This is a genomic window from Streptococcus sanguinis (assembly GCF_050234405.1).
Classification (GTDB): domain Bacteria; phylum Bacillota; class Bacilli; order Lactobacillales; family Streptococcaceae; genus Streptococcus; species Streptococcus sanguinis_W.
Genome location: NZ_CP092117.1, coordinates 230,687 through 461,372, shown reverse-complemented (window position 1 = coordinate 461,372; position 230,686 = coordinate 230,687). Strand labels below are relative to the sequence as shown.

Annotated in this window: 207 protein-coding genes, 5 tRNA genes, 3 rRNA genes and 2 pseudogenes (2 of these 217 cut by a window edge); 25 read left to right on the top strand and 192 right to left on the bottom strand. The window is 43.4% G+C overall.

The features are described from left to right. The 3 genes in view from MFP28_RS02325 to MFP28_RS02315 are tightly spaced (at most 13 nt apart) and all read right to left on the bottom strand, a layout consistent with a single transcriptional unit that may run on beyond the window. Nucleotides 1-545, bottom strand: the 5' portion of a protein-coding gene (locus tag MFP28_RS02325; protein WP_002908106.1) for a GNAT family N-acetyltransferase. 88 nt of this gene lie to the left of the window's left edge; the window shows 545 of its 633 coding nt (coding positions 1-545); it begins with the start codon at nt 543-545; the stop codon falls past the left edge of the window. A gap of 13 nt (nt 546-558) precedes the next feature. Further along, a complete protein-coding gene (locus MFP28_RS02320) occupies nt 559-1,137 on the bottom strand; it encodes an NAD(P)H-dependent oxidoreductase (protein ID WP_002908105.1) in 579 nt (192 codons plus the stop codon). Then, complete coding sequence (locus MFP28_RS02315) at nt 1,130-1,687, bottom strand: TetR/AcrR family transcriptional regulator (RefSeq protein WP_002908104.1); 558 nt, start codon at nt 1,685-1,687, stop codon at nt 1,130-1,132. The genes MFP28_RS02320 and MFP28_RS02315 overlap by 8 nt, the downstream gene beginning before the upstream one ends. A 310-nt stretch (nt 1,688-1,997) precedes the next feature. On the opposite strand from MFP28_RS02315, the gene serS reads away from it, so the two are divergent. Beyond that, complete coding sequence (gene serS / locus MFP28_RS02310; protein WP_002908103.1) at nt 1,998-3,275, top strand: serine--tRNA ligase; 1,278 nt, start codon at nt 1,998-2,000, stop codon at nt 3,273-3,275. 120 nt (nt 3,276-3,395) lie between these two features. Here serS and MFP28_RS02305 read toward each other — a convergent pair whose 3' ends face one another. The 16 genes from MFP28_RS02305 to MFP28_RS02230 all read right to left on the bottom strand — a co-directional run bounded on the left by MFP28_RS02305 (nt 3,396) and on the right by MFP28_RS02230 (nt 16,936). Continuing rightward, the gene (locus MFP28_RS02305; protein ID WP_002908100.1) at nt 3,396-4,313 is read right to left on the bottom strand and encodes a TDT family transporter; all 918 of its coding nucleotides are present in this window, start codon (nt 4,311-4,313) and stop codon (nt 3,396-3,398) included. Nucleotides 4,314-4,385: 72 nt separating this feature from the next. Beyond that, complete coding sequence (locus tag MFP28_RS02300) at nt 4,386-5,450, bottom strand: acyl-CoA dehydrogenase family protein (RefSeq protein ID WP_002908098.1); 1,065 nt, start codon at nt 5,448-5,450, stop codon at nt 4,386-4,388. An 18-nt stretch (nt 5,451-5,468) separates the two neighbouring features. After that, nucleotides 5,469-6,017 carry a carboxymuconolactone decarboxylase family protein gene (locus tag MFP28_RS02295; protein WP_009659051.1) on the bottom strand — a complete coding sequence of 183 codons (549 nt, stop codon included), beginning with the start codon at nt 6,015-6,017 and terminating at the stop codon, nt 5,469-5,471. A gap of 199 nt (nt 6,018-6,216) precedes the next feature. Further along, entirely contained in the window at nt 6,217-6,987 is a 771-nt protein-coding gene (locus MFP28_RS02290; RefSeq protein ID WP_002901173.1) for an acetyl-CoA carboxylase carboxyl transferase subunit alpha, read from the bottom strand. Further along, entirely contained in the window at nt 6,984-7,847 is an 864-nt protein-coding gene (accD, locus tag MFP28_RS02285) for an acetyl-CoA carboxylase, carboxyltransferase subunit beta (protein ID WP_002908097.1), read from the bottom strand. The genes MFP28_RS02290 and accD overlap by 4 nt, the downstream gene beginning before the upstream one ends. A 99-nt stretch (nt 7,848-7,946) precedes the next feature. Then, nucleotides 7,947-9,314, bottom strand: coding sequence for an acetyl-CoA carboxylase biotin carboxylase subunit (locus MFP28_RS02280; protein WP_002908096.1), 1,368 nt, complete (start codon nt 9,312-9,314; stop codon nt 7,947-7,949). Nucleotides 9,315-9,332: 18 nt separating this feature from the next. Continuing rightward, nucleotides 9,333-9,755: a 3-hydroxyacyl-ACP dehydratase FabZ gene (gene fabZ, locus MFP28_RS02275; protein ID WP_002908094.1), complete on the bottom strand. Its 423-nt coding sequence runs from the start codon at nt 9,753-9,755 to the stop codon at nt 9,333-9,335. Next, entirely contained in the window at nt 9,752-10,240 is a 489-nt protein-coding gene (accB, locus tag MFP28_RS02270; RefSeq protein WP_002908093.1) for an acetyl-CoA carboxylase biotin carboxyl carrier protein, read from the bottom strand. The genes fabZ and accB overlap by 4 nt, the downstream gene beginning before the upstream one ends. A gap of 6 nt (nt 10,241-10,246) precedes the next feature. After that, entirely contained in the window at nt 10,247-11,479 is a 1,233-nt protein-coding gene (fabF, locus tag MFP28_RS02265; protein ID WP_002893606.1) for a beta-ketoacyl-ACP synthase II, read from the bottom strand. 64 nt (nt 11,480-11,543) lie between these two features. Next, a complete protein-coding gene (gene fabG, locus MFP28_RS02260) occupies nt 11,544-12,278 on the bottom strand; it encodes a 3-oxoacyl-[acyl-carrier-protein] reductase (protein WP_002893608.1) in 735 nt (244 codons plus the stop codon). Between the two features lie 12 nt (nt 12,279-12,290). Further along, the gene (fabD, locus tag MFP28_RS02255) at nt 12,291-13,211 is read right to left on the bottom strand and encodes an ACP S-malonyltransferase (protein ID WP_002908091.1); all 921 of its coding nucleotides are present in this window, start codon (nt 13,209-13,211) and stop codon (nt 12,291-12,293) included. Then, nucleotides 13,204-14,178: an enoyl-[acyl-carrier-protein] reductase FabK gene (gene fabK, locus MFP28_RS02250; RefSeq protein WP_002893610.1), complete on the bottom strand. Its 975-nt coding sequence runs from the start codon at nt 14,176-14,178 to the stop codon at nt 13,204-13,206. The genes fabD and fabK overlap by 8 nt, the downstream gene beginning before the upstream one ends. Before the next feature lie 136 nt (nt 14,179-14,314). Further along, complete coding sequence (locus MFP28_RS02245; protein ID WP_002893611.1) at nt 14,315-14,539, bottom strand: acyl carrier protein; 225 nt, start codon at nt 14,537-14,539, stop codon at nt 14,315-14,317. A 55-nt stretch (nt 14,540-14,594) separates the two neighbouring features. Continuing rightward, nucleotides 14,595-15,569 (bottom strand): beta-ketoacyl-ACP synthase III, encoded by a 975-nt coding sequence (locus MFP28_RS02240; RefSeq protein ID WP_002908090.1) that lies wholly within the window; start codon nt 15,567-15,569, stop codon nt 14,595-14,597. Next, nucleotides 15,569-16,003, bottom strand: a complete 435-nt coding sequence (locus MFP28_RS02235) for a fatty acid biosynthesis transcriptional regulator FabT (RefSeq protein WP_002901186.1) — start codon at nt 16,001-16,003, stop codon at nt 15,569-15,571. The genes MFP28_RS02240 and MFP28_RS02235 overlap by 1 nt, the downstream gene beginning before the upstream one ends. A 141-nt stretch (nt 16,004-16,144) precedes the next feature. Beyond that, complete coding sequence (locus tag MFP28_RS02230) at nt 16,145-16,936, bottom strand: enoyl-CoA hydratase (RefSeq protein WP_002908089.1); 792 nt, start codon at nt 16,934-16,936, stop codon at nt 16,145-16,147. A 250-nt stretch (nt 16,937-17,186) separates the two neighbouring features. Here MFP28_RS02230 and MFP28_RS02225 point away from each other — a divergent pair, with 250 nt between their 5' ends. After that, the gene (locus tag MFP28_RS02225) at nt 17,187-18,551 is read left to right on the top strand and encodes an aspartate kinase (RefSeq protein WP_002908087.1); all 1,365 of its coding nucleotides are present in this window, start codon (nt 17,187-17,189) and stop codon (nt 18,549-18,551) included. 229 nt (nt 18,552-18,780) lie between these two features. On the opposite strand, the gene MFP28_RS02220 is transcribed toward MFP28_RS02225, so the two are convergent. The 12 genes from MFP28_RS02220 to MFP28_RS02165 form a co-directional block, all read right to left on the bottom strand. Then, nucleotides 18,781-18,854 (bottom strand) — tRNA-Asn (locus tag MFP28_RS02220). Between the two features lie 5 nt (nt 18,855-18,859). Then, nucleotides 18,860-18,975: ribosomal RNA gene (gene rrf, locus MFP28_RS02215) — 5S ribosomal RNA — on the bottom strand. Nucleotides 18,976-19,091: 116 nt separating this feature from the next. Then, nucleotides 19,092-21,992, bottom strand: a 23S ribosomal RNA gene (locus MFP28_RS02210). 127 nt (nt 21,993-22,119) lie between these two features. Then, nucleotides 22,120-22,192 (bottom strand) — tRNA-Ala (locus MFP28_RS02205). 64 nt (nt 22,193-22,256) lie between these two features. Continuing rightward, nucleotides 22,257-23,804, bottom strand: a 16S ribosomal RNA gene (locus MFP28_RS02200). The 16S, 23S and 5S rRNA genes sit together here with 2 tRNA genes alongside, the layout of an rRNA operon. Nucleotides 23,805-24,108: 304 nt before the next feature. Beyond that, nucleotides 24,109-25,035 carry an ATP-binding cassette domain-containing protein gene (locus MFP28_RS02195; RefSeq protein WP_002908086.1) on the bottom strand — a complete coding sequence of 309 codons (927 nt, stop codon included), beginning with the start codon at nt 25,033-25,035 and terminating at the stop codon, nt 24,109-24,111. Between the two features lie 10 nt (nt 25,036-25,045). Then, the gene (locus MFP28_RS02190) at nt 25,046-26,113 is read right to left on the bottom strand and encodes an ABC transporter ATP-binding protein (protein WP_002893620.1); all 1,068 of its coding nucleotides are present in this window, start codon (nt 26,111-26,113) and stop codon (nt 25,046-25,048) included. 8 nt (nt 26,114-26,121) lie between these two features. Next, nucleotides 26,122-27,048 carry an oligopeptide ABC transporter permease OppC gene (oppC, locus tag MFP28_RS02185; RefSeq protein WP_002908085.1) on the bottom strand — a complete coding sequence of 309 codons (927 nt, stop codon included), beginning with the start codon at nt 27,046-27,048 and terminating at the stop codon, nt 26,122-26,124. Next, the gene (locus tag MFP28_RS02180) at nt 27,048-28,544 is read right to left on the bottom strand and encodes an ABC transporter permease (protein ID WP_002908084.1); all 1,497 of its coding nucleotides are present in this window, start codon (nt 28,542-28,544) and stop codon (nt 27,048-27,050) included. The genes oppC and MFP28_RS02180 overlap by 1 nt, the downstream gene beginning before the upstream one ends. 64 nt (nt 28,545-28,608) lie before the next feature. Further along, a complete protein-coding gene (locus tag MFP28_RS02175) occupies nt 28,609-30,594 on the bottom strand; it encodes a peptide ABC transporter substrate-binding protein (protein WP_002908083.1) in 1,986 nt (661 codons plus the stop codon). A 232-nt stretch (nt 30,595-30,826) separates the two neighbouring features. Continuing rightward, complete coding sequence (locus MFP28_RS02170; RefSeq protein WP_002908081.1) at nt 30,827-32,797, bottom strand: peptide ABC transporter substrate-binding protein; 1,971 nt, start codon at nt 32,795-32,797, stop codon at nt 30,827-30,829. A 191-nt stretch (nt 32,798-32,988) separates the two neighbouring features. Beyond that, on the bottom strand, nt 32,989-34,944 hold the full coding sequence (locus MFP28_RS02165; RefSeq protein WP_032916203.1) for a peptide ABC transporter substrate-binding protein: 1,956 nt from the start codon (nt 34,942-34,944) through the stop codon (nt 32,989-32,991). Between the two features lie 292 nt (nt 34,945-35,236). Between MFP28_RS02165 and pbp3 the strand changes: the two genes are divergently transcribed. Continuing rightward, on the top strand, nt 35,237-36,505 hold the full coding sequence (gene pbp3, locus MFP28_RS02160) for a D-alanyl-D-alanine carboxypeptidase PBP3 (protein ID WP_002908079.1): 1,269 nt from the start codon (nt 35,237-35,239) through the stop codon (nt 36,503-36,505). A gap of 62 nt (nt 36,506-36,567) precedes the next feature. Here the strand turns inward: pbp3 and MFP28_RS02155 are convergent, their stop codons facing one another. From MFP28_RS02155 to MFP28_RS02110, 10 genes are all read right to left on the bottom strand, one after another. Next, the gene (locus tag MFP28_RS02155; RefSeq protein WP_002908077.1) at nt 36,568-37,137 is read right to left on the bottom strand and encodes a hypothetical protein; all 570 of its coding nucleotides are present in this window, start codon (nt 37,135-37,137) and stop codon (nt 36,568-36,570) included. A 66-nt stretch (nt 37,138-37,203) separates the two neighbouring features. Continuing rightward, on the bottom strand, nt 37,204-38,616 hold the full coding sequence (gene sufB / locus MFP28_RS02150; protein WP_002893631.1) for a Fe-S cluster assembly protein SufB: 1,413 nt from the start codon (nt 38,614-38,616) through the stop codon (nt 37,204-37,206). A gap of 17 nt (nt 38,617-38,633) precedes the next feature. Next, nucleotides 38,634-39,071 (bottom strand): Fe-S cluster assembly sulfur transfer protein SufU, encoded by a 438-nt coding sequence (gene sufU, locus MFP28_RS02145; RefSeq protein WP_002908076.1) that lies wholly within the window; start codon nt 39,069-39,071, stop codon nt 38,634-38,636. Continuing rightward, nucleotides 39,058-40,290 (bottom strand): cysteine desulfurase, encoded by a 1,233-nt coding sequence (locus tag MFP28_RS02140; protein ID WP_002908075.1) that lies wholly within the window; start codon nt 40,288-40,290, stop codon nt 39,058-39,060. The genes sufU and MFP28_RS02140 overlap by 14 nt, the downstream gene beginning before the upstream one ends. Before the next feature lie 40 nt (nt 40,291-40,330). Further along, a complete protein-coding gene (sufD, locus tag MFP28_RS02135; protein ID WP_002908073.1) occupies nt 40,331-41,593 on the bottom strand; it encodes a Fe-S cluster assembly protein SufD in 1,263 nt (420 codons plus the stop codon). 41 nt (nt 41,594-41,634) lie between these two features. Further along, nucleotides 41,635-42,405, bottom strand: a complete 771-nt coding sequence (gene sufC / locus MFP28_RS02130; RefSeq protein ID WP_002893635.1) for a Fe-S cluster assembly ATPase SufC — start codon at nt 42,403-42,405, stop codon at nt 41,635-41,637. Nucleotides 42,406-42,494: 89 nt separating this feature from the next. Continuing rightward, nucleotides 42,495-43,661, bottom strand: a complete 1,167-nt coding sequence (locus tag MFP28_RS02125) for a glycosyltransferase family 4 protein (protein WP_002908072.1) — start codon at nt 43,659-43,661, stop codon at nt 42,495-42,497. Continuing rightward, nucleotides 43,652-44,404 carry an adaptor protein MecA gene (gene mecA / locus MFP28_RS02120; protein ID WP_002908070.1) on the bottom strand — a complete coding sequence of 251 codons (753 nt, stop codon included), beginning with the start codon at nt 44,402-44,404 and terminating at the stop codon, nt 43,652-43,654. The genes MFP28_RS02125 and mecA overlap by 10 nt, the downstream gene beginning before the upstream one ends. Nucleotides 44,405-44,578: 174 nt before the next feature. After that, nucleotides 44,579-45,421, bottom strand: coding sequence for an undecaprenyl-diphosphate phosphatase (locus MFP28_RS02115; protein ID WP_002908069.1), 843 nt, complete (start codon nt 45,419-45,421; stop codon nt 44,579-44,581). A gap of 139 nt (nt 45,422-45,560) precedes the next feature. Next, nucleotides 45,561-47,456, bottom strand: coding sequence for a DUF2207 domain-containing protein (locus MFP28_RS02110; protein WP_002908068.1), 1,896 nt, complete (start codon nt 47,454-47,456; stop codon nt 45,561-45,563). A 131-nt stretch (nt 47,457-47,587) separates the two neighbouring features. Between MFP28_RS02110 and MFP28_RS02105 the strand changes: the two genes are divergently transcribed. Both MFP28_RS02105 and MFP28_RS02100 read left to right on the top strand, forming a co-directional pair. Continuing rightward, nucleotides 47,588-49,153, top strand: a complete 1,566-nt coding sequence (locus MFP28_RS02105; RefSeq protein ID WP_002908067.1) for an ABC transporter substrate-binding protein/permease — start codon at nt 47,588-47,590, stop codon at nt 49,151-49,153. After that, the gene (locus tag MFP28_RS02100) at nt 49,150-49,890 is read left to right on the top strand and encodes an amino acid ABC transporter ATP-binding protein (protein ID WP_002908066.1); all 741 of its coding nucleotides are present in this window, start codon (nt 49,150-49,152) and stop codon (nt 49,888-49,890) included. Before MFP28_RS02105 ends, MFP28_RS02100 begins: the two co-directional genes overlap by 4 nt. Before the next feature lie 93 nt (nt 49,891-49,983). On the opposite strand, the gene MFP28_RS02095 is transcribed toward MFP28_RS02100, so the two are convergent. The 52 genes from MFP28_RS02095 to MFP28_RS01840 all read right to left on the bottom strand — a co-directional run bounded on the left by MFP28_RS02095 (nt 49,984) and on the right by MFP28_RS01840 (nt 106,000). After that, nucleotides 49,984-50,199 (bottom strand): hypothetical protein, encoded by a 216-nt coding sequence (locus MFP28_RS02095; protein WP_002893653.1) that lies wholly within the window; start codon nt 50,197-50,199, stop codon nt 49,984-49,986. Between the two features lie 108 nt (nt 50,200-50,307). Beyond that, complete coding sequence (locus MFP28_RS02090; RefSeq protein ID WP_002908065.1) at nt 50,308-51,240, bottom strand: SPFH domain-containing protein; 933 nt, start codon at nt 51,238-51,240, stop codon at nt 50,308-50,310. Nucleotides 51,241-51,296: 56 nt separating this feature from the next. Then, the gene (gene ilvA / locus MFP28_RS02085; RefSeq protein WP_002908064.1) at nt 51,297-52,547 is read right to left on the bottom strand and encodes a threonine ammonia-lyase IlvA; all 1,251 of its coding nucleotides are present in this window, start codon (nt 52,545-52,547) and stop codon (nt 51,297-51,299) included. 99 nt (nt 52,548-52,646) lie between these two features. Beyond that, a complete protein-coding gene (gene ilvC, locus MFP28_RS02080; protein WP_002902418.1) occupies nt 52,647-53,669 on the bottom strand; it encodes a ketol-acid reductoisomerase in 1,023 nt (340 codons plus the stop codon). A gap of 64 nt (nt 53,670-53,733) precedes the next feature. Further along, nucleotides 53,734-54,210 carry an acetolactate synthase small subunit gene (gene ilvN / locus MFP28_RS02075; protein WP_002893659.1) on the bottom strand — a complete coding sequence of 159 codons (477 nt, stop codon included), beginning with the start codon at nt 54,208-54,210 and terminating at the stop codon, nt 53,734-53,736. After that, nucleotides 54,203-55,903 (bottom strand): acetolactate synthase large subunit, encoded by a 1,701-nt coding sequence (locus MFP28_RS02070; protein WP_002908061.1) that lies wholly within the window; start codon nt 55,901-55,903, stop codon nt 54,203-54,205. The genes ilvN and MFP28_RS02070 overlap by 8 nt, the downstream gene beginning before the upstream one ends. Before the next feature lie 261 nt (nt 55,904-56,164). After that, nucleotides 56,165-56,764 carry a response regulator transcription factor gene (locus MFP28_RS02065; protein ID WP_002908059.1) on the bottom strand — a complete coding sequence of 200 codons (600 nt, stop codon included), beginning with the start codon at nt 56,762-56,764 and terminating at the stop codon, nt 56,165-56,167. Beyond that, the gene (locus MFP28_RS02060; RefSeq protein WP_002908058.1) at nt 56,761-57,861 is read right to left on the bottom strand and encodes a sensor histidine kinase; all 1,101 of its coding nucleotides are present in this window, start codon (nt 57,859-57,861) and stop codon (nt 56,761-56,763) included. Before MFP28_RS02060 ends, MFP28_RS02065 begins: the two co-directional genes overlap by 4 nt. Nucleotides 57,862-57,865: 4 nt before the next feature. Continuing rightward, complete coding sequence (locus MFP28_RS02055) at nt 57,866-58,600, bottom strand: ABC transporter permease (protein WP_002908056.1); 735 nt, start codon at nt 58,598-58,600, stop codon at nt 57,866-57,868. Between the two features lie 10 nt (nt 58,601-58,610). Next, nucleotides 58,611-59,486, bottom strand: a complete 876-nt coding sequence (locus MFP28_RS02050; protein ID WP_002908055.1) for an ABC transporter ATP-binding protein — start codon at nt 59,484-59,486, stop codon at nt 58,611-58,613. Nucleotides 59,487-59,906: 420 nt separating this feature from the next. Then, entirely contained in the window at nt 59,907-60,515 is a 609-nt protein-coding gene (locus MFP28_RS02045) for an SP0191 family lipoprotein (RefSeq protein WP_002908053.1), read from the bottom strand. Between the two features lie 109 nt (nt 60,516-60,624). Further along, a complete protein-coding gene (locus MFP28_RS02040) occupies nt 60,625-62,289 on the bottom strand; it encodes a DAK2 domain-containing protein (RefSeq protein ID WP_002908051.1) in 1,665 nt (554 codons plus the stop codon). Between the two features lie 2 nt (nt 62,290-62,291). Then, nucleotides 62,292-62,657 carry an Asp23/Gls24 family envelope stress response protein gene (locus MFP28_RS02035; protein WP_002893676.1) on the bottom strand — a complete coding sequence of 122 codons (366 nt, stop codon included), beginning with the start codon at nt 62,655-62,657 and terminating at the stop codon, nt 62,292-62,294. A gap of 142 nt (nt 62,658-62,799) precedes the next feature. Then, nucleotides 62,800-62,988, bottom strand: a complete 189-nt coding sequence (gene rpmB, locus MFP28_RS02030) for a 50S ribosomal protein L28 (RefSeq protein ID WP_001140948.1) — start codon at nt 62,986-62,988, stop codon at nt 62,800-62,802. Nucleotides 62,989-63,118: 130 nt separating this feature from the next. Then, nucleotides 63,119-63,793, bottom strand: a complete 675-nt coding sequence (locus MFP28_RS02025; RefSeq protein ID WP_002908050.1) for a LiaF transmembrane domain-containing protein — start codon at nt 63,791-63,793, stop codon at nt 63,119-63,121. Nucleotides 63,794-63,797: 4 nt separating this feature from the next. After that, complete coding sequence (locus MFP28_RS02020) at nt 63,798-64,244, bottom strand: LytTR family DNA-binding domain-containing protein (RefSeq protein WP_002908049.1); 447 nt, start codon at nt 64,242-64,244, stop codon at nt 63,798-63,800. Between the two features lie 173 nt (nt 64,245-64,417). Then, nucleotides 64,418-66,964 (bottom strand): hypothetical protein, encoded by a 2,547-nt coding sequence (locus tag MFP28_RS02015; protein WP_223331383.1) that lies wholly within the window; start codon nt 66,962-66,964, stop codon nt 64,418-64,420. Between the two features lie 569 nt (nt 66,965-67,533). Continuing rightward, nucleotides 67,534-69,666 (bottom strand): hypothetical protein, encoded by a 2,133-nt coding sequence (locus tag MFP28_RS02010; RefSeq protein ID WP_002908046.1) that lies wholly within the window; start codon nt 69,664-69,666, stop codon nt 67,534-67,536. Between the two features lie 175 nt (nt 69,667-69,841). Then, a tRNA-Thr gene (locus MFP28_RS02005) sits at nt 69,842-69,914 on the bottom strand. A gap of 51 nt (nt 69,915-69,965) precedes the next feature. Further along, on the bottom strand, nt 69,966-70,424 hold the full coding sequence (locus MFP28_RS02000; protein ID WP_032916199.1) for a GNAT family N-acetyltransferase: 459 nt from the start codon (nt 70,422-70,424) through the stop codon (nt 69,966-69,968). A gap of 50 nt (nt 70,425-70,474) precedes the next feature. Further along, entirely contained in the window at nt 70,475-71,260 is a 786-nt protein-coding gene (locus tag MFP28_RS01995; RefSeq protein WP_002908043.1) for an ABC transporter permease, read from the bottom strand. A gap of 1 nt (nt 71,261) precedes the next feature. After that, nucleotides 71,262-72,080 carry an ABC transporter permease gene (locus MFP28_RS01990; protein ID WP_002908042.1) on the bottom strand — a complete coding sequence of 273 codons (819 nt, stop codon included), beginning with the start codon at nt 72,078-72,080 and terminating at the stop codon, nt 71,262-71,264. A gap of 1 nt (nt 72,081) precedes the next feature. Beyond that, on the bottom strand, nt 72,082-73,074 hold the full coding sequence (locus tag MFP28_RS01985) for an ABC transporter ATP-binding protein (RefSeq protein ID WP_002908041.1): 993 nt from the start codon (nt 73,072-73,074) through the stop codon (nt 72,082-72,084). A 219-nt stretch (nt 73,075-73,293) separates the two neighbouring features. Beyond that, nucleotides 73,294-74,211 carry a metal ABC transporter solute-binding protein, Zn/Mn family gene (locus tag MFP28_RS01980; RefSeq protein WP_002908039.1) on the bottom strand — a complete coding sequence of 306 codons (918 nt, stop codon included), beginning with the start codon at nt 74,209-74,211 and terminating at the stop codon, nt 73,294-73,296. Nucleotides 74,212-74,231: 20 nt separating this feature from the next. Beyond that, nucleotides 74,232-76,664, bottom strand: coding sequence for a pneumococcal-type histidine triad protein (locus MFP28_RS01975; RefSeq protein ID WP_002908038.1), 2,433 nt, complete (start codon nt 76,662-76,664; stop codon nt 74,232-74,234). A gap of 320 nt (nt 76,665-76,984) precedes the next feature. Next, entirely contained in the window at nt 76,985-77,866 is an 882-nt protein-coding gene (locus MFP28_RS01970) for a class II fructose-bisphosphate aldolase (protein WP_002908036.1), read from the bottom strand. 176 nt (nt 77,867-78,042) lie between these two features. Next, a tRNA-Leu gene (locus MFP28_RS01965) sits at nt 78,043-78,128 on the bottom strand. Between the two features lie 143 nt (nt 78,129-78,271). Then, complete coding sequence (locus tag MFP28_RS01960; protein ID WP_002908035.1) at nt 78,272-78,682, bottom strand: GyrI-like domain-containing protein; 411 nt, start codon at nt 78,680-78,682, stop codon at nt 78,272-78,274. Nucleotides 78,683-78,752: 70 nt separating this feature from the next. Next, entirely contained in the window at nt 78,753-80,366 is a 1,614-nt protein-coding gene (locus tag MFP28_RS01955) for a CTP synthase (RefSeq protein ID WP_002908033.1), read from the bottom strand. 197 nt (nt 80,367-80,563) lie between these two features. Then, entirely contained in the window at nt 80,564-81,250 is a 687-nt protein-coding gene (locus tag MFP28_RS01950; protein WP_002908031.1) for a B3/B4 domain-containing protein, read from the bottom strand. 120 nt (nt 81,251-81,370) lie between these two features. Next, complete coding sequence (gene rpoE / locus MFP28_RS01945; protein WP_002898937.1) at nt 81,371-81,961, bottom strand: DNA-directed RNA polymerase subunit delta; 591 nt, start codon at nt 81,959-81,961, stop codon at nt 81,371-81,373. A gap of 191 nt (nt 81,962-82,152) precedes the next feature. Further along, nucleotides 82,153-83,436, bottom strand: coding sequence for a trigger factor (gene tig / locus MFP28_RS01940; protein ID WP_002908030.1), 1,284 nt, complete (start codon nt 83,434-83,436; stop codon nt 82,153-82,155). Between the two features lie 79 nt (nt 83,437-83,515). Next, a complete protein-coding gene (locus MFP28_RS01935; RefSeq protein ID WP_002908029.1) occupies nt 83,516-84,079 on the bottom strand; it encodes a TIGR01440 family protein in 564 nt (187 codons plus the stop codon). A gap of 12 nt (nt 84,080-84,091) precedes the next feature. Next, on the bottom strand, nt 84,092-84,574 hold the full coding sequence (locus MFP28_RS01930; protein ID WP_002908028.1) for an ECF transporter S component: 483 nt from the start codon (nt 84,572-84,574) through the stop codon (nt 84,092-84,094). Continuing rightward, on the bottom strand, nt 84,555-85,325 hold the full coding sequence (locus MFP28_RS01925; RefSeq protein WP_002908027.1) for a bifunctional hydroxymethylpyrimidine kinase/phosphomethylpyrimidine kinase: 771 nt from the start codon (nt 85,323-85,325) through the stop codon (nt 84,555-84,557). Before MFP28_RS01925 ends, MFP28_RS01930 begins: the two co-directional genes overlap by 20 nt. Next, nucleotides 85,315-86,064, bottom strand: a complete 750-nt coding sequence (gene truA / locus MFP28_RS01920; RefSeq protein ID WP_002908026.1) for a tRNA pseudouridine(38-40) synthase TruA — start codon at nt 86,062-86,064, stop codon at nt 85,315-85,317. The genes MFP28_RS01925 and truA overlap by 11 nt, the downstream gene beginning before the upstream one ends. 256 nt (nt 86,065-86,320) lie before the next feature. After that, complete coding sequence (locus MFP28_RS01915; RefSeq protein WP_002908025.1) at nt 86,321-92,053, bottom strand: ZmpA/ZmpB/ZmpC family metallo-endopeptidase; 5,733 nt, start codon at nt 92,051-92,053, stop codon at nt 86,321-86,323. A 320-nt stretch (nt 92,054-92,373) separates the two neighbouring features. Further along, nucleotides 92,374-93,507: a molecular chaperone DnaJ gene (gene dnaJ, locus MFP28_RS01910; RefSeq protein ID WP_002908024.1), complete on the bottom strand. Its 1,134-nt coding sequence runs from the start codon at nt 93,505-93,507 to the stop codon at nt 92,374-92,376. A gap of 137 nt (nt 93,508-93,644) precedes the next feature. Beyond that, a complete protein-coding gene (locus MFP28_RS01905) occupies nt 93,645-94,277 on the bottom strand; it encodes a DJ-1/PfpI family protein (protein WP_002908023.1) in 633 nt (210 codons plus the stop codon). A 227-nt stretch (nt 94,278-94,504) separates the two neighbouring features. Then, entirely contained in the window at nt 94,505-96,334 is a 1,830-nt protein-coding gene (gene dnaK / locus MFP28_RS01900; RefSeq protein WP_002908022.1) for a molecular chaperone DnaK, read from the bottom strand. Between the two features lie 136 nt (nt 96,335-96,470). After that, nucleotides 96,471-97,007 carry a nucleotide exchange factor GrpE gene (gene grpE, locus MFP28_RS01895; RefSeq protein WP_002908021.1) on the bottom strand — a complete coding sequence of 179 codons (537 nt, stop codon included), beginning with the start codon at nt 97,005-97,007 and terminating at the stop codon, nt 96,471-96,473. A gap of 35 nt (nt 97,008-97,042) precedes the next feature. Then, the gene (hrcA, locus tag MFP28_RS01890; RefSeq protein ID WP_032907828.1) at nt 97,043-98,077 is read right to left on the bottom strand and encodes a heat-inducible transcriptional repressor HrcA; all 1,035 of its coding nucleotides are present in this window, start codon (nt 98,075-98,077) and stop codon (nt 97,043-97,045) included. A 163-nt stretch (nt 98,078-98,240) separates the two neighbouring features. Then, on the bottom strand, nt 98,241-98,969 hold the full coding sequence (locus MFP28_RS01885) for an ABC transporter permease (RefSeq protein WP_002908017.1): 729 nt from the start codon (nt 98,967-98,969) through the stop codon (nt 98,241-98,243). Beyond that, complete coding sequence (locus tag MFP28_RS01880; RefSeq protein WP_032916319.1) at nt 98,962-99,819, bottom strand: ABC transporter ATP-binding protein; 858 nt, start codon at nt 99,817-99,819, stop codon at nt 98,962-98,964. Before MFP28_RS01880 ends, MFP28_RS01885 begins: the two co-directional genes overlap by 8 nt. Before the next feature lie 23 nt (nt 99,820-99,842). Next, nucleotides 99,843-100,415 carry a DUF2812 domain-containing protein gene (locus MFP28_RS01875; RefSeq protein ID WP_002908015.1) on the bottom strand — a complete coding sequence of 191 codons (573 nt, stop codon included), beginning with the start codon at nt 100,413-100,415 and terminating at the stop codon, nt 99,843-99,845. Next, a complete protein-coding gene (locus MFP28_RS01870; RefSeq protein ID WP_002908014.1) occupies nt 100,415-100,738 on the bottom strand; it encodes a PadR family transcriptional regulator in 324 nt (107 codons plus the stop codon). The genes MFP28_RS01875 and MFP28_RS01870 overlap by 1 nt, the downstream gene beginning before the upstream one ends. A 207-nt stretch (nt 100,739-100,945) precedes the next feature. Beyond that, nucleotides 100,946-101,734 (bottom strand): M15 family metallopeptidase, encoded by a 789-nt coding sequence (locus MFP28_RS01865; protein WP_002908013.1) that lies wholly within the window; start codon nt 101,732-101,734, stop codon nt 100,946-100,948. Beyond that, the gene (locus MFP28_RS01860; protein ID WP_002893724.1) at nt 101,721-102,419 is read right to left on the bottom strand and encodes a histidine phosphatase family protein; all 699 of its coding nucleotides are present in this window, start codon (nt 102,417-102,419) and stop codon (nt 101,721-101,723) included. The genes MFP28_RS01865 and MFP28_RS01860 overlap by 14 nt, the downstream gene beginning before the upstream one ends. A 99-nt stretch (nt 102,420-102,518) precedes the next feature. Continuing rightward, nucleotides 102,519-103,220, bottom strand: a complete 702-nt coding sequence (locus MFP28_RS01855; protein WP_002902348.1) for a histidine phosphatase family protein — start codon at nt 103,218-103,220, stop codon at nt 102,519-102,521. 136 nt (nt 103,221-103,356) lie between these two features. Beyond that, nucleotides 103,357-104,253, bottom strand: a complete 897-nt coding sequence (locus MFP28_RS01850) for a hypothetical protein (protein WP_002908012.1) — start codon at nt 104,251-104,253, stop codon at nt 103,357-103,359. Nucleotides 104,254-104,385: 132 nt separating this feature from the next. Beyond that, nucleotides 104,386-105,723, bottom strand: coding sequence for a PFL family protein (locus MFP28_RS01845; RefSeq protein ID WP_002902345.1), 1,338 nt, complete (start codon nt 105,721-105,723; stop codon nt 104,386-104,388). 10 nt (nt 105,724-105,733) lie between these two features. Next, nucleotides 105,734-106,000: an ACT domain-containing protein gene (locus MFP28_RS01840; protein WP_002893729.1), complete on the bottom strand. Its 267-nt coding sequence runs from the start codon at nt 105,998-106,000 to the stop codon at nt 105,734-105,736. 255 nt (nt 106,001-106,255) lie between these two features. Here MFP28_RS01840 and MFP28_RS01835 point away from each other — a divergent pair, with 255 nt between their 5' ends. Then, complete coding sequence (locus tag MFP28_RS01835; RefSeq protein WP_002908010.1) at nt 106,256-109,354, top strand: LPXTG-anchored zinc carboxypeptidase; 3,099 nt, start codon at nt 106,256-106,258, stop codon at nt 109,352-109,354. Nucleotides 109,355-109,412: 58 nt separating this feature from the next. Here the strand turns inward: MFP28_RS01835 and MFP28_RS01830 are convergent, their stop codons facing one another. After that, nucleotides 109,413-110,447 (bottom strand): NAD(P)H-dependent amine dehydrogenase family protein, encoded by a 1,035-nt coding sequence (locus MFP28_RS01830; RefSeq protein ID WP_032909487.1) that lies wholly within the window; start codon nt 110,445-110,447, stop codon nt 109,413-109,415. Between the two features lie 86 nt (nt 110,448-110,533). Between MFP28_RS01830 and MFP28_RS01825 the strand changes: the two genes are divergently transcribed. Continuing rightward, entirely contained in the window at nt 110,534-111,370 is an 837-nt protein-coding gene (locus MFP28_RS01825; protein ID WP_002908007.1) for a MerR family transcriptional regulator, read from the top strand. Between the two features lie 150 nt (nt 111,371-111,520). Here the strand turns inward: MFP28_RS01825 and MFP28_RS01820 are convergent, their stop codons facing one another. From MFP28_RS01820 to MFP28_RS01805, 4 genes and pseudogenes are all read right to left on the bottom strand, one after another. Next, nucleotides 111,521-115,747: a GH32 C-terminal domain-containing protein gene (locus tag MFP28_RS01820; protein WP_002908004.1), complete on the bottom strand. Its 4,227-nt coding sequence runs from the start codon at nt 115,745-115,747 to the stop codon at nt 111,521-111,523. A 278-nt stretch (nt 115,748-116,025) separates the two neighbouring features. Next, complete coding sequence (locus tag MFP28_RS01815) at nt 116,026-116,964, bottom strand: ATP-grasp domain-containing protein (RefSeq protein ID WP_002908003.1); 939 nt, start codon at nt 116,962-116,964, stop codon at nt 116,026-116,028. Nucleotides 116,965-116,978: 14 nt separating this feature from the next. Then, on the bottom strand, nt 116,979-118,229 hold the full coding sequence (locus MFP28_RS01810; protein WP_002908002.1) for a dicarboxylate/amino acid:cation symporter: 1,251 nt from the start codon (nt 118,227-118,229) through the stop codon (nt 116,979-116,981). Between the two features lie 217 nt (nt 118,230-118,446). Then, nucleotides 118,447-118,892: pseudogene (locus MFP28_RS01805) on the bottom strand (hypothetical protein). 462 nt (nt 118,893-119,354) lie between these two features. On the opposite strand from MFP28_RS01805, the gene MFP28_RS01800 reads away from it, so the two are divergent. The 5 genes and pseudogenes from MFP28_RS01800 to MFP28_RS01780 form a co-directional block, all read left to right on the top strand. Next, entirely contained in the window at nt 119,355-119,591 is a 237-nt protein-coding gene (locus MFP28_RS01800) for a hypothetical protein (protein ID WP_002907999.1), read from the top strand. Beyond that, nucleotides 119,581-120,732, top strand: a complete 1,152-nt coding sequence (locus tag MFP28_RS01795) for a YcjF family protein (RefSeq protein ID WP_002907998.1) — start codon at nt 119,581-119,583, stop codon at nt 120,730-120,732. The genes MFP28_RS01800 and MFP28_RS01795 overlap by 11 nt, the downstream gene beginning before the upstream one ends. Before the next feature lie 467 nt (nt 120,733-121,199). Next, entirely contained in the window at nt 121,200-122,465 is a 1,266-nt protein-coding gene (locus MFP28_RS01790) for an AAA family ATPase (protein ID WP_002907997.1), read from the top strand. Continuing rightward, nucleotides 122,466-123,077 (top strand): RloB family protein, encoded by a 612-nt coding sequence (locus tag MFP28_RS01785; RefSeq protein ID WP_002907996.1) that lies wholly within the window; start codon nt 122,466-122,468, stop codon nt 123,075-123,077. Between the two features lie 94 nt (nt 123,078-123,171). Then, nucleotides 123,172-123,435: pseudogene (locus MFP28_RS01780) on the top strand (tyrosine-type recombinase/integrase); the annotation flags it as partial. 107 nt (nt 123,436-123,542) lie between these two features. Here MFP28_RS01780 and rpsI read toward each other — a convergent pair. From rpsI to rlmB, 5 genes are all read right to left on the bottom strand, one after another. Continuing rightward, nucleotides 123,543-123,935 (bottom strand): 30S ribosomal protein S9, encoded by a 393-nt coding sequence (gene rpsI / locus MFP28_RS01775; RefSeq protein ID WP_002902303.1) that lies wholly within the window; start codon nt 123,933-123,935, stop codon nt 123,543-123,545. 19 nt (nt 123,936-123,954) lie between these two features. Continuing rightward, entirely contained in the window at nt 123,955-124,401 is a 447-nt protein-coding gene (gene rplM / locus MFP28_RS01770) for a 50S ribosomal protein L13 (protein WP_002893769.1), read from the bottom strand. 180 nt (nt 124,402-124,581) lie between these two features. After that, nucleotides 124,582-125,445 carry a DegV family protein gene (locus MFP28_RS01765; RefSeq protein ID WP_002907994.1) on the bottom strand — a complete coding sequence of 288 codons (864 nt, stop codon included), beginning with the start codon at nt 125,443-125,445 and terminating at the stop codon, nt 124,582-124,584. Further along, nucleotides 125,435-125,956 (bottom strand): NYN domain-containing protein, encoded by a 522-nt coding sequence (locus MFP28_RS01760; protein WP_002907993.1) that lies wholly within the window; start codon nt 125,954-125,956, stop codon nt 125,435-125,437. Before MFP28_RS01760 ends, MFP28_RS01765 begins: the two co-directional genes overlap by 11 nt. Continuing rightward, complete coding sequence (gene rlmB, locus MFP28_RS01755) at nt 125,953-126,681, bottom strand: 23S rRNA (guanosine(2251)-2'-O)-methyltransferase RlmB (RefSeq protein ID WP_002907992.1); 729 nt, start codon at nt 126,679-126,681, stop codon at nt 125,953-125,955. The genes MFP28_RS01760 and rlmB overlap by 4 nt, the downstream gene beginning before the upstream one ends. A gap of 152 nt (nt 126,682-126,833) precedes the next feature. On the opposite strand from rlmB, the gene MFP28_RS01750 reads away from it, so the two are divergent. Continuing rightward, nucleotides 126,834-127,790, top strand: a complete 957-nt coding sequence (locus tag MFP28_RS01750) for an aromatic acid exporter family protein (RefSeq protein WP_002907991.1) — start codon at nt 126,834-126,836, stop codon at nt 127,788-127,790. 124 nt (nt 127,791-127,914) lie between these two features. Here MFP28_RS01750 and MFP28_RS01745 read toward each other — a convergent pair whose 3' ends face one another. The 9 genes from MFP28_RS01745 to pnp all read right to left on the bottom strand — a co-directional run bounded on the left by MFP28_RS01745 (nt 127,915) and on the right by pnp (nt 135,360). Continuing rightward, a complete protein-coding gene (locus MFP28_RS01745; protein WP_002907990.1) occupies nt 127,915-128,337 on the bottom strand; it encodes a hypothetical protein in 423 nt (140 codons plus the stop codon). 358 nt (nt 128,338-128,695) lie between these two features. Further along, on the bottom strand, nt 128,696-129,127 hold the full coding sequence (locus MFP28_RS01740) for a DUF6892 domain-containing protein (protein ID WP_002899001.1): 432 nt from the start codon (nt 129,125-129,127) through the stop codon (nt 128,696-128,698). 19 nt (nt 129,128-129,146) lie between these two features. Further along, on the bottom strand, nt 129,147-129,539 hold the full coding sequence (locus MFP28_RS01735; protein ID WP_002907988.1) for a Mini-ribonuclease 3: 393 nt from the start codon (nt 129,537-129,539) through the stop codon (nt 129,147-129,149). Then, on the bottom strand, nt 129,532-130,875 hold the full coding sequence (cysS, locus tag MFP28_RS01730; RefSeq protein WP_002907987.1) for a cysteine--tRNA ligase: 1,344 nt from the start codon (nt 130,873-130,875) through the stop codon (nt 129,532-129,534). The genes MFP28_RS01735 and cysS overlap by 8 nt, the downstream gene beginning before the upstream one ends. A 17-nt stretch (nt 130,876-130,892) precedes the next feature. Next, a complete protein-coding gene (locus MFP28_RS01725; RefSeq protein WP_000301974.1) occupies nt 130,893-131,414 on the bottom strand; it encodes a dihydrofolate reductase family protein in 522 nt (173 codons plus the stop codon). A gap of 8 nt (nt 131,415-131,422) precedes the next feature. Then, a complete protein-coding gene (locus MFP28_RS01720; RefSeq protein WP_002902286.1) occupies nt 131,423-132,187 on the bottom strand; it encodes a nucleoside phosphorylase in 765 nt (254 codons plus the stop codon). Between the two features lie 13 nt (nt 132,188-132,200). Beyond that, on the bottom strand, nt 132,201-132,419 hold the full coding sequence (locus tag MFP28_RS01715) for a YdeI/OmpD-associated family protein (protein WP_002902283.1): 219 nt from the start codon (nt 132,417-132,419) through the stop codon (nt 132,201-132,203). Between the two features lie 30 nt (nt 132,420-132,449). Next, on the bottom strand, nt 132,450-133,067 hold the full coding sequence (cysE, locus tag MFP28_RS01710) for a serine O-acetyltransferase (protein ID WP_002899011.1): 618 nt from the start codon (nt 133,065-133,067) through the stop codon (nt 132,450-132,452). 91 nt (nt 133,068-133,158) lie between these two features. Then, complete coding sequence (pnp, locus tag MFP28_RS01705) at nt 133,159-135,360, bottom strand: polyribonucleotide nucleotidyltransferase (RefSeq protein ID WP_002907986.1); 2,202 nt, start codon at nt 135,358-135,360, stop codon at nt 133,159-133,161. A gap of 873 nt (nt 135,361-136,233) precedes the next feature. Here pnp and MFP28_RS01700 point away from each other — a divergent pair. Both MFP28_RS01700 and pepF read left to right on the top strand, forming a co-directional pair. Continuing rightward, a complete protein-coding gene (locus MFP28_RS01700; RefSeq protein WP_223331381.1) occupies nt 136,234-137,700 on the top strand; it encodes a beta-carotene 15,15'-monooxygenase in 1,467 nt (488 codons plus the stop codon). A 168-nt stretch (nt 137,701-137,868) separates the two neighbouring features. Next, nucleotides 137,869-139,665: an oligoendopeptidase F gene (pepF, locus tag MFP28_RS01695; RefSeq protein WP_002902272.1), complete on the top strand. Its 1,797-nt coding sequence runs from the start codon at nt 137,869-137,871 to the stop codon at nt 139,663-139,665. 52 nt (nt 139,666-139,717) lie between these two features. Here the strand turns inward: pepF and MFP28_RS01690 are convergent, their stop codons facing one another. The 4 genes from MFP28_RS01690 to MFP28_RS01675 form a co-directional block, all read right to left on the bottom strand. Continuing rightward, a complete protein-coding gene (locus tag MFP28_RS01690; protein ID WP_002902270.1) occupies nt 139,718-140,128 on the bottom strand; it encodes a hypothetical protein in 411 nt (136 codons plus the stop codon). A gap of 157 nt (nt 140,129-140,285) precedes the next feature. Further along, the gene (gene trxA, locus MFP28_RS01685) at nt 140,286-140,600 is read right to left on the bottom strand and encodes a thioredoxin (protein ID WP_002902269.1); all 315 of its coding nucleotides are present in this window, start codon (nt 140,598-140,600) and stop codon (nt 140,286-140,288) included. A gap of 18 nt (nt 140,601-140,618) precedes the next feature. Next, a complete protein-coding gene (locus MFP28_RS01680) occupies nt 140,619-140,840 on the bottom strand; it encodes a DUF4649 family protein (protein ID WP_002899027.1) in 222 nt (73 codons plus the stop codon). 188 nt (nt 140,841-141,028) lie between these two features. Further along, entirely contained in the window at nt 141,029-141,442 is a 414-nt protein-coding gene (locus tag MFP28_RS01675) for a YjdF family protein (protein ID WP_002902267.1), read from the bottom strand. A gap of 288 nt (nt 141,443-141,730) precedes the next feature. Here MFP28_RS01675 and MFP28_RS01670 point away from each other — a divergent pair, with 288 nt between their 5' ends. Next, nucleotides 141,731-142,657 (top strand): alpha/beta hydrolase family protein, encoded by a 927-nt coding sequence (locus tag MFP28_RS01670; protein ID WP_002907984.1) that lies wholly within the window; start codon nt 141,731-141,733, stop codon nt 142,655-142,657. A 332-nt stretch (nt 142,658-142,989) separates the two neighbouring features. Here the strand turns inward: MFP28_RS01670 and MFP28_RS01665 are convergent, their stop codons facing one another. The 5 genes from MFP28_RS01665 to MFP28_RS01645 form a co-directional block, all read right to left on the bottom strand. Beyond that, entirely contained in the window at nt 142,990-145,383 is a 2,394-nt protein-coding gene (locus MFP28_RS01665; protein ID WP_223331380.1) for an AAA family ATPase, read from the bottom strand. A gap of 685 nt (nt 145,384-146,068) precedes the next feature. Further along, nucleotides 146,069-146,338: a 30S ribosomal protein S15 gene (gene rpsO / locus MFP28_RS01660; RefSeq protein ID WP_004193424.1), complete on the bottom strand. Its 270-nt coding sequence runs from the start codon at nt 146,336-146,338 to the stop codon at nt 146,069-146,071. A 246-nt stretch (nt 146,339-146,584) separates the two neighbouring features. Beyond that, nucleotides 146,585-147,613, bottom strand: a complete 1,029-nt coding sequence (locus tag MFP28_RS01655; RefSeq protein WP_002907980.1) for a hypothetical protein — start codon at nt 147,611-147,613, stop codon at nt 146,585-146,587. 197 nt (nt 147,614-147,810) lie between these two features. Then, nucleotides 147,811-148,539, bottom strand: coding sequence for a pseudouridine synthase (locus MFP28_RS01650; RefSeq protein WP_002907979.1), 729 nt, complete (start codon nt 148,537-148,539; stop codon nt 147,811-147,813). Nucleotides 148,540-148,550: 11 nt separating this feature from the next. Then, on the bottom strand, nt 148,551-149,720 hold the full coding sequence (locus MFP28_RS01645; RefSeq protein ID WP_002907978.1) for an MFS transporter: 1,170 nt from the start codon (nt 149,718-149,720) through the stop codon (nt 148,551-148,553). Nucleotides 149,721-149,913: 193 nt separating this feature from the next. On the opposite strand from MFP28_RS01645, the gene def reads away from it, so the two are divergent. Beyond that, nucleotides 149,914-150,546 (top strand): peptide deformylase, encoded by a 633-nt coding sequence (gene def / locus MFP28_RS01640; RefSeq protein WP_002907977.1) that lies wholly within the window; start codon nt 149,914-149,916, stop codon nt 150,544-150,546. 60 nt (nt 150,547-150,606) lie between these two features. On the opposite strand, the gene MFP28_RS01635 is transcribed toward def, so the two are convergent. The 5 genes from MFP28_RS01635 to MFP28_RS01615 all read right to left on the bottom strand — a co-directional run bounded on the left by MFP28_RS01635 (nt 150,607) and on the right by MFP28_RS01615 (nt 157,450). Beyond that, nucleotides 150,607-150,837 (bottom strand): GlsB/YeaQ/YmgE family stress response membrane protein, encoded by a 231-nt coding sequence (locus MFP28_RS01635; protein ID WP_002893807.1) that lies wholly within the window; start codon nt 150,835-150,837, stop codon nt 150,607-150,609. 94 nt (nt 150,838-150,931) lie between these two features. Beyond that, on the bottom strand, nt 150,932-152,173 hold the full coding sequence (locus MFP28_RS01630; protein ID WP_002907976.1) for an aminopeptidase: 1,242 nt from the start codon (nt 152,171-152,173) through the stop codon (nt 150,932-150,934). A gap of 21 nt (nt 152,174-152,194) precedes the next feature. Further along, a complete protein-coding gene (locus MFP28_RS01625; protein ID WP_002907975.1) occupies nt 152,195-152,347 on the bottom strand; it encodes a hypothetical protein in 153 nt (50 codons plus the stop codon). A gap of 22 nt (nt 152,348-152,369) precedes the next feature. Beyond that, nucleotides 152,370-153,050, bottom strand: a complete 681-nt coding sequence (locus MFP28_RS01620; protein WP_032916191.1) for a class I SAM-dependent methyltransferase — start codon at nt 153,048-153,050, stop codon at nt 152,370-152,372. A gap of 11 nt (nt 153,051-153,061) precedes the next feature. After that, nucleotides 153,062-157,450, bottom strand: coding sequence for a PolC-type DNA polymerase III (locus tag MFP28_RS01615; protein WP_002907973.1), 4,389 nt, complete (start codon nt 157,448-157,450; stop codon nt 153,062-153,064). Between the two features lie 166 nt (nt 157,451-157,616). Between MFP28_RS01615 and MFP28_RS01610 the strand changes: the two genes are divergently transcribed. Beyond that, a complete protein-coding gene (locus tag MFP28_RS01610) occupies nt 157,617-158,165 on the top strand; it encodes a hypothetical protein (RefSeq protein ID WP_002907972.1) in 549 nt (182 codons plus the stop codon). Nucleotides 158,166-158,220: 55 nt separating this feature from the next. Here the strand turns inward: MFP28_RS01610 and MFP28_RS01605 are convergent, their stop codons facing one another. From MFP28_RS01605 to MFP28_RS01570, 8 genes are all read right to left on the bottom strand, one after another. Further along, nucleotides 158,221-158,601 carry a PH domain-containing protein gene (locus MFP28_RS01605; RefSeq protein ID WP_032916189.1) on the bottom strand — a complete coding sequence of 127 codons (381 nt, stop codon included), beginning with the start codon at nt 158,599-158,601 and terminating at the stop codon, nt 158,221-158,223. A gap of 90 nt (nt 158,602-158,691) precedes the next feature. Then, on the bottom strand, nt 158,692-160,542 hold the full coding sequence (locus tag MFP28_RS01600; RefSeq protein WP_002907970.1) for a proline--tRNA ligase: 1,851 nt from the start codon (nt 160,540-160,542) through the stop codon (nt 158,692-158,694). Between the two features lie 65 nt (nt 160,543-160,607). Continuing rightward, the gene (gene rseP, locus MFP28_RS01595) at nt 160,608-161,864 is read right to left on the bottom strand and encodes an RIP metalloprotease RseP (protein ID WP_002907969.1); all 1,257 of its coding nucleotides are present in this window, start codon (nt 161,862-161,864) and stop codon (nt 160,608-160,610) included. 226 nt (nt 161,865-162,090) lie between these two features. Beyond that, entirely contained in the window at nt 162,091-162,894 is an 804-nt protein-coding gene (locus MFP28_RS01590; RefSeq protein ID WP_002907967.1) for a phosphatidate cytidylyltransferase, read from the bottom strand. Between the two features lie 18 nt (nt 162,895-162,912). Next, nucleotides 162,913-163,662, bottom strand: a complete 750-nt coding sequence (locus tag MFP28_RS01585) for an isoprenyl transferase (protein ID WP_002907966.1) — start codon at nt 163,660-163,662, stop codon at nt 162,913-162,915. A gap of 229 nt (nt 163,663-163,891) precedes the next feature. Next, complete coding sequence (yajC, locus tag MFP28_RS01580; protein ID WP_002907965.1) at nt 163,892-164,227, bottom strand: preprotein translocase subunit YajC; 336 nt, start codon at nt 164,225-164,227, stop codon at nt 163,892-163,894. 180 nt (nt 164,228-164,407) lie between these two features. Next, nucleotides 164,408-166,384 (bottom strand): transketolase, encoded by a 1,977-nt coding sequence (gene tkt / locus MFP28_RS01575; RefSeq protein WP_002907963.1) that lies wholly within the window; start codon nt 166,382-166,384, stop codon nt 164,408-164,410. A 461-nt stretch (nt 166,385-166,845) separates the two neighbouring features. Then, complete coding sequence (locus MFP28_RS01570; protein ID WP_002893837.1) at nt 166,846-167,103, bottom strand: hypothetical protein; 258 nt, start codon at nt 167,101-167,103, stop codon at nt 166,846-166,848. A gap of 386 nt (nt 167,104-167,489) precedes the next feature. Here MFP28_RS01570 and MFP28_RS01565 point away from each other — a divergent pair, with 386 nt between their 5' ends. Continuing rightward, entirely contained in the window at nt 167,490-167,630 is a 141-nt protein-coding gene (locus MFP28_RS01565) for a hypothetical protein (RefSeq protein WP_173306654.1), read from the top strand. A 132-nt stretch (nt 167,631-167,762) separates the two neighbouring features. Here MFP28_RS01565 and MFP28_RS01560 read toward each other — a convergent pair whose 3' ends face one another. The 17 genes from MFP28_RS01560 to MFP28_RS01480 all read right to left on the bottom strand — a co-directional run bounded on the left by MFP28_RS01560 (nt 167,763) and on the right by MFP28_RS01480 (nt 184,917). Then, the gene (locus tag MFP28_RS01560) at nt 167,763-168,173 is read right to left on the bottom strand and encodes a hypothetical protein (RefSeq protein ID WP_002907961.1); all 411 of its coding nucleotides are present in this window, start codon (nt 168,171-168,173) and stop codon (nt 167,763-167,765) included. Continuing rightward, nucleotides 168,163-168,483, bottom strand: coding sequence for a DUF4176 domain-containing protein (locus MFP28_RS01555; RefSeq protein WP_002907960.1), 321 nt, complete (start codon nt 168,481-168,483; stop codon nt 168,163-168,165). The genes MFP28_RS01560 and MFP28_RS01555 overlap by 11 nt, the downstream gene beginning before the upstream one ends. 17 nt (nt 168,484-168,500) lie before the next feature. Further along, on the bottom strand, nt 168,501-170,081 hold the full coding sequence (locus MFP28_RS01550) for a hypothetical protein (RefSeq protein ID WP_002907959.1): 1,581 nt from the start codon (nt 170,079-170,081) through the stop codon (nt 168,501-168,503). Continuing rightward, nucleotides 170,071-170,433, bottom strand: a complete 363-nt coding sequence (locus tag MFP28_RS01545) for a hypothetical protein (protein ID WP_002907958.1) — start codon at nt 170,431-170,433, stop codon at nt 170,071-170,073. The genes MFP28_RS01550 and MFP28_RS01545 overlap by 11 nt, the downstream gene beginning before the upstream one ends. 12 nt (nt 170,434-170,445) lie before the next feature. Beyond that, nucleotides 170,446-170,718, bottom strand: a complete 273-nt coding sequence (locus MFP28_RS01540) for a TIGR04197 family type VII secretion effector (RefSeq protein WP_002907957.1) — start codon at nt 170,716-170,718, stop codon at nt 170,446-170,448. A 272-nt stretch (nt 170,719-170,990) separates the two neighbouring features. Next, nucleotides 170,991-171,542, bottom strand: a complete 552-nt coding sequence (locus MFP28_RS01535; protein ID WP_268683306.1) for a CPBP family intramembrane glutamic endopeptidase — start codon at nt 171,540-171,542, stop codon at nt 170,991-170,993. Nucleotides 171,543-172,124: 582 nt separating this feature from the next. Beyond that, complete coding sequence (locus MFP28_RS01530) at nt 172,125-174,263, bottom strand: ATP-dependent Clp protease ATP-binding subunit (protein WP_002907954.1); 2,139 nt, start codon at nt 174,261-174,263, stop codon at nt 172,125-172,127. 478 nt (nt 174,264-174,741) lie between these two features. Further along, a complete protein-coding gene (locus MFP28_RS01525; protein WP_002907953.1) occupies nt 174,742-175,893 on the bottom strand; it encodes an iron-containing alcohol dehydrogenase in 1,152 nt (383 codons plus the stop codon). 186 nt (nt 175,894-176,079) lie between these two features. Next, nucleotides 176,080-176,508, bottom strand: a complete 429-nt coding sequence (locus tag MFP28_RS01520) for an RbsD/FucU family protein (RefSeq protein WP_002907951.1) — start codon at nt 176,506-176,508, stop codon at nt 176,080-176,082. After that, nucleotides 176,509-177,993: a rhamnulokinase gene (locus MFP28_RS01515; protein WP_002907950.1), complete on the bottom strand. Its 1,485-nt coding sequence runs from the start codon at nt 177,991-177,993 to the stop codon at nt 176,509-176,511. Nucleotides 177,994-178,035: 42 nt separating this feature from the next. Beyond that, complete coding sequence (locus tag MFP28_RS01510; RefSeq protein ID WP_002907949.1) at nt 178,036-179,118, bottom strand: ABC transporter substrate-binding protein; 1,083 nt, start codon at nt 179,116-179,118, stop codon at nt 178,036-178,038. A gap of 56 nt (nt 179,119-179,174) precedes the next feature. Beyond that, complete coding sequence (locus MFP28_RS01505) at nt 179,175-180,158, bottom strand: ABC transporter permease (RefSeq protein WP_002907948.1); 984 nt, start codon at nt 180,156-180,158, stop codon at nt 179,175-179,177. Between the two features lie 24 nt (nt 180,159-180,182). Next, nucleotides 180,183-181,679: a sugar ABC transporter ATP-binding protein gene (locus MFP28_RS01500; protein WP_002907947.1), complete on the bottom strand. Its 1,497-nt coding sequence runs from the start codon at nt 181,677-181,679 to the stop codon at nt 180,183-180,185. Between the two features lies 1 nt (nt 181,680). Continuing rightward, nucleotides 181,681-182,043: a PTS lactose/cellobiose transporter subunit IIA gene (locus MFP28_RS01495; RefSeq protein ID WP_002907946.1), complete on the bottom strand. Its 363-nt coding sequence runs from the start codon at nt 182,041-182,043 to the stop codon at nt 181,681-181,683. Nucleotides 182,044-182,047: 4 nt separating this feature from the next. After that, nucleotides 182,048-182,344, bottom strand: coding sequence for a PTS sugar transporter subunit IIB (locus MFP28_RS01490; RefSeq protein ID WP_002907945.1), 297 nt, complete (start codon nt 182,342-182,344; stop codon nt 182,048-182,050). A 65-nt stretch (nt 182,345-182,409) separates the two neighbouring features. Beyond that, nucleotides 182,410-184,176: an L-fucose isomerase gene (locus MFP28_RS01485; RefSeq protein WP_032909930.1), complete on the bottom strand. Its 1,767-nt coding sequence runs from the start codon at nt 184,174-184,176 to the stop codon at nt 182,410-182,412. A 21-nt stretch (nt 184,177-184,197) separates the two neighbouring features. Next, nucleotides 184,198-184,917 carry a class II aldolase/adducin family protein gene (locus tag MFP28_RS01480; RefSeq protein WP_032916185.1) on the bottom strand — a complete coding sequence of 240 codons (720 nt, stop codon included), beginning with the start codon at nt 184,915-184,917 and terminating at the stop codon, nt 184,198-184,200. A gap of 212 nt (nt 184,918-185,129) precedes the next feature. On the opposite strand from MFP28_RS01480, the gene MFP28_RS01475 reads away from it, so the two are divergent. Next, the gene (locus MFP28_RS01475; protein ID WP_002907941.1) at nt 185,130-185,882 is read left to right on the top strand and encodes a DeoR/GlpR family DNA-binding transcription regulator; all 753 of its coding nucleotides are present in this window, start codon (nt 185,130-185,132) and stop codon (nt 185,880-185,882) included. A 133-nt stretch (nt 185,883-186,015) separates the two neighbouring features. Here MFP28_RS01475 and MFP28_RS01470 read toward each other — a convergent pair whose 3' ends face one another. The 21 genes from MFP28_RS01470 to MFP28_RS01370 form a co-directional block, all read right to left on the bottom strand. Beyond that, nucleotides 186,016-186,780, bottom strand: coding sequence for an amino acid ABC transporter ATP-binding protein (locus MFP28_RS01470; RefSeq protein ID WP_002907940.1), 765 nt, complete (start codon nt 186,778-186,780; stop codon nt 186,016-186,018). A 12-nt stretch (nt 186,781-186,792) separates the two neighbouring features. Next, nucleotides 186,793-187,479, bottom strand: coding sequence for an amino acid ABC transporter permease (locus MFP28_RS01465; protein ID WP_002893845.1), 687 nt, complete (start codon nt 187,477-187,479; stop codon nt 186,793-186,795). 3 nt (nt 187,480-187,482) lie between these two features. Further along, on the bottom strand, nt 187,483-188,175 hold the full coding sequence (locus tag MFP28_RS01460) for an amino acid ABC transporter permease (RefSeq protein WP_002907938.1): 693 nt from the start codon (nt 188,173-188,175) through the stop codon (nt 187,483-187,485). Between the two features lie 194 nt (nt 188,176-188,369). Then, on the bottom strand, nt 188,370-189,254 hold the full coding sequence (locus MFP28_RS01455) for a transporter substrate-binding domain-containing protein (protein ID WP_002907936.1): 885 nt from the start codon (nt 189,252-189,254) through the stop codon (nt 188,370-188,372). Between the two features lie 15 nt (nt 189,255-189,269). Beyond that, nucleotides 189,270-190,271, bottom strand: coding sequence for a uroporphyrinogen decarboxylase family protein (locus tag MFP28_RS01450; protein WP_002907935.1), 1,002 nt, complete (start codon nt 190,269-190,271; stop codon nt 189,270-189,272). Nucleotides 190,272-190,358: 87 nt separating this feature from the next. Then, nucleotides 190,359-190,559 carry a hypothetical protein gene (locus tag MFP28_RS01445; protein WP_002907934.1) on the bottom strand — a complete coding sequence of 67 codons (201 nt, stop codon included), beginning with the start codon at nt 190,557-190,559 and terminating at the stop codon, nt 190,359-190,361. A 55-nt stretch (nt 190,560-190,614) separates the two neighbouring features. Then, entirely contained in the window at nt 190,615-191,622 is a 1,008-nt protein-coding gene (locus MFP28_RS01440; protein WP_002907933.1) for a uroporphyrinogen decarboxylase family protein, read from the bottom strand. A gap of 251 nt (nt 191,623-191,873) precedes the next feature. Next, the gene (locus tag MFP28_RS01435) at nt 191,874-192,923 is read right to left on the bottom strand and encodes an LLM class flavin-dependent oxidoreductase (RefSeq protein ID WP_032916181.1); all 1,050 of its coding nucleotides are present in this window, start codon (nt 192,921-192,923) and stop codon (nt 191,874-191,876) included. 230 nt (nt 192,924-193,153) lie between these two features. After that, entirely contained in the window at nt 193,154-194,965 is a 1,812-nt protein-coding gene (gene glmS / locus MFP28_RS01430) for a glutamine--fructose-6-phosphate transaminase (isomerizing) (RefSeq protein ID WP_032916178.1), read from the bottom strand. A gap of 348 nt (nt 194,966-195,313) precedes the next feature. Then, complete coding sequence (gene gap, locus MFP28_RS01425; RefSeq protein ID WP_002907928.1) at nt 195,314-196,321, bottom strand: type I glyceraldehyde-3-phosphate dehydrogenase; 1,008 nt, start codon at nt 196,319-196,321, stop codon at nt 195,314-195,316. 321 nt (nt 196,322-196,642) lie between these two features. Further along, nucleotides 196,643-198,724, bottom strand: a complete 2,082-nt coding sequence (gene fusA / locus MFP28_RS01420; RefSeq protein WP_002907926.1) for an elongation factor G — start codon at nt 198,722-198,724, stop codon at nt 196,643-196,645. Nucleotides 198,725-198,965: 241 nt separating this feature from the next. Next, nucleotides 198,966-199,436, bottom strand: a complete 471-nt coding sequence (gene rpsG / locus MFP28_RS01415; RefSeq protein ID WP_002893865.1) for a 30S ribosomal protein S7 — start codon at nt 199,434-199,436, stop codon at nt 198,966-198,968. Between the two features lie 19 nt (nt 199,437-199,455). Further along, complete coding sequence (rpsL, locus tag MFP28_RS01410) at nt 199,456-199,869, bottom strand: 30S ribosomal protein S12 (protein ID WP_002893867.1); 414 nt, start codon at nt 199,867-199,869, stop codon at nt 199,456-199,458. Nucleotides 199,870-200,084: 215 nt separating this feature from the next. Further along, nucleotides 200,085-200,549: a hypothetical protein gene (locus MFP28_RS01405; RefSeq protein ID WP_002907924.1), complete on the bottom strand. Its 465-nt coding sequence runs from the start codon at nt 200,547-200,549 to the stop codon at nt 200,085-200,087. 21 nt (nt 200,550-200,570) lie between these two features. After that, entirely contained in the window at nt 200,571-201,386 is an 816-nt protein-coding gene (purR, locus tag MFP28_RS01400; RefSeq protein ID WP_032905583.1) for a pur operon repressor, read from the bottom strand. Nucleotides 201,387-201,478: 92 nt separating this feature from the next. Further along, the gene (locus MFP28_RS01395; RefSeq protein WP_002893873.1) at nt 201,479-202,423 is read right to left on the bottom strand and encodes a 3'-5' exoribonuclease YhaM family protein; all 945 of its coding nucleotides are present in this window, start codon (nt 202,421-202,423) and stop codon (nt 201,479-201,481) included. Next, nucleotides 202,413-203,669, bottom strand: a complete 1,257-nt coding sequence (gene rmuC / locus MFP28_RS01390) for a DNA recombination protein RmuC (RefSeq protein ID WP_002907922.1) — start codon at nt 203,667-203,669, stop codon at nt 202,413-202,415. The genes MFP28_RS01395 and rmuC overlap by 11 nt, the downstream gene beginning before the upstream one ends. A gap of 1 nt (nt 203,670) precedes the next feature. Next, nucleotides 203,671-204,303 (bottom strand): thiamine diphosphokinase, encoded by a 633-nt coding sequence (locus tag MFP28_RS01385; protein ID WP_002907920.1) that lies wholly within the window; start codon nt 204,301-204,303, stop codon nt 203,671-203,673. Then, the gene (gene rpe, locus MFP28_RS01380; protein ID WP_002893879.1) at nt 204,296-204,955 is read right to left on the bottom strand and encodes a ribulose-phosphate 3-epimerase; all 660 of its coding nucleotides are present in this window, start codon (nt 204,953-204,955) and stop codon (nt 204,296-204,298) included. The genes MFP28_RS01385 and rpe overlap by 8 nt, the downstream gene beginning before the upstream one ends. Nucleotides 204,956-204,966: 11 nt before the next feature. Next, entirely contained in the window at nt 204,967-205,845 is an 879-nt protein-coding gene (rsgA, locus tag MFP28_RS01375) for a ribosome small subunit-dependent GTPase A (protein ID WP_002907919.1), read from the bottom strand. 234 nt (nt 205,846-206,079) lie between these two features. Then, nucleotides 206,080-210,762, bottom strand: coding sequence for a Cna B-type domain-containing protein (locus tag MFP28_RS01370; RefSeq protein WP_002907915.1), 4,683 nt, complete (start codon nt 210,760-210,762; stop codon nt 206,080-206,082). A gap of 194 nt (nt 210,763-210,956) precedes the next feature. On the opposite strand from MFP28_RS01370, the gene MFP28_RS01365 reads away from it, so the two are divergent. Next, a tRNA-Leu gene (locus MFP28_RS01365) sits at nt 210,957-211,039 on the top strand. 15 nt (nt 211,040-211,054) lie between these two features. On the opposite strand, the gene MFP28_RS01360 is transcribed toward MFP28_RS01365, so the two are convergent. The 7 genes from MFP28_RS01360 to MFP28_RS01330 all read right to left on the bottom strand — a co-directional run bounded on the left by MFP28_RS01360 (nt 211,055) and on the right by MFP28_RS01330 (nt 217,059). After that, entirely contained in the window at nt 211,055-211,462 is a 408-nt protein-coding gene (locus MFP28_RS01360; protein ID WP_002907914.1) for a hypothetical protein, read from the bottom strand. Between the two features lie 56 nt (nt 211,463-211,518). Next, the gene (rsmA, locus tag MFP28_RS01355; RefSeq protein ID WP_002907913.1) at nt 211,519-212,391 is read right to left on the bottom strand and encodes a 16S rRNA (adenine(1518)-N(6)/adenine(1519)-N(6))-dimethyltransferase RsmA; all 873 of its coding nucleotides are present in this window, start codon (nt 212,389-212,391) and stop codon (nt 211,519-211,521) included. A gap of 12 nt (nt 212,392-212,403) precedes the next feature. Next, on the bottom strand, nt 212,404-213,171 hold the full coding sequence (locus MFP28_RS01350; RefSeq protein ID WP_032916175.1) for a hypothetical protein: 768 nt from the start codon (nt 213,169-213,171) through the stop codon (nt 212,404-212,406). Then, entirely contained in the window at nt 213,161-213,745 is a 585-nt protein-coding gene (gene rnmV / locus MFP28_RS01345; protein ID WP_002907910.1) for a ribonuclease M5, read from the bottom strand. Before rnmV ends, MFP28_RS01350 begins: the two co-directional genes overlap by 11 nt. After that, nucleotides 213,738-214,508, bottom strand: coding sequence for a TatD family hydrolase (locus MFP28_RS01340; RefSeq protein ID WP_002907909.1), 771 nt, complete (start codon nt 214,506-214,508; stop codon nt 213,738-213,740). Before MFP28_RS01340 ends, rnmV begins: the two co-directional genes overlap by 8 nt. A gap of 96 nt (nt 214,509-214,604) precedes the next feature. Beyond that, on the bottom strand, nt 214,605-215,846 hold the full coding sequence (locus tag MFP28_RS01335) for an MFS transporter (protein WP_002907908.1): 1,242 nt from the start codon (nt 215,844-215,846) through the stop codon (nt 214,605-214,607). Nucleotides 215,847-215,976: 130 nt separating this feature from the next. Then, the gene (locus MFP28_RS01330; protein WP_002907907.1) at nt 215,977-217,059 is read right to left on the bottom strand and encodes an ArsR/SmtB family transcription factor; all 1,083 of its coding nucleotides are present in this window, start codon (nt 217,057-217,059) and stop codon (nt 215,977-215,979) included. Nucleotides 217,060-217,265: 206 nt separating this feature from the next. On the opposite strand from MFP28_RS01330, the gene MFP28_RS01325 reads away from it, so the two are divergent. From MFP28_RS01325 to MFP28_RS01315, 3 genes are read left to right on the top strand one after another with little or no spacing between them, the layout of a single operon-like run. Beyond that, on the top strand, nt 217,266-217,742 hold the full coding sequence (locus MFP28_RS01325; RefSeq protein WP_002907906.1) for a DUF2975 domain-containing protein: 477 nt from the start codon (nt 217,266-217,268) through the stop codon (nt 217,740-217,742). A gap of 8 nt (nt 217,743-217,750) precedes the next feature. Then, nucleotides 217,751-217,966 carry a helix-turn-helix domain-containing protein gene (locus MFP28_RS01320; protein WP_002893895.1) on the top strand — a complete coding sequence of 72 codons (216 nt, stop codon included), beginning with the start codon at nt 217,751-217,753 and terminating at the stop codon, nt 217,964-217,966. Between the two features lie 2 nt (nt 217,967-217,968). Then, nucleotides 217,969-219,384 carry a DUF4153 domain-containing protein gene (locus MFP28_RS01315; RefSeq protein WP_002907905.1) on the top strand — a complete coding sequence of 472 codons (1,416 nt, stop codon included), beginning with the start codon at nt 217,969-217,971 and terminating at the stop codon, nt 219,382-219,384. Between the two features lie 120 nt (nt 219,385-219,504). Here the strand turns inward: MFP28_RS01315 and MFP28_RS01310 are convergent, their stop codons facing one another. Together MFP28_RS01310 and MFP28_RS01305 are read right to left on the bottom strand one after the other, a co-directional pair. Then, nucleotides 219,505-220,065, bottom strand: coding sequence for a DNA-3-methyladenine glycosylase I (locus MFP28_RS01310; protein WP_002893899.1), 561 nt, complete (start codon nt 220,063-220,065; stop codon nt 219,505-219,507). Nucleotides 220,066-220,076: 11 nt separating this feature from the next. Further along, nucleotides 220,077-220,541, bottom strand: a complete 465-nt coding sequence (locus tag MFP28_RS01305; RefSeq protein WP_032916313.1) for a pyridoxamine 5'-phosphate oxidase family protein — start codon at nt 220,539-220,541, stop codon at nt 220,077-220,079. A 24-nt stretch (nt 220,542-220,565) separates the two neighbouring features. Here MFP28_RS01305 and MFP28_RS01300 point away from each other — a divergent pair, with 24 nt between their 5' ends. Beyond that, on the top strand, nt 220,566-221,183 hold the full coding sequence (locus MFP28_RS01300; RefSeq protein WP_002907903.1) for a helix-turn-helix transcriptional regulator: 618 nt from the start codon (nt 220,566-220,568) through the stop codon (nt 221,181-221,183). A gap of 61 nt (nt 221,184-221,244) precedes the next feature. Here MFP28_RS01300 and rpmH read toward each other — a convergent pair whose 3' ends face one another. The 11 genes from rpmH to MFP28_RS01245 form a co-directional block, all read right to left on the bottom strand. After that, complete coding sequence (gene rpmH, locus MFP28_RS01295) at nt 221,245-221,379, bottom strand: 50S ribosomal protein L34 (RefSeq protein WP_002893904.1); 135 nt, start codon at nt 221,377-221,379, stop codon at nt 221,245-221,247. Between the two features lie 138 nt (nt 221,380-221,517). After that, nucleotides 221,518-222,150 carry a hypothetical protein gene (locus tag MFP28_RS01290; protein ID WP_002907902.1) on the bottom strand — a complete coding sequence of 211 codons (633 nt, stop codon included), beginning with the start codon at nt 222,148-222,150 and terminating at the stop codon, nt 221,518-221,520. 49 nt (nt 222,151-222,199) lie between these two features. After that, nucleotides 222,200-223,225, bottom strand: coding sequence for an RNA-binding cell elongation regulator Jag/EloR (jag, locus tag MFP28_RS01285; protein ID WP_002907901.1), 1,026 nt, complete (start codon nt 223,223-223,225; stop codon nt 222,200-222,202). Nucleotides 223,226-223,246: 21 nt separating this feature from the next. Beyond that, the gene (locus tag MFP28_RS01280; RefSeq protein WP_002907900.1) at nt 223,247-224,062 is read right to left on the bottom strand and encodes a membrane protein insertase YidC; all 816 of its coding nucleotides are present in this window, start codon (nt 224,060-224,062) and stop codon (nt 223,247-223,249) included. Next, nucleotides 224,046-224,405: a ribonuclease P protein component gene (rnpA, locus tag MFP28_RS01275; protein ID WP_002907899.1), complete on the bottom strand. Its 360-nt coding sequence runs from the start codon at nt 224,403-224,405 to the stop codon at nt 224,046-224,048. The genes MFP28_RS01280 and rnpA overlap by 17 nt, the downstream gene beginning before the upstream one ends. A 148-nt stretch (nt 224,406-224,553) precedes the next feature. Beyond that, a complete protein-coding gene (gene argH / locus MFP28_RS01270) occupies nt 224,554-225,939 on the bottom strand; it encodes an argininosuccinate lyase (protein WP_002907898.1) in 1,386 nt (461 codons plus the stop codon). A gap of 14 nt (nt 225,940-225,953) precedes the next feature. Next, the gene (locus MFP28_RS01265; protein ID WP_002907897.1) at nt 225,954-227,153 is read right to left on the bottom strand and encodes an argininosuccinate synthase; all 1,200 of its coding nucleotides are present in this window, start codon (nt 227,151-227,153) and stop codon (nt 225,954-225,956) included. A gap of 175 nt (nt 227,154-227,328) precedes the next feature. Then, nucleotides 227,329-227,964: a DUF6287 domain-containing protein gene (locus tag MFP28_RS01260; RefSeq protein WP_002907896.1), complete on the bottom strand. Its 636-nt coding sequence runs from the start codon at nt 227,962-227,964 to the stop codon at nt 227,329-227,331. Between the two features lie 89 nt (nt 227,965-228,053). Next, a complete protein-coding gene (gltX, locus tag MFP28_RS01255; RefSeq protein ID WP_002907895.1) occupies nt 228,054-229,511 on the bottom strand; it encodes a glutamate--tRNA ligase in 1,458 nt (485 codons plus the stop codon). Nucleotides 229,512-229,617: 106 nt separating this feature from the next. After that, nucleotides 229,618-230,397 carry an alpha/beta hydrolase gene (locus MFP28_RS01250; protein WP_002893923.1) on the bottom strand — a complete coding sequence of 260 codons (780 nt, stop codon included), beginning with the start codon at nt 230,395-230,397 and terminating at the stop codon, nt 229,618-229,620. 73 nt (nt 230,398-230,470) lie between these two features. Further along, nucleotides 230,471-230,686: the end of a ribonuclease J gene (locus tag MFP28_RS01245; protein ID WP_002907892.1), read on the bottom strand. The gene runs 1,452 nt beyond the window's last position; the window shows 216 of its 1,668 coding nt (coding positions 1,453-1,668); its start codon lies beyond the right edge, outside the window; it ends in the stop codon at nt 230,471-230,473.

Below are 230,686 nucleotides of genomic sequence, written 5' to 3'. Positions count from 1 at the left end.
TTCTTTTTGTAAAAACGACAGTTGCTTTCTGTATGAGTAATCAAAGTAAGCCGGTGGCATTTCTCTTCTTTGGCAAGTAGTTCAAGTCCCTTTGAGATAAAAAGACCGCCAACTCCCTGTCCTTGATAATCAGGCAGCACACCCAGCAGTTCAAGATATAGAGTTGAAACACCCCTTTTCTTAGCTTCTTTACTCCCCTCCCCAAAGACTTTTTGAAAGGCTAAAAGCTGGGGAATATATTGCCACATCCTCCATGCTCCTGCCCGCAAAAAGGAAAGTATACCGACAGGATGGCTACCGAGCTTATGAATAGTAGCGACCGCCATAAGACGCCCGTCCACTTCAGCAAGCAGGCAAATATGATGACGCATCGCCTCCTTAACCATAACTGCATGCAATCTATTTAGAAAATCAATATAAGACCAGCTGCTGCCAAAGAGAGGACGGAATTTTTCTCTGTAGACCTCATGCTCCGCAAAAGCAGCAGTTAAAACCGAGACCGCAGCAGCAAGATCCCTTTCATCTGCTCTTCTAAAACGAATCATGATAGCTACCTCTTCAAATCTTTTCTGCTAATTTTTCTAAAAAAGCTTGACGTTTTTCAGCTGTAGACTGAGAAATATTCCCGAAATTCAACCAACGGCGCTGTCTAGCACCGATAGACTTAAAGGTATGGCCCAACATGGCTTTCTTGACGACATCACCACAGAAATATTTAAGATAGAAGGTCGGTGCTGCAGAGGTAGTAATAGCCAATACCTCTTTAATATTGGTCAAACGACCAACTAACTGGCGAGTCTTCGTCTCCTCGTAAATCTTATTTTTCAAAAAGACCTTATCTTCAAAGCCCTTGACAATAGCTGGCATATCCGCCCACCAGATAGGAAAAATCATGATAAGGCGGTCACAGGACGCAAGAGCTTCCTGATATTTTAAAACCAGTGGGTCTAGTGCCTGCCCTTTATTAAAAAGCGCTAGCTCTTCCTTGGTATAGACAGGGTTAAAACCATCCTCATAGAGATCAATCAGTTCATAGGTCTGACCTTTCTTCTTCAACAAGTCCTGAACCTGCTCTAAAATAGCATAGTTAAAGCTTTTATCATAGGGATGTGCATAAACAATGAGATTTTTACTCATATTTGTAACCTCCTAGTAAATCATTGAACATTGAGCGATAGACTTCCTCATCAAAAGGTTCCAAACCTTTGGCAATAAAATGCCCATAGCCTGTGATGAAGGTGTCCAGCTTGAGCAAAAGAATCTTTTTCTCTTTCTGACTCTCAATAGGCAGCTGATCCAGATAAACCACTGTCTTATTCCCGATTTCCAGAAGCTCACCTTTCCGGTAAGCCTCTATCGTCACAGGACTGAAAAAGAGAAAATCCATCATCCGACTGTTGGTCTCATATTCTGATAAAAGAAAGAGTCCTATCTGCCAAATGCAATCCAAAGGATTAGACACTCCGTATAAATACTGTTCCTCTAAACGTTTAATCTGCCTCTGGTTTTCCAAAAGACAGACCTGATAGTAAAGTTCCTCCTTATTCTCAAAAGCCTTGTAAAAAGCACCAGTCGTAACCCCCAGCAGAGATGCCAGTTTTCTCAAGGGGATATTCTGATAGCCATACTCTCTGATAAGCTGGCTTGCCTTCTCAATCATACGGTCGCGTGTTGTTTGTTTTACCATAAGAACTCCTTCAGATAACTATGTTACCTTTATTCAAAGATAACATAGTTATCTTTTTCTGTCAAGATTTTTCCTATCCTGGGATTTACATTTTCCGGAAAATCCTGTATAATAGTCGAAACGGATAAGTACTATTGGGCACTTTTCAGAAAGTCTGCGGTGGCTGTGAGCAGATAAGAAGAAAATAGGAAATTCTACCGTTAGTTTAAAAATGAATAATTAAGCAAGTGCACTTTTGTGAAGTTGGATGGAACCGCGGTTATGCCGCTCCAACAGTTTCATAAAGCGCTTTTTATTTTTGGAGGTACTTATGTTAGATTTAAAACGCATCCGTACAGATTTTGATTCTGTCGCTGAAAAATTGGCTACGCGAGGTGTTGACGCTGCTACACTCAACCAAATGAAAACCATTGACAAAGAACGCCGGGATTTGTTAGTCAAGGTCGAAGAACTCAAGGCAGAGCGCAATACTGTTTCTGCTGAAATTGCCCAAGCTAAACGCAACAAAGAAAATGCTGATGACAAGATTGCTGCTATGCAAAAACTTTCTGCTGAGGTCAAGAACTTAGACGCAACCTTGGCTGAGCTGGATGCTAAGTTGACTGAATTCACTACCACTCTGCCGAATATTCCACACGAAAGTGTTCCTGTGGGAGCAGATGAGGACGAAAACGTCGAAGTTCGTCGCTGGGGTACGCCGCGCCAATTTGACTTTGAAGCTAAAGCTCACTGGGATTTGGGTGAAGATTTGGACATCCTAGACTGGGAACGTGGGGCAAAAGTTACTGGTGCTCGCTTCCTCTTCTATAAGGGATTGGGAGCAAGACTTGAGCGTGCTATCTACAACTTCATGCTGGATGAGCATGGCAAAGAAGGCTACACCGAAGTCATCACTCCTTATATGGTAAACCACGATTCCATGTTTGGGACTGGGCAATATCCTAAGTTCAAAGAAGATACGTTTGAGCTAAGTGATACCAACTTCGTTCTGATTCCGACTGCTGAAGTTCCGCTGACCAACTACTACCGAGATGAAATTTTGGACAGCAAAGAATTGCCAATCTACTTCACGGCTATGAGCCCATCATTCCGCTCTGAAGCGGGCTCTGCTGGTCGTGACACGCGTGGTCTCATTCGTTTGCATCAATTCCACAAGGTTGAAATGGTGAAATTTGCTAAGCCAGAAGAATCATATGAAGAGCTAGAAAAGATGACTGCCAACGCTGAAAATATCCTGCAAAAGCTGAATCTGCCTTACCGCGTTGTAGCACTCTGTACTGGAGATATGGGCTTCTCAGCTGCTAAGACCTACGACTTGGAAGTTTGGATTCCGGCTCAGAACACCTACCGTGAAATCTCTAGTTGCTCTAACACAGAAGATTTCCAAGCTCGTCGAGCACAAATCCGCTACCGTGACGAAGCAGATGGTAAGGTCAAACTCCTTCATACTCTCAACGGTTCTGGACTGGCTGTCGGACGCACAGTAGCAGCTATCTTAGAAAATTACCAAAACGAAGATGGCTCTGTGACTATCCCAGAAGTCCTGCGTCCATACATGGGTGGATTAGAAGTCATCGCGCCAAAATAAAAAGCAGATTATCCTGATACTTTGCCTGTATCATTAGGTCTAAATGCAGACTTATTTTGCTAAAAATAAAAAAATCCGAGTTCAACTCAGAGAAAATCAAAAACTGATTTTCAAAGAGTATCATCTCGGATTTTTTGTTATCTTTCTGGCTCGCAATGAGACTGCATAGTAAAAACAAACATAGAGGACAATTATGAAAGCTAGCAGAGCTTCAGCATGACTTAGCCAAACAAGCCAGGTCCAACCTAGATAATCAAGTCCCAGTTTCAGGGCAAAAGCTGTATTGACAAGAGGAAAGGTCAAGGCTGACCAGCTAAGCTGAGGCCCCAGTCGGAAAATGCGAGGTAAAAGGCATAGGACCAAGAGATAAAAGGCTTGCGATAAGAAGAGCAGCAAGGCAACAAACCAACCTTCAGCATCAGAACCAGCTAAACGAATATAGCTTCCCAGCAGGAGCGAGAAAGGCGCACAGTAAATGGCCCACTGCGGCTTTAAAGCATCTGGCAGACTTTGTGACCGCCTAACCTTGTAAAACAAGGGATAGAGAATCAAACTCAGTAGCAGAGCAAAAAACCAAGCCAAATGGCCCAAAAGCAGCTGATGAACTACACCCTGGGTCAAGCTTGCCATGGCCAATCCAACATAGAGAACCGTCCAGCTCGGGGTCAAAGATAATCCCTCAGCCTTAAGCACATACTTCCATGTAAAGATAGCTATTAGAACAATATGCAGCAACAAGGCCATGTACCAAAGAAACTGGCTCACCAAAAATAAGCCAAGCTTACTTAGGTAAGAAGCTAAGAGCATACTAGCCATTGGATAAGTCGCAAAGCTCGATAAGAAAGGGGCCTTTTGCAAATCTTGCCGATAGTCCGAAAATGACAGTACTAAAGCCAGTGTCAGATAAATCCAAAGTATCAATGCCAGACCATTTAACAAGTGGAAAAAGATAGAATGGTAGTTCAGTAAAAGATTGGCCAAACCAAATAGGCCAAGAATCAACCCAGATAAGAGAATGGGCGGTCGTTTGCTGTTCACGAAGCAACTCCATTATAGTAATGTTTTGAAGTCCCTTTTCAATGCCAATCAGACGTTTGTTTGCTATCATTTCTATGAAACTTCTAAAATATGCCGCAGCTGGACTGCACTCGGTGAGACAATGGGAAGAAATGCTCCTTCGTTCCAACGGCGGATAAAACCAGAAGTCGAATTACTCAAATATCCTCTGCCTCCACTAGCCTGCAGCTCCAAGAGCAGACTTTGGGCCACCACATCAACTATATCAATTCGCAGCTGGAAGAGCTCCTTAGGACGTTCAACAAAATAACCAGGCTGGAGAAGACCTCTATAGAGCTGTTCCTGGATCGCAGTCAGAGCAGCCACTTGCTCCTCCCACTCCTCTCTCAAAATAGAGCGGACTGACAGATTAGCTTCAACCTCCTCCAGAGACTTCTCTGCTAGGCCAAGAGCCAAACCAAACTGATAACCTAGAAAAGCTGGGCGATTTTCTGCCAAAAAGGCCTGGGCATCTTGTGCAAGAATCCATTCCTCTCGTAAAGGCACATGATTAAAGGTCAGGGCAGCTGTATTTCCCCCTTGCAAGGATACAAACTCTAAATCCGCTGAACGAGAGAAATTCTCTGCGTCAGATGGCACAGCCAGAACCAACGGCTGGCGGCTCCCATCTTCGAAACCAGCAACAAATATGCTGAGAAAGCGATCCGCGCGAGCATTGGTTACCCAAGGCAGACGCCCCTTCAGATAAAGCTGCCCATCTTCTTCCACAATAGAGACATTTAACTCTTCTAAGTCCGACAGGAATTTGACAGCATTGGACAGGGCTGTCGCACCTGCATATTCCCCTGACAAGAGCCCTTCCAAATAGTGGTTTCTAAAGTAGAGATTAGGAGATTTTAAAATGTTATCAATAAAGGTTCTTTGCCCCCAAGAGATAAAGGAGGCGGTCAAAGAATGGTGAGCCAGCTCCTTGAGCACTTCAATCACATCCGTATCATTGCCACCTCGGCCTCCCAGCTCTTCTGGAACGCCAACCCGAAAGGCTCCTTCAGCTGCGATACGCTCAATCAGTTGGTTACCCGCTGCACAGGATTCTTTGTCAATTTGGTCAGCGTGATCATCCAACCAGTTGATAAACTCTTCTGAAAAAAATGTCATTTGCCACCTCCTCAAAGACTAGGCATAAGGCTGCAATTCTGGATTAATTGGCGTGTTGGCCAGATTATTGGCATAATTGCATAGGGTCGCAAGGCTAACACCCAGAACTACATCCAGTGCATTCTCATGCGTATAGCCTGCTTCTAGGAAATCTGCCAAAGCCTCATCTCCAACCCGTCCCTTGGTATTGATGACAGCAATGGTAAATTTAGCAAGCGTATCTAGCTTCGGATCTGTATCAATCGGAGTACGATTGCGCAGAGCCTCCAAAAGATCATCATTCATTTGAATCTGCTTGATTGAAAAAGCTGTATGACCCGCTACACAGAAAGCACAACCATTAGTAACTGCAGCCGTAATCTGCACTACTTCACGCTCAGTCGGTGTCAGGCTGTTACGGCGATTGATGGCTCCAACCGTCCGATATGTTTCCAAAGCCGTTGGCGCATTGGCCAAAAGACCGATAAGATTGGGAATGTAGCCACCGTTATCTTTTTGAACAGTTTCCAGGACTTCCTTCACTTCAGCTGGTGCGGACTCAATCGTGTGGATAGTAAATTCTGACATATGAAACCTCATTTCTTTTAATTAGAAACTATCTTAACATAGGACCAATGGCTTGTATAATATATATTTTATATAAGTCCTATAAAGAGAATATAATGCGATTTTTCAAACCAAAATATATTACCCTCGTAAGGTAGCTCCACATCAATTTCAAACAAGAATCCGATACGAGAAAAAGAAGCCTTTTGGCTTCGATTTTTTAATATTTCCTGAATCGCTGATAGCGATTTTCCAGTAATTGCTCCAAGGGAAGCTGAGACAGACTATCCAACTCAGCAGCGATTTCTTCTTTCACTGCAGCCAGTAATTCATGGTTGTTAAAGCCTCTTTCAGGAATGACCTTATCCACCACTTCCATCTGCAAGAGCTCATGTGAAGTAATTTTCATCAGCTCTGCCGCTTCCATAGCGCGACTGCCGTCTTTCCAGAGGATAGAAGCAAAGCCTTCCGGACTGAGAACTGCATACATAGAGTTTTCCAGCATCCAGACCTTATCTGCTACAGCCAAAGCCAAGGCTCCGCCTGAGCCACCTTCACCAATGATGATGGCAATAATCGGTACTTTGAGATTGCTCATTTCCATCAAGTTACGGGCAATAGCTTCCCCTTGGCCACGCTCCTCAGCACCGACACCAGGGTAGGCACCAGCCGTATTGATAAAGGTTACCACAGGGCGGCCAAATTTTTCCGCCTGCTTCATGAGGCGCAGAGCCTTACGGTAGCCTTCCGGATGCGGCTGTCCAAAGTTTCGTCGCAAATTATCCTGCAAATTGCGGCCCTTTTGAATACCAACCACCGTTACAGGTTGACCCTTTAGTGTCCCAATACCGCCAATCACCGCACCGTCATCTCGAAAAGAGCGGTCTCCATGCAGCTCGACGAAGTTGTCAAAAATTCCTTGTGCAAAATCCAGCGCAGTCAAACGAGCCTGATCACGCGCTTCTTTAATAATCCGAGTGATTTTTGTCATGCTTGACCTCCATGGAATGCTAATAAGGTAGCAAGTGTATCTCTCATGTCACCACGCTTGACGATGGCATCCACAAAACCATGCTCCATGAGAAATTCAGCCTTTTGAAAATCATCTGGCAGCTTCTCACGAACAGTGGATTCAATGACCCGACGCCCTGCAAATCCGACCAGAGCCTGTGTTTCGGCCAGAATAATATCACCCTCCATAGCAAAAGAGGCTGTGACACCACCAGTTGTTGGATCCGTCAAGACGGTCAGATAGAAGAGGCCTGCAGCAGAGTGCCGCTGAACAGCCGCAGAGACCTTAGCCATCTGCATCAAGCTCATAATGCCCTCCTGCATGCGGGCACCGCCAGAAGCTGTAAACAGAACGACTGGCAATTTATGCTCTGTCGCATACTCAAAGAGACGGGTAATCTTTTCACCCACAACTGTCCCCATAGAAGCCATGATAAAGTTTGAATCCATGATTCCAAGAGCCACTTTATGCCCCTTGATGCAAGCTGTCCCCGTCAGAACTGCCTCATCTAAACCTGTCTTCTCGCGGGTAAGTGCTAATTTCTCCTGATAGTTAGGGAAGTTCAGAGGATCTTTGGTTTCAATTCCAGTGAACATCTCCTCAAAACTGTTCTCATCCACAGTTAGATTTAAGCGCTCATGAGCAGAAATACGGAAATTATAGCCACAGTTAGGACACACACTGTCATTCCCAAGATCTTTTTGGTAAATAGTATGCTTACAACCTGGGCATTTCGAAAAGAGTTCGTCTGGTACCTCAGGCTTTGCTTGAGGCTTTTCCCGACTCGCTCGATTAGGATTGATACGGATATATTTATCCTTCTTTGAAAACAAAGCCATCGTTTACGTCTTCTCCTTTTCAAGATTTTATACTCAGGCACATCAAACAGCAAGAGCCACTGTCTTTCAAGTTTACAGAGCAGCTCTTACATGTCGTATCTATTGTTTCTCTTGATAAGCCGGAAGGAACTTCTCCATGAGAAAGGCTGTATCATAATCACCAGCAATTACATTAGGATCTGATATTAAGTCCAGTTGGAAGCCACTGTTGGTCACAACACCGTCAATTTCTAGTTCATAGAGTGCACGTTGCATCTTCATGAGAGCATCGAAGCGATTTTCTCCGTGAACAATTATCTTCGCAATCATGCTATCGTAGTAAGGCGGAATGGTATAACCAGGATAGACGGCTGAGTCCACGCGCAGCCCCACTCCACCGCTTGGTAGATAAACATTTGAAATCTTACCAGGACTCGGTGCAAAGTTAAAGGCTGGATTTTCAGCATTAATCCGACACTCAATCGCATGCCCTCGGATTTCAACATCATCTTGACTGAAGGACAGTTCTTGACCGTTTGCGATCTTAATTTGCTCTTTTACAATATCCACACCAGTGACAAACTCGGTGACTGGATGCTCAACCTGCACCCGAGTGTTCATCTCCATAAAGTAGAATTCACCCTTGGCTTCATCAAGCAGAAACTCAATCGTTCCAGCATTTTCATAGCCGACAGACTGAGCAGCCCGAACGGCTGCTTCACCAATCTGCTGACGTAGGGTTTTCCCAATCGCCACAGATGGACTTTCTTCCAGTACTTTCTGATTATTACGCTGCAAAGAGCAATCCCGCTCGCCCAAGTGAACCACATGCCCCTGCTGATCTGCCAAGATCTGCACTTCAATATGGCGCGCTGGATAGATGACTCGCTCCATATACATGGCACCATTACCAAAGGCCGCTTTGGCTTCGCTAGACGCAGACTCAAAGGCCGCTACTAAATCCTCAGCCTTTTCAACCTTACGAATGCCCTTGCCGCCGCCACCAGCAGAAGCTTTAAGCATGACTGGATAACCAATCTTTTCGGCAACTTCCAAAGCTTCTTCAGAGGTATGAACTTCTCCATCAGAACCTGGGATAACTGGTACTTTCGCTTTAATCATCTGAGCCCGAGCATTAATCTTGTCCCCCATCATGTCCATAACAGCACCTGAAGGCCCAATAAACTTAATGCCGACTTCTTCGCACATGGTCGCAAATTTAGAGTTTTCACTCAAAAAACCAAAACCAGGATGAATGGCTTCTGCACCTGTCAGAACAGCGGCAGACAGGACTGCGTTCATATTTAGATAAGAATCGGTGGACTTGGCTGGACCGATGCAGACAGCCTCATCAGCCAGTAGGGTATGGAGTGCTTCCTTGTCAGCCGTTGAATAAATAGCTACCGTATCAATTCCCAACTCGCGGGCTGCACGAATAATTCTGACCGCAATTTCCCCACGGTTAGCAATTAAAATTTTACGAAACATGGTGAAAGCTCCTTTTATCTACTGGCCAATCGCAAAGGTCAAGGTACCGCTGGCTGCAAGTTTTCCATCAACTTCTGCTTTCGCCTCTACAACCGCAATGGTTCCGCGACGCTTAACAAACTTAGCTGTCATAATCAGTTGATCACCTGGTACAACTTGCTTCTTGAACTTAACCTTATCCATGCCAGCGTAGAAGACTAATTTGCCCTTGTTTTCATCTTTAGACAATTCCAGCACACCGGCTGTTTGAGCCAGAGCTTCCATGATCAAGACACCTGGCATAACAGGATATTGAGGAAAATGTCCGTTAAAGAAAGGCTCATTGACTGTCACATTTTTCAGAGCAACAATCTCATCTTCGCTAACTTCCAAAACACGATCCACCAAAAGCATTGGGTAACGGTGCGGAAGTGCTTCTTTTATTGCATTGATATCAATCATTTGATGCGTACCAGCCCTTTCCCAAATTCAACCATTTCTTCATTCTGAACTAGAATTTCTGTAACCAGACCATCTTTTGGTGCTGGAACTTCATTCATGACCTTCATTGCTTCAATAATCATTAGGGTTTGACCTTTTTTAACTTGGTCTCCAACTGATACAAACGGCGGCTTGTCTGGACCAGCTGCTAAGTAAGCCACACCAACCAAAGGACTTTCCACAACATCACCTTCAGCAGCAGGTGCCGGAGCTTCTGAAGCTGTTTCTGGCTCTGCAGACGGAGCTGTTTGAGGAGTTGGCTCAATCACAGGCGCACTTGCAGCCTGCAAAGGTGCAGCAATTGGAGCAGCACTGGCTGTTGGAACTGGAGCCTGACCTTCATTCTTACTAAAAGTCAGCTCATCGCTCTGATTTTTGTAAGAAAACTCACGCAGACTAGACTGGTCAAACTGCGCCATTAAATCTTTAATTTCGTTGATATTCATAGGTTTTTAAGCCTCCCAGCGTTTAAAGGCAAGAACGGCATTGTGGCCGCCAAAGCCAAATGTATTGGAAATCGCATAAGGGATTTCCTGTTCCTTACCTTGACCGTAAATAACGTTGGCTTCAATATAGTCTGGCAGCTCAGTTGTACCAGCTGTTTTTGGCACATAGCTATGACGCATTGCTTCAATCGTCGCAATAGCCTCAACCGCGCCCGCTGCACCGAGCAGATGTCCTGTAAAGGATTTAGTAGAAGACACCGCTACATCTTTACCAAAGACAGAAACAATGGCTCCGCTTTCGCCTTTTTCGTTAGCAGGAGTTGATGTACCATGAGCATTGACATAAGCTACATCTTTTGGTTCAATTTCAGCTTCTTCAACCGCCTGTTTGATAGCCTTGATAGCCCCCAAACCTTCTGGATGCGGAGAAGTCATATGGTAAGCGTCACAAGTATGACCGTATCCTACCACCTCAGCCAAGATAGTAGCTCCGCGCTTCTCAGCATGTTCCAAGCTTTCCAGAACCAGCATACCAGAACCTTCACCCATGACAAAGCCATTGCGGTCCTTGTCAAACGGAATAGAAGCACGCTTAGGATCTTCTGTGGTAGAAAGAGCAGTCAGAGCTTGGAAACCAGCAATCGCAAATGGTGTAATAGAAGCTTCTGAACCACCAACCAGCATCACATCTTGATAGCCAAATTTAATTGAGCGGAAAGCTTCACCAATCGCATCGTTTGCTGAGGCACAGGCCGTATTGACAGACTTACAGATACCATTGGCTCCAAAGCGCATCGCTACATTTCCTGCCCCCATATTTGGCAGGGCTTTTGGCAAGGTCAAAGGTTTGATACGTTTAGGACCTTTTTCATGCAAGCGAACAACCTGCTCTTCAATTTCCTGAATCCCACCGATACCTGAGGCAACGATGACACCAAAGCGATCCTTATCCAACGCATCTACATCTAAGTGAGCATTGTTGACCGCTTCTTGAGAAGCATAAATCGCATAAAGTGTGTAATTATCATAACGATTGGTATCCTTTTTGACAAAGTATTTATCAAAAGGGAAATCCTGAATTTCCGCCGCATTGTGAACACTGTATTCACTATGATCAAATTTAGTAATTGGACCGATTCCAATATTGCCTTCTTTTAAATTATTCCAGAATTCTTCTGGAGTATTCCCGATAGGTGAAGTTAAACCGTATCCTGTTACAACAACTCGATTAAGTTTCATATTGAGCTCCTTTATTTAGATGAATCAACTGATTTTCTACTCGTTAATATTCAAAAACTGTGACTTACTGCATAGTAAAGCCGCCATCAATCGTGATGACTTGACCCGTCAGATATTCTTGACCCGCCAAGAAGAGAGCAACATCTGCTACTTCTTCCGGAGTACCAAAACGCTTCATCGGAATGAGCGCCAGAGACGCTTCCTTAATTTTTTCTGGGAGCACATCTGTCATATCAGATGCGATAAAGCCAGGGGCAATGCAGTTCACACGGATATTACGCGCTGCCACTTCACGGGCTACTGACTTAGAAAAACCAATCAGACCGGCCTTGGAAGCTGCATAGTTTGCCTGACCGATATTTCCAGCTAAACCAACGACACTCGATAGGTTGATAATAGCACCCTGACGAGCTTTTGTCATCGGTTTCAGGACTGATTGTGTCATATTGAATGTTCCAGTCAAGTTCACTTTCAGCACCTGCTCAAAATCTTCTTCCGTCATTTTCAGCATGAGCTTATCACGGGTAATACCAGCATTATTGACCAATACATCAACAGACCCCAGAGCCGCAACAGCTTCTTCCACTATCCGCTGAGCATCCGCAGATTTAGACACATCCCCAATAACAGCTACGACTTTACCAGAATAGCCGGCAAATTCAGCCAAAATATCATCAGAAATCCCGCTTAGTCCGTTTAAGATAACATTGGCTCCGACACTGGCAAATTTATGCGCAATTGCCAGCCCAATCCCACGAGCGGACCCTGTAATTAACACATTCTTGTTTTGTAATTCCATGATGATTCCTCATTATTTTTCTAGAAGAGCATTCAAACTTTCTACATCTTCAACTTGGCGTACATCCGCAGATTTATCAATTTTCTTAATAAAACCAGACAGGACTTTGCCAGGACCGATTTCGATAAATTCAGTCACACCAGCTTCCTGCATCTTAGCAATGCTGTCATAAAAGCGCACCGGCTCCATTACCTGACGGGTCAAAAGCTCTTTGACTCGTTCTTTTTCCATCACAGTTGCTTCAGTATTTCCGACTAATGGCCGTACAAAATCTGAAAACTCAACTGTTTCCAAGACTTCTGCCAATCGTTCGCTGGCTGGCTTTAAAAGCGCTGTATGGAAAGGTCCGGATACATTGAGAGGAATTAAGCGCTTGACGCCTGCATCTTTCAAAAGCTCCACAGCCTTATCCACTGCTGCCACTTCTCCTCCGATAACAATCTGACTAGGCGTATTATAGTTGGCCGGTGAGACTACACCAATAGCACTTGCTTCTTGACAGACCGCTTCAATGAGAGAAACCTCTGCATTTAAAACAGCGACCATTTTTCCAGAGCCAGCTGGAGCAGCCTCTTCCATGAAGCTACCGCGCTTAGCAACCAAGGCCACTGCCGTCTTAAAATCAAGGGCGCCCGCAGCCACCAAAGCAGAATATTCTCCAAGCGAGAGACCTGCTACCATATCAGGCTCGATTCCCTTATCAGCCAAGAGCCGATAAATAGCTACTGAAGTTGTTAAAATAGCCGGTTGCGTGTAGCGAGTTTGATTGAGCTTTTCTTCATCTTGATCGATCAAAGCTCGGACATCATAGCCTAGAACTTGGCTAGCTTCATCAAAAGTTGACCGCACAAGCTCATACTGATCATAAAGCTCACGCCCCATTCCAAGGTACTGCGCTCCCTGACCGGCAAAGAGAAAGGCTCTTTTAGTCATTTCTAGTTACTCCTGCCCAACGTTTTGCTTCCTGCTGAATCTTCTCAGCAGCACCATAGTAGATATCTTTGAGGATCTCTTCGACTGTCTCTTCCTTACTGATTAAACCAGCAATTTGACCAGACATGACGGAACCATTTTCCACATCTCCGCGAACAACCGCATTGGCCAAAGCACCAGCTCCAAGATTTTCAAAAACAGTCAAATCTGGATTTTCTTGCTTGAAGGCTTCTTTTTCTGCCTTTTCGAAATCACGCGTCAGCTTATTCTTGATAGCACGAACCGCATGACCAAAATGCTGGGCAGAGATAGTCGTATCAATATCGCGAGCCTTCAAAATCATATTCTTGTAGTTCTGATGAGCATTAGATTCCTTAGCAACGACAAAGCGAGTTCCGACTTGAACGGCCTCTGCTCCCAGCATAAATCCAGCCGCAGCCCCAGAACCATCTGCAATACCACCGGCAGCAATAACCGGAATGCTAACTGCTTCTGCAACCTGACGAACCAAGGACATGGTAGTCAATTTCCCGATGTGACCACCAGCTTCCATTCCTTCTGCAATGACTGCATCCGCACCGATTTTTTCCATCCGCTTAGCCAAGGCCACACTTGGCACAACAGGGATAACTGTAATTCCCGCTTCATGGAAACGAGCCATGTGCTTGCTTGGATTACCCGCACCAGTTGTTACTACTTTTACTCCCTCTTCAATGACCAGATCAACAATGTCGTCCGCAAAAGGAGACAGGAGCATGATGTTAACCCCGAAAGGACGGTCTGTTAAAGACTTAATCTTGTCAATATTAGCCTTTACCACTTCCTTGGGTGCATTTCCGCCACCGATGATGCCAAGACCGCCGGCTTTTGAAACCGCGCCAGCCAAGTCGCCATCAGCAACCCAGGCCATTCCGCCTTGGAAAATAGGGTAATCAATGTTCAATAATTCTGTAATACGTGTTTGCATAATACCTTCCTTTTATCATTGCTTAAGTAATAGCTTGATTTCAAACTACCACACGCTAGATGTATTTTCTTTACTTTGACAGTCAAACTATTACCTAAACAAGAGAGAATATCTTTCGATACTCTCAGTTACTTGCTTATTTAGTTTTTTCTTCTACATAAGCAACCAAATCACCAACTGTGTTCAAACCTTCTTCAGTTTCGATTTGGATATCAAATGCATCTTCAATTTCTGAAATCACTTGGAACAAGTCCAATGAATCTGCTTCAAGATCATCGAAAGTTGACTCAAGAGTAACTTCTGATGGCTCTTTGCCAAGTTCTTCAACGATAATTTCTTGTACTTTTTCAAATACTGCCATGGATAGACTCCTTTAAAAATAAAATATTTTTTATCATGTGTTTCCACTTGATTAACTAAATTGTAACAATAAGCGTGCCCCATGTCAAACCTCCACCGAAACCTGACATCAAAATTGTCTGATTTCCGTTCAGTTTGATCAGTCCTTGCTCCACACACTCAGATAATAAAATCGGGATACTAGCAGCGCTAGTATTGCCGTATTCCATCATGTTGGCTGGAAGTTTCTCCCGCGCAACACCAAGCTTCTTAGACATTTTATCCAAAATACGGATATTGGCCTGATGCAGCAACAGAAAATCCAAATCTTCCGCTGAAAGCTGACTGCTTTCAATGGTTTCCCTGATAGAACGAGCAACATCACGAATAGCAAAGTCGAAAATAGCTCTACCGTCCATTGTCAGAAAAGGCTGATTCTCACCCTTTTCAGAAAAAGGTGAAGACAAACCGATTTTTCCGCAGGTCAGACTATCTCCGCGAGATCCGTCTGTAAACTGACTTTCTGCCAAAAAATGCTGTTCTGAAGCACTTTCCAACAGTACACCGCCAGCACCATCTCCAAAGAGAACCGCTGTTGAACGATCCGACCAATCTACCGTCTTAGAGAGAGTTTCACTTCCTATGACTAAACCCTTTTGATAACGACCTGAAGAAATAAACTTTTCCCCAGTAGATAGGGCAAAGATAAAGCCACTGCAGGCCGCTGTCAAATCAAAGGCAAAGGCATTGTTAGCACCGATGTTTGCCTGTACTCTCGCAGCCGTTGAAGGCATTAAAGAATCCGGCGTAATAGTGGCAACAATGATAAAGTCCAGGTCCTGAGCAGAAATTCCTGACTTTTGCAGCAAATTCTTTGCTACTTTTGTAGCTAAATCACTGGTCGTTTCATCTGACGATAAATGGCGTTTTTTAATCCCAGTTCGACTTGAAATCCACTCATCACTGGTATCCATAATCTCGGCTAGATCATCATTGCTGACAACCTGACGCGGAGCATAATGAGCCACCTGGCTAATCTTAGCATAGTTCATTATTTCAAATCCTCTAGGAAACTATATAAATTTTGCAGGCCCTTTTGCATCACTTGTCTCTCTTCTGGACTCATCCCATCCACTACCTGCATGACCATGCGGTTGTGGAATCGCTTATGAAGACGATACAAAAGCCGCCCATTCTTTGTCAAATTCAGATGCACCACACGACGATCAACTTCCGACCGACGCCGCTCAATATACCCCTTACGCTCCAGATTATTCAAACTAGTCGTAACAGTTCCTAAAGTAACCATCAATTCTCGTGATATATCACTTGGAGTAGCATTTGGGGTTGTACCGATGACATCTATCGTATGCATTTCCTTAATGGAGACATCGTTGAAGCGACTGCTTCTTAGGCTCGATTCTTCAATAACCAAGACATTATTGAAAATAGACGTTAAGTAATCATTTACTAACTGAAAATTCAAAACCAACCCTCCTTAAGAAAATACTTTGACAATCAAATTTTATCAGATAGAAAAGTAATTTGCAAGCTTTTTTGAAAATTAATTTGATTTTCAAATATTTTTGTAAACAACTTGAAAATTAAGCAACCTTGAACCAATACATTATTTACCAGTGAAGTTTGGACGACGCTTTTCAGAGTAAGCCCGAACTCCCTCTTTGAAATCTTCTGTGAAAGCCAGCGATTTCTGCAGTTCCAACTCTAGTTCTGCATACTCAGACCAGCTGCTGAACAGGCTCTTCCAGACCATTTCTTTCATGGCTCTGTAAGAATTTAGAGAGCCACGTTTCAGCTTCTTCAACAACTGTTCCGTTGTTTTTTCCAACTTTTCTGCTTCACAGACTTTATAAAGCAAACCGTAATCCAGAGCTTTCTCTGCAGTCAGAGCTTCCCCAGTCATAACCAGATGGGTCGCCCGAGTCATCCCGATAGCACGAGTCAGTAAGTAAAGACCGCCAGCATCTGGCGCCAGACCAACACCGACAAAGGCCTGAATGAAGCGGGATTTTTCAGTGGCAATACAGAAATCTGCTGCAACGACCATATTAGCAGCCGCACCAGCAACAGGACCATCAACACTCATGATGACAGGCTTAGGCAGACGTTTCATAGCAAAAGAAATATCATTCACCAGTTCAGCGATTTTCACCAAGGATTGGACGTCATCATCACTGACAGCTCTCTGCATCTCAGCTAAGTCACCACCCACTGAAAAAACCTTACCATTCGCATTGATAACTAAAAATTTGACGGACTCATCCTTAGCAGCAAGTTCAATAGCCTCTAAAATTTCCTCACACATAGGGATATTAAAGCCATTTGAAACTTCAGGACGATTGAAAGTAATCGTTGCTACCTCATCTGCTACATGATAGAGAATTCCATTAAATGTCATTTCAGCTCCATTCCCGACCCGATTTCAAATCAGCCGTTTTGTTTTATTCTTAAATAATTTGATATTCAAATTATACACAACTTATATTTTATCATAAAATATAAAAGAAAGGAAATAAAAAATGGGAAAAATTAGATGGTCTTCAAATTTGAAGTGTAAAAGTAATATTTTGGATAAAAATAGTATAAAAACTGCGTTTGAATAATTTTCAGAATTTTGTTATAATTTTTAAAATAAGATAGGAGAACCAATGAAAGTTGTAAAATTTGGCGGAAGTTCACTGGCTTCTGCGACTCAATTAGAAAAAGTTTTGAACATTGTCAAATCTGATCCTGAACGTCGGTTTGTTGTAGTATCAGCGCCAGGAAAACGCCACGACGACGATATCAAAGTAACCGATGCTCTGATTAAATACTACCGAGAGTACATAGCAGGAAATGATGTCACACCAAATCAACAGTGGATTATCAATCGCTATGCAGATATGGTGGCAGAACTTGGTTTGAAACCAAAAGTTCTGGAGAAAATTTCCAAAAGCATCACAAGCCTTGCAACTTTGCCAATTGAAGATAATGCATTTCTTTATGATACTTTTCTTGCTGCAGGAGAAAACAACAATGCCAAATTAATTGCAGCTTATTTCAGTCAAAATGGTGTTCCAGCTAGCTACGTTCATCCAAGAGAAGCAGGACTCCTTGTTTCCAGTGAGCCAGGTAATGCACGCATTCTCCCTTCTAGTTATGATAAGATTGAAGAACTCAATAATTCTGATGAAGTTCTAGTTATCCCTGGTTTCTTTGGTGTTACTCAAGATGGCCAAATCTGTACTTTCTCCCGTGGTGGTTCTGACATTACAGGTTCTATCATTGCTGCAGGCGTCAAAGCAGATATTTATGAAAACTTTACTGATGTTGATGGAATTTTTGCAGCCCATCCCGGCATTGTCCACAAACCGCATTCCATTCCCGAGCTAACCTATCGTGAAATGCGTGAATTAGCCTACGCAGGCTTTACTGTTCTCCATGATGAAGCTCTGCTTCCAGCATACCGCGGAAAAATTCCCCTGGTTATTAAAAATACCAACAACCCAGAACATCCAGGTACTCAAATTGTCCATAAACACAGCAAGGACCATCTACCAGTCGTTGGAATTGCTGGAGATGCAGGCTTTGTCAGCATTAACATGTCTAAGTACCTGATGAATAGAGAAATCGGCTTTGGTAGACGCGTCCTTCAAATTCTAGAAGATTTGAATATTGGTTGGGAGCACATGCCTACAGGAATCGACGACCTCTCTATTATCTTACGTGAGCGCGAATTAACTCCTATCAAAGAGGAAGAAATCCTTCGACAACTTGTCCAAAAAGCAGAGGTTGATCATGCAGAAATTGAACACGACCTTTCCATTATCATGATTGTTGGTGAAAAAATGAAAAGCCATATCGGGGTTACAGCCACAGCAACTAAGGCTCTCTCAGAAAATAAAATCAACATTCAAATGATGTCCCAAGGCTCAAGCGAAGTATCCATCATGTTTGTTGTTGAAAAAAATCAAGAAAAAGCTGCCATTCGCGCGCTTTACCAAGCTTTCTTTGAACCCCAAACACAGGAGTAAGACCAGACTTAGGAAGCATTTTTATCAAACAAACCCTAATGAAAAAAGCAGAAACTAGTCTCAGACTAACTTCTGCTTTTTTCATTCAACTATAAAGAATACAAAGTCAAACTTTAGAATACACTAAGTACTAATAGAAGTTTCATAGCTCATCAATAAGATTATAGAATACCTTGTCTCCAGTATATCCTATCACTAAAAATAAAAAGAGGTAAAAACCTCTTTGAAACTCCGCCAGTAGGACTCGAACCTACGACATCATGATTAACAGTCATGCGCTACTACCAACTGAGCTATGGCGGATAACTGCTAAGCGACTACCATATCTCACAGGGGGCAACCCCCAACTACTTCCGGCGTTCTAGGGCTTAACTGCTGTGTTCGGCATGGGTACAGGTGTATCTCCTAGGCTATCGTCACTTAACTATTGAATTAACTGTCCTGTCCTCTCAGACAAGCCTTGTCAACTCAAAATTGAATACAATATCAAATCTCACATTTCTCTAAACCATTCGCTGCACTCTGATGAATTTCTTATTCTAGGATAAGTCCTCGAGCGATTAGTATTAGTCCGCTCCATGTGTCACCACACTTCCACTCCTAACCTATCAACCTGATCTTCTCTCAGGGCTCTTACTAACTTGCGTTATGGGAAATCTCATCTTGAGGTGGGTTTCACACTTAGATGCTTTCAGCGTTTATCCCTTCCCTACATAGCTACCCAGCGATGCTCTTGGCAGAACAACTGGTACACCAGCGGTAAGTCCACTCTGGTCCTCTCGTACTAGGAGCAGATCCTCTCAAATTTCCTACGCCCGCGACGGATAGGGACCGAACTGTCTCACGACGTTCTGAACCCAGCTCGCGTGCCGCTTTAATGGGCGAACAGCCCAACCCTTGGGACCGACTACAGCCCCAGGATGCGACGAGCCGACATCGAGGTGCCAAACCTCCCCGTCGATGTGAACTCTTGGGGGAGATAAGCCTGTTATCCCCAGGGTAGCTTTTATCCGTTGAGCGATGGCCCTTCCATGCGGAACCACCGGATCACTAAGCCCGACTTTCGTCCCTGCTCGAGTTGTAGCTCTCGCAGTCAAGCTCCCTTATACCTTTACACTCTGCGACTGATTTCCAACCAGTCTGAGGGAACCTTTGGGCGCCTCCGTTACCTTTTAGGAGGCGACCGCCCCAGTCAAACTGCCCGTCAGACACTGTCTCCGTAGATGATAAACCTACCGGGTTAGAGTGGCCATAACACAAGGGTAGTATCCCAACAACGCCTCCATCGAAACTGGCGTCCCGATCTCATAGGCTCCTACCTATCCTGTACATGTGGCACAGACACTCAATATCAAACTGCAGTAAAGCTCCATGGGGTCTTTCCGTCCTGTCGCGGGTAACCTGCATCTTCACAGGTACTAAAATTTCACCGAGTCTCTCGTTGAGACAGTGCCCAAATCATTACGCCTTTCGTGCGGGTCGGAACTTACCCGACAAGGAATTTCGCTACCTTAGGACCGTTATAGTTACGGCCGCCGTTTACTGGGGCTTCAATTCATACCTTCGCGTTACCGCTAAGCACTCCTCTTAACCTTCCAGCACCGGGCAGGCGTCACCCCCTATACATCATCTTACGATTTAGCAGAGAGCTGTGTTTTTGATAAACAGTTGCTTGGGCCTATTCACTGCGGCTGACCAAAGTCAGCACCCCTTCTCCCGAAGTTACGGGGTCATTTTGCCGAGTTCCTTAACGAGAGTTCTCTCGCTCACCTGAGGCTACTCGCCTCGACTACCTGTGTCGGTTTGCGGTACGGGTAGAGTATGATACAACGCTAGAAGCTTTTCTTGGCAGTGTGACATCACTCACTCGCTACTAAACTTCGCTCCCCATCACAGCTCAACGTTATAGGTATAAGCATTTGACTCATACCACGCCTCACTGCTTAGACGTACATCCAATCGTACGCACGAGTTAGCCTACTGCGTCCCTCCATCACTTCATACTCTAGTACAGGAATCTCAACCTGTTGGCCATCGGATACACCTTTCGGTCTCTCCTTAGGTCCCGACTAACCCAGGGCGGACGAGCCTTCCCCTGGAAACCTTAGTCTTACGGTGGACAGGATTCTCACCTGTCTTGCGCTACTCATACCGGCATTCTCACTTCTATGCGTTCCAGCGCTCCTCACGGTACACCTTCTCCACACATAGAACGCTCTCCTACCATACCTATAAAAGGTATCCACAGCTTCGGTAAATTGTTTTAGCCCCGGTACATTTTCGGCGCAGGGTCACTCGACTAGTGAGCTATTACGCACTCTTTGAATGAATAGCTGCTTCTAAGCTAACATCCTAGTTGTCTGTGCAACCCCACATCCTTTTCCACTTAACAATTATTTTGGGACCTTAGCTGGTGGTCTGGGCTGTTTCCCTTTCGACTACGGATCTTAGCACTCGCAGTCTGACTGCCGACCATAATTCATTGGCATTCGGAGTTTATCTGAGATTGGTAATCCGGGATGGACCCCTCACCCAAACAGTGCTCTACCTCCAAGAATCTTCATGTCGACGCTAGCCCTAAAGCTATTTCGGAGAGAACCAGCTATCTCCAAGTTCGTTTGGAATTTCTCCGCTACCCACAAGTCATCCAAGCACTTTTCAACGTGCCCTGGTTCGGTCCTCCAGTGCGTTTTACCGCACCTTCAACCTGCTCATGGGTAGGTCACATGGTTTCGGGTCTACATCATGATACTAAAACGCCCTATTCAGACTCGGTTTCCCTACGGCTCCGTCTCTTCAACTTAACCTCGCATCATAACGTAACTCGCCGGTTCATTCTACAAAAGGCACGCTCTCACCCATGAACGGGCTCGAACTTGTTGTAGGCACACGGTTTCAGGTTCTATTTCACTCCCCTCCCGGGGTGCTTTTCACCTTTCCCTCACGGTACTGGTTCACTATCGGTCACTAGGGAGTATTTAGGGTTGGGAGATGGTCCTCCCAGATTCCGACGGGATTTCACGTGTCCCGCCGTACTCAGGATACTGCTAGGTACAGAATCTATTTAAAATACGAGGCTCTTACTCTCTTTGGCAGACTTTCCCAAGTCATTCTTCTATAAATTCTGAGTCCACATTGCAGTCCTACAACCCCGAAGAGTAAACTCTTCGGTTTGCCCTCCTGCCTCTTCGCTCGCCGCTACTAAGGCAATCGCTTTTGCTTTCTCTTCCTGCAGCTACTTAGATGTTTCAGTTCACTGCGTCTTCCTCCTCATTCCCTTAACAGAAATGGGTAACAGGCATCAACCTGTTGGGTTCCCCCATTCGGACATCCCCGGATCAAGTGCTTACTTACAGCTCCCCGAGGCATTTCGTCGTTTGTCACGTCCTTCATCGGCTCCTAGTGCCAAGGCATCCACCGTGCGCCCTTACTAACTTAACCTTATTTTTGACCTTTCAGTCTTAAACTCATTAATATTCACAGCGTTTTCGGTTTATTTTCTTGTTACTATTTGATATCGGTATTCAATTTTCAATGGACAAGTTCTTTATCTAGTCAAACTAGATAATGGAGCCTAGCGGGATCGAACCGCTGACCTCCTGCGTGCAAAGCAGGCGCTCTCCCAGCTGAGCTAAGGCCCCACATAGCCCTCTCAAAACTAAACAAGACTCAAGTGCATTCCGTGTGTCCTTACGGACTCCTTAGAAAGGAGGTGATCCAGCCGCACCTTCCGATACGGCTACCTTGTTACGACTTCACCCCAATCATCTATCCCACCTTAGGCGGCTGGCTCCTTACGGTTACCTCACCGACTTCGGGTGTTACAAACTCTCGTGGTGTGACGGGCGGTGTGTACAAGGCCCGGGAACGTATTCACCGCGGCGTGCTGATCCGCGATTACTAGCGATTCCGACTTCATGTAGGCGAGTTGCAGCCTACAATCCGAACTGAGACTGGCTTTCAGAGATTAGCTTGCCGTCACCGGCTTGCGACTCGTTGTACCAGCCATTGTAGCACGTGTGTAGCCCAGGTCATAAGGGGCATGATGATTTGACGTCATCCCCACCTTCCTCCGGTTTATTACCGGCAGTCTCGCTAGAGTGCCCAACTCAATGATGGCAACTAACAATAGGGGTTGCGCTCGTTGCGGGACTTAACCCAACATCTCACGACACGAGCTGACGACAACCATGCACCACCTGTCACCTCTGTCCCGAAGGAAAACTCTATCTCTAGAGCGGTCAGAGGGATGTCAAGACCTGGTAAGGTTCTTCGCGTTGCTTCGAATTAAACCACATGCTCCACCGCTTGTGCGGGCCCCCGTCAATTCCTTTGAGTTTCAACCTTGCGGTCGTACTCCCCAGGCGGAGTGCTTAATGCGTTAGCTGCGGCACTAAGCCCCGGAAAGGGCCTAACACCTAGCACTCATCGTTTACGGCGTGGACTACCAGGGTATCTAATCCTGTTTGCTCCCCACGCTTTCGAGCCTCAGCGTCAGTTACAGACCAGAGAGCCGCTTTCGCCACCGGTGTTCCTCCATATATCTACGCATTTCACCGCTACACATGGAATTCCACTCTCCCCTTCTGCACTCAAGTTAAACAGTTTCCAAAGCATACTATGGTTAAGCCACAGCCTTTAACTTCAGACTTATCTAACCGCCTGCGCTCGCTTTACGCCCAATAAATCCGGACAACGCTCGGGACCTACGTATTACCGCGGCTGCTGGCACGTAGTTAGCCGTCCCTTTCTGGTAAGATACCGTCACAGTGTGAACTTTCCACTCTCACACCCGTTCTTCTCTTACAACAGAGCTTTACGATCCGAAAACCTTCTTCACTCACGCGGCGTTGCTCGGTCAGGGTTCCCCCCATTGCCGAAGATTCCCTACTGCTGCCTCCCGTAGGAGTCTGGGCCGTGTCTCAGTCCCAGTGTGGCCGATCACCCTCTCAGGTCGGCTATGTATCGTCGCCTTGGTGAGCCGTTACCTCACCAACTAGCTAATACAACGCAGGTCCATCTGGTAGTGATGCAATTGCATCTTTCAATTAATTATCATGCGATAATTAATATCATGCGGTATTAGCTATCGTTTCCAATAGTTATCCCCCGCTACCAGGCAGGTTACCTACGCGTTACTCACCCGTTCGCAACTCATCCAAGAAGAGCAAGCTCCTCTCTTCAGCGTTCTACTTGCATGTATTAGGCACGCCGCCAGCGTTCGTCCTGAGCCAGGATCAAACTCTCATTAAAAAGTTTGAGTTCGCACTCATTACTGTCCACTGACAGATTTATTTTCTCGTTTTTTTGACAGGTTACATATCTCTATGTCACCCTGCACTTGGTTCGTCTTGTTCAGTTTTCAAAGGGCTTTGTCTTTCGCGACAACTATATTAGTATATCACCTATACCCTAACCCTGTCAATACCTTTTTTAAAAAAAATTAAAAAAATATTATTTTTAAATTGATGGATTGTTTTGCATACCTTCGAGGCTGGTAAATTGACCTACACTCTTTCTTTTAAAGGCGCAAAAAATGCCCTTTCGGACATTTTTTCTATTTTTGTTCTTGTTTATACTTTTCGAGTTCAGCTTTATTAGCCCAGACGTAGTGTCCCGGACGAATCTCTGCCATTTCTGGTTTATCAACAGAATAATCGTGCTGTTCAGGATCATAGACCTTCAACACTTTCTTGCGTTCTAAGATTGGGTCTGGAATTGGAACTGCTGAGAGCAGGGATTGTGTGTAAGGATGGACAGGATGGTTGAACAGCTCCTCTGTCTCTGCCACTTCTACAATGACACCTTTGTAAATCACGGCGATACGATCAGAAATAAAACGAACTACTGAAAGGTCATGGGCAATAAACAGGTAGGTCAAGCCAAGCTCTTTTTGAAATTTTTTCAAAAGATTTAAAACCTGAGCCCGAACAGATACGTCCAAGGCAGAAATCGGCTCATCTGCAATTACGAAGTCTGGTTGCATGACCAGAGCACGAGCAATCCCAATCCGCTGACGCTGTCCACCAGAGAATTCGTGAGGATAGCGAGTTAAATGCTCAGCCAACAAACCAACTTCATTGATGATATTTTTGACTTTTCTTTGACGGTCTTCTTCACTATCAAACAAATGGTAATTATAGAGACCCTCAGATATGATATAGTCAACCGTTGCACGTTCATTCAGACTGGCAGCCGGATCTTGGAAAATCATCTGAATCTTGCGAATCAAGTCTGCTTCTTCTGCTTTTGACTTTTTACCATTAATCTTTTTGCCTTCGTAGAAGATATCACCTGCACTAGTATCATTGAGGCCGATAATAGCTCGACCAATCGTAGTCTTACCAGAGCCTGATTCTCCTACAAGAGAGAAAGTTTCCCCCTTATTGATGAAGAAATTTGCATTTTTAACTGCCACAAATTTCTTACTTCCTTCACCGAAGGAAATTTCTAAATCTTTAATTTCAACTAATTTTTCAGTCATTTCCTTCCTCCTAAGCTTCTAATTGATTGAAGCCCATTTTTGAACGAATTTTTTCATGCAGGTTTTCGATGATTTCTGGTTTATCAACCTTAGGTGCATCTTCATGGAGCAACCAGGTCTTAGCCCAATGAGTATCTGACACATTGAAAGCCGGTGCTTCTTCTTCAAAGTCAATCGACATGGCATAGTCAGAACGCAAAGCAAATGCATCCCCTTTGATTGGTGAATAAAGTGACGGCGGAGTACCAGGAATCGAGTAGAGGGCCCCATTCGCATCTGCCAACTGAGGCAAGCTGGATAGCAAGCTCCATGTATAAGGATGTTTTGGCTCGTAGAAGATTTCTTCAACTGTACCGTATTCTACAATTTCACCAGCATACATGACCGCAACCTTATCTGCAATACTAGCCACAACACCAAGGTCATGCGTAATAAAGATGGTTGTGAAATGATATTCTTGCTGCAAAGATTTGAGCAAGTCAATGATTTGCGCTTGAATCGTTACATCGAGGGCCGTTGTCGGCTCATCACAGATAAGAATATCAGGACGGCAAGCCAAGGCAATAGCAATAACAATCCGCTGACGCATACCACCTGAGTATTGGAAAGGATATTCTTCGAAACGTTTTTCCGCATCTGGAATCCCGACCTTACTCATGTAATCAATGGCCATTTTTTTAGCTTCTTTGGCTGATTTTCCTTGGTGCTTGATTATGACTTCTGTAATTTGGCTTCCAATCGTATTAATGGGATCCAAGCTTGTCATCGGATCTTGGAAGATAGTCGCAATTTTTGCACCGCGAATTGGCTCCCAATCCTTATTACTACGAAGAGTTGTCAAATCTTTGCCACGGTAGTCAATGGTTCCTTGAGCTACACGGCCATTTTCTTCTAGCATTCCAGTAAAGGTCTTGGTCAATACAGACTTACCTGAACCAGATTCACCAACAATAGCCAGAACTTCGCCTTCAATCAAGTCCAGAGAGACACCGCGAATGGCGGTTAAGACACGATCGCGAACATCGAATTCCACGACAATATCGCGAGCAGTCAATATTACATTTTCATTCTTTGTCATATTTACTCCTATCTATGTGTACGTGGATCGCTGGCGTCGGCTAAGTTTTGACCAACTACGAAGAAGGTAAGGGACACCAAAATCAGAGTTGTAAGTGGAATCCAAAAGAGGTAAGCATTTGTCGTCACGTTTTGAGAATAATCTGAAATCAAGCGTCCCAAACTTGGCACTGTTACAGGAAGCCCTAATCCAAAGAAGGACAGAAAGGCTTCGTAAGAGATAAAGCTTGGCAACATTTGTGAAGTGGTGGTCACGATAACAGATACCAACTGCGGCATAATGTTCTTCGTTACAATCTTGAGAGTTGGTGTACCAAGAGTACGAGAGGCAAGGTTGTACTCCAAATCCCGATAGCGCATAATCTGCACACGGATAGTGTAGGCAATACCGACCCAACCAGTAATCGTCATGGCAAAAATAAGGTTCCAGAAACCAGCACCGATAGAGTAGGTCAAGACAATAACAATCAAGAGGGCTGGGATATTTGAAATGATATTGTAGATTTCCATCATGACACGGTCAACTGTTTTGGAAATTCCCCAGATACCGCCAATGATAACTCCGATAGCCAGATTAATAACCGTCGCAATAATCGAAATGAGAATAGAGTTACGAGCACCAAACCAAACACCATCAAAGAGAGACTTACCATTACTATCCGTTCCAAACCAGTACTGACCACTCGGCTTGATGTAACGCATGCTAAAGTCGTTTACCTTGCTCACGTCATTAAAGTCGAAGTTTGAAAACATAGGATAAATGAAGCTCATGAGAATAATGGCAATCAGAATCCCCAGCATGGTAATAGTTGATTTCTTTTTCAGAAATTGACGCATGACTGATTTCCAGTAAGAATAGGCTGGAGCATCAATCGTTTCAGAGGCAAAATCGTCACGTTTGACAAATTGGAATTTGCTTTTATCAATTGTAGCCATTATTTACCTCCTTTTGATGTTAACTTAATACGTGGGTCCAGTACAGTCATCAGAATGTCACCCAGCAAGAGAGCGAAGATAGACAGACATGTGAAGATGAATACAAGACCAACAACCATAGAGTTATTGGATGCCTTAACAGAATCAATCAGCATCTTACCCATACCAGGAAAGGCAAAGACAGTTTCTGTCAGAGTCGCACCTGCAATAACACTAACGATAGAAGCTGGGATACTAGATACCAGCGGCACCATAGCGTTTTTAAAGATGTGCTTGTTAGAAATTTCTTTTTCAGAGAGACCCTTAGCACGTGCAAAGCGGACAAAGTCCTGAGACTGCAGGTCAATCATATAACGACGAATCCAAACAGCTGTCCAAGGAGCACTCAAAAGTCCTAAAATAACAGCTGGAAGGACATAAGAACGCCAATCTCCTGCTCCCAAGATTGGGAAGGAATCTGGAAGACCAACAGTAGACCCCGCCAAACGGACGATGTAGACCAAGGCGATGGTTGGAAGGGACATCATAAAGGTCAAGCCAGCAGTAGAAATGCTATCAAACCATGTATTCTTAAGTCGAGCCATGTAGGAACCGAGCGGAATAGCAATCAGATAAGACAGAGCCACACCAATCAAACCAATAATAGCTGAGCTGGTAATCATGGACGGATTTTGATAGTTGCTTTGAGTCGCTGTATAGGCATCTCCCTTACCAAACTTAGCAATGTCCTGTGAATCGGCTTTGCTTGGTGTCTTATAGGTACGAGAGTAAATGTTAACAGACGATGTCTTTTTACCTGTTGGGAATTGAACTTCAGAAGACTTAGTTTGTCCTTGTCCCTGTGTAATAACCTGCAGAACAGGGATATTGGCATAGGTTGGATAAGAATTCCCTAAATTAAAGGTGATAAAGTTCTGGTGGACAAATGGGAACTGACCGTTAAAGTACAGCAGATACTTATGCTTGGTACCTGAACCCACAAGAGACCAGCCAACAGAAGGATCATTTTCAAACCGGATATAACGCTCTAGGTTTGGATTTTCCTCATCTTGGATAACATTTGGATGGTCAATTTGAATCAAATTAGCATAGAACTCAAAGACACGTTCATACACAGGTACTTCGCGTACAGCGTAGAATTCTCCGCTCAGTGGGAATTTCTGCAATTTCCAGCCATTGCCAAGTTTATCAATATACTTCTGATAAATCTTCTCGTTTGCTTCAGTAGCTTCTGTGGTAACAGAAGAATCTTCCTTGCTGGCTTTCTCCTGCAGTTCCTTAGTATCATAATAGTCAATGTAGCCCATCCGCTCAAAGATAGTGTTTTCATAGTTAGTCTTTTTATCTTTATTGGTCGCTATCTTATTATAGTTGGGATCCTGCTTGAAAATCAACCTTCTTGGCACCATAGTATAGATAATGGCATAAGTCAGGGTCGTCACCAAGAAAATCGACACAATTGAGCGTAAGATACGCATAAAAATATATTTTTTCATTTATCGTTTCCTTTAAATTCCAAAAGAACTTTCTCCTCTATTAGAGAAAGTTCTCTTAGCAAGCTTATTTCACGTGGTCTGCTAATTCTTCTTGAGCTTTTTTATTAGATTCCGCACGTTCTTTATTCCATTTTTCCTGAGCGCTATTATAATCTTTTGTCGTTACAGGCTCATCCTGCAATTTCATGTACTTATAACTTGCTGCTTCACGCGCCTTAGCACCAGACCAAGCAAACGGTGCTGAGAAAGGCACTACCTTAGTCAAGGTTGGACGACCTGTTCTAGAAGTTACTGGAATCAACAAAGCACTATCAGTCAGCCAAGCCTGAGCAGCCGCATATTTTTCATAACGCTTGTTCAAATCTTGCTTTTCTGCACCAGCTTCGTCAACCAGCTTGGTATATTCATCCAAACCAACTTGTTTCGCTGCGGCATTATCTGTGCCATCAAATCCTAAGAAGGTCTTGGTGTTTTCACCACCTGGTTTGATGACATCTAGATAAGTAGATGGATCTTGATAGTCCGGAGACCAGCCGACATTATCTGAAATATCCCAGTCCTCTTCAGCAGCAGAAGGAGCAAACAAGGTAATGTTAGTCACTTCATCCTTAGACAATTGGTGAACATCAATCACAACATTATCTGTTCCCAAAGTTTTCTCAATGGATTGCTTGAGGGATTGAACGCGCTGTACTTTAGAAGTAGCTGTTTGATCAACCGGAATGTCCAGATGAATTGGGAATTCTACGCCATCAGCTTTCAAAGCTTCTTTTGCTTTAGTAAATTCAGCCTTTGCTTTGTTCTCGTTATAGAGACCATCTTGACCATCTGAGAAGTCAACATCTTTCCATTCGTCACCATAAGTTACTACTTTTTCCTTAACTAGGTCACCGAAGGACTTGTCACCAGCCTGCACAAATGTAGGTGGGATATAAAGGTTACGAAGAAGTTTGTCTGCCCCGTCCTTACCATTAATCTGAGATGCATAAGACTCACGATTGAAGGCAAAGGTCAAAGCCTGACGGAAGTCCTTGTTAAGCAAGGCTTTTTTAGTTGAAGTCTTTTGAGCTTCTGATGTCTTAGCAGTATGGTTGTAAGACTGACGATCAATGTTTGTACCTACTAAGAAAGTTGAGGCATCCTGAGGTGTATAGACGATATTATCTTTAAAGTCTTTTTCAACCTTTTCATAAGTCGCACTAGTTGGGAAGAGTCTGGCTGTTGTCAGAGCACCTTGACTGAACTGATCAGCTAGTTTCCCTTGATCTTGTCCATCATAGAAAGAGAGTTTCACTGCATCTAAATGAACATTTTCTTTGTCCCAATAATTAGGATTCTTCTCAAATTGAATTTCAGATTTTGAAGTCAATGATTTGAGCAAGAAAGGTCCGTTATAAAGCAAGCTTGTTGGATCGGTTGCTTGAGCGAACTTATCACCTTGGTTTTTCAAAAAGTCTTTGTTTACCGGGTAGAGAATTCCCATTGTAGTCTTAGAGTTCCAGAAGCTTTCTGGCTCATTAAGAGTATACTCAACGGTATGATCATCGACTGCTTTGATCCCTACTTCTGAGAAATCAATCTTCCCAGAAATATAGTCCTTAAGCCCTTTGACAGAATCCTGAACCAAGTACAGTGTTTCAGATTTGTTGTCTGCTGCATACTTAAGACCTGTAACAAAGTCTTCTGCTGTGACATCTGCGTACTCTTCACCTTCGGAAGTATACCACTTAGCATTTTTGCGAAGTTTGTAAGTGTAAGTTTTCCCATCTGGGGATACAGTCCATTCCTCTGCCATTGAAGGAACCAAGTTTCCATATTGGTCGTTTTCTAAAAGACCGTCAATAACATTGGCAGTCAAGTCTGTTGTAGCAGCTTTACTTGAAGTGAGATAGTTCAAGTTTTCAGGATCTGTCTCGTAGATATAATTAAAGGTGTTTGAAGAGTCTGAGCTGCCTGACTTTGTGTTTGGCTTAGAGCCAGAGCAAGCAGCAAGAAAGCCAGCTGCAAGAAGAGTGACTCCTGCTAGCGCAAGGACTTTACTTTGTTTCATATGGGTTTCTCCATCTTTTAGATTTTTAGATTTAATTAAGATTATAGCATAGATAGTACTAAAAGTAAAATAAATTTTCAGAATATTAAGTTAGCTCACTGGCACCCTCAGATGTTTATGCAATTGGTTTTCTCGGATGTTGATTATCTAGGACCAGACAAGCTCAACCTCGTCCATTTCGTCTTCAAAATCATCAAAAATCCCACTGTTGCTACAATGGGATTTTCTTGCTTTATTTGATATGTTCTGCGAGTTCTTCTTGAGCTTTTTTGTTGGATTCTTCCTTTTCTTTTGCCCATTTTTCACGCGCTTTTTCATATTCTTTAGTCGTTATTGGTTTATCTTGGATTTCAACATATTTAAAGCTGTATTCACCCTTATTTCCGGTCCAAGCAAATGGTCCTGAGAATGGAACAACCCTACGGACACTTGGTGTTGCGCCAGATGACCACGCTGGCATCAACAGGGCACTGTCTGTCAGCCAAGCCTGAGCTGCCGCATACTTTTCATAACGTTTGTTTACATCTTCGGTTTCTGCTGCTGCATCTTCCAAGAGCTTGTCATACTCTTCAAAGCCGGCCTCTTTAGCTGCTGCATTATCTGTTCCAGGGTCAAAACCAAAGTAGCCGTCAACATTCTCACCAGTCTTAGAGCCAGTGATTTCCAGATAAGAAGAAGGATCGTTATAATCTGGGCTCCAGCCAAGATTATTATTCAAGTCCCAGTCTTCTTGAGATGCTGAGGTCGCAAAGTAGGTAATGTTATTCAACTCATCATCTGTCATCTGCTGAATATCAATCACCACATTATCAGATCCAAGATTAGCTTCAATAGACTGCTTCAGTGACTGAACACTCTTAACGCCATTGGTATCTGCTGAGCTAACCGGAATATCCAGATGAATAGGGAATTCTACTCCTTCTGCTTGCAGTGCTTCCTTAGCTTTGGCAAATTCTGCCTTGGCTTTTTCTGGATTATAAAAGCCATCCTGAGCGTCGTCTAATTTGACTCCCTTCCACTCATCACCGTAGCTAGCCAGATTTTCTTCTACAATGCTGCCGAACTCTTTACCATTAGCTTGTACAAAGGTTGGCGGAACAAAGGTATTACGAAGCTGCTTGTCTGCTGCTTCTTCACCATTGGTTTGTGCAGAATAGGCAGTACGGTCAAAGGCAAAAAGCAGAGCCTGACGGAAATCTTTATTGAGCAGTGCTTTCTTAGTAGAAGATTTCTGTGCATCCGTTGTCTTAGAAGTATGCTCGTAAGACTGACGGTCGATATTAGTTGTGACAAAGAAGGTTCCTGAACCTTGAGGAGTGTAGACGATATTATCGCCATACTGTTTCTTCACACTGGCAAAGTTGGAGCTATTTGGGAAAAGACGAGCAATGGTGTAGTTGCCGTCAGAGAAGCCACGCACTAGAGATTCTGTATCTTGACCATCGTAGTAAGAAAATTTGACAGTGTCAATTTTCACCTTTTCCTTATCCCAATAGTTTGGATTCTTCTCTAAGCTAATTTGAGATTTCGAAGTGATAGATTTCAAGATAAACGGACCGTTATAGAGGACACTGGTCGGATCCGTTCCCTGAGCAAACTTGTCACCTTTTGATTTCAGGAATTCTTCGTTAATTGGGAAAAGAATCCCCATGGTTGTCTTAGAATTCCAGAAACTTTCTGGCTGATTCAAAGTGTATTGAACAGTAGAATCATCCACCGCCTTGACACCCACTTGGGAGAAATCAGTTATTTTACCATTGACATAGTCGTCCAAGCCTTTAACAGATTTTTGAATGATATAGAGACCCTCAGACTTGCTGTCTGCGGCATGCTTCAGACTGGTCACAAAGTCCTTAGCAGTCACATCTGCATACTCTTCACCATCAGAAGTATACCATTTCACTCCCTCACGAAGCTTATAAGTATAGGTCAGACCATCTTTTGAAACAGTCCAATCTTCCGCTAGAGAAGGCACTAAGTTACCATACTTATCACTTTCTAGCAAACCATCCACTACATTAGCCATAATCTCATTGGTTGCCCGCTTATTGGACACAGTGTAATCCAGCGTATCTGGATCTGCGGTATAAACATAGCTATAGTTTTTCCCAGATGAATTGGAGCCACCAAACGAACAGGCAGCCAGAATTCCTGCAGAGAGAATGACAAGCCCAGCAGCTGCAGCTAACTTAGATGTTTTCATAAACTTCCTCCAGTTTTCATTAAGATTACTTTCATTATAGCACTTCTGCGACAGGATGTAAACGCTTCAATGCAATAGAGAGTCATATAAAAAAGAGACTGGGACAAAATGTCTCAGTCTCGCTTTATCGTATTCACAAACTTTTGATTCCAAACTGTTTATAAAGAATCAAAAGCTCGCGGTTCAGAACCTTATTTAATGTGTTTTTCTAAGTCTTCTTGGGCTTTTTTATTGGATGCTTCCTTTTCTTTTTCCCATTTCTTAAGAGCCGCTTCATAGTCTTTAGCTGTAACAATATCATTTTGGAGCTCCATGTTCTTAAAGACATAGGCATCTCCTTTGATTCCGACATAAGAGTAAGACTTGGTAAATGGCACAACCTTCTGAACGACTGGTGAACCACCACCAGAAACACTAGGAATAACAATGGAGCTATCCGTCAACCAAGCCTGAGCTGCTGCGTATTTGGTGTAACGAGCATCTGTATCTTGTTTTTCTTGATCAGCTTCATCCAGCAAAGCCTTGTATTCATTCAAGCCAACCTTATTTGCCACATCAGCATTTTTCCCTTTTTCTATACCAATATTATCTGCAGCATCACCTGTTTCAGGGTTAAAGATATTCAGATAAGTTGATGGATCTTGGTAGTCTGCTGACCAGCCAGACATGTTGAGATCGTAGTCTTTCTGAGCTGCTGTTTCTGCAAAGTAGGCAGAATTATCAAAGTCATCTGTTGACATTTGCTGAACATCAATAACGACATTTTCTTGGCCAAGCGCTGATTCGACAGACTGTTTGAAGGAATTCGTCCGTTGTACCAAAACCTTGTCAGACTGATCGACAGGGACGTCAATATGGATTGGGAATTCTACACCTTCAGCTTGCAAGGTTTCTTTTGCCTTGGCAAATTCCGCCTTGGCTTTATCAGCATTGTAGATGCTGTCTTGGGCATCTGTCAGTTTGACACCGCTCCACTCATCACCGTATGTAGGAAGTTTGCTCTCTACTACATCTGAAAAGTCTTTGCCATCAACCTGCACGAAGCTAGGAGGAACTAGCAAGCTACGGATGAGTTTAGTCGCCCCATCTTTACCATTCATCTGAGCTCCAAAAGATGTCCGGTCAAAGGCAAAGTTGATTGCCTGACGGAAGTCTTTATTTTGAATAGCAGCTGTAGTTGATGCCTTTTGAGCATCTGATGTCTTAGACGAATGATTATAAGTCTTACGATTCAGATTGAAAGCAAAATAGAAACTAGTTGAATTCTGTGGTGTGTAAATAATATTGTCTTTGTACTGCTTTTCTACAGAAGCATAGTTAGAGCTCGTAGGGTAAAGCCGTGCTTGAGAATAAGCCCCGTCTGAGAAGTTGCGGATCAAGGATTCCTGATCCGAACCATCAAAATAAGTCAGTTTTATATTTTCAACCTTGACATTGTCCTTATCCCAATAGTTCTGGTTTTTAGCATATTCAATGACAGACTTAGAAGTGAATGCTTTCAGAACATAAGGTCCGTTATAAAGAATGGAAGAAGGTTTTACGGTACCAAAATCTTTGCCTTGTGACTTCAAGAAATCCTCATTGATGGGGAACAGAATCCCCATGGTCGTCTTAGAGTTCCAGTAGCTTTCTGGCTGGTTGAGCGTGTATTCGACCGTGTGGTCATCAACTGCTTTTACTCCAACTGTTGAGAAGTCTTTAGACTCTCCTTTGACATAGGCATCCAAGCCTTTGATAGAGCTTTGGACGATAGGAAGAGCTTCTGATTTTTCATCTGCTGCATGCTTCAAACCAGTGACAAAGTCTTGAGCTTTAACCTCTGAGTATTCTTCACCGTCTGATGTATACCATTTAGCATCTTTGCGAAGCTTATAGGTATAGGTCAGACCATCCTTTGAAACAGTCCAGTCTTCCGCAATAGATGGAACCAGATTACCATACTTATCATTTTCCAAAAGACCATCGACCAGATTTGAAGCCACATCAGAAGTCGTTGCCCGATTGGAGTTTACATAGTCCAAGGTATCAGGGTCAGTCAGATAAATATAAGAGTATGTATTGCTGGCACTGGAGCTTCCACAAGCAGCTAAAATCAGTGTTGACACGACTGTCAGTCCAGTAATGGCCAACCATTTAGATTTTTTCATGAGCATTCTCCTTCTCAATTTATATTGTATTATTATACAATATTTTTTTATAAAAACAAATGCTTTATGTAGAAAAATAATAATTTTCTATTTTTCAGTTTGTATATCTGTATTATTTCAAATATTTTTCTATTTTGTGAGTTTTTCCGAAAGATGCTTTTATAAAAAATCTCTTTAAGGGGATTACCCTACTTTTCTCTACATTTATTTTGTAACCTTTTATTATCCTTGATTTATAAAAGAAAAGAGAATTTTATGATACAATGGTTATATCTTGTTTTAGGGGAAAGAAATGAAACGATTATTCCTATGTTTTCTAGTTTTGGTCGGATTGACCGCTAGCAAGGTTGCAGCAGATGATTACAACATTGCCGCTAAAAGTGCAATGGCCGTGGACGCTACTTCTGGAAAGATTCTTTACGAAAAAGATGCTAATACTCCAATCGAAGTCGGCTCCATCACCAATCTTTTGACCGTCTATCTGGTCTATGAAGCCATTGACAGAGGAGACCTGACTGCCGATACCTATGTTGATATCTCAGACTACGCCTACAATCTAACATCTAATCCAAATATCAGCAATGTCCCTTTGGAAGCCAAACGTTACAAAGTCAAGGACTTGATTGCCGCGTCCTTGATGTCCAGCGCCAACAGTGCCACGATTGCTTTGGCTGAGAAGGTTGGGGGCAGCGAAGAAAATTTCGTCCAAATGATGAAGGCCAAGCTCAAAGAATGGGGAATCAAAGATGCTACTATTGTGAACTCCACAGGGCTAAATACTCTACTTCTGGAATACGCAACCGAAGAAACAGACTATACTGCCTCAGCTAGCACAGCTAAAAAAAGCAAGGACACTGAAAACAAATTCAGCGCCTACGACTTGGCTGTTATCAGCCGACATCTGATTATGGACTTCCCTCAAGTGACAGAGATCACTTCCAAGTCCACAGCCAAAATTGCGGGGACGAGTCTGGAAAATTATAACTTCATGCTGGAAAACCAGTCCAACTTCCGCTCAGGTGTGGACGGACTCAAAGCCGGCAGTTCGGAGAAGGGAGGCTCTTCCTTTGTTGCAACGACTACTGAAAATGGTATCCGCATGATTACAGTTGTGCTGGACGTTGAGCAAACTGACGGCGACCCCTACGCACGCTTTGTAGCCACAGCGTCTTTAATGAACTATGTTTCGCAAAACTTCACCCAGACGACTATTGTGGCTGAGGGAGAAGCCTACAATAAAAGCCATTCAACCGTTATTGATGGCAAGCAAAAGGCCGTGCCAGCCGTTGCCAGCAAGGATTTTACCATCATTGAACGCATCGCAAATCAGGCGGAACACAAGGTAGAATTTTCAACCAAGGAACAAGGCTTCCAAGCTCCTCTGAAAAAAAATACTGAGCTTGGCACCTTGACCTATACCGACCCTGAGCCAATCGGTCAAGGCTATCTGGAAAACAAAGCACCTTCTGTCACAATGGTGGCCGGCCAAGAGGTGGAAAAAAGTATCTTCTTCAAGGTCTGGTGGAATGACTTCGTCCGCTATGTCAACGAGAAACTATAAAGAACAACCGCGAATCAAATGATTCGCGGCTGTTTTGTATGTTTTGATTAAGAAGAAAACAATTAAATTTCGAAGTAGGGCAAAGCACTATCACTGTCTAACGGATGTGTTGGAATTGCCTCTTCCAAGACAGCCCACCAACCAGCTGCTAATTCTTGAAAAGTGAGACTCGATTCTGGTGAAACAGTCATAATCTTACGACCAAACCAAGCCATCGTTTGAGTTTCAAACTGAAGCATAGCATAATCAATTAAAGGAACACCTGCATCTTTATACTCAGAATTAACCGCACGCGCTACTTCTGGCGCTTGAGGAATAAGCTGATTCTCAAGCTTTTTCACTACATCCGAATCCATTTCTCTCCACGATATTAGTTTCCCATCAACTTGATAATATAGTTCGAATGTTTCCTGTCCCTGTTTAAAATTAACAAGAACAAAAGCTCGCTCCACCTTATCAGGTCCACCCGCTGCCTTAACAGCATTTATCAAAATATTTTGTTCCATTTGAAACCAGTAGTTGTCCGCCTCTTCTTCAAGACTAGGAGCAAAGGATTGGTTCAATTCCTCTATTCTCGCCTCCCCCTTATTAACTTCTTCTACCTTACCAAATAAACGTTTTAAAAACCCCATTCTAACCTCCAGATAAGCCAATGTTTTCTTTCATTACTAAAATCAACCAAACACTATTAGCTCTTTTTACCCAACTGATCCTTCCATTTCATAGCTGATCAAGCGGTTAAGCTCAACAGCGTATTCCATAGGTAATTCTTTGGTGAAAGGCTCAACAAAGCCCATGACAATCATTTCGGTGGCTTCGGATTCGGACAAGCCACGGCTCATGAGATAGTAGAGCTGCTCTTCTGAAATCTTAGAAACCTTGGCCTCATGCTCTAGAGCTACTTGAGAGTTATGAATTTCATTAAAGGGAATGGTATCTGATGCCGAAATATCATCCATGATAATCGTATCACACTCAATATGGCTGACGGATTTCTGTGAATTCTTTCCAAAGGTCACTTGACCGCGGTAATCCACCTTACCTCCGCCCTTAGCAATAGACTTGGACACGATAGATGAGCTGGTATGAGGAGCATTGTGAATCATCTTAGCCCCTGTATCTTGGTGTTGATTGGTATTGGCAAAGGCAATGGAAAGCATAGTTCCTCGCGCTCCAGGTCCATCCAGATAGACAGACGGATATTTCATAGTCGTTTTCGCACCGAGGTTCCCGTCAATCCACTCAACCGTTGCATCTTTCATAGCCCTCGCCCGCTTGGTCACGAGGTTGTAGACATTATCAGACCAGTTTTGAATAGTGGTGTAGCGCATATAGGCACCATCAAGAGCAAAAATTTCGACAATTGCTGCATGTAGACTATTACTAGAGTACGTCGGAGCTGTACATCCTTCAACATAATGGACGCTAGCGCCCTCATCGACAATAATCAAAGTCCGCTCAAATTGACCAGAATTTTCATTGTTAATCCGGAAATAAGTCTGCAAGGGAACATCTACCTTGACACCTTTTGGCACATAGATGAAGGTACCACCAGACCAGACGGCGGAGTTGAGAGCTGCTAGCTTGTTATCTGTTGGAGGGACCAGCTTAGCAAAATACTGCTTGAAGAGCTCTGGGTATTCCTTGAGAGCTGAGTCGGTATCCGTAAAGACGATTCCTAGCTTTTGGAACTCTTCCTTCATATTGTGGTAGACCACTTCGGACTCATACTGGGCAGCCGCACCAGCCAGGTAGGCCCGCTCTGCTTCTGGAATCCCAATCTTCTCAAAGGTTTCCTTAATCTTCTCAGGCACTTCATCCCAACTTCTAGCAGGTTTATCAGAGGCCTTTTGGTAATAGATCAAGTCATCAAAATTAATTTCCGACAAATCCGGTCCCCAAGTCTGCATCGGCATCTTCTTGAAAGCCTCGTAGGATTTGAGGCGGAAATCCAGCATCCATTCTGGTTCATCCTTGGCTGCAGAAAGCTCACGAATGACCGCTTCATTCAGCCCTTTCCCTGTCGAGAGGACAGGTTCAACATCGTCATGGAAACCAAACTTGTACTCTCCGAGATCAATCGGTTTTGGTTCTACTCTTTCTTCTGACATAATTTCCTTTCACATTCTTACTTTTTATCTTCTTCAATTGCTCGCTTGAGGGCATTCCAACCCAAGGTCGCACACTTAATCCGCTGCGGGAATTTGGCAACGCCTGCTAAAAAGGCGCCATCTCCCAATTCTTTCTGGCGACTGTCTTCTTGGCCCTGAACCATCTGCGAGAAAACTTCTGCTAATTCCAGCGCCTGCTCTTTTGTCTTACCCAGAACCGCATCCGTCATCATACTAGCCGAAGCCGTTGAGATAGTACAGCCGGAATTCACAAAGGCAATATCCTCAATCTTATCTTCCGCATTAAACTTCACAGACAGGCTGATGACATCACCACAGGTTGGGTTATTAAGGACTACCTGCTCCACATCTTCCAGTTTCCCATGGTGATGGGGGTGAGCCGAGTGGTCGGTCACAACCGCCTTGTAAAGACTGTCTAACTTAGAAAGTGCCATTGAAAAACTCCTTTGTCTTTTCTAAAGCATCTACCAGCTTGTCGCAATCCGCATAAGTATTGTAGATATAAAAGCTGGCTCGCACACTCGCTGGCACCTGCAGATAGGTGAGCAGGGGCTGGGCACAATGGTGACCCGCCCGAACAGCCACTCCTTCGTAGTCCAGAGCCGTCGCGACATCATGCGGATGGAGACCATCTAGGTTAAAGGCAATCACACCTGATCGCTGGGCCAAATCCTGAGAGCCATAAATGGTCAAACCTTCCACTGCCTGCAGCTTAGGAAATACGTAGGCAATCAGGTCCTGCTCATGCTGAGCAATAGCATCCATACCCAAATCTTCCAAATAATCAATGGCTGCTGCAAGACCGATTGCTCCGGCCATATTTGGAGTTCCAGCCTCAAACTTCCAAGGAAGCTCCTTCCATGTTGCTTCTTGCTCATAGACGAAATCAATCATTTCGCCGCCGAACTCGACTGGCGACATCTGCTCTAGCAGCTCTTCCTTGCCATAGAGAACCCCGATACCGGTCGGCCCAGCCATCTTATGTCCCGAAAAGGCGAAGAAGTCTACATTCAAATCCTGCACATCAATCTTCATGTGCGGAATGGATTGGGCCCCGTCCACCACCAAAAATGCTTCTCGCTGATGAACCAGTTGGGCAATCTCCTTGATGGGATTGATAACTCCAAGAACGTTAGAAGCATGAGCCAGAGAGACAAACTTGGTCCGCTCGTTGAGCTTGGCACGGAAGTCTTCCATATCTAGAGCACCGTCCTTGAGATAGACATAGACTAACTTGGCTCCCGTCTTTCTACAAGCCTCCTGCCAAGGAATGACATTGGAATGGTGCTCCATGATCGAAATCATCACTTCATCACCAGGTTGCAGCCTTTCAGCCGCAAACTGAGCCACCCAGTTAAGTCCTGTCGTGGTTCCTCGCGTAAAGAGGACTTCTCTGCTAGAAGCCGCATTGATAAAAGAACGAACTCTTTCCCTGGCTGCTTCATGGGCCGCTGTCGCCCGCTCGGCTAGCGTATGCACACCGCGGTGGACATTGGCATTGTCTCTAAGATAGTAGTTTTCAATAGCTGCCAGCACCTGCTTGGGTTTCTGGGTTGTCGCCGCATTGTCCAAATAAACCAAAGGCTCATCATTGACAACTTGGTCCAAAATGGGAAAATCTTGCTTGATTGCTTCTGCATTAAATCCAGACATGGAGACTCCTATCTACTTACAGGGGACAAGGCCCAGCTTTTTATCTTTTTGCGAGAATAATATCGATATTTTCAATCATTTCATCACGGACTTCCTTAACAGGGATTTCTACTATTACTGAGCCTAAGAAGCCGCGCACGACCAAGCGTTCAGCCGTCGCCTTATCAAGACCCCGACTCATGAGGTAATACATATCCTCCGGATCAACCTGACCGATAGAAGCCGCGTGACCAGCTGTCACATCGTTTTCATCAATCAAGAGGATGGGGTTAGCATCTGAACGCGCCTGATCAGACAGCATGAGAACCCGACTTTCCTGCTGGGCATCTGCTCCCTTAGCACCTTTGATAATATGTCCGATACCATTGAAGGTCAGGGTTCCTTTTTCTAGGATAACCCCGTGCTGCAGGATATTTCCGATAGAGTTGCAGCCATAGTTAGTTACGCGGGTGTCAATTCCCTGAACCTGCTTGCCACTGGAAAGAGCCACCACCTTCATATCCGCATGGCTACCCTTGCCATAGAGGTCGCTATCAAAGTCAGCCACAACATTGCCTTCGTTCATAACGCCGATGGCCCAGTCAATCATGGCATCATTATCCAGCTTGCCACGACGACTGATATAAGCTGTAACATTTTCGCCCAAGCGATCAATAGCTGAAAACTTAATCTGAGCTCCAGCCTGAGCAATAACTTCAACAGTGATATTGGCTGTTACTGGAACAGAGCCCTCACCATAAGTCTCCAAGCGTTCCAAGTAGTTAACCTTGGAATGCTTGCCCGCGATAATCAAAATATGCTTGTTAAAAGGAACATCGCTTTCACTGTCCTGATAAAAAATTCCTTCAATCGGCTGGTCAATCTCAACATTGTCCGGCACATAAAGAACCGCACCGCTGTTGAAATAGGCAGTGTGATAAGCCGCCAATTTGTCCTCGTCATACTTGACCGCGGACATAAAATGCTTCTCTACTAGCTCTGGAATCTCTTCCAAAGTAGAGTGGAAATCTGTGAAGATCACACCTTGCGCTGCCAGGTCAGCCGGCAATTGCTCCAGAACAGTCTGAGTTCCCAACTGAACAAGCTTGAGATTGTCATCTAAAGCTGTAAAGTCTGGAACACTTGTCAGCGGCTCGCTCTCTGAAATACGGCCGTCACCCAGATTCCAGCGATGAAATTTAACCCGCTCAATACGCGGCAATTCTAACTGGTCAATTTTATCAAAGGCCTGCTGGCGCAGTTGAAAGAGCCAGTCTGGCTCTGCATGTAGCTGTGAAAATTCTCGAATTAATTCTTTAGTCATGTCACTCTCCTATCTTTTATCAAAGTCAAAAGAATGTTTGACTAGGCTTCTTCGGTATAGGTGAAGCCCAACTCTTCAGCCAATTTAGCATAGCCTTCTTTCTCCAAGCGGACTGCCAATTCTGGACCGCCAGAAAGAACGACTTTACCATCCATCATGACATGAACCACATCTGGAGTGATATAGTTGAGCAGGCGTTGGTAGTGGGTGATAATCATAGCACCAAAGCCTTCACCGCGCATAGCATTAACCCCTTTGGACACAACCTTAAGAGCATCGATATCCAGACCTGAGTCAATCTCATCCAAGAGTGCAAAAGTCGGCTCAAGCATGAGCAACTGCAGGATTTCATTGCGCTTCTTTTCACCACCGGAGAAACCTTCATTAAGGTAACGCTCAGCCATTTCTTCTTTCATGTTGAGCAGTTCCATCTTTTCATCCAGCTTCATGATAAAGTCACGGACGGAGATTTTTTCCTCGTCTTCTTTGCCAGCATTCATAGCAGCACGGAGAAACTCTGCATTAGTAATGCCAGGAATTTCACTAGGGTACTGCATAGCAAGGAAGAGTCCCATGCGAGCACGCTCGTCTACTTCCAATTCTAAGATATTGACTCCATCAAAAAGCACCTCTCCTTGAGTCACTTCGTAGTTAGGATTGCCCATAATTGCTGCAGACAAGGTGGATTTCCCTGTTCCATTCGGGCCCATAATTGCTGCAACCTCTCCTGTTTTCAGAGTGAGATTCACCCCTTTGAGAATTTTTTTCCCTTCAATTTCAACATGAAGATCTTTTATTTCTAAGACAGACATTTCTTTTTCCTTTCTTTGCTTAGCTGATTTACATACTTTAGTATACCAAAAAAAAGCCCAAAAGGCTTTTATTTTGTTTAGAGCTATTCTTATTTATTCCTCTTTTGACGCCATTTCCGCCGAACTTCCTCTCGGTAGGAGGAGTTGCCAATAAAGCGGAGAATATTGAGCAAAGGAGTACGATTAGGCCCCAAAACTCCGACCAACTCAGCAAAGAGCTCAACTCCCAGAAGTAAGCCTATCATCAAGAGCACGCCACCAATTCGACTGGAAACATTCAACAAGAGAGAAATCATGGCAAAAACCAGTGAAATCCCATAGATAACCAACACTGTTCCTCGATGAGTCAATCCCAAGGATAAGAGTCTGTGATGAAGATGATGCTTGTCAGGCGTGTAGAATTTCTGACCAGATAGAGTACGGCGGATAATCGCCAGAAAAGTATCCGTAATCGGCACTCCTAAGATAATCATAGGCGTCACCACCGCAACAGCCGTCGCATTTTTCAATCCTTGCAAGGACAGAACAGCAATCATAAAACCAATGAAGAGAGCCCCTGTATCACCAAGATAAATGATAGCTGGGTGGTAATTGTAAGGGAAAAAGCCCGCAATTGACAAGACCAAGACGAAAATAGTCAAGGTCAGAAAGAGATTGTGCTGGGGCAAAAAGAAGTAAGAAACAATCCCCATCGTCACTAGCGAGATGATGGACACCCCACTCACCAGACCATCCAGACCGTCAATCAAATTAACTGCATTGGTGATAGAAATAATCCACACCACTGTCAAAATATAGGACAGCCAAGGCTCAAAATGCAGGAAAGGTCCGCCAAAAGGAAGCTTAAAATCATCCAATCGGAAATCTGTCAGCCACCAGATTAGACTGGCCGCCAGAACAATCCCACCCATTTTCAGCAGAGGCGACAGTTCTTTGATATCATCAACCAGCCCTGTAAAGGCAATAATCAAACCACCTAGAACGACCGGCCAAACATAATCAAAATAGGTCTGTCCAAAAAAATCTACAGCAACAATCTGCGGCATCAAGAGCAGAGTAGAGATAGAAAAGGCCGCTACAATCGCCAGCCCGCCACTGCTAGGCATGGGCTTTTTATTGATGCGGCGAGCATTGGGATAATCTACCGCACCAATCTTAAAGGCTAAGAGCCGAACCAAGGGTGTCAGAATCACCCCGATAAAAAAAGTTCCCAGCAATACCAAGATAAACTTTAAAGGAAAAGTAATCATAGGCATTCAACCTTCTGCAGGCCAGAGACCGCATCTGTTACCAAAAGCAGATGACCGTGCTCCTGAAGCACCGCCCGAGTAATATCTGAATCATCTGCGAATTCACGCATCTTGGCCAAAAGCCAAGCTGGATAGCGCTCTGGGAAACCCTCAACGTCTACCAAAATCGTCAAATAATAAACTGAATCATACTTATAAAGTTCTGATAAGTCAATCTTATAATCCACCGTCTGGGCAAAAGCCGCAGCAGCTTTAATATCTTCAAAACGCAGGATGTAGTAAATATAGCGTTCTGCATTTTCTGCCGACTGCTCATCAGCCGACTCCTGAGAAAGCCGCTCCCTTTCCTCTACTTCGGCTGTTTCCAAAGATTGGACTGCTTCTATGTCTTCCTTACTCTTTTCAAAAATGCTCTTTTCCAATGTCTTGAGGAATTCATCTGGGGACATATGAGACAGCTCATCCATGTCTGGCAAATCTGCCAAATCCTCAAAACTCAGATTCTTATCCAACTTAGACTTGGTAACAAAAACATCCACCTTATCTGGCTTAGGCGTCACACGGAAACTCAGCATACCGCTATCCAAAAAATTATCCGGCATTTCCAACTCATCTAAGATGGTATAGAAAAACTCTTCCGTCTTTTCTTGGGGAACCAAGAAATCAGCCATTTCCATGCCGCGCTCTTCCAAATCTTCCAGCTGAATCGTGATTTTTATGGTCGAATCACTAATCTGTTTCATTTCCATATCTCTACCTCATACACTTCTAGTCCTACTATTATACTAAAAAATCCCCCGTATTTCAAAAAATAGCTAGGATTGGTCTGAAAATGGAGGTTGCAAGAAAAAACTCTCAGAAAATTCCGAGAGTTTCTTATTTCACTACATGAGAAAGTCAGGGAAACTTTAAAATTGCCTCTTTTATCCCATCAAGGCCTTGATTGCTGCATAAACCAGAAGCACACCGCCTAGGCCAATCCGATATTTCCCAAAAGCAGTAAAGTCATGCTTTTTGACGTAGTCTGTCAGGAAACGAATCACGACTAGACTGACACCGAAGGCAACTCCCATGGCAACTAAGAGCAAGAAGATTTGCCCAAATCCTAGACTGTTCCCATTCTTGATAAACTTGAGAATTTTCCAGCCACTAGCACCAAACATAATAGGAATCCCCAGATAGAAAGTGAACTCTGTCACGACAGAACGACTGACACCATTCAGGAGACCACCGACAATGGTGGCACCAGAACGGCTAGTCCCAGGAAAGAGAGCTAGAACCTGAAAGAGACCAATTTGCAAGGCAGTCTTGTAAGGAAGAGAAGCTAAATCTGTCACAGCAGGCTCCTCATGCTCGCGCCTTTCCAGATAGATAAAAGCCGCCCCATAGACAATCAGCATCACTGATACAGAGACCAGATTGTAGAAATGCGCTTCAAACCAATCATCCAAGAATAAGCCGATAACAGCAGCCGGCAAGGCTGCCACGACGACCTTGGCCCAAAGCTGCCAGGTCTTTTGTACCTGACGTGCTGACTTGCCCGGTTTAAAAGGGTTGAGCTTGTCAAAATAGATGACAACAACCGCCAAAATAGCTCCCAGCTGGATAACGACATTAAACATTTCCATAAAGGCTGGACTTTGATTTTTATACTGGATAAAATCTTGAATCAAAATCAGGTGACCTGTACTGGAAATCGGCAGCCATTCTGTGATTCCTTCGATGATACCGTAAATAATAGAGATAAAAATTTCAATGATAAACATAGAATACTCCTGAAACAAGGGTCTACTCAAGGAAAGTCGCAATTAAATTCCCAAAGAGTATTAGGTTTTATTATATCACAATTTCAAGGCTAGGAAAAGCCAGTACTAAGACTTTTCTGGCTAGGAGGGAGCTTATCTATCAGAAAGCTCCACCGCCTCCACCGCCTCCGCCACCGGAGAACCCACCACCTGAACTTCCGCCAGAAGAGACAGAGAAATTGCTGGCTGTGGTCGCTACATGGCCGTAGTTTGAGAAACTGTGCATACTGCTATAGAAGGCATAGTGCAAGTTAGCCTGAACATAGCTGTCCATAGATGGATTTTGCAAGCGAATCTGACGCAGAGCCATGACACGGCTGACGCGATCTGCATAGCCAAAGAGGGTCGCATAGACCAAGAGACGGTTCCAAAGGATAATACCTTCAATTTCTGTATTGTCCAGATGAGCAATATCTCGCAGCATATTGGAAAAACTTCTCCACAGATAGTAATCATACGCGCCTTCGTCATTCAGGACACCATCTCGCCAATAAAGTTGTGCCTTACTAGCAAAAATGCAAATCATAACAAGTCCCACCAGTGCTAAGGGAATATATATCCAGATAAGGCTTTCAAAAGCTGCCATATAGACAAACAAAACTCCAAGAGAGAACAACAAAACAGCACTAACTAGAATAATGGCAGTAATCAGTAATCTCTTTTCCTGAACTTTAAGAGGCCGGTAGTGACCAAAGAGACCCAAACGCTTGCCCTCAGAGCGCACTTCTTTAGATAAGGAGCGCAAACTGTTAGTAAATAAGGACTTGATATTGCTACCAATGTTACGGATATAGGACTCATCCGCAGAAGACTTGTGCTTATAAATATCTTCTGAAATTTGATAGGCTGAAAATAGATCTTTCACACTGGCTTGGGATTGCTTGTTGAAAGCCATGCCCAGAAAACGTCTCTCAAAGTCCGCTAGCCCATCATAGGTCGCTATTTGCAGAACAGGATTTTCAGCATCTCCCTGCAGGAGGAGATTGCCCCTATCCAGCAAGTCTAACAAAGTCGCCTGGACCATGTTTTCAAAGTTCAGCGCTGCCTTGCCGCCCCTTGTTGGGTCGACATCCTCCATGTCTACCGCGTAAATATTTTCCGCCAAGACAAGGGGAGCCAAGTCCTGAGGAGCTTCGTATAGACGGGCATTCTTGGGATAAGACTGCTTAGGCTTGATCTTCTGGGCAAAGACAAAATAAAGAATAGCCGCTACAAGGATGGCACATAAGAGCAGCAAGGGCATATAAATCTCTCCTAGCTGCCGGTAAAAGACCGTCTTGCGGGCAATCTTTTCTTCCTGAGCTTTAAAGGTTGGCAAGTAGTTACTCTCGTCTTCATTCTGGGACACAAGAGAGACCGCTTGTCGATCCCAATAGCCGTGGAGCTCGACATTATCGCCCGAGCCAATTCCATTGAGTTTGACCAGATAGTCAGTGCCATCCTTATCCACGAAAGGCTGGGTGCCAAAGTAGCCACTATGAGCAAAGAGCTCGCTCTTATCTGGATTGCTCAAGCCAGAAACTGTCAAGACGACCTCTCCTATCCCCTGGTCCCAGTCGCTGATAGGAGTCCAGTTGAGCTCAGCAATATCCCTGTGAAGAAAAAGGAGATTTCTCAGCTGCCAAGTTACAGTGACAACAACTCTGTCACCGTCGTTTCCGGAGTTATAGATTTTGACTTCATAGCCATCTCCCAAGTCTTTGACTTGGGGGTTAATGTCCATATCTGGTTCACCATTCGTCAGAACCGAGACCGTCGGATTCCCATCAATGGCAAAGCCATTAGGCATCTTTCCAGCAGAGCCCAGCGAAACAATCTGACCATTATAGTCGTCATTAAACTTGTAGGTCACTTTCTCTGTGTAGGTAGCTGTATTGTCCTCACGCAAGGCCAGATCGCCTTGATAGGATTCAATATCATAGTCAACAGCCGAGACAACCCGACCAAAACAAAGGCAGGAAAATAATACTAACAGGAGATAAAAATATCGTTTCATACTCAACCTCTCTTTACAGATATTTTGTTCTATTATATCATTTTTATCAAGTAAGGGCTTACTAGGATTGAAAAGAACGGTAATTTTCGATAGAATAGGAAGAACTATTATTAGATAAGCAGGAGAAACCCATGAAGAAATTATTACTCACTTTATTTACAGCCCTCCTGGTCACCTTAGGAACGGTCCATGTTATTCAGGCCGATGACTATCTGAGGATCGGTATGGAGGCAGCCTACGCTCCCTTCAACTGGACTCAGGATGACGATTCCAACGGTGCTGTAAAAATCGAAGGAACCAACCAATATGCCAACGGATACGATGTGCAGATTGCCAAAAAAATTGCTCAAGAGATGGGCAAGGAACCTCTGGTTGTCAAGACTTCTTGGAATGGCTTAATTCCTGCTCTGACCTCCGGAAAGATTGACATGATTATTGCGGGTATGAGTCCAACTGCCGAGCGGAAAAAGGAAATCGCCTTTTCCAACAGTTACTACACCAGCGAGCCAGTTCTCCTAGTTCGTAAAGATGGAAAATATGCATCCGCTAAGACTCTAGAAGACTTCAAAGACGCCAAAATCACTTCCCAGCAAGGAGTTTACCTCTACAATCTCATTGACCAACTGTCTGGTGCCAAAAAAGAGACAGCTATGGGCGATTTTGCCCAGATGCGACAAGCCTTGGAATCCGGGGTTATTGATGGCTATATCTCTGAGCGGCCAGAAGCCTTGACTGCTGAGACTGCCAACTCCAACTTCAAAATGATTCAATTTGAGAAAGGCTTTGAAGTCGGTGAAGAAGATGCTTCCATTGCCATTGGTATGCGCAAGGATGACAATCGTATCGAGCAAGCCAATGCAGCAATCGCTAAGATTACTACCAATGATCAAGTCAAGCTGATGGATGAGATGATTCAGAAACAGCCTGTTGATACGGATAGTGAAACAACGAATGAATCATTCTTCAGTCAAGTGGCTAAGATCCTGGCTGAAAACTGGCCGCAATTTTTACGCGGAGCTGGTTTGACCTTGCTTATTTCGATAACAGGAACCATCGCAGGTCTCATCATCGGACTGCTGATTGGCGTTTATCGGACAGCACCAGCTTCTAAGAATAAACTCCTAGCATCACTGCAAAAAATCTTTGGCTGGTTCTTAAATGTCTATATTGAGATTTTCCGCGGAACTCCCATGATTGTTCAGTCCATGGTTATCTACTACGGAACAGCTCAGGCTTTTGGAATTTCTATCGACCGGACTATCGCTGCTATTTTCATCGTCTCTATCAACACCGGAGCTTATATGAGCGAGATTGTCCGCGGTGGTATCTTTGCTGTTGATAAGGGGCAATTCGAGGCCGCAACAGCACTGGGTATGACCCACGGCCAGACCATGCGCAAGATTGTTCTGCCTCAGGTCGTCCGCAATATTCTGCCTGCAACTGGTAATGAATTTGTCATCAATATCAAGGATACATCTGTGCTGAACGTTATCTCGGTAGTGGAGCTTTATTTCTCTGGAAATACCATTGCTACCCAAACCTACCAATACTTCCAAACCTTTACCATCATCGCTGTAATCTACTTTATCCTGACATTCAGCGTAACACGCATCCTGCGCTATGTTGAAAAACGCTTCGACACAGACAACTACACGACAGGTGCCAATCAAATGCAGACAGGAGAAGTAAAATCATGACAGAAACCATTTTAGAAATTAAAAACCTCAAAAAGTCCTACGGTGAAAACCAAGTCCTCAAGGACATCTCCCTCACCGTTCATAAAGGAGAAGTGATTTCCATCATCGGCAGTTCCGGTAGCGGAAAGTCAACCTTCCTGCGCTCCATTAACCTTCTGGAAACACCAACTGGCGGACAGATTTTCTACCGCGGCAAGAATGTCCTGGACGAGAATTACGACCTGACCCATTACCGTGAAAAACTGGGCATGGTCTTTCAGTCTTTCAATCTCTTTGAAAATCTTAATGTCCTAGAAAATACCATCGTCGCTCAGACAACCGTCCTGAAAAAAGAACGGTCAGAAGCCGAGAAAGTCGCCAAAGAAAACCTCAACAAAGTTGGAATGGGCGAGCAATACTGGCAGGCCAAGCCTAAGCAACTCTCAGGCGGTCAGAAGCAGCGGGTCGCTATTGCCCGCGCCCTCTCCATGAATCCTGATGCCATCCTCTTTGACGAGCCGACTTCAGCCCTCGACCCTGAAATGGTCGGTGAAGTTCTGAAAATCATGAAAGAACTGGCTCAAGAAGGGCTGACAATGATTGTCGTGACCCACGAAATGGAATTTGCCCGTGATGTCTCCAGCCGTGTTATCTTTATGGACAAGGGCGTCATTGCTGAAGCTGGCAGCCCTCAGGATATCTTTACCAATCCCAAAGAAGAAAGAACAAAAGAATTCCTGCAGCGCTTCCTCAGCTAAACTATTTATTTTCAAAAGCAAAAAGGAATCTGGAACTAAGTCCAGATTCCTTTTTTGATTTAATGAGCAATATCAGTTGCACGATTTTGAAGTTTAGTCTTCAAATTTTTCATGGTTTTTGTCGTAGAAATCAATCAAGCCAAGAGCTGTTTCAAAAGAGATATTTTTCACTTTTGCACGTCCTTGAGCAAGAGCAATGATAGACATTTCACGTGCATTTGTTTCTTTACTAATACGGTAACCGGTGATCTTCTTATCACGTACCCAACTAACAACAGATTCTACTTTCTCGAAATTAGATTTAGCCATTTCTTACTCCTCTCTATTCTAGCTACATCAACTACTATAATTGTTTTTATACAGTTTGTCAACTTAAACAAACCAAATTCGAACAAATTAAATAATTCTGAATTTTCTTTACTTAGCTTTGAGGGCTGAAAGTATCTGAGTCCGAATACTTTCGACACCTTCTGGATTTGCTGGAAGGAAGATGGTATTATTACCCGAACTATCTGCAAAATTATTCAGCGTATCCAGGTACTGGTTGGTCAAAAGAATAGACATAATCTGCTCTTCTGTCAACTCAATATTGGCACCCTTCAATTCTTTGATGGAGTCAGCCAAACCATCCACAATGGCCTTACGCTGCTCAGCAATACCAACACCATGCAGGCGGTCTTTCTCAGCTTCCGCAGAAGCAGCTGTCACAATCTTAATCTTATCCGCTTCAGCCAATTCCTGAGCAGCCACGCGCTTACGCTGCGCCGCATTGATTTCGTTCATAGACTGTTTAACTTCAGCGTCTGGCTCAACTTTGGTAATCAAGGTTTTGACAATAATGTAACCATAGGTTGACATTTCTTCTGCAACTTGCTTTTGGACTTCTAGGGCAATTTCGTCCTTCTTTTCAAAGAGCTCATCCAAGGTCAGTTTTGGAACGGATGAACGAAGGGCATCTTCGATATAGGACTTAATCTGAGCTTCTGGTCGCATAAGTTTGTAATAAGCGTCAATCACGTTGTTCTCATTTACGCGATACTGGGTCGCAACATTCATAGTTACGAAAACATTATCCTGTGTCTTGGTCTCAACGACAATCTCGCTCTGCAGCAAACGCAGCTGAACACGAGCCGCTATCTTATCAATCCCTAAAGGAAGACGGAAATTGATACCGCTGCTGCTAGTTTTGTGGTAGCGTCCAAAACGCTCAATGATTGCCACAGATTGCTGACGAACCACATAGACTGCACTAAGCAGCAAGAATATAAAGATTATGACCAATATGATAAAGAAAAATGGAATAAAAAACATGTTCAAGCCTCCTTGATTCACTATGGTATATTCTAACATATTTAATTTGCAGTTTCAAATAAAAGCATACAAATTAGGCTAAAATATATTTACAATTAGACAAGCATATTGTAGAGTGTTTCATTCCCGTTCAGATTGATAAAGGACGGATCGAACAGCTCAATACGGTTAATCAAAGAAGCATAATCATGCTTATCTGCCAGAGAAATACCAATCAAAACTGGTCCTGTTCCCTTACTTGCCCGCTTGATATATTCAAAACGAGTGATGTCGTCATTGGGTCCTAAAATATCATTCACGAATTCACGCAAGGCACCTGGACGCTGCGGGAAGTTAACCACGAAATAGTGCTTGATACCATCATAAATAAGAGCCCGCTCTTCCATCTCTGGCATCCGGTTGATGTCATTATTACCACCTGAGATAATGCAACAGATAGTTTTCCCCTTGATATACTCGCTCAGGACTTCCAAAGCAGCAACACTTGCAGCACCAGCTGGCTCTGCGACAATCCCTTGCTTGGAATATAGATCAATGATGGTCTCTGAAATAAGCCCTTCATCTACACCGATAAGATTTTGAACATTCTTTTGTGTGACCTCATAGGTTGATGCACCGACTTTCTGGACTGCGATACCGTCCGCAAATTTGTCGATTTCTTTGAGCTTGACTGGACCACCTGCTTCAAAAGCTGCTTTCATACTGCGGGCACCGTTGGCTTCCACACCAATGACTTCAATAGTTGGCTGACTTTCTTTGATATAGGTTGAGACTCCTGATATCAGTCCGCCGCCGCCAACTGGTACCAAAACTGCATCAAAATCGATAGCTTCTCTCTTGGCCTCATCTAAGATTTCATAAGCCACTGTTCCTTGACCAGCTTGGACATCTTCATTGTCAAAAGGATCGATAAAGGTCCGGTTTTCAGCCTTAGTATAGTCAAGCGCTGCCTTAGCCGAAGCATCAAAGGTATCTCCAACCAGCTTGATATCCACAAATTCACCGCCAAAGAAGCGAACCTGGCCAATCTTCTGCTGAGGAGTCGTGATAGGCATAAAAATAGTTGCTGGAATTTTCATTTCCTTACAAGTATAGGCCACTCCTTGGGCGTGATTTCCCGCAGAAGCACAGACAACCCCACGCTGGCGCTCCTCTTCATTAAGTTGAGAAATGGCATAATAAGCCCCGCGAAGTTTAAAAGAGCGCACCCGCTGCATATTTTCTTTCTTCAGGTAAATCTTAGCCTGATACTTCTCTGACAAATAGTGGTCATAGTCAAGCGGAGTATTGACAACCACATCTTTTAACACTTTATGAGCATGAGTGATATCTTTTGCTCTGAGCATATTTTTTCCTTCCCTATTCTTCCAGTTTATTCTCTATCAAGCAAAACAAGGGGCTGGGAATTCTCATTCCTACCCCTAATGTCTTATCTGCTCTTTATCTTAATTATAAATCTTGAAAGCATCGTCGTCGTTTTTACCAACGAATGGCATTGCTTTACGCAATTCTGCACCAACCTTTTCAATCTCCAGATTAGCAGCTTGCTCGCGGTAAGCAGTGAGTTTTGGACGACCAGCCTTGTAATCATCAACGAAGTCGTTCGCAAATTTACCGTTTTGGATATCTGCCAAGACCGCCTTCATGTTTTCTTTGACTTGCTCAGTAATCACGCGCGGACCAGATACATAGTCACCATATTCGGCTGTATTTGAGATAGATTGACGCATCTTCTTGAAGCCACCTTCATAGATCAAGTCCACAATCAGTTTCATTTCGTGAAGCACTTCAAAGTAAGCCAATTCTGGCGCATAGCCTGCTTCAGTCAAGACTTCAAAACCTGCTTCGATAAGGGCAGTCAAACCACCACAAAGGACAGCTTGTTCACCAAAGAGATCTTCTTCAGTTTCTTCTTTGTAAGTTGTTTCAAGCAAACCAACACGAGCCGCACCAACACCTTTACACCAGTCCATTGCGATGTCTTTGGCATTTCCAGTAGCGTCTTGGTAGACTGCATACAGAGCTGGTACACCAAAGCCTTCTTCGAAAGTACGGCGAACCAAGTGACCAGGACCTTTCGGTGCACACATGAAGACATCTACATCAGCAGGAACTTTGATAAATTCAAAATGGATGTTGAAACCATGAGCAAATCCAACTGCGTTTCCAGCTTCCAAGTTTGGAGCGATTTCTGCTTCATAGAGATCTTGTTGGATTTCATCTGGAGCCAAAATCATAATAACATCAGCCAATTTAGCTGCTTCTGCTACTGTATAAGTATCAAAGCCATCTTCTTTAGCCTTGTCAAATGACTTACCAGGACGAACACCGATAATCACATCGTGGCCTGTATCACGCAAGTTTTGTGCATGGGCATGTCCTTGTGAACCATAACCGATTACGGCAATTTTCTTACCGTCAAGTGCTGCTACTTTTACATCTTTTTCGTATTCCATTGTTACTGCCATAAGTTTTACTCTCTTTTCTATTTTTATTGCCTATTAGGCGGTTTTAACAAATTAAAGGTTTGATTTAATCTCGGGTAAAGCCTGTCGCTCCAGTCCGAGCAATATTTTTAATACCATATGGGCGAATGACCCGAAGCAAGGCTTCGCTCTTCTCCGCATCACCAGTCATCTGAATGGTAATAGAGCTAGGTGCTACATCTACAACTGTCGCCCGGAATGGCTGGATAATAGACAGAATCTCTGCCCGCTTGTCAGCTGGAGCCGAGACCTTAACCAGAATCACTTCACGCTCTAAATGAGGGCGGTCCGTGATATCTCGAACCCGAATCACATCAATCTGACGATTGAGCTGCTTGATAATCTGCTCGACTTCTGCCAATGAAGCCACATCAATGATGATGGTGATACGGGATACTTCCGGATTTTCCGTCGTTCCGACTGAGATACTCTCAATATTAACCTGACGTCTGGACAGAACACCCGTGAAGCGGTTCAGAACCCCCGAACGGTTTTGAAGTTTAGCTGTCAACATTCTACGCATGGAACTTCACCCCCAACATCTCATGATTGCTCTTGCCAGCCGGCACCATTGGAAGAACGTGCTCCTTACGAGAGATATCTACCTCAATAAACATCGGTATATCTTCTTTAAGCACTTCCAAATCCTGGACAATAGTCTCCGGATCGTCAAATTTATAGGATTTAACACCATAGGCCTGAGCCATGAGCTGGAAATCTGGCAAAGTTTCAAAGACAGACTCAGAGGTACGACCATCATAGAAAGCTTCCTGCCACTGGCGCACCATGCCTAGCGAATGATTGTTAAGCATGATGACCTTAATCGGAATCTTATAGATATTGAGAATAGCCATCTCTTGGTTTGTCATTTGATAGCCACCATCTCCGACAAAGAGCACCACTTCCTTATCCGGATTGGCAATTTTAGCTCCAATGGCTGCAGGTACACCGAAGCCCATGGTTCCTAGACCACCAGACGTTACCAGTTGACGCTCGTTTTTATACGGATAATATTGGGCGGCCCACATTTGGTGTTGACCGACGTCTGTTACAACGATGGCATCACCCTTGGTCAGCTCACCCACGCGCTCAATGACAGCTTGAGGTTGTACGACACGTTCTTTCTTATCATATGAGCGAACCCGCTCCTTGTCCTGGGTTACTTTTTCAATCCACTTGCTGGTATTATTATGCACCTGCTCTTCATTGAGCAGCATCTGCAGGGCTTTCTTAGCATCCCCTACGATAGGAATGTCTACGCTGATAATTTTTCCAATTTCCGCTGGGTCAATATCGATATGTGCTACTTTAGCGTTCTTGGCAAAGGTTTTTGGGTTGCCGGTCAGACGGTCATCAAAGCGACAGCCGATACTAATCATAAAGTCGGCCTCAGTCATGGCAATATTGGCCGCAAAAGAACCGTGCATCCCACCCATACCTAAGAACAAAGGATGGTCTGTCGCAATAGTTCCCTGACCTAACAAGCTAGTGACTACTGGAATCTGATATCGCTCCGCAAACGCAACCAATTCCGCTGCTGCCCCAGCATAGCTAATACCGCCTCCCGAAAGAAGGACCGGCTTTTTAGCCTTAGAAATCTGCTTGATAATCTTCTTAATCTGCAATTCATTAGGCTCAATAGTCGGCTGATAGCTCGGCAGATGCAACTTGCTGTCATAGATAAAGTCCGTTTCCAGAGCGGAGACATCCTTAGGCAAATCAATAACGACTGGCCCAGGACGACCTGTCGTCGCGATGTGAATAGCTTCTGTAATAATACGCGGAATTTCTGCCGTCTCCCGGACCTGATAATTATACTTGGTAATAGGAGTCGTAATCCCAACAATATCCGCTTCCTGAAAGGCATCTTTACCGATTCCAGCCTTGGCCACCTGACCAGTAAAGACTAAAAGGGGGACGCTATCACTCATGGCATCGGCAATACCGGTAATGGCATTAGTCGCTCCCGGACCGCTGGTCACAACTGCAACTCCGATTTTCCCAGTAGACTTAGCATAACCTTCTGCTTCATGAACACAGCCTTGCTCATGGCGGCCTAGAATATGACGGATGCCTTCAAAACTATAGATAGCATCATAAAGTGGCAGTACAGCACCGCCGGGATAGCCAAAAATCGTGTCAACACCAAGACTTTTCAAGGTTTCCAAAACAAGCTCTGAGCCTGTCTTAGAAGTTTCTAATTTGATTTTCTCCATTCTTCCCCTTTCATTTATTTACAATTTTCTAAAAATTCAAAAAGCTTTCTACTATGATAACATTTTTGAAAAAAATTGCAAGTCATGCAGAATGTTTTTCTACATTTTTTCTCTAAATCCGAATGTTTTTTTCTAAGAAAAGATAAAAAGCCAGAACTATATTTATAGTACTGACCTTTCATTAGAATTATTAGCTCTCAAATGTTCCGTTTATGGGAAAGCTCCCGCTCCTCATCTTTTCTAAAAAGCTGAATCTTCCAGCTATAACCAGCCTTTCTCTTGCCCGATTCGGACGGCTTCTGTTCGGTTTTCGGCATCTAACTTGGTCAAAATAGCAGACATATAGTTACGAACCGTTCCATTTGACAGGTAGAGTTTTTCAGCAATTTCTTTATTGGACAGGCCAGTCGCCGCAGCTTGCAGGACTAGCCTCTCCTGCTGAGAGAGAGGGTTCCTACTGGTCATTAGCACCTCCATCAATTCCGGCGAATATTCCTTTTGCCCATCTAGAACGGTATGGATGGTCTTCATCAAATCCGCAATGCTACGCTCTTTGAGCACATAAGCATCTACATCCGCCTTAACAGCTCGCTCAAAGTAGCCCGGTCGCTTGAAGGTTGTGACGATGATGACCTTGATGTTGGGTCGATTGGCCTTGACCCATTCGAGAACGTCTAGGCCGGTTTGGTGGGGCATTTCCACGTCCAAAATAGCTACATCAAGAGTTTCTGACTTGAAACAGTCAATAGCCTTCTGCCCATCTGCGGCCTGATAGACTTCTTCGACATCTGGCTGCAGCTGCAAGAGCTGAGCTAAGGCATCTCTCAGCATACTTTGATCTTCTGCTAACAAAAGTTTCATGCTTCCTTCCCTCCGTATGGCAATTCAATCCGAATCCACGTCGGATCTTGGCTGCTAAGAATTTCAAGACTTCCTGACAAGGCAGACAGTCGCTCTCGAATACTATGCAACTCCCGACCAGTCAGCTTTTGAAAACCACAACCATCATCCTGAATGTCTAAAATAAGCTTTTCGTTTTTCTTTACCAAAGAAAAATTACTCTTTTTAGCCTTGGCATGCTTGATGATATTGGTCGCCGCCTCCAATAAGATCATACTAATCGTTGACTGCTGACTCGGTGGGATACTGGCAACATTGAGCTGGTTATCTATCTCGACCTGAACACCGCTCATCTCCAGCATGGCACGAATGGTCACTAGTTCCTCGTCCAGCGTCCGATTCTTTAGATCGTTAATAATCCGCCGAACATCAGCCATGGACTTCTTGCTGATCTCTTGCACTTCCTGCAGTTCTTTTGCTGCCTTGTCGTAGGCTTCCATCTGCAAAAACTGCTGAGCCAGCTCCGCCTTAACACTGAGCATGGCAAAGGTATGCCCTAGACTATCATGTAAGTCACGGCCAATCCGATTGCGCTCATTTTCTGCCATAAAAAGATTCAGCTGGGCATTTTGTTTTACCTTTTCTTCCTTGATTCGCTCGGTCGTCTGAATCCGATGGAGACCAAAGGTCAAGCCATCCGAAAAGAGAAAGGTTACAATAAAGAAGAGTAGCTCTGCTGGACCAACATGACCCAACAAGTAATTAGTCAGCAAAATAGCAGGCTGCAAGGCGACAAAGGTCAAAAAACGCCAGGATTTAAACGAGACATCATCCAGCTCATAAATGAGCATATTTGATAAATAAAAGACGTACCAAGCAAACCCTCCATTTAACCAGACCGAACAATAATATATGTAAGCAACCAAGAACCACCAAGAAAAAAACTGGATAAGGCGATGGTTACTTAACAAGACCGCATAGTAAGCCGCAACAAAAATAGCTGTCCAGAACAAGAGGAAAAGCGGGTATTCCCCGCTAATTACTCCCGCAACTGGAAAGATGATAAAGACCAGCGCAATATGAAACATATAGTGGACTTGTTTAAGTTTTTCCCACATGAATTTATTTTACCTCAATTCGCTTTTTGAGCTGCAGCACAAGTATGCTAACCAAAACCGTATAAATCAGAACAATCAGAGCGGCCTTGCCATTGAACTGATGGTGTTCTAGATAAGAAGACACGACTTGCATCAGTTGATAACTTGGCGTCAACTTACCGATTGGCTGGAGCCATTTTGGAAACATAGTCAGAGGGAACCATAGACCGCCCAGAACAGCCAGTGCCATATAGACGATATTTCCCACTACAGACATGAGCTGAGCACTTGGTAAGAGACTGACCAATACCCCCATAGCAATAAAGACTACACTTCCTATCAGAAGAATCACTGCAATAAGAAGCCAGTCTACCATTGGCAGATTAACCCCGCGAACAAAATGCCCAATTGAGAAGACTACGATAATAGAAAGCATAAAAGTCAACAGCGTACTGCAAAGTTTTGATATATAATATTTTACCATAGAAATTGGCGAGTGCTGAATCATTTTTTGCCAGTTATTATTTTTATCAGACTGCAAAGTGCTTGGAATGCTAAAGAAAGCACTAGACATGATACTAAAAAGGGTCATAGAGAAGAGGTATCCTCGAAGCACACGCTCAGGCGTATCACTTCCAGACATCATTCCTGAGAAAATCAGGTAAAAGACGCTGGGCAGACCAATAGACAAGAGATAATAAGCAGCCTGCCGCTTCATTAAAATCAACTCAATCTTCATAAGACTTACCATATTTTTCATGATTACTCTCCTATTCTTGTGTCGTTTCAAAAATACTATCCAAGAGGGTACGGTTACGTACTTCAATCTCTTCGATTGTACAGCCGTTTTCCTGAAGAACCTGCCAGACCTGTCCAGCATCCCTAGTAGCAAAAGATAAAGCCTTTTGCTTGATTTCTAAATCAGTCACATTATCCAGCTTTTCAAGCACAGACTGATAAGTCAGTGGCAAGGTAAAGTGTTTTTCCTGCTCCTCACTGCGCATGGCATAAGGCGTCGTGTCCCGAATCAACTCGCCCTTGTGCAGCACCAAAATCCGATCTGCCGTATGCTCGACTTCTTCGATATAGTGAGAGGAGTAGACGATGGTCACTCCCTGCTGCTTGAGCTGATTAACAATTTCCCAGAAATGCTGACGAGTAGAGGTGTCCATAGCAGAAGTCGGTTCGTCCAAGAACAGAATCTTAGGACGGCCAATCAGACTCAGAACAAAAGAGAAGAGACGCTTTTGTCCACCAGACAGCTTGCTGGCCAACTGATTCTTTTGCTTGTCTGTAAATTGCAGCAAGTCATCAATTTCTTGATTGGACAGACTATTTGGATAAATAGCTTGGAAGAACGCCAAGAGTTCCTTGACCTTCAAATCCTCCACCACTGTATTTTCTTGTGGTAAAATCGCTACCGACTGCTTGAGATGATTGTCAGTCGGCTTGAGTCCCTGAATCGTAGCCTGACCTGCTGTCATAAACTTATCGCCCAGCAAACAGTCCATGAGAGTCGTTTTCCCTGCTCCGTTGGGACCAATCAAGGCCACACAGTCACCTTGGGAGATTTCAAAGGAAATATCCTTTAAAATCTCCTTACCATGAATGCTTTTTGAAAGCTTCTTTACTTCGATCAGTTCCATTTTACTCCTCCTTTGATTCGATAAAGCGCATGTGCATCTTTCCTTTATTTTTCCAAAGCCGGAAGAAGAATAAAGACCAAATGCTTTTTTAATTCTTACAGCAACCTTTTATCATTTTGTTAACTATATTATAAGGCAAAGAAATTTTTCCTACTAGTTGATTTTGTCACCAGCTGACATGACAAATGTCACTATTCCGCTTTTAGAGCACAAAGCTAGCAAATATTGGAATAATCTGTTTATCTCCCCTCTGCATGAAGACACAAAAAAGCCGGTCCCCCTCGTTGAGAGGAGCCGACTAGTTGTATGTCTGTTGCAATTTAGATAGAAACTGGAATCAAAGCAGCCTAATCTAAAAAATTTTTCAATAAACTAGCTACTCAATCTGTAAGATATGAGGCGACCAACGCTTTTTAAACTTTAGCTCTGCACCTCTTCTTTGAGACCATTGAGCTTCAGACTCAGAATGAACATCTCAGGTGTAATATCCTTAATGTCCTTTAATCCAAAGCCTTGGAAGAAACTGTTCTTTTCCACCTCTTCGATATTGACCTTTTGCAAATCAATTTCAATCAAGGTCTGCAATTTCTTCTCTGCTGTAACTGAATAATCAATATTGACACCCTCCAGACTCTTAGCTGCTACATAGTTTGAATCAGACTGCATTCCTTCACGAATGATAGTCGTCATTTCCTCTGGAGTCAAGGTAGCTGAAGCCGCACTAGCTTCTTCTGGCAAGGAAGTGAGCAATTCCATCCGAAGATTCAAGATTTTCTTGCCCTGATAGGTAATTGTATCACGATGATGAATTTCTTCAATGTCTCCAACCAAGGTTTTAGAGACAATCTCTGTACTTTCGGAAGAAGAACTGGATGACTCGCTAGAGCTGGAGCTAGAGCTGGATTTAGTCCGCCTAGAAGAAGCTGCTGATTCAGAAGAATGTCTAGGACGATGCTTGCTGAAGCTAGGAAGCACACAGCCCGTCAAGAGCACCGAAGCAGAAATAACAAGAATGAAAAATTTTTTCATAGTTCACCTTTTTTACTTTTTATTTGTTACAGTATAACATAATACCAGTTTCTTGTCTAAGTATTTTCCACAAAATGACAAAAGGCAACCTTTTGATTGCCTTTTTATGCTATTCAACACTAAAAATATATGGATAAACCGGCTGACTGCCCTGATGAATTTCTACTTCTACATCCTCGAATTGTTCCATTAAATCTTGAGCAAGACTGCTAGCCAATTCTTCGCTGCCGTCTTCACCGATATAGATAGAGACAATCTCGCTATCTTCATCCAGCATCTTGCTGAACGTTTCTTTCAAAGCTGTCAGCATATCTGGATTAGAAACAACAATCTTACCATCCACCATACCGAGGTTGTCATTCTCATGAATTTCCAAGCCATCAATCGTCGTATCGCGAACCGCAGTCGTCACGCTGCCGCTGACTACTTCTGCCAAGGCTGCAGTCATACGCACTTGGTTTTCCTCGATAGTCTTGCCGCCATCAAAAGCTAGGAGACTGGTCAAACCTTGAGGGATTGTGCGAGTCTCAATAACAGCTGCAGGCTGCTCAATCACTTCTGCTGCTGATTGGGCTGCCATGAAGATGTTTTTATTGTTTGGCAAGATAATAATATTGCGAGCATTGACTTGCTCCACAGCCTTGATGAAGTCTTCTGTAGATGGGTTCATGGTTTGGCCACCAGAGATGATGTAGTCAACTCCCTGAGCCTTAAAGATTTCAGATAAGCCATCACCAGCTACTACAGCGATAATCGCATACTCTTTCTCTTGAGCCGGCTTGGCTGAGCGCTCTTCTTTTTCAACCTGCGCTTCGTGCTGGTTGCGCATATTATCAACCTTGACCTTGACCAAACTACCATACTTGAGACCTTCCTGCATAACCAGTCCTGGATCTTCAGTATGGACATGGACTTTGACGATTTCGTCATCGTTGACTACCAACAGGGAATCTCCCAAATCGTTGAGGTAGTTACGGAATTCATCATAATCAAAGTCTTTTACATAGGTTGGTCCTGCCTTGAGAGCCACCATGATTTCTGTACAGTAGCCGTAAGTGATGTCTTCCGTTGCCACATGGCCAGCTACAGACTTATGATGCTCAGCATTGATCATCTCAGACATGGTCGCAGGTGTCGCCACAAAGTCCTCAGACGCAATATATTCGCCTGTAAGAGCAGACAAGAAGCCTTCGTAGATAAAGACCAGTCCTTGACCGCCAGAATCCACAACACCGACTTCTTTCAGAACCGGCAGCATATCCGGTGTCTTAGCCAGAGCAGTCTTAGCTCCTTCAAGAGCTGCCTTCATAACTTCTACAGCGTCATTAGTGACTTCAGCTTTCTTCTTGGCACCAATCGCTGCACCGCGGGAAACAGTCAAAATTGTTCCCTCAACCGGCTTCATAACTGCCTTGTAAGCCACTTCTACACCAGACTGAAAGGCCAGTGCTAGATCTTCACCAGTCAGCTCTTCATGCTCCTTCACGCTTTGAGAAAAACCGCGGAAAAGCTGGGAAGTGATAACTCCTGAGTTACCACGCGCGCCCATCAAAAGACCTTTCGCAAAGATGCCTGCCGCTTCGCCAACTGTTGAAGCAGACTTATCTGACACTTCCTTAGCACCATTTTCAATAGTCATACCCATGTTGGTACCTGTATCACCATCTGGAACCGGGAAGACATTCAAAGAGTTTACATATTCAGCCTGTTTATTTAAGCGAGTAGATGCTGCTTGCACCATTTCTTGGAATAAACTAGTAGTAATATTTGCCACGATTATTCTCCTACGACTTTAATATTTTGGATATAAACATTCACTGCATGGGCAGTAATTCCGAGCTTGTTTTCCAAACTGAACTTAACACGCTCTTGGATGTTTTTAGAAACTTCGCTGATTTTGACTCCATAGCTTAACACAGTGTAGACATCAACTGCGATATCACCTTCATCAGTCGCTTTCACAACCACGCCCTTAGCATAGTTTTCTTTTCCTAAAAGGGCTTGAAAATTATCCTTGATTGCATTTTTGCTGGCCATGCCAACTACACCAAAAATTTCAGTCGCTGCACCGCCGACGATTGTTGCAATCACATCATCAGTCAGCTCAATTTGACCATCTTTTGTATTAATTTTCACAGTCATAATTTGTACCTCAAAAGTATTTTATAGTTTATTCTACCATATTTTATACAGGGTGTAAAAGAGGAAGGGTCTAAATCAACTGTCTAGGCGGAAATTCCCAAGCAAAAAAGGACGGAAAATTTCCATCCTTTTTAAATAAAGATTAAACGCGTTCAACTTTACCTGATTTAAGGGCACGAGCTGAAGCCCAAACTTTTTTAGGTTTACCGTCAATCAAAACAGTAACTTTTTGAAGATTTGGTTTAACAGCGCGTTTTGTTTGGTTCATCGCGTGAGAGCGGTTGTTTCCTGATACAGTCTTACGACCAGTAAAGTAACATACTTTAGCCATTGATACTTATCCTCCTGATTAGTTTAAGGTGTTTTACCACATACTTATAAAGTCTACCATACTTTACCGAGTTTGGCAAGAGCTAGTTCCCAAGTTTTGCAAATAATCACCTTTTTAAAACAAGAAATAATTAGATATAAATCACTTTCAAATGACCGAAAGCCACGCTGCCTTCTAAATAGAGCGTTTTTTCTTTTTCACTGGTATCGCGAACTTGAGAAACACCGCCAAAAGCACAAGCAACCTTGCTGACAACCTGCCAAGAGCTTGGAACAAAGAGAGTGGCATTACCAAAAGCAACTTCCACTTTAAAAGTCGCTGAATCCCCAGCTATCTTAGCGTTGTCAAAGTAAACCTTGGCACTACCAAAAGAGCAAGTCAGCTCATCATAGCTAAAATTGTCCTTATTGACATAACGGGTGCCTGAGCCAAAGACAATGCCTTCGCCACCAATTTCTTCGCCAGAAAAATGTTTAGAAAAATGCCTTAATTTCCATTTTTTGCTAGGTTTGACCAAGAAATTGACACCGATACAGGCTAGAATACCAGCAAAACTAACTGCGCTTGCTGAGATATTGGGCAAGAGGTCGTAAGTGCTATTAGCAATGATAAAAGCGATAATGGCAAAGATAAAACCTAGCGGAATGTTGCCAGAATAGAAGCTCTCCGCTGAAAAATAGACAAAGCCCATAATGACCAACAAAGGCCAAACATTGATGTGAATAACGGGAATCCCGAAATTCCCCTGCAAAAGTACCCAAGCTGCTAGAAGTAAGCAAGCCAGTCCTAATATTGTTTTTCTCATGATGTTACCTCGTTTCGTTTAACTTTTCTTTTAAAATTTGATAATAGTGCCTAGACACATACACTTCCTTATGGGTATCGTAGAAACGGACGCTGCTACTGCCCGAAAAGGATTTTTCCAGCGAGTAAATCGCCTTACTATTGATAATGCTGGATTTGGATATGCGACAAAAATAATAGGGCAGGCGGTCTTCCAACTCATAGAGCTTGTGCTTGACTTCATAAGCATCCTCACGCGTATGAGCAAAAATCTTGCTACCGTCAGTCTCGAAAAAGAGAATATTGTCAATATCCAGAAAATATTCGCTAGCTCCCTTATAAAAAATAATGGGCGGTGCCGTTGCTTGCTCCAGAGCTTGCTGAATTTGCTCGAGCTGAGCATCAAATCGAGCAGCCCTGATGACAATCTCTACTTCCGCTAAATCCGAATCCAGTTCTACTCGAATTTTCATTGCTACCTCCTTTACTTTCTACGTTTATTATATCAGTTTCAAAATGAGAAACAAGGCTTTTTCAGTAAGTGGTAGATTTTGGGCGGTAAGTGGTTTGCTGCTAACATTGACAAGAATCAAACATCAAAAAACCGGGTCTCGTCCCGGTTTTTTGACAATATAAGGAAAAGGAATTAGTTTTTCTTGTTTTTAGAGGCTTTTGATTTGCCCGACTTAGAGCTAGTAGATGATTTCTCTTGTGTTTTAGATCCTTTTTTACTAGTTGAATTCGCTTTATTATCTTTGGAATTATCTTTTTCTCCCCCCTTATAAAAGCCTGCAACATTTTTCCCAAAACCAACAACTTTATCAATAGGATCAGTAATTTTTTTTGACGGCTCAAGAATCTTAGAAGCCTCTTCTACCCCTGAGTTCACAGTCTTATTTATTTTTTCTGCTTCACCTTTATCCAATGATTTCTTAACTGACTGAATATAGTTCTTATCAATATAGTCTATCCTTTGTTTATTTCGTTCAGTAATTTCATTTAACTTTTGCTGCTGCCCAGGTGTCAACGGAAAATCCGATTTCATCTGGCCAGTTATACCTATCAGTTCTATTGTGTCCTGAATTACTGGCTGATCAACAAAATCTATAAATCCATTCCATGCTCCTGCATAAGCTCTCTGTGTACTGGCACTGATTGCAGTATAAGCTGTCTTAGCTCTCTTAATATTTCTATCTACAAAATCATCAGAAGGAAGAACTTTATTATTTTTTTGCGATAGTTTATCTTCTTCTCGTAGTTCTTTTTCAAGTTGTTTCATATCAACTCGACCATCAGAAGTCGATGGCTTACTCCAACTCACCGGCCCTGCAAACATCGCACCCGCTTGATAATAGTCTTCTGGTGTTCGACTAAAAGTTTGAGATAAGCCTAAGTCAACCGTCGTTGGAAGAGTTTGGTTAGTGAGTACGTCCTCTGTAGCTAAAGGATTGTTAAAAAGGGTTGAAGTGGGCTTACTTTCGCTGACCCATTGCCAATCTCCGTCTAAAAACGAACCCAGCAATTGATTTTTTCCTGTTGCTGACAGAGAGGATGCATAGTCTAAAGCAAAGCCTGGGAGTCCTTCCTTGCTCGTGGTTGTCTGCTTGAAGCCTGCCCAATCAGCCAAAGCCTCTGACATCGTTGGGGTGTTAACAGTTTTTGACTTCTCAGAGATATCAATCCGCTTCCAATCACCCTCGACTGGATTAAAGACAGACCATTGATTTACTGGTGACGTGCTAACAAAGTCCTCTGTAGGTTTTGTTGCAGAAAGAGTATATTCACCCTCCAATGGAGAGAGACTTGCTGTTCTTGATGCAGCATCCTGAACACTAGCCCAATCATCAAGTGTCAAATCACTTAGAGAGTTCCTTTTGTTGGAAAGCTGGCTTCCAAACGCATCGGTTACACGAGTCCAGTCTCCTGTTGTAAAATCATCTGTTGCCGTGATAGTTGACGAAGCCGAATTGTTGAAAGAATCATTGATTCTAGACCAATTATCTGCCTCCAAATCACTATAAGCAGCGCTTGTTGACGTTCTATTGTCACTAAAATCTGATACATGCGACCAGTCACCTGCTGTAAAGTCGTTCAGACCTAAGCCACTTGTTGAAAATTTATCGCTTGATGAATCAGATACTCTTGACCAATCGCCTGAAGTAAAGTCACTCACTGTCTTGCTGGTTGACGAAGCATTATCAGCCAAGGTATCAGATGTTCGAGACCAATTACCTGTATCAAAATCACTAAAAGAGTCGGAAATCTCGGAAGATTTCTTAGCGACTGAATCATTGGTGCTCGTCCAATTTCCTGCGCTCAAACCTGCAGAACTTGTATTGCCGTCAGAAATGCTAGACCAGCTTCCAGAACTATAATTGTTGCCCGATGAAATAGCATCACCAAAGCTGGAAAAGTCGCTGTTATCCTTAGACGAACTAGTATCCCCAATACTGGACCAGCTTCCAGATCCATTCGACAAGTCGCTGTCGCCAATACTGGACCAATTCCCAGAACTATCTGACGAGCCAAAGCTACTATTTGAAGTAGAGATTCCAAGACTATCATTATCTGAAGTAGAATAGCCGCCGAAGCTGGTAGAATCTGAAGAGCTGAAACTTCCAGAATCTGAGAAACCTAGACTATCACTATTTGAAGTGGAGGAGCCATAACTACCGGAGTCTGAAGAACCTGAACCGAAACTGTCGGAATCTGAAGAACCTGAACCAAAGCTTCCAGAGTCTGAAGAGCTGGAACCGAAACCGTCGGAATCTGAGGAGCTGGAACCAAAACTACCAGAATCCGAAGTACTGGAACCGAAACTACCGGAATCCGAAGTACTGGAACCAAAGCTTCCAGAGTCTGAAGAGTTTGAATCTAAACTGCCGGAATCCGAAGAACTAGAGCCAAAACCGCCAGAATCCGAAGTACTGGAACCAAAACCGCCTGAATCCGAAGTACTGGAACCAAAACCGCCTGAATCTGAGGAACCTGAACCGAATCCGCCGGAATCCGAAGAATCTGAACCGAAACCACCGGAGTCCGAAGAATCTGAACCGAATCCGCCGGAATCCGAAGTACTGGAGCCAAAACCGCCAGAATCTGAGGAACCTGAACCACCATCATAAGCCTGAACCTGCCCAACGTGGACAAACACAGCGCTCAACAAAATCAAAAGCATTAGTCTTTTCTTCACAAATGCTCCTCCTTTCTTTTTTTACTATTCTAATATACCATAATTTTATTATAGGTTGCTGATTTTTTTGCCATGTAAAAATATTTTAAAGACCTTGAAACATTATGTCATATATAATTGACACCTTGTCCAGTGAAAAAGAAACCTTGCTTTTACAAGATTTCTAAGACCTATTTATACCCCCTGCAGGGAATTTTCTTATTAACCCAAATTTGTATTATATAGTGCTGCTCTTAAATTTGTGATGAAAATAATATCAAGCAGTACCTAAAAATTCCTGGTAAAGATACATATTGGGTTTCGAACCATAAAAAACCTAAGCGTGTATCACTCCAACTGTCTAAAAATAAGCTTAATGCTTCTAACTTCTTCTTAAGTAGGATATAAAAAAATTATCTTTCGCTTGATGAACTAGAAAAAGCTACTATAGTCTATAGTGTTTGCTACAAAAAACGAATTAAAAGGACCGAATCCTGTTCAATATAGAATTCAATCCTTTCAATAATTATTGGTTCAGCTTTGAAATCTTAGTACAGAAACCTAGTCTTTCGATAAGATGTCAAAGAAGATTATTTTTCCTGACTATTACTAGCTCCTTTGGAGCCCTCCTTTTGTCCTCCTCTCATTCCTTGAATTATTCCAAATAGCGAGGGAATGCGATCTTCTTTTTCTCCAGTAATGGGATTATAACCTGTCGTACCGATAACAACATCCAAAGGCTCTACATCTGTTTTAGATCCAACAATATTATTTGCAATAATAGCAATTCGACCAACAGATTCAGGCAGAGGAGAACTATCAGGAACGGCATCTGTTCCTGATAAAGTCTCTCCAGTAAGTCCAATGTAGATATTATTTGCTACATTATGGGTTAAATTATCAGCAATTATACCGATGTATCGTGCACCCGTTTCGCTCGTTCTAATCACCCCTGTTCCAAGAACCGGAGAAGTTCCTTGTGCTATATTATAATTTAAAGATCCGATAGGGGTTAGAACTTCTTCAGGCACTGGCTGAGGATCAGGAGTCACGTATGTTCCCAACTCAGTAAACGTCACTCCAGTCAATTTTCCAAATGTGCCATCAAATACATCATAAACTTCTTCTCCAACAATACCCAAAGCAGTCGTTGGAGTAGAAAAAGGCTTGCCAGTTTCTGTCCCCCACATATTAGGGTTCCTTCTTTCTCCTGTATTTGTTGTATTTGTTGCAGAGACAGTGTAATCAGCCTCCAAGGGAGAGTAATTACCCCAAGCATCGTTTCCCAAAACGTTGAAAGTTTCATTTGAATCACCTGTCAAACCGCTGCCAAGGTCAGCAGAAGATTCGGAGCCAGTTCTATCGACTGGTTTATCCGAAACAAAACTGCCTAAGCTGTCCGGATTAGCTGTCAAACCATTGCCTGCGGAATCTGCAGCGTTTGATTCAGTTGCCGAATCTATCGAATTAGGCTTGTCAGAGCTTGCCGAGTTTATTGACTCAGTTGTAGAATCTGATTCTGAGATAAAACTACCTAGACTATCTGCATCTGCAGTCAAACCACTGCCAAGGTCGGTAGAAGATTCGGATCCAGTTCTATCGGCTGGTTTATCCGAAACGAAACTGCCTAAGCTGTCCGGATTAGCTGTCAAACCATTGCCTGCGGAAGCCGCAGTGCTTGATTCAGTTGCCGAATCTGTCAAATTAGGCTTGTCAGAGCCTGCCGAGTCTATTGAATCAGTTGTAGAATCTGATTCTGAGATAAAACTACCTAGACTATCTGCATCTGCAATCAAACCACTGCCAAGGTCAGCAGAAGATTCAGATCCAGTTCTATCGGCTGGTTTATCCGAAACGAAACTGCCTAAGCTGTCCGGATTAGCTGTCAAACCATTGCCTGCGGAAGCCGCAGTGTTTGATTCAGTTGCCGAGTCTGCCAAATTAGGCTTATCAGAGCTTGCCGAGTCTACTGACTCAGTTGTTTGATTAGCTGAATCTATAGGAGTCGAGGAAGCCGTCGTTTCATCTGTAGTAGTGACAGAATTAGTTGCATCCGTAAGGGGTGTGGGAGGAGCGGTCGCTACTGCTGCATCTGGTGTGCCCGCCATTATATCATCTGTGCTCGTTGTTGGATTGCTTGATTCTGTAGAAACTGGGGCAGAAATATTCCCCAGATTAGTCAAATTATCACCATCATTTGCTGACGCATCCAAAGAATCAATAGTTGGAATATCTGAAGCGAAGTCACCTAAACTATCCGGATTAACGGTCAAACCGCTGCCCAAATCAGAGGAAGAATCATCATCAGATGTGTCATCGTCAGAATCCGAAGAGAAGTGACCTAAATCATCTGCATCAGCAGACAAGCCACTGCCCAAATCAGAGGAAGCATCATCGTCAGATGTGTTATCGTCAGAATCCGAAGAGAAGTGACCTAAATCATCTGCATCAGCAGATAAGCCACTGCCCAAATCAGAGGAGGCATCATTGTCAGATGTGTCATCGTCAGAATCCGAAGAGAAGTGACCTAAATCGTCTGCATCAGCAGACAGGCCGCTGCCTAAATCAGAGGAAGAATCATCATCAGAATCTGAATCATTAGACGAACTAAAGCTACTAGAATCTGAAAAACTATCAGAGTCACTGCTATCAGCACGAACTTGTCCTATACCAATAAATATGGAAATTAATAAAATTAAAAAAAATAGCAATCGTTTTTTCATAAACACCTGCTCCTTTCTTTTTATACTAATTCACTGTATCATATTTCTCTTTGATTTTCTTGATTTTTCCACCATGTAAAGATATTTTAACCTCTTTGCATTCGAACTTTTATAATTGACACCTTGTTCAGTAAAAAAGAAACCTTGCTTTTACAAGATTTCTAAGACCTATTTATGCCGATTGCAGGGATCGAACCTGTGACCTACGCGTTACGAGTGCGTTGCTCTACCAACTGAGCTAAATCGGCGCCTTTTCCCCTTTATTTTAGCATCTTGAGTTTTTTTGTCAAGGGAAAATTTCACAACTTCTTAACCCAAATCAAACAAGGGTTGCTTTTATCCCAAAGTTCAGGAAAGATTTCTAACTTTTTAAAGCCCTGAGCCTGATAGAAAGCATTAGTCCTGTCGTAAGTAGGATAATGACCTGGTGCCACTGTTTTGACTTGCAGATAGGATGCCTTTGGACGAGCAGATTTTTCTAAAACTCCTAAAAGTTGACTGCCAATCCCCATTCTATGATAGCATTTCTTAACAGCCAAGCAATCAATCTCAGCACAATCTTCGCTAGAGTAGGATAAGCTGATAAAGCCAGCCAAATCGCGCTCCTGATAGGCAGCCCAAACTTGCAAATCCTTGGCTCCTTCAATGTAAGCTTGTGTGCTTTCAGGAATCCCAAACCATTCTGGCAGATCCTTCAAAACTTCGCTAACCACTAGCATCTTTTGTTTTTCTTCCTTCACTTCTTCAATTACTATCATCTTAAAATCCTTTCTTGATTTAAGCTTTAGGACCAATCATATTTTCTATCTTACGATCCTGCACTTTCGTAGGCGTCTAAGCCTCTGTCCCATAGTTTCAAAGAAATGAAAAAGAAGATAAGAGAAATCAGAATCAAACCACCGATATTAAAGAGTCCATTCTTTTCCTGCAAGAAATAGCTAGCGGGATAGTAGGCCGTAAAGGCGAAAGGCACGATGAAACTAATCAACCAACGGATAAGCGAATGGTAAATCGAAATCGGATACTTGGCAAAATCATTGAACATATAGAAAATGTAGATCATGGCGCCTGATTGCTTGGTCCAAAAAGCAATACTCGCTGTCGCAATTTTCAAGGAAGTATAAATCAAGGTCGCAAAAGGAATACAGACTAGGAAAAGCAAAAATTTAGGAAAGGTCCAGCTAATACTGGTGACCGTTGTCGCCAGCAAGATTCCACCAACCAAAAGTTCGCCCAAGGCATCAATCTGAAAGGTCTCGACTAGGATGTGAAAGAGAGGATTGATAGGACGAGTCAGGTATTTGTCAAACTCTCCTTTTCGCACCAAGCGTTGCCCCAGTGCCCAGAGATTGTCAAAAAAGAGATGGTCCAATCCCTTGGGAATCAAGGAAAAGCCATAGATAAAGGCAATCTCTTGGAATGTCCAGCCCTCCAAGGAAGGGATGTGTTGAAAGAGTACATTGAGAAACAAGAGGTTCAAGCCTTGGGTCAGAAAGACTCCCAGCACACCAACTACAAAATCAACCTTGTATTCCATGATTTGCTTGATGTATTGTCTGATAAAAATCAGATGCATGCGCTGATATTTTTTCATACTAACCTCCTTGAATGGTGATAAATGACTGGACTCTTTTCCAAATCAACTGAGATAAGCCCGCCATCACTAAGAGCCAGAAGAACTGAAGCAAAAGTGCTTGAAGAATCTGACTGGCATCGTATTTACCAACGATAATCATAACTGGAGTATAAATCAAGGACGAAAAAGGCAAAAAGGACAGAATATCTGAAACTACCTTGGGAAAGAAAGCCAAAGGAATCAAACTTCCCGACATAAAGGCAATCAGAGAATTCTTGAGCAGATTAGAGCCCCATAGATTTTTAAAAACAAAAGCTGAAAATCCAAAGCAGATATTAAAGAAAAAGTTAATCAGGTAGGCTAGCGTTAAGCTAAAAAGATATAGTGCAGTTAAACCCAATATTTCTACAATGCCTTGACCCGATATGATTTTCATTAATACAATGACACTTAAAAATGGAAGGCCAACGCTGATAAAAATTAACCACTTGGAACCAAGCTCGGTAAAGAGATAAGAAGCCGCAAAATGCACTGGTCTCAACAAGCGCATGATAATGGAGCCGTCCTTGACTTCCTCTCCAATCATAAAGGAAGAGTCCGACCTGGTCAAAAGGTTAGTCACAAAACTCATGATGATATAGAGGGTGATATCCGCCATACTGAAGCCCTGAATCAAAGACTCTTGCGACGAATCAAAGACTGCCTTCCAAAGATAAAAAGCAACAAAGGCCCCCATGACATCACCAATCCGATAGAGAATAAAGTTGACTCGATAGGTAATCAACTCCTGAACACCTGCATTGATAAAGGGTTTATAACGTCTCCACAATTTGACCATCTTAGAGCTCCTTTCGGTAGAAGCGACGGATAATATCCTCAATATCCGTATCCACCATCTTCAAATCGCGAATCTCAAAATCAGACAAGGTTTGCTTGATAATATCAGCCGTCTGGTAGTGGGAACTATCGAATTCAATATTAAGGCTGTTTCCTTGTCTATCAATGGTCATATCCGAAAAGCCTTCATAGTGAGAAACTAGATGACTTTGACCTGGTACCAGTTCAAAGGAAAGAGTCTTCATCTTGCCAAAGGTCTCCTTGAGCTGGCTCACCGTTCCATCAAAAATCTCCTGCCCCTTGTCAATCATAAAAATCCGATCACAAAGTTGCTCAATATCACTCAAGTCATGAGTGGTCAAGAGAATGGTTGTTTCTTCTTCCTGATTAATCTGGGTGATGGCCCGGCGAATGTTATCCTTGACCGAAACATCCAAACCAATGGTCGGCTCATCTAAAAAGAGAACCTTGGGATTGTGGAGCAAGGAAGCCGCAATGTCCGCACGCATTCGTTGACCAAGCGACAGAGTCCGCACGGGATCCTTGATAAATTCCTTCAAATCCAAGACTTCATTTAAAAAGTCCATGCGTTTATGGAAGAGCGAGTCTGGCACATCATAAATTTCCTTCAAGACCGTGTAGGTCTCTTGCAGAGCCAAATCCCACCATAGCTGAGTTCGTTGTCCAAAGACTACTCCAATATCCTTGACATAGTCTTGACGATTGTCCTGCGGAATCTTGCCGTTAATCCGACAAAAACCAGATGTCGGTTTCAAGATCCCTGTCAGCATTTTGATGGTTGTCGACTTCCCAGCACCATTGGCCCCGATGAAACCTAAAATTTGCCCCTTGGGCACCTCAAAGGTTAAATCCTTGACCGCTTCAAAAGTCTGCTTTTCAGGATGAATAAAGGAGCGCAAAGCCCCCTTCAATCCTGGTTCCTTAACTGTCTTCACAAAATTTTTCTGAAGATGCTCTACTTCTATCATTGCCATACGTTTCTCAATATCCTATTATTCAATTCATGTTTCAGACCCTTTCCCCACCTAACTCAGGAAAATAGAATCTTATCTCCCCACTATACTACCACTTTTACTTCCAAACGAACATAGGAAATTCAAAAATAATTATCATATTTTATCACACACCAAAAAACCCACCTTTACGGGCAGGTTTCTATTTTGTAGTCTTCAGCTAGATTAAGCTTTACCTTCTCATTTCAATTCTTTAGCCAAGATACTCATGTTTTCTTCTAGATTCTCTAGGTAGTTTTTATCATTTTGAGGATCGGCTTCCAAAGGATTGAGAGTTTTCAGCCTGACTCCCGTTGACTTGACGAGCGTTTCTGCCACTTTCGACGATGCATTGCTTTCGGTAAAAATCGTTTTAACTTTATAGGTTTTCACAAATTCTTGAATTTCAGTAAGCTGCCTTGCATTTGGCTCTTGTTCAGGAGAAATCCCTGCAATACCTAGCTGCTGCAAACCAAACCGCTTTGCTAAATACGAGAAAGCAGTATGTTGAGTGACGAAAGTCTTTTGCTTAGCCTTTTCAAAGATTGGTTGGTATTTTTTGGTCAATTCTTGAGCTTTAGAAATGAATTTCTTAGCATTTTTTTGATATATTTCCTTGTGTTCTTTATCGAGTTCAGATAGCTTATCCGCAATAATCTGCGCTTCTTCACCAGCTTTTTCAGGATCTAGCCATGTATGAGGATCATAAAGAGTTTTTTCATCGATTCCTTCGCCAGCTTCCACGTCTTCCAAACCCGGTACACGTTCCAGGGGCATTCCTTCGGAAGCTTCAAGTACTTTCACCTTAGATTTTTGCAAATTTGGATCCAAGCTCCCCGCCCACGACTCTAAGGTATGTGAATGATAGACAAAAACATCCGCATCATAGATAGCAGCTACATCATTAGCCGATGGTTCAAATGAATGGATCCCTGTACTAGATTGAATCATGCGAACATCATTCAAATCACCAGATACTTCTTTAACCATGGCATAAACCGGATAAAAACTGGTCACAATCTTCAAACCTTTAGCTTGTTGTTCTTCTTTCTGAGTACACGCTCCCAGCATCAAAGCTAGTATACTCAGCACTAGTAATACTGCAGTTCTTTTTTTCATACAATACTCCTTCACCTCAGCTAATCAGTTACTTCTGTACTTGACACAGAAGTTGAAGAAGCAGATTGCAGCAAGGCTAGCAATTTTTCTACTTCTGCCATGATGTTATTATTATCCATAGTCCCTAAATTAAGATTATTTCGCAATCCTGTTAAGGTCTCAGTTGCATTGGATTTCAAACTTGGATCCGTCGTCTTTTCAAGTAAGTCTTCCGCCTCTTGCAGCTTAGCTTCTACTTTAGCAGTTTCAACTTGAGGTACTTCTGGCTCAGTTGGTGTTTCCTCTTCAACTTCTTCTTGAGTTTTCTCTGGGCTAACAGCATCCTCCTTGTCATCTTTTTTACCTAAAACATAATCACTTGCATTCCCCCATCCATCGCTAGACTGTGGTCGTTCATCTGGATGTTCAACATAATACTTGATAGTTGCAAATAAATCCTCTAATGTATAGCCATTAGGAGCTCGGTAAGTCTTATCATCGAACCAAGCAAATTTGATGTTGTGGTAGTGATCCTTATGAGGGATAATCAGATTACCATTTTTTACTGCTACAGTATGCTCAACATTGTAAGGCAGACGAACGAGTGGTATCCGTTTCTCTCCTTGAACACGTTCGTAGATAGCAGCCGCACTTTCTCCACTTGGATTGGCTTTGGAATCATCTGTTGGTGCAGGTGGAAGCAGACCTTTTTCTTTAGTATACGCCTGAGCAGCTGCTTTTTCTTTAGCTGAAAGACTATCTTTTCCTATCCAGTGACTGTGTCCCATATGAGGGGTTACATAAGCATCTCCTTCGTCACTGATAATATCCCGAGCATCAAAGATATATCCATCAGATGTCGTATATTTGTCAGCCAGCTGGGCTACTCGAACTTCGGTTTCAGTATACTCAATCTGTGAATTTGCTTTGCCGAGACGTTCTGGATGATTGATAGGCGCAAGAAATGCTAATAAGTCATCAATTAATTGCACCTTATCACTTGTTTCATCATTCAAACGCTTCACTAAATCATCCAAGGCTTGAAAATCTGACAAACGTCCCTTATTTTCTAGCAATTGCTGATGGGTCTGACTCAGAAGACCATATACTTTATCGTAAAATTCTTGATTTTTCGGTTCAACTGATTCTTTCTTAGCTTGCAGGACATGAGATATGCTTTTCTGCTTCGCCAATTTATTTTCAATCGCTGTAATAATCTCTTTAGGCAAGTCTTTAGCTAAAAGATAGCGGGACACTCCTTTATCCTCTAGCACATAACCGTCAGCTATTTTCCTAACGACCTGCTGGATTAAATCCTTATCCAATGAATCCGCATGTTCCAAATTTAACTTTGGAGGAAGAATCGGTTTTAAAGCTGGTTGAGATGGAGTTAGTATCGGAGTTGGTATAGGTCTATAAGGTGTCAATCCTAACATAGGTTTATTAGGCTGACTTATAAGAGGAATTGTCCGAGCAAGCTTTTCTTCCAATGCCGACATTTGTGTATAAGGAATAAAGTGATAATGATTACCATGCGGCACTGCTACTCCATTTTGTGTTCGACTAGTAATTTGTGCTGGATCAAAGATCAAGCCATCTGATTCAACATGACGCTGACTAAGTGGAAGATTATAAAGTTGCTGAAGGAGACCCTTAACATCTTCTCCTTGACTCGGTTGATAGTTGTTTGAAATTTGAGTAAAAGTAGGTTGTGTCTGTATCCAGCCACTGCTTCCATTATTATACGAACGGCTGACTACAGTACTAGCTACTTTTCCTCTACCTGATAGGTAAGCTTGAGCTGCAGCTAGCTCACTAGGCGACAAATCACTCTTTGGGATATAGTGAAAATGATCACCATGAGGTACAATATACGCATCTCCCGTATCCTCAATAATGTCTGAAGCATTAAAAACATAGCCATCATCTGTTGTATAACGGCCTTGAGCTCTAGCTGCTGCTACTTCATTGCTTATTTTCGTAACATTATGACCATGTTCCTGCTTTTGACGATTAATCTCTTCCTTACTGCGAATATTATCCGCACGAGCTATATCTTTCAGATAAACATAATATTGTCCATTAACCTTGATAACATATCCACCCTTGACTTCATTGACAATATCCTCAGTCCTAAGTTGATAGTTGGGATCTTTCATCAAAAGATCTTCGCTGAAAATAGCATCATATGGAACTTTCCCATTATAATAATGATAGTGATCACCATGAGAAGTGACATAACCCTGATCAGTAATTTTGATAACAATCTGCTCCGCGTTAATCCCCTCTTTTTTGCTTACTTCGTCAGGCGTTAACTCCTCAGACTTTTGAACAGCTTGCTTACCATCAATATAGCTAACTCGATTGGATTTTTTAATCGAACTGTTTGCCTGATAATAACCTAACTGATGAGCAAAAAGACCCACAGTAGCAATGACAACAATTCCTGTTAAGTATTTCTTATTTTTTTCCATTGAATATCACTTTCTTTTTTGATTACATAGAATTCGCTAAAACCTATCACAATTTACAATTAACTCATAATATACCCCCAAAGAAATCATCTAAATATTTTTTCTATAAAATATAGAAGAAACTCAATTTTTAACAACTTATTAAACTCGTTAACTAGTTAATTAACTGGTTAATATTTTACTCCTCATCATCTAGTCTGTCAAGATTTTTTTATTAGATTGTAAGAAAAATATTATTTGTTCTTTATTTGTCCAATTGTCATAATACAAAAAAAAGCTTATCCTTTCGGATAAACTTTTTTAAAAATATATCAAGCTTCTTATGCTTTACCTTCTGAACCGAATACATCAATACGTTCTTCAACAGATGCTTGGATAGCTTTTACACCATTAGCCAAGAATTTACGAGGGTCGAAGAGTTTCTTCTTGTCGTATTCTGCTTCGTTTGCTTCGTAGTCACGAGCGAATGCACGAGTTGCATTAGCGAATGCGATTTGGCATTCAGTGTTAACGTTAACTTTGGCAACACCAAGTTTGATAGCTGCTTGGATTTGGTCATCAGGAATACCTGAACCACCGTGCAATACGATTGGGAAACCTGGAAGAGCTTCTGTCAATTTCTTCAAGTGGTCAAGGTCAAGACCTTCCCAGTTTGCTGGGTATGGACCGTGGATGTTACCGATACCAGCTGCCAAGAAGTCGATTCCAGTTTCAACCATTGCTTTAGCGTCTTCGATTGGAGCCAATTCACCTTTACCGATGATACCGTCTTCTTCACCACCGATAGTACCAACTTCAGCTTCTACTGAGATACCTTTAGCGTGTGCTTTTTCAACGACTTCCTTAGCCAATTTAAGGTTTTCTTCTACTGGAAGGTGTGAACCATCAAACATGATAGAAGTGTAACCAACTTCGATACACTCAAGTGCATCTTCGTAGTGACCATGGTCCAAGTGAATCGCAACTGGTACAGTGATGCCCATTGATTCTACAAGGTTAGCGATCAAGTTACGAGCAACTTTGTAGCCACCCATGTATTTAGCAGCACCCATTGAAGTTTGGATAAGCACTGGTGCTTTCTTAGCTTCTGCCGCACGCAGGATAGCTTGAGTCCACTCAAGGTTGTTTGTGTTGAATCCACCAACTGCGTAACCATTGTCACGAGCTGCTTGGACAAATTTTTCTGCTGAAACGATTGCCATTCTTATCAGGCCTCCTCTTATTTTTTGTGGTTAAACCACTTACATTGTTTATTTTATCACTTTTTCACTAAAATTGCTAGTTTTTCCTGAAATTTTAAAGAATTACAGTGAGACACTCAGCATTTTAAGCGTCTCTATTGCAAAAAGAAAAAGCTGGCCGAAGCCAGCTTACTTGATGCGGAGAGAGGGACTTGAACCCTCACGACCTAAAGCGGTCACAGGATCCTTAGTCCTGCGCGTCTGCCAATTCCGCCATCCCCGCGATTGAGTACTTTACTAGTATAACAGGACAGCTAAGGCTTGTCAAGAAAATTTTTGACTTTATTTCAAAAAATCAACTTTCTACTCAATCAGCAAATCTAGGAAATCTAAGCGAAATGAAGCTAAGGCAGGAACACAGAAAACTCAGTGCTGCTGAGTCGCAACAAATACAGCCACCGTTTGGTCGGGATCATATTTTTCAAAGTCAATAGTGTAGTCCCGATGAAGCTCACCTTTTTCTTCTGCCTGCCAAACCCTCTGCCAAGCATGAAGAATGGCTTGAGGATCCTCCTTATCCGCTTCAAACACTTGATAGGTCTGCTCAGAGGTATCAAAATCATAGACTTCTCCATCTGTCAAGCGGCAGATGGAGAGACTGTAGTCTCCTTTGTAATCACTGGCATAGTCATGATAGACAGCATAAACCGGCTCCCCTTGGGCAAAAGCTTCTTTCACAGCTCCCTCTTGTTCCTGCCAGAGAGCTTGGATTTTTTCTATACAATGCTCATCTTGAAAATTATTAGTACGAATACTGGCTAAAATGTTTAGAAACATCTTCTTCCCTCCTTTTGTTTTTCATTATAACATTTCTCTAGAAAAGTCGCTTAGGTCAGACAAAGCAAGTCTAGCTCTCCGAGCTCTTTTCTAACGCTGCTGTGACAAAGGCTGTATAAAGACCTTCAGCTCGGTTCGGACGGCTAGAAAGCTCTGGGTGATACTGACAGGCAACGAAGAATTTATTTTCTGAGATTTCTACTATTTCGACCAAGCGATTGTCTGGTGAAACTCCAGAAAATACAAATCCGGCCGCCTCAAACTGCTCGCGAAAAGCATTGTTAAACTCATAGCGATGACGGTGACGGCGCTGTACGACTTCTTGGTTGTCGTAAGCCGCTGCTGCCTTAGAGCCAGGCTTAAGCTTAGAAGGATAGAGCCCTAGTCTCAGCGTTCCACCCAAGTCTTCGACATCAATCTGATCACGCATGAGGTCAATAATCGGATATGGTGTGTCTGGATTGAGCTCCGCTGAGTTGGCATCTGCTAGCCCTAGGACATGACGGGCGAATTCGACACAGGTTAGCTGCATACCCAAGCAAATGCCCAACATAGGTACATCCTGCTCACGCGCATAGCGGATTGCCTGAATCTTCCCTTCAGTTCCTCTCTGACCAAATCCACCCGGAACAATAATCCCATCCGCACTTCCAAGAAGCTCTGCGGCGTTTTCGGCCGTTACCTGATTCGCATCAATCCAGTTAATCTTAACCTCCGCATCATTGGCATAGCCGGCATGCTTGAGCGCTTCGACAACTGAAATATAGGCATCTGGCAACTCAACATACTTACCGACCAGAGCAATATGGACCTGCTTTTCCAGACTCATTACTTTCTCTACCATAGCTGCCCACTCTGTCATATCCGCTGCCGGCACATCCAGCTTCAGATGGTCACAGACGATTTGGTCCATCTTTTGGGCCTGCAAATTGAGAGGAATTTGGTAAAGATGCTCCACATCTAGCGACTCAATGACCGCCTCCGGCGCCACATCGCAGAATTGAGCCAGCTTATTTTTGATATTTTGCCCAGCTGGCTCTTCTGTACGGATAACCAGCATATTAGGCTGAATTCCCAGACCTCGCAGCTCTTTGACAGAATGTTGAGTCGGTTTTGTCTTCATTTCACCGGCTGCCTTGAGATAGGGCAGGAGGGTCGTATGGATATACATGACATTGTCTGCTCCGACATCCGACTTCATCTGGCGCAAAGCTTCTAAAAAAGGAAGAGACTCGATGTCGCCCACTGTGCCACCGACCTCGGTGATAATCACATCCGAGTCCGTCGTCCGTGCTGCCCGCTTGATCTTGTCCTTGAGAGCATCCGTAATATGCGGAATGACTTGGACCGTCGCTCCCAGATACTCGCCTTTACGCTCCTTGCGCAGGACTTCGCTATAGATTTTACCAGTGGTGACATTGGAGTATTTATTGAGATTGATGTCAATAAAACGCTCATAATGCCCCAGATCCAAATCCGTCTCAGCTCCATCATCTGTCACAAACACTTCCCCATGCTGGTAAGGGCTCATGGTACCGGGATCAATGTTGATATAAGGGTCAAACTTCTGAATCGTAACCTTGAGACCGCGACTCTTCAAAAGCCGCCCCAAGCTAGCTGCCACAATCCCTTTCCCGATAGAAGAAACCACACCACCGGTGACAAAAATATATTTAGTTGACATACGTGCTCCTTTTCATAAAACAATTCATTCCAGCAACCACGTCGTTGCTGGAAACTTATCTAGAGGAGGATTTTCCATAATCTGTCTGAAAAAGAAAAATAGCTCCCTGAACACAGGAAGCTCCGACCTCTAAAAGAGGTGCCCGAAAAGTATGATATCGCAAACCTAAAAAAATGTCAAATGATTTCAGTCGGTTTTCATTCATTCTCACCAATACTAATGACATGTGTTTCGAATTCTAGTTCAGGCATGGACTCTGCTAAATCGTGTCGGATTCGTTCCAAGGCTTCCAGACGCATTTCGACAGAGGTATTGGCATTCCCCTGAATGATGAAAATGGCGTCCTTGGTTTCCTCATCAAACTTATAATACTCGCTGTCACGAACATCCAGCCAGGCCAAAATGCCTTTGGCATCCCGATAGACATAGTCCGTCTTGGAAACATGCTTCTCCTTGGACAAAATAGGCAAAAAGACATCTTCCTTTTGGCTTACAGTAAATTCTATCTGGCCATCAATCTTGTCAAAATCATGCCCACCAATAGCCAGTAGGGAATGCAGGGCTTCGACATTATAAATATCAATAATGCTATTAATATGAGGGAGCGAGCCTCGGTGCTGGATATTGCGAATCAGCGCAGGAACCGTCGGAGGATTTTTCTTGACACTGCGACCTACGCGCTGCAGTATCTCTATATAACCTTGAACCACCGGCGACTCAAGCACCTCATCCAAGTCGCAGGCTAAAGCCCAGTCTTCCATTTCCTTTTTCTTTTTTAGAAATGAGGGTGACAGTTCTGCATGAGGATTGACATTCTTGGCAATCCCGATAACGACACTTTTTATGCCTAGTTCACCCAGACTCTTATCAATGACAAATTTCATAGCAGCATACCTCCATCTTTTCTTTATTAAATTTTATTAGTATTCTACACCTTCCGAACTTATATTTCAAGGAATATTAAAAGAAACAAAGGATTTCGTCACTTGTTTCTTTTGGTTGATTTATTCTTCCTCTTCGGTCTCCGTGTCTTCGTCAGAGTAGTCGTCATCTTCTTCGTTGAGTTCGACTTCTTCACCTAGATCATCTGGAGCGATTTCGTTGATTTCAGCATCATAAGCTTCCACTTCATTCTTCTCATCGTCTGGATTTTCCTCATCGTATGAGAGAGCTGGATCTGCTTCGTAGCCGTCCTCATCTTCTGGATCGTCATCGCTGTAGTCAATGGCATCCTCGTCGCCATCCATAAAGGCATTGACGCGTTTCTTCTTACGTTTCTTAGGTGCGTCGTCCTCATCAGTCTCTTCCAAAGCAATGATTTCTTCATCCACTTCGTCGATAGCATACCATGAACGCAGGCCCCATTTATTATCCCCCAGCGGAATAAAGCTGCCGTCTACATTGAGTTCTGTGTAGAATAAAGGCAGAGCATCACGAATCTCGCTGTTTGATTTTTCCAGATAGTTTTGAATTTCATTGACCAGATCATTAAAATACATCTCATGGTCGCGGCCGCGGGCTTCCAAAATGGCACGCGCCACTTCAATCATAGAAAGCTCACTTTTTTCCTGTCCAGCAAATACTTCTAATTCCAAAGTTGATCTCCTTTAAGATTAAGTAAAGGCTTGTCGCCCTCTTGCAATTTTTCGCTACTTTCTATTGTACGATAAATTTCTATTTTCGTCAAAAGAAAATCCAGGAAAAATCACGGAACAAGTACAAAAAGAAACTAGTGCATTTACACACTAGTTTCAAGTGATATCATTTTCATTTTGAATGATGAAGCTTATTTCACTTTCGCAGTGCTTGTAATCACTTCAACAGCTTTCTTGATAGCAATGTCGTGTTTCAGCATGTCTTCTGACAGCAATTGACGAACACGTTCTACTTCCATGTTGTAGTCTGTAGCCAATGAAGTTACTTCTGCTTCGATTTCTTCTGCGCTAGCTTCAAAACCTTCTGCCTTAGCAACAGCTTCTACGACAAGGTTTGTCTTAGTGCGTGACTCAGCGTCTGCTTCGTATTGCTTGTGCAGGTCTTCCTGACTAGTGCCAGTGATTTGGAAGTACATGTCAGGTGAGATTCCTTGGCGTTGCATATTGCCCAAGAATTCATTAACTGCACGGTGCACTTCTTCGTGGATCATTTCAGCTGGCAAGTCAACGATTTCGGCGTTTGCTACTGCTTGATCAATAGCTGCAGCTTCTACCGCATCATTATAAGCTGTTTCCTTAGCTTCTGACAATTCTTTGCGGTACTTTTCTTTCAGCTCGTCAAGAGTTTCCACTTCTTCGTCGATATCTTTTGCAAGCTCATCGTCCAATGCTGGAACTTCTTTTTCTTTAACTTCGTGAATAGTTGTCACAAACTTAGCTTCCTTGCCTGCCAAGTCTTCTGCTTGATAGTCTTCTGGGAAGGTTACGACAACGTCCACTGTTTCACCTGCACTATGGCCAACCAACTGCTCTTCAAATCCTGGGATGAATTGACCGCTGCCCAGTCCAAGTGAGAAGTTGTCGCCCTTGCCGCCGTCAAATTCAACGCCGTCAACAGAACCAACAAAGTCAATCACAACTGTATCACCGTCTGCTGCTGGACCTTCTTTGAGAACCAACTCAGCCAAGTTGTTACGCTCACGCTCAATGCGCTCATCTACTTCAGCGTCAGTCACTTCTTTAGTAGCTTCAACAGTTACTTCCAAGTCTTTGTAAGCACCCAGCTTAACTTCTGGCTTAGTGACTACTTCAGCTTTGATAACCCAGTCTTGGCCTTTTTCCATAGACTCGACATCAAACTGAGGCTGAGCAACTACTTCGATACCCGCTTCTTTGACAGCCGCTTCGTATGCTTCTGGAAGAAGAGCGTTCAACGCATCTTGGTAGAGGGCTTCTTCACCAAAACGTTGGTTGAAGATAGCACGTGGAAGGCGACCTTTACGGAAACCTGGTACAGCAATATCTTTTTTTACTGAGTTAAATACACGGTCCAAGGCTGGCTTGATTTTCTCTTGACTGATGCTAAAAGTCAAAAGGCCGCGATTTGTTTCTTTGTTTTCAAATGATACAGACATTCTGTCATTTCTCCTTAAAATTTATTGAATACAACCCATTATAGCATAATTAGAGTTTTTTTCAAAATTATTTTTCCTTTTATCCTTTCCTGATTTTATCCTCTGTATAGGCCGCTCTGGCGCCGCCAATTAGCTTGGGACGGCTGGCTAAAGCTGTGACATGGGCAGCTCCCAATTCCTTGAGAATAGGTCGAATAGGAATCTGCACATGCTTGACATGCATGCCGATAGCAGTATCGCCAATATCCAGCCCCGCCTGAGCAACGATAAACTCTACCTCGACAGGATCCTTCATGTATTGAAAAGCAGCTAGCTGACCGCTGCCTCCAGCATGAAGAGTAGGCAGAACATTGACAATCTCCAAATCCTTCTTGTTCGCCAAGGCTTTTTCGACTACGAGAGCGCGATTGAGATGTTCACATCCCTGAACTGCTAGAAAAATCCCCTTCTCTTCTAAGATATCCAGTATGATTTTGACAATGACCTGTCCGACTTCCAGACTGGAATTCTGACCGATATGGCCTCCAACAACCTCACTAGAGGATAGACCCAGAACAAAAATATCTCCCTCGACCAAGGCAGCCTTGTCCAAAACGTCCAGAAGAATCTGACGAGTGTCTGCTCCAATCTTAGCTAAGTCCATGTCTCACCTCGTTTATTTCACTGTGACTGTCTTTTTCAAACTCTCTGGGAAGGCTTTGTAGAGGGCAAAACCGACCGCTAAACCAAAAGCATTCTGCATAAAATTACTTAAGATTTCGGCTAGGGCAGCCCCGACACCATTCATGATACTACCAAAGAGGGCATAGCCACCAACCATAGCTACTGCAGCCAAGACCAGCCCAAGATAGCGACTCTTGCCCTCAAAGCCAGCAAAGAACCCCTGAAGTCCGTGGCAAATCAGGCTGAAAATCATCCACTGGGGATAGCCAGCAACCATATCAATCAAAAAGCCTGAAAGGCCTCCGACAATAGCCGCTTCCTTGCGGCCAAAGTAGAAGGCTGTAAAATAAATCCCTGCATCCAACAAGGTCAAAAATCCTGTCGGAGTTGGGATTTTCATAAAATTCCCCAAAACCACAGATAAAGCTGTGATGAAAGCTAAGATAACTAATTTTTTAACTTGATGATTTCTCATACTGAACTACCCCATATTGATCTGAGCGCTGAATCGCTCGGTAAACAAAATCTTTAGACAATTGAACTGCTGCAAGTGGAGACTTGCCAAGAAGCAGCTGACTGGCAATGCTGGAAGCAAATGTGCAGCCCGCTCCGGTATTGTTGCTAGCCAGCACTGGCGATTCCATGATTTCAAAATTTTGACCATCATAGTAAACATCCACCGCCCGCTCCTTGCTTAAGCGATTGCCGCCCTTAATCACCACATGCTTGGCCCCCAAATCATAGAGCTCCTTGGCTGCAGCCTGCATATCCTCCAGAGTTTCGATTTCTTTTTGGGTCAATAGCTGAGCTTCTGCTAGATTTGGTGTGATGATGCTGACATAAGGGAAAAACTTGATGATTTCCTCTCTCAGCGCACTGACTTCCAAGTCATGATTTTCCTTGCAGACCAGAACAGGATCCAGGACTACTGGTATATCCGCATGCTGCTTGACAAAAGCCAAAGCCTGCTCTGCTATTTGAAGATTGGGCAAAAGTCCTATCTTAATAGCAGAAAAAGGAACATCCTTGAGGCTGGATAACTGCTGGGCAAAAACCTCTTCCTCAACTGGAATGACCTCAAATCCCTTGTCAGTCATCGCCGTCAGGCAAGTCACAGCTACAAACCCATGCAGACCATTGACTGTATAGGTAGCCAAATCAGCGTGCAGTCCGCCGCCGCTAAAAATATCATTGCCTGAAAAGGCTAAAATCAACTTATTCTTCATAACGAATCTCCTTTAAATAAAGGCCGTTTGGACCGGCTGTTGGCCCTGCCAGATGGCGGTCTTTCTCCGCTAATATCCTCTGAATCTGCTCCACCGGCATGCGCTTGTTTCCAATCTTAAGCAGGGTACCGACCATATTGCGGATCTGCTTGTAGAGAAAGCCATTGCCTGAAAAAGTAAAGACCAGAAAATTATGTTCTGCATCATAGCGGACCTTGGCCTCGGTAATGGTCCGAACCTTGTCTTCCACGCTAGTCCCCGAAGCCGTAAATCCAGTAAAATCATGCGTACCCTCCAGCTGAGCAATCGCTTCTTCTATCAGACTCAGCTCCAAAGGATAGGGATAATGCGTGGCATAATGGCGCATCATAGGATTTTTGGGCCGGCCGATATCCACCAAAAATTCATAGGTCTTGCTGTGCTTATTGTAGCGAGAATGAAAATCATCTGACACCTGCTCCACACTGATAAAATCAATATCTTCTGGCGTCTGGGTATCCAAGGCAAAACGCAATTTCTCTTCATCCCGTTCTTCTGGTAAATCAAAATGCAGCACCTGGCCCAGAGCATGGACACCGCTGTCGGTCCGGCCCGCTCCATGAATCACCACAGGCTGGCCTTTATTGATACGGGTCAGGGTCTTTTCAATCTCTTCCTGAACGCTTCTGGCATGGGGCTGCCGCTGAAAGCCAGCAAAGCCATAACCATCATAGGAAATAATCGCTTTATATCGTGTCATGTGTTTATTTTAGCAGGAAAAAAAGCCCCCAGCAAGCTCTAAAAGCAGGAACTGTCCGGGGACAGATTTTTTGAAAAATATCGTTTAAGAATCAGGGATTTTTTCTGTTCCGACTTGCCATTATGCAACAAAACAACCCATCTGAATCAGACTGTCAGTGACGACACAAACAGAACTAATTCAAATGGGTTATTGATCACATATTGCTAAAGGTCATTATTTGCAGCTACTCATGTAGGCAATTAAACACTTTTTCTTAGGAACCCCAAATGGAGTTTTCATCCATAAAGCTGTTGGTATTCTTGAGCAACTGCGTAAAGACAGCATACTTGAAGTCCTTGGTTGCACGTTCATCGACACGAGACTTCTTCAGATCCTTGTCAACAGCTTCTGCAAAGCCAGCTTTCAGCTCTTCATAAGTACTATAGACTTTTCCGTTGACAGTCACTGGCTTAATACCTGAGGTTTGTGCTTTATCCACAACTTTTCTGAAGTAAGCTTTCTTGAAGGCTTCCATGGTTTCAAATTCGCCTTCAGAAATTTGCTTGATGATAAAGTTATCGCTCAAACCAGTCACCCCTTGCTCATTGGCTGTCTTACGGTGTTTATTGGAAGCATAGCTTACAAAGCCTTTTTCATAGCCATAGTAACCCCAGATTCTGAAGATATTATGCTTGAACATCAAGGCACCTGGCGCTCCAGTATTGTTTTGGCCGCCACCATAGATACCTGTCATAAAGTCGATAGCAATGTAACTAGAGTCATAGTCAGCAGGGTTATAAGTTCGATTGTCAACCGCACGGTTAGACAGCAAGCCTTGGTCAACCAAGTCCTCTACAGATGAGACTGACATGGCCGCTTTCTCCTCTGCTGTCAACTCTCTTACGACATCATATTGAGTTCGAGCATCTACAACCTTCGGTTCAACCTTCTTGAACCATTTAGCTGCGGCTTCATTTCCTTTAGCCACAACCGCTTGGCCTTCAAGGTAATCCAGCAGCATGAGGGTATCATTATAGCCCTTCATATAATGGTCGATGTCCGCTCGGTTCTTGAAGAGACTTGGCGAGCTATTGAAAATGAGACTTCCATCATTTGGACGTTCAAAGGCCATATTGAGACCCAGAGCACCCCAGCCTGGCTGACCAGGAACTGGTGATTGGAGCAGACCTTGGGCATAACCTTCTGGTCCGATACCTTGTCGTCTGCCGTGACCGCCCAGATAAATATCTCTGTCATTGACATGGGTGAGCTCGTGCGTAAAGACGGACACACCGTATTCTGTCAAGAGGTCAAAGGCTTCGAAGTTCACACGGATTGAACCAGCAGCGTGGGCACCGTAGCCATTTGACTTGTACCAGCCACCAGCTCTGCCACCAACTAGGTTGAAGAACTCGCGGGATGGTGCATAAGGATTGCCCTTATTATCATTTCCGTTGACATCAATCCAGCCACGTCCTTCCACATCAAAACCATCCCATACAGCCGTTACATTTTGCTTGACCATTCTGGACTTGATATCATCTGAGAGCAGTTTGTACCAAGTGTCTACGTGATTTCGATGCTGGGTCGCTACTTCCTTGATGCGCGCATTAAATCGTTCATCCGACCATGACCGCCGCTTGTCTCTGTTGACAAAGGCCATCGTGCTATAGTTTGACAGAATGGCTAAGCGCGTATTCTTCAAGGTTAGCAGCGGAAGGATATAGTTACTGAAATATTCAGAGTTGAGGTTATCAAAGACGCGATACTTAGCAGACTTAATCTCCTCGACTTCTGACTGGCGTTCTTCAAACTGAATAAAGCCTCGAGTTGCATCCTTGAACCATGAATCCATGTCCGCAAAGTCAGTCAGCAGGCGGCGGTTGTAATCCAAGTAAGCAACCAAATCACTAGACTTGGACTCAGCCTTCAACTGACGTGCAAACATATTGACATTGTCTGCCCCTTTCAGTTGATTCTCTGTCGAACGCCCAATCTTAATCAAGCGATCCAGCAATGGTACTTTTTCACCATAGAAGTCAGGTTTGAAGAGCACCAGCTCCTTGAGGTTGTAGTCACCAAACTTGAGATCGTAATAACGGTTGAGGTAGGTCAGACCGAGCATGATAGCGGTCTTGTTCTCTTCGATTTTAGCTTTCAGAGCTTCGTTGGCTGCTGGATTGTCAGCATGGAATCTTGTCCATTCATTGGCCAGGAGCTTACCAAGCATATCCTGCAAGTTGGCTTTCACCTCAGCTAGAGATTCATCCAAGAAGAGGCGCTTCACTTTGTTGACCCTATCATTATCATTAGGCAGGCCAACAGAACGATAGACTTCATCACTGTACAGGTCAAAGCTCTTCAAGCTCTCAGTCAGCTGAGTCAGCAAGTCTTCTTTGACAGCCGTTGAGTGATTTGGAGTATAGACTGTACCAAGCTCTGCAATCTGATATTCCGGCAGAGCCGTCTGTTCAAATCGTGCTTGATTTTGAAGATTGTAGATGGTCTTGCTTCCATCTTCAAAATGGACTAAGATCTTATCTGCATCCGTTCCGCCAGCAACAAACTGGTTGCCCTTCAGCGCTTGAACTGATAGAACTTTCTTAGTCAACAGATCGCCCGCCTTAGCAGCATCCACCAACTTATTGGCCTCATGAATCAAGAACTCTTGATTGTAGAAAGGCATAAAGCGCTCTAGGTTCTGATAAAGCTGTTCATTTTCTGCCTTGTACCCTGGCTTATCTTGATAAGTACTTGTTCTCAGGATAGCAGCATTTAGCTTCTCAGTTGTTACTTCATTGGCGCTGGTTTCTTCAAGAGCCGTAATCCGATAGCTCTTGACTTTTTGCTCCGCTTCAGCTTCTGTCAAGCGGCGGAACTTGGTATCTTTTCCTGTCTTGGTTCCAGAGCTATGTCCCTGAACACCAAAGAGGTTTTGGAGTTTTTGCCCCATCCAAGCATCGGTAATCTCATTATCAGAGCTAAAGAGCTCTTTACCGTTCACTACAGTGGCATAGCTGACGGTGTCATTGATAGTTCCATACGGCCAAATGGAAGCAGCGATACCAGCCGCATTTCTTGAGCCCGCATCCTCTAACTTACCTTTGGCAACTGATTGCATCAATCTGCCCCAATTACCCCAGCCTGAACCTGAATAGTCAGTGAAGTTTTGAGCGACCAGCATACCTGCGTTTTGGCCACTCTTAACCCAAATATCTGCTTCGACATAAGCTCGGCTTACTAAGGACATGGCGTTGGTTCCAGCGATACCAGCTGTTACAGAATTTCCGCCTTTAGACTTAATCTGGCCCTTAAAGGAGACATTTTCAACTCGAGATTGGCCTTCTATATTGTTAACCAGACCGGCAATATGGTCTCTTCCTTCCAAGTATCCTTGGACATTGACATTTTCGATTACTCCTTTATTCTTCAAACGAGCAGCAATTGTCGCAATTGTATCCCCCGCTTGCGAATCTGGATAAACCATATTGACTCGCTTAAAGTCAATATCCTTGACCGTTCCGCCAGTAATCGTATCAAATAGAGGATGTGCCAAGTCTAAAATCGCATGGCGCTCACCATTTTGCCCACCAATCAGCTGGCCTTTGAATTCACCTTGCAGGTAAGACTTGCTGTTAGCTGGTTTGTCAATCAGCTTGGCACTGATACTGCGGCCCAGAATAAAGGTTCCAGAAGGATCTTCCTTGATGCCGTCCAAGAGGTCTTGGAAGTCATAATAGACATTTCCTTCACGCTTCTTGGCCTTTTCCAGATAGAAATCAAAGCTGTTTTGAAGACCAGTTGCACTTCTTTGCAGCAAGTCTGGCAGCTGAGCCTGGATCTTAAAGACAGGCTGGTTATCAACGACCACTTCCTCGATAGAAGTAACTGGCAGGACAGTGTCCTTAAACTGGTCTGATGTAAAGTGCAAGTAATATTGGTCCAGATTTTCTGGTTTCTCAGCCAGAGTAGGCATCAATTTTGTCTGGCCATTTTCAACCTTCATCAAAGCGACATTAGTGATGGACTTGAGTTCCACCTTCTTTAGGTCAAGCTGGACTGTCTCTTGAGCTAATTCCTGACTTTCCGAGCCATTTCCTAAATCATAGGACAGAGTCGTCTCAATCTTATACGGTGTATAGTAGTCCAAACCACTGAAGCTAGCAGTCAGCTGGCCTGCCGCCAAGTTCTGCTCTGCTATCAGCTGGCCATCCTTCTTCAGACGAACATGAGCACTGGTAAAGGCTTGATCTCTGTCTGTCAGCTGGTATTGGACCTGAACTGACTTCTGCAATTCATCCTTCTTAACCGCTGAAACAGTCAGAGTTGGCGCTGCTTTAAGGGCCAATAAGTCGGCTAAAGCCTGCTTAAGTTGGTTGACACCCGCATCTACTTCATCTTGACTTGACGAAGTTTGATAAACCGTCGCAGCCATATTCTTAATTGCTTGCAGCTGCTGGTAGGATTGATTGGTGTAAACTCCTGGATCCACAGCCGCTGCTAAAGCTAGCTGCTTGCTCAATTCTTCTTTATTGATGCGAGCCTTGCTACCCCGAGTGACCACTGTATCAACTGCTTCATGCAAGATTCTTTCAGTTGTTTGTGGATCCGATATGCGATTACCGTCCAAGACTTCATAGCTGGTTACAATTTCTTTTTGTCCTGGAGTTCCATCGACAGTGGTCTCTTCATCAAGGTACTTGCTATCATCTGTCTTGTTGACAACTTGAGGTTCAATCGTTTCTAGCTTGATGTCTGTATGCAGACTAGGCTGTTCTGGCTGAACTGTTGACTCACCATTAACGCCACCTGTGTATTCTGGCAAAGCTGGCTCAACCGGAGCCACGTCACTAACTGTAGCCACTGGAGCATCATAGACTGGATTGTCTGCTTGAACTGCCGATTCGCCGTTAACGCCGCCTGTATATTCTGGGAGGGCGGGCTCAACCGGAGCCACGTCACTAACTGTAGCTACTGGAGCATCATAGACTGGATTGTCTGCTTGAACTAGCGATTCGCCATTAACTCCGCCTGTGTATTCTGGGAGGGCGGGCTCTACTGGGGCTGTGTCATCAACTGTACCAACTGGGGCAGTATAGACTGGAGTTTCCGCTTGAACTAGCGACTCACCGTTCACAGCACCGCTGTACTCTGGCAAGGCAGGTTCTTGTAAACTTTCCCCTTTTGCCGTTTCTATAGGTGGATTTGACGGCTGAGGAGCTGGACTAAGATTTGGAGTTGGAGCTGGAGTTGGAAGATTCCCTATATGGCCAGAATCACTTTCATCAGGATTCAGCTGATACAGCAACCCTGCTTGAGCAGCTCGATCAATAGAATCAGAATCCTCTTTTGCAGCTTCTGACACTTCTGCTTGCGCTTGAGCCTCTTGACCAGCTGGCAAAGAGGTTATCTTGGTCTCTGTCAAAGTACGCAAATCAGAAGCGGTAAAGTAACCGATATAGTTATAGCCTGCAATAGTCACATCCGCTTCAGAAACTGCTGACGAAACCGCAACTTGACGGTTATAGGAAAGCAATTCCCGATTTTCTAGCGCAAACGCTTGAGGAGACTGCAACACAGTTTGTCCCAAGCTACCTAGCAAAAGCACTCCTAGTAACTTACCAGATTTCTTTCGTGAGAATACCAAGACAGCCAAAATAGCCGTTCCCGCAAATAAGCCGAGAAGCGGCTGACCGTTATTTCCTGTACTCGGCAAGACAGTTTGCCCATCTTGCTTCCGATAAATCAAGTAATAATTTTCCCCTGTTTGCAGATTTTCAGGCAGACCTTTCTTAATCAGACCTTTTTCCTGCTCTGTTAGCTCTTGCTCTTCAACATAAGTATAGTGAGCAGTCGCACCGCCTCCAACTTCATCCGCAGCAACAGTCGAACTGGACAAAGAGCTCCCAAAAATCAGAACTGCAATGGCAACTGAGCCCACACCGACAGACAATTTGCGAATCGAATATTTCTGAATTCGCTCCTGCACTTTTTCAAAACGTTTCACTTTATAAATCCCCTTTTTCCTAAAATGTATAAAGTTAATCTCCCATTATCTTCCTAACCAACTCCCCAGCAGGCTAAAAAGATGCGTTTTATACATATAGTATTATCATATATCTTTTAGGAAATTTTTACAATAGATTTTACTTAAAAAAACAATTAATTTTTGTAAAAGTAAATAGAGAAAATCTCTTTACGCTTTTTATTGTGAATTTCTTTTAATTAAAAGGCTGATTAGAGCTGCTCTCTTACTTGGCTACATTTGCCAAATGTCCTTCTAGAAAACATAAAAAGAACAGCATTAGGCTGCTCCTTTTTATCTGTTTACAAATCTTCCAAGGCATCTTTCATTTTGTCGAAGAAGCCTTTTTTCTTAGGATTGACCGAGATATTGCCAGCTTCCGCAAATTCTTTGAGGGCCGCTTTTTGACGGTCGTTGAGGCCAGTCGGTGTCACAACATTGACAGTAACATACTGGTCACCCATGCTTCCACCACGCAGACTCGGTGCTCCCTTGCCACGCAGGCGGAAACGCTTGCCAGTCTGTGTTCCTTCTGGGATATTCAGCTCCACATCCCCGTGAACAGTTGGAATATCTACGCTGTCACCAAGAGCTGCTTGGACAAAGTTGAGATTGAGCTTGTAGTAAATGGTAGAGCCATCTCGCTCAAACTTGTCACTCGGCTCAACTTGAACCACGACATAAAGGTCACCATAAGGACCGCCATTAAAGCCTGCCTCGCCTTGACCAGACAGACGAACCTGCTGACCAGTTTCCACACCAGCTGGGATTTTCACCTTAACGCTGTGAGCCTGTTTTTCATGACCCGTTCCGTGACAGGTTTCACAAGGACTTTTGATTTCTTTTCCTCGGCCATGACAGACATCACAGGTCACTTGCCGACGCATCATGCCAAGCGGTGTCTGGGTATCAACATTGATAACACCTGATCCATGGCAGCGACCACAGGTAACAGGGCTAGTTCCTGGCTTAGCACCAGACCCGTCACAGGTACGACAAGTCGCTTCGCGGTTATACTTGATTTCCTTCTCAACTCCGAAAATCGCTTCTTCAAAGCGGAGATTTACACGATACTGAAGATCATCCCCTTGGCGCGGAGCATTAGGATTACGCGAAGCGCCACCACCAAAGAAGCTAGAGAAGATATCTTCAAAGCCGCCAAAGCCGGAGCCATCAAAGCCACCGAAGCCGCCTGCACCACCGCCAAAGCCACCATTAGCTCCCGCTGCACCGTATTGATCATAGGCTGCCCGCTTTTGCTCGTCGCTCAGCGTTTCATAAGCCTCTTGGACTTCTTTATATTTGTCCTCCGCCCCAGCTTCCTTATTAATATCGGGGTGGTACTTTTTAGATAATTTCCGATAGGCTCTCTTGATCTCATCCTGAGAAGCATTCTTAGAGACACCTAGACGGTCATAATATTCTGTATTGTTCATGTAAGATACCAAGACCGTAAAATTCGACTGAAAAATAGGAAATCAGGCGACGGAGCGATGCTCCTAGACAGATTTCTCTTTTTTCCAAGAATTTAGGTCGGGTTCAGTTCCTTTCTTTAAATTTTAGAAAATATTGATCAGAGGGTATTTTCAAATTCATGCTTCATTTCAGCAAACTCTTCTTCTGATAAAGTGAATATCAAGTCCTCTTCCGAATACTGATTCCGTTCTTTAAAATAGTTGTCAGCATTATCTACCAAACCTAGACTAAGAAGCACTTTTCTCGCAAACGCTTGATGTGCACAGCCAACAGCTGTAATGATGTTCTTATCTTGCAGGACCGCTTTAGCTTTGAAATTCTCCCGTGGAAGAAATTCAAAATAGTCAAAGAAGTTTTGCCAAATCCCACCAGTAAATTGAGTGCCCTTCAATAAACCTGCTTTCGCCAATAAAATGGGCGCTGAGGAAATAGCTGCAATCAAAATCTCTTGCTGCTTCAAACTTCTTAGGAAAGAAAGCAATTTTTCATCATGCAGAGCAGGGGCAATATTTATCATTCCTGGCAAAATGACACAAGAATAGTCTTCGATAACTACTTCATCCAGTGTCCTAGTAGGTTGACAGGCTAATCCATCTTCCAATCTTATAACATTTCTATCTGAACCAGCATAATCAACCTCAATACCAAAAGATAGAGCTAAAGTACTGGTCAGATCAACTACTTCATAAAGTGAAAAATTAGGATAAATTAAACAGAGCACTTTCTTCATAAGCGTCACCCTCTAGTTTAGCGAAAAACAGAGGCTGGGTTGCAACCTCTGGATTTCTTCCTATCATTACGACGTGAAATTTTCAAAACAATATTTTTTGAAAAATTTTTGACGCGGTAGCTGATTGGATTTTAGGTTCGTCTTTTAGACTCCCAAAAATCCTAATCATCCTCGCGGGGGTTCGACTACGAACTAAAAACTTTCAATTTTTAGTTCTGTCTCACCGCCTATTTCTCAGTAAACTCTCCGTCTACAACATCGTCGTCTGCTTTAGTTGAGCCTGCGTTTTCAGCTCCTTCCGCTCCTGCTTGGGCTTGTTGAGCCGCAGCAGCTTGTTCATAGAGTTTCACTGCCAACGCTTGAGCTTTTTCGTTGAGAGCTTCCAATTTCGCTTTCATGTCGTCCAAGTTATTATCTTCTTGCGCTTTCTTAAGTTCATCAAGAGCAGCTTGGGCAGCGTCACGCTCTGCGTCGAAGCCTTTGCCTTCTGTTTCCTTGATAGTCTTTTCAGTCGCAAAGATAGCTTGGTCAACTTCGTTACGAAGGTCAACTTCTTCTTTACGTTTCTTATCTGCTTCAGCATTCGCTTCTGCATCCTTCATCATGCGGTCGATTTCTTCGTCAGTCAGGCCGCTGTTAGATTGGATGACAATGTGTTGTTCTTTTTGAGTTCCAAGGTCTTTAGCTTTAACAGATACGATACCGTTCTTGTCAATGTCAAATGTTACTTCGATTTGAGGGATTCCACGAGGAGCAGCTGGGATATCTGTCAATTGGAAACGTCCAAGAGTCTTGTTGTCTGCTGCCATTGGGCGTTCACCTTGAAGAACATGGATATCAACGGCTGGTTGGTTGTCCGCTGCTGTAGAGAAGACTTGTGATTTAGAAGTTGGAATTGTTGTGTTGCGGTCAATCAGCTTAGTGAAGACACCACCCATTGTTTCGATACCAAGTGACAATGGTGTTACGTCAAGAAGGACAACGTCCTTAACATCACCAGTGATAACACCACCTTGGATAGCAGCACCCATGGCAACTACTTCGTCAGGGTTTACTGATTTGTTTGGCTCTTTACCAGTTTCAGCTTTAACAGCTTCCACAACTGCAGGAATACGAGTTGAACCACCAACCAAGATTACTTCGTCGATTTCTGACAAGCTCAAGCCTGCGTCAGAAAGAGCACGGCGAACTGGTTCTTTAGTGCGCTCTACCAAGTCACGAGACAAATCGTCGAATTTGGCACGAGTCAGAGTCATTTCCAAGTGGAGAGGTCCAGCGTCGCCAGCTGTGATAAACGGCAAGCTGATTTGAGTAGAAGTTACACCTGAAAGGTCTTTCTTAGCCTTTTCAGCTGCATCTTTCAAACGTTGAAGCGCCATCTTGTCATTTGACAAGTCGATGCCGTTCTCTTTCTTGAACTCAGCTACCATGTGATCGATAATCTTTTGGTCAAAGTCATCACCACCGAGTTTGTTGTCACCAGCAGTTGCCAATACATCAAAGACACCATCACCCAACTCAAGGATTGAAACGTCAAAGGTACCACCACCTAAGTCAAAGACCAAGATCTTTTCTTCTTTATCTTGTTTGTCAAGACCGTAAGCAAGGGCTGCTGCAGTTGGTTCGTTAACGATACGTTCTACTTCAAGACCAGCGATTTTACCAGCGTCTTTAGTCGCTTGCCGTTGTGCGTCGTTAAAGTAAGCTGGCACTGTGATAACTGCTTTGGTTACTTTTTCACCAAGGTACTCTTCCGCATAACCTTTCAAGTATTGAAGAATCATAGCTGAGATTTCTTGTGGAGTGTATTCTTTACCGTTAGCAGCTACTTTTTCAGATGTTCCCATTTTTGATTTGATGGAAATGATTGTATCTGGATTTGTTACTGCTTGACGTTTTGCCGCATCACCAACGATGATTTCACCATTTTTGAATGACACTACAGATGGTGTTGTGCGATTTCCTTCTGGGTTTGCAATGATTTTGCTTTCAGTTCCTTCAAGAACTGCAACTGCTGAGTTTGTTGTACCTAAGTCAATACCGATAATTTTAGACATATTTTTACCTCTTTTTACTTTAATTTATTTTCAATACTCTTTGGTTCGCTTCGCGCACTATTGCAAAGCTGAACAATTTTTTATCTTTCTTCATAGTTTATTGTCGTTTCGGACAAGATTTTTCAAGTTTTCTAGCCTAGTTATAGACCACTACCATAGCCGGTCTTAGGATACGGTCATGAAGTTTGTAGCCTTTTTGGAAGACCTGCGCTATAGTGTCAGCTGGGTGCTCATCATCAGCTGGAACTGTTTGAATGGCCATATGATAGTTATGGTCAAAAGCTCCGTCAGCTGGGATTTCTTCGATACCCTCTTCTTTGAGAGCATGAATCAAGCTTTCCTGCACCATTTCCAGCCCCTTTTTGACATCATCTGTCAGACCTTCAACGGCAAGCGCGCGCTCCAGATTATCTATCGAAGGCAAAATAGCTTTTGCCAAGTCCTGGCTGCGGTATCTTTGCAGCTGCTGGCGTTCTTCATTTGCTCGGCGCTGGATGTTCTGCATTTCTGCATGAGCGCGGAGATATTTGTTTTCAAAATCTTCTGCCCGCTCATTAGCTAGTTCTAACTCTGATTTTTCAGGGCTTACTGATTCAGCTTGTTCAGCTGTTTCTACAGCTTCCTCTTTTACTTCCACATCTTCTGGATGTTCTTCTTGTTTATGCTTTGCCACAAGGCACCTCCTTTTTAGGAATATTTATACTATATTTAATGGACTTCGTAGTGATTGCTGCTCAAATAGCGATAGAAGTCTGTCAATTTCATGGTCAGAACGCGATTGACGACATTCATCTGACTGACTAGCCGCTGGTAGTCAAGATTGACCGGACCGACAACTGCCAGCACTCCGAAGCCTCGATAAGGAATCAGGAATTTGCTGGAAATTAGTGTCAAATCAGCCAAACAGCTTTCTCTACTGTCTGCCACGCGCACACTTTGCATCTGATCTTCAGCCAAACTATCGCGAATTTCAAATGCTACTTTCTGCGGGTCATCAAAAAACTGATAAGCTGACAGATCTGAAAATTCCAAGAGCTGAACCTTGCCAGACAGAATCACATTTTCCTTGAAAATATCACCAAAGATATGCTCAAAGAGCTGGATGACATTGTCTGTCGTAGTGAAATAGCGTTGGATAATCTGCGGAATTTCCGTCCGAATCTTGTAATGGATGTCCAGTACTGTCTGTCCCAAGAACCGCTCCCTTACTAGGCCTTTAAGCCTATCCAGGTCTTCTCTTAGGAAGTTTCGCGGAATCATAAACTGACTGGTAATGGTATTGGACTCATCCAAGGTGAAGACCGCCAGAGCCGTGTGCTGACTGAGCACTACGATGTCAAAAGCTGTCAGGCGCTGCCGACTGGGTTCTACATCCAGTGCAACAACCGTACATCCACTGAGCTTGGTCAAAAGGTCTGCTGCCTGTTGAAGAATGTCCTCCAAGTTGAAAAACTCATGGTCAAAGGCCTTGATAACCTCATAAAGTTCATTCTCAGCGAGACGATCAAAGGACAGAGAATGCTTGACGAAGTACTGAAAACCAGCCACGCTAGGCTTACGGCCGCTAGACGTATGCGCCTTTTCCAGAAGCCCCTGCTTTTCCAAAGCCGCCATATCGTTTCGGATAGTAGCACTACTGGAATTGATAGAATCCTGCAGGGCTTTGGATCCGACCGGCTCGTGAGTCTTGGTAAAGATATCAATAATCAAATTCAAAATCTCATTTTGACGCTCCGTGACCACGGCATCACCTCCAATCAAGATTCTGCTGTCAATTAGCACTCAACCACCTCGAGTGCTAACTCATGATTCTATTATACACTCTTCTACTCCAAAGTCAAGACAAAAACTCAAAAAATTAGCACTCTTTTTACAAGAGTGCTAAAAACCGGTCTAGCGACCTAGATTAGTCGTCCAAGATTTGCAAACGGCGCATCAAATAGAAAGAAAGTCCCGCAAAAAGAAGCAGCCAAACTAGCAGAGCCAAAAATTCTCCGCTCCATAAATGGAAATGAGACCAATCTTTCATATAACTACTAAAGAGGCCCATAAAGCTATAACGCAGCACCTTAAATAAATCCTCGCTCATATTGGAAAACATAGGAATAAATGCCGCCAAGAGCATGGCTGGAACACTAAGGGATTGTGCCATGACCTGATTTTTACAAAACAGACCAACCATTAAAAAGAAGAAAATTAGGACCAGCATGGTCAATAAGAGAACCAAGCTATAGCTGAACAGATGATTAGAAAGCTTAGCTCCCACCAAAAGTGGGGTAATGACGATATAAAAAATCCCAATAATCGCTGGCCAGATTAAAGCAGAGAGAATGTATTGACCAGCTGTCACACCAGCCAAGCGCAAACTTTGCAAATTATGTTTTTCTCTTTCCTCAGCTAGGATGATGATAATGGGTGTTCCAACTGACATGGCTAGAGAGAAAGGAAGAGAGATAGTAAGCAACATAGTAGCTAGTTTATCCGCTCCAATTTCCTTACCTGCTCCATTCAGAGAAAAAATAAATTTATAGAGAAAAATGAGGAAAATCGGCATAAAAACCTGCAATAGGATACTTTTATTAGCTAGTGTCACTTGACCTCTCAGCCAAATCATACCTTTTAATTTATTAGACATTTAAGGTACCTCCTGTCAAAGTGATGAAAACATCTTCAAGAGTTGGTTCGCAGGAATGAATACTGATAACATTGGACAAATCCAAGCCTCCTTGCAGTTCCTCAAAGGCCACCGTCTTAGTCGTCAAGTCTACATATTCTAAACGAACCTTCTTATCCGTATTGTACTTCTGAATAATCTCATGCGGACTACCCACTTCGACTAGTTTCCCTTTACTTAGCAAGGCCAAGCGATCACACAAGAGGGTAGCTTCCTGCATATCATGAGTGGTTAGGAAAATAGTTGTTCCCTGCGCTTTTAGTTCCAGCAGTAATTCATGAATGGTGCGAGAGGTTGACGGATCCAAACCACTGGTCGGCTCATCCAAGAAGAGCAGTTTAGGTCGATTAATCAAGGCACGCACCAATAACATCCGCTGCTTCATACCGGTAGATAATTTTTCCGCCACCTTGTTGCGACTATCATAGAGGCCCACTTTTTGAAGAAGTTCATCAACTTCTGCCATCTTAACCCCAAAGAGCATAGCATAAGCCTTGAGATTCTTATAAAGTGACATCTTTTCATAAAAACCGCTGCCATCGCTGACAATCCCTATCTGCTCTAGGACTTCTGCCTTCAAATCCTCAACCGGTGCAGACAGCACATGAGCTGATCCAGCATCTGCAGACAACTGACCAGTCAAAATATTGATAGTCGTGGTTTTACCAGATCCAGACGGCCCTAGGAAGCCAAAAATCTCTCCCTCTCGGATGGAAAAATCAATTCCTGCTAAGGCTTCTTGTTCCTTGAACTTCTTTTTCAAGCCTTGCACTTCAATAATCGTCTTTTTCATTGTTTTCCTCGCTTTCATAACAGTATTTAACAAAACCGCAATCAATTTTTCAGTTCCTGCCTCATTTTCCAAAAATGCAAGGCAATATGGACCAGCTGACAGAACAGAATAAGCAATATAAGACAGTCTATTGCTAAGATTGATTTGAATAATAGACTTGCTTTCAAACTCTTCTGGAAAATATCTAGAATGAGATAGGTAGTGACACACAAAACCATGATGGCTGGTAAAAACCGCCATACAAGCAAACGCTTGACCATTTCTAGCTTAGACCATGCGTCATTATAGATTTCAAGAGCACTGTCTGCATCAATCTGAGAAAACGGCTTGCGGAAATAGGAAAACTGATTAAAGTTTGTAATATGCTCCCAACCGCAATCTTTAAATAGTTGATAATAGGATTCTTGCTCCGCCTTCTTTATGGGGCGAAAATCTAATTGATAGGCCACGTCCTGAGGCGGACATGATTCAAATGTATAACGAACCGCAACAAGAAAGGGAGAATAACTTACTTTTTTCAATTTCCAGCCTTGGCTATGCATTTGTTTAAAATAAGCTGTTTCTCTGTTATAGTCTGCAATGGTAAAGATTTTATAGACAATCTTCTTTTCCATCAAACTTCCTCCTTACTATTGCGGTAAAGGCGCTCAATCCGCTGGATTTCCAACTCTAAAATCTGGCTTCCAAGCTCCGTGATAGAATAGAGTTTTCTCTTTTCTTCCTCACGAACAAAGGCAATCAGACCATCTTTTTCCATCTTTGCCAAGGTCCCGTACATGGTTCCAGGGCTGATAGATAGCTGTCCTTCTGTCAGCTCCTTGACTTTTTGAGTAATACTGTAGCCATGCCTCTCTTGCTGAAGACAGAAGAGGATATAGAAACCTGTCTCTGTCATTGGCACATAGACTCTCCTAAGCTTTTCTGTCAATCCACTCATCTTTTCATCTCACTTTCACCTCGATATATCGAATCTTGATATAAAAATTATATCGCAGTCCGATATAGTTGTCAAGGGTTTATAAATATTTTTACAGAAAGTGATTCATTTTTATCTTTCAATACTTGTAGTTGATTTGATCAGAAGTTAAAAGGATTAGAAATCTAAATCGGCATAAAAAAAGCCAGGAACACCTGACTTACTTTTTTATTTCCCTGCTGCTTTGAGTAGGGCGATATATTCTTCCAGAACCAGATTATGCTTCTGCATATACTGGGCATTCTCCACACCGACATAACGGTAATGCCAGTTCTCAAAATCAACTCCAGTAATGTCACTCTTGCCATCTGGATAGCGAAGGACAAAGCCATACTGCGGAGCTAGTTGGGCAATTTTGGCTGCCAATTCATCCTCCTGGCCTTCTGGAGCACTCATATCAATAGCCAAGCCCGTTTGATGCTCGCTGGCTCCTGGAAGCTGCACCTGCTTCAGCACGATGCTGACTGCTTCTTCATTTGATAAGCCTTTGGCGACTTCCCCAGCAACTTTTTCGTTATAGAGTTCCTCCTGCTCAGATCGGCTGCGATAGCCAGAGATTAAAGTTTCTTCAGGAGCTATCGTCTGGGCTGCAGCTAGGAATTGCCGAGTATTTTCAGCAATGCGGCTGTCGACCTGGACCTCTCCGATCTGAGTCAGATCAGGTGTTTTTTCTTCTTGCTGGTTGTCTCGATTGACCAAAATCAAATTCCAGTCAGTAGAAGACACCTTGGGCAAATCAGACTGCGAGCTCTCTGAGCCAGAAGAGCCTTTCGTAGCAGAACTACTAGACGAACCCGAAAACTGAATCTTTGCAAGCAGATCTTGTAACAAGGACGGACGGAAATAAATCGCCGTTCCTCCAGCTGCCAGACACAAGACGATTAACAGCAAAAGTGTCAACCCAATCTTTTTAGACTTCGATTTTCTCTTTTCTTTGCGATGTTTAGCGCGCTTCAACTTCTTCCTCCATTACTTTGGCACCGGCCTCTCGATAAGACATGTCTCCGACGCAAGCTACTGTGAATTTACCGTCTTCATAGTCTACAACCGTCACACTGCCATTGTCCAAACCATGAGGCCGAGTTCGATTGATTAGATAGACAAAGGTTCCGATGGTCATGCCGTGGCTGACTACAAGGGCATTGCCACCGCCAGCAGCTTCCAGCTCCTCAGCTATGGCTGAAAAGCCTTCCCAAATTCGGCCGCTGAGCTTTTCCCAGTTTTCTGCCCAGCCAGCTGTATCGACTTCTACAAGACCTTCTGCCAACTCAGCATAGCTAAGCTGATGAACATGCTCAATATTGAAAACCCGGGGCATCACACCCATAAAGAGCTCTCCATCATAACCACCATCAAAACTGCCAAAGCACCATTCGCGAATCCGTTTGTCAAAGGTATAAGGAATCTGATCTGTCAAACCCAGCTCCTCTAGAATAATGCCCATGGTCTGAATAGTCCGGCCGCTGTCGCTGGAGCGGGCCAATTTGAAATCAAGCCCAGCTTCTCTCAAGCCAATGCCCAACTCATGAATGCCACGTTCCCCAACTTCAGTCAAAGGGGTATCAGACCAGCCTTGAGCTCGACCGATAGTATTAAACATGGTTTTGCCATGACGAACCAAGTATAATCTTGTTTTTGCCATTTCATTTCCTCCGTTGTTCTTTTCACATTATACCATTTTATGAAGAAATTGGCGCCATCTGGCTTTCAAAGCAAAAAGCAGGAGTCTCAAAACTCCCGCTCATTCTTGATTTTCTCGGTCCAATATAGCTGCGCCGATCTGACGGTAAGACACATCGCCCAGAGCTTGAATGCTGAAGCGACCATTTTCATACTCCAACACTGTGACACTGCCATTGTCGACATTAGGATTTTTCGTGATATTCTCATCAACCAGATAAGCCAAAGTACCAATGGTCATGCTGTGGCTGACGACCAGAGCATTGCCACCGCCAGAGGACTCCACCTCTCTAGCAATGGCTTCAAATCCTTCTAAAATCCGACCGCTAAGCTTGTCCCAAGGCTCAGCCCAGCCAGCCGAATCCACTTCTACCAGACCATTCGCCAAATCCGGCCAACTGAGCTCTTTGTAATTATCTGTCTCAAGAACTCGTGGGATAACGCCATGAAAGAGCTCACCCCCATAGGCACCATCAAAACTTCCGAAACACCACTCCCGGATGCGCTTGTCATAGCGATAGGGAATCTGGCCAGTCAAACCCAGCTCCTCTAGGATAATCCCCATGGTCTGAATGGTCCTGCCGCTATCACTGGAAAAAGCCTTGATAAAAGGCAAGCCAGACTCTCGCAATCCGATACCCAGCTCACGAATACCGCGCTCGCCTTCGGCAGTCAGCGGCGTATCAGACCAGCCCTGTGCCCGGCCGATAGTATTAAACATGGTCTTGCCATGACGGATAACATAGAGTCTTGTTTTGGACATAGTTTACCTCTTTTATTTTTGTTTGTTGTAGTAAATTTTGAAAAAGGCCTTCGAATTCTTTAGGATAAAGAAGAGGGAGAAGTCAGTTCTCCGCTATGATGGACAGCGGCTCACCGTGAAATCAGCATCTAATCAACTATAGAGACTTAATATGAACTTTGACGGCACTGACACACCCAAGAATAATGTACAGATAATGGAGCCAATAATTAAGACCAAACTGTCCGGATAAAGCGGCTTTATTAATAGCGATAACGGCTTGCAAAATATGGCCTTCCCCCTGATAAAAAGAATTAGCATAACCGATTTGAACAGCTAAAAAGCTCATCGTTAAAGTAAAAAAGAAACTTGCCACAATGCCTAAAACAGAAATCCCTTTTACAAACTTTTCATAGCAAGCAATGCTAAATAGCAGTGTAAAACCTGATATGAAGCCCATGGCCAAGGATGCACCTGTCAGGAAGAAGACAAGGCATGCACCAAACAAACTAGTCAAGAAAGCCCCGACAATCCCCAGGAAATAATGTATTTTCTGCGGACTTTGATGAGGAAGGGAGCGCTTTGTCACCTTATCCTGTGAGATGGAAATCATTCGCTCATAGCTAGATGGCGTGAGATAGAGCCAATCTCCTTTGAACTGATACAGGTCCACATCTCCAGTTTCACCGGTTTTCTCACAGGCGCTGACCAGCCCTTGTTCCTCAAAGTAGCGGGTGCAATCTTCGATAGCCTCCTCCAAAATATCCGGCAGCAAATCTCGGTCTTGATTAGCCAAAATCTGACAGGCTAGGCTATAGCCAGCTCTCTCAAAATCAATCAAGACCTCGGAATCGTTGATCAGAGCTTCCAAGGTATCTCGACCAATATAACCCTGCTCACATCTGACTGAAAAGAAAATCGCAAATTCATCGCCATCTGTTATGGTCTCTAGATAAAAAGCATAATCTCTTCTACAGCCATATATAATTCCGCTCTCTTTATCAAAATCCAAACCTAAATCAAGGGCCAGCTCAGCTAGCTCTCTTTTATTCATAACCTAAACAATCTCCTTATAATCTCCTACATTTCAAGCATCCAGCTAGACTCAATCCCGCAAACCCCTACTCGGAAACTGAATAGCTGTCCTTTATAATGCTTTCTTAAAAGCTGTTTCAAATCTAGCTTTTTAATTTTTAAAGCTGTGAATAGGCGCTGGAATTTGACCGCCCCGCGCGATAAAGGCTGCTGACGAAGCCTGATTGACCTTCATGACCGGAGCTGTTCCCAAGAGCCCGCCAAATTCAATCATATCACCTTCCTTGCCCTTCGGAATAATCCGCACAGCTGTCGTCTTCTGATTGATAACGCCAATCGCTGCCTCATCCGCAATCATGGCTGCGATGGTTTCAGCTGGTGTCGTCTCTGGAATGGCAATCATATCCAAACCTACCGAGCAGATAGCTGTCATAGCTTCCAACTTTTCTAGATTTAGCGAGCCATTTTGCACAGCCGCAATCATTCCCTCGTCTTCTGAAACAGGAATGAAAGCACCAGATAGACCACCAACCTGATTGCAGGCCATAACACCGCCTTTTTTGACTTGGTCATTGAGTAAGGCAAGCGCCGCCGTCGTACCATGAGTACCGACTGTTTCTAAGCCCATTTCTTCTAAGACACGGGCCACTGAATCCCCGACCGCCGGTGTTGGAGCCAGACTCAAGTCAACAATCCCGAACTTGACGCCCAGACGCTGGCTGGCCATCTGACCGACTAACTGACCGATACGGGTGATTTTGAAAGCCGTTTTCTTGACTGTTTCAGCCACCACGTCAAAGCTCTCACCACGGACCTTTTCCAGAGCTCGCTTGACAACACCCGGCCCAGAAACACCGACATTGATGACCACATCTGCTTCACCGACACCATGGAAGGCGCCCGCCATGAAAGGATTATCCTCCACCGCATTGGCAAAGACGACTAGCTTGGCCGCACCCATGTCAGAAAGCTGGGCCGTTTCCTTGATAATCCGCCCCATATCCGCAACCGCCGTCATGTTAATACCTGTCTTGGTCGAGCCGATATTGACAGAGGAGCAGACCTTATCCGTCTCAGCCAAAGCACGTGGAATAGAATTAATGAGGATTTCATCCCCTTTTTGATAGCCCTTTTGAACCAAGGCAGAGAAACCACCGATAAAGTCAACACCGATTTCCTTGGCTGCCTTGTCTAAAGCCTTGGCCAACGGAACATAGTCACTGCTGTCTGTCGCTGCCCCAATCAGAGAAATCGGAGTCACTGAGACCCGCTTATTGACGATGGGAATCCCAAGCTCTGCAGCAATTTCATCCCCAACTGCCACCAGGTCTTTCGCTTTGGTCGTGATTTTTTGGTAAATCTTCTCCGCTGCCCGTTCAATATCTGTGTCGATACAGTCTAAGAGTGAAATGCCCATGGTGATGGTCCGAATATCAAAATTCTGCTCCTCAATCATGGCAATGGTTTCTGTTACTTGTCTAATATCCATCCTTCACTCCTTAGATATTGTACATGGCATCAAAAATAGCTGCGCTTTGAATGTTGATTTTGACATTGAGCTCTTGTCCGAAAGCTTCAAACTCATTGCGAAGGGCCGTAAAATCTTGCTTTTCATCACTTGATACCAAGGCCATCATGGTAAAATATTCCTCCAAAACGGTTTGGGAAATATCGTCAATATTCAGCCCCAGCTCCGCAATTTTAGTGGAAACTCCGGCTACAATCCCTGTTTTATCTTTTCCGACAACGGTAATAATTGCTTTCATGCTTGGCTCCAATCATTTTTAGTTTGTCTCATTGTAGCATAAATTCGAGGATTTTGTATACTATTTCAGAAAATAAAGACAGAAGGTTCGGATATTGCAAATAGCGCTCGAAACAAGGAAAATTCTCCTACGCTCAGCAATTCATCTGAGAGACCATTTTGGGCAACTTTGTATGTTTTTTCTATTTTCATTTGAAAGCGCTTTCGATATTTGTTATACTAAATATAGAATATTTTACACAAAGGAGATTTCCTAATGAACGATTCATACAAGAAGCGTCTCTATACTCAGGTCTTGAGTTTATCAGCCGCTGTATTGATGGCTGTCTTAGCTCAGGGCAAGGCCGCAGCTGACCAGCAGAACAGCACTGAGTCACAGCCAGCCGCCAATCAGATAGAGGCTGTAACTCCTGCGACAGAAGCTGCTCCAAATCAGACAGGAGAAAAAGAGCAGGCTCCTGCTCCTGCAGCGGACAATCCAGCTGTCTCTGCAGCAGCTCAAACAAGAGCAGCTGCTTCTGAAGAAGCCAAGACACAGCTAGCTGACAGCACTGTCTATATGTCCGAGCCTGCAGAGCTCAAGGAAACCGTCCAAGGACAGGCTTCTCAGGCGGGCAAACTGACCTGGACTCTGGACAATAAACCGATTGCCGACTGGAAAACCTGGAACATGGACAGCGGCACCTTTACCGGCCAACCCTTTGTCACAATTGAGGAAAAGGCTGACGGGAACAATCTTCATCTGAATCTGCAGTTTCAAAAGCTTTTCGGAGACGATCTCAGCCTGCGCTCTCCCCATAATATCCGCCGGACCTATCGAAACTTCATTGGCAGCCATGAACTGGTCGGTACGAGCCAGGACTTGAGCTTGACCATTCGCAAAAATATCGTCTTGCGTCCTTATGAAGACTTTCACAGCCATGAAGAGATGCTGGCATCTATCGAAAAGAGCAGACAGGACGCCAAGACCGATCGCTTGGTACAGATTGAGAACATTGGAAAGAGCGCTCAGGGCCGCGATATCAAGCTGGGTATCATCAGTTCTGACCAAAAGAGCATCGACGACTACCTCAGCACAACTAATCCGCAGGCCTTGACCAAACCAGCAGAAATGCTGGCAGCTCTCAAAAATGGCAACTTAGACTATAAACTGCCTGTGCTCATTAACAACACCCACGCCGATGAACAGCCTGCTATTGATATTATCACAGGTCTCTTTAAAACTTTTGCAACTAAAGACCAAGTCAGCTTCAAAACAACCGCTGCCGATGGTTCTGAAAAACTTGTCACTCTCAAAATCCAAGATTTACTGAAGAAGTTTATCTTTCTCTTTGACTTTACGGAGAATCCTGACGGCGATGTCCTCAACACTCGGGCTCTGGCCAATGGACTTGACCCTAACCGTGATACTGGCTACCAAGCCAATCCTGAAACCCGTACTGTTGCTGGATTGATTAACAAATGGAACCCAATTGCCCTCTATGATATCCACGGATTTGTCAAGGAATTCCTGATTGAGCCGGCAACCCCGCCTCACGATCCTAACTTTGAATATGACCTTTTAGCTGACCTCATGCTGGACAATGCCCATCATATGGGACGGGCCGGCGTTGCCAACTCTGGCTACGACAAATACATCATTCCAAAACTGGACTGGGGAGACGGATGGGACGATTCCTTCTCCGGCTACACAGCGGTTTATTCTATGTACCATGGCATCCTGGGACATACCATCGAAATTCCGGAGGGCAATCAAGAGTCCTACAAGGCTGGATATTATGCAGTTCTAGGAGGCCTTGACTATCTAGCTCAGAACCCAGATAAACTCATGGAGATGCGTCTCAACTTCTACCTGCGCGGCATCAATAAAGTCGAAGATCCTAAGGCAGAAAATGAACTCGTCGGACCTGATGGTCAGGTCGTAGGCCGGATTAAAAAAGGCCAGGAAAAATTCTTCCCAGACTACTATGTCATCCCAATGGGAGTGGACAAGGACAACGATACCCAAGAAGCCTTTAATATGATTGACTATTTCAAGCGCAACGGTGTCCTGGTCAAAGAACTCAAGGAAGACAGCGGCAACTATAAAAAAGGCGATTTGGTTGTCGATATGGCGCAGGCTAAGCGTGGCTATGCCAACCATGTCCTCTACAAAGGCTCAAATGAATCCAAGTGGGCTGCCATGTATGCGGAATTGGTCGTCAATTTCCCTGATATGAAAGGATTCAAAGCCCAGCCAGTCTTTGGCGACAAGCTCTTTGAAGGCAAGTTAGGCGACGTGACAGCTCTCCGTGCTGCACGTACCAGTCAGGTTGATTATAAAGCGCCTTATTACGTCATTGCCAATACGTCTGAAAGTGCCGTTAAGGCCGTCAATCAAGCTCTTGCAGAAGGCAAAAAGGTCTATCTGACAGACGACGGCTATATTGTTGATACGCCGACCTTTACCAGCCTTCTGGATCACTATGCCATTTACGGTGATGCTCTCTATAAGATTCCACAGGGACCAACTCTGAAGCCTCTCAAGGTCTACGCACCGCCACATCAGTTTTACTGGGCAGGTATGGACTCGCCAGCTCACACTGCTTTAGCTCTGAAAAATATGGGCTTTGAAATCGTTGACAGCCCAGAAGAAGCGGACGTCATCGTCCTTGAAAGCAACAACTATGACAAGTCTCTTGTCGGACTTAAGCCAACCATCGTCGTCGGAGGCTCTGCTATGCAGCGCTTGGAAAAACTAGGAATCCTAGATGGATTTGACGCTGAGCGCTTCAAGAACGGCAGTGACTACGAGGGCTTGATGAAGGCCATTATACAAGACCAAGACCCGCTGACCAGCGGCTACAAGAAGGATGGACTCTTTTACTCCAACTCTGGTAACTGGATTGCTAAGATTCCTGCCAATTTTAGGACTCTTGCCAGCATTGCCGGAAGTGACTTCTATATCGCTGGCTGGTGGCCTGGCAATGAACAGCTGGCCAACAAAGTCGTAGCAATTGCCGGTACTTATAAAGAACAGCCTCTCTTTGTCTATGCTGGCAATCCGACTAACCGCCTTCACCCTGTTCATTTCTACCGCTGGATTTCCAATGCTATCTTTGGCAGCCAGTTGGCCGAGCTGACTGACTTGTCAAGTCCTGCGACACCTGACCCAACCTACCAAGCTCCAAGTCAGACTGTCCTTGACTGGAAGCCTGCTACAGTGAATCCACCAGCTCAAACGGTAGTCCTGACCTACAAGAGTCAGACTCTGCCAGAGACCGGAAACCAAGAAACAAGTGCTAACTTCGCGCTAGCTGGACTTCTGGTTGCAGGAGCAGCTGGACTCTTCCTCTTAAAGAAAAAAGAAGACTAATACTAAAAAACACACTTCCCAAACTAGATGGGAGGTGTGTTTTTGTATATAAGCTCTGCTATTTTTCAACATAGGTATGAAGCGGATAGGTCGGATAGGCCAAGTCACGCGCCAACTCTGAAGTTACATAACCTGCTGGTGCATCTAGCACAGAAGGGATTCGATTGACGATAGTGGCACAGGTCAAGGCGACGGTATCAGGCTTGCTGACTGAGAAGACTAGATTTGGCTCACCAGTAATTTCCCAATCACACATATCTCCGTCATTTTCACGATAGACCTTGCCAATACACTCTACTTCTAACTCAATTCCCTGATGGGTATGAATGGTCGTCACAGCTGACATACCCGTTACTTGCCCCGCTGGAACCGTTCGTCCTAGCGTTTCAGAATAAACATCTTCATCCAAAATATAAGGCACGCTCTTTTGCGAAATATCCTGAATAGTCCAGTTCATCTTAGAGCAAATAGCTTCAGCAGCATTCCACATATAGGACGGCAGGCTCTCAGCACTGGCAATTTCCTTTTCAAATCGCTCTGAATCGTAACCAGCACCATGCGCTTCTGCCAAAGCCAGACCATAATCTTCCACATTATAGCTGACAACCCCTTTCACCTTTTGAATGCGATTAAGGCCAGCCATAGCCAAGCAAGGCATATTAATCCAGTAAATATCCTGCATACCAGATCCCATTACAGTGACACCATATTCTTTCGCCAGCTTGTCCAAGCGGTTTGTTTCAGATGGCGACGTCGTCCAAGGGTAGATAGCTTCCTCACAGGTCGTGATGATATTCACCCCATGCTTGATAGCTGTTTCAAAAAAATCATACATTTCCGGCATATAGGAAGCAATGGTGACAATGGCAATGTCTGCGTCACACTCTCCAAAGACATGTTCAGCATTATCAGAAATCAGGACACCAGTCTTATGGCCTAGCTCTGCAAAATCACCAACATCCTGTCCTACTACAGCAGGATTGTTATCAATAGCTCCGACGATTTCCACACCGTGATCCAGTAGGTACTTGAAAATCACTTTAGACATCTTACCGCAGCCATATTGGACAGCACGAATTTTTATATTTCTCATAGCAAACCCTCCATTAATTGTTATTGTTTTCACAATTATAGTATAATATCTCTAGTAACTAGAGAGTCAATAGAGGGTTTGAAAAAATGAAAAAAATTTTGCGTATCGGAGAATTTTCCCAAATAAATCAGATTTCCATCCAAACTCTACGATTCTATGACCAAATCGGTCTTTTAAAACCCTATAAAGTCGATCCAGAAACCAATTATCGCTACTACCACATCAATCAATCTTCTCTGGTTGACTCCATTCAGTACCTGCGTCAACTGAATTTTTCTCTAGAAGACATCAAAGAAATCCTATCTTATAAAGACCATTTTCAACTGCACCAGCTTATTGAGGAGCGCTATCAGCGCCTTCTAGAGGAAAAAGAGAATTTAGAAAAACAAATCCAAGAAATCGAAATCTTTCGGTCTGGTGCCCGTATCTATGGCGAAAAACAGAGCGAGCAAGAACTGGAAATCCTAACTTTTCCTGAGCGTCAGCTGCTTACTTTTGAAATTGATCAAAATATTTATCAAATGAAAAGTGAAGAATACGAACTTGCTCTACGCTGCTTCAAGCAAGAAATTATGCGTTACAGTCCTTTTTTTCCCCATTTCAGCCGCGTCGGATCCATTATGAAACAAGAAGATTTCCAAAAAGAAAGATGGATTTCCAAGCAACTCTGTCTCTTCCATCATACTCCCAATGAACTCCCTCACTTAAATCGAATATTGCTGCCGGCAGGAAATTATGCTGTTGCTTATTGCCCTTCCTTTGCAGATGAACTTAAAGCTCTGCCGCATTTTTACCAGGCTCTGTCCCAAGCTGGATATACTCCTGTGGGGGATTATATCTGCGAGGTCATCCATGAACAGCCACAACTCCAGGAGCAGCACCGCGATATGTTCATCCGGATGCAAGTTCGGATAGAGGATTAAAAAAGGAGGAAAGAGGATGTAGCGGAATTTCTTGCCAGATACTGGAGCATGCTCAGCCAAAAACTAATCATTTCACAGGCCGTATCTATATCAAAAAAGACGGGAAAAACACCCATCCTTTTTATATACAAATAACCATTGCTTAGCACCTTAGCCTTCTTGTTTCTTCCTTCCAGCTAGAAGACCCATTCCCAGAAAAGCTAAACCAGCCAGAGGCAGAAACTTATCTTCTTGAGTGCCAGTCGTAGGCAGAGCTGAGTCGGGAGCTGGCTGCAATCTTGGCGACGAAATAACTTTCCCTTCCTCACCTTGCTTCAGAGCTTGAGGCTGGGTCCTTGTCAAAGGCTGTTTAGCACTTTCAGCCACCACCTTGCTGCCAACTTCTACTAGTTCGTCAACTGCTAGAGAAAGCACTTCCTGATCGAGGACGGTTCGCTGACCGTTCAAGACTTCTACAAAGACTCGCTTTTGACCCTTTTGGCCAGCTACAAGTATCCGCCGCTGCCCTTGTTCCAGTTCTGGATTTTCCTGTTCTCGAGTCTGATATGCAATCTCTTCCATTACGATTTCCAAGGACGGTTTTTCTTCCACTAGGTCCTTTATCCCTTCTTCCGGAGTGACCTGATGACTTAGTTTCAGAGCCAGAGCAGCAAGAGCTGCCTTCAGATCCTGTTCTGCTCTATCTAAATCCGCCTGCTCCGCTTTTTCATCTGCCAAAAGAGACTGGGCTCGAGCCAATGCGGTCTGATAAGCCTGAACTGTCTCATCTGTGTAGAGGCTAGGATCTAGACTAGCTGTACTGCCTACCACTTTCTGCAGAGAAGACTTATTAATTGCTGGGGCATGAAGATTGGTCACAAAGAAATTGCGCGCTTCCAAATCTCCATCCCAGAGTCCCAGACCGACGTAGGCATCATTATAATAAGGCTCAACCGTATCAAATTGGTGGTTCAGGTATTCTACACCGTCCACAGATACACTGACACCATTTTTAGTTTTCACTAGCTTAACATGATGGAACTGGCCGTCATTAAGATGCTTGCCATTCATGCTACTTTCTGCAATCGTCTTTCCCATAAAGCGGTAAAGTCGAATCTTATCATTATCGCCAAATTGAATAGAATAAGCATTGCGAGGGTCAACATTTTCAGACGCATAGAAAATATTAATCAAGCCTTTTTGATACTTGAGATCCACATCCAAGTTATACTCAGAGAAAGGAATCTTCTGACCTCCCATATAATAATCATTGGCGCTGGTATTCTGATTATAGAGACTTTCACCGTCGACATACCACTTACCGGAAACAGCTTTTAAGTCTGGAACATTGGTCTTAAAGTCATTACGACTGATATTGATGGTGAAGACCTTGGAAAGACTTGGATTTTCCTTAGAGGTTGCCGTTACCTTGACCACACCCCTTTGCAGAGCAGTCACTCGCAGCTTATTGCCATCTTCCGTGACAGAGACCAGGTCTGGCTGATCCACACTCCAGCTTACCGCTTGAGAGACACTTGCTGGCATGACATATGCTTTCAAATCCAAAGTATCGCCGACATAAATATTATTTGTCACAGGAGAAGCCTGCACTAGTTCCAGTGGTTTGGTCACTGCCTGCTTGTCTTCCCAGATGCCCTTCAGCGGATAAAGAGCAATGTCAGCCTTAGCAGCACCACCTTCTACAAAAACACTAGCCGCAAGGCTATTTGGCGCAGGGAAAATCTGATTGGCACCCGCTACAGTATATCCTTTGGCAAAGACTTCTAGGCTGGAGCGATCTACGTAGAGATGCAGATCTATGCTGCCATCCGCATTGCGCTTGACAGACTGACTATCCACCTGAGCAAATTTATTACTGAGAAGAATGCCGGACCGGCTGCGGTCAATAGAGAGAGTTTCCTTTTCTAAATCATAGGTAACTCTAGTCACTTCTCCATCTCCAACTCGCAGGTTAAAACCGATTTTCTTGGTCGTTTCACTCGGCCGGAAAGTAGAGACAATTTCATACTGATCACCGGAAAAATCTTTCAACAGCCCATTCTTCTCGCTAACTTCCACGTCTTTATACAACACAGCCTTGTCTTCCTGACGCAAAGACTGATAGGCTGCTATTGGCGTCTGAGTCAGCCGATAGCTGCCGTCTTGCTTGATAAGGCCTAGTTTGAGGTTAAGATTGAAGGTGCCGTTGAACTTCTGACCGACGGTATCGGCTACCAGATTGCAGTAGTCTTCCCATGTATTCATCCAGTTAGACTCGATAATGTCAGGTAGGGTTGGATTAGCCTTGCTGCCAAAGTCCTGAACGTAGTAAGTCATGGCCGCATAAGAGTCTTTACCAAAGTTCATAATCTGATCAGCCTGAGCAAACTCAGCATCTGGGACGAAGGTCCACTTGCCCTCCACCTGTCTAAAATCACCGACCTTATAGGAGCGCCCGCCACGAGACAGGACCCACTTAAGACTACCATCGTCTGCCAGTAGAGGATAGAGATCTGGGCACTCCGTGTGGAGATCCGCATAAGTTGACTCCACCTTCCAATTACGCAGATTATCAGAGGAATAAATTCTCAGCGGTCCGCCTGCAACGACCATAAACCATTTACCCTCCCAACGGAAGACCTTGGGGTCACGAAAATCCTGAGATTGCAGTGGATCATCCGTCCAGTCAGCTGCAATTTGATCAAGCTTCGTCCAAGTCCGGCCCTCATCTTTACTGTAGGCTAACTTAATGCGCTGACCGTTTCCATCGGCAGTAATCAGCGCGACTAAACCGCCCTGGTCATTGTCAAACAAACCAGAGGAATTGGTGGTATCTGCTACGATAGAGCCTGAGAACATAGCCCCATTAGCATCCGGATAAAAGGCAATCGGCTGTTCTTCCCAATGAATCAAATCCTTGCTGGTCGCATGGCCCCAGTGCATAGGTCCCCACTTTGTATCATCATAAAACTGATAGAAGAAATGATAGACTCCCTTGTAATAAACCAGCCCGTTGGGATCATTGGCCCAACCGTCCTTGACCGAATAGTGGTACTGACCGCGATAGAGCTCATTGTAGTATACCTCATCTGCCTGCCGACGATGGACATTAAGCCGGTAAGTCAGGCTGACCTCCTGCCCATCCGCATCGGTCACAGTGCTGGTCACAGTCAAATAGTTTGCCCCCATTGCCAGCGGGATATTCTTCAAATCACTATAGACCCTACCTGCAGCATCGGTCACGCTTACCTTGGCAGCAGGATTTTTCGCTACGACAGTCAAGTCTACACTCTCAGCATCATGCTTGACATACTGGATGGTAATAGGGGCAGTAAACTGACCTTTCTGTTCCACTTTCCCAACCGAAGAAGTCACCCTTATATCCTCCAACTTGGGATTAGACTGAGGAGTGATTTCTTTATAAAAGGTATTTTGAAAAAGCAGCTCACTGTTCCAGTTAAGTAAGCCAAAATAGCCTTCTGACAGATATGTATTCTGCCCCTTATCATCTCTCTGAAGCGTGTAATCTCCTGAGCTGGCCACTAGGATATCATTGACATAGTAGGATACCCAAGAGCCGATAGAAACAACCTTGAGCCGATATTTATTATCATCCGTTGGCTCAATATGTTTTTCATTGATAAACTGATAGTCACGCCCACCTTGCCAACGCCAAAACTTCACATTGTTGCTGCCACCATCAATATTAACTGCATAGCTGCTCTTGTCATCCGGATTATTATTACTGCGGAAAATGAGGGCTGCCGCCCCTTCCTTACTGAGGAAGGTTACATCCGTTGAGTAAACAAAATCCTTGCCCTGACTTTGAGAGTAAAGGAAACTATCACCTTTGCCTCTGGCATCACTATAAAGACCTTGTTCCCGGACTTCCCAAACTCCATTTTTGTCTCCCTTGGCTTCTGCCAAATTAGTATTGAAGCCTGACTGCTTATCTACAATCTCTGCGGCAGGGAGTTTTTCCGAAGCAACTTCCTTCGCTGCTGGCTGTTCGTCTTCTTCCTGTTTGGTCTCTTTAGCGTTTGCTGTGACTTGATTTTCCTTATCAGTCTTTTGGTTGGCTGACTCTACTGCTGCATCCAGATTACCTGCTTCCGTCGCTGCAGTTGCAGCAATCTCCCCAGCTACAAGGTTCTCTGTCTTATCAGCATTCCTTGTAGGAGCAGCTGTTTGCCCGCTCTCAGGCTCCGAGACAGCTGATGAAGCAGCCTGCAAGACCTGAGTAGGAGCTGGATTAGCCTTACCCTCATCCGCATAAACCACTCCGCCGCCATCTAACAAGAAAGCCCCAAAAGCAAGCAGAGCGCACCCAAACACCCAACGCTTGCCGCTTTTTCTCATAAACCAATTTTTACACACTTTTTCCTGATGATTTTTCATGACATACCTCAATATTCTAAAAATAAAATCAGACTCCTCACAACCAAATTACCTCTACATAACGCACTCCTTTCACCTTTTCTTGTTCAAAATGAACACCTCGTTTAGCACCTAACTCCTTTATAAAAAAGAGCATTCTCAATAATCTAAATATAACAAATTTTTGTAAGCGCTTCACCTAACGTTTGTCACAAAAACAAAATGACAGATGTCATATTTTGGAAACGAAGTAAAAACAAAAAGCCTCCCAAAACAGAAAGCTTTTGTTTGTTTTAAATTTATTCTGGATAGGATGCTGCCAGCTCGTTCTTTAGATATTCTGCCAAGTGCTGATGAGCAAAAATTCCTGCTTTTTCTTCCGCTGTCGGATTATAGTTGGTATTGGTGTTCACATCATAGACATAGATCTGACCTGCCCCCGACTCTACCCACTCAATAGCCGCCACATCAATACCAGCCTGAGCTAGAAATGTCTCGTAAGCCTGTCTTTGACTAGCAGGTAGCGGATCTGTGATTTGAAACTTATCTGAGTTCTCTAGCTGAGCAGGCCTTTGCCCAATCTGACACCCATCTGCCGGACAAAGCTGAAAGCCTTCTGATGAATCGATGGACACTGTATAAAGAAACTTCCGGTTAATGAACTCCGAACGACGAATCCGACCATCCGCAGGCTTGATATAGGCCTGAAGCAGGGTAATCCCATCCACAGAAGGTTCAAAAGCAGGACTGTCTACATAGGATTTCAACTCCGCCTCACTATTGAAGAGCTGCACTCCCAAACCTTTCCCAGCCCGATTATGCTTGGTAATCAGAGGATAAATATTAAGCTTTCTAGCTGCCTCCAGAATATTCTCCTGTCCCAAAACACCTACCGTCTCTGGATAAGCAATTCCAACCTCAGAAAGCTTCAAATACTGTTTAATTTTGCTGATTTCTAGATTAATAGCTCCGCTGCCATTGATGACCTTGCGACCGTGAGCTTCCAGCCAAGCTAGAACCTGCTCTGAAAATTCTGGTGCATAGCGGTGTCCCCGAGTATGAGAAGAAGCGGACATCCGATTGTAGAAAATTCCTGTTGGAGGCGGACTCTGCAGATCTAGGATCCCACTTGACAAATCCCAAAGTTCATAGGGCACATCTTTTTCCTCCAGCCACTTGACCAAGTGCTGCGTCCACTCCAAATTTTCATGAATAACGTATACTTTTGCTTGACTCATAAGTCTTCTCTCCTTTAGGAATACCGAACAGCCAGCTTGCTGCTTTTCGATTCTTCTACTACATTGCCTTCCGTCTTTTCAATAACACTGACGGCCAAAACCTGGCCTAGAACATTGAGAGCAGTTCGACCAGCATTGACAAAGAAATCAACCGCAAAAATCAAGGCAACGCCTTCCACTGGTAGGCCTAGTTGAGGCGCAGCTGCCAGCAAGACAACAATCGCTCCAGAAGGCACCGTTGCAGCTGTTTTACCAATCAATGTCAAAAGCAAAACAGTAAAGAAAAGTCCTGATACAGAAAAAGCAATCCCATAAGCATGGGCGATAAAGATGGTGGCTACTGAGAAATAGACAGCAGCCCCTTCAAGATTAAAAGTGTAACCCAAAGGCACAACCAAATCTATGACATGCTCATCATATCCCTGCTTCTTTAAATCTTTTAACAGCGGCGGCAGGACAACGCTGGAACTGCCAGAGACAAAAGCCAAAGTCAGAAGACTCCAAATCCGTTGCAAGCTTGTCAGATAAGGAATTCTGAAAGCAAAAGCAATCAAAGGAAAAATCACTAAAGCCAGAACCGCATAAGCCAGATAAGTTCCTGCTACAAATTGCCCCAAACCGACCAACTTGTCAACTCCTGTCGTAGCCACATCCTTAGCAATAAAGCCAAAAATACCAATCGGGGACAGCTTCACAATCACACCGACAATTTTATAAATAGCCTCAATCCAAATCTGTAGCAGCTCAACAGCTTTCTGAGTCTTTTCTTCCTTGAGACTTCCAAGCCCAAATCCTAAAAATATAGCAAAAACAATAATAGGAAGCAGAGCTCCTTCTGAAAGCGACTTGACAATATTGGAGGGAATGAAGCTAAGCAAAAAATCATCCAGCTGAATACTTTTGGTAATCCCGTCAATGCTGGCTCCCGCCTGACCGATATTGACTCCCTGACCAAATCCCAGATAATAAGATGCAAAGACAAAAATAAAAGTAATCGCCGTCGTGACCCCAAAGAAATAGAGCAGACTCTTTGACAAAAGCTTCCCGAAAGATTTCTTGCCGATCACACCAGCTACTGCTACGACCACAACCGGAAAGACCAGTGGAATAATCACCATATTAATCAAACTGATAAAAGCTTGACCCAGAAATTGATAAAAAGCCGAAAACTGCGGCCAGATAAGAGCAACAAGAACACCCAAAATCAAAGCAATCAACATCTGCAAGCCCAGAGTAACCTTTGACCATAAAGAAACGATTTTCATTCCAAACTCCTTTAGTCTATTTTGATAGCTATTTTACTATGATTGCCCCTATCTGGCTAATATATATTTTCTATGAAAGCAATAGAAGAATTTTATAGGTGAGTTGAATAGCGTAAAAAAGCCATCCAAGAAATAACTCTTGAATGTCTATTAGTTTTATCCCTATAGAATGATTCCTCTAACGAAGCATATATTATTAAAACTTTTCAAATTCCAATTAGTCAATCGGTTCACCTCCGATACTTATGTAATTACCTATAATCATTTCTTCAAGATTTACACTTTCATCATCATCATTAATCGGTATATCCACTCCCCACCCCGATTCTTCAATATTATTGATACGCCCAAAAACATTAATATAATACTCGGGATTTGTAAGACCGCCATCACTCCATTGCGTCTCTTCCCAATCAATCTGAACTGATTCGACTTTTGGACTTTGAGCTTTTACCAAATCTATAATTCTTGCTCATGATTTTTTAGATAAGCGAGCTGTTTTTGCTTGATGGCTTCTTTATCATCTTTGATAGCCTTTTTTGAAGAAGCAACTTTCTTATCTTGTTTATTACTTTCTTTTTGAGTCATGGCACATCCTCCCAGACTTACGAGCGCCACTATTGATGCAATTGTTGCAATTATGCTTTTCGTTCGTTTTTTCATAACGTCTCCTTAAATTTTTTGATACCACACTAATTTTCTAAAACAGCTGGTAACATCCATACTAATTTTTCAGTCACTCAAAACTCAATATTACACATCTAGTGTACTATATAAATTTTTAAAAATCTATAAATTACTAAATCTTAGCAAGCTATTTACTTAGACTTATTTTACAAATCATAGCCACCCATCTAGGGACCACATACGCAAGGCAGGTGGTTTATTTTTCTTGTACCTTGGAGAGCGAAAGAGGCTGAAAACCACATAACTACTTCTCTATCTTCAAGATCTTTACAGCCTCTTCATTACAACTAATAGATCTCTGCTAACATTACTTCAATTTCTATCAAAGAAGTTGTTCTAAAAGCTTTAAAACAAAGAGATAAACAAAATCATTAAATTGACTCTTTTAATTTCTTATATGATATAATTATTTTAAAAATCATATTAGTGAGAAATACTATGTCAAAGAAAAAAGGCACGAGAAAGAGAAAATCATCTACTGCAAAATACATCTTCGTAAGCGGAGCTTTAATTTTAGCCTCTACAGTTCTTCTGCCTAAAGTTTTGAAAAAAACAACAAATTATTTATATAAAAAGCAAGTAAAAATAACTAATCATCGAAAAGTCAATTTTGATTGCAAGGACAAATTGGTTAAAAAATCTGAATATAAAAAGGTAGAAGATCATGCAAATTAATACTGACAATATTGCGCAACAATGTCTCAATGCGATTAATGATAGAATTCATAATTTAAAAAGATTAAACATCATTGTAATTGGTAAATCAGGTGTCGGCAAAAGCACACTAATCAACAGTTTGTTTAGAGGTAATTTTGCTGATACCGGATTGGGTCGACCAGTAACTCAAGAAATTCGCAAAATTGAAAAAAACGGATATCCTTTGGCAATCTACGATACACCCGGCTTTGAATTATCATATGCCCAACAGGAGAGTGTCAAAGATGAAGTGATAAAATTAATTAACAACGGTTACTCTTCTAATGATATCAATGAAGTGATTCACTGCATTTGGTATTGTATTAATGTTGGTTCAAACCGTACTTTTGATAGTTCGGAAGTGGAATGGCTCAGAGAGTTTTCTGAGAAGAATAAACAGTCTAAGGTCCCAATTATCGTTGTCCTTACTCAATCTGTACCTAAGAAAAAAGCACTAGAAATGAAAGCTCATGTTGAGCAGGAAAACTTAGATGTTTGTAAAGTTGTGCCTATTCTAGCTCAGGACATGGATTTTGACGAGGAATATGTCGCTAAAGCTTTTGGATTAGATACTTTGATTGATGTAATGTCTGAGGTCTTGCCGACTGAACTTCAAGATACGCTGCAAAATATCCAAAAAGTATCTCTGGAATCTAAAAAAAAACATGCTAGGGCAGTCATTGCAACTGCAGTAGCAGCAAGTTTTGGTGAAGGCTTTGCACCGCTTCCATTCGCAGATGCATTCATGCTTGTGCCGACCCAGATAAGCATGATTACTGGCATCACAGTAATATTTGGACTGGATATAAACAAAACCTTTCTAACCGCCTTTGTATCCTCGACTTTAGGGTCTGGAGGAGCAACATTCCTTGGAAAAACAATTGTTTCTAATATCCTCAAATTTATTCCAGGAGTAGGAACGGCAGTCGGTGGAACAATTTCTGGTACTACTGCCGGATTAATTACAACAGCTTTGGGTGAAGCTTACCTATTTTTAATGGAACAAATATTTAAAGGAGAAATAAGCAAAGAAGCACTATCTACTCCTGCCGGACAAAAACAAATGACAAAACTTTTTAGAGAACGATTATCTAAAAAAGATAATACACCAAGATTTTGAATCTTGGTGTATTTTTAAGTTAAATGACTTTTTGCATCAAAAAAGACATCCAAGAGAGTTCTCTTGAATGTCTGAAAACGTTGATATAATCGTGTTGATTAACGTTTTGAGAATTGTGATGCTTTACGAGCTTTCTTAAGACCTGGTTTTAAAAGAATGCTTTTCAATTGGACTGAAAATAGTGATACATCAAGTCTTTTTGAACTATTTCTATTTAATAATTTCATAGAATATGAATCAATATATTTTAAATAGGGGAATAGTCTAGCTCTGTAAAAATTAATGCATCGATAAAACAATAAAGATTAAAATAATATCTAAAATTTAAAAAATTTTATAAACCCAAACAGATAATTCCTAATAATTAACTGCGAACTAAAAAAATTAAAAATAATTTACTTTATAACGAAAAAACGTTGTTAAATTTAAATTTTTCTTGTATAATTAGAAGGAGAAGGAGGTAGATTATGCTAGTTGATTTCGAAATTACAAACTTTTTATCTTTCCAAAATAACACAGTCTTATCTTTAGAAAAAGGCAAATATTTAAAAAGACATGCTAAGTCTCATATACTAAATAAAGAAAATCTATCTTTATTGAAAAATGTAAATATTTTTGGTTCCAATGGATCTGGAAAGAGCAACCTAATTGCAGCACTAAGTGTCTTTGCCAAAATGGTTCTACAACCTACAGATGACATTGAAGATTCTTTACCCTATATGCCATTTCGCTTAAATGATAAAAACAAATATGAAGATACTGAATTTTCAATTCGCTTGATTAAGAATAAAAAGGTTTATCGCTATCATATTTGTTACAATTCAGAAGAAGTGACTTTAGAGGAACTTTATTTTGTTACACAAAAAAATGAAGAAAAATTATACTTTAAACGAACCGCTTCTCCAAATGATTCAGAAATACTTCCAAATAACTTAAAAAAAATACGACAATCTGTTAGGAAAAATAAACTGTTATTATTTGATGGACAGGATAAGAATGATGCAGAATGTGTTGCTGTTTTCAAATGGTTCCATACAAATTTAATTTTTGAACCTTTTCGCAAACGATTATTTAAGTCAATCCAAGCCGATTCAGCTAAGAAAAATATATTCATTAAACTATTAAATCTGGCTGACTTTAATATTTTAGATATTGAGGTTATTGAAAAGATAGAATCAATTCCCGAAGAGTTTAAAAAAATGCTATCTATGGAAACTCTTGACGAAAGTTTGTTATCAAAACAATTTACAACTTTTGAAGTATATTCTATTTACAAAAAATATGATGAAAATGGGAGAGTAGTCGGTAAAGAAAAGATTCCATATGAAATGGAATCTTCCGGTACTCAAAAAATGATGGCCGTTGCTTTGACATTGTTGGATAGTTTACATGAAGATAGAGTTATAGTTATGGATGAATTTGATGATTCATTCCATTTATCTCTTACAAATGCATTGTTGAACATAATTAATTCCGAGTCAAACACGAATCAATTCATTTTTACAACACATAATTTAAATTTATTAGATTCGAATTTAAGAGTAGATCAAATTTATATGACGGAAAAAGATTTCTTGGGAAAAACAGACTTATACTCTCTTTTTGATTTTAATGATATACAAGGTGTATCAAGAAGTGATATTTCTTTCATTAAACGTTACTTAAATGGGCAGTTTGGTGCTTTACCAGATATCGATATTGAAGGAATGAATCAACTATTTAAGGAGATTTAAATGGCTAGAGATAGACAATCTAAAGGTAAAAATCTGAGAAAATCTATTTATGTGTTCACTGAAGGATACACGGAAAAAAATTATTTCTCAATTTTAAACAAGAAGTATAACAGAACAGCCACCGTAAAAGTATCTATACATCCCACAAGTAAACAAGGTCGATGTCTTCTAAATCACGCATTAGGAAAAATAAGTACTCTAAGTAAGACAGAAAAGAGAAATCTTGGAGGAGTCTATATTATTTTTGACAAAGATAGTTTAGAAAATGACGAAATAGAGGGTGTTTTAAAAGACGCAAAAGCAAACGATATTGATATCGGGTTTTCAAATAGTTGTTTTGAAGTATGGTTGTTAGCACATTTCGAAAAACCTAACGAATCTCACACAAAAGATAGATTGTATGAAAAATTAGAAGAGTATCTAGATTGCGAGCAATATGAAAGGAATCATAAAAATGATAAAGATTTATTAATGCAATTAGAAGACTTTGTAGCAATAGCTATGGAAAAAACTTCTTCAATGGAAAATTTATGTCAAAAAACTATTGTTTATGAGCCCTATACTAACATAGGAAGTGTTATACGCCGTATTTACGATCAAGATATCTACTAACTAATATATACTAAACCAGTTAAATTAACTGGTTTTTTTATTTCAGGAATAAGTACATGAATATTTTTCAGGATAAAAACAATATAAAATACTTAACATTAATAAACCTCTCCATACTGACTATCTAAATTATAGAATGAAATCAGTCAGAAAAAGACACCCTGAACTTGCTCCAGCATCCCCTCATAAATTAAAACACACAGGAGCTACACTTGCAAAACAAGCAGGACTCTCACTCGAAGCTATTTCAGAGGCTCTAACACACAGCGACACACTCACAACCAAGACTTACGTTAACGTTTCAAACGTCGTTCCAATGGCTGTCGGAGAAATTGCTTATCGTAGCTTTAAAAAGTAATGGTGTGAATTTGGTGTGAAAAGTGGTGTGAATTTTGCTAAAAATCATCAAAAAACACCCCATGGTGTGAACCATGAAGTGTTGTAAATGCTGTATTGTAGCCGTTCTTAACGTTTTGAGAACTGGCTAGCTTTACGAGCTTTCTTAAGACCTGGTTTCTTACGTTCTACCATACGGGCATCACGAGTAAGAAGGCCTGCGCGTTTCAATGAATCGCGGAAGTCTGGGTCTACTTGAAGAAGGGCACGAGCGATACCGTGACGGATAGCGCCTGATTGACCAGCGTAGCCACCACCATCAACGTTTACGAAAACGTCGTATTGACCAACAGTTGAAGTAACTGCGAATGGTTGGTTGATAACCAAACGAAGGTCTGCGTGTGGGATGTACTCTTCAACATCTTTTTTGTTTACAGTGATTTTACCAGTTCCTGGAACAAGGCGAACGCGTGCAACAGCGTTTTTACGACGTCCAGTACCTGCATATTGTGCTTGTGACATAGCTTATTTGTTCCTTTCCTTAGATAAGTCCTGAAATATCAAGAACTTCTGGTTGTTGTGCAGCGTGAGTGTGCTCAGCGCCTACAAATACTTTCAGCTTCATACCTTGAGCGCGACCAAGAGTATTGTGCGGAAGCATACCTTTAACAGATTTTTCGATCAAACGAACAGCGTTCTTAGAGCGAAGCTCACCTGCTGAGATTTGTTTCAATCCACCTGGGTACATAGAGTGAGTGTAGTAAATCTTATCAGTCGCTTTTTTACCAGTCAATTTTACTTTTTCAGCGTTGATAACGATTACGAAGTCACCTGTATCAGTGTGTGGTGTAAAGGTTGGTTTGTTTTTTCCGCGAAGTACGCTTGCTACAACAGCAGAAAGGCGTCCAAGAGGGACATCAGTAGCGTCCACTACATACCATTTGCGTTCAACTTCACCTGGCTTAGCCATGTATGTTGTTTTGTTCATGATTTCTCCTATGAATATCGTTTTTGTTTACAGGGCGGATGTTCCGGTCCGCGAGTTATTTGAAAGGTTCCGGGGCCTTACAAATGGGGTAAACAATACCGCCTACTATCATATCAAAAATAGTAGGCAAAAGCAATAGATTTGAAGCAATTATTTATGAAATAGCGATTTCATGTTTTCTTAGTCTTGAATGTCTTGAGCAATACTAAAGAGTCCCAAAGTTCCAGGACCAGTATGGGTAGAAATGACAGGTCCCAGAGGCATAAGGAGAACTTCCTCCACTTGGTCGCTTTCCAGCAGCTGGGCTTTTAAACTCTCAGCAACCTCTTTGGCACCTGCATAGGCGATGACCACCCGCGGGTCAGCCATTCCCTCCAGAGTCATGCGGACCACTTCGGCCTGCGCCTTTTTCTTACCGCGAACCTTAGCGACCGAGTCCAGAGTTCCATCTCCCTTGACAGCGATAATCGGCTTGATATTGACCAAACTCCCCATAAGCGCAGCAGTTTTGGAAATCCGACCGCCCCGCATGAGGTGATTGAGGTCATCAACCAGAAAATATGTCTTGACCTTAGGCACCAAGCTCTCAATCAAGTCCGCTGTCTGCTCCAAGGTCTGGCCTGCCGCTCTAGCTTCTGCCGCCTTCATGACTAAAAGTCCTTCACCCATGGAAGCCGCCTTGGTATCAATGATACGAATCAGTGCATCTGGAAAATCTTCCAAGACTATCTCCCGTGCCATGACAGCACTCTGATAAGTACCTGATAGAGCCGAAGCAAAAGCTACATAGAGAACCGGCGTCCCTTCCTTGGCATAGCTTCGAAAAACATCTTCAAACTGGCCGACATTGATCTGGCTGGTAGTCGGCTTACTGCCGGACTCCATCTTATCCAGAAGTTCTTGGCTGGTCAGCTTGTCCGCACCAACTGTCTCATAAGTTTGACCATCCAGCTGAATGGTCAGGCCTAGGACCTGCACATCATTTTCCTGAGACCAGTTTTCTGGCAGGTCTGCTGTTGAATCAGTTAAAATTTTAAAGGTCATCTTTTTTCTCCATCATTTTTTGTAAATCGCGCAAAGATTGGCTGTCCATCGGTCGCAAGGGCGGTCTTTGCAGGTTGATTTGTCCGCTCAGCTTATTGAGGTCTGATTTGGTAACAGCCACTCGCTTCTCTAGCTCTCTAGCGGAAACTCTCAAAGCTCCTTGGGCGAAGACAGTCCACTGCTCATTGAGATCGCTAGTCGCAACTGACACCTGATTTTTGGGTGTATTGAGCTCAGCTGCCAAGCGCTCGATATAATCATCTGCCGTTTCCTCCTCTTCAGTGAAAACGACCGTCACATTAAACTCCTCGTAGGTCTGCCGAACTCCCGGCATATACTGGGCATCAAAGACGCAGATAACTTCCAGTCCTTCAAAGCTGGCATAATTGCTGAGCTTCTGGAGCAGAATCGTTCGCGCTGCATCTAGCTCTCCGCGGTTAAAGTAAGAACGAGTCTCGCGCCAAAAGGCCGTCATATTGTAGCCGTCCACCAGTAAGATTTTTCTTTTCATAGGCGATTGCGAAAGACTTCATACATGAGAATAGCCGCTGCAACACTGGCATTGAGGCTCTGGACATGCCCATTCATGGGAATAGAAATCATCTCGTCCACCTGCTTTTTAATATTGCTTGAAATCCCCTTACCTTCGTTACCGATGATGAGGGCCAGCTTGCCTGCTGTATTCCATTTATGAGAAGGCGTCCCCTGCATATCCGTACCGAAAATCCAGAAACCAGCTTCCTTGAGCTTGTCCAGTGTCTGACTGAGGTTGGTCACACGGGCAATGGGAATATGCTCAATGGCACCCGTTGAGGTCTTGGCTACGACTGGGGTCACACCGACGGCCCTGTGCTTGGGAATGATGACTCCAGTCACATTAGTCGCGTCAGCCGTCCGCAAGATAGAGCCCAGATTGTGCGGGTCAGTCAGCCCGTCCAAAATCAATAAGAGAGGATTGTCTTCCTGCTCTGCTTTTTTCAACAGCACCTCGAAGTCAGTATAGGCGAACTCCGCCACCCGCAGGACAAAGCCCTGATGAACAGCTCCGTCAGTCATTTCCTGCAAGGTTTTCTTAGGCGTCCATGAGATAGAAACCTTCTTTTCCGCTGCTAAATCTTTGATTTTGTCGACCTTTTTACCACGCAGGTCGTCTTGAATGTAGAGTTTATTTCCAGTGTTAGCCGCGAGAGCCTCTGTCACCGCATGCACACCGTAGACAATATCGTTTTTTTCCATAGGACTAGTATAACACAAAGGCGAAAGAATGGCGGCAGGATTTACTCGGGCGAGACAGAATTCTGCTCTGATAAAAAGCAATCAGCAGTCCCCAAGATTCCCCACCAGTCGTGCTATAATAGAAAGAAGTCTAAAAAAGGAAACTCCTACTCATGTCTCTCCTCCAACGCACCATCAAGCTAGTACTAGCCACCTGTCTAGCTGCTTGGCTGGCTGACTTTTTAGGTCTGACCTACTCAACTTCAGCTGGAATTATTGCCATCCTCAGCGTGACCGATACCCGCCGCAGCACAGCGAAGCTAGCTGGCAATCGCTTTTTATCTACCCTTCTGGCTCTGGCTATCGGAAGCCTGGCTTTTCACTTTCTAGGTTTTCATCTCGGAGCATTGGCCATCTATATCGCAATCTATGTACCACTGGCCTTTCGGCTTGGCTGGGAAATTGGCATCACCCCCAGTACCGTCCTGGTCACCCATCTGCTCTTAGAAAAATCCACCTCCTGGTCTCTGCTTGGAAACGAGCTAGCTCTATTTCTTATTGGAACTGGCTTTGCTCTGCTAGCTAATCTCTATATGCCCTCGCGCCAGCAAGAGATTGACAGCTACCACGAGCAAGTGGAGGAACAGCTGAAAAAGATTTTGCTACGCTTTGAATATTTCTTAAAATCTGGAGACGGTCGAAATGATGCAGCTCTGATCAAGGAGCTGGACAAGATTTTACAGCAAGCCTTGGAGCTGGTCTATCTGGATTACTCCAACCACCTCTTTCACCAGACCAACTACCATATCCACTATTTTGAAATGCGGCAGGCCCAAAACCGCATCCTGCAAGACATGGCTAGCAATATCAACAACTGCCATCTAGCAGCCAGTGAAAGCTTGATTTTAGCCCGCCTCTTCTCTCAGACCGCTAAGCAACTAAGCCAAGAAAATCCCGCCCGAGACCTTTTGGACGAGATTGACAACTATTTGACCGTATTTCGCGAGCGGCCACTCCCTAAGACCCGCCAGGAATTTGAAACCCGCGCTATGCTCCTGCAGCTCCTGCGAGACTTGGAAACCTTTATTAGAATTAAGGTAGAATTTTACGAAAATTATAAAGAAGACTAGCGGCTTTGTTTGGTAAATAAAGTACTAAAACTAAAAAAGAGATAAAGACCTTTGATCATCTTTATCTCTAAATTAAAATAATTTGTTTGGATTTTATGACATCACCCATATAGCTGATGTCTTTTTAATTTGGTTCCTTAGTATCATAAACCTTGTTTCCCTTAAAATAGACGTAATAGTCCTTATCATCCTCGTCCGCCCAAACGAAGCGAGTAAACATACCTGTCACATCCAGTCCTCGTGGTTTACCTAGTTTTTTGACAACGTCTTGGGCTGACATCCCTTTAGAAATACCGCTTAAACTTTCCACCTGCTTGGAAGAAGTGAATGTAATCAGCTTATTCATGACAACAGAATTTTCATCATAAGCAATAAGGATAGTATAATTATCCGACTTCCACAGGTCACCTCCACTACTTAGCTCTGAAGTTGGCTGACCCAGCTTAGCACGTACTTCATCCTTTTTAGTAGCAACCCGATCAGACTCCTCTTCAAAATAAATGAGATTGATTGATTTAAATTCTTCCCACTTATCAATATCTTGCATATCAGTAAGGGCATCCAAAGATTGACCAAAATCATTAAAGAGAGTATATGGATCATCTTCAATTGCAGAAGACGAACTAGATGAGCTATAGTCATAGTCGTCATCAGAGTATTCTTTTTTCGAAGATGAACTCTGTTTTCTAGAGTAGCTAGAGCTAGATGAGGACGAAGTATTGCCACTTCGTCTGAAAAGAGGGACAAACATGCAGGCGCTAAGTGTCATCAGACTAAACAAGCATACTGCAAACAATATAAATTTTTTCATAAGATTCCTTTATTCAATTTAGATACATTATTTTACTGTATCTTAGGTTTATCTATCGCTTTTTCATAAAACATAAGAGCGTTATTACTAAATATTACTCTTCGATATCAATTCCTTTGGATTCAAATAAATCACGTACTTCTTTAGAAAATGGAAAGATTGTTCCGTCTATGGTTTTTAAATTCGAAAACTGTGATAGCTCTTTTTCACTCACATTTTCCAAATCAAATTGATCATCTTCACCATCCCATAAAGGGATTAATTGCGCATAGATATCATTACCTCCATCAAAGAAGAGGCTTTCCACATTCTGCGCATACTCTTTAGGTATTTCCAACTGTTTAAAATAAGTCTCTACTTCAGGAATTGGTGTCTCATCGAAGTCTTCTGGATCTACAGATAATTTCTCAGATTCACAAAAACTGTAAACGTTAAATCGTGGCTCAAGCACGTTTTGTTCATACATCAACTCCTGAATAATAGCCAACTTGAAATTAAAATTGTCAAATTGTAAGAAATCACTCATAAATTGGTTCCTTTCATAATCAGAACGAACCCTCTATCTTCCGAATACACCAGTCAATCAGCTCTTCCAGTCGCTCAATGGCTTCGGTCATATGCAGGTAGCCCATGACTGCCTCAAAGCCGGTAGACATCCGATAGGTGACGATATCTGTATTCTTAGCCTTGGTGTGGCTGTTGGCATTGCGGCCGCGCTTGTAAATATCCTCTTCCTTCTCCGTCAGAAATCCTTCTTCCAGCATGAGAGAGATGAGATTAGCCTGAGCCTTGGCAGAAACGTACTTGGTCGCTTCCCTGTGCAGCTGATTAGGCTTGGTCAGCCCCTGAAAAATCAGGTGCCGCCGGATATACATGGAGTAGACAGCATCTCCCTCAAAGGCGAGGGCAATACCGTTAATCAGGTTGACATCAGTCACGGGTCCACCTCACTCCGTCCTTAGTATCCAAAAGCTTGATGCCCTGAGCGGCCAATTCATCTCGAATACGGTCTGCAGTCGCAAAGTCCCGATTAGCACGCGCCACCTGGCGTTCCTCAATCAAGCGCTCAATGTCCGCGTCCAAAACTTCTTCTACAAAGACGATACCAAAAACTTCTAAGAGCTTGGCAAAGGCTGCCTTGACTTGAGCTGTGTAGTTGCCAGAGTTGATCCACTTGGCCAGCTCGAAGACAACCGTGATACCGTTGGCCGCATTGAAATCTTCGTCCATGGCGGCGGTGAACTTGTCCAGAAAGGCCTGAAGCTGATTAGAGTCTGCCTGACCAGTGAAAGGCTGCTCATAGGTGTTCTTCAAATATTTGAGATTAGTCGCTGCATCATGAACAGCTTTTTCCGTGAAATTAATCGGCTTGCGATAATGCTGAGTAGCAAAGAAGAAACGCAGCACCTGACCATCAATGGTCTTGAGGGCATCGTGAACAGTGATGAAATTGCCTAGAGATTTAGACATCTTGACGTCATCAATGTTGACAAAGCCATTGTGCATCCAGTAGTTGGCAAAAGTCTGACCAGTCTTGGCCTCTGACTGGGCGATTTCATTGGTATGGTGAGGAAACTCTAGGTCTGCCCCGCCACCGTGGATATCAATTGTATCACCCAAAATCTCCGTCGACATGACCGAGCACTCGATGTGCCAGCCCGGACGACCTGCTCCCCAAGGACTGTCCCAGGAAATCTCACCCGGCTTAGCTGCCTTCCAGAGAGCAAAATCTACTGGATTTTCCTTGCGGGCGGTCTCCTCATTTGTCCGACCAGAAGCACCCAACTCCAAGTCTGCCAAAGTTTTGTTGGCTAATTTGGCATAATCACGAGACTTTTCGACGCGGAAGTAGACATCGCCCTCTGACTCATAGGCGTAGCCTTTGTCCACCAAAGTCCGCACGAAGTCAATGATTGCCTCCATAAAGTCAATCACGCGCGGATGCTGAGTAGCCGGCTTGACACCTAAGGTCGTCACATCCTCACGAAAAGCAGCGATATACTTGTCAGCCACTTCTTTTGGTGTGATGCCTTCTTCCTTGGCGCGATTGATAATCTTATCATCTACATCTGTAAAATTGGAAATATAATTGACCTCAAATCCCCGATACTCAAAATAGCGGCGAACCGTGTCAAAAGCTACTGTTGAGCGGGCATTGCCGACATGGATATAGTTATAAACCGTCGGACCGCAGACATACATGCGAACCTTGCCCTCTTCAATGGGCACAAATTCACGTAGGCTGCGGGTCATGGTGTCGTAAATTTTAATCATGCGGTCCACTCCCTTCTCTATTTCTGACTTTTTCGGCTGAAAACCAGCTCTGCAAAAGGGCCAAATTGTCTGAGGCTATCCAGTTGGTAAAAGCGCTGCCCTTCCTCTTGGGTAAAGAGGGGAACCCCCTTTCCCAGGATAAGGGGCGCTATCTGAATAATGAGGTGGTCGAAAAGATCCGCATCCAAGAGCGGTCCTACCAAGGAATTACCACCAATCACAAAGACATTTTTGCCTTTGTCAATCTGGTGAACAAAGTCCACCACATCCCCAGCTACTGGCTGGTAATTGCTGACAGGCAGGTGCCTATCATGCGTAAAGACATAGTTTTCCGTAGCTTGATAAAAACTTTCTACATCTTGCAAATCTTGGATTTCCTCAAAGGTCCGCTTGCCCATGATGGTGATATCCATTTGCCTGTAAAAGTCATCATAGCCTGTATCCTCTACAGAACCAAGCTGATGCAGCCAGTCTATCCTGTGCTGACTGTCTGCCAAGTAGCCATCCATGGTGATACAGCCGTAAAAATATACTGCCATTCTTGTAGTTACCTTTCTAGTTCCTTTGCTATTGTCAAAGCGATAGTGAAAAAAGTCATGGCATCAGCTGTCCGCTCTTCATGACGGGCATCCCAGGTTCGGTTATGATGATCCACATAGTCAGCTGTGTAGAAGAACTGATAGACTTTACTCTTGCGAAATTGACTCCAAGCCATGATAGCTGAAGCTTCCATGTCCACCACTTTGGCTCCAGCAGCCAAGCGACGCTTGACCTTATCAGGCGTTTCTCGATAAAAGGCATCAGTCGTCCAAGACTTGGTGCGGATATGCTCGATATTGTGCTTGTCAAAGATGGCTTCCAGCTCGATCAGCAGTGACTCGTCATAGGCTACTTCGTCACCCGGTGGGGCATAGTGATAGCTAGTTCCTTCATCTCGCAATGCAGCTGCAGGCAGGATAATCTTATCCGCCTCAATTGAGCGGTCCAAAACGCCACAGGAACCTAGAATGATGAAATTCTTGAAGCCTCTGGCCGCCAACTCCTCCAGCTGGCCGACTATCATGGGAGCCCCAATCGGAGCCAACATAACTGCCAGCTTGCTAGGTCCTTGGCCATAAATATACCATGGATGCTGGCCGTTTATGCTTTTCAAATAGCCTCCTGGATAGACTTCCTCTGACTCAACCAAACGTTTCAGAATTTCGCCATTAAAGGACAGGATGATGGTTTCGCATACCTCACCCTTGTCATGGACTGGCTTTTCATTTGGCTCAATGACTGCTGCCACATCTTCAAATTCCTCTAATAGCATAACTTCTCTTTCTTTAAGGCTGCAGCAAATCCACCTTCATCTTTTCTATGCGGCGCAGTTTGGTCTCATCTTTTTTAGCTTCACTGATATAGCGAGCCCATTCGCGCTGGTGGCTAGGCGGCAATTTTGTAAAACGATCCTTGGCAAGACCGTCCAAACCTTCTTTCAGTTCAAGGACTACCTGGTTCAAAATAGCATCTGATAAATCTGACATGTCGGTTCCTCCTGTCATATTTTACTTAGATAACTTTGCCAACTTTTTCTACAGACTTGACGAATGGTGGCTGGCTTCACGGGCATGCTCTAGCTTGTCTAGATAGTATTCCCGTTTCTCCTCTACCTCGTGAATGGTTGGCTCGTCTTTCTCACCGTGAACACGAACAATCTTGGCTGGTACACCAACTACTGTCACATCACTAGGAACATCAGCTACAACAACTGCACCGGCTCCGACCTTGGCTTTTTCACCAATCTCAATTGGTCCAATGACTTGAGCATGGGCAGAGACCAAAGCACCTCGACGCACGGTCGGATGGCGTTTGCCTGTATCCTTGCCCGTCCCGCCTAGGGTCACACCGTGGTAAAGCATGGCTCCCTTCTCCACAATGGCTGTCTCTCCAATAACCAAGCCACTGCCATGGTCAATGAAGACACCTGACTCAATCTGAGCGCCGGGATGAATCTCAATCTGGGTCCAGAAACGCCAGAATTGACTGTGCATGCGCGCAAGCAACTTGAAGCCGTGCCGCCACAAAAAATGCGAGAGGCGGTGGGCCGCCAAAGCTTTGATGCCTGGATAGGTAAGCAAGACTTCCAGCGACGTTCGTGCCGCCGGGTCATTTTCTTTTACAATATCAATAGATTCCTTCCACCAACCCATGCTAGCCTCCTTCCTTCTCTAAACAAGGAGAGACGAGAACTAGGCTCGCCTCTGCCGATTTTTGATGAGGTCTGTAGGAATAAGCGACCTCTTATTCTTCTGTTTTAGGGCTTTCTTGATGTTCCTTATGACCCTTGTGCTCCTTGCGCGGATGATGCCCCTTGTCATGATGATGTTTTGGCTTATCAGACTTTGGTGGACGCGGCAGCAACACTTTCATGGAAGCATCCACCCGGCCTTTGGCATCAATCTTAATCACCTTGACATCCACTTCATCACCGATTTGTACGACATCTTCGACGTTGTTGGTCCGAGTCCAAGCCAGCTCTGAAATGTGAACCAGAGCATCCGTCTTGTCAAAGAGATTGACAAAGGCACCGAATTTCTCAATCCGAACAACCTTGGCATGGTAAACTTCATCCACTTTTGCTTCACGGACCAGGCCAGCAATGATTTCCTTGGCACGATTGATAGCATCTTGGTCGCTAGAGTAGATGGATACATTGCCCTCTTCATCAATATCAATCTTAACACCGGTTTCAGCGATAATCTTATCGATGGTTTCCCCACCTTTACCGATGACAATCTTAATCTTGTCCACATCAATCTTGATGGTGTCGATTTTCGGAGCAGTTGGAGCCAACTCAGGACGCGGAGCTGGAATCGTCGCTTCAATCAAATCCAGAATTTCAAAACGAGCTTTCTTAGCCTGAGCCAGAGCTTCTGTCAGAATTTCCGCTGTGATTCCTGCAATCTTGATATCCATCTGTAGGGCGGTAATCCCTTCACGGGTACCAGCTACCTTAAAGTCCATATCGCCAAAATGGTCTTCCAAACCTTGAATATCGGTCAGAACTGTGTAGTTGCTGCCATCTGAAATCAAGCCCATGGCAATTCCTGCAACCGGCGCCTTAATCGGCACACCACCGGCCATCAGAGCCAAAGTGCCCGCACAGATAGAGGCCTGCGAGGAAGAACCGTTTGACTCCAAGACTTCTGCTACCAGACGGATAGCGTAAGGAAACTCTTCCAAGCTAGGCAAGACTTGCTCCAAGGCACGTTCCCCAAGAGCACCGTGTCCAATTTCACGACGGCCAGGAGCCCCATAACGGCCTGTTTCACCGACAGAGTATTGCGGGAAATTATAGTGGTGCATGAAGCGTTTCTTGTATTCTGGATCCAAGCCGTCAACAATTTGCGTTTCCCCCATTGGTGCCAGAGTCAGGACAGACAAGGCTTGGGTTTGCCCGCGAGTAAAGAGACCAGAACCATGCACGCACGGCAGGTAATCCACTTCCGCATCCAGCGGACGGATTTCATCAACCTTACGGCCATCAGGACGGATCTTATCTTCGGTAATCAAACGGCGCACTTCTGCATGCTCCATTTGTTCCAAGATTTCAGCCACATCACGCATGATACGGTCGAATTCTTCGTGGTCTGCGTATTTCTCTTCATAAACCGCTGTGACTTGGTCTTTGACAGCCTGAGTTGCGGCTTCACGCGCCAGCTTTTCTTCTACCTGAACAGCCTTTTGCAAATCGCTGTTATAAACTGCGATAATCTCTGCCTGCAGCTCTTCATCAACATGCAGCAATTCTACTTCTGCTTTTTCCTTGCCGACTGCTGCGATAATTTCTTCTTGGAAGGCAATCAATTCTTTGACCGCTTCGTGCCCTTTGAGAAGAGCTTCCAGCATGATATCTTCAGACAGTTCCTTGGCTCCAGATTCTACCATGTTGATAGCCTCTTTGGTACCAGCCACTGTCAGTTCCAAAAGCGAAACTTCTTTTTGTTCCTTGCTAGGGTTGATGATAAATTCACCATCTACATAGCCGACTTGAACTCCTGCGATAGGGCCGTTAAAAGGAATATCTGAGATAGAAAGAGCCAGAGAGCTACCGAACATAGCAGCCATTTGAGGCGAAGCATCTTCATCATAAGAAAGAACAGTATTGATAACCTGAACTTCATTGCGGAAACCTTCTGCAAACATAGGGCGAATCGGACGGTCAATCAAGCGAGCGGTCAAAGTCGCATCCGTTGATGGACGACCTTCGCGCTTGTTAAAGCCACCAGGATATTTCCCAGCTGCATACATTTTTTCCTCATAGTTGACCTGCAATGGGAAAAAGTCACCAGTAGCCATCTTTTTGGACATGGTTGCCGCAGTTAAAACGGTACTTTCTCCATATCGAACAACGGCGCTGCCATTTGCCTGTTTTGCAACCTGACCAGTTTCAACTACCAGCTCACGGCCTGCAAAAACGGTTTTAAAAACTTGTTTTGTCATAAAGACTCCTTGCCGAGCACATGCTCAAATTTTTTCATACGCCTTGGCTACAAAGATCAAGATATTAAGCCCGTCAAAAGCAAAGTAAAAATTGGAAACTGATGAAGTCTTCGATGAAGACAAGACAGTTTATCTTTTTTACACAGCTTTTAGGTCGTATTCAGTTCATCAAGATATTAAGCCCTTAAGCAACCTATAGGACGTGTTCAGTTAGCACTGTGACTTTAATTTCATGGTCTTAGTAGCTTATTATATCCTCATCTTTGTATCAAGCACGTATAGACCTTATTTTACCACAATTTCAGACAAAAGAAAAAGGCTTTGACAGCCTTTTTAAATGAATATCTTAAATCTACTTATTTTTAGATTTTAGAGCCAGTTATAGTTCTCCACAAAGATTAAAGCTAATCAATTGTTTCTCGGCTAACAGCATAAAAACGAGTCTTTTGAAACCTAACGGACCAAGACGAACTTAGAGTCGTATAATAAAAAAGAGCCCTAATAGGACTCCGGTTACAGATTATTCAAATTTTGATTCACATGGACTTCATATTACCATTTTGGTATAATTATATTGGTTTTAAACGAAAGCCTCAGAACGTTTTGAAGGGCTTTTTTTGTGGGGTTGTATATTCATAAGTTAACTAGTATTACCTATTTTGTATGCTTTGTTTTTATATAAGCTTTTTGGTTATGAGTCAATAGAAAAGCGAAAGGAATTTTAAAATGTTAAAAGACAATATAAAAAAGCCCAGCTATATGAAGGACTTACTCAAAATGATAAATATAAAAAATAGATATTGATACTTCATGGGAACTGTCTAATTATAAAATAAGTGAGGACTGGCAAAAATTAAATTAGAGGTGGAAAAGATGAATTTTAAAATGTTTGAAGATAAAAATTGGTTTCAACTAATCAGGAATAGAGTCCTTAGACTAAGTGATGGTAGTGTCATAAAACAAGATTTATTGTCGACCTTGCTACTAATAAATTTTTTTGCTTATTTCATAGGAACAATGAAATTTATTTGGAATAGCGGAATTGATGAAATTTATCGATTGTCGATTTCTCACTTACTTTCGTTAATGTTCACTATTAATTCATTTTTGGATTTCCAACTTGGTAAAGTTGATGAACTTATTTATTGGAAACCTACTGTTGTTTTTCAGCTAAATTTTTCAGGTATATTAAGTGATTTAGGTTTATTATTAACCAGATTTATCCCTTGCGGAATTCTACTATTTTTTATTTTTGTGATCTTTTCCCGAGAAAAATTTATTAATGAGGTTATTAAAGTGATTTCATCAATTCTCGTAGCAATTATGACATTTGGAGAGTATCAGTTTACTTTGTCAGTTATATTGATGCTTATACTAGCTTCATCAATACAATTTGGAAAGGGTAATTTGTTTAGACTACTTAGTATTTGTCTTCTATTTTTAACACCAACTTTAAATCTTGAGAAAAAAGTAAAATCAGAACAAAGTACTAGGGCGCTCAAAATTTTCCTTTGGATCTTTTCTTGGCTTATGATTTCTAAAATTATTTCTATATGGTTTGAAATTCCTTTGGAAGTTGCTGTCTTGTTAGTAATAGTTTTAATGATAAGATCTAGTTTACAATTGCAAACTAAGAATCCACGTTTAGAAATTTTGTTAAAAGGAGCTATTTACTTTTTAGTTTTTATAACTGTAATAGTTTCTAACAATACAACTGATGAGATGATAAGTTTAGTTACGGTATCAATTGCGATATACTTTGCAGTTGATAGATTCTTTAGTCTATTTAAGGAAATTGAGACACTTGTACAAAATGATGAAATTAATTATTTTCTTTACTTTGACAGTTCAATAGATATTCTAAAACAGAAATTTTTACCAGATGAGTTTTTAACTTCTGTGATAACTGATATTGATGACCAAAAATTATATGGACAGTTAATAATAAGAGCTAAGCTTGGAATGAAAGATAGTTTTAATAAATTATTATTACTAGTTAAAGCTCAAAGAGAATATAAAGGCTATCAATTGTTATTATTAGCAATTGAATATAAATTACAGAAAAAAGAAAATAAAGAACTTACTATAGTTAATTTTATTGAAGATAATGTGCACAATGAGATCTTATTTGATGACCAGATAATCCATCCAATTGAATTTTTAGTTTTGTATGGTACAGAGTTAAAAGAAAAAAAAGAATATGAGCAAGCTAGTAAATATTTATGTTTTTCAGAATACTATGATTCTTATAATTATATAAATAGTTATTTCGATTGTATAAAAATAATTGGTGATGAACAGGAATTAAATCGTCTTCAAAAAAAATATATATTACATTGAGATGAGTAATTGGTAGCTAAACATACAAAAGTTAACATCTTTCTAAAAAAATATATTAAAAGAATGTTGATAAATCAACATTCTTTTTTATTTCAAATCAATTCTCAGAAAGACATTTTGAGGGATTTTTTGCTATACTATTTCTATATACGACAAAAGGAGTAAACTATGGAACAAAAACATCGTTCTGAATTTCCAGAAAATGAACTCTGGGACCTAACGGCCCTTTACCAAGACCAGGAGGACTTCTTGCGGGCCATCGAAAAGGCCAGAGAGGACATCCAGAAATTCGTCCGTGATTACCAAGGCAAGCTCAGCACTTTCGAAGATTTTGAGCGGGCTTTTGCTGAGCTAGAGCAGATTTATATCCAAATCAGCCACATTGGCAACTACGGTTTTATGCCACAGACCACTGACTTTGGTGACGAGAGCTTTGCGCAGATTGCCCAAGCAGCTATGGAATTTGAGACCGAGGCCAATGTCGCACTCAGCTTCTTTGACGACGCCCTAGTCGGCGCAGATGAAGCTGTCTTAGAAAAACTAGGGCAAGAGCCCCATTTGACCTCAGCCATTCGCCAAGCTAAAATCAAAAAAGCCCACTATCTGGGAGCTGATGTCGAAAAAGCCTTGACCAATCTAGGTGAGGTATTTTACAGTCCACAGGATATTTACACCAAGATGCGAGCTGGCGACTTTGCCATGGCTGACTTTGAAGTAGACGGCAAAGTTTACAAAAACAGCTTTGTCACCTATGAGAATTTTTACCAAAACCATGAAAATGCAGAAATCCGCGAAAAAGCTTTCCGCTCTTTCTCTGAAGGCCTTCGTCAGCACCAAAAAACTGCCGCTGCTGCCTATCTGGCTCAGGTCAAGTCTGAAAAATTACTAGCTGACATGAAGGGCTATGACTCTGTCTTTGACTACTTGCTAGCTGAGCAAGAAGTTGATCGCTCTATGTTTGACCGGCAGATTGACTTGATTATGAACGAATTTGCCCCAGTAGCTCAGAAATACCTCAAGCATGTCGCTAAGGTAAACGGACTTGAAAAAATGACCTTTGCCGACTGGAAGCTGGACTTGGACAGCGAGCTCAATCCCGAAGTCAGCATTGATGATGCTTACGATCTCGTCATGAAATCAGTCGAGCCGCTCGGACAAGAGTATTGTCAAGAAGTTGCCCGCTATAAGGAAGAACGCTGGGTCGACTTTGCGGCCAATGCTGGAAAGGATTCTGGAGGCTATGCTGCGGATCCTTATCGGGTTCACCCTTATGTCCTCATGAGCTGGACTGGTCGCATGAGCGATGTCTATACTCTGATTCACGAAATTGGCCACTCTGGTCAGTTTATCTTCTCTGACAATCACCAAAGCTACTTCAACGCCCACATGTCCACCTACTATGTGGAAGCACCGTCTACCTTCAATGAGCTTCTGCTCAGTGATTATCTGGAGCGCCAATTTGATAATCCTCGCCAGAAACGCTTTGCCCTGGCTCACCGTCTGACGGATACTTACTTCCACAACTTCATTACTCACTTGCTGGAAGCTGCTTTCCAACGCAAGGTCTATACTTTGATTGAAGAAGGCGGAACCTTCGGCGCAAGCAAACTCAACGCTATCATGAAAGAAGTCTTGACGGACTTCTGGGGAGATGCCGTTGAAATCGACGACGATGCTGCCTTAACTTGGATGCGCCAAGCCCACTACTACATGGGACTCTACAGCTATACTTACTCCGCAGGCTTGGTCATCTCTACCGCTGGCTACCTACATCTGAAAAATGACGAAAATGGTGCCCGTGACTGGCTTGAGCTGCTCAAATCTGGCGGCAGCAAGACTCCGCTTGAGTCAGCTATGATTATCGGAGCAGATATTTCGACAGACAAACCACTCCGCGACACCATCCAGTTCTTGTCAGACACAGTTGATCAGATTATTGCTTACAGCGAGGAGTTGGGGGAGTAAGGAATAAACAAAATCAGCTTGAAGCAAATCTTCAAGCTGATTTTTAAATAGTTTAATAAAAATAAAGCGACCCAAAAAAGCGGAGATAAAGTAAAATATAGGCACTAAAACAAGCGATAAATATAAGCCATCTTGTCCAGTACTGTGATTTAGTATAATTCTTCATTCGCAACAGCCCGATGAAAAACCAGATTAGACTCCAAAACACTAGGCCTAATATCTGAGGGGCAAAATACGAAATTAAAAGCAAAACAGGGATCAAGAAAGCTAATACTAGTATGATTCTTTTTTGCGTTATCTGCTCTCTAGGAATCATCCAGCCTACAAAAAAACAAAAAACCGCTGGAGCAACAAATGGTGTAAAAATCATAAAGATAAATAAAATATATTTTAAAAACTCAATAATAATCATCACCACATTCCCATCGTGTTTTAAATAACCTAGATCTCTAGCGCGACCCATTGGAAAAAAATTTACCTCTACTTATTATACCTTAAAATATGCATTTTCAAACAAAAATTTTAAATTGACTCATTATTGTTATAATCGAAATAAAAAAGACTGCTCCAAACAAGAGCAATCTCATTTTAAAACAGGCCTATATAACCATAATCTTACTTTATCCCAACTCCGCCACAATGGCTTTAATCTGCTGGGCAGTATGAACGCCCGCTACCTGCTTGACGACTTGACCGTCTTTTTTAAAGAGCAAGGTCGGGATAGACATGATGCCAAAAGCGCGTGCTGTAGCTGGATTTTCGTCCACATCCATCTTAACAATCTTGAGCTCATCTTCGGAAAGTTCCTCTGAGAGCTTGTCAAGGATTGGCCCCTGCATCCGACAAGGTCCGCACCAAGTGGCCCAAAAGTCAATGAGCACTAATCCATCTTTTGTTTCTTGCTCAAATGTTGCATCTGTGATTGCTTTTACCATTATTTTTCTCCTTTATTCTTAGTCAAACTTTGTCAAATCCTGCTTCATCAGGAAAAAGAAGACATCTCCATAAGTGCCCTGGTAGTTCAAATCATGACCTTTATAAGTCAGTTTTTTAACTGGGTAATAATCTGCCACTCCAATCAAGCAGGCTTGCTGGGATTGCTCAAACTCCTGATAAGACTCAAAGGTCATCTTCCGCTCCTGCTTGACAGCATCCAAATATGTGATTTCAATCATAACTTCTCCTTTTCAAAACTACTCTTGTAATTTTTATTTTATGATTATATTGTAATCTCTTTTGTTACATCTGTCAAATAAAACGACTTGGAGAAATCAATTCACTTTTTAAGCCACTCACTGATTGCCTGACAAACAAAAAAGCCTCCCATCGGAAGACTTTCCCATATAAATAAGAAAAAGCAGGCTCAATGCCCCTTGTGCTTTTCCAATCGTTTTTGCTGTTTGAGTTCGAATTTCCTTTGCTTAGCCAGTTCTTTCTGCTGCTTACGCTTGACTCGAGCGATTTTCTTTTGCTCTTCAAATTGCAGCTTCAGCGCTTCCTGAGACTTTGAAGAACGTGAAGCCAGCTGCTCTTTTTTAGCCTGTCTCTGCAAGCGTTTGGGACTGATGGACTTAGCCTTCTCCTTTACCCTGATGCTAGGACTAAATTGCAACCGATGATAATAACGGTTTAGAAAATCCAACAATTCCCGCGTGCTAGGCTCTGCACCAAAGGTGACTCGGCAAACTCTATAAGATTGAGCATGTTCCTGCTCGAAAAGACCGTGCCAAAATCCCTCTTCAAAGTAAACTGTCAGCGTCATTGAAATCTTATCCATGACAGCACCTCCTTTAAAAAATCCCTAAGAATGGACAACCAAGGAGGAAGGTTACTGACAAAAAATCGATTTTTTGCGTCTGGACTACCAACCAGAACTGTGTTTTTATCTTAGTAGCTACAGTCTAGCAATATTTTCTAAAAAATTCAAGGCTATCTGAATCTCGCTTAGATAAATGAATTGGATTTTCTTGTATGAGATCCAGAAAAATCAAAAACAAGAAATCTCTCTTCTTGTAAAATACATTCATTTCCGATATAATACTACAAATACTGAAAGGAGAGAACTATGAAGTATATTTGGGCTTTTTTAGCAGCCTTGAGCTTAGCTGGACTGGTTCTTTTCTTCTGGCACTCCCAAACCAAATCAAATCCTACTCCTCCTAAGCCAGAAACCACACAGACAGCTTCTAGCGAGAAAATGGACAATCAACCGACTCCGACAGAAGACATCGTGTCTGAAGAATACAGCGTTTCATACGATGACAAGCAGCTCTACGGAAAGATTACTGCTCCTTCTGACTACAAGAGTAAAAAATTGCCGACTATTGTTATCGCACATGGATTGAACAACACCCTTGAGCAATATGAAATGTACAGCCAGCTGTTGGCAAAGCAAGGTTATCTGGTTTACAGCTTTGATTTCTACGGCGGCAGCCGTCAGTCGAAGAGCGGTGGACAAGATATGCTGAATATGTCGGTCAAGACCGAACTCACAGACTTGACTCAAGTCATGGAAAAGCTTCGTTCCGAGGCCTTTGTAGATAAAAGCAAAATGAGCTTATTCGGTGCCAGTCAAGGCGGCGTTGTTGCCAGTCTTTATGCTGCTGCTTATCCGGACCGCGTGCACAAACTCCTGCTCATCTTTCCAGCTTTCGTTCTTTTCGATGATGCCAAAGAGACCTATCGTGAGCTAGGGAGTCCTGACTTCGACCAACTTCCTGATAGCTTGACACACCACAATGCTACTCTGGGCAAGATTTATCTAATTGATGCCTTAGACATTGACATCCAAGCAGAACAGACCAAAATCACAGCTCCGACCCTCATTATCCATGGTACCGATGATGCAGTCGTGCCCTACCAGTATGCTGTTCAAGCGAGCCAGACCATTCCAAATGCAAAGCTGGTCACTGTAGAAGGTGGGGAACATCGCATTGACGAAAGATTTGCTATCACTGCCGCTCTTGCAATCCAAAAATTCTTGAAAGAGTAAATTTGCTGATAGAAAAAGTTCTTCTAAAATAATAGAAGGGCTTTTTTGGACCACAAAAAGAGTCTGACTGAGTTAGAAGCAAGACTAAGGAAAAGCCCTCTGAATCCAGAGGGGGTGATTTGTGCTCGGACTAAGATCCCAGTGAAAAAGAAAAAGCACTCTACAAATAAGAGTGCTCCATTCTTGCAGGATAAAATGTTTCTAGACAAGGCGACGAGCCGAAGATTGTACTAAAATTCTCTTGAAAAATAAAAAATCTCCCCTAAGGGAGCATGACACTCAGCAGTATAGAAATAAGGACCTCTCTTTAATGAAATGTCCTTATTTTATTTTTATCTATCTTCCAGAAAATCTGGGAGAGTTAAATTACTATTATTGAGAAATGATTTAAATTGTTCTGGATCATTTTGATATAAGGCGCCTAATATTATTCTAGCATCATGCTTAAACTCGCTTGTATTAATTGGATTGCGAGTTCTATCAAACCTATCTTCTCCATGAGAGTACTCATTATTTATACGTTGTATAAATGGAGCATTCTCACTTCCGAAATAATTAATAATTTTATTACCATTATTTGTTTTATAATCAGGATATTTAAAGTACAAAAGAGTTTCAATAAATTTTCTACCGTTGTTTGGAAAATTATAAAAAACAGAAAAATTATTTTCGTCTTCATCTTCCGTCGCCACTCTATATATTTGTTCAAACAGGAATACAAATTCTGTGACTTTATTTGATAAATGATTAGGCAATTTTTTTATATAACTTTTTGACGGGATATTTTCAGCTTCTTTTATCTTTTCTATTAAGTAATAATCTTTTTTATTAGAAAATCTATTTGTATATTTCAAGAAATCTAGATTATGAGTGGATAAGAAGTATTGTAAAAATTCTTTCTTTTCCAGAAGACAAAAAATTAGGTTGTAAATATAAAAAATGTTATTTTCATCCAGACTAGAGACAGGGTCATCAATAAATAAGATTGTTTTTGACTTTTCTTCTGTCGACAAACTTTCTAATCTTGTAATATAATAAGCAAAGGCTATTAATGATTTTTCCCCCTCACTTAGATTATATGCTCTTTCTTCATTACGAGAAACTTCGAAATATATACCTTCCTCATCATCGACCGATTTTAGGGACATCTCTGAATGTGCTAAAGAATTTTGAAGTATCATATTTATACGTTTTGCTGCTTCAGATTCTGACTTTAAACTACCTTCAAGTTCAATAATATCTTGCTCAAATTTTTCTTTTTCTTCGTTTAATATTTTCTGTTCCAAACTTATTTTTTCCATATCATCTTGGAGTTGGTCAACTTCTTGAGATAGTTTAGTGAACTCAGATACAGGGAATTCTTTTACAATATAATATCTTCGAAGAAAATCTATACTTTTAGTTTTCCTATCCTCAAATTGTTCTATCTGCTCAACAGTATCATCATATAGCGAGTCAATCTTAACTTGAATTTCGGGAAAATCAAGCCAATTTAAATCATTAATTTCAATTTTAGAAAAAATATCTCGTTGTTTTTCTAAAATTTTTGATTTTAGCGTTTCTAGAACTCTTTTTCTATTATTAATAGTAATTTTAATATCTTTGTTTATATTTTGAATATCGGATACAGAATCATTAAAATAGTCTTCTTTATTAATATTTGGAATAGAATCTAATTTTTGGATTTCTGATTTTATCGTATCATTTTGCACTGCTAATTTGTTTTCCAAAGAGCTTAGCTCATCAGAAAAAGCCAACTTTAGATTTTTAATGAGGTCACTATCAATGCTGTTACCACAAAATATACATTTTTCTGGATTTTCTCCATGAATATCAACACCATGCTTAATCCAATTTATTTTATCTGGACTATCTTTATATTCATCTAAAATATTACTTACTGAGACAACTTTAGATAAAAGTTCCTTCGTTTTTTCTAAAAATGATGTGAAATTAAATTCTTTGTCAAAACTAACTAAATCTATTTTTTGTGGTTTATTTATGTTTTTTTCGAGAATTCGTATTTTGGCTTGTTCAACATTCTTTTCTAACTCAGCCACAGCCTTCTCATCATCTTGTAATGGTAAAATAGGAAAATGAGCTGAATATTTTTCAAACTCCTTCTTTATATCTCGTATATCATATTTATTACCAACTACGACCGAGGGATTCTTTAAATTCTTGATTTTTGAAGCAGTTGTTCTCAGTTTTGAATCTAAACTATCTTTACTGATTTTAGTCTTTTGTTGCTTTTCAGCTATATCCGATTCAATCTGTGACAATTTTTCATTTCTAGGTTTAAGTTCGTTTAATCGTATATTTTCGATTTTCTTCAAGGTTTCATTAGTATCACTACCTATCGAAATTTGGAAACTATTTAATTTATTGTCATTGTGAAGATAAATATTATCGTCAATAAATCGCTGATTAAAAACCTTACAATCTATAGGTAACGCATGAGTCGCTATTTCATTTGATTTGATAAATATCTGGTTAGCTAATTTGATTTCAAAATCTATATCTCCGTACTTTTCTGGAAGTTGCTTAAGTTCAATACTTTGAAAAATTTTCGAATAAGTACTTTTTCCGGAATAGTTTCTACCGTAAAAAATATTAATTCTTCCATCATTAAAATCATTACCGATACCTGACTGACTATGCTGTTTATAGTCTTTATAGCAACCAAAATCTTTGATATCAATTTTTTTAATTTCTAAATCTGACATAGTTTATACCTCTTTTTCATTATATCATATAGAGATAGCATAAAACAGGATGCATACTTAAATTACTTTATAAATGAGAATTGTTCCAATCGCGCTTCGAATCGTGTCGATGAAGCAACTTCTTTCAACTCCGTAAAATGAGATTTTTAAGCCTAATCTATCACATGAAATACGTCAAAACTTAGTCTAGATTTGTCAGTCTAACTCATTCCGACAGGAGTTTCATTTCTGACTTGACAGAAAATGATTCACAAGCCGATTGGCATGAAACGCAACTAAATTATTCAGATAGACATTTATTACAATTTCATCGGAAAACTAAATAACGAAAAAGCGAGTCAGATGAACTGACTCGCTACTATTAACCCTAATAACTGAACTGCTAGGTGTCAGCTCGACTAAGGGAGAAGATTTGGTTTATTTTACCTTACAGTGCTAGGAACCGTAACCGAAGATAATACTTGAGTATATCTAGGTAAGGTGACAAGGCAATGTAAGTGGAAAATAAAGCAGATTAACGACGAAGTCCTAAAAAGTTGACAAAACAAAAAAGCCCCCTGAAGTCCGAGAGCTATTTTGAGCTCGGGCTAAAATCCTAGTGAAAAAGATGAAACTCCTTGTGTTCATCGAACACGGTGTCGTTTCCCTATTTTCATACGGATTTTTGGCGCCCTTAGCATCATGATTAACGACGAAGTCCAAGAGAGTTAATCAACTCACGGTAACGGTTAACGTCGTTCTTACGAAGGTAAGCCAAGAGGTTACGACGGCGACCGATTTTCTTCATCAAACCACGGTAAGTAGCGTGGTCTTTTTTGTGTTGTTTGATGTGGTCGTTGAGGTGGTTGATTTCCCAAGTAAGGACAGCAACTTGTACCTCTACTGAACCAGTGTCACCTTCGTGACGTGCGTATTGTGCAATGATTTCATTTTTTTTCTCTTTTGAGATTGCCATGATATACTCCTTTTCTTTACGCTTCATCCGAGTGACAGGTTTGGCATGGCCTGCAACCAAGAAGAAGTTATTTGTCTTTACGACATACTTATTCTACCAAGAAGGTCTACCTTTGTCAAATGATTCTACTCTATCTTCTTCCCATCTAAATTGTAATTTTTTCGAGATAGCCAAGCATAAGCAGCTATTCCCCATCAAGCAAATAAAAAGAGAATCTACTCAGGATAGTCATAAAAAACCAGTCTCCTAGGACTGGTTAAAAAACTTTAGTTCATCTATCTTTTCTAAACTTGCTCTGATTGTACCACCAGTATCAAGAATAAGTATTTTCTTACCATTTTGGACTATTACGAAATAATTGTTAGAATTGATATCAATGTAGATATCCTTATTACTTTTGACTTGATAACCTTCTTCTCTGACTGATTCTTTAATCAAGGCAATCTTTTCCCCAACTTCTTTTTCACTCAGTTTCTCTTCTGGATTATCAGCAATCAATTTCGTATATTCTATAAAGGGATAGAGTCCCAATCTACTCGAATCACTAGAATTATATTCTTCATCACGATCGGATTCTATATTTACAATTCCAACGTCAGAGATACTTACGTTCATTGAATCTTCACTATTTTTGTAACGAATTTTCCACTCACCAATAAATACCTTAGGATACTGAACTTTATAAAATTGAAGACGCTTGATATACTGTGAATCATTTGAACTATTAATACCTGAACGACTATCATAAATAATCATACTTCCATCATTTTGCAGAAGGTGGTAAATCTTGTTTTCGTCAATATAAGCAGAAAAGATAGCCTTAGTATTGAGTTTGAAATGTTTATCAAAGTCAGATAAGGTCTTAATTTTTGGATCGTTTTCTTCCTTAATAAATTTTTCAAAATCAGCCTTAGCTTTGTCTCCTTCAGCTAATTTTTCAATATCTTTTTTACCATTAAATAGCTTTTTCTTATCATTCAGTTCATAAACAAAAGAAATAGAGTCAGCTGGATTAATCCATACACCATCAAGGACCACATCTTTTCGTGGCATACCAAACAGTATAACTGCTGTAATCCCTATAATTGAAGTAGCTAGTCCTAAAATTCCCAAAATAATCCTTTGGCGCTTGTTCTTAGCTTGAAGCATCGTTGTTGCTTTAGGAATTTCTTGAGCTACAAACTTCCCACTTGTCTTTGCCGCTTGAAACTCTTGAGCTGTTGGTTTTCGATGATAAGTCGCTTCAAACTGCGCAACCCACTCATTCTGATTCATAAAATCCTCCTTTATAATGATTCTAACAATGAATTCTCATCGCTAGTAAACTAACTGTTTACTATATTGAAATTTATTATACCATATATATTAACTAGAAAAACATTTACTAGTGAAAAAATTTGTGACTTGGGCTAGCATTTGGCAGATTACAACTATATGAGATATACAAAATTAACTGTGAAGTACTACGTCATTTACAATTCAACCCCAAAGATTTCTAAAGAAAGTATTTCTTTCTCGGTCAATCTCCGCCATTCTCCGAGAGCCAATGCAGGATCCAACTGTAGGGGCCCCATCGTGAGGCGCTGAAGATCCGTAACTTCTTTTCCGCAGGAAGCCACCATACGCTTGACCTGGTGGAACTTGCCCTCAGCTAGGGTAATTTCTACGAGAGAAGTCTCTTTTGCCTCGTCCAGCTCTAAAATCTTGAGCTGAGCTGGCTGGCAGGTGAAGTCTTTCAGTTCTATTCCTGCAGCAAAGCGCTCCTCATCTGCTTGGTTCATCAGGCCTGCCACTTGAGCTCGGTAGATTTTTTCGACGTGCTTTTTGGGTGACAGCATGACATGGGCTAGCTTGCCATTATTGGTCAGAAGGAGCAGGCCGTGGGTATCAATATCCAAGCGGCCGACAGGAAAAACTTCTTTCTGACGGGCAGTCTCGTCCAGCAAGTCCAGAACCGTCTTATGACGGTCATCCTCTGTCGCCGAAATGACTCCCTGCGGCTTGTTGAGAAGGTAGTAAACGAATTTTTCATAGGTCAACCTTTGGCCAGAAACAATAATCTCATCTGCTGTCTCATCAATCTGAGTCTTAGGTGATTTCTCTGCTCTGCCATTGACCAAAACCAGCCCTTTCTTTAGGAGCTGCTTAACCTGGGCGCGTGAGCCCAGACCATTTTCTGCTAAAAATTTATCCAGACGCATCGTATAACCTCCTAGCTTTTTGGAGCCAATCCACCCTTTTCTCTGCTAAATCTTAGAACAAAGAGCGAGGTCAGAATCATAGCCAGCCCTAAAACGCTGAAAATAAAGGCTGGAGCGTTGGAGAATCTCCCAATGAAACTGAGGACAAATGTAGTGGCCGTTGCTCCGATACTGCAGCCTAAAATCACGATAGAAGTGGCTTGATTGAGGAGGTGGGCGGAAATGCGCTCGGACAGGGTGTAAAAAATGGTCGTCAGACCGACACTATAGACAAAGCCAGCGCTAATAGTAGCCATGCTGAGTGACAAGAGATCAGGTGAGAAGCCAATGATAATCTGAGTCAGTCCAAAAACCAGACCAGAAAGCATCAGCAGTTTATCTCCAAAAAGACGGGTCAAACTAGCAAAGCTGATCCCCGCTGCAATCCCAATCAACTGCATCAAGGAAAGAATCACACCTGCAGTCTGGGCCGTCCCCATGCCAGACTTCTCTACAATCCCCGGCACGCGCACATTGATGGCAATATAAGTCAGTACAATAACCCCCGCCACAAAGGCAAAAGCTAGACTCAACTGCCAATCATGACTGCTTAGCTTAGGAGTCGATTCAGACTGTTCTTGCTGCTTTTCAGAGACCTTGTCATAAGGAACAAAAAGCAGATAAAGCGCTAAAACCACTAGTCCAAAGGTATAGACGAGAAAGGCAGCCTGCCAGCCGAGAGGAAGAAGTCGACTGACTCCAAAAGTCAAGAGGGCTGTCCCGACTACTTCTGCGGATCCTCTCAGTCCTAAAAGCCGAACGCGTTCCTGTCCCTTATAGCGCTCGCTAACAATCGAGATAGCCTTGGCATTGAGCAGACCGATTCCCATCCCAAAGACAATCCGAGAGGCAAACATAAGCCAGTAGGACTGGTTAAGAAGAGGAAGAAGCCCGCAAAGTGAAAAGATTAGAAGCCCGCTCACAATCATCTGACGCTCTGTTAGGTATTTTTCAATGACCCTATTAAACAGCAACATCAGCATAATCCCAGCCGAAGGCAAAGAAACCAGAAGTTCTACCCAACTTTCTGGAATCCCTTTATAAAAAGCAAACATGGCTGACTGGGCACTGGAAATCGAAAAAGCCGTCGTCAGAATCAAAGAAAGCGAGAGGATACTCACCTTTTCCATCAATTTTTTCATTCTATTTTCCTTTAAAATTCACACTACCTCTATCATACAGTTTTTTGGGCCAAGACGCAATTTCTTTGTCAGGAATATTAAGGGTCGCTGTGGCTTCATCAAAAAGCAGGCACCCCCAGCCAGTCAAAACCGCTCCCGCCTTTATTTCTTACAGCTTTTATGTTATGATGAAGGATAGAAAAAGGAGAGAATCATGTCTGTGAGTGAAAAAACATCTGTTATTGAACGATTAACCAAACCAGCCCATTTAATTGATATGAAGGACATTATCCGTGAGGGCAATCCGACCCTGCGCGCTATCGCTGAGGAAGTCAGCTTCCCTCTTTCTGACCAGGACATCATTCTGGGAGAGAAAATGATGCAATTTCTCAAGCATTCCCAGGATCCAGTCATGGCAGAAAAAATGGGGCTGCGCGGCGGCGTTGGTCTAGCTGCTCCCCAGCTGAATATTTCCAAACGGCTCATCGCTGTTTTAGTTCCCAACCCTGACGACGAAGAGGGCAATCCGCCTAAGGAAGCTTATAGCCTGCAAACTTTGATGTACAATCCTAAGATTGTAGCCCACTCCGTTCAGGATGCAGCTTTAGCTGATGGTGAAGGCTGCCTGTCAGTCGATCGAGAAGTACCGGGCTACGTGGTTCGGCATGCGCGAGTGACCGTGGATTACTTTGACAAAGACGGTCAAAAGCATCGTATCAAGCTCAAGGGCTATAACGCCATTGTTGTTCAGCATGAAATCGACCATATCAACGGCATCATGTTCTATGACCGCATCAATGAAAAAGACCCGTTTGCAGTCAAAGACGGCATGTTGGTAATTGAGTAAATAACTTGCATATCATTATCAAAAATACCTAGATAGAAACTATCTAGGTATTTTTCTATTCTAACTATCCCGTCTCCAGAAAATAGCCAATAGGATAACTGCTCCTAGCACTGATGGAACAATAGCTGTATCAGCAAGCATTGGTCCCCAATGGCCAAAGAGAAATTGACCAATCAAGGAACCAAACCAACCCAAGAGGATTTTCCCAATACAGCCCATGCGCTCCCCACGGCTGGTAATAGCCCCGGCGATAAGGCCGATGATAAAACCGACAAACATACTACCAATCATATATTCCCCTTCTTTCTATATTTCTAGCAAGGCTTCCCAAGAAGCAAGTGGAAGCTGTCATTATGAAATGCGCCATTTAGGGCAGCTCAAAATCTTAAATTACCCAGTCTCCATTGCGGAAGATGGCTACACGGCTGCCATCTTTACGGATACCATCAATATCCATCTGATTTGAGCCAATCATAAAGTCCACATGGACATCCGAGCGGTTGAGACCTGCCACCTCCAACTCTTCCTCAGATAAATTCTCTCCCCCGACTACACTAGTCGCATATGCTGCACCAATAGCCAAATGGTTAGAAGCATTTTCATCAAAAAGTGTATTGAAGAAGGTGATGCCTGACTGGGAAATCGGGCTTGGATCTGGCACCAAGGCACACTCACCTAAAGCACGCGCACCCGCATTTTCAAAGACAAGATCCTTCATAACCTGGTCACCCTTTTCTGCAGTAATGTCCACAATCTGGCCATCCTTGAAGGTCACCTTGATGCCTTCGATGATGTTGCCATTGTAGCTGAGAGGCTTGGTGCTGGTCACATAACCATCGGCCCGACGGAAGTCCGGTGCTGTAAAGACCTCTTCTGTCGGCATGTTAGCAATGAAATATTCGCCCTGGGCATTAAGACTGCCAGCTGACTCCCAGTGATGGTTCTTGGGCAAGCCCAATGTCAAGTCTGTTCCAGGAGCTGTGTAGTGCAGAGCAATGAATTGCTCTTCATTCAAAACTTTAGCCTTTGAGCTGAGTCTTTCTTCATGAGCTTTCCAAGCGGCTACTGGGTCATCCTCATAGACACGGCAGGTTTTGAAAATCTGATCCCAAAGCAAGTCTACCGCTTCCTCATCGCTGGCTGCATTTGGAAAGACCTTCTTAGCCCACTCTGTACCAGCTGCTGCAGCGACTGTCCAGCTGACTTTATTGGATTGGGTTGCGATCCGCATCGGTTTCATGGCTATCCCCATAGCCTTAGCAGAAGCTGATAATTTCTCAGCATCCACGCCGTTCAAAGCCCCCGGATCAGATGAACGAACGCCCAAGCGGCTGGCTTTCTTTTCGAGGAGATAGTTCATCTCAGCCACCTTATAGTCTGGGACATTGTCCAAGCGCTCCATTGGTGCATGGAGGAATTTCTCCCGCGTAGTCAAATCATCCGCCCACTGGACGATGACCTCGTGAGCCCCCAGAGCATAGGCTTCCTTGACAACCAAGTGAGCCAGTTCACGCTGCTCCACATCAATATTGAGCGCCACCGTGTGACCCGGCTGCACATTGATACCATTGGCAACCAATAGTTTAGCATATTTTTCTAAGTTTTCTTTAAAATTTGGCAGAACCATTCTGCTTCTCCTTTTCTTTTGTTATTTCTCTTTAAATAAGGACAGCAGGCTAACCTCTGCTACCGTACCACAAATCAAAGCGGTCATTTTCAAAATCGTATCTGGATCAAGATTCAGCTGGTAATCAAACACTTTTTGCGCTGGCTTATCCTGAGCGGAAATGGTAAGTTTCATGAGATAGTCCTTTCTTTGCTAATCATACACTGTTTTTTTGCCAGATGACTTTCATATTCCAGCCATCCGAAATTAATTTACAGCCTGGCAGCAACTTCCCATAAATCTCTTCATATCCTTTTTTAGAAAGGTAGCGATCTGTTGCTAAATGATTGAGCCAAGATTTGGAGGTGCTATGTTTGAAGATTCTTCTGGCATTTTTCAAGCCGAATCTTTTCCAGTGTCGAGGAAAATCTAAATAAGCGCCTACAATATAGGTCCAAGTTGAAGGAGTGGGCTTTTCTGATACATTGTCCATAACAAACAGGATGCCACCTGGCTTTAGTAATTTCTTACATTTTTCCAAAGCTTCAGGGATGTCCAAATGATGAAATGTCGTTCGACTGAAAATAAAATCAAATTGTTTCTCAAAAACAGCGGTTAAAAAATCATCCTGCAGTAATTCTACATTCTGTAAATCTTCTTTTTCTACTTTATCTTTTGCTATCTGCAGAAAATCCGCAGAAAGATCTATTCCTGTCACATGTTGAAAATATGAAGACAGAAAAATGCAGGTATTCCCTCCGCCACAACCAATATCCAAAGCGGAAACTCTACTGTCAGGCAAATTATCCAGTAGATAATCGGGCTTGCCTTCCAAAAGAGTGGTTACCCAATCATATTCTGAAGCAACCGCATTAAATTGTTCCGTAATATTTTCCATAAACATCCTTCTTAAAAAAACTCATCAAACAGACTCAACTGGTTATCCTCGGGCATATTTCCTAGAATACCCATGTCGTCCATTTTTTCGACTAGGGTGCTAGATAGGCCGCCACGTTTGCGGAGCTCTGTCTTAGAGAGGAATTCGCCTTCTTCCCGCGCTCTGACCACTTGGCGGGCAACGTTGTCACCCAGACCGTCCATAGCAGAGAATGGTGGGATAAGGGTGTCCCCTTCGATGAGAAACTCAGTCGCGTGGCTCTTGTAGAGATCTAGCTTCCCAAACTTGAAGCCCCGCTCCAGCATTTCATTGACGATTTCCAGAGTCGTATAAAGGTCAATTTCTACATTGGAGGCTTCGTTGTTCTTGCGCTTTTCAGCGATTTCGTTCATCCGACGCTTGACTGCATCAAGTCCCCCACTCATAGTCTTGATATCAAAGGCCTTAGCCCGGATGGAGAAATAAGCACAGTAGTAATAAATCGGATGATGCACCTTGAAATAGGCCACCCGCAGGGCCATCATAACGTAGGCTGCCGCATGGGCCTTGGGGAACATGTACTTGATTTTTCCACAGGACTCGATGTACCACTCTGGCACATTGTTTTCCTTCATGGCTGCGATATAGCCGTTGCGCTCTTCTTCAGAAATCTTCAGCCAAAGACCCTTCCGCACGCGCTCCATGATTGTAAAGGCCATCTTCGGATCCAAGCCCTTATGCATGAGGTAAACCATGATGTCGTCCCGACAGCCGATAACGGTGGACAAGTCAGCAATCCCTTGCTTGATCAAGTCCTGAGCATTACCCAGCCAAACATCCGTACCATGAGAGAGACCAGATAGCTGTAAGAGCTCGGCAAATGTCGTCGGATGGGTCTCATCAACCATACCCCGTACAAAGTTGGTCCCAAACTCCGGAATCCCCAGCATACCAGTCGGCGTGCCGATTTGCTCCTGAGTCACACCCAAAATGTCTGTCCCAGAAAAGAGGGCCATGACGCCAGCATCATCCATAGGAATGTCATTGGGATCAATGCCAGACAAGTCTTGAAGCTTCCGAATCATGGTTGGATCATCGTGTCCCAGAACGTCTAGCTTGAGGACATTTTCATCGATATCGTGGAAGTTGAAGTGGGTGGTCTGCCACTCGGCCGTCACATCGTCAGCTGGATATTGGACTGGTGTAAAGTCATAAACATCCATGTAGTTGGGGATAACAACGATTCCACCTGGGTGTTGTCCAGTCGTCCGCTTGACTCCGGCAGCTCCCTGCGCCAGACGCTCAACTTCTGCGTCCCGATAGAACTTCCCGTAGTCGCGCTCGTAGCCCTTGACAAATCCATAGGCCGTCTTAGCCGCAACGGTACCAACAGTACCAGCCCGAAAGGCATACTCCGCACCAAAGATATCCCGCACGTCCAAGTGGGCGCTCGGCTGATCCTCTCCGGAGAAGTTCAAGTCAATATCGGGTACCTTGTCGCCGTCAAATCCAAGGAAGGTCTCAAAAGGAATATCCTGACCGTTCTTGCTCAGCTTGTGACCACACTCTGGACAGTCCTTATCCGGCATATCAAAGCCAGAACCATAGGAGCCGTCCGTGATGAACTCGCTGTATTGGCATTTGCCACAGACATAGTGGGGCGACAAAGGATTAACCTCGGTAATTCCAATCATGGTCGCGACAAAGCTGGATCCAACTGACCCCCGTGAACCTACCAGATAGCCCCGCTCATTGGATCGTTGCACCAGCATCTGGGAAGCCAAGTAAATCACGGCAAAACCATTCCCCAAGATAGAGGTCAGCTCTTTTTCGATCCGCAAGTCTACGATATCTGGCAGCGGATTGCCATAAATCTCAAAGGCTTTTTGATAGGTCAGCTCGGCAACTGTCTCCTCAGCCTTGTCAATGAAAGGCGTATAGAGGTCGCCCTTGACCACCTCTACCGGCTCAAAGGTTTCCGCCAGCTGATTCGGATTGGTGATAACCAGCTTCTTAGCCAAATCCTTGCCCAAAAAGGCAAATTCGTCCAGCATCTCATTGGTGGTCCGGAAGTGAGCCTTAGGAAGCGGAGCCGGCTGGGCATTTTCACCGTGACCAATGGTCCGGTTAATCATGGCTCCCTGACCGAGACTCCGGACGATAATCTCACGATAGATTTCTTCTTCCGGCTCGATATAGTGGACGTTCCCCGTCGCAAGGACAAGCTTACCCAAGCGTTCTCCGACCTCAATCAAATTGCGAATAATGGTCTGCAGTTCTTCCTGATCTTTGATCTGCTCCTTGGCAATCAGCGGCTCATAGATAGCCGGCGGCATGACCTCGATAAAGTCATAATACTTGGCCACTTCGACAGCCGCATCCACCCCCTGAGAGACAACGGCGTCATAGACTTCGCCTTCTGAGCAGGCTGAGCCCAGAATCAGGCCTTCACGATGGGCATCTAATACGGTCCGTGGAATCCGCGGGACACCTTCAAAATACTTGGTATTAGACAGACTGACTAACTTGAAAATATTTTTTAGTCCCGTCTGATTTTTCACATAAATAGTCGCATGCTTGACCCGAGCCTTCTTGTAGGAATTCTCATCGACCAGATCCGTATTCAAATCCTTAAGATTGGTCACACCATGCTTTTCAGCCACATCCTTGATAAAGATAAAGAGGAGGCGGCCCGTCGCTTCCGCGTCATAGTTGGCCATGTGGTGGTGCTCCAGAGCAATCTGGAAACGCTTGGTCAAAGGCCCCAAACCATGACGCTTATACTCTGGATAGAGGTTGCGGGCAAATTCCAGCGTGTCAATAACTGGCTGAGTGATTTTCGGCAGGCCATGCCGCTCATAATTGACATTCATAAAGCCCACGTCAAAGGTGGCATTATGGGCAACGAGGACACTGTCCTGGCAAAATTCCTGAAATTCTTTCAGCACTTGCTCTAGCGGTTTGGCATTGCGGACATGCTCATCTGTAATCCCGGTTAGATCCGTCGTAAAGGCCGAAAGAGGATGCCCAGGATTGATAAACTCATCAAACTCAGCGATGATATTGCCCTTGTGCATCTTGCTGGCAGCGACTTGAATCAAGTCATTGTAGACCGCTGAAAGCCCTGTTGTTTCCACGTCAAAGACTACATAGGTCGCATCGCTCAGCTCCATGTCTACTTCATTGTAGACGATGGGCACCCGGTCTTCTACAATATTGGCCTCCATGCCATAAATCAGCTGAATACCAGCTTTCTTGGCAGCCTTGTAGCCGTGGGGAAAGCTCTGCACATTGCCATGGTCGGTAATGGCGACAGCCTTGTGGCCCCACTTGGCGGCCGTTGCCACGATTTCCTCCACCTCAGGCAGGGCATCCATAGTAGACATATTGGTATGGGCGTGAAACTCAACCCGCTTCTGGCCCTCAGGCATCAGATCCTTGCGCTCATAGTGGGTAACGGCCTGCACATCCTGCACATTCATGGTCAGGTCGCGGGTGAAATTGTTCATCTCCACATTTCCGCGCACGCGCAGCCAAGCGCCTTTCTTAATCATGTCAAACTTCTTGGCTTCTTCCTCGTTTTTCATCCATTTCTGCAAGGAAAAGCTAGAAGTGTAATCTGTCATTTTGAAATTGAGCAGGACCCGGCCGGTCCGAGTGACCTTCTGCTCCAAGTCAAAGACCATTCCCTCGAAGACCAGACGGTTTTCTTCAGTCTGAACTTCAATCATAGGGGTAATCTCTGCCTTGTCCAGCTTTGGTTTAGCCGCAGCCTTGCGAGCTTGGAAGTCATAGGCTGGCTTTTCCTCTGGCGGTGGTGCCATCTGCTGCAGGGATTCCATGGCTTTGAGCGCTTCTTCATTGGCCGCCTGGACAATCTTGTCATTCTCCGCCTGGAAATTCTCTGCTTGCTGCTGGGTCAGCTCATCGCTGTGCTGAACCTGACAGGTCAGCTGAGGAAAGCCGTACTTGACCAGCTGCTGGCTAAGATTGGGCAGGTGATTCTTACGGAAATGCTCCGTATCAATGTTCGAAGCCCCCTCAATCAGCAGCTTATCACCATCCAAATGGACCCGCAAATCCTGATACAGACTCTTGAATCCATGACTGGAACAAGGCCCTTCCTCAAAAGCCAGCTGGTAATAAGCCTGCAAGAGCTCATCCGATACCTGAGGAGCCTGACAGTGAATTTCAAAAATGGCCTGATTGCCCGTCTTAGAAAACTCTTGAGCTAGGCGCTTCTGCAATTCTCGAAAAATCTCAATGGGCAGGATATTCGCAAAAGAAAAATGAAACTCCCAGACCCGACTGACCTTGTGGACCAGAACCTTCTCAATTTCTGCATTCAAAAAGGCCTCTGAATTTCTCATTTCCAGTGGCATATCCAGCTGATGCATTAAAATTTCAAACTTGTTTGACATGATATTTCCTCGTACAGTAGTGACCCTATTTTACCATAAATCAGCACTTTTTTCGACAGAAAAAGAATAGGGCAAAGCACGAGTCCCAACACAATTATCAAATCGTTTTTCATGGTGCTAAGTTATGATATAATAGAAAAAACATTTATCAAAAGGAGTCTTAACTGTGAAGAAAATTTTACTAGCCAGCGCTTGTATGCTGACCCTGACTGCCTGCAGTATGCCTAATCAGAATCAGCAAGAAAACAAACCCAAACAAAATCAGAGCCAGAGTCAAAGTAAAACCAAAGAAGAAAAGGTGAAAACGAAAACTTTTTCTAATAAAATCGATGACTATTATACTAATTCAGTCAAACTTTTCTATACTAAAGACAAGATCCTATCTTTTCAGCTAATTTCCAGCCAAGCCATCCCTGAAGAAAATCAAAAAATGAGCGTTGAAGAACTAACAAAAATCTATAGAGAAGATCTTAAGCAAAGTCCCATGATTGAAGATCAAGAAAAGCTAAAAGGGCTTGAAATTCACGTTGAGATTTCCGAAGACAAGAAAAAAGCTATAGCCATTTTTGACTTTGACCTCAGCAAAATAGATCAAGAACAACTGATTCAGTCAGCAGATGACTCTGAAAGCAGTCAAACTTTCTTCAAAAAACTCCAAGATAAACCGGATGTTGTCTTTGATTTTTTGAAGGGGCAAGGACTTAAAGAAGAATAAAAAAGCTTTCTGAGTGATTTAACTTTACAGTTAATGCTCAGAAGGCTTTTTATGTCTATCTTAACACTGCTTCCGCTAAGGCCTTTTGGATAGCGATGACGCTGCGATCGCTGGTAAATTGCAGGACTTCTGCTGGCTCTTGAGCGCTGGAAACCCAGATTTTCAGCTCAGCATCTAAGTCGAAATGCCCAGCTGTTTCTACTGAGAAGCGACTGATAGAGCGATAAGGAAAAGACTTATAAGAAGTCTTTTTGCCAGTCATTCCCTGCTTGTCGACCAAGATTAAACGCTTATCTGTAAAGACAATCAAGTCGCGAATAAGGCTAAAAGCCAGTTCCACATTCTCTGTTGTTGTCAGAATATCCTCCAATTGTCTTTCCGTTTTTTCAATATCTTTCTGAGAGGCATTGCCTAATAAACCGCCGAATAATCCCATCAATCGGTCCTCCAATCTATTTTTTCCTACTATAGCATTTTCACCTCCAATAAGCAAAAGAAAACTGCCAGATAAAACTGGCAGTTTGTTTTATTTTGTCAAAATAGACAAGGTCTCTAGCAGATTATCGGCGTGGACTTCAATGGTATCGCCAGTAGCCTTGATCTTGACTTCGACGATGCCTTCGGCGGCTTTTTTACCAACAGTCACACGGATTGGAAGACCAATCAAATCGCTGTCGCTGAACTTAACACCAGCGCGCTCATTGCGATCATCCACCAAAACCTCATAACCAGCACTTAGCAAGTTAGCCTCAATTTGGTCTGTTAAAGTCAAGGCTTCCTCGTCCTTGACATTGACCGGAATTAAGTGCACATCAAATGGTGCCAGCTCTTTCGGGAAGTTGATGCCCCAAGCATAGCGGAATTCGCCCTTAGGAGTTTTATTGACAAAGAGACGGGCATGCTGCTCCATAACAGCAGACAGGAGACGGCTGACACCGATACCGTAACAACCCATAATCATCGGTACTGCTCGGCCATTTTCGTCCAAGACATTAGCGTTCATGCTGTCAGAGTAGCGAGTTCCCAGCTTAAAGATATGCCCAATCTCAATCCCGCGAGCAAACTTGAGGACACCTTGGCCGTCTGGCGAAATCTCACCTTCACGAACTTCACGGATATCCACATACTCAGCGGTAAAGTCACGGCCTGGATTGACACCGGTCAAGTGGTAACCATCTTCGTTAGCGCCAACCACAGCGTTAGCTAGGTCTTGCACCTTACGGTCAGCAATAATTCTCACGTCTTCTGGCAGATTGACTGGCCCTAGTGAGCCAAATCCCGCACCCAAAAGCTGACGGACTTGATCTTCACTCGCCACATCAAAGAAATCCGCTGCCAAATGATTTTTCAGCTTGACTTCATTAAGCTGGTCATTGCCGACCAAAAGTGCTACGACAGGAGATTCGTCAGCCATGTAAACCAAGGTCTTGATTGTCTGGCTTTCATCCAACCCTAGGAAGGTAGCAACTTCGTCAATGGTCTTGCAGTCAGGCGTTGAAACACGGGCTACTTCTTCCTCAGTCACGACACGTCCTGCTGGCTTGTATTCATCTGTCGCCATTTCAAGGTTGGCAGCATAGCTGGACTCACTGGAGTAGGCAATGGTATCCTCTCCAGATACCATCCAGCTGGTCAATTCTGTCCGAATAGCTTCCTGAACATCCTCAGGAATCTCATCAAAGCTAGCTACAGACTTGTCCAAGACCATCCAACGGTTCAAATCCGTCCGGTCCGGCGTAATGGCCATAAATTCTTGGCTGTCCTTGCCCCCCATGGCACCGCCATCACCGATAATGGCTTTGAAATCCAACTCGCTACGGGTAAAGATTTTCTCATAGGCAGACTTGTATTCATCATAAGCTGCATCCAAGCTGTCATAGTTAGCGTGAAAACTGTAGGCATCTTTCATGATAAACTCACGCGTCCGCAAGAGCCCGTTACGAGGACGCTTTTCATCACGGTATTTAGGCTGAATCTGATAGAGATTGAGCGGCAGCTGTTTATAGGATTTAACCGAATCACGGACGATAGCTGTAAAGGTTTCCTCATGGGTTGGACCTAGGATAAAGTCCGATTTCTCACGATTTTTCAGTTTATAGAGGTCTTCACCATAGGTCTCATAACGGCCAGACTCGCGCCAGAGGTCCGCACTGAGCAAGGCTGGCGCCAGCATCTCCACTGCACCAATCTTGTCAAACTCTTCTCGCATGATTTTTTTGGCTTTTTCAATCACGCGATTAGCCAGTGGCAGATAAGAATAGACCCCAGCTGAAACCTGACGGACATAGCCAGCCCGCAGCATCAGAGCGTGACTGATAACTTGAGCATCGCTAGGCATCTCACGCAGGGTTGGAATTAACATTTTACTTTGTTTCATAAAAACAAAACTCCTTGACTTTCATTGAATAATTTCTTTTTCATGGCTCTATAAGATTTAGGCTCTTAGAAGAATAATTTCATAATATCGTTCCAGGTAACGGCAATCATCAGGATGACCATAATAGCCACTCCAGACAGAGTGATATAGGTCTCCGTTTCTCTTCTCAGCGGTTTTCTGCGGATAGCCTCCAGAATATTGAGGACGATTTTTCCGCCGTCCAAGGCTGGAATAGGAATCAGGTTGAAAATACCGATATTGAGCGACAGCATGGCCAAAAGGCTGAGGACTGCTGGCAAGCCTTGCTCTGCGGCCTGACTGCTGAAATTGTAAATAGCGACCGGACCGCCCAGCTTATTGATATTGAAGTTGAAGACGATATCTTTCAGAGCTGACAAAATGCGAACTGTGGTAGACCAAGCTGCAGTAAAGCCGCCAATGACCTTGTCCCAAAAGCCTGTCTTGACCGTTGGAGATACCCCTAGCAGATAGCGATTGCCGTCTTTTTTAGGCTGTACGGTAACCTCTTTCGTTTCGCTGCCGTGCTTGTAGGTAACTGACAAGGTCGGTGCTTCCTTACTCTTGGCTGTGATTTTCGCCAGAGCACTGGTTAGATCCGCCCAGTTGCTAATCTTATAGTCATTAATCTTAAGGATTTGGTCGTTATTTTGAACCCCAGCAGCTGCTATAGCACTACCATCCATGACTTGGAAATGATTGCTGTTTTCATCGCGAACACCGCCCTGAACAAAGGCCAGCAGCATAAATACCAGCACGCTCAGGATGAAGTTATTCATAGGCCCAGCAAAGTTGGTGATGAGGCGACCCCAGATACTAGCATTCTGATACTGAACATCCAGCGGTGCAATCCGCACCTCAGTGCCGTCTTCTTCAACAATCGTTGCATCATGATCTACTGCATAAGTCTTGAGCTCGTCAAGGACCAGACCAGTGATTTCCAGCTTTTCCTCAAAGTCAAAGCCAGTCACATTCATGGGCAGAGCTGTCTGGTCAACCTTTTTGCCAGAGAGATTGATGCGAACCACCTTGCCCTCTGCATCCAAGGTCAGACTAGCCGGTGTCCCCACCTTAATGTCAGTGGAGTCTTCCCCCCAGCCGGCCATGCGCACATAGCCCCCCAAGGGTAAAATCCGAATCGTATAGGCCGTCCCGTCCTTGCCAATATGGGAGAAAATCTTGGGTCCCATACCGATAGCGAACTCTCTGACCAAAATGCCGGACTTCTTCGCAAAGTAGAAGTGTCCGAACTCATGGACCACCACAATGATCCCAAAAATAATAATAAAGGTTATAAACTGCATGGACTTCTATTTTTACCTTTCCTAGAAATCTTGTTTTTGCTTTTAAATCAAAGAAGGAGCAGAAAACGGCCAAATACCGAGCTTCCCACCCCTGCATAGCTGACACTTTTGAAAATAGGGTAGAAGCTCAACTCAAAATTTTGAGCTCTAAATCCTAGTTCCTTCTCAGATTGTGCGGTCTTTGGACAAGCTTGCCATCCCTTGCTTTCGGCCATGCTCGACTGTCTTAGAACAAGCCGAAGAAATGCATGAGCGGAAAGACGAAGAGAAGGCTGTCAAAACGATCCAAAACACCGCCGTGGCCAGGAATGAATTTCCCAGAATCCTTGACCCCGAAATGACGCTTAACTGAGCTTTCGACCAAATCACCCAACTGGCCGGCAATACTAAAGAGCACTGCCAGAATCAAAAAGACAAAAGCATTATAAGGAGTCGCTACTTGCGGTCGAACCAACATAAAGATTCCAGTCACTAGAACGGCTGATAGAATACCGCCCAGGCTTCCTTCAATAGTCTTATTAGGAGAAACTCTCGGCGCCAGCTTTCTTTTACCAAAACGCACCCCGACCAGATAAGCTCCACTGTCAGTAGCCCAGACGATAAAGAGAGCTAGCAGGACCTTGTCAATATTCATCAAGCGGGCATCAATCAAGGCATTAAAACCAAGACCAACATAAAAACTAGCTGCAATCGGATAGGCCGCATCCTCAAAAGTGTAGTTGGAACCTAGAACAGTCGAAATCAGCAGAAGGAAGACGACCAAGCCATAGGCCACGACATTGCCATCCACTGGCAGAAACTTCAGATAGTTCTCCAAGGGCAGGGTTAGGACAAAGGCTGCCAGCATGGCCAAGACCCCTTCGATTGTCGCTGTCGGCAGGCCTTTCATTTGGAGAAATTCATGCACCGCCAGCATAGCCAGCAGCCCCACAAAAATCTGAAAGACGACTCCTCCTGTCAATACCAGAGGAATAAAAATAGCAAGAGCGATTCCTCCAAAGATTAGACGTTTTTGTAAATTTTTACTCATACTCTTTTACTTTCTCCCTTAAACACCGCCAAAACGTCGATTCCGACGGCTGTATTCTGCAATTGCAGCCTTCAAAGCCTTCTCATCAAAGTCAGGCCAGAGAATATCCGTAAAATACAGCTCGCTGTAGGCTGACTGCCAAGGCAGAAAATTGCTGAGGCGCAGTTCCCCACTGGTCCGTATCACTAGATCCGGATCGCGCAGCATCTTAGGCAAGTTGCTGGTATAGAGGTAGTTGCCAATGACTTCCTCAGTAATGTCACCGGGACTGAGTTTAGCATCCAAAACATCCTGAGCAATCAGTTTAACCGCTTGATTGATCTCATATCGGCCACCGTAGTTTAGGGCAAAATTGAGAATCAAACCTGTATTGAGCTTGGTCAGGCTTTCAGCCTTTTCCAGAGCTTCAAATGTCGCCTTAGGAAGCTTAGCCGTGTCACCAATCATCTGGATCTTAACATTGTTCTTGTGCAGCTCCGGCACATAGCGGTCGTAAAATTCAACCGGCAGATTCATGATAAAGGAAACTTCCTTTTCCGGCCGAGACCAATTTTCCGTTGAAAAGGCATAGACAGTCAAGACCTGAACACCCATTTCCTTGGCTGCAATCGTCACCCTTTGCAAGGTTTCCATGCCAGCCTTATGACCGAACACGCGCGGCTGCATCCTTTTTTTGGCCCAGCGGCCGTTGCCGTCCATAATAACAGCAATGTGTTTGGGAACATTCAGCGGTGCGTTCAGCTTTTCTTTTTTCTTAAAACTAAACATACTTTTTATCCTATTTAAAGTTTTGTCAGTTCATTATATCATAAATCCTTGGAATGTGGGCAATTCATCCGCTTTTTCAAGCCTGAGGGCATAAAATAAGGACAGAATGTCAACTAAAAAATCCAAACTCACCCAGCCTGTCCAAACTGCGAGGCGAATAAGCTTGAAACCAGACACCTTCTAAACGTATGAGTCAAAACAAAAAACAGCCCGCAAGCTGTTTATTTCTTTACTCTTCAATCGCTGATTCTTCCTCGGGAAGGTCAACGCTTCCTTCACCGCCAGCAGCAGCAGGAATGCCCTCAGTCAATGGCAGTACAGTCTTAATAGCAGCCAACTCAAAGGTCAGGTAAACACCGTCCACATCCAGAACAACTGTTTTCTTATCTGTGTCCACTTCATCTACTGTTCCGTATAAACCGCCGATGGTAATGACTTCATAACCCTTTTGTAGCTTGTTAAGGCTTTCCATACGCTGCTGAGCCTGTTTCTTTTGGGCACGCATCTGGAAATAAGTCATCCCTACCAGTACAACCGCAAATACAATAAGCATAATTGGATTCATATCTTTTCTCCTTCGAATGTCATATATGAACTACTATAGCAGATTTCCCTTATTTTTACAAGATGATTCTGACTTTTCAAGTAAAGTCCGTCTCAAGTCGGAGGAAGCATGACTGACCTAACGACATTTTCTAAACAAGGCAAAAAATCAGGATGGCCGGCACCCTGATTTTATGTCTTTTTATTTAAGATTTTTAACAACTTCTGCTACGTGCTCAACTGTAAAGCCGTATTCTTCCAGAACCTTGCCTGCCGGAGCAGATGCACCGAATTGATCGATTCCGATAACTGCACCGTCTAGACCGATATACTTGTACCAAGGCTGGCTAGCTGCCATCTCGATCGCTACGCGACGACGAACTGCATTAGGCAGAATTTCTTCTTTGTAGACTGCATCTTGAGCATCAAAAAGCTCTGTTGATGGCACGCTGACCACACGAATTTTAGCGCCATCTGCTGCAAGTGCTTTAGCAGCTGCAACAGACAAATTAACCTCAGAACCAGAAGCCAGCAAGATGGTATCGAAATCTGCTCCTGTTTCGTAAACCACATAAGCACCTTTAGCTACCTTGTCAAAGTTTGTGCCTTCTTCAACTGTCAGATTTTGACGGGTCAAGACCAGAGCAGTCGGAGTGGATTGGCTCTTAAGGGCTAAATACCAAGCTGCCTGAGTTTCACGCGCATCTGCTGGGCGGAAAACAGTCAGGTTTGGAATAGCACGCAGACCAGCCAAATGCTCAATCGGCTCGTGAGTTGGTCCATCTTCACCAACTGCAATAGAGTCGTGAGTAAATACATAAGTCACTGGTAAGCCTTGAAGGGCAGACAAACGGACAGCTGCCTTGACATAGTCTGAGAAGACGAAGAAGGTACCACCGTAAACGCGAAGTCCACCATGAAGCGCCATACCGTTGAGAATTGTTCCCATAGCAAACTCGCGCACACCAAATTGGATATTGCGGTTGAGACGGTGGGCATCATCTTGAAGGCCATCCTCCTTGATATAGGTCATATTAGAATGAGCCAAGTCAGCAGAACCGCCAAGGAAAGTTGGAAGCACCTTAGCTGCTGCATTGAGGGCATCCTGACTGGAATTACGAGTCGCTTGAGAGAAGCCATTTTCAAGTACTGGGAAGTCTTCTGGTTTGATTTCGACTGGATCCTGACCAGCGATGATAGCTGTTACTTCTGCTGCCAATTCTGGATGGGCTTGCTTGTAGTCCTCTACTAGCTGTTTCCAAGCATCGTAAGCCGCTGCACCACGCTCTGCCACATTTTGACGGTAGTCAGCATAGACTTCCTCAGGAATCTCAAATGGCGCATAGTCCCAGCCCAAGGCTTTACGAGTAGCTTCCGCTTCTTCTGTTCCCAGAGGCGCACCGTGCACTGCATTCGTTCCTTGCTTGTTTGGAGAACCGTAACCGATAACAGTCTTAACTTCAATCAAAGATGGTTTGCCGGAAGCTTTAGCTTCATTGATGGCTGCATCAATCGCTGCAAGGTCTGTTCCATCTTCTACCAAGGCAGTATGCCAACCATAGGCTTCATAGCGGGCACGAACATCTTCTGTAAAGGAATCCTTGGTCTCTCCATCTAGGTTGATATCATTTGAATCATAGAGAACAACCAGCTTGTCAAGCTTTTGCAGACCAGCGTAAGAAGCAGCCTCAGCTGAAACACCCTCCATCAAATCGCCGTCACCACAGATGACATAAGTGTAATGGTCGAAAATTGGATAGCCTTCACGATTATACTTAGCAGCTAAGAAACGTTCTGCCTGAGCAAATCCAGTAGCTGTAGAAATACCCTGTCCCAGTGGGCCAGTGGTGGCATCAACACCAGCTGTGTGGCCAAACTCTGGGTGACCTGGTGTCTTAGAACCCCATTGGCGGAAGTTTTTGATTTCCTCCATGCTGACATCTTTAAAGCCAGACAGATGAAGCAAAGCATAAAGCAGCATAGAGCCATGTCCTGCAGATAGGACGAAGCGATCGCGGTTAATCCAGTTTGGCTCTTCTGGATTGATACGAAGTTGTTTAGTAAACAAGTCATAAGCCATCGGTGCAGCACCCATGACTACGCCAGGGTGACCTGACTTAGACTTTTCAATCGCGTCAATCCCTAAAAAGCGAATGGCATTAACTGATAATTGTGACATTGGATTCTCCTTATTTTTACTAAGATCTGTTCTGATACCAGAACAGGATAAACAATGGTCGTAGAAACGATAAAAATTGTCTCATATCTATTATAAGAAAATTATCCCTATATCGCAAGATAGGGATAATCTCATCTTTTTATAGATTTATTATAAATCTTGAAAGCGATAACAAAAAGACCAAGAATTACACAGGTGACTGTTCACTCTTGGACTGTCAAAAAAATCTGCCCATAAGGACAGAAAAAAGTAAGAAAGTGAGCATTGCTGCTCTTAAGTTCAATTGAGCTTCAAACTTGTTCCATTAAGTTTTAGCGGAACCTAGACTTAGCTTGCGCTCAGTCTGCATCAATGCCTCTAAATTCGACTGCGCCCACAGCTTGTCTCATTAAGAGACATAGAAAAACCCAGCTATCCAAATGGTTAGCTGGGTTAGGGTTGAGCTACATCATAGTTTTAGACTATCCTGCGGCCTTTTGATGAATGGTGATGCCGTATTTTTCATGGTTTTCTTCATACCAATTAATTAAGGCCATCGCAGTTTGATAAGTAATGTTCTTAATTTTGCTGGTCCCTTTAGTTAAGGTCAGGATACTCATCTTGCTGATGTTTGCATCCGTCGCAATTCGATAACTAGTTAAGGTTCCATTAACTAACAACTGAACAACAGCCTCGACTTTCCTATAGTCAGGCATAGTTGTAATATCCAACTTTTTCATAATTAAATCCTCTCCTAAAATTTAATTTACTAATCCATTATACACTTTTTTCTGACATTTACATATATAAAAACTTGAAAATGTACAAAAAAATTAGAACAGAATCTATTGAAATGTCAACTTTTCCTGTTTTATAAACATTTATGTTTTATCTCCATTATCTAAAAAATTTAAAATGCCCAATTGTCATTTGCTGTCTTCCTCCAAATTATCTAAACATTTTTTAGAAGCCTAAATCATGCTAGTTCATATTATGTGAATATCATCCAACAGTTTTTTAAAATTTTCTGAAAACTGATGAAATACAGTATTGCGTTCCCGCATTTTACACTAGTCTGCTTTAGAGTTTCCAAGAAAAAACTTAAAAAATTTAGAGGAAAATAGCAATGTCAACCTTTCTAAAAAGTAAGCAGCTTTATGAAGCCAGTATGTTAGTCTATCAGAGAGAACGGCAGTATCTAGAAGAAAACAAAGAGCAGATGACAAGTGATAGTTCTTATGCCCTTGCAAGTATTTCCAAATTATGAAATGGAGCACCAAGCCAATAGAAAGGTTTTGATAGAAGACTTGTATAAGGCTTATCAGCTCTTTCGCTGCTGCAGGAGCCTGTTCAAATGACAAAATCCGCCTCGCTAGAACGAGACGGATGTAGCTGTGCATTAAAAAGACTGAGATTTAGACTTCTGCTCCAGTCTCTTGGCTGAGGGGCTGTCTTTTCTGACCAGATAAAGGCTCTCCTTGGAATTGGTCGGATCCTCCTTGAGCTTGAGCATGAGCAAATCCCCATTGTGGACATAGCTGTAAAATTTAGACCCTAGCCGGATACTGCCGGCCTTGCGGTCAATGCTGCCCTTCTCTTTCAGACCGTCTTTATAGAGGGTGACTTGCTGGCCCCTAAGATTCAGAATCGTTTCCTTGTCCAAGCCACTGAAGCCGTCTGCCCCATCCTCAATCTGGCGGTAATACACTCCGTCCAGACTGGCCTCATTCAGGCTGGTAAAGAGGAAGAGAGCTCCAAAAGCTAAAGCAAGAAGGACCAGGCCTGAGAAAATAATTGTCTTACGCTTCATCTGCCGCTCCTGCTCTTTCCGGGACGGTCAGCCTGGGATAGGGGATATCAGCTATCAGCTCGTCATAACGCTGGAGCAAATCCTGAAAAGTCACATCTACATAACCAACAAAGACCAGCCGCTCAATATCTTCTTTATTAAAAAAGATTAATTCTTTTCCCGTCAGACCGGAGGGCAGGGTTACTGCCCCAAAGTCAAAGTAGCCGGTCTGTCCGTCAAGGGTCGTCACAGGAAACTGGCTGACAATCATCAGGGGTTGAGAACTGCCCTTAACCATGACTACACTTCCGATAGGTAATTGTTGCTTCATCAAAGTCTCCTTTCTCCTTAAGCCAGTGCAAGCGCTGGGAGGGCGACTACAGGAGCTACTGTCACTGCAACTACTACAGCTGCAACTTCCAGACCATTCACGGTTTGCGCCCCCGTTTCAACCGAATTCACCGTTTTATTTCCATTCGAGTCTTTACTGATGTTCGAGTCGACGCCATAGACTCCAACCATACCATTCCAGATATCAGTAGATACTTTAAGACCGGCCGCAGTATCGTGTTGCTCTGTTCCAGCATGTAGAGAAAGATTAATCTCCGGCATAGGGAGCCAACCTGTGTCTGTATTTAAGCCAACACTGCCATTGACACCAATATGATAGCCACCGACACTGATTTGAGGGCTGGCATTAAGCTTCCAGTCACTGGCATCTATATCAACAGAAGCCACACCCAAATCTACAGCCACTCCATTAAAAATACCATTATTTGTCTTGTACTTGAAAATACCAGGATCGTCTTCTTCCACAGTTGTCGAGTATTTGGCATAGGTACTATATAACCAGCCTGTACTCCAGTCAGTCTTTTTGGAGTGTTCCAGGGTATTGGTATGACCAAAAAGAAAGTCCCAAAAGCCCGATGAACCACCGCTACTACCAGAAGACTGTTTGGCAGCAGGCATAGCTACTGTTTGGGCACCAGTTTGATTGCCTGCTTGCTTCATAAAGCCCAGCATAGCCCCAGCCCACAGCCCATTGAAAGCAGCCTGCGAGAGACTACCAGAAGCCTGATCTACCTTGGCCTGGTCCAGTCTTGCCTTGAGGATGGGATCAGCCTGCTGGACCGCTTCTTCCAGACGGCTGCGGAGGGCCTGCGGAATGTTCCGGCTGGGATAGCGCTCTAGATAGGCCTGGACAGCCTGGATATCCTCCGGAGTCAGCTCTTCACCGCTGTCTAGCTTATCCATGACCTTTTGAAAGGCAGCTTCAACGGCTTTTTTGCTCTCCCAAGCTGTTTCAACAGTCTGGGTCCAAGTCATCCTGTCCGGACTAGGCAGGACAAAGCTGCCGTTAAAATTCGTAAACCCTTCTGTCATCAAGCTCAGAGCTTGGTCCAAAGCAGCAGCCAGCCCCGGCAGATTGTCGAAAATAGTGGCCGACGATGAATAAAAGGCCAGCAGTTTATTCAGCTTGTCCTGCAATTCATGACGTTTGTCCTGAGCTGCTGTAATGGCATTCTGGATGCTGCTTTTGGTAGAATCAGCCACATCCTTCTGTTTATTGGCCTCGGTCAGAGCCTGATTTTGGCTGTCAATGGTCTGATCATAGGAAGCAATCTGACTCTCCAGGACATCTTGGTCCAAACTCTCTTCTGCCACCTCACTGACATAACGGCTGGGCAGGTCGCTGCCATCCTTAACCAACTCTTCTTCAAAGAGAATCGCTGCCTTAAAGAGGGGAAGAAACATCCCCTGACAGTAGGTTTTAGCACTGTCATATGCTGTTCCGGTCAGCCCGCTTTCCCCTGCAAAACTTTCCATGGCCTGCATGGCAGATTCATAAGCCGCGATCCTCACCTGGCCGGCAGTGGCCATTGACCCTGCCTGCTGGTTGGAAGCGGGGAGTTCCATCTTAGCGCCCATATCCAGTCTCCTTTTCTTCTGCTTCCAGAGCTTGTCTATACTGACCCTGGATGGTCTCAATCTGACGGTCTAGTTTTTTTCTTTCCTTATTCAGCCGATCCTGCCCCTCTTGGATATCCAAATCCAAGAGTCGATGACTGTGCTCAACCAGACCCATAATATCATAAAAATCCTGACTGTCTTTGGCCGTTAAGGGCAGATAATCCAGCTCTCTTAAAGCCAAAAGTCCCCGGTCATAGAGATAATCAATATCCTCTTCAAAGCGGTCTAGACGGCGCTTTTGCTCCTCAGCCTTATCCAGCTTTTCAAATGCCTGCAGGCGTTCAGCAGCTAGAGTTTGGGAATTCTTCATACTACTTCCTCCTTATCCCTCAATATCAGCAGCCATTCCTTGGTCAGTCGCCTGAAATTCCTCTGCTACGCTTTGCAGGAGCTGACTGAAGCTTGTAATCTTACCGGCGATATCAGCTGACGCTGTTCTGGAATGATCAATTTCCTCACTTGCCCGGCTATTTCCTTCCAAACGACTGATAGCATCCTTGTCAACCTGAGATGCTGCACCTATCTGACTGGAAGCGACTGAAAAGCTATTAGCATGGCTAGCTGCTAGCCCATTATCACTTTTAATATCTGACATTGCTTGCTCCTCTGTTTTTGCTTTTATTTTATGACATTTATATTATAAGTTCAAGTCTCCGCCTGCTTTTTAACCAAAAAGAAACAAGACTGATAAATAATTCCAATCTTGTTAATTGCTAAACCTACTTAAGCTAGTGCTTTTAAAGTCTCTGATTTCCGCTACCGAATAATCAGAAACTCATTCTCCAGATCGCCTTCCAAATCTTTGACAGCCAGATGATTCAAGCGAGAGCCGGCAACATTATCAGGAATCTGCTCTCTGTTACTCTGTTAGTTCGCCTTTCCATACTCCTGTTTTTTTCCCCATTTCCGTATAGCTAGGCCGATGAGTAGATAAAGAATAGTCGGAATCATCCCCACTGATAGCGAGAAGAGGAAAGCTTGATTTTTTTCTACCGAGACAAAGCCTAGTAATCGTAAAGGATTTATAACCGCATCTTCCATAGTATGCATAATTACCAGCGGCCAGACAGACTTAGTAAGTCTAAAAATCTCTGTGTACATGACCGTCCAGCATGCAACAGTTATCATCCCGATAAGGAAGAATGTAAATTTTCCAACCGGCAAGGTATTTTGGATTTCTCTCTCAGATAGAAACTTCATAATGTAAGGCAGATGCCAAATCCACCAGATAAAACCAACAAGTAGATATAGTTTTAAGTCGGATAATTTCAATTTAATTAATTGATTGGTAAGATATGCCCTCCAAACAGATTCTTCAAAAATATTTTTTATAAATTGAGTTCCGACCTGTGTTAACAAGATTCCAAGATAAGCCATGAACTCAACCTTCACATCTGTCACTCTGATGCCTTGTGTCATCAGTCCCAAGAGTATCACTATCATCATAACAAGAGGTAGACTAAAAAGCCAATCAGGTATAATTTTTTATTATTCTTAAAATTAATGAAAAACCCCGCCTCTTTTCAGCCGTCTCTGTCAAAGCTTCGAAGAAAGATGGTACAGGTTAACGTAGTTACCAGCCAAATCAGCATCCCTAAAGAGCCACTTCCTATCTCTGTTTCTATATTTTCGTAATGAGCCTGACCGGTTACTTTATCAACAACATAACCAACCCAGCCGCTTAGAGTGCTGAGAGTAGCAAAGATAATGACATTGTGTTTAAGTGTAGTTATGGACTGTTTCATAGCAATCTGCTTTCGTCAAAAATTATTCATCTCTCTTGTTTTAAATCCTTCTGCATAAAGCTGATCCCCCTGATAGGCTAATATACTGGCTTTATAAAGTTGCTTGCTTTTAGGTTCTATTAAGGAGAGTCAAGTTGAGATGTTGGGATAGATACTAATTTATTCACAGAAAGTTATTTGGAATTACTACTTAACAAAAAAGACCTGCCTTCATCTAAGAAGGAGGTCTTTGAAAAGTTAGTTGACTCAGTAAGCTTTATTCTGCTTGCTTGTGTTTTTCAGATGCGTCAGCACCCTTTTCACGAATAACTAAGACACCATCTTCTAAATCGGCTGTCAAGTGCTTAGCATCTAGATTGTCTAAGTGGAAGTCAGTCACCTTGTCACGAATTTGCTGCTCAATGACACGGCGCAGCGGACGAACACCCATGACTTGGTCATAACCAGCGTCGCGCAGGAATTCCTTAGCTGCATCAGATACAGCCAGATCAATTTCTTTCTTGCTCAAGGTTTGATTTACTTCGATCAGCATGAGATTCACAATCTCCATCAAATCTTCTTTCTTGAGATGAGAGAACTCAATAACCGCATTGAAACGATTGAGGAACTCTGGGCGGAAATAAGCTTTGAGTCGGTCCATCAGATCAGGCTTTTCAGCATCCTCTTCCAAGCCTGCTTCGTAGCCAAATCCAGCATTGGAAGTCGCAATAATAACCGTATTCTTGAAGTTGACTGTATTCCCTTGACCATCTGTCAAACGACCGTCATCCAGAACTTGAAGGAGAAGGGTAATCACTTGTGGATCCGCCTTTTCAATCTCATCCAAGAGAATGATAGAGTAAGGATTGCGGCGCACGCGCTCAGTCAGGGTATTATTGTTGTCATCATAACCTACATAGCCTGCAGTCGTACCAATCAGCTTGGAAACGGCAGTCCGGTCTGAGTATTCTGACATATCCAGACGGATGATGGCTTCCTTGGTACCAAACATATCCAAAGCCAGTTGCTTAGCCAACTCAGTTTTTCCGACGCCAGTTGGACCAACAAAGAGGAAGCTTCCGATTGGACGGTTGCCTTCATCAAAGCCTGCACGGTTACGGCGAATAGCTTTAGCCACAGCTTCTACAGCCTTATCTTGGCCAATCACCTTGGCTTTGAGACGGTCATTCATTCCCTTGAGTCGCTCAATGTCGCTGGCACCCATCTGAGATACTGGTACACCCGTCATCCGTTCAACAGACTCTGCTACGTCGTTGACTGTAGCTGTCACCTTCATATCCTCAGTGTGATTTTGAATTTTCTTTTCTAGCTCTTCAATGCGAGTCTTAGCATTCAGAGCTGCTTCATAATCTTCTTTCTCAACAGCCGCTTCCTGCTTGTCTTTCTGTTCAGCAATCTCATTTTCAACCGCATGAACATCAGTCACTGGATGCTGGGCTGCCAAGTGGGCAGCAGTCACGTCGACCAGGTCAATCGCCTTGTCTGGCAGGCTTCGTTGTGGAATATACTGAACAGAGTAATCCACAGCCGCTTTCAGCACTTCATCCGGCAGGATGACATTGTGGTGCTTTTCGTACAAGTCCCGAATGCCTCGAAGGATCTGATAGGTATCTTCGGCCGACGGTGCATTGACCTTGACTTCATTGAAACGACGAGCCAAAGCTGCATTTTTAAGGATAGTATTACGGTACTCGTCCTGAGTAGTAGCCCCGATAACTGTCAACTCACCACGAGAAAGTGCTGGTTTAAGAATATCCGCCATGCCCTTAGAGCCACTATCTCCACCGATAGATCCTGCTCCTAGGATTTGATGGATTTCATCAAAGAAGAGGATAATGTTGCCGGCTTCCTTGACTTCATTGACTAAGTTTTGGATATTTTCTTCAAAGCTACCACGATATTGAGTACCAGCTTCCAGACCGGAAATATCAACAGAAATAACTTCCTTATTCTTGATAGCCGCTGGCACATCACCGTTAACGATAGCCTGAGCCAATCCTTCTACGACAGCTGTCTTACCAACTCCGGCATCTCCGACCAGAACCGGATTATTCTTAGTCCGGCGAGAAAGGATTTCAGCAGTTTCTTGGATTTCCTTATTGCGCCCAATGACTGGATCTAACTTGCCATCACGCGCTTCCTGAGTCAGATTGCGACCCAGCTTAGCTAGGATACCATCTTGCTTAGGTCCATGAGCAGCAGCTTGTCCAGTCTGCTCACCTGTTCCTTGACCAGGGAGCTTGCCAGTAGCCCGGTACTGAGCAAACTCTTCCGGTGTGACCTCTCTACCATTAATCAAGTAGCGCCGGTGTTCGCTGTTGTAGCCACCCATGCGTCCCATAAGTTGGTTGAAAAGGTCATCCATATTGTTAAAATTGTTGTAGTTGTTGTTCATAGCATTACCTCACTTTTTTTCATATTTTGCTTTACATAATTTTTTGTTTTCCAAAATTTCAGATAAGAAATCTTTTCCTTATCTACTATAAATTTTCATTTGGGAGATCTTCTCCAATCTATTATTTTACATAACTTATTTCATTTCCAAAAATCAAGACTGAGTCAGTCTCTACTTTTATAAGTGAATCAAATCTCTTTCATACGAAGATAATTTTACATAACTTTTAATCCTCCCAAAAATAATTGCCTTCCGGCCGTATTCATATCTTCTGATTAAATTTACGTAAACTTTTTTGTTTACAGTTGTAATTCTATCACGATAAAATCTATTTGTCAATAGATTTTACATAATTTTTTAAAATAAATTTACAAATGTAATCAAAATTTTGGTTTAGGATCTTTTCATTCCTATAAAACAAGCCCTGCAAGCTAGAGTCATGCAGAGCTTTGTTTGTTTCAGCAGAATTTTTTCGTTCTTAGAAGAGTTCTTTATATAAAGCAATCGTTTCTTCTAGAGTTGGCATGAATGGATTGCCTGGCGCACAAGCATCAATCAAAGCATTCTTAGATAGGTAGTCAAAGTCAAAGTCCTTTTCTTCGATACCAAGTTCAGTAAGTTTCTTCGGAATACCAACCGTTTCAGACAGTTTTTCGATTTCAGAAATAGCATAAGCAGCGCATTCTTCGTCAGTCTTGCCTTCGATTTGCAGACCAAGAGCTTTGGCAACATTGCGAAAAGCTTCTGGTACCCGTTTAGCATTTTCACGCTCTACAATTGGCAGGAGCATGGCACAGCAGACACCGTGCGGAAGTTTGTAAACTGCCCCAAGCTGGTGAGCCATAGAGTGAACATAACCTAGACCGGCATTGTTAAAGGACATACCGCCAAGGAAGATGGCATTCACCATGCCTTCACGCGCTTCAATATCATGGCCATTTGCAACCGCACGAGGAAGGTATTCCTTGATAAGTTCAATAGCTCCGATAGATAATTTCTTGGTAACGCCGTAGGCTCCTGGTGTGACGAGAGCTTCGACCGCGTGAGTCAAAGCATCCATCCCTGTTGCTGCTGTGAGGGCAGCTGGTTTGGATACCATGAGTTCAGGGTCATTGACTGAGATCAGAGCCAAGCTATTCTTGTCCACCATAACCATCTTAACCTTGCGTTCTTCATCTGTGATGACATAGTTAATGGTAATTTCAGCTGAAGTTCCCGCTGTAGTATTGATAGCCACCACCGGCAGACCTTTCTTAGCAGACTTGTGCAAGCCTTCATAGTCTTGTGGTTTGCCACCATTTGTCGCAATAACTGAAATACAGCTAGCCGCATCTTGCGGTGAACCTCCGCCAACACTGATGATGAAGTCACAGTTGTGTTCCTTGAGAGCAGCTACACCATCCATGACGTTCTTACAAGTTGGATTTGGCTCAACATCGCTGAAGACCACATACTGGATGCCTTCCGCATCTAGTGGTGCTAGGATTTGGGGCAGGATATCACTGCCTTCGATAAACTTATCCGTCACCAGCAAGGCCTTGCTATACCCCAGCTCCTTAACATAAGGCCCAACTTCCTTGACAACACCCTTGCCAATAAGATTAACAGCGGGTACGTAAAATGTAGACATATATTTTCTCCTTTTGATTTATATTGTTAATATAATGATACTGCAAAAATCTGCTTTTTGCAAGATTTTTGTGATTTTTTTAACAAGTTATTTGATAAAAAAAGCAAAGAAAGCTCCAGATAAAGATGAGGAACAAGGACACTCCTTTTTAGAAGCAGCCTTGTCCACCTCTTACCTGTTTTTTCATTAGCTGGTAATGACACCTTTTTTCAAAATGATGTTGCCGTACAGAGCTCCCTCGCCCGTTTGGATGACCAAATAAGCTTTTTCCGCCTGCTCATAGAAAGCAAAACGTTCAAATTCTTTGATGGTTGCAGCTGGATGGTGCTTTTCTAATAAAGCCTTATACTCATCCCAGATAACTGGTACGGTTGGATCTCCCGGTACTACCTGCATAAGACCTGCTTGGTAATCACTATAAGTATCCAAGGGCAACACAGTCAAGATAGCATCTAGCAGTACTGGAACTCCGTGGCCGTCACAGCGAACAACCCGCTGACCAATCCGATGGGCAGGGAAGTTTGCATCAGCAATGATCACTTCATCTCCGTGTCCCATCTCCATCAGATACTTGACCAATTCTGGACTTAAAATAGTTGGAATATGCTTTAACATCTAGCTTCCTACTTTCATACTTGCTTGAAATTCTTGATAGGACTGAGCCAAATCTGAGCCTTCTTGAGCTTGGTATTGCTTGGTCTTTTCTGAATCCTTGACGAGCTTTTGGGCAGCCTGGCGATCTTGAATCTCACCCAAGGTCAAAAGCTGTGCCAAGATATTTCCCAAAGCGCTGGCTTCAATCGGTCCTGTTAGGACTGGCTTCTGGCTTACATCAGCTGTCAGCTGGCAGAGTAGTTCGTTTTGGATACCGCCGCCGACCATGTGAATCTGCTCGATTTTCTGACCGGTCAGGCTCTCAATTTGCTCCACGGTTTGACGATAGGCAAAAGCGAGACTTTCCAAGACCACTCGGACAACCTCTCCTTTGCTTTGCGGAACAGGCTGGTTGGTCATATGGCAACGCTCCTTGACCTTAGCCTCCATGTCTCCCGGAGCTGCAAAAATAGCATCATTGGGGTTAATCCAAGAGCGATTATTCGTGACGTTTCTTGCCAGATTCACCATTTCAGCAAAGCTGATGTCCTCTCCTTGCAAGCGCCAGTCCCTCTGCAGTTCCTGGATAATCCAGAGCCCTGTCGTATTCTTCAAAATCCGATAGTGTCCGTCAAAGCAGCCTTCATTGGTCAGATTGGCCGCTAAAGCTTCCTGGCTGGTCACAGGATTCTGAGATTCTAGACCAACCAGAGACCAAGTGCCACAAGAGATAAAGGCTGTTGGCTGCTCGCTCGCATAAGGAATAGCTAGAACAGCTGCCGCTGTATCATGACCAGCCCCAGCAATGACATCAAAAGGCTCAATTTTCAGCTCTTGGGTAATCCGTGGCGACAGGCTTCTCAGGACTTTTCCTCCCTGTGTCACCTCACCAAACCACTTTTTAGGAATCTCCAGCGTCTCAAAAACGCTGTCAGACCATGTCTGAGAATTGATATTGAGCAAACCGCTGCTGCTGGCAATAGTGTACTCGCTGGATAAAACACCTGACAAAAGATAGTTAATCAAATCCGGCATGAAGAGCACGCGCTCTGCAACTCTTGCCAAATGGGGCTTTTCCTGTAAATCAGCGAATATTTGCAGGACAGTGTTAATGCAGGCAGGTTGTACGCCTGTCTCCTCAAAAAGCGCCTCTTTGCTGATTTTCTTGTAAAAAGTTTCTTCGTATTGGCCCATACGATTGTCACGATAACAATGCGGCTGGTAGAGCAGATCTCCGTTTTGGTCTAGGTAGGCATAGTCCACTCCCCATGTATCAACGGATATGGATCGAATAGGAATCCCATCTGCTGAAGCTTTCTTAATCCCAATTTTGATTTCTCCAAACAGATGTAGGATATTCCAATAAAGACCGTCATTCACGTTCATCGGCTCGTTTTTGAACCGATGAACTTCTGATAGCTGGATACTATGGCCATTGTAAATTGCTTGCATGACACGACCTGAACTAGCACCTAGGTCAATGGCCAGTAATTTCATCAATGTCATTCTCATCTCCTCCAATACACCAATCTTTACAAACGATTTTTATTATTGGTAAAGCAATGGTTTGATTTCATCAGAGTCGATGTTCTTGGCATCATACCATTTTGATCCTGTGTCTACATCTTTGACTTCTTTTCCTTGAGCCGCTTCAATAGCTAATTTTACAGATTGATAGCCGATTTGAATCGGGTCTTGCGTAACAGATCCTACAAAGAGACCGTTGCGAATTGCATCTTGCTGCAAGGCACCTGAGTCAAAGCCGACAGCCAAAATCTTGTCTGCACCGAGCTTAGATTCCTTGAAACTGCCATTTGCGTTGATGATAGCTTTAGCTGCAAATTCATTTGAACCGTAAATAGCGACTGTATCTGATTTTTCAAGTACAGTGGAAGCTTCTGTCTTACCTGCTGCATCGTCTACTTGAGCTGGTACACGAACTTCAATGATAGCTTTGGCATCTGATTCAGAGACATTATTTTTGAATTTATCATGACCAACAACAGCCGTTTTGATGCCTTTCTTTTCTAGCAACTCAACCATCTTGTCAATGAAACCGGAAGTCCGTTGTGTGATAGAGAGTGAGTTTGCTTCTTGGGAAACCACTCCGATACGAACTGGCTTATCGCCCAATTTCTTTTCTAGCATCGGGAATAAGTGTTCTGCTGCATTGGCACCAGCAGCATGGTTGTCTGTAGAGGCGGTTGCTTTGATTGCTCCGTCTGGTGCACCGGGAACCCCTGAGTCAAAACCAATCAGCGGGATATTCTTCGCTTGGGCTTGTTTAATAGCGTCTAGCTCTGATTCGGTATCAAGTGCTGCTAAGGCAATCGCATCTGGATTTTTGTTAATGGCATTGTTCAACTGTTCCAATTGTTCTGCGATAGCGGTTTCATTTTGAGGGCCGACAAAAGTAATCTTAGCGCCAAATTCATCTGCCGCTTGTTCAGCACCCTTATTAACAGCTTTCCAGAAGTCATGTTGGAAGCCTTTGGCAATTACTTCTACCCGATAGTCTCCACCCTTGCTGTTTGTTGCTTTATTGCTGTCTTTCTTAGAAGAGCAAGCAACTAGTCCAATCGCAGCAGCAGCAAGAAGGGCCGCAGTAGCAAATTTAAATGATTTTCTCATGATAAAAGCTCCTATTATATTTTATACACTCATATATATGATAGCGAGGGCTGTACTTATTTCTTCTTATTCTTGCGAATGAAAATATCAAAGTAAACAGCGACAATAACAACGAAACCAGTAATAAAGAGTTGATAGTGGGGCTGTAGGTCGATATAAGGCAAACCAATTTTCAGGACTGACATGATGAAGACCCCGATAATGGTACCAATAACAGATCCGACACCGCCAGCTAGAGAAGTTCCCCCTACTACGACACCGGCAATCGCATCCAGCTCCATACCGTTACCAGTACCTGGCAGAATCGTAGAGTAGGTGGCCGCATAAGCAACGGCAGCAAGCCCTGCTGACAGACCACCTATGACATAGGCCATGCCTTCCCATTTGACGACATTGACCCCAGACAGACGAGTGGCTTCTTTATTGGATCCAATCGCGAAGATATAGCGGCCAATTTTTGTCTTGTTCAATACTACTGCAGCAAGGACAGCCACAATCACCAGCACGATCAAGCCTGTCGGGAAATTATCCTGAGTTCGGAATAAATCTTTGTACCAACCTTCACCTGTTCCACGAAGAGGGAAGGTCACACTTTGCACATTTGAGACAATAGAGCTCAAACCGCGGGAAATCATCATCGTACCCAGTGTCGCGATAAAAGGCGGCAAACCGAATTTTGCGACCATGATTCCATTCAGCAGGCCGAATAATCCTCCAATGACTAGAATAGCCAGCAAAGACAGCCAGAGCGGCCAGCCCATCTTGGTATGAAGGACGCCCCCGATAATAGCCGAGCACATCATCACCGTACCAATAGAGAGATCAATACCACCTGTAATGATGACAAATGTGACCCCAATGGCAAGGAAACCAATGTAATATGACGCATCTAAGATACTGACTACCGTATCAAACGAACGAAATGATTCGCTGGAGATGGCAAAGAAGGCAAAGATTACCACCAAGGCAATCAAGGCAATCAGCTTTTGTAAACCAACTGTTTTTTCTAATTTCATCCATAAGGATTGTTTCTCTTCCATACGTAAACACCTCTGTTTTCACTTTTAACGGTCAGTCGCTAGCGCCAAGATTCTCTCTTGTGTTGCTTGGCTAATATCCAGCTCACCCGTTTTTCTACCTTCACACATAACTACGATTCGATCGCTCATCCGTAAGATTTCCGTCAGTTCTGACGAAATCATGATAATGGATTTGCCTTGAGCAACCAAATCATTCATCAGTGTGTATATTTCACTTTTGGCACCGACATCAATCCCTCGTGTCGGCTCATCAAAGATTAAAATATCACTATTTTGTTCCAGCCATTTGGCGATGACCACTTTCTGCTGGTTTCCTCCCGAAAGATTGCGAACCAGCTGTTTGGATGACGGTGTCTTGGTATGTAAAGATTGAACAAACTGATCACTTGCCTTGACAATAGCACCATCATCAATCAAGCCAGCCTTGATATACTTATCAAGATTGGTTATAACCGTATTGTTGGCAATGGTCATGTCCACGATACAGCCAAAGCGCTTGCGGTCTTCAGATAAGTAGCCAATCCCTTCCCGAATGGCATCCTGGGGAGAATTGATACTCACTTCTTTCCCATTTATAATGATGGAACCGCTTTCTTTTTTGTCTGCACCAAACAGCAAACGGGCAACTTCTGTCCGACCGGCTCCCATCAATCCTGAGAAACCTAGAATTTCGCCCTTATGGAGTTTGAAACTCACATCTTTAACGGCCGTTCCTGCACAGAGGTTTTTCACCTCTAGCACCACAGGAGCATCTTCTGCTACTGTTGACGCAGCCTTAGGATCTTCATAAATCGTCCGTCCAACCATCATCGAGATGATTTCATCTTTGGTGGTATCTTTGGTATTGACCGTGCCTACATACTCACCGTCCCGCATAACAGTCACGCGGTCTGTGATTCGGGCAATCTCATCCATCCGGTGAGAAATGTAGATAATACCGACACCTTTTGCACGCAGGTCGTCAATGATGACAAAGAGCTCATTGATTTCCGATTCAGTCAGAGCTGCAGTCGGTTCGTCAAAGACAATCACCTTGGCATCCATTGAGAGGGCCTTGGCAATTTCGACCATTTGTTGTTTCCCAACTGTCAGATTTCCTACTTTTTCAGTTGGGTTGATGTCTAGTTTTAAGAGACTAAAGAGTTCTTTTGCTTTCTTAATACTGGATGCATCGTTAATAAAGAAGCTGCCTTGAACTTCTTCCCGTCCTATAAAGATATTTTGAGCCACAGTTAGATGGTTCATCATATTCAATTCTTGGTGAACGATAACGATCCCTGCATCCATTGCTTCCTTGGGCTTGGAATAGACCACCTCTTCTTGATTGTAATGAATGGTACCCTCATTTGCTCCATAGATACCAGTCAAGACCTTCATCAAAGTGGATTTACCAGCCCCATTTTCACCCATTAGAGCATGCACTTCACCAGCCCGCAAGTCAAAATTGACCCCTTTTAAGGCTCGGACTGGACCGAAACTTTTAACAATGCCCTTCATTTCTAATATAACAGGATGATCCATGCTACTCACCTACCTGTTCCAGTTTTGCAATTCTTGCTTTTAAATCTTCGATTTCTTCTATTTGATTGAGAAATACAGCGGCCAATTCGAGTAATAAATGGCTATTCATAAAATGGTCCTGAGCATGGACCGCCAGCAGACTTGGAGGATTGGCTTGACCACTCAGTTCAGACTGGATAAGGCTGGTCTGTAAGTTGTGAGCCTCCACGCTGAGTTTTCTCGCTTGTTCCAACTCAGCATTTGCTTCTTCCTTCTGACCTGACTGAGCCAACTCCAAACTCTGCATGACTTGCGCAGTCACTTTACTACTCTCGATAATCAGTCGCATCAGCTCTTGGCTTGAGCCTTTATCTTGTCCTGCCATAGGCCTAGTCCATCAATACTTCAGCCTGACGAAGCACTTCTTCGCCTCTCATCAACTCGAAATCTTCATCACTAATGACTGCGACTGGCACCTGTAGGCTTCCTTTAGCCTTTTCTTCTAAATAGGCTAATTGCGGACTTAGCAATAAGACATCGATATTCTTCAAGTTATTCATACCCGTAATCCCAATGGAATAAAAAGAATAATCCAATTGGTCACGATGAATAACTTCATTGATTCGCTCTACCAACATGCTGGTTGTTAAGCCACCTACGCAGGCTAGAATAATTGTCTTGGTCATCTAAGCTACTCTCTTTCTATTGGGTAGGCTGCGTGCCCAGAAAGAGGCACGCCCACCCAAAATCTTTATTTATGAATTGGCCCTAATAATTGGCAAGCACGGTAATCGGCTGATTCCAAATCTTCTGTGCCAAACAGTGACCAGTTCTTGGGACGAAAGATGTCTTCCTCTGGCACATTGTGCATATTGACTGGGATACGTAGCATGGAAGCCAACGTAATCAAATCCGCTCCGATATGGCCATAGGTGATAGCACCGTGGTTTGCTCCCCAGTTGTTCATAACATCATAGACAGACTTGAAGGCACCTTTTCCTGTCAAACGCGGTGCAAACCAAGTGGTTGGCCAGCCTGGATCTGTCCGATTATCCAAGGTATGATGCACTTCCTCTGGCAATTCCAAAGTATAACCTTCAGCGATTTGTAAGACTGGACCTACGCCTTTCAGGATATTCAAGCGCACCATGGTCACTGGCATATCGCCCTTGGTCAAGAAGCGAGTAGAGAAGCCGCCACCACGGAAGTATTCGCGATTGGCTGGTGGGAAGTCTGTGTTTTCAAGCATCGCATCCACTTCACTCTGCTCCAATTCCCAGAATGGCTTGATGACTGGCTTGCCATCTCGACTGGCTTGCCCCGTTCCATCCAGGGTACAAGAGCCAGAGTTAATCAAGTGTAGGAAGCCATCAGCTGCCTGGCCTTCCAACTGATGCCCTGTTACACGTTCTACCGCTTCTGGACTCCAATAAGTCCGAACATCTGCGAAGATTTGCGGTGTATTTGTCAAGAGATAGTTAAAGAGCATAGACACACCGTTTAGCGAGTCATTTTCTGTCGCAAAGACATAAGGCTTACGAATGCCGTTCCAGTCAAACTGAGTATTGAGGAAGGTTTCCATGAAGTCCCCGTTCGGGAAGTGGTCGGTCCATTGACGCTGACCTTGGAAGCCAGCAACCAAGGCATGATGCCCAACAGCTTCTTCCTCAAAGCCAAGCTCAGCCAAGCGAGGATTGCCTTGCATAAGGTCCCGGCCAATCATGAACATCTTGACTACAAATTCCCATTGTTTTGCTTTTTCTTCTGGAGAAAGAACCAAGTCCTCACGGTTGCGATCCACACCCTCTTTGATGTGCTCTTTGACCCAAACCATGGCCCGTTCAAATTCTTCGTGGTCATAAATGCCTCGGTCAATCCGACGAGTAAACTCCGTCATATCAACTGATTCATTGCGCATACCCAGGTATTCTTGGAAGAAGTCAGGATTGACAATGGAGCCACCGATTCCCATAGAGACGCTGCCCATGGACAAGTAAGCTGTGTCACGCATCAGTCCTGTTGCCAAAGCGGCCCGACTATAACGGAGAATTTTTTCTTTTACATCTTCTGGAATTTCAGTGTCGCTAGCTTCCTGGACATCTCTGCCATAAATACCAAAAGCTGGAATTCCTTTTTGCGCATGTGAAGCCAGTACTGCAGCGAGATAAACAGCTCCTGGCCGTTCAGTGCCATTGAAGCCCCAGATAGCATGCGGAATATCTGGCGACATATCCATGGTTTCACTACCATAGCACCAGCAGGGTGTCACTGTGATAGTCGCGCAGACATTTGATTTTTTGAATAATTCATGTGATGCGGCTGCCTCAGGCACACGTCCGATGGTAGATGGCGAAATAACACATTCAACAGGCTGACCGTCGGGATATTTCAAAGTTGAGCTAATCAAGTCAGCCACACTTTTAGCCATATTCATGGTTTGTACTTCTAGTGATTCCCGAACACCTTGGCGACGTCCGTCAATGGTTGGACGAATTCCAATACGTGGATGTTGAGTCATAATCATTTCCTCCGATGTTTCTTATTCTTTGATAGTCCCGTCACCATTATATTTACGATAACCAGGGTGACGGCCTGTGACTTTATAATTGGCCCGCATTGCAAACAAGCGTTCCAAGGTTGGACGAGAAATTTCCTCCTCCTCAACTCCCTTAGTAGAAAGCAACATGCGTCCGTGGAAAGTGGTCTTAGCAACCAGCTCCAAGGTTTCCATCCGATAGTAAGCTGTAATCACATCGCTTCCTACTGTCAAGGCACCATGATTTTCAAGTAACATGACATCATGTTCTGGCAAGTACGGAGTGATAGCATCTGGCACTTCCATAGTAGATGGCACACCAAAGGGAGTGATGGGAATTGCTCCTACTACAATGGCACTCTCGATCAAGGAATAGGTATCAAGCGGAATATGAGCCAGCGCAAAGCCAGTCGCAATTGGCGGATGCGCGTGGACAACAGCATTCACATCCTCCCGTTCTTCATAGCAGCGAATGTGCATCTTGATTTCACTGGATGGACGATAGCCGTCCTGAGCCTCGATAATCTCCCCTTTTAGATTGAGCTTGACGAGTTTTTCAGGCGTGATAAAGCTCTTACTGATACCTGTTGGCGTTGCAATAATGGTATCTTGGTCTAGACGGACTGAGACATTGCCGTCATTAGCGGCTACCCAGCCGAGTTGCCACATCTTGTGGCATACATCACATATTTGTTCGCGGATTATTTCTTCTTGATGATCCATAATCTCACTCCTTTCTGGATTCATCATAGTATTTTTTGTAAGCGCATTCAATACTTATGCCTCTAATTGATAAATAGCCAACTTTTATATAACAATATAGCCAAAAATGTTCATAATCGTTCAATCTAATGGTTACTATATTGATTTTTTTTCGTTTAATGTGTTATAATGTGACCATAAATGTTCATCTTTGTTCATCGGTGGAGGTCACTATGGTTTCTTTGGAACGAATGAGTCGAATTATAGACATTCTCAGCAAGCGAAAGATAATTTCAACTGCCCAACTTGAAGAACTTTTGTACTGTTCTACATCAACACTTCGACGGGACTTGATTGAGCTAGAAAAAGAGGGGAAAATCATCCGCTCTCATGGTGAAGTCATGCTGATTACGGCCAACAATGTAGAATATGTGTACTCTGCTCGCGCCCGTGAAGAAGAAAAAAGCAAGCAGCAAATTGCTGAAATTGCTTCAACTTTTATCACTCATAACCAGTCTATTTTCATTGATAGCTCTACGACTGCAGCCATGCTCATTCCGCATTTGGCACCTTTCCAGAACCTACGTGTCATAACAAATGGTATTGAAGCAGCCCGCCAGCTAAATAACTTTGAAAATGTCACCCTCTTTTTATCAGGCGGACACATTGGCTGCGGAACCAATTCTGCGCTGGGCGATTTTGCTGCCAACTTCATCAATAATTTCCATGCAGACTTGCTCTTCTTTAGCTGCCGCGGATTGGATCGCTACGCTGCCTACGAAGCCAACCACAATCAGGCACATATCAAGCGCGAAATGATCGCTAATAGTGACAAGGCAATTCTATTGGCCGACCACTCTAAGTTTAACACTAGTCATTATTTCAAACTTTCCAACTACTCTAGCCTGGATTGCATTATCACCGACCAGCCACCGGTCGAATCCTTCCAAAATGCTGTCGGCAGCCAGTGCGAAATCCTCTGGTAAGCAACTTTCTTGAAACGCAAACTAGACCGAGATACGCCTATCTCGGTCTAGTTTTTTGTCTATCTTTTTCATTATCAAGTCAAAGGATAACAGCTATCTATCAAAAATAAAAATCTGGACATAATCCAGATTTTTAAATCATATACTCTACACTATAGCTGGCGTCGGACAGAATGCGAGACAAAAACTGTTTGGTCCGCTCTTCCTTCGGGCTAGAGAAAAATTCCTGAGGAGGATTTTCTTCGATGATGTGACCGCCGTCCATAAAGATGACATGGTTGGCCACATCACGGGCAAAGCTCATCTCGTGGGTCACAACGACCATGGTCACTCCCTCCTGAGCCAGCTGCTTCATGACACTAAGAACTTCGCCGACCAATTCCGGATCTAGCGCCGAAGTTGGTTCATCCAGCAGAATGACATCTGGCTTAACAGCAATGGCACGCGCAATCCCAATCCTCTGCTGCTGACCACCTGATAGCTGCGAAGGATAATAGTCCTTGTAGGCCAAGAGGCCTACGCGCTTCAAGGACTCTTCCGCAATCTCAAGCGCTTCTTCCCTCGGTATCTTACGAGCGATCACTAAGCCCTCTAAGATATTTTCAAGGGCTGTTTTATTGGCAAAGAGATTATAATGCTGAAAGACAAAGGCTGTCTTTCTACGAATTTCCAAAATCTCCTTTTTGCTGAGTTTAGCTAAATCATAGTCCTTACCAGACAAAGTCAGCTGGCCGCTATCCGCTTTTTCTAAGTGATTCAGACAGCGTAGAAATGTTGTTTTCCCAGAGCCTGAGGGTCCCAGAATAACCACAACGTCACCTTGATTGACCTTGAGACTGACATCTGCCAGCACCTGGTGCTCTCCAAATCGTTTGGAGATATGTTTTACTTCTAACATAATCTTTCCTTCCTAAGCAAGAGCGTAGCGTTTTTCCAAGCCCCTAAAAATCCACTGAATCAAGCCACAAATAATGAGATAAATAACAAAAATCACCAGGTAAGACTCTGAATACTGGTAAGAATGGGAGGCTTCTATCTTAGCCAGGGCTGTGATATCCTTGACCGTCATGACAAATACCAGCGAGGTTCCCTTGACTAGATTGATAACTAGATTGGCCAGATTGGGCAGGGCAGAGCGCAATGCCTGAGGAAAAACAATTCTCCGATAGGCTTGAAAATTCGTTAAACCAATCGCCTGCGCCGCTTCCAACTGCCCTTTATCCACTGTCAAAATAGCAGAGCGCAGAATTTCCGATAAACTGCCTGTCGTCATCAGGCTATAGATGATGAAAGCATAGTAAAGCGGATTGAACTTAAAAACGTCTACCTGACTGCCCAGACTTTTAAAAATTTGATTCAGTAAGCTAGGAAAAAGACTATAGAAAAAGAGAATGAGCAAAATGGGAGGCGTCGCCCGAATAAAGGCCAGATAAACCACTGAAAAGGTCCGAACACCCCGAACTTTATAAATCTGTCCCAGAGCTAGAAGCAGAGCCGGAATAAAGCTGAGCAGAATAGCCACCACCATAATGATCAGGGTTACCGGTATGCCTTTCAACGTTACCAGAAAGGTATTTACAATATAATTCAAATCCATGCTTTACCTCTCCTTGACTGTCAGACTTTTTTCCAGAAGCTGGGAAGCCAGCGAAACCACTAGAGCAATTCCCCAGTAAATCAAGGCCACCGCTGTATAGGTTTCGAGGGAATAATTTCCCAGATTACGGCTGATGAGATTTTGCCCCGCTCCCATGACATCAACAGCTCCAATCGTATAAGCCAGCGCAGCATCCCGCATGAGATTAAGAAAGGAGGTAGTAAGATTGGGCAGGGCGATGCGAAAAGCCTGTGGCAGGATAATGCGCAGAAAAGTCTGCACCGGTGTCAAGCCAATACTGAGACCTGCCTCAGTCTGCCCCTTGGGAACAGCAAGATAGGCTGCCTTGAAGACTTCCGCAATCATAGCCGCAAAGAGCAGAATCATGGTGATGATGACAAACACAGTCCGCGACCAATTATTGATATCCAGCCCCAGCCACCATTCTAAAAACTCTGGAATGCCATAAAAAACCAAGAAAAGTAAGACAATAGGCGGTGTACATCTAAGAATAAATATATATCCTCTAGCCAGGCCAGCAAAAGACTGTTCCTCGGCAATCTGAGCCCAAGCCAACAGACCACCTAGCAAGGAGCCAATCAAAGCTGTCACAAACATAATCCATAAAGTGGTCGGCAGAGCCTGCAGCAGACTAGGCAGCAGACCAAAGACACGGGATAAGTCATACGAGACCATAATTTTCTTCTCCTTCGACAGTGATTAGATAGAATAAGCTTCTCTTGAACGGGCACTTTCAGCTTGGAGCAGCCATGCTCTCTCTTTGAAAATCCCTTCAAACAGCAGCAAGGTCAGCTTAGAAGCCACTAACTCTATTTTCAGCCAGCTTCTCAGTCAGCCTTTAATTTTCCGTGATCAGCAGAGAGCAGCCACTAATCCTTGTCCACATAAGAGAAGACATCTTCTCCGAAATACTTTTCAGATAGTTTAGCCAGGGTTCCGTCTTTTTCCAGTTCCTTAATTGCCTTCTCATATGCCTTGGCAAATTCTTCATTTTTTTCGTTTTTATGAAGCAGTGGATAGGTCGGAATCCCCTTGTAAGGGAACCAAGTCAGTTGATCCGCATACTGATGGTAAGAACCGTCCTTGTCCGTCACTGCTTTTTCAAACGACAGCTTGATGTCAAAGAAAGCATCGTAGCGCCCTTCCAGAACCCAAGCATAAGCATCAGCAACCTTGAAGGACTCTGCTGCAGTCAAATCAATAGGAGCACCACTATGCTTCTGGTTATACTCTTCGATAACGGCCCATTGAGCATTCTGCGGAGAAATCGGTACCAACTTGCCCTTTCCCTTGGCAAAATCATCAATGGTCTTGTATTTTTCAGCGTCTTCCTTGCGGATAGTGAAACCGATAATGCTAGCGCCGATTGGGCTTTCTGGAATGATGAACTTCTTCGCCCGCTCTTCAGTGTACCATGCTCCCTTGGTTCCAATATCATATTTCCCAGATTCCAAACCGACTAAAAGATCTTCATCACTGGTACCAGTATATTCAAACTGATAGTCTGGCAGCTTTTCATCAATGGCCTTGAGAACAGCAACTTCATAGCCATCTGACTCGCCTTTTTCGTCCACAAAGTCATAAGGAACATAGTTCTGTGTATGTGCCACTTTCAATGTCGTGACCTTGCCACTGCCTGATGCAGAGCTGCTTGTCTTGCTAGATGAAACACCTGTCAAGGTCCGCCCCAAATAAGTCGCAGCTACAATAGCAATCACTGCTGCTCCACCAATAATCCATTTTTTCTTGCTCATTTTCTCGTCTCCTTCTTATGCTAAGCTTGCTGCTTGGCGAACCCACTGAATCCTCTCTGCCTTAATATCGCTTGGAATAGTACAGTCAGCCCCGATAATCAAAGCGTCCTTGCCAGCCTCTGCTATCAGCCGCTTGGTCTCATCTTGAATAGCCGCTTGACTGCCCGTGTAGAGCAGGCCGTCCTTGCCATTTTCAAAGCCACCCAGGACAGTCCGACCGCCAAATAATTTTCGTCCCTCCGCTAAGCTGATGCCTTCTGGCCCCACTGCCCAGTTGATGACCTGAGCTGGATAATCTGTGAAAAGATGAACATCGTTTCGCGCGCCTTCGTAGCCACAAATGTGCAGGATATTCACTCCGCCAGTCGCGTTGGCTGCTTCCAGCACCGCTAATTCACTAGGAGCAATAAAAGCCTTATAGTCTTCAGCCGACACCCGCGCATCCTGAATGCTCTGAACGCTGAGGTAGATTCCATCCGCACCAGCTTCCTTGATAATTCGCTCCGCCAAAGCCGCAATATCTTTAGCAATCACATCCAGCACCCGCTTCGTGAGCACCGCATCCTCCGCCAGGAAATCTGCAATGATATCATCTCCTCCGGCAACCTTGCCGACCAACCATTTGAAGTAGGTCACTGGCGCAAAAATATTGTAAATAGCGACCAAGTCCTCTGTGAAGCCAGCCCTAATCTTCTGAACCAGCTCCACCTGCTCACTAATCCAAGGGTGGTCAGCACCTAGCGGCTCAATATCTGCCAAGTCTTTGATAGATTGGACTTTTTTCAAGCGTTCATTAGGATAGGCAAAATAACCATCACTCATCAGCTTGATAAAGTCTGGCTCGACTTCTGCCAGAAAAGCTTGATGACCAGCCAGATTTTTATCAATAATGACTTGGTTCCCAAAACCTGCCAGCCATTCATCATCACTGGTAAAATGATGCCAGAAACCAACCGGCACTCGATCAACAGGCTCTCCTCTGAAAGCTTTCAGTACTAATTCTCTTTTTGAAGTCATCTTCTCTCCTTTTTTATTATCCTTATCTAGCCAATGGGTTGTTTTTTAGCTTGCCCATTGAGCTAAGTCAACCTTTTAGTAAAAATTCTAATCCGATAAGAGCAGAGCAGCGATATCATTGGGCTGCATCAAGCCAGTTGACTGCTCTGGCAGTTTCTTGAGCACCTGCAAATCATCTTCTTTTTTGCCTGAAGACTGATGAGCGTAGATCTGACTGATACTCAGAAATGCTCCTACTATCAAGAATATCAGAGCAAGAGCAGCAAGCCTTTTTTGATACCGATTCATCTATCTTCCTCCTTGAAAGAGTTGAAAATCACTCTCTAGGACTTTGGCAAGTCCGTCAGAACTGATTAGCTGCCTGACGGATCCAGTCCAATCTTTCTATTTCAAAATCATCTGGTACAGTACAGTCAGCCCCTAGAATCACTCCCTGACTTCCAGCTGCAGCCAGCAACCGCTTGGTCTCAGCCTCTAATTCTGCACGACTGCCCGTATTTAGAAGAGCTGCTCTGCCATTTTCAAAGCCGCCCAGAACAGTCTGACCGCCAAAGAGCTTGCGCCCTTCCGCTAAGCTGACCCCCTCATGGTGAGTTGCCCAGTTAAAGACTTGAGCCGGATAGTCTTTGAACAGTTCCAAATCATTGCTGGCCCCTTCAAAGCCGCAGATGTGGAGAATATTCTGACCGCCAGCCGCATTGGCCGCTTCCAGAACCTTAATCGTACTAGGCTCAATATAACGACGATAACTAGCCGCATCTACCCGGCCGTCTTGGATTTGCTGTGTACTGAGATAAATCCCCTCAGTGCCCGCTTCCTCAATGATACGTCTAGTCAAAATAGCAATATCACCAGCAATGACATCTAAAACATGTCCTGTCAGCTCAGGATCCTCTGCCAGAAAATCTGCAATTTCTCTATCTCCTCGCGCCCCTTCCCTGCGGAACCAGCGCTTGAGATAGGAGACCGGTGCAAAGATATTGTAGAAGGAAGCGAAGTCTTCTGGATAGCTTGCCTTTACAGCTTTAACTATCTCAATCTGCTGCTCAATCCAAGGATGATACTCACCGATAGATTGGATAGCTGCCAAGTCCCGAATGGACTCAACATGATCCGAATAAAGCGTGCTAGGATACTTAAAGAAGCCATCGCTCATAATCTTGACAAAGTCTGGCCGTGCAGCTCGAACATAAGCAGCATGCCCCTCAACACTTTTATTGAAAATCACTGGATTGTCTAGGCCCAGCATCTTTTCCTCTTGGCTTACAAAGTGAAACCAAAAACCAACAGGCACTCGGTCAACTTCTTCACCCCGAAAAGCTCTCAGCACTAATTCTTTCTTGCTGACCATTACTTCCTCCTTCTTTGAATTTGTAATATATCATACCATCCTCTTTTTCTCCTGGGAAATATATTTTCCCTATCAGCCTGATTAAAAATATTTATCAAAGCAAAATAAAAAAGCTAGACTAAGCTAGCTTTTTCAAGGCTTTTCAGAACTTGCTGAACAACCTTATTTTTTGTACCTCTTTTAGGTAAGTATCATATATATTTTCTATAGACGAGATAGGTAATTTTTATCAAAAAACTGCTATTCCAATCTTACTTACCCTTAGCTGCAAAATACTCCCGCACGAGCGGTGCAACCTTGGTGCCAAAGAGTTCGATAGACTGGAGAACCTGCTCATGCGGAAGCGATCCCAACGGCAGATGCAGCATGAAGCGGTCCAGTCCCAGCTCCTCTATCATCTTGATCAATTTCTGAGCGACATTTTCAGGGCTACCGACAAACATGGCCCCCTCTGGTCCTACCTGATCCAGGTATTGCTCATAGGTCATCTCCCGCCAGTGAGGGCGGTCCTTAGAGATAGCGTCCACTACCTGCTTGGTCGGATGGAAGTAAGTCCGGACTGCCTCCTCATTATCCTCCATGACCCAGCCCCAAGAGTGGGCAGCAATCTTCAACTTTTCATCTGAGTGGCCACTTTCCTGCCCAATCCGGCGATACGCATCCAGCAGGGGCTTGAAGCGCTTAGGCTGTCCACCGATAATGGCATACGCAATTGGCAGGCCCTTCTGGGCGACCTTAATGGTGGACTCAACATTGCCCCCCGTCGCTACCCAAACTGGCAATGTTTCTTGCACAGCCCGTGGGTAGACTTCCCGATTTTCAATAGTCTGCGTCAGCTTGCCCTTCCAATTTAGCCGAGTCTCGGCACTGGCATAGAGGAGCAGATCCAGCTTTTCATCAAAAAGCTCTTCATAATCCTTCAAGTCATAGCCAAAGAGCGGAAAGGATTCGATAAAAGAGCCACGGCCAGCCATGACCTCTGCTCTGCCATTTGACAATGCATCAATCGTCGCATACTGCTGGTAGACTCGAATAGGATCCAAGCTCGACAGGACACTGACAGCACTGGTCAGACGAATCTTCTCCGTCTTGATCGCACCAGCCGCCAGCACAATCTCCGGCGCAGAGACCACAAAGTCCTCCCTGTGATGCTCTCCAATGCCATACACGTCCAGCCCCACCTTGTCTGCCAGCTCAATCTCTGCTACCAGCTGCCGAATCCGCTCATCATGAGTATAGGTATGCCCTGTCCCCTCCAGCGGCGTTGTCTCTCCAAAAGTAGAAATACCTAATTCCACCATGTTTTTGTCCTCCTGATATTTAAGATAAAAATATTTTATCACTAATTAGTGATAAATACAAAAATGATGCTCAACCTATTTGTCCATCTGTATGAAATAGGATGACTGTCGTCAGCATGGCTTTGCCATGGTCGGAAGAGACTTCCAAAGAGCATGGTCACCAAAATACCATACCAAAAGCCCCAGAAAAATCTGAGGCTTAGTATTATTATCAAGATTCGTTAGAAAGCTTATTCTACAGTGACAGACTTAGCCAAATTACGCGGTTTGTCTACATCCAGACCACGGTGCAAGGTTGCAAAGTAAGCAATGAGCTGTGTCGGTACCACCATAGAGATTGGTGACAGGTATGGATGAACCTGACTGAGCACGATATCGTCACCTTCTTTGGCAACATTCTCCTCAGCAATGGTCAGCACCTTGGCACCCCGAGCTACAACTTCTGAAATATTACCTCGAGTATGGCTAGCCAAGATTTCGTCTGAAAGCAGAGCCAAAACTGGTGTTCCATCTTCAATCAGAGAGATTGTACCGTGTTTGAGCTCACCAGCAGCAAAACCTTCACACTGGATATAAGAAATTTCTTTGAGTTTTAAGCTAGCTTCCATCGCCACATAGTAGTCTTGACCACGGCCGATATAGAAAGCATTGCGGGTCGTTTCCAGAAGGCCACGAACCTTATTGTCAATCAACTCCTTTTCTGACAAAGTGGACTCAATAGACTGCGCAACTAAGGACAGCTCGTGAACCAAATCAAAGGCTGCCGCTTTCTCAGAAGCATTGGCATCGCCAACAGCTTTAGCCAAGAAAGCCAAGGTTGCGATTTGAGCTGTATAGGCCTTAGTAGAAGCAACCGCAATCTCAGGACCTGCATGCAGCAGCATGGTATGATTGGCTTCCCGAGAAAGCGTAGAACCCGGAACATTGGTCACGGTCAAACTTGGAATGCCCATCTGATTCGCCTTGACTAAGACCTGACGGCTGTCAGCTGTCTCACCAGATTGGCTGATAAAGATAAAGAGAGGCTTCTTGCTAAGGAGCGGCATAGCATAACCCCACTCAGAGGCAATGCCCAGCTCAACAGGTGTATCCGTCAACTCTTCCAGCATACGCTTAGAAGCATAGCCAGCATGGTAAGAAGTTCCAGCTGCAAGGATATAGAGACGGTCAGCTTCCTGAACAGCTTTGACAATATCTGCATCTACTGATACTTGCCCCTTATCATCTGTATAAGCGCTGATTAGCTTACGCATCACAGTTGGCTGCTCATCGATTTCCTTGAGCATATAGTATGGATAAGTTCCCTTACCGATATCGGACAGATCTAGCTCAGCTGTATAGCTTTCACGCTCCAGAATATTCCCATCATAATCCTGTACTTCCACACTGTCTTTACGGACAATAACCAGCTCTTGATCATGAATTTCCATAAACTGATTTGTCTCGCGAATCATGGCCATGGCATCTGAGCAGACCATATTGTAGCCATCACCCAGTCCAACTAGAAGAGGAGATTTATTTTTAGCAACATAGATAACATCTGCATCTTCTGAATCCACCAAAGCAAAGGCATAAGAACCACGGATAATGTGGAGAGCTTTTTTAAAGGCTTCTAAAACAGACAAGCCTTCTTCTTCAGCGAATTTGCCAATCAGATGCACAGCAATCTCTGTATCTGTCTGCCCCTTGAAGTCATGACCAGCTAGATAGGTATTCTTAATATCAAGGTAGTTCTCAATCACACCATTGTGAACCAAGACAAAACGGCCAGTCTGTGAAGTATGAGGATGGGCATTGTTTTCACTTGGTTTTCCATGAGTAGCCCAACGAGTATGTCCAATACCAGCAGTCCCAGCAACATCAATGCCAATTTTAGCATGTAGGTCAGCGATACGACCGACCGACTTGACCAGACTAGAAGTTTTCCCTGTTGTTACAAAAATTCCAGCTGAGTCATAACCACGGTATTCCAGCTTTTCCAAGCCCTGCATCAAAATATCTGTTGCGTTGCGATTTCCGACAACTCCGACAATTCCACACATAACGTTACTTCTGATTTCTGGTCTTAGAAACCAGCCCTTCTTATTGAAAATTGGTATAGTCTTCTTGGAATCTAAAAACTCCAACAAAACTAGTATACACACTGTTTTTTGGTTTGTCAAGCATGAAATTGGTATAGTTTTCTTTAAGAAAAGTATGCTTAGCTTCTCTTACCGCAAAACAGCCCCTTGAAGCATTTAGAAAAATGGACAGATGTATCAGAACTGACTTTCTATATAACTAATAAAGAATAGGAAATAGAGCTGTACATTCGCTCTGTCTCTAATAATTCTCGCAAAACAGTGCACAGAAAAAGAGACTCAAATGAGCCTCTTTCTTCTACTATTGAATTATTTAGCGATTTTCGCGAAGTATTCAAGAGTACGTACAAGTTGTGCAGTGTAAGACATTTCGTTGTCGTACCATGATACAACTTTAACCAATTGTTTGCCGTCAACATCAAGAACTTTAGTTTGAGTTGCGTCGAACAATGAACCGTAAGCCATACCTACGATATCTGAAGATACGATTGGATCTTCTGTGTAACCGTATGATTCGTTAGCTGCTGCTTTCATAGCTGCGTTTACTTCATCAACTGATACGTTCTTTTCAAGAACAGCAACCAATTCAGTAACTGATCCAGTTGGAGTTGGAACACGTTGTGCAGAACCGTCCAATTTACCATTCAATTCTGGGATAACCAAACCGATAGCTTTAGCAGCACCAGTTGAGTTAGGAACGATGTTTGCAGCACCAGCACGAGCACGACGAAGGTCACCACCACGGTGTGGTCCGTCAAGGATCATTTGGTCACCAGTGTAAGCGTGGATAGTAGTCATCAAACCTTCAACAACACCGAAGTTGTCTTGAAGTGCTTTAGCCATTGGAGCCAAGCAGTTTGTAGTACATGAAGCACCTGAGATAACTGTTTCAGTACCATCAAGAATGTCGTGGTTAGTGTTAAATACAATTGTTTTAACATCATTTCCACCAGGAGCAGTGATAACAACTTTCTTAGCTCCACCTTTAAGGTGTTTTTCAGCAGCATCTTTCTTAGCAAAGAAACCAGTTGCTTCAAGAACGATTTCTACACCGTCAGTAGCCCAGTCAATTTGTTCTGGGTCACGTTCAGCAGAAACTTTAACGAATTTACCGTTAACTTCGAATCCACCTTCTTTAACTTCAACAGTACCATCGAAACGACCTTGAGTTGTGTCGTATTTCAACAGGTGTGCAAGCATTACTGGATCTGTAAGGTCGTTGATGCGAGTAACTTCAACACCTTCTACGTTTTGGATACGACGGAAAGCAAGACGACCGATACGACCGAAACCGTTAATACCAACTTTAACTACCATTCGTGATTTCCTCCTTATGAAAATCAAAAAATTTTTATGTGAAAAGAGTAACTTGAGTTGCTACAAATCACCTTTCAACATTTCTATTATATACTTAATTGAGGTAAAATGCAACTGATTTCATTGTTATTAACAAGTATTATGAATTCTTTCACTAACTTTCATTTCGGCTTTCATTGATTTGAAAAAGCAAAGCAGTAACTTTTGAAAATGCGGGAATACAACTTACAAAATCAATCATTTCCCCTTTTTATTGAGAGGTCAGTTCTACAAAAATAGAAAAAGCACCCGCAAACGCGAGTGCCAAGGTTTGCTCAAAGCTTAAGCTTCACCTTTGTTTTTCTTAATGATTTCTTCTTGTACTGACTTAGGTACATCTTCGTAGTGGTCAAATACCATCATGAAGGTACCGCGTCCTTGTGATGCTGAACGAAGAACTGTTGCATAACCGAACATTTCAGCAAGTGGAACATAAGCACGAACGATTTGGCTGTTACCATGCGCTTCCATACCATCAACACGTCCACGACGAGCTGTTACGTGACCCATAACATCACCAAGGTTTTCTTCAGGAACAGTGATTGTTACCAACATCATTGGCTCAAGGATAGCAGGTTGTGCAGTCTTAGCAGCTTCTTTCAAAGCAAGTGATGCAGCAACCTTGAAGGCTGTTTCAGATGAGTCGACATCGTGGTATGAACCATCGTAAAGTTTAGCTTTCACATCAACGATTGGGTAACCAGCAAGGACACCGTTCGCCATTGACTCAACCAAACCTTTTTCTACTGCAGGGATGAATTCGCGTGGAACCACACCACCGACGATTGCGTTTTCGAATTCGAATCCTTTACCTTCTTCGTTTGGAGTAAATTCAATCCATACATCACCGAATTGACCTTTACCACCAGATTGGCGTTTGAAGAATCCACGAGCTTGAGTAGAAGCGCGGAATGTTTCACGATAAGATACTTGAGGTGCACCTACGTTAGCTTCAACCTTGAACTCACGACGCATACGGTCAACAAGGACATCCAAGTGAAGCTCACCCATACCAGAGATAACTGTTTCACCAGTTTCAACGTTTGTTTCAACACGGAAAGTTGGATCTTCTTCAGCCAGTTTTTGCAGAGCAATACCCATCTTGTCTTGGTCAGCCTTAGACTTAGGCTCAACCATCAGCTGGATAACAGGCTCTGGAACGTGGATTGACTCAAGAATCACTTTTGCTTTTTCATCTGTCAATGAGTCACCAGTAGTCGTATCCTTCAAACCAATAGCAGCTGCAATATCCCCAGCATAAACGGTTTCAATTTCTTGACGACTATTGGCATGTAATTGCACAAGACGTCCGATGCGCTCACGTTTACCTTTCGAAGTGTTCATTACATAAGAACCGGATTGAAGAACACCTGAGTAAACACGGAAGAAGGTCAAACGACCTACGAATGGATCTGTTGCAATCTTGAAAGCAAGAGCTGCAAATGGCTCTTCATCAGATGCAGGACGAGTTTCTTCTTCTTCAGTGTCTGGGTTGATACCTTTGATCGCTGGGATGTCAAGCGGGCTTGGCAAGTAGTCGATAACTGCATCAAGCATCAACTGAACACCCTTGTTCTTGAAGGCAGAACCACACAATACTGGGAAGAATTCAACATTGATAGTCGCTTTACGGATAGCAGCTTTCAATTCTTCATTAGTGATTTCTTCACCTTCAAGGTATTTCATCATCAATTCTTCATCAGTTTCAGCAACTGCTTCCACCAATTTTTCACGGTATTCTTGCGCTTGCTCAAGGTATTCAGCTGGGATATCTTCTTCCAAAATATCTGTACCAAGGTCGTTAGTATAGATTTCAGCCTTCATCTTGATCAAGTCGATAATTCCGCGGAAGTCATCTTCTGAACCAATTGGCAATTGGATTGGATGAGCGTTTGCTTGAAGACGATCATGCAAAGTGCTTACTGAGTAAAGGAAGTCAGCACCAATCTTGTCCATCTTGTTAGCAAATACGATACGAGGAACTCCGTACTCAGTTGCTTGGCGCCAAACTGTTTCAGTTTGAGGCTCAACACCTGATTGTGAGTCAAGAACGGTTACCGCACCGTCCAAGACACGAAGAGAACGTTGTACTTCGATTGTGAAGTCCACGTGTCCTGGTGTGTCGATGATGTTTACGCGGTGGTTGTTCCATTGAGCTGTTGTCGCAGCAGATGTGATAGTGATACCACGCTCTTGCTCTTGCTCCATCCAGTCCATTTGTGACGCACCTTCGTGAGTTTCACCGATTTTGTGGATTTTACCAGTGTAGTAAAGAATACGCTCAGTTGTTGTTGTTTTACCAGCATCGACGTGGGCCATGATACCGATATTACGAGTTTTTTCAAGTGAAAATTCGCGAGCCATTTGGTTATTTCTCCTATTAATTTATTTTACAATTTATTATAACATGATTTAGCAAAAACGGATAGGCAGGACCTACCCGTTCTCAATGTTTATCTTGTTTTTGTTGGTCTCAACTTGTAGATAAGTTGAATTGACCTCGGGCTAAAAGCTCGGCAAATAGATAAGCTTTCCTAGAATCTTTGATTCTGCGTCAAGCTTCCTAATTTTCAGTCGCTTTTTTAACGCCCTTAGTATCTTATTCTTACCAACGGAAGTGTGCGAAGGCACGGTTAGCTTCTGCCATACGGTGAGTGTCTTCACGTTTCTTAACAGCTGCACCGGTGTTGTTAGATGCATCCAAGATTTCTTTTGCAAGGCGGTCAACCATTGTGTGCTCACCACGTTGACGAGCAATAGTTACCAACCAGCGAAGTCCAAGTGTTGTACGACGTTCTGGACGAACTTCAACCGGAACTTGGTAGTTTGAACCACCGACACGGCGAGCACGAACTTCAAGTACAGGCATGATATTTTCCATAGCTGTTTCAAATACTTCCAGCGCATCGTTTCCAGTTGCTTCTTTGATTTGATCAAAAGCTCCGTAAACGATAGAAGCCGCTGTACCACGCTTACCATCAAGCATAACGCGGTTGATAAGACGAGTAACTAATTTTGAATTGTAAAGCGGATCTGGCAATACTTCGCGCTTAGGCGCTTGGTTTTTACGACTCATTTATCTTTCTCCCCTTTCCTTATGCTTTTGGTTTTTTAGTACCGTATTTAGAACGGCCTTGTTTACGATCAGTAACACCTGCTGTATCAAGTGCACCGCGGACGATATGGTAACGTACCCCTGGAAGGTCTTTTACACGTCCACCACGAAGAAGCACTACGCTGTGCTCTTGCAGGTTGTGTCCGATACCTGGGATGTAAGCTGTAACTTCAATCAGGTTGCTCAGACGTACACGGGCAAACTTACGAAGGGCAGAGTTCGGTTTCTTAGGTGTCATAGTTCCGACACGGGTTGCAACTCCACGTTTTTGTGGTGAAGATACGTTTGTTTGAACTTTTTTATGGCTGTTGTAACCAACGTTCAAAGCTGGTGATTTAGATTTTTCTACTTTTGATTTACGCGGTTTGCGAACCAATTGGTTAATTGTAGGCATCTACATTCTCCTGTATTTTTTTAATTTTGGTGATGATACACTTGGTGACAGCTACCATCTGCGTGTACTTTTGCAACATTTGTCAGCACGTCTCTGTACACTTTTGAGAGACCAAAAGTAAAAAGTACCGTCTATCATTATAGCACGACGATACTTCTCTGTCAATACATTTTTTCTAATTCAGGCCTATCTCTGTTTATTAGATTGCTGCTAACTTATTGCTGCGGCTGAGCCACTGCTTCTTCTGATACACCAGCTGGATTTTCAGAAACAGCTGCCTGAGCCCCTTCTGGGTCAATCAAGACTGCTATCGCCTGAATACGGCTTTGGAATCTAGCCTTCGTCGCTGCATCCTTAACCTTCTCTACTGCAGTCTTAGCCAGCTGCAAATCTTCCAAAGTTTGCATGGTTTCAAGCTGTTTAACGGCTTCTTCTGCGGCCTGAACTGCTTGCTCCTCTTGCTGAATTTCTTTTTCCTGTGCTTCTTTTTGAGCAGAAGAAAGCTGTAAGGAAGAGCTGCTCGATGCGATGCTGGCAGCTGAACTAACTGAATTTCTGGTGGAATTAGCCTGTCCCTGTACAAAAACCATGCCGGTAATCAGAATCCCAAATAAAATCGACAATACTCCTAAACGAATCCACAGCGGACTGTGGTCAAACTTTTCTAAAACTGTTTTCATCTATAATCTCCGCCCTTTTCCTTAATCAAAAATATTTCCAATTTCCACATCAATGGTATTCGCCTTGACATCAATATTGGTTACTTTCAAGAGCGATTTATAGTCCAGATAATCGCGATTGGCCTGAGCGTTGTCCGCAAAGACAGCTACACCTGCCAACTCAGAGTCAAACTCTGATAAGAGGCTAATCATCCCTGTAATGGTCCCCCCGCCTTTGAGGAAGTCATCCACAATCAAGACGCGACTGCCGGCCTTGAGACTGCGCTTGGACAAGAACATCTTTTCAATACGATCTCCGCTGGAGCCCGATACGTAGTTGACACTGACCGTTGACCCTTCTGTAATCTTTAAATCCCGACGAACGATGACAAAAGGTACATTGAGAACATTGGCTACTGCATTGGCCAAAGGAACACCCTTAGTCGCAACTGTCATGACCGCATCAATCTGTTGATCTTTAAAGCTCTTGGCAATAATTCGTCCGATATTATTCAAAATGGATGGGGTACTGAGCAGATCAGATAGGTAAATGTAGCCCCCAGGAAGAATCCGATTGCTTTCAGACAGCTGATCACAAAGACCTTGTACAATGGTCTTAGCTTCTGTATCTGAGATGGATGGGCTGAAAATCACTCCTCCACCGGCACCAGTAATCGTTTCGATAGTTCCAATTTCAATCTCTTCAAAGGCTCGCTTAATAATGACAATATCTTCTGAAATAGAAGATTTGGCAGATTCGTATTTTTCTGCAAATGTATTTAAGCTGGTTAATTCATAAGGATGGTTAATCAAATAATTAGAAATAACCACCATACGCTCACTTCTTCTTAATTTCATTTTTTCACCAATTAAAGTTATTTTATTCATTATACCATAACAGAAACAAAAAAACGAACATTCTTTTCCAAGTAATGTCCATTTTTCGTATTTTACTGTTCAAGTTTTGGTTTGTAGAAAGAACGGCCTTCAAGAGCGAATATTTTATTGCTCATTTCACCTGGATCCACAAGTCCTAAGGCAGCAGTCATCATCATCATCTCCGCATCCAGATTATCAATCATGTGCAGAATTTCTGCCTCCATAATCTTAGGCCGTACAGGACTGCCATATTCCAAGAGACCGTGGTGGCTGAGAAGGACATGGCGCAGGACAATAACCTCTTCCTTACTATCGTCAATTTTCAGCTCCATCAGGGTCTTGGTCAGTTCCTCATCAATCAAAGCGATGTGACCAATAAGATTGCCTCGCACAGTGTACTCTGTATTTTCCGGACCGCTGAGTTCAATAACCTTGGCCAAGTCATGAAGCATGATCCCAGCAAAGAGCAAGCTTTTATTAAGCTGAGGATAAATGTCTCCGATAGCATCTGCCAGCTTGACCATAGTAGCGGTATGAAAGGCTAGTCCCGACTCAAAAGCATGGTGATTGGTCTTGGCAGCTGGATAAGAATAAAACTCCTTGTCGTACTTGCTATAAAGCGAGCGGACCACGCGCTGCCAGACCGAATTCTCAATCTTAAAAATCATCTGAGATAAATAGTCTCGGATTTCTTTCTGGTCTACTGGCGGTTTTTCCTTGAAATCCGCTGGATCATTGGGCTCTCCAGCCTTAGGAAGACGCAGGGTCAACTGATTGACTTGGGGTGTGTTATTGTAGACCTCCCGTCGGCCTTGCATATGCACGACCTTGCCAGCAGTAAATTCTTCAACATTATGTGGCTGAGCATCCCAGAGTTTACCTTCAATTACCCCTGTATCGTCTTGGAAAGTGAAAGCCAGATAATTTTTCCCGGCCCTTGTCTGACGGACTTCTGCTGACTTGATCAGATAGAAACCTTCAAACAGTTCATCTTTTTTCATTTGATTAATCTTCATTGTTTTCCCTTTCTTCTGAAAAATCAAGTAAGTCCAAATCGAGGTCTTGGTCAGACAGCTCAATATGGCGTAAGGTTCTTTCGATAGCTCCTGTCCGCCGGGTTAATAGTTCATCAATATTGCCCGAAGCATGCTGCAAATGTTTCTGTGCCTTGGTCAGAATTCCACCGAACTTGTTAAACTCGGATTTGACAGAGCCCAGAACCTTGCTGATGTCGTCCGCACTTTTTTGAATATTGAGCGTTTTAAAACCGACAGACAGTGAATTGAGCAGAGCAGAGAGGGTAGATGGCCCCGCAACCACAATCTGCTCCTCCCTCCGCAAACTGTCAAAAAAGGCTGGATTGCGGACAACTTCCGAATAGAGACCTTCCGTTGGCAGAAACATAATGCCAAAATTGGTCGTAGCTGGCGGTGCCAGATATTTACTCTTAATATCCTTGGCAAAGCGTTTAACACTTGCTAAGAGAGACTTGCGATAGAGCTCAATTTCTTCCTTGCTGCCAGACTCATAAGCATCTTCCAAACGGTAGTAATCAGCTAGAGGAAACTTAGAATCAATGGGCAGATAGACATATTCATGCTCCGTCTGTCCTGGCAGTTTAATGGCATATTCGACACGCTCGCTGGAGCCGGCCACCGTCACAAACTCTCGCTCATACTGACTGGCCGTCATGATATCCTCGATAATCTGGCCCAACTGCAATTCCCCTAGAATCCCTCGGGTCTTGGTGTTGGAAAGGACCTTGTTCAGCGTGCCGACATCTCGGGCAACACTCTGCATTTCTCCCAGACCACGATTGACAGACTCCAACTGCTTAGAGACCGTTTCAAAAGAAGTCTGAAGACGAGTCTGAAGTGTTTTTTCCAGTTTCTCTTCAACAGTCTGCCGCATCTGCTCTAGACGGGTTTCATTGGACTCTTGGATTTGCCGCATACGCTCGTCAGTTTTATCCCGATTCTTGGTCAGGTTGTCACTGATCTCCAAGCGCAGGTCTGTTAGGTTGCGGTGCAAATCTGTCCTGACCTCGCTCAAGCGGTCTCCCAGAGCTAATTCCAGCTCTTTTTGAGCTGTTTGCTTTTTCTGACTTTCCTGCTCCAAGCGATAGTCCAACTGATCCGATAGATGATCTGCCTGATTTTCCAAGACTTGCTTTAGCGTCTCGGTCTGCTGACTAAGCTTTTGCCATAAAAGAAAGGTCAGCACTAGATTTCCTAAAAGAATGAGGATGATTATAAACTCCATATCAGCTCCTGTCTTTGCTGTAAATGACGACTGTATAGCCGCTATCAAAGTCCAAATAAATGGGCTTATCTATAAATTCGTTAGAAGCATACACTTTTTTGAAAAAAAAATTATCTTTATTGAGCGGATATTTGGCGCCCTCAATCGTTAAGGCAGCATCATCCGATGGCAGAAAGGCTAGATAACGCATGCCAGCTACTGGTTTGATTTCATGGCGCCCCTTGGGAACATAGGTCAGCAGATTCTGCTCATCTTCCAGAAAAATCTTCTCCATATAAGGTGCAATTTTTTCATTACTGGGCAGGAAAACATTGGCCAAGGCATGATCCAGACGGCCGCCAAAGGCTCCGAAAATGGTCAGACAAGCATCTGGATAGCGCTCAAAACAAGCTAGAACAGCTAACTCCAAATCTGTATCATCCTTTTCAGGATGGGCCTGAACGACTTCCTTGGCATTATCTTTTATACGTAGCAATTCTTCCTTGCTCACAGAGTCAAAATCTCCGACAGCCAAGTCAGGACAAACTCCCTGCTCAAGCAGAAAGAGGCTTCCACGGTCTACTCCGACCAAAAGATCAAAATCTAAGCTAAAATGCTCCAAGCTTCCGCCAGCAAACAGCGCAACCTTAGTCATGCAGGGCATCCCGTAAGGTCTGAACTTGATGATTGACATCACCCTTGAAGACATAGCTGCCAGCTACAAAGACATTGGCACCAGCCTCTTTAGCAATTCCAATAGTCTTATCGTCGATACCGCCGTCCACTTCAATATCAAAATTCAGCTGATTGACTTCGCGCAGAACGACCAGTTCACGAATCTTATCCATGGTTTCTGGCAGAAAGGCCTGACCGCCAAAGCCTGGATTAACTGTCATCACAAGGACTTGATCGACCAAATTCAAAACATTTTTGACTGCTTCGACTGGTGTTCCCGGATTAATCACAACACTAGGCTTGACTCCCGCTGCTCGAATCTTCTGCAGTGCTCCGTGGATATGTGGCGTCGCTTCGGCATGGATGCTGATAATATCTGCACCGGCACGAGCGAATTCTTCGATATGGTGCTCAGGGTTGGAAACCATCAGATGGCAGTCAAAGACTAGCTTGCTGTGAGGACGCATACTGGCAACAACCCCAGCCCCAAAGCTGATATTGGGTACAAAATGGCCATCCATAATATCGATATGGGCGTACTCAGCACCTGTCGCTTCTAACTTTTTCAGTTCTGATTCAAAATTAGCATAGTCCGCACTTAAGATTGAAGGGGCAATTTTGAATGAAGTCATAGTTCTTCTCCTTATTTAGAATTTTTTTTGGCAACTTTTTTATAGGTCTCCCGACGATTCTCGATCTCGCTGAGAAACTGCAGGTAATTATCAAAGCGGAATGACGCTATCTGGCCGGACTCGACTGCTGGCTTAACGGCACAAGCTGGCTCGTGGGTATGAGTGCAAGTACGAAATTTACAGGACTGGCTGACCTCAGCAATCTCCAGAAAAGCTTGATTGAGATCTTCAGCTGTAGTCACCTCGTAATCCAAAGACGAAAATCCTGGTGTGTCGGCAATCTTCCCACCGTTTAGATTGTAAAAACTGACAGCCCTCGTCGTATGACGGCCGCGGCCAAGACTTTCAGAAATCTCTCCTGTTTCTAGCTGCAGGTCTGGGGCGATTTTATTGAGCAGAGTGGACTTTCCAACCCCAGTCTGTCCCATGAAAACAGTGATTTTCCCTGTCAGCAATGGCAGCAACTCCTCAGTCGTCTTAATGACCTCATAGCCGATGGACTGATAGGCCTGTACATAGACATCCAAGCTCTGCTCATCTTCAAGCAGGTCTAACTTGCTGATGTAGATAATAGGATGAATCCTCTTATGCTCTAAAAGCACCAGAAAACGATCTAACAGATTGGCATTGAAATCTGGCTCTTTCGCGCTCATGATTACAACTGCCTGGTCAATGTTGACAATCGGCGGCCGCACGAGACTGTTCTTTCGCTCTGCTATTTTTAAAATATAGCCTTCCGAGTCTTTTTCTGCTGAAAATTCGACTTCATCACCGACATAAGGTGTCTGCCCTTTTTTACGAAAATTACCCCGCGCTCTGGTTTGATAAACCTGTCCGTCCGACTCTACATAATAAAAGCCAGCTAGAGCCTTAATGATTTTTCCTTGCAAGATTGCTCCTTAAAAGTTAATACACTCATTATAACAAAAAATGCGAGATTTAGCTTGCTTGTTTTGCATAGAAGGCATTTCTTAAGGTCAGGTTCATTTTTCATAGAAAGCAGCTACTTTAAAATACTTGAGATGAAACTGACATGATAAAAGCGAACAAGTCCAAAAGAACCTGTTCGCTTTTTTATATCAAATGAGACGCTCACTGTAATTTTCAGTAAGTCTCAAAACTGATTAGCTGCGTTTCGCCTTATCCATCAGCATTCCTCCTGCGAGAAGCGCTGCTAGGAAGCCAAGAATAGTAACAAGGAGATTTTCTTCCTGACCAGTACGAGGAAGAGTTTTCCCTCCGACTTTCGGAGCTTGAACGCCTGGCTTATTATTTACCGCTCCTTCAACAGCATCTTTCTTAGCAGGGATATGACTGAAGGTCAGCTGAGTACCGTTGATCTCAAGCTTGTAGCCATCAACTGGATCAGCCGCAACACTATAGACAATTTCCTTACCGTCCTTGTACTTAGGAAGGTCGCTAAAGTTATACTGCCAACCATTTTCTTCTGACACAACCTCTTCTTTAATTGGTTTGCCATCTGCCAAGAGGCGAACAGTAATCTTAGAAGGTCGCACCTTATCTTGATTTTCAGCATCTGACCATACCGCAGTTCCCTTAACAGCAATCTGTGTTGGTTTATAGCTGTTAGTCAAAGTGAAGCTGCCATCTGTTGCTTGTTCTTGGCTGCTGCTATACCCCTCAACCGTCACTTCTTCAAGGACTGTATAGTTGATTTTCTTGCCCTTCTTATTCTTAGGTAGATCTTTGGACTCAAACTTCCAGTCAGTAGCAGCTGTCACTTCCAGCTCATCTACAACCTTATCTCCGTCCAAAATCTTTACCTTGATAGAAGCTGGGCGCTTGCCGTCTTGATTATTAGCATCATCCCAAACCTTTTGACCAGAGACTTTAACAGTTTCCGGTGTGTAGGAGTTGGTAACGGTGAACTTATCAATCTTAGTTTCATACTGAGCAACAGCATCTTCCTTAAGTGTGTAGGCAATCTCTTGACCATTTCTATATTTAGGCAGGTCTTTAGATTCAAACTTCCATCCATTAGCAGCTGTTACTTCAAGTGTATCAACAATAGTGCTTCCATCCATTACCTTAACTGTAATAGATGTTGGGCGTTTGCCGTCTTGATCGTCTGCATCATCCCAGACTTTCTGACCAGAAACTTTAACCTGCTCTGGAGTATGAGAGTTGGTAATCTTCTGACCTTCTACTTTCGGACTGTAACCCTTTTCTTTCAAAGCGGCTACTGTTGCATCATCCTCTTTGACAGAGTAGGTAATCTCCTGTCCCTTGTCAAACTGAGGCAGATTGGTGAAACTTGCTTTCCAAGTGTTAGCAGCTGCCTCATTATCAGCCGTCAAGGTCAATGTCTTACCTGCGACAGCAATTGGATCTTGACCGTTTACTGAGCGATACAGCTGCACTGTGATAGAAGCTGGACGCTTGCCGTCTTGGTTATTAGCATCATCCCAGACCTTCGTAACAGCATACTCCGTACTTTGAGGAGTGTAAGAATTGGTAATGGTGAACTTATCAATCTTAGTTTGATATTCTGCAACCGCTTCTTCGGTGACAGTGTAGGCAATCTCTTGACCTGCTGCATACTTAGGAAGAGCTTTAGACTCAAACTTCCAATCGTTAGCAGCTGTTACTTCCAGCTCATCTACGATAGTATCGCCATTTTTCACCTTAACCTTAACAGAAGCTGGACGCTTGCCATCTTGGTTATCAGCGTCATCCCAGACTTTTTGACCGGAAATCTTAATCATCTCTGGAGTGTAAGAGTTGGTAACTGTGAAATCTTTGATTTCTTTAGTGTAGCCAGCTACATCATCTTCCTCGATAGAGTAATCAATCTTCTGACCATTTTCATAGACTGGCAGATTTTCAAATTTGGTTTGCCATTGATCAGCAGCCGTCACTTCCTTGCTAGCGACTTCTGTCTTGACACCGCCGACTGTCTTCATCAGCTTAATGCTAATCTTAGTTGGACGCTTGCCGTCTTGATTGTCGCTGTCATTCCAAGTCTTGCTAGCAGTGATTTCTGTCTTCTCTGGTGTATAAGAGTTAGTGATATTGTAGCCATTAAGATTAGTTGAATAACCTGGCACAGCTTCTTCCGTTACTGTATAGGTAATTCGTTGGCCATCCTTGTAGACTGGCAAGCCAGTAAAGTTGTAAGACCAGCCTTCTGCCTCTCCGACTGTTTGGGTATTGACTTTTTGACCGTCAGCTAGCAGATTAACTGTGATAGAAGCTGGGCGCTTACCATCCTGGTTATCGCCATCCTCCCAAGTCTTGCTTCCAGACACAGTCGTTGTCTCTGGAGTGTAAGAGTTAGTAATGTTGTAACCATCCACTTTGCTAGTATAACCTGGTACAGCTTCCTCACTTACGGTATAAGTGATTTCTTGACCTGCTGCGTACTTAGGCAAAGCCTTGGACTCATACTTCCAGTCGTTAGCAGAAGTCACATTTTGCTCATCCACAACCGTATCGCCATTCAGAATCTTAACCTTAACAGAAGCTGGGCGCTTACCATCTTGGTTATCTGCATCATCCCACTTCTTCTGACCAGAAATCTTGACCGTTTCTGGAGTGTAAGAGTTGGTGATGTTGTAGCCATCCACCTTGCTTGTGTAGCCTGAGACAGCTTCTTCTGCAACAGTATAAGCAATTTCTTGGCCTGCTGCATACTTAGGAAGAGGATTAGATTCATATTTCCAACCGTTAGCAGCCGTCACTTCCTGCACATCGACAATATCTTGGCCTTTCAAGATCTTGACTCTAACAGCATTTGGGCGCTTGCCGTCTTGGTTTTCCGCATCTTCCCACTTCTTCTGACCGGAAATCTTGATGGTTTCTGGCTTGTAAGTGTTGGTCACTACAAAGCCGTCAGCAGCATTGCCAGTTACCTGAGATTGATAGTGAGGGACCGCGTCTTCTTCCAGAGAATAAACAACTTCTTGGCCCTTTTCATACTTGTTCAAGTTAGTGAACTCAGTCGCCCACTGGTCAGCTTCGGTCAGAGTTCTGTTCGCAACTTCTGATTTCTGACCACCAACTTCTTTATAAAGTTTTAAAACAACATTGGCAGGACGTTTGCCATCTTGATTTTCAGCGTCATCCCATTTCTTGCTGGCTTTGATAGAGATTTTCTCTGGCGTACGACTATTGGTAACAGTGAGATTTTCCTGATCTACTTCTGGAGCTTCATAGCCATCAAGCTGATCTTCACCGATTGTATAGGTGATTTTTTGACCACTTGCATCAAAGATTGGTAAATCAGTTGTCTGAGCTGTCCACTCCGCATCTGTACTACTACCAGTTACAGTCACTGTCTTATCAGCCAGTTTTTGACCGTTAGCGTAGACATCTACAGCAATAGAAGCTGGACGCTTTCCATCCTGATTGCTTTCATCTTTCCAAACTTTCTTGACTGTCAGCTTTTTGCTGGCATTTGGATCCATCGTATTCTTGACTGTCTTAACCGCTCCGTCAGCCTTGATAGTCACTTTCATCGGATTGCTGTCCAGTACATAGCCTTCCGGAGCTGTTACTTCCTCTACTGTGAATTGGCCTTTCTTGATTTCTTCACTTGAGAAAGGCTGTGTAGAAACCCGACCGTTAGCATCAGTCTGTGGCAGAGTAATCTCTTCACCGCTAGGAGTTGTCACCTTAAAGACAGCGCCTTCCAGCATTTTACCAGTCTTAGAATCTTGTTTGTAGAGAACCAGACTGTTACTGATATCTGCAGTGATAACACCGCCTTCTGTAATCCGGCTGCTGCGCTCTACTGTAGAGCTCGTCTGACCAGGACGATCATCCCTGAATGGCAGTTTTGTATTATCAACTTCCATCTCAGCCGTATTGGATACCAAAGAACCATCAGCTGGTGAAGTTGTCATATAGTTCAACATAAAGGCACGATTGCCTGGATTATTGATAGTTAGAGTAAACTCTGTATAAGTGTCATTATAGGCAACCGTATAATCTTGACCTTCTTTCAAGATAACAGAATTCGCAATACTTGATAAACTCTGCGTGTACTCCCCTTGGCGAAGGACAAGTTGCTCCGGAACGAATTGCATTGGTGCACTGCTATCTGGAATGACGTCCTTGATAACAATCGGAGAATTATAGGTCTTTTGCTGAGTATTGATACGAACAGTCCAGTTATGCGAGTAGTCACCGCTCTTGCCTAGAATAGCCGAATTATATGGCTTCTTAGCAATGACTCCTCCAATCTTAGCGTAGTTTTCACCGGCTGTTGAAAAACTGCTCTGTTTGCGCTCGTTAATGGTTACCTTATGGCTCATCGCGCCTTGAGTTTCCTCAGGCTTATAATTCCAGTCCTGATCAGCGCCTACTGTCGTCGCCTGAAAGTCAAAGAAGAAACTTCCTCTTACTCCACTAGCAGTTGTCTTAGACTTGTAATCTGCCAAATTCTGAATAGTAACCGTGATCAGACCGCCCTTACCTGAACCATTCGATGTCATCTTAGCAGCTCCGAGCTGGACCTGCGTTTCATTATCTGTCAGAGTAAAAGTTGTACCATCAGCAATGGTTGCACCGTTCGGCACTGTAAAGGTAAAGGTATCCCCATCCTTGAGCTTGTTATCGTAAGCAGACAAATCAAAGACTAGCTCATAGCGATAATTTCCTCCTTGAACCAAATTGTAAGCACCGTTAACCTTGGTTGCTTCGCGGCCATTAGAATGGTCCCAGATCTTAATATCTGTGATTGCATTTTTCAAAGCATCGGCTTGAGCAGTTGCTGTAAATAGCTTCAAATCCAGCAAAAACAGAAGGGGCAGCATCAAAAACAGCAGCCATTTTTTCAGTTTCATAACATTCTCCTTTTTTATTTCGTTACCTAAATAAGTAATTAATCTAATTGTAACAAATACTTGCTATAATGGCAATATCATAGAACTATTTTAGTAAAGAAAAAATAGAAATTTTTCTGCTTTTTTCTTACAGTGAAAAAAACTGATATTCTCTATTGGCATTTTCACAAAAATAAGTTATAATAGAATCTCAAGCGGAGGTGGTGGAACGGCAGACACGCATGCTTCAGGCGCATGTGCCCGTACGGGTGTGAGGGTTCAAATCCCTTCCTCCGCATAAAAAGCAATCCTATCATGATTGATAGGATTTTTTGTTATTATGAAGCAGAATCACACTGCTGAGAAAAGCGAGAAAGGTCAGCCCCCCTGTTAAATACTTCTCTAATAAACTCGCGGTCACAAAGAAATTGAAAACAGTAGCCAAAAAGAGAAAAACAGTTCCGCTTAAGATGATCTTTCTCAGAACAGAAGACTTCAAGCTACTTCTTAGCCAACCACCAAAAGATAGATAACTGAAACCAAAGAAACCCCACAGCAAGAAAAGCAGGAAGTTGACAGGACGCAGCCATAAAGGAAATACTATATAAGCGCCGCCAAATACAAAACGTCCCAGAGGCAGACCTAGCATAAGCAGGAAATGGAGTAAGGACTGCGAAAACCAGAGCAGGGCAGAAAACAAAGATAGATATTTCACTCTCATATGCACCTCATAAATAAAATAAAAGACCAGCTATGTAGAGCAGATCTTCTATTTTTTTATAATCCTTCAGACTTCAAAGCATCTGCCAGGCGCGCAAATTCCTCTAAACTCAGAGCTTCTCCCCGAACACTTGGAGATAAGTTAGCTCGTTCTAGAGCTGCTGTCAGTTTGCCTTTAGTCTCCTCAGACTTCCCAAAATAACTGGTCAGGTTATTCCAGAGAGTCTTCCGACGGTGGACAAAGCTGGCCTTGGAGACCTTGAAAAAGAATTTCTCGTCCTGTACCTCAACAGCTGGCCGCTCTCTGCGCACCATCTTGAGAATCGCCGAATCCACATTTGGCGCTGGTACAAAGACTGTCCGCGGCACGATAAAGGCAACCTTGGCCGTCATATAATACTGCACCGCAATCGACAAACTGCCGTAGGACTTGGTATTCGGCTGAGCTGATATCCGATCCGCTACTTCTCTCTGCATCATCACGACAAACTCACTAAAAGGAATCCCGCTCTCAATCAAGTGCATGAGAATCGGCGTCGTGATATAGTATGGCAAGTTCGCCACTACCTTGATAGGCAGGTCTGGATTCTTAAACTCCGCTATGTACTGGGCAAGATCAACCTTGAGAATATCCTGATTGACCACTGTCACATTGTCAAAATCGCTCAGAGTATCCGCCAAAATTGGCACCAGCCGATCATCAATCTCAAAGGCCATGACTTCCGCAGCATTTTCTGCCAAAAACTCCGTCAAAGCCCCAATACCAGGCCCAATTTCGATGACATTGACATTTCTGTCAATCTCGGCTGTGTCCACAATCTTCTGGAGGATGTTGGTGTCCGTCAGGAAATTCTGACCGAAAGATTTTTTAAAGGTGAAACCGTGACGCTCCAGAATGGCACGGGTTACACTATGGTCTGCAATTCTCATCTTCTCTCTTTTCTATCTCTTAACCATCATATAAAAAATCAACCTAATTACTAGTGCCAATAAAAGCAAATATATGACGCCATTAGCTCGCTTGTTCTCTTTTGCATCGACCCCAGTCTCATCAAGCCCTTGATCATCTTCTTGGACTTGTACCAGCTCTTCTTGCCTTTGCTCTTGTTTAGCTTCTTGGCCTTGCATTTTCTTCAACTCATTTTGATATGCAACCGAGTCGAGAATATTGTCTTCTGGCAATAATTCTGAGGCATAATAATCAGGAAACCCCATAGCAAGAGCAATTAAGTCCTTACCTGTTAAAGAAAAATCCAAATCTTTTGCTTCACTTTCCTGAATAGCTCGGATATTTTTTAAAAGTTTATCAGAAGCTATAGACAACTCGTCCATAAAAACAACTTCTAAAACATAGAATCCTAGCATATCACCATCTTTAGCATTTACAAGAATATAGCGAACAAAGTCATCATACAGTTGCAGGGTCTGAGGAGCATACTGTTCTAAAAAAGACCGATTTTGGAGAGCATTTTTCTGGAATTTTTCAATAGGAATTAAGATATCCACATTCTGCTCTTGGTAAAATCTTTCTGCCTCATCATCATCATCTTCTTCTTCGAGCTGTTCCGCTTTTTCCCATATAGGAATAACTGATTGCAAATCTTCTTCATCCCAAAATAATTGCCAAAAACAAGGAATTGTGTAAACTCCCTCCGTTAGAATACGTGCCTCATCGCCGTTTTTTAAATAAATATAGCTTCTATTTGCCATGTTGTTTCCTTTCATAATCTTTTATTAAAGTTTCCACTTCCGCCAAGGTCACTCCAAATAATTCCAAGCGTTTAAGCAGCTGCTTGCCGTTAGAATAGCCGATGCGGAGCTCTTCTCCCAGATACTCTCGGCGCTGACGGCTGTCACTTCTCATAAGCAGACCTAGTCGCACAAGATCGCTTTTGGTGATGTCAAAATTATCCTCATCATCGAAATATCCGACCAACCCAGCCAATGCCTGCTGTAAATCCTCAAATGAAGCATGCTCTACCCCAAGCGATTTACCCTTGTTCTTAGACTTGGGAGCTGCCTCATCTCGACGAAGAAAGGCATGCTGAGCAGTTGGTACTGCCTCCATAATCATTCGACGGATACGCTCGCCATTGTAGTCTGGATCGGTAAAGACAATAACCCCACGAAGCTGGTGCAGTTTCTCAATCCGCTCTAGGTCTTCTTCATTGATAGCAGAACCTCTCGTCTCGTAAGTGTCGACTTGGTAAAATCGCTGAAGGTTAGCTGTATCATCCTTGCCCTCAACGACGATTACCTGAGGGATTTTTTTCTTCTCAGTCAAGCCCAAACACCTTCTTTGCATTATCATAGGTTGCTTGTGCCACTTCTTCGACAGGCAGTCCACGCAGCTCAGCAATTTTCTCTACCACATAGCGAGTATAGGCTGTTTTATTTTCTCGACCACGCTTGGGAACTGGCGCCAGATAAGGTGCATCCGTCTCAACAAGGATTTTGTCCAAAGGCAGGTTCTGCGCAGCCTCCTGAATATCCGTCGCTTTTTTAAAGGTGGCAACTCCAGAAAAGGAAATCATCATTCCTAGCTCGATAAAGCGCTCTGCCATTTCTAAAGAACCCGAATAAGAGTGCATGATACCGCCCTTAGGGCCTACACCTTCACTCTTGATAATCTCATAGGTATCCTCCAATGCGTCACGTGTGTGAACGACAAAGGGCAAATCTAAGTCCTTAGACAGCTGAATCTGACGACGAAAAACCCGCTCCTGAACATCCTTGGGCGCAGTCATCCAGTGATAGTCCAGCCCAATCTCGCCCAGAGCTACAACCTTGGGGTGACGAAGCTTGTCCAACAGATAAGCTTCCACCGCCTCATCATAAGTCCCCGCCTCAGTCGGATGCCAGCCAATCGTAACATAAAGCTGATCATAGCTGTCAGCCAACTCCAAGGCGCGCTCAATAGTCGGTCGGTCAAAACCGACAATATTTATTTTGCTGACGCCCATTTCTGCAGCCAGCTGCAGTTCCTCTTCCTCTCGACCAGCAAATTCTTCCACATTTAAATGCGTGTGTGTATCAAAAATTTTCATACTTTACTTCCTTGTATTTCCTGTCCTTTATTATACCAAAAATGACCTGAAAAATCAGAAGTCGCTTCAAAGCAGAAAAAATAAGATAGCTGCCATTCAACAGCTATCCGAATCTGCCTTCAAGTTCTCCATTGGAATAATCAAGTAGAAAGACAGTGCCAGCATTAACACAAGCGGGAGGAGAATATAAATAACCCCCAAACTGCTAGCAAGAGCTATTAACAGCATGGATAAAACACTCGGAACAGCCATGCTAAATAGATTAATAGCTGACTGGATGGCTCCCATCGCTTCTTCTGGAATCATGCTGAATACAGATTTCTGCAATCTTGGACTCAGAAGACCGACTGTAACTGAGCAAGCAAAGCTTGCTATCAGTACAAGTAAAAAGTTTTGCCAGAAAAAACCGCAAAGAATAAAACCTTCACATACTTGGCTACTATACATAGCAAGCTTAGTTGAAAGTTTTTTCAGCAAACTGCCACTCAAAATATTCCCTAAAATCAAACCAGTGGAACTTAAAACAATTAACACAGCAATGGACTGACCAACCTGCAAATTCCAAAAAGGCCTTTTCAGCAATAAGAGAGTCGTTACTGGCGTCAGAATATTCAGAGTGACCTGTCCAAATGTTGAAACCAATAACAACCTCACAACATTTTTCAATCCCAGCAAGACTTTAAGAGAATCCAATAAATGCTGCCAATAATTTTCTCTATTTAGCTCCTTGACACTGCTAAACTCCGGTTCTAAGTCCTGTAAGCTTTTACTAATATGCCAAAAGCCTAGATAAGCTAGCAAGAACGTCAGAGCATTCAGTCCTGCCAAAGCTCCGATACTCAACCAAGCGATGAGAAAACCGCCAGCTAGATTCCCCAAAATATGAACCAGACTCATACTAGCCTGCCGAAAGCCCATTGCAGAGGTCATATCTTGCTCAATCACCTTTACATAAACCGGCGTCAGCATGGCACCTGAAAAATAACTCAGACTATCCGACAGAAAGTTAATCAAGCAAATCACAAGCAGAATCAAGAAGGAGAAGTCTTGTATAAGTAGCAAAAACGTTACTAAGCTATATAACACAACCTTACTAAACTGTATAAGCAGGTATTTATGAATACGATTCTTCTGAAAGTCCGCCGCAACTCCAGTAAAAACTTGAATTAACTGGGGTAGCGTTTCAGAAAGAGAAATCAATAAAACCGCAAGTGGAGCAAAGGAATAGGCGGAAACATAGTTCATCAAAGCCAAATAAAAAACAACGTCTCCAAAACCTGAAATCCATTGATTGATGAGCAACTGGCGAAAATTTTTGTTTTTTGTAAAAACAATCATACGACATCTCCTTTACTCTTGTTAGATTTTTGTTTAACAAATCATAGCAATAAATTAGCCAATTGTCAAATTTTTATTAGATTATTATTTTACAAAAAGAAGACCTAGAATGAATCCAGGTCTTCTCAAACTATTTTAGGTCTTGTTTGAGCTTCTCTATAATTTTTTGAATCAGTTCTTTGTTGACCGTGTATTTAACAGAATCATCATCCACCACAAGCTCCAGCAAGCCAGAATTTAGCAGCTTCTGCGTATGGAATGAGATAGAGGCTCTTGTAAGCCCCAGTTTTTTAGCTATATCTTTATTCTTGGCATGCGGTTGAATCAATTCAATCAAGACTTTATAGCGGGTTTCATCACCAAGAGTTTTTAAGGTCAGAGCCAATGTTTCATCGTTAAGCTCTGATTCCGCCTTTGATAACTGGGAACTTCTCGTCGAAAGGACTAAGGAATAGGAAGTGAAATCAGGAACCTTTTCGAGAAAAGAGTCAATAAACATGGGTGACAGAACAAAGACTCGTGTGTCCTTTTCAAGGAGCTTGGCATTCTGCTCTTCATCATCCATCACATCAGATAGGCTAAATTCTTGTTCAAAAGCTAGTACTTCCTGCTCAAACTGCTTATAAATAGGCTGATAGAGCTCGAACACTCTTTCCAGCAAGGAAACCAATTTGTCTCGAAGCTTCTCTGGATGCTGAATAGCTTGGTACCAGTACCATTTATTTTCCGGAGACTTGTCACTATTCTCTATAAGAGACAGTAGATCCTCAGGACATCCCTTGGTGACTTCCCCAGCAGAAAGCTTAAGCGATAAGCAATAGAGGATTTGCTCTGCGTCTAGTTTTTTCAAACATTCTAACAAGTCATGCAAATTGGCCGGATCTTCTCCTTTTTCTAGCAAGTAGAGGTAGAGGAGCGGAGCCAGTCCCACCGTAGCTCCTTCAAACAAACTAACCGCAACAAGCTCTCTCTTCAAGGGAAGTAAAGCCTGATAAAGCTTATCATAGTGCGGCTGTACATCAAGAAGCAGCTCCTTTTGATTCTGCCGTAAATCCTTCCACATATGTTTATCAACCCTTGAAACGATGGCAGGCACCATGAGAAATTCATATAACTTACTACGATAATGAACAAGCTTTACACCCACAGATTCTTCCCTCCTTACGCATACTCCGCTTCTGACCAGAAAGAGTATACAATTCCTGTTTTTCATTATACCAAAAATCAAGCAAAATATTCATCGTCTTCTGCTCTGTTCATCTCCTGACAAGAAATCCATCTCTATAAAATAAGAACTTTTTTAGAAACTTTCATCTAGTCCTTAAGACCGATTTTATCTTTTTTCGATAGTTTTTTATTGATTATCGATAAAATTCGTGTTATAGTTACTAAGAAATGAAACGTTAGTCGGAGGAAATTATGACAGACAAAATGAAAAAGACTGCTGAATATATGAGCATTACTCTTACAAAAATCAGTATCAGCCTTTTATTTATTGCTTCCATTATCCTGATAGCCCTAGGACCTTGGGTCGTCAACCTAGTTATTGAATTTCCCTCTCCTTTCTTTCAAGGAGAGACACGCTTTTGGATCTTGCTGCTGCTTGGCTATGTCCTAGGCTGCCTAGCACTAGCCTGCATTGTCCATCTCTATCGACTCCTTAGCCGCATTGGTAAAAATCAGGTTTTTATCACACAAAATGTTCAGTACATGCGCTATCTTGGCTGGGAAGTGGGCACTGTCGCTCTTATCTCCCTCTTTATGGGACTGACAGCCTACTTGCCCATGCTCTTAGTCACTGTTTCTTGCAGTATATTGACCCTGATTATCCGTGTCATCCGCAATGCCTTTGGCAAGGCCATTGAGCTGCAGGATCAAGTGGACTACACTATTTAGGAGGTCTTATGATTCAGATAAATTTAGACCTTGTCATGGCGCAAAAGCGCATCAGTGCTGGCCGTTTAGCAGAGTTGATTGACCTAACTCCAGCCAATCTATCTATCCTAAAAAATAATCGAGCCAAGGCAGTCCGTTTTTCAACACTCAACGCTCTCTGCCGTGAATTAGACTGCCAGCCTGGCGATATTTTGGAATATATCCCTGATGAGGAGGAGAAATAATTATGGAATACCCAGCACAAGATCAGATGAATATCCAGCCTTGTCTGCCCGCAGAGGAAGAAAGAAAGACCATCTTCGCAGGCCTAGAGGACAAGCAACTGCGATTCTTTAAAATCAGCTATCTAATCCTCTATCTTTTAACCTACTTTTACTCTGCAGTATTTTTTAATTATCAAACGGCATCCTTTTTCCCTTTTGCAATCGGTCTTATATTGCTAAGCGAAGCCCTAATCAGGAAATTAGCCTATCCATCTCTGCAGATAAAGAATCTTGACAGCAGATTAGAGGCTAGAAGCTTTTTGGTCATGACGCTAGCTCAAGCCCTAGCTTTAAGTCTCTGGGGACTTCATCGCCAGCTAGAATTTTTCCAATTTCTAGCCATCTACATCTCATTCGCCTTCTACATTCTGTCCCGCACCGGCTGGTTAAGCCAGGGGCGTTTGGGGATCCTGGTCTGGTTTGATGCCATTCAAGCCTTCTGCATCCTGCCCTTTAAAAATTTCATTGCTGCTATTCTAGTCTTTATAGAAGGTAAGCAGCAGGACTCTTACGACAGCTCTGACAGTCTATCTTCAAAGAAAGCCCAACAGCTCACGATTATCGTCAGCAGCTTCTTTGTCGCAGGAATCTTGGTCTATTTTGTCTGGTCCCAACTAAGTCAGGTTTCAGACAGCTTTGCCTCATTCTTCAGCAATACCGCTGATATTATTGAAAATCTCCTTGACTCCCTCTTTTCAAGTCTTGATAGCAGCATGATTCTCTTCAAGGCCTGCCTGGCTGTTCCTGTTAGTCTGTACTTGTACGGCCTCCTAGCCGGCAGTCTGTTAGGCAAAAAAGATACTAAACTTAGCTACAAAAAATTCCAAGCAAGTATCCACCCTTTGCGAGTAGCACCCGCTTTCGCAGCCTACATTATCATCGGCAGCCTTTGCCTGACCTATGCTCTCTTCTTCCTAACGGGTCTGGGTGAGCTCGGTCAGCTCCTAAGCGCCGGAACAGTAGCTCAGGCTATTTCTCCGCAGAATGCTTCAACTGTTGCCGTAGCTGGCTTCTGGCAGCTGGTTCGGGTGTCTATCCTTAACTTTGCAGTCCTAGGTGTCTTCTATCTGATTGCCAAAAAACCGCTCTGGGATCAGAAAGGGACGCGATTCGCAGCTACTATTCTCTTTATCTTTACTGGTCTGCTGGCCTTGCTAGCCGGCTGGAAATTATTTGGCATCTACATCTACCTTTACGGACCAACACCGCTGCGCTTGATTTCAGCATGGTTTATCCTAGTTCTCTTGGTTTGGTGCCTACTGACCCTGATTCGCTTCTACAAATCTATCCAAGCTATTCGCATCGGTATCTTTTACGCCCTGATAAGCTTTACCTTGCTCTGCTATCTGTATCCAATGCTTTTACCAGTAGCAAAATAAGCAACTGTGCTCAACTATACACAAAAAACCAGAAAGAAAATCAGTTTCTTTCTGGTTTTTTATATCATTTACCAGCATTCGATAATAGACCGCTCACCTTTCCAATTCAAAGAAAAATGATTATATCCTAAAATCACAGGTCAGCAAATGATCATTGACCATGCCAATGGACTGCATAAAGGCATATACAGTCGTAGAGCCAACAAAAGAAAAACCTTTCTTTTTGAGTTCTTTACTAATTTTATCGGATAGATCCGTTCGAGCAGGCACCTCTTCAATACTAGACCATGAATTAAGAATCGGTTCATTCTTTACAAAAGACCAAATATAAGAATCCAAACTACCATAGTCTTCTTTTAGTTTTAAATAGGCTTTAGCATTTTTTATAACTGCCTTTATTTTCAGCCTATTTCGTATCACTCTTTGATCACTAAGCAATTCTTCAATCTTCTGCTCGTCATAGTTGGAGAGTATTTCAGGATTGAAGTTTTCATAAGCCTCTGTCATAGCATCCATTTTTGACAAAATAGTTTGCCAGCTCAAGCCCGCCTGCTGACCTTCCAAAATCAACATTTTAAAGAGTTTATGCTCGTCATGCACAGGTCGCCCCCAGTCATGGTCATGATAATTTCTCTCAAGCTCACTATTTTCAGCCCAATTGCATCTTTTTATCTCAACCATCTATTTTCTCCTTATAGTTTGATTTTCTCAACTTGATTATTATCTAAGACCAAGAAGGCATTAGAAAAAGATACTTCAAAAAGTTGCAAGGAGTTGCTATGCTGCTCAATAATATCTTGATAATAAGGATACTTCTGGACAAAAACGCTTCTTATATTCTCAATAGAAAGCTGGCTTTCTTTGACTCTCCCTTGAATCCGGATATACCTCCCATCACCTTTCGGGACTGTTGTAAGAGCAATACGATTATTGATTGCCAACTCTTGAATTTTATGACTATTTTTAAATGAGATAAAGAACAATTTCTTTGTCTCCTCATCATAATAAAAATTTACAATTCTTACATTTGGGATATCCTTTACAGAAGTAGCTAGAGCCATTTCTGTCTGTTCTACCAATAAGGCCTTAAAATATTGATTCATATTTGACTCCTTTATTATTTTCTCTAAAACTAGTATAATATAAAAAGGTATCATTATTTGAAACCATTTCATAAAAATATGGAGTTTCTCATGAATAAATCTCAAAGAATTAACGATATGCTTATTTTTCTCAATAAGAAAAGACAATTCAACCTAAAAGATATTATGAATCGATATCATATTTCAAAAAGCACTGCCCTTCGTGATATTGCCAGCCTTGAAACGTTAGGCATTCCAATTTATTCTGACTTAGGCCGGAATGGCAGTTATAAAATTCTTAGCAACGACTTGTTATCTCCTATTATTTTCTCCATAGATGAAATTTCTGCCTTGTATTTTTCCATGCTGACTCTAGAAAACTACAATATGTGCCCTTTTGATATTGACCTGCAAAAATTAAAAGAAAAATTTGAAAAATCGATTTCAGAACAGCAGTTAAGCAAAATTGCAAAAATCGAGAAAATCCTTCAACCAGAAGTCAGGAAAACAATCAACAACTCTCAGTTGCGAATCATTCTTGATATTTTATTGCACAGGCAGGAAGAATTTTTTCCAATTAAGTATGAACAGCAGTCTCTCCAAGTTCAATTTATCAAACTATTTAGCCACAAAGGAGACTGGTATGTAGAAGTCATGAATAAAGGCACTGGCCAAAAAGAGGAACTTTCCTGCCAGTCTATTGAATTTCACCCATAAATTTAGCATAAAAAAACCAGCGGTCTCGAGTCTCCGCTGGTTTCTTGATAAATCGTTTGGATTAAGCAGCCAAAACTTTGCGTCCTTTACGACGGCGAGCTGCCAATACACGACGACCGTTTTTAGTTGACATACGGTGGCGGAAACCATGTTTACGCGCACGACGGATTTTACTTGGTTGATAAGTACGTTTCACGATGAATACCTCCTCTTAGATTCTTGTATTCGTTTAGCCGGCTAGTTGTGATCAGTTACTAAACATACTTTACCATTCTATATGATTCTGGGGCTTTTGTCAATACTTACTTAAATAACTTTCTCTTTGTAAACGTACTCATAAAGTCCGAGTCGCTTCATAAAAGGGAATCAAAGCTGTCATGGCCTCCTGCAGCTGAGACAGCACCTGCTCTCTTGAAACAGCCCGAGAAAGGGGAACATCGTATTTGACCAAGACCTTACGAACCTGACCGACTGCCAGCTGCTGAGTAAGGAACTGGCGATTTTCCTCAGTTCCTTCAAAACGCTGACTCACACCATCTATCTGAGCAAAATAGTAAGCTGGCGACTGAATAGGCAACTCCAAGACCCGATTTTGCTTGCTGAGGCTGTGCTCATCTTTCTTGCGCTCCATAAAGCTCACCTCCAGCGATACCCCAAAATCTTCTGCAGTTCCATACAAGCGCAGAGCAAACATCGGTTCTGTGATTTCTCCATAGCCTTTAAGATAATTCCAAAAATGGGGCCGCAGTATCTGCGCTTGATTCATCCACTGGCTGGTTCGCTCCAAGGTCAGCTTAGGATAGAGGCTCTGAAAATCCTTGACCAAATCCGCAAATTCCTTGCGTGCCGCCTGGCCCTTAGCTCTTAGCTCCAACATAGACTCACGCAGCTGCCCTGCCTTGTCTGGAGATATATACTTAGCCCCTTGATGAGGCAGATAACTTTCAATAGCTGGAAAAAGTGACATAAAAAATCCTTTCTATATACAAAAACCAGCATCTCTGCTGGCTTTCTTTTTATTCGCTATCAATATCCACGACGACATAGCGGTTGGGCTCGTCGCCTTCGGAATAGCTAGTCACGCCATCGATGCGAGAAATGATGCGGTGGATAATTTTGCGCTCGCTGTTAGACATAGGGTCTGTGTGCTGACCGCGTCGGTCTTCCAAAGCCCGCTGAGCCAGTTTCTGCGCATAGCTTTGCAGTACTTCTGCCCGATGCTCAACATAATCATTGACATTAATGGAAATATAGAAGCTCTTAGAATATTGGTTATAAAGATAGTTTTGCGCTAATAGCTGCAGAGCTTTCAAGACTTTTCCGTGGTAGCCAATCACGCGCCCCGGTTCATTAGTATCAATCTGCATGTTAATGGTACGGCGGTTGTGGCTGCTGGAAATACCCGCTTCAACATCCATCTCATCAACGATTTTCTGAACATAGTTCGTTACGTTGTCAACCACTTCTTCAATATCGTAGTCTGCTTCGACTTGGATGCCTAAGTCAGCAAAAGAGCTTTCTTCTGTTTCTGTCAGCTCAGCCTTGTCTTTAGCCGCTTGTTCAAAAGAGATAACCTTGCTATCGTCCGCTTCTGCTTGAGCAACTGCCTCATCAATAGCTTGGTTGGTCTTGATAAGATCAATGGTGCCCGTCTCTTCTAAAATCGTATTGGCTTGCTTGTCATTTTTGAGAATTTCAGCCTTGACCTCATCTGAGATAACTTCGCCTTCTCCTTCGACCTTCTTGATAGCAGCTACCACACGACCCAAATCAACCGTTGCTTCACTGACAGACTGCACAGGCTCATTCTGAGCGTTAATCTCTTCGGGAACACCTTTTACAGCCTTTTGATTGGCTTTAACAACTGTCGTCTCAGCAATCGGCTCGACATCCACCTGAGCTGGCTTCTTGCCAAACAGACCTAAAAAGCCTTTTTTCTCACGTGAAATAACAGTGATATGCGCTCTCATCCGTGGAATATCCAACGTTTTCAAACCATTTTGAATGGCTTCTTCAACACTTGCTCCTGTAAAAATAACCATTGCAAGAGTCCTCCTTCTTACTTACTTTTTCTTTTTCTGTGCTTTTTTTAGGGCACGTTTCTTTTTCTGTTCCAATTGGCGCTCTGACCGTTCCTTGGCTTCCCGCTCGGCAATGATTTTAAAAGGATTGCTCAGCAGCAAGGTCTGAACCACCTGATAAGCATTTGAGACCGCCCAGTAGAGGGCCACCCCACTCGCTGCATAGAGGGCGAAAAAGAAAATCGCAACTGGCAACAGGTACATCATGACTGTCATCCCGCCATTTCTCTCCGGCAAGGCTTTGTTTGAAAGCCACGTACTGAGGAAAGTGAAGAGAGCCGCCAACAGCGGAAGAATAAAGGTCGGATCTGTCGCTCCTAGATTGAGCCAGAGGAAGTGACCTGTCTTCATAAAATCAACCCGAGTCAGTGCTTGAAACAGAGCCAAGAGCACTGGCATCTGGATAAAGAGCGGAATGAATGAGGCATAAGGATTGACACCCTTTTCTTTGTAGAGCTTTTGAGTTTCCTCAGCCAAGGCTGTTCTGCTCTCCATATCCTTACCAGGATACTTTTCCTGCAGGCGCTTGATATGCGGCTGTACTTCCTGCAGCTTGCGTGAAGAAGTCGTCTGGAATTGGAAGACCGGCAGGAGAACTGTCCGGATAATCAAGGTAAAGAGAATAATCCCAATTCCCTTACTTCCACCAAAGGATAGAAAACGAATGGTGTCTGCAAAGAAATATACTAGCTGTTCCCAGAAGCCATGTGAATCGGCTGTAACTTGACTGGTTCCGCAGGCTGTGAGAAAGAGCAGCGAGGCAACCAGCAAAATCCCTAATTTACTTTTCTGTTTCACAAATGAATCCTTCCTGATAAAGTTTAGCAATCTTTAATACATGCAATAAATTTTGTTCAACTTGGTGGTAGTCCAACTCTTCCACTCCTTTGCGAGCGATAACTACGAAGTCCGCCTGGACTAACTGTTTCTGATGCTGCATCAAGACATGGCGGATTTTTCTTTTAATACGATTACGAACTACTGCATTCCCCAGCTTTTTACTGACCGAAATTCCAACCCGAAAATGCTTTTGCTCTTTTTCTAACATGTAAACGACAAATTTTCGATTAGCAAAACTCTGTCCACTTTTAAAAATCGCATTAAAATCTTTTTCGCTCTTGACGCGATAGTTTTTTCTCAAAACTCAACTCCATCCACCAAAATTATATCTATTATACCATATTTTTCGAAAATGCCAATAAGTCCTGCTATGACGCCGGTTTTGCAAATATTTAAAAGGTTGATTCACTTAAAAAACACCGCAATTTCTTTGCGGCGTTCCCTATATCTTATCCCTTTTTCAGCTGTTTCTTCGCTCTTTCCAACTCCTGACGGATCTGTGCAAATCCTGTCCCGCCAAGGGAATTCCGCTTCTGTACAGCAGTCTGCGACTCAAGAACTTGATAAATATCTTCCTCAATCAGAGACGACACTTCCTGATAACGGCTCAGCGGGATATCCTGTAGATAATAGCCTGCCTTGCTGCATTCCAGCACCAACTTTCCGACAATCTCATGGGCTTCCCGGAAAGGCAGTCCTTTCTTGGCCAGATAGTCAGCCAATTCTGTCGCATTGGAGAAGTCTTGCTGGGTTGAAACCAGCATTTTTTCCTTATTGACTGTCATACTAGACAGCATACCCGCCATAATATCCAGCGATTTTTGGATAGTATCTACTGTATCGAACATGCCTTCCTTGTCTTCCTGCAGGTCCTTGTTATAGGCCAAGGGCAGGGATTTCATAACCGTCAGAAGACTGAAGAGATGGCCATAGACCCGGCCGCTCTTACCCCGAATCAGCTCCGCCATGTCCGGATTTTTCTTTTGCGGCATAATGGATGATCCTGTACTAAAGGTGTCTGACAGACTGACAAAGCCATATTCATAGCTGCACCAGTTAATCAGCTCCTCGCAGAGACGAGACAGATGCATGATGAGAATGCTGCTGTTAGATAGAAACTCCAAGATAAAGTCTCGATCACTTACCGCATCCAAGGAATTGTGGTAAATACCTTTGAAGCCCAATAAATCAGCCGTCAGCTCCCTGTCAATAGGAAACGTTGTCCCCGCCAGAGCTGCTGCTCCTAAAGGAGACAAATCCGTATGCTCCAGATTAAAGGCAAAGCGCTGACTATCCCGGCTGAACATCTGATAATAGGCCAGCAGATGATGAGCAAAGCTAATCGGCTGGGCATGTTGCAGATGGGTATAGCCTGGCATGATGGTCTCTACATGCTCTTCTGCCAAGTCCAATAGCACCTGACGCAGATTCAAGAGTTTATCCGCAATCTGACCGAGCTGATCCTTGAGATAAAGGTGCATATCTGTCGCCACCTGGTCATTACGAGAGCGAGCCGTATGAAGCTTACCAGCCACTGGCCCAATCTCCTCAGTCAGAAGAGCCTCCATATTCATATGAATATCTTCATTACGCACATCAAACTCAAGCTCTCCAGCCTCATAACGTGCTAACAGCTTTTCTAAGCCTGCCTGAATAGCAGCCGCTTCCTCAGGAGCAATGATTCCTGTCTGCCCCAACATTTTGACATGGGCTAGGCTGCCCTGCAGATCATAAGGAGCCAGACGATAGTCAAAGCCAATGCTAGCGCCAAACTCCTCTACCCAGCCTTCCAGAGAGGCTTCAAAACGCCCACCCCACAGTTTATGATTCGCCATAGGAAAGCCCCTTTCTATTTGTCTTTGTGAGCCTGAACCTCTGCGTGAACCTTAGACGGAAGCCCCCACAGCTTGATAAAGCCAATCGCGGCATCCTGGTCAAAGGTATCTGCACTAGTATAGGTAGCCAGACTTTCGTCGTAGAGAGAATTGTCAGACTTACGCGCTACGACTGTCGCAGCCCCCTTATACAGCTTCACTTTAGCTGTGCCATTGACCACCTGCTGGGTGGACTTGAGATAGGCAATCAAAGCTTCTGTCGCTGGATTAAACCAGAGGCCATTGTAGATGAGATTAGATAGTTCGTTTTCGATAATTGGCTTGAAATGAGCCAATTCTCTGACTAGAGTCAGATCCTCGATTTCCTTGTGGGCAGCTAAGAGAGTCACCGCCCCAGGGCATTCATAGATTTCCCGAGACTTAATCCCTACCAAACGGTTTTCCACATGGTCAATCCGGCCAACACCGTGCTGTCCAGCTAGGTCATTCAGCTCAAGAATCAAGTCCGCCAGCTTCATCTTTTTACCATCTAAAGCAACTGGTACACCTGCCTCAAAGTCAATATTTACATAGACTGGGCTGTCTGGCGCTTCTTCTGGCGCAACCGTCAAATCATAGGCATCTTCCGGTGCTTCATTCCATGGGTTTTCCAAGACACCACACTCATTGGCCCGCCCCCAAAGGTTTTGGTCAACTGAGTAGGGGCTGTCCAGATCTGCTGGAATTGGCACACCATTAGCTTTAGCGTAATTAATCTCTTCTTCCCGAGACCATTTCCACTCCCGAACCGGAGCAATCACCTTGAGCTTGGGATCTAAGGAGGCGATAGCGACTTCAAAACGTACCTGATCGTTTCCTTTTCCGGTACAGCCATGGGCAATGGTTGTCGCCCCCGTCTTGTGGGCAATTTCAACCAATTTCTTAGAAATCAAAGGTCGGCTCAGAGCGGACACTAGAGGATATTTTCGTTCGTAGAAGGTGTGTCCTTGCAGAGCAACCAAGACGTAGTCTTCCGCAAACTCGTCTTTAACATCAATAACATGTGATTCGATAGCGCCAACTTTCAGCGCCTTGTCATGAATGAAATCCAAATCATTTCCTTCACCTACGTCCATACAGACCGCGATCACATCATAATCCTTGTTCAGCCAAGTAATGGCCACTGAAGTGTCCAAGCCGCCGGAATATGCTAAAATGACTTTCTCTTTAACCATATGATTACCTCTATCCTTCTACATTTTATTTTTAAACATTCTACTGTATGAAAATGCGAATGTCAAGAGGAAATTTAATATTTATTAAAATAAAAACGTTTTATCAATTTTTATTCAACATCAATATATTATATACTGAACTCAAAATGAGAAAAAAAGAGTCTGTCAAGACTCCTTATTTTACACGGTAAAAAACATCGGGATGTTCGGAAACGCTCTGGGTGATGATGAAACGATCTTGACCGGTATCAGTCGGATCCGTCCCATTGACAGTCTCCCCAGCTGGCAGACTCTTTCCTGCTGGAATGATGAGAAAGGCAGCACCGGTTTGGTTTTTCCAACGAATCCCTGCTCGGTAAATCCCATTTTCATCTGGCCCAGAGTAATCTCCTGTCTCAAGCTTGGCAACATCTGACTCGATACCAGACGCATCGAATGTATAACTGTTCCCTTTGGCATCCTGCCAAGTACCAATCATGCTGGAAAAATCTCCAGAAGCAATGGCCTTCATATCCAAACTAGAAGTTGATGCCGTCCCTTTCCCTCCTTTGCTAGCTTCCTTGGCAGACTTTTCAGCTTCAGTTTCCGAATTCTGCTGAGAGCTGGTATCAGAAGTTTCCTGATTGTCCGCTTGACCATCAAGTTCGCTCGAATTGGCCCCTCTTTCAGACTTTTTAGAAGATGCAGAACTAGTCGAACTTACTTTAGAATTGTTGGAAGCGGGAGGCGTCTGCTCTTTCTTTTGGTTACAGGTTACTAGCACGAGTAAAGCTACTAACCCTCCAACCAAGATAATGATCCATTTTTTCATTTTTCTCTCCTTAAGGTATTTTCTTATTACAATTGTGACATAAAAACAAAAATTTGCAAAGTAAAAACCAGCTCAAAAGCTGGTTTATCTTATTGAATTTGATTCAGCATGTTTTCGATATGCTGGATGGATTTTTCGCGGCCTAATAGATAAATCGTATCTGGCAGCTCTGGTCCATGCATTTCACCCGAAACGGCGATCCGAATCGGCATGAAGAGGTTTTTGCCTTTGATCCCTGTCTCTTTTTGGACAGCCTTGATTTGCGGGAAGATGTTTTCCGTCACAAAATCTGCATCCGACATAGCTTCTAACTTTTCTTTGAAAGCTGTCAACACAGTCGGTACCGTTTCACCAGCCATGACCTCACGCTCCGCATCTGTCAACTCTGGGAAGTCCGCAAAGAAGAGGTCTGTCAGCGGCACAATTTCGTCTACAGACTTCATTTGTGGTTTGTAGAGCTCTACAAGCTTTTCTGCCTTATCTGTCAAACGGCCCGCTTCTTCCAAGTACGGCTTAGCTAGAGCGAAAATTGTGTCAAAATCCGCATTCTTGATGTATTCGTTGTTCATCCAGTCCAGCTTCTTCTGGTCAAAAGCAGCTGGGGACTTACTGAGACGTTTTTCATCAAAAAGCTCAATCAACTCTTGGCGAGAGAAAATCTCATGCTCGCCGCCAGGATTCCAGCCCAGCAGTGCAATAAAGTTAAAGACTGCTTCTGGCAGGTAGCCCTTCTTGCGATAATCCTCGATAAACTGCAAGGTATTGGTATCGCGCTTGGACAACTTCTTACCTGTTTCAGAGTTGATAATCAGGGTCATGTGGCCAAATTCTGGAGCTTCCCAGCCTAAAGCTTCATAAACCATGAGCTGCTTAGGTGTGTTGGCAATGTGGTCATCTCCCCGAATAACGTGTGAAATTTCCATCAGATGGTCATCAATAACCACAGCAAAGTTGTACGTTGGATAGCCATCTTTCTTCTGGATAACCCAGTCACCACCGATATTTCCGCCTTCAAACTCAATTTCGCCCTTGACCATGTCAATCCACTTATAGACACCAGCGTCATTAACAGCCAGACGAACCGTTGGAATGATGCCCGCTGCTTCGCGCTCAGCAATATAGGCTGCCTTTTCTTCCTCAGACATACCTAGAAACTCATTGATATAACGCGGTGTTTCGCCAGCCGCTTCCTGACGTTCGCGTTCAGCCGCTAATTCTTCCTCAGTTACATAGGACTTGTAAGCCAAGCCCTTGTCCAAGAGTTCATTAACGTATTTTTGGTAAATATCCAAGCGCTCAGACTGACGGTAGTTTTCGTGAGTCTCAGGACTCTCATCCCAGTCAATACCCAGCCAGCGTAAGTTTTCAAGCTGTGAGCGTTCTCCGTCTTCTACATGGCGCTTGCGGTCTGTATCCTCGATACGGATAATGAATGTTCCACCATAGTGACGAGCATAGAGATAGTTAAAGAGCGCAGTCCGCGCATTTCCGATGTGTAAAAGTCCAGTCGGACTTGGTGCATAACGCACTCGAATCGCTTTTGTCAAAGTTCCATTCTCCTATTTGTATTTCGGGGAATCATTCCCACTCCGATTTTCAAACGTAATCATTATATCATACTCTGAGGGCAGAATACGACTTTACAGTCTATTTTTACGACAGGCGCTCTTCCAGCTGGAAGTCGATAGGAAGCCAGGCCAGCACATTCTCCAGCTGCTTTTCCCAGTAATACCACTCATGCTTACCTGGACTGTGGCTGTAAGTAATCTCCAAACCTAAGTCTTGCAGGTTTTTCACTGCCTTCTGATTGGCCTTGTAGAGAAAATCTTCTTCGCCACACCAAGCCCAAAGCTTGGTTTTTTTATCAGATTGCTTGGCTATACTCTCCAGCGAATGGGGGCTGCTGGTCCAGTCCTTATAGTCTCCAAAAACTCCTCGCCAATAGGCTGGCGTTGCCATTTCAGCATTATCTGGACGAGCATCAAGAAAACTCAAAGCGCCTGAAAGACTAGCCGCGTATGAAAAGCGGTTAGACTTGAGAGCCAGCTTAAAGGCTCCATATCCGCCCATGGAAAGACCAGCGATAAAATTCTTCTCCCGCTTATCCGACATATTTGGGAAAAAGCGCTTGAGCACCCGAGGCAGCTCCTCAGCGATAGCTTCGTAATAGTTAAAGCCGTACTGAGTATCGGTGTACCAGCCATTGCTGGTATTAGGCATGACAACAATCAAGTTGGTCGAGCGAACCAGACGCTCAATATTTGAGCGCTTGAGCCAGCTATTGTGATTCCCGTTCATACCATGAAGCAAGTACAAAACAGGAATGTCCTTATCATCCGGCTTGTCCACACGAGCTGCGTCCGGATAGAGGACATTAACGCCCCATTCCATCTCCAAAGCCTCAGAATAATACTCTATTTTCATCACTGCCATTCGCATTTCTCCTTCTATCTTTCTGACAAGAAAAAGCCGAAGCCCGACTTTTCTTGTATTTGTGTTCAGATTTTTACCGCACTTCCATAACAACTGGCAAAATAGCTGGGCGACGCTTGGTTTGATCAAAGAGATATTTGGCCAGACTGTCACGGACAGCACCCTTCAGCTCACCCCAGTCAAAGCTATCCTGCGCCAGATAGTCTTCCACGGTTTTATTGATAATGTCAGAGCTTTCGCGCAAAATATCTCTGCTCTTCTTAACATAGACAAATCCACGGGTATGTAC

Bases quoted from the DNA above. Each gene is read 5' to 3' on its own strand.
- glmS (WP_032916178.1), bottom strand. From the start codon at position 194,965: ATGTGTGGAATTGTCGGAGTTGTCGGAAATCGCAACGCAACAGATATT.
- MFP28_RS01500 (WP_002907947.1), bottom strand. From the start codon at position 181,679: ATGGATCATCCTGTTATATTAGAAATGAAGGGCATTGTTAAAAGTTTC.
- MFP28_RS01570 (WP_002893837.1), bottom strand. From the start codon at position 167,103: ATGAAAAAGTTGGATATTACAACTATGCCTGACTATAGGAAAGTCGAG.
- MFP28_RS01515 (WP_002907950.1), bottom strand. From the start codon at position 177,993: ATGACATTGATGAAATTACTGGCCATTGACCTAGGTGCTAGTTCAGGT.
- MFP28_RS01510 (WP_002907949.1), bottom strand. From the start codon at position 179,118: ATGAGAAAATCATTTAAATTTGCTACTGCGGCCCTTCTTGCTGCTGCT.
- MFP28_RS01830 (WP_032909487.1), bottom strand. From the start codon at position 110,447: ATGAGAAATATAAAAATTCGTGCTGTCCAATATGGCTGCGGTAAGATG.
- fabD (WP_002908091.1), bottom strand. From the start codon at position 13,211: ATGACTAAAAGAGCCTTTCTCTTTGCCGGTCAGGGAGCGCAGTACCTT.
- MFP28_RS02155 (WP_002908077.1), bottom strand. From the start codon at position 37,137: ATGGGGTTTTTAAAACGTTTATTTGGTAAGGTAGAAGAAGTTAATAAG.
- MFP28_RS02280 (WP_002908096.1), bottom strand. From the start codon at position 9,314: ATGTTTCGTAAAATTTTAATTGCTAACCGTGGGGAAATTGCGGTCAGA.
- MFP28_RS01310 (WP_002893899.1), bottom strand. From the start codon at position 220,065: ATGGTTGAGATAAAAAGATGCAATTGGGCTGAAAATAGTGAGCTTGAG.
- cysS (WP_002907987.1), bottom strand. From the start codon at position 130,875: ATGATTAAAATTTACGACACCATGACCCGCAGCCTACGTGAATTTGTG.
- ilvN (WP_002893659.1), bottom strand. From the start codon at position 54,210: ATGCGTAGAATGTTGACAGCTAAACTTCAAAACCGTTCGGGGGTTCTG.
- MFP28_RS01520 (WP_002907951.1), bottom strand. From the start codon at position 176,508: ATGTTAAAGCATATTCCAACTATTTTAAGTCCAGAATTGGTCAAGTAT.
- MFP28_RS01855 (WP_002902348.1), bottom strand. From the start codon at position 103,220: ATGTCCAAAACAAGACTCTATGTTATCCGTCATGGCAAGACCATGTTT.
- MFP28_RS01765 (WP_002907994.1), bottom strand. From the start codon at position 125,445: ATGACCTTTAAAATTTTAACTGATTCAACAGCAGACCTGCCAGAAAAC.
- yajC (WP_002907965.1), bottom strand. From the start codon at position 164,227: ATGAATCCAATTATGCTTATTGTATTTGCGGTTGTACTGGTAGGGATG.
- MFP28_RS02035 (WP_002893676.1), bottom strand. From the start codon at position 62,657: ATGACTGTGAAAATTAATACAAAAGATGGTCAAATTGAGCTGACTGAT.
- MFP28_RS01720 (WP_002902286.1), bottom strand. From the start codon at position 132,187: ATGCTATTAGAGGAATTTGAAGATGTGGCAGCAGTCATTGAGCCAAAT.
- MFP28_RS02125 (WP_002908072.1), bottom strand. From the start codon at position 43,661: ATGCCTATGATTACTTTTCCTTTAAAGTTTATCTTGGTATTGCTGGGA.
- MFP28_RS01750 (WP_002907991.1), top strand. From the start codon at position 126,834: ATGTCTCTCCTCCAACGCACCATCAAGCTAGTACTAGCCACCTGTCTA.
- MFP28_RS02010 (WP_002908046.1), bottom strand. From the start codon at position 69,666: ATGAAAAAACGATTGCTATTTTTTTTAATTTTATTAATTTCCATATTT.
- MFP28_RS01590 (WP_002907967.1), bottom strand. From the start codon at position 162,894: ATGAGTAAAAATTTACAAAAACGTCTAATCTTTGGAGGAATCGCTCTT.
- sufB (WP_002893631.1), bottom strand. From the start codon at position 38,616: ATGTCAGAAGAAAGAGTAGAACCAAAACCGATTGATCTCGGAGAGTAC.
- MFP28_RS02240 (WP_002908090.1), bottom strand. From the start codon at position 15,569: ATGAACTATGCTAAGATTAGCCAGGTGGCTCATTATGCTCCGCGTCAG.
- fabK (WP_002893610.1), bottom strand. From the start codon at position 14,178: ATGCAAACACGTATTACAGAATTATTGAACATTGATTACCCTATTTTC.
- MFP28_RS01800 (WP_002907999.1), top strand. From the start codon at position 119,355: ATGTCAAAGAAAAAAGGCACGAGAAAGAGAAAATCATCTACTGCAAAA.
- MFP28_RS01405 (WP_002907924.1), bottom strand. From the start codon at position 200,549: ATGAAAACAGTTTTAGAAAAGTTTGACCACAGTCCGCTGTGGATTCGT.
- MFP28_RS01385 (WP_002907920.1), bottom strand. From the start codon at position 204,303: ATGACTAAGGTTGCGCTGTTTGCTGGCGGAAGCTTGGAGCATTTTAGC.
- MFP28_RS01625 (WP_002907975.1), bottom strand. From the start codon at position 152,347: ATGAAACTTACCATTTCCGCTCAGGATAAGCCAGCGCAAAAAGTGTTT.
- MFP28_RS01460 (WP_002907938.1), bottom strand. From the start codon at position 188,175: ATGGTCTCGTATGACTTATCCCGTGTCTTTGGTCTGCTGCCTAGTCTG.
- MFP28_RS02225 (WP_002908087.1), top strand. From the start codon at position 17,187: ATGAAAGTTGTAAAATTTGGCGGAAGTTCACTGGCTTCTGCGACTCAA.
- MFP28_RS02105 (WP_002908067.1), top strand. From the start codon at position 47,588: ATGAAGAAATTATTACTCACTTTATTTACAGCCCTCCTGGTCACCTTA.
- MFP28_RS01315 (WP_002907905.1), top strand. From the start codon at position 217,969: ATGGAATACCCAGCACAAGATCAGATGAATATCCAGCCTTGTCTGCCC.
- rlmB (WP_002907992.1), bottom strand. From the start codon at position 126,681: ATGGAAAAAAACGATATTGTCTACGGTGTGCATGCGGTGACAGAGGCT.
- MFP28_RS02165 (WP_032916203.1), bottom strand. From the start codon at position 34,944: ATGAAAAAATCTAAATGGTTGGCCATTACTGGACTGACAGTCGTGTCA.
- MFP28_RS01820 (WP_002908004.1), bottom strand. From the start codon at position 115,747: ATGAAAAATCATCAGGAAAAAGTGTGTAAAAATTGGTTTATGAGAAAA.
- MFP28_RS01990 (WP_002908042.1), bottom strand. From the start codon at position 72,080: ATGGTCAAATTGTGGAGACGTTATAAACCCTTTATCAATGCAGGTGTT.
- MFP28_RS01650 (WP_002907979.1), bottom strand. From the start codon at position 148,539: ATGCGTCTGGATAAATTTTTAGCAGAAAATGGTCTGGGCTCACGCGCC.
- fabF (WP_002893606.1), bottom strand. From the start codon at position 11,479: ATGAAACTTAATCGAGTTGTTGTAACAGGATACGGTTTAACTTCACCT.
- MFP28_RS01930 (WP_002908028.1), bottom strand. From the start codon at position 84,574: ATGAGAAATCATCAAGTTAAAAAATTAGTTATCTTAGCTTTCATCACA.
- MFP28_RS01935 (WP_002908029.1), bottom strand. From the start codon at position 84,079: ATGGACTTAGCTAAGATTGGAGCAGACACTCGTCAGATTCTTCTGGAC.
- sufC (WP_002893635.1), bottom strand. From the start codon at position 42,405: ATGTCTGTCTTAGAAATAAAAGATCTTCATGTTGAAATTGAAGGGAAA.
- MFP28_RS01445 (WP_002907934.1), bottom strand. From the start codon at position 190,559: ATGAATCGGTATCAAAAAAGGCTTGCTGCTCTTGCTCTGATATTCTTG.
- truA (WP_002908026.1), bottom strand. From the start codon at position 86,064: ATGACACGATATAAAGCGATTATTTCCTATGATGGTTATGGCTTTGCT.
- MFP28_RS01265 (WP_002907897.1), bottom strand. From the start codon at position 227,153: ATGGTTAAAGAGAAAGTCATTTTAGCATATTCCGGCGGCTTGGACACT.
- MFP28_RS02060 (WP_002908058.1), bottom strand. From the start codon at position 57,861: ATGTGGGAAAAACTTAAACAAGTCCACTATATGTTTCATATTGCGCTG.
- MFP28_RS01665 (WP_223331380.1), bottom strand. From the start codon at position 145,383: ATGTCAGATTTAGAAATTAAAAAAATTGATATCAAAGATTTTGGTTGC.
- MFP28_RS01790 (WP_002907997.1), top strand. From the start codon at position 121,200: ATGCTAGTTGATTTCGAAATTACAAACTTTTTATCTTTCCAAAATAAC.
- MFP28_RS01680 (WP_002899027.1), bottom strand. From the start codon at position 140,840: ATGATTGAAATCACATATTTGGATGCTGTCAAGCAGGAGCGGAAGATG.
- serS (WP_002908103.1), top strand. From the start codon at position 1,998: ATGTTAGATTTAAAACGCATCCGTACAGATTTTGATTCTGTCGCTGAA.
- tig (WP_002908030.1), bottom strand. From the start codon at position 83,436: ATGTCTGTATCATTTGAAAACAAAGAAACAAATCGCGGCCTTTTGACT.
- MFP28_RS02175 (WP_002908083.1), bottom strand. From the start codon at position 30,594: ATGAAACAAAGTAAAGTCCTTGCGCTAGCAGGAGTCACTCTTCTTGCA.
- MFP28_RS01995 (WP_002908043.1), bottom strand. From the start codon at position 71,260: ATGAAAAAATATCAGCGCATGCATCTGATTTTTATCAGACAATACATC.
- MFP28_RS02320 (WP_002908105.1), bottom strand. From the start codon at position 1,137: ATGAGTAAAAATCTCATTGTTTATGCACATCCCTATGATAAAAGCTTT.
- MFP28_RS01635 (WP_002893807.1), bottom strand. From the start codon at position 150,837: ATGATTGGTAGTATGTTTGTCGGTTTTATCATCGGCCTTATCGCCGGG.
- rpsG (WP_002893865.1), bottom strand. From the start codon at position 199,436: ATGAGTCGTAAAAACCAAGCGCCTAAGCGCGAAGTATTGCCAGATCCG.
- MFP28_RS01480 (WP_032916185.1), bottom strand. From the start codon at position 184,917: ATGGATCATCAAGAAGAAATAATCCGCGAACAAATATGTGATGTATGC.
- MFP28_RS02055 (WP_002908056.1), bottom strand. From the start codon at position 58,600: ATGAAAAATATGGTAAGTCTTATGAAGATTGAGTTGATTTTAATGAAG.
- gap (WP_002907928.1), bottom strand. From the start codon at position 196,321: ATGGTAGTTAAAGTTGGTATTAACGGTTTCGGTCGTATCGGTCGTCTT.
- rsmA (WP_002907913.1), bottom strand. From the start codon at position 212,391: ATGAGAATTGCAGACCATAGTGTAACCCGTGCCATTCTGGAGCGTCAC.
- MFP28_RS01440 (WP_002907933.1), bottom strand. From the start codon at position 191,622: ATGGTCAGCAAGAAAGAATTAGTGCTGAGAGCTTTTCGGGGTGAAGAA.
- MFP28_RS01450 (WP_002907935.1), bottom strand. From the start codon at position 190,271: ATGACTTCAAAAAGAGAATTAGTACTGAAAGCTTTCAGAGGAGAGCCT.
- MFP28_RS01565 (WP_173306654.1), top strand. From the start codon at position 167,490: ATGTCAACCTTTCTAAAAAGTAAGCAGCTTTATGAAGCCAGTATGTTA.
- MFP28_RS02000 (WP_032916199.1), bottom strand. From the start codon at position 70,424: ATGATAGTAATTGAAGAAGTGAAGGAAGAAAAACAAAAGATGCTAGTG.
- trxA (WP_002902269.1), bottom strand. From the start codon at position 140,600: ATGGTAAAAGCAATCACAGATGCAACATTTGAGCAAGAAACAAAAGAT.
- dnaK (WP_002908022.1), bottom strand. From the start codon at position 96,334: ATGTCTAAAATTATCGGTATTGACTTAGGTACAACAAACTCAGCAGTT.
- rpmB (WP_001140948.1), bottom strand. From the start codon at position 62,988: ATGGCTAAAGTATGTTACTTTACTGGTCGTAAGACTGTATCAGGAAAC.
- oppC (WP_002908085.1), bottom strand. From the start codon at position 27,048: ATGGCTACAATTGATAAAAGCAAATTCCAATTTGTCAAACGTGACGAT.
- ilvA (WP_002908064.1), bottom strand. From the start codon at position 52,547: ATGCTCAGAGCAAAAGATATCACTCATGCTCATAAAGTGTTAAAAGAT.
- MFP28_RS01725 (WP_000301974.1), bottom strand. From the start codon at position 131,414: ATGGCAGTATATTTTTACGGCTGTATCACCATGGATGGCTACTTGGCA.
- MFP28_RS01305 (WP_032916313.1), bottom strand. From the start codon at position 220,541: ATGATACCTTTTTATATTATACTAGTTTTAGAGAAAATAATAAAGGAG.
- MFP28_RS01465 (WP_002893845.1), bottom strand. From the start codon at position 187,479: ATGGATTTGAATTATATTGTAAATACCTTTCTGGTAACGTTGAAAGGC.
- MFP28_RS01545 (WP_002907958.1), bottom strand. From the start codon at position 170,433: ATGAAGAATTCCCAAACTCTAGCTGCTGAACGCCTGCAGGCATTTGAA.
- dnaJ (WP_002908024.1), bottom strand. From the start codon at position 93,507: ATGAACAATACAGAATATTATGACCGTCTAGGTGTCTCTAAGAATGCT.
- MFP28_RS01350 (WP_032916175.1), bottom strand. From the start codon at position 213,171: ATGGCAAATAGAAGCTATATTTATTTAAAAAACGGCGATGAGGCACGT.
- MFP28_RS01550 (WP_002907959.1), bottom strand. From the start codon at position 170,081: ATGGGCGCTAAGATGGAACTCCCCGCTTCCAACCAGCAGGCAGGGTCA.
- MFP28_RS01875 (WP_002908015.1), bottom strand. From the start codon at position 100,415: ATGGAAAAGAAGATTGTCTATAAAATCTTTACCATTGCAGACTATAAC.
- MFP28_RS01620 (WP_032916191.1), bottom strand. From the start codon at position 153,050: ATGGAAAATATTACGGAACAATTTAATGCGGTTGCTTCAGAATATGAT.
- accB (WP_002908093.1), bottom strand. From the start codon at position 10,240: ATGAATATCAACGAAATTAAAGATTTAATGGCGCAGTTTGACCAGTCT.
- MFP28_RS01810 (WP_002908002.1), bottom strand. From the start codon at position 118,229: ATGAAAATCGTTTCTTTATGGTCAAAGGTTACTCTGGGCTTGCAGATG.
- MFP28_RS01885 (WP_002908017.1), bottom strand. From the start codon at position 98,969: ATGTCTAATAAATTAAAAGGTATGATTTGGCTGAGAGGTCAAGTGACA.
- fabG (WP_002893608.1), bottom strand. From the start codon at position 12,278: ATGGAATTACAAAACAAGAATGTGTTAATTACAGGGTCCGCTCGTGGG.
- MFP28_RS01525 (WP_002907953.1), bottom strand. From the start codon at position 175,893: ATGTCTACATTTTACGTACCCGCTGTTAATCTTATTGGCAAGGGTGTT.
- MFP28_RS01535 (WP_268683306.1), bottom strand. From the start codon at position 171,542: ATGACACAAGGCATCAGAGTGACAGATGTGAAGGTTGAGTTCATGGCT.
- MFP28_RS01540 (WP_002907957.1), bottom strand. From the start codon at position 170,718: ATGTCAGATATTAAAAGTGATAATGGGCTAGCAGCTAGCCATGCTAAT.
- MFP28_RS02140 (WP_002908075.1), bottom strand. From the start codon at position 40,290: ATGTCTGGATTTAATGCAGAAGCAATCAAGCAAGATTTTCCCATTTTG.
- MFP28_RS01395 (WP_002893873.1), bottom strand. From the start codon at position 202,423: ATGAAGATTAATCAAATGAAAAAAGATGAACTGTTTGAAGGTTTCTAT.
- MFP28_RS01585 (WP_002907966.1), bottom strand. From the start codon at position 163,662: ATGTTTAGTTTTAAGAAAAAAGAAAAGCTGAACGCACCGCTGAATGTT.
- MFP28_RS01470 (WP_002907940.1), bottom strand. From the start codon at position 186,780: ATGTTAGAAGTAAAACATATCTCCAAACGATTTGGAGAGCACCAGGTG.
- MFP28_RS01555 (WP_002907960.1), bottom strand. From the start codon at position 168,483: ATGAAGCAACAATTACCTATCGGAAGTGTAGTCATGGTTAAGGGCAGT.
- sufD (WP_002908073.1), bottom strand. From the start codon at position 41,593: ATGACTAAAGAATTAATTCGAGAATTTTCACAGCTACATGCAGAGCCA.
- MFP28_RS01655 (WP_002907980.1), bottom strand. From the start codon at position 147,613: ATGAATCAGAATGAGTGGGTTGCGCAGTTTGAAGCGACTTATCATCGA.
- MFP28_RS01495 (WP_002907946.1), bottom strand. From the start codon at position 182,043: ATGGCAGGACAAGATAAAGGCTCAAGCCAAGAGCTGATGCGACTGATT.
- MFP28_RS01970 (WP_002908036.1), bottom strand. From the start codon at position 77,866: ATGGCAATCGTTTCAGCAGAAAAATTTGTCCAAGCAGCTCGTGACAAT.
- MFP28_RS01860 (WP_002893724.1), bottom strand. From the start codon at position 102,419: ATGGCAAAAACAAGATTATACTTGGTTCGTCATGGCAAAACCATGTTT.
- MFP28_RS02100 (WP_002908066.1), top strand. From the start codon at position 49,150: ATGACAGAAACCATTTTAGAAATTAAAAACCTCAAAAAGTCCTACGGT.
- fusA (WP_002907926.1), bottom strand. From the start codon at position 198,724: ATGGCTCGCGAATTTTCACTTGAAAAAACTCGTAATATCGGTATCATG.
- MFP28_RS02090 (WP_002908065.1), bottom strand. From the start codon at position 51,240: ATGTTAGAATATACCATAGTGAATCAAGGAGGCTTGAACATGTTTTTT.
- MFP28_RS01490 (WP_002907945.1), bottom strand. From the start codon at position 182,344: ATGACCAAGACAATTATTCTAGCCTGCGTAGGTGGCTTAACAACCAGC.
- MFP28_RS02110 (WP_002908068.1), bottom strand. From the start codon at position 47,456: ATGAAACGATATTTTTATCTCCTGTTAGTATTATTTTCCTGCCTTTGT.
- MFP28_RS01950 (WP_002908031.1), bottom strand. From the start codon at position 81,250: ATGAAATTTGTCATTGATAAGAGTCTGGGTGAACTAGGCATAAAAAGT.
- rpsL (WP_002893867.1), bottom strand. From the start codon at position 199,869: ATGCCTACAATTAACCAATTGGTTCGCAAACCGCGTAAATCAAAAGTA.
- rseP (WP_002907969.1), bottom strand. From the start codon at position 161,864: ATGCAGTTTATAACCTTTATTATTATTTTTGGGATCATTGTGGTGGTC.
- MFP28_RS01605 (WP_032916189.1), bottom strand. From the start codon at position 158,601: ATGGGATTATTCGGCGGTTTATTAGGCAATGCCTCTCAGAAAGATATT.
- def (WP_002907977.1), top strand. From the start codon at position 149,914: ATGTCTGTGAGTGAAAAAACATCTGTTATTGAACGATTAACCAAACCA.
- argH (WP_002907898.1), bottom strand. From the start codon at position 225,939: ATGGCGAATCATAAACTGTGGGGTGGGCGTTTTGAAGCCTCTCTGGAA.
- MFP28_RS01850 (WP_002908012.1), bottom strand. From the start codon at position 104,253: ATGAATAAAAGAGAGCTAGCTGAGCTGGCCCTTGATTTAGGTTTGGAT.
- MFP28_RS02025 (WP_002908050.1), bottom strand. From the start codon at position 63,793: ATGAGAAAAACAATATTAGGACTGGCTTGCTTACTTCTAGCAGCTTGG.
- MFP28_RS01370 (WP_002907915.1), bottom strand. From the start codon at position 210,762: ATGAAACTGAAAAAATGGCTGCTGTTTTTGATGCTGCCCCTTCTGTTT.
- MFP28_RS02095 (WP_002893653.1), bottom strand. From the start codon at position 50,199: ATGGCTAAATCTAATTTCGAGAAAGTAGAATCTGTTGTTAGTTGGGTA.
- MFP28_RS01745 (WP_002907990.1), bottom strand. From the start codon at position 128,337: ATGCAAGATATTGATAAGTGGGAAGAATTTAAATCAATCAATCTCATT.
- MFP28_RS02050 (WP_002908055.1), bottom strand. From the start codon at position 59,486: ATGGAACTGATCGAAGTAAAGAAGCTTTCAAAAAGCATTCATGGTAAG.
- MFP28_RS02300 (WP_002908098.1), bottom strand. From the start codon at position 5,450: ATGACATTTTTTTCAGAAGAGTTTATCAACTGGTTGGATGATCACGCT.
- MFP28_RS01905 (WP_002908023.1), bottom strand. From the start codon at position 94,277: ATGAAGAAAGTGCTCTGTTTAATTTATCCTAATTTTTCACTTTATGAA.
- MFP28_RS02070 (WP_002908061.1), bottom strand. From the start codon at position 55,903: ATGGAGAAAATCAAATTAGAAACTTCTAAGACAGGCTCAGAGCTTGTT.
- MFP28_RS02180 (WP_002908084.1), bottom strand. From the start codon at position 28,544: ATGAAAAAATATATTTTTATGCGTATCTTACGCTCAATTGTGTCGATT.
- pnp (WP_002907986.1), bottom strand. From the start codon at position 135,360: ATGACAAAACAAGTTTTTAAAACCGTTTTTGCAGGCCGTGAGCTGGTA.
- fabZ (WP_002908094.1), bottom strand. From the start codon at position 9,755: ATGATTGATATCAATGCAATAAAAGAAGCACTTCCGCACCGTTACCCA.
- MFP28_RS01615 (WP_002907973.1), bottom strand. From the start codon at position 157,450: ATGTCAAACAAGTTTGAAATTTTAATGCATCAGCTGGATATGCCACTG.
- MFP28_RS01980 (WP_002908039.1), bottom strand. From the start codon at position 74,211: ATGAAAAAAAGAACTGCAGTATTACTAGTGCTGAGTATACTAGCTTTG.
- MFP28_RS02170 (WP_002908081.1), bottom strand. From the start codon at position 32,797: ATGAAAACATCTAAGTTAGCTGCAGCTGCTGGGCTTGTCATTCTCTCT.
- MFP28_RS01715 (WP_002902283.1), bottom strand. From the start codon at position 132,419: ATGACAGGAGGAACCGACATGTCAGATTTATCAGATGCTATTTTGAAC.
- MFP28_RS01960 (WP_002908035.1), bottom strand. From the start codon at position 78,682: ATGTTTCTAAACATTTTAGCCAGTATTCGTACTAATAATTTTCAAGAT.
- MFP28_RS02245 (WP_002893611.1), bottom strand. From the start codon at position 14,539: ATGGCAGTATTTGAAAAAGTACAAGAAATTATCGTTGAAGAACTTGGC.
- MFP28_RS02045 (WP_002908053.1), bottom strand. From the start codon at position 60,515: ATGAAAAAATTTTTCATTCTTGTTATTTCTGCTTCGGTGCTCTTGACG.
- MFP28_RS01840 (WP_002893729.1), bottom strand. From the start codon at position 106,000: ATGAAAGCAATTATTACCGTTGTCGGAAAAGATAAAACAGGGATTGTA.
- MFP28_RS01690 (WP_002902270.1), bottom strand. From the start codon at position 140,128: ATGGGTCGCGCTAGAGATCTAGGTTATTTAAAACACGATGGGAATGTG.
- accD (WP_002908097.1), bottom strand. From the start codon at position 7,847: ATGGCTTTGTTTTCAAAGAAGGATAAATATATCCGTATCAATCCTAAT.
- mecA (WP_002908070.1), bottom strand. From the start codon at position 44,404: ATGGAAATGAAACAGATTAGTGATTCGACCATAAAAATCACGATTCAG.
- cysE (WP_002899011.1), bottom strand. From the start codon at position 133,067: ATGGGTTGGTGGAAGGAATCTATTGATATTGTAAAAGAAAATGACCCG.
- pbp3 (WP_002908079.1), top strand. From the start codon at position 35,237: ATGAAACGATTATTCCTATGTTTTCTAGTTTTGGTCGGATTGACCGCT.
- MFP28_RS01325 (WP_002907906.1), top strand. From the start codon at position 217,266: ATGACAGACAAAATGAAAAAGACTGCTGAATATATGAGCATTACTCTT.
- MFP28_RS01955 (WP_002908033.1), bottom strand. From the start codon at position 80,366: ATGTCAACTAAATATATTTTTGTCACCGGTGGTGTGGTTTCTTCTATC.
- MFP28_RS01845 (WP_002902345.1), bottom strand. From the start codon at position 105,723: ATGGATATTAGACAAGTAACAGAAACCATTGCCATGATTGAGGAGCAG.
- MFP28_RS01560 (WP_002907961.1), bottom strand. From the start codon at position 168,173: ATGAAGCGTAAGACAATTATTTTCTCAGGCCTGGTCCTTCTTGCTTTA.
- MFP28_RS01985 (WP_002908041.1), bottom strand. From the start codon at position 73,074: ATGGCAATGATAGAAGTAGAGCATCTTCAGAAAAATTTTGTGAAGACA.
- MFP28_RS02230 (WP_002908089.1), bottom strand. From the start codon at position 16,936: ATGACATTTAATGGAATTCTCTATCATGTAGCAGATGAGGTAGCAACG.
- MFP28_RS01485 (WP_032909930.1), bottom strand. From the start codon at position 184,176: ATGACTCAACATCCACGTATTGGAATTCGTCCAACCATTGACGGACGT.
- MFP28_RS02295 (WP_009659051.1), bottom strand. From the start codon at position 6,017: ATGTCAGAATTTACTATCCACACGATTGAGTCCGCACCAGCTGAAGTG.
- MFP28_RS01260 (WP_002907896.1), bottom strand. From the start codon at position 227,964: ATGAAAAAATGGATCATTATCTTGGTTGGAGGGTTAGTAGCTTTACTC.
- MFP28_RS01435 (WP_032916181.1), bottom strand. From the start codon at position 192,923: ATGGTGGAATTAGGTATTTCTACTTTTGGAGAGACAACGCCGCTGGAG.
- MFP28_RS01530 (WP_002907954.1), bottom strand. From the start codon at position 174,263: ATGAACAACAACTACAACAATTTTAACAATATGGATGACCTTTTCAAC.
- MFP28_RS01880 (WP_032916319.1), bottom strand. From the start codon at position 99,819: ATGAAAGCGAGGAAAACAATGAAAAAGACGATTATTGAAGTGCAAGGC.
- rpe (WP_002893879.1), bottom strand. From the start codon at position 204,955: ATGACTTCATTCAAAATTGCCCCTTCAATCTTAAGTGCGGACTATGCT.
- MFP28_RS01815 (WP_002908003.1), bottom strand. From the start codon at position 116,964: ATGAGTCAAGCAAAAGTATACGTTATTCATGAAAATTTGGAGTGGACG.
- MFP28_RS01795 (WP_002907998.1), top strand. From the start codon at position 119,581: ATGCAAATTAATACTGACAATATTGCGCAACAATGTCTCAATGCGATT.
- MFP28_RS01670 (WP_002907984.1), top strand. From the start codon at position 141,731: ATGAAGTATATTTGGGCTTTTTTAGCAGCCTTGAGCTTAGCTGGACTG.
- MFP28_RS01785 (WP_002907996.1), top strand. From the start codon at position 122,466: ATGGCTAGAGATAGACAATCTAAAGGTAAAAATCTGAGAAAATCTATT.
- tkt (WP_002907963.1), bottom strand. From the start codon at position 166,384: ATGTCACAATTATCAGTTAATGCCATTCGCTTTTTAGGGATTGACGCG.
- MFP28_RS01645 (WP_002907978.1), bottom strand. From the start codon at position 149,720: ATGAAAAAATTGATGGAAAAGGTGAGTATCCTCTCGCTTTCTTTGATT.
- MFP28_RS01835 (WP_002908010.1), top strand. From the start codon at position 106,256: ATGAACGATTCATACAAGAAGCGTCTCTATACTCAGGTCTTGAGTTTA.
- rmuC (WP_002907922.1), bottom strand. From the start codon at position 203,669: ATGGAGTTTATAATCATCCTCATTCTTTTAGGAAATCTAGTGCTGACC.
- rpsI (WP_002902303.1), bottom strand. From the start codon at position 123,935: ATGTCACAAGCACAATATGCAGGTACTGGACGTCGTAAAAACGCTGTT.
- MFP28_RS01475 (WP_002907941.1), top strand. From the start codon at position 185,130: ATGGTTTCTTTGGAACGAATGAGTCGAATTATAGACATTCTCAGCAAG.
- MFP28_RS02065 (WP_002908059.1), bottom strand. From the start codon at position 56,764: ATGAAACTTTTGTTAGCAGAAGATCAAAGTATGCTGAGAGATGCCTTA.
- MFP28_RS02115 (WP_002908069.1), bottom strand. From the start codon at position 45,421: ATGTTTATCATTGAAATTTTTATCTCTATTATTTACGGTATCATCGAA.
- MFP28_RS01600 (WP_002907970.1), bottom strand. From the start codon at position 160,542: ATGAAACAAAGTAAAATGTTAATTCCAACCCTGCGTGAGATGCCTAGC.
- MFP28_RS01320 (WP_002893895.1), top strand. From the start codon at position 217,751: ATGATTCAGATAAATTTAGACCTTGTCATGGCGCAAAAGCGCATCAGT.
- MFP28_RS01630 (WP_002907976.1), bottom strand. From the start codon at position 152,173: ATGGTTCTGCCAAATTTTAAAGAAAACTTAGAAAAATATGCTAAACTA.
- MFP28_RS02190 (WP_002893620.1), bottom strand. From the start codon at position 26,113: ATGACAAAGAATGAAAATGTAATATTGACTGCTCGCGATATTGTCGTG.
- jag (WP_002907901.1), bottom strand. From the start codon at position 223,225: ATGGTTATTTTTACAGGAGCAAGTGTTGAAGAAGCCATTCAAAATGGT.
- MFP28_RS01870 (WP_002908014.1), bottom strand. From the start codon at position 100,738: ATGAGTGGATTGACAGAAAAGCTTAGGAGAGTCTATGTGCCAATGACA.
- MFP28_RS01250 (WP_002893923.1), bottom strand. From the start codon at position 230,397: ATGGCAGTGATGAAAATAGAGTATTATTCTGAGGCTTTGGAGATGGAA.
- pepF (WP_002902272.1), top strand. From the start codon at position 137,869: ATGGAACAAAAACATCGTTCTGAATTTCCAGAAAATGAACTCTGGGAC.
- MFP28_RS01455 (WP_002907936.1), bottom strand. From the start codon at position 189,254: ATGAGCAAGAAAAAATGGATTATTGGTGGAGCAGCAGTGATTGCTATT.
- MFP28_RS01700 (WP_223331381.1), top strand. From the start codon at position 136,234: ATGAATTTTAAAATGTTTGAAGATAAAAATTGGTTTCAACTAATCAGG.
- MFP28_RS01740 (WP_002899001.1), bottom strand. From the start codon at position 129,127: ATGAGTGATTTCTTACAATTTGACAATTTTAATTTCAAGTTGGCTATT.
- MFP28_RS01975 (WP_002908038.1), bottom strand. From the start codon at position 76,664: ATGGAAAAAAATAAGAAATACTTAACAGGAATTGTTGTCATTGCTACT.
- sufU (WP_002908076.1), bottom strand. From the start codon at position 39,071: ATGGCACTTTCTAAGTTAGACAGTCTTTACAAGGCGGTTGTGACCGAC.
- rplM (WP_002893769.1), bottom strand. From the start codon at position 124,401: ATGAACAAAACAACATACATGGCTAAGCCAGGTGAAGTTGAACGCAAA.
- MFP28_RS01825 (WP_002908007.1), top strand. From the start codon at position 110,534: ATGAAAAAAATTTTGCGTATCGGAGAATTTTCCCAAATAAATCAGATT.
- MFP28_RS02290 (WP_002901173.1), bottom strand. From the start codon at position 6,987: ATGACAAAAATCACTCGGATTATTAAAGAAGCGCGTGATCAGGCTCGT.
- MFP28_RS02195 (WP_002908086.1), bottom strand. From the start codon at position 25,035: ATGACTGAAAAATTAGTTGAAATTAAAGATTTAGAAATTTCCTTCGGT.
- MFP28_RS01330 (WP_002907907.1), bottom strand. From the start codon at position 217,059: ATGAAAAACAGGAATTGTATACTCTTTCTGGTCAGAAGCGGAGTATGC.
- MFP28_RS01335 (WP_002907908.1), bottom strand. From the start codon at position 215,846: ATGATTGTTTTTACAAAAAACAAAAATTTTCGCCAGTTGCTCATCAAT.
- MFP28_RS01300 (WP_002907903.1), top strand. From the start codon at position 220,566: ATGGAGTTTCTCATGAATAAATCTCAAAGAATTAACGATATGCTTATT.
- MFP28_RS01675 (WP_002902267.1), bottom strand. From the start codon at position 141,442: ATGGATAAGATTTCAATGACGCTGACAGTTTACTTTGAAGAGGGATTT.
- MFP28_RS01760 (WP_002907993.1), bottom strand. From the start codon at position 125,956: ATGAAAAGAAAAATCTTACTGGTGGACGGCTACAATATGACGGCCTTT.
- MFP28_RS01925 (WP_002908027.1), bottom strand. From the start codon at position 85,325: ATGAAGAATAAGTTGATTTTAGCCTTTTCAGGCAATGATATTTTTAGC.
- MFP28_RS01340 (WP_002907909.1), bottom strand. From the start codon at position 214,508: ATGAAAATTTTTGATACACACACGCATTTAAATGTGGAAGAATTTGCT.
- MFP28_RS02315 (WP_002908104.1), bottom strand. From the start codon at position 1,687: ATGGTAAAACAAACAACACGCGACCGTATGATTGAGAAGGCAAGCCAG.
- purR (WP_032905583.1), bottom strand. From the start codon at position 201,386: ATGAAATTAAGAAGAAGTGAGCGTATGGTGGTTATTTCTAATTATTTG.
- MFP28_RS02020 (WP_002908049.1), bottom strand. From the start codon at position 64,244: ATGAAAATTCGAGTAGAACTGGATTCGGATTTAGCGGAAGTAGAGATT.
- MFP28_RS01290 (WP_002907902.1), bottom strand. From the start codon at position 222,150: ATGTCACTTTTTCCAGCTATTGAAAGTTATCTGCCTCATCAAGGGGCT.
- ilvC (WP_002902418.1), bottom strand. From the start codon at position 53,669: ATGGCAGTAACAATGGAATACGAAAAAGATGTAAAAGTAGCAGCACTT.
- MFP28_RS01360 (WP_002907914.1), bottom strand. From the start codon at position 211,462: ATGAGAGTGAAATATCTATCTTTGTTTTCTGCCCTGCTCTGGTTTTCG.
- MFP28_RS01505 (WP_002907948.1), bottom strand. From the start codon at position 180,158: ATGGAAGAGAAACAATCCTTATGGATGAAATTAGAAAAAACAGTTGGT.
- rpsO (WP_004193424.1), bottom strand. From the start codon at position 146,338: ATGGCAATCTCAAAAGAGAAAAAAAATGAAATCATTGCACAATACGCA.